General features: G+C 63.7%; 186 protein-coding genes, 13 tRNA genes and 2 pseudogenes (2 of these 201 running past the window's edge). 83 read left to right on the plus strand and 118 right to left on the minus strand.

Annotation, left to right across the window (positions count from 1 at the left end; all coding sequences use genetic code 11):
* From Q2K57_RS04035 to fhuB, 7 genes are all read left to right on the plus strand, one after another.
* On the plus strand, positions 1 to 52 hold the final stretch of the coding sequence (locus tag Q2K57_RS04035; RefSeq protein WP_304526157.1) for an RNA polymerase sigma factor. The gene continues 518 nt to the left of window position 1, outside the view; 52 of the gene's 570 nt are visible here — the last part of the coding sequence; its start codon lies beyond the left edge, outside the window; it ends in the stop codon at positions 50 to 52.
* A 62-nt stretch (positions 53 to 114) separates the two neighbouring features.
* On the plus strand, positions 115 to 867 hold the full coding sequence (fhuF, locus tag Q2K57_RS04040) for a siderophore-iron reductase FhuF (protein WP_304526158.1): 753 nt from the start codon (positions 115 to 117) through the stop codon (positions 865 to 867).
* Between the two features lie 4 nt (positions 868 to 871).
* Positions 872 to 1,870, plus strand: coding sequence for a helix-turn-helix transcriptional regulator (locus Q2K57_RS04045; RefSeq protein ID WP_304526159.1), 999 nt, complete (start codon positions 872 to 874; stop codon positions 1,868 to 1,870).
* A 232-nt stretch (positions 1,871 to 2,102) separates the two neighbouring features.
* On the plus strand, positions 2,103 to 4,202 hold the full coding sequence (locus tag Q2K57_RS04050) for a TonB-dependent siderophore receptor (RefSeq protein WP_304526160.1): 2,100 nt from the start codon (positions 2,103 to 2,105) through the stop codon (positions 4,200 to 4,202).
* A 148-nt stretch (positions 4,203 to 4,350) separates the two neighbouring features.
* Positions 4,351 to 5,118 (plus strand): ABC transporter ATP-binding protein, encoded by a 768-nt coding sequence (locus Q2K57_RS04055; RefSeq protein ID WP_304526161.1) that lies wholly within the window; start codon positions 4,351 to 4,353, stop codon positions 5,116 to 5,118.
* 14 nt (positions 5,119 to 5,132) lie between these two features.
* Positions 5,133 to 6,014: an iron-siderophore ABC transporter substrate-binding protein gene (locus tag Q2K57_RS04060; protein ID WP_304526162.1), complete on the plus strand. Its 882-nt coding sequence runs from the start codon at positions 5,133 to 5,135 to the stop codon at positions 6,012 to 6,014.
* Positions 6,004 to 8,010, plus strand: coding sequence for a Fe(3+)-hydroxamate ABC transporter permease FhuB (gene fhuB, locus Q2K57_RS04065; RefSeq protein ID WP_304526163.1), 2,007 nt, complete (start codon positions 6,004 to 6,006; stop codon positions 8,008 to 8,010). Before Q2K57_RS04060 ends, fhuB begins: the two co-directional genes overlap by 11 nt.
* Before the next feature lie 178 nt (positions 8,011 to 8,188).
* Here the strand turns inward: fhuB and Q2K57_RS04070 are convergent, their stop codons facing one another.
* A complete protein-coding gene (locus tag Q2K57_RS04070; protein ID WP_369700292.1) occupies positions 8,189 to 10,297 on the minus strand; it encodes a TonB-dependent siderophore receptor in 2,109 nt (702 codons plus the stop codon).
* Positions 10,298 to 10,415: 118 nt separating this feature from the next.
* Positions 10,416 to 12,086 carry a multidrug ABC transporter permease/ATP-binding protein gene (locus Q2K57_RS04075; RefSeq protein ID WP_112053626.1) on the minus strand — a complete coding sequence of 557 codons (1,671 nt, stop codon included), beginning with the start codon at positions 12,084 to 12,086 and terminating at the stop codon, positions 10,416 to 10,418.
* A gap of 375 nt (positions 12,087 to 12,461) precedes the next feature.
* Between Q2K57_RS04075 and Q2K57_RS04080 the strand changes: the two genes are divergently transcribed.
* The 9 genes from Q2K57_RS04080 to Q2K57_RS04120 all read left to right on the plus strand — a co-directional run bounded on the left by Q2K57_RS04080 (position 12,462) and on the right by Q2K57_RS04120 (position 23,064).
* On the plus strand, positions 12,462 to 13,067 hold the full coding sequence (locus Q2K57_RS04080; RefSeq protein ID WP_258395940.1) for a PRC-barrel domain containing protein: 606 nt from the start codon (positions 12,462 to 12,464) through the stop codon (positions 13,065 to 13,067).
* A 208-nt stretch (positions 13,068 to 13,275) separates the two neighbouring features.
* Positions 13,276 to 14,091 carry a FadR/GntR family transcriptional regulator gene (locus Q2K57_RS04085; RefSeq protein ID WP_258395941.1) on the plus strand — a complete coding sequence of 272 codons (816 nt, stop codon included), beginning with the start codon at positions 13,276 to 13,278 and terminating at the stop codon, positions 14,089 to 14,091.
* Between the two features lie 104 nt (positions 14,092 to 14,195).
* Positions 14,196 to 15,344 carry a galactonate dehydratase gene (gene dgoD / locus Q2K57_RS04090; RefSeq protein WP_112053628.1) on the plus strand — a complete coding sequence of 383 codons (1,149 nt, stop codon included), beginning with the start codon at positions 14,196 to 14,198 and terminating at the stop codon, positions 15,342 to 15,344.
* Positions 15,345 to 15,418: 74 nt separating this feature from the next.
* Positions 15,419 to 16,456, plus strand: a complete 1,038-nt coding sequence (locus tag Q2K57_RS04095; RefSeq protein WP_112053629.1) for a 2-dehydro-3-deoxygalactonokinase — start codon at positions 15,419 to 15,421, stop codon at positions 16,454 to 16,456.
* 119 nt (positions 16,457 to 16,575) lie between these two features.
* The gene (locus Q2K57_RS04100; RefSeq protein ID WP_112053630.1) at positions 16,576 to 17,190 is read left to right on the plus strand and encodes a 2-dehydro-3-deoxy-6-phosphogalactonate aldolase; all 615 of its coding nucleotides are present in this window, start codon (positions 16,576 to 16,578) and stop codon (positions 17,188 to 17,190) included.
* 60 nt (positions 17,191 to 17,250) lie between these two features.
* Positions 17,251 to 18,168, plus strand: coding sequence for an SMP-30/gluconolactonase/LRE family protein (locus tag Q2K57_RS04105; RefSeq protein ID WP_112053631.1), 918 nt, complete (start codon positions 17,251 to 17,253; stop codon positions 18,166 to 18,168).
* 156 nt (positions 18,169 to 18,324) lie between these two features.
* A complete protein-coding gene (locus Q2K57_RS04110) occupies positions 18,325 to 19,203 on the plus strand; it encodes an AEC family transporter (protein ID WP_112053632.1) in 879 nt (292 codons plus the stop codon).
* A 157-nt stretch (positions 19,204 to 19,360) separates the two neighbouring features.
* Complete coding sequence (locus Q2K57_RS04115) at positions 19,361 to 21,043, plus strand: alkaline phosphatase (protein WP_112053633.1); 1,683 nt, start codon at positions 19,361 to 19,363, stop codon at positions 21,041 to 21,043.
* Positions 21,044 to 21,603: 560 nt separating this feature from the next.
* Positions 21,604 to 23,064 carry a malate:quinone oxidoreductase gene (locus Q2K57_RS04120; protein WP_112053635.1) on the plus strand — a complete coding sequence of 487 codons (1,461 nt, stop codon included), beginning with the start codon at positions 21,604 to 21,606 and terminating at the stop codon, positions 23,062 to 23,064.
* Positions 23,065 to 23,195: 131 nt separating this feature from the next.
* Here the strand turns inward: Q2K57_RS04120 and Q2K57_RS04125 are convergent, their stop codons facing one another.
* Entirely contained in the window at positions 23,196 to 25,481 is a 2,286-nt protein-coding gene (locus Q2K57_RS04125) for a CehA/McbA family metallohydrolase (RefSeq protein WP_112053636.1), read from the minus strand.
* Between the two features lie 209 nt (positions 25,482 to 25,690).
* Here Q2K57_RS04125 and Q2K57_RS04130 point away from each other — a divergent pair, with 209 nt between their 5' ends.
* Positions 25,691 to 26,896 (plus strand): PQQ-dependent sugar dehydrogenase, encoded by a 1,206-nt coding sequence (locus tag Q2K57_RS04130; protein WP_112053637.1) that lies wholly within the window; start codon positions 25,691 to 25,693, stop codon positions 26,894 to 26,896.
* A gap of 72 nt (positions 26,897 to 26,968) precedes the next feature.
* On the opposite strand, the gene Q2K57_RS04135 is transcribed toward Q2K57_RS04130, so the two are convergent.
* Complete coding sequence (locus Q2K57_RS04135) at positions 26,969 to 28,075, minus strand: hybrid-cluster NAD(P)-dependent oxidoreductase (RefSeq protein WP_112053638.1); 1,107 nt, start codon at positions 28,073 to 28,075, stop codon at positions 26,969 to 26,971.
* A gap of 316 nt (positions 28,076 to 28,391) precedes the next feature.
* On the opposite strand from Q2K57_RS04135, the gene Q2K57_RS04140 reads away from it, so the two are divergent.
* The 6 genes from Q2K57_RS04140 (at position 28,392) to Q2K57_RS04165 (ending at position 34,936) form a co-directional block, all read left to right on the plus strand.
* The gene (locus tag Q2K57_RS04140; protein ID WP_112053639.1) at positions 28,392 to 28,838 is read left to right on the plus strand and encodes an Lrp/AsnC family transcriptional regulator; all 447 of its coding nucleotides are present in this window, start codon (positions 28,392 to 28,394) and stop codon (positions 28,836 to 28,838) included.
* 439 nt (positions 28,839 to 29,277) lie between these two features.
* Complete coding sequence (locus Q2K57_RS04145; RefSeq protein ID WP_112053640.1) at positions 29,278 to 30,375, plus strand: TRAP transporter substrate-binding protein; 1,098 nt, start codon at positions 29,278 to 29,280, stop codon at positions 30,373 to 30,375.
* 32 nt (positions 30,376 to 30,407) lie between these two features.
* Positions 30,408 to 30,944 carry a TRAP transporter small permease subunit gene (locus tag Q2K57_RS04150; protein WP_112053641.1) on the plus strand — a complete coding sequence of 179 codons (537 nt, stop codon included), beginning with the start codon at positions 30,408 to 30,410 and terminating at the stop codon, positions 30,942 to 30,944.
* A gap of 147 nt (positions 30,945 to 31,091) precedes the next feature.
* Positions 31,092 to 32,414 (plus strand): TRAP transporter large permease subunit, encoded by a 1,323-nt coding sequence (locus tag Q2K57_RS04155; RefSeq protein WP_112053642.1) that lies wholly within the window; start codon positions 31,092 to 31,094, stop codon positions 32,412 to 32,414.
* Between the two features lie 78 nt (positions 32,415 to 32,492).
* Positions 32,493 to 33,326, plus strand: coding sequence for a sulfite exporter TauE/SafE family protein (locus tag Q2K57_RS04160; RefSeq protein ID WP_112053643.1), 834 nt, complete (start codon positions 32,493 to 32,495; stop codon positions 33,324 to 33,326).
* 8 nt (positions 33,327 to 33,334) lie between these two features.
* Positions 33,335 to 34,936 (plus strand): gamma-glutamyltransferase family protein, encoded by a 1,602-nt coding sequence (locus tag Q2K57_RS04165; RefSeq protein ID WP_112053644.1) that lies wholly within the window; start codon positions 33,335 to 33,337, stop codon positions 34,934 to 34,936.
* 62 nt (positions 34,937 to 34,998) lie between these two features.
* Here the strand turns inward: Q2K57_RS04165 and Q2K57_RS04170 are convergent, their stop codons facing one another.
* The 3 genes from Q2K57_RS04170 to Q2K57_RS04180 all read right to left on the minus strand — a co-directional run bounded on the left by Q2K57_RS04170 (position 34,999) and on the right by Q2K57_RS04180 (position 39,976).
* Positions 34,999 to 35,253 (minus strand): hypothetical protein, encoded by a 255-nt coding sequence (locus tag Q2K57_RS04170; protein WP_112053645.1) that lies wholly within the window; start codon positions 35,251 to 35,253, stop codon positions 34,999 to 35,001.
* Positions 35,254 to 35,322: 69 nt separating this feature from the next.
* Positions 35,323 to 38,241, minus strand: a complete 2,919-nt coding sequence (gene fdhF / locus Q2K57_RS04175; protein WP_112053646.1) for a formate dehydrogenase subunit alpha — start codon at positions 38,239 to 38,241, stop codon at positions 35,323 to 35,325.
* Positions 38,242 to 38,257: 16 nt separating this feature from the next.
* A complete protein-coding gene (locus tag Q2K57_RS04180; protein WP_112053968.1) occupies positions 38,258 to 39,976 on the minus strand; it encodes an NAD(P)H-dependent oxidoreductase subunit E in 1,719 nt (572 codons plus the stop codon).
* 602 nt (positions 39,977 to 40,578) lie between these two features.
* Between Q2K57_RS04180 and Q2K57_RS04185 the strand changes: the two genes are divergently transcribed.
* From Q2K57_RS04185 to Q2K57_RS04195, 3 genes are all read left to right on the plus strand, one after another.
* Positions 40,579 to 41,001, plus strand: coding sequence for a universal stress protein (locus Q2K57_RS04185; protein WP_112053647.1), 423 nt, complete (start codon positions 40,579 to 40,581; stop codon positions 40,999 to 41,001).
* A gap of 50 nt (positions 41,002 to 41,051) precedes the next feature.
* Positions 41,052 to 42,719 (plus strand): BCCT family transporter, encoded by a 1,668-nt coding sequence (locus Q2K57_RS04190; RefSeq protein WP_112053648.1) that lies wholly within the window; start codon positions 41,052 to 41,054, stop codon positions 42,717 to 42,719.
* Positions 42,720 to 43,502: 783 nt separating this feature from the next.
* Positions 43,503 to 45,176, plus strand: a complete 1,674-nt coding sequence (locus Q2K57_RS04195; protein ID WP_258395942.1) for a BCCT family transporter — start codon at positions 43,503 to 43,505, stop codon at positions 45,174 to 45,176.
* Positions 45,177 to 45,292: 116 nt separating this feature from the next.
* Here the strand turns inward: Q2K57_RS04195 and Q2K57_RS04200 are convergent, their stop codons facing one another.
* The 5 genes from Q2K57_RS04200 to dctP form a co-directional block, all read right to left on the minus strand.
* Positions 45,293 to 46,021, minus strand: coding sequence for a 3'-5' exonuclease (locus tag Q2K57_RS04200; protein WP_112053650.1), 729 nt, complete (start codon positions 46,019 to 46,021; stop codon positions 45,293 to 45,295).
* A gap of 25 nt (positions 46,022 to 46,046) precedes the next feature.
* Positions 46,047 to 47,939, minus strand: coding sequence for a DUF294 nucleotidyltransferase-like domain-containing protein (locus Q2K57_RS04205; RefSeq protein WP_112053651.1), 1,893 nt, complete (start codon positions 47,937 to 47,939; stop codon positions 46,047 to 46,049).
* Positions 47,940 to 48,159: 220 nt separating this feature from the next.
* Complete coding sequence (locus Q2K57_RS04210; protein ID WP_112053652.1) at positions 48,160 to 48,555, minus strand: DUF4168 domain-containing protein; 396 nt, start codon at positions 48,553 to 48,555, stop codon at positions 48,160 to 48,162.
* A gap of 234 nt (positions 48,556 to 48,789) precedes the next feature.
* Positions 48,790 to 50,988, minus strand: a complete 2,199-nt coding sequence (locus Q2K57_RS04215) for a TRAP transporter large permease subunit (RefSeq protein WP_304526164.1) — start codon at positions 50,986 to 50,988, stop codon at positions 48,790 to 48,792.
* A 143-nt stretch (positions 50,989 to 51,131) separates the two neighbouring features.
* Positions 51,132 to 52,298 (minus strand): TRAP transporter substrate-binding protein DctP, encoded by a 1,167-nt coding sequence (dctP, locus tag Q2K57_RS04220; RefSeq protein ID WP_112053654.1) that lies wholly within the window; start codon positions 52,296 to 52,298, stop codon positions 51,132 to 51,134.
* 596 nt (positions 52,299 to 52,894) lie between these two features.
* Here dctP and Q2K57_RS04225 point away from each other — a divergent pair.
* Positions 52,895 to 53,680 carry an EAL domain-containing protein gene (locus Q2K57_RS04225; RefSeq protein ID WP_112053655.1) on the plus strand — a complete coding sequence of 262 codons (786 nt, stop codon included), beginning with the start codon at positions 52,895 to 52,897 and terminating at the stop codon, positions 53,678 to 53,680.
* 123 nt (positions 53,681 to 53,803) lie between these two features.
* On the opposite strand, the gene purU is transcribed toward Q2K57_RS04225, so the two are convergent.
* The 8 genes from purU to Q2K57_RS04265 form a co-directional block, all read right to left on the minus strand.
* The gene (gene purU / locus Q2K57_RS04230; protein WP_112053969.1) at positions 53,804 to 54,682 is read right to left on the minus strand and encodes a formyltetrahydrofolate deformylase; all 879 of its coding nucleotides are present in this window, start codon (positions 54,680 to 54,682) and stop codon (positions 53,804 to 53,806) included.
* Positions 54,683 to 54,759: 77 nt separating this feature from the next.
* The gene (locus Q2K57_RS04235; RefSeq protein WP_112053656.1) at positions 54,760 to 55,407 is read right to left on the minus strand and encodes a sarcosine oxidase subunit gamma; all 648 of its coding nucleotides are present in this window, start codon (positions 55,405 to 55,407) and stop codon (positions 54,760 to 54,762) included.
* The gene (locus tag Q2K57_RS04240; RefSeq protein ID WP_112053657.1) at positions 55,400 to 58,450 is read right to left on the minus strand and encodes a sarcosine oxidase subunit alpha; all 3,051 of its coding nucleotides are present in this window, start codon (positions 58,448 to 58,450) and stop codon (positions 55,400 to 55,402) included. The genes Q2K57_RS04235 and Q2K57_RS04240 overlap by 8 nt, the downstream gene beginning before the upstream one ends.
* On the minus strand, positions 58,447 to 58,815 hold the full coding sequence (locus tag Q2K57_RS04245) for a sarcosine oxidase subunit delta (RefSeq protein WP_112053658.1): 369 nt from the start codon (positions 58,813 to 58,815) through the stop codon (positions 58,447 to 58,449). Before Q2K57_RS04245 ends, Q2K57_RS04240 begins: the two co-directional genes overlap by 4 nt.
* 22 nt (positions 58,816 to 58,837) lie before the next feature.
* Positions 58,838 to 60,088 (minus strand): sarcosine oxidase subunit beta family protein, encoded by a 1,251-nt coding sequence (locus Q2K57_RS04250; RefSeq protein WP_112053659.1) that lies wholly within the window; start codon positions 60,086 to 60,088, stop codon positions 58,838 to 58,840.
* A gap of 50 nt (positions 60,089 to 60,138) precedes the next feature.
* Positions 60,139 to 61,434 (minus strand): serine hydroxymethyltransferase, encoded by a 1,296-nt coding sequence (gene glyA / locus Q2K57_RS04255; protein WP_112053660.1) that lies wholly within the window; start codon positions 61,432 to 61,434, stop codon positions 60,139 to 60,141.
* Between the two features lie 333 nt (positions 61,435 to 61,767).
* On the minus strand, positions 61,768 to 62,808 hold the full coding sequence (locus Q2K57_RS04260; protein WP_112053661.1) for a GlxA family transcriptional regulator: 1,041 nt from the start codon (positions 62,806 to 62,808) through the stop codon (positions 61,768 to 61,770).
* A 291-nt stretch (positions 62,809 to 63,099) separates the two neighbouring features.
* Positions 63,100 to 64,206, minus strand: coding sequence for a hybrid-cluster NAD(P)-dependent oxidoreductase (locus Q2K57_RS04265; protein ID WP_112053662.1), 1,107 nt, complete (start codon positions 64,204 to 64,206; stop codon positions 63,100 to 63,102).
* 305 nt (positions 64,207 to 64,511) lie between these two features.
* On the opposite strand from Q2K57_RS04265, the gene Q2K57_RS04270 reads away from it, so the two are divergent.
* Entirely contained in the window at positions 64,512 to 65,798 is a 1,287-nt protein-coding gene (locus tag Q2K57_RS04270) for an aromatic ring-hydroxylating dioxygenase subunit alpha (RefSeq protein WP_112053663.1), read from the plus strand.
* A 236-nt stretch (positions 65,799 to 66,034) separates the two neighbouring features.
* Here Q2K57_RS04270 and fdhA read toward each other — a convergent pair whose 3' ends face one another.
* Complete coding sequence (gene fdhA, locus Q2K57_RS04275) at positions 66,035 to 67,228, minus strand: formaldehyde dehydrogenase, glutathione-independent (RefSeq protein ID WP_112053664.1); 1,194 nt, start codon at positions 67,226 to 67,228, stop codon at positions 66,035 to 66,037.
* A gap of 244 nt (positions 67,229 to 67,472) precedes the next feature.
* Here fdhA and Q2K57_RS04280 point away from each other — a divergent pair, with 244 nt between their 5' ends.
* Together Q2K57_RS04280 and Q2K57_RS04285 are read left to right on the plus strand one after the other, a co-directional pair.
* Positions 67,473 to 69,047, plus strand: a complete 1,575-nt coding sequence (locus Q2K57_RS04280; RefSeq protein WP_112053665.1) for a BCCT family transporter — start codon at positions 67,473 to 67,475, stop codon at positions 69,045 to 69,047.
* A gap of 248 nt (positions 69,048 to 69,295) precedes the next feature.
* Positions 69,296 to 69,826, plus strand: coding sequence for an invasion associated locus B family protein (locus Q2K57_RS04285; RefSeq protein WP_112053666.1), 531 nt, complete (start codon positions 69,296 to 69,298; stop codon positions 69,824 to 69,826).
* 216 nt (positions 69,827 to 70,042) lie between these two features.
* Here the strand turns inward: Q2K57_RS04285 and Q2K57_RS04290 are convergent, their stop codons facing one another.
* The 10 genes from Q2K57_RS04290 to Q2K57_RS04335 form a co-directional block, all read right to left on the minus strand.
* Positions 70,043 to 70,846 carry an electron transfer flavoprotein subunit beta gene (locus Q2K57_RS04290; protein WP_112053667.1) on the minus strand — a complete coding sequence of 268 codons (804 nt, stop codon included), beginning with the start codon at positions 70,844 to 70,846 and terminating at the stop codon, positions 70,043 to 70,045.
* Positions 70,836 to 72,116 (minus strand): electron transfer flavoprotein subunit alpha/FixB family protein, encoded by a 1,281-nt coding sequence (locus Q2K57_RS04295; protein WP_112053668.1) that lies wholly within the window; start codon positions 72,114 to 72,116, stop codon positions 70,836 to 70,838. Before Q2K57_RS04295 ends, Q2K57_RS04290 begins: the two co-directional genes overlap by 11 nt.
* Positions 72,116 to 74,125, minus strand: a complete 2,010-nt coding sequence (locus tag Q2K57_RS04300) for a (Fe-S)-binding protein (protein ID WP_112053669.1) — start codon at positions 74,123 to 74,125, stop codon at positions 72,116 to 72,118. Before Q2K57_RS04300 ends, Q2K57_RS04295 begins: the two co-directional genes overlap by 1 nt.
* 90 nt (positions 74,126 to 74,215) lie before the next feature.
* A complete protein-coding gene (gene dgcA / locus Q2K57_RS04305) occupies positions 74,216 to 76,288 on the minus strand; it encodes a dimethylglycine demethylation protein DgcA (protein ID WP_112053670.1) in 2,073 nt (690 codons plus the stop codon).
* 12 nt (positions 76,289 to 76,300) lie between these two features.
* Positions 76,301 to 76,858: a DUF5943 domain-containing protein gene (locus Q2K57_RS04310; protein ID WP_112053671.1), complete on the minus strand. Its 558-nt coding sequence runs from the start codon at positions 76,856 to 76,858 to the stop codon at positions 76,301 to 76,303.
* Positions 76,859 to 76,912: 54 nt separating this feature from the next.
* Positions 76,913 to 77,890 carry a dipeptidase gene (locus tag Q2K57_RS04315; RefSeq protein ID WP_112053672.1) on the minus strand — a complete coding sequence of 326 codons (978 nt, stop codon included), beginning with the start codon at positions 77,888 to 77,890 and terminating at the stop codon, positions 76,913 to 76,915.
* A 140-nt stretch (positions 77,891 to 78,030) separates the two neighbouring features.
* Positions 78,031 to 78,732 carry a monofunctional biosynthetic peptidoglycan transglycosylase gene (gene mtgA, locus Q2K57_RS04320; protein ID WP_112053673.1) on the minus strand — a complete coding sequence of 234 codons (702 nt, stop codon included), beginning with the start codon at positions 78,730 to 78,732 and terminating at the stop codon, positions 78,031 to 78,033.
* 10 nt (positions 78,733 to 78,742) lie between these two features.
* On the minus strand, positions 78,743 to 79,882 hold the full coding sequence (locus tag Q2K57_RS04325) for a GlxA family transcriptional regulator (RefSeq protein WP_112053674.1): 1,140 nt from the start codon (positions 79,880 to 79,882) through the stop codon (positions 78,743 to 78,745).
* A gap of 287 nt (positions 79,883 to 80,169) precedes the next feature.
* The gene (gene fghA, locus Q2K57_RS04330) at positions 80,170 to 81,027 is read right to left on the minus strand and encodes an S-formylglutathione hydrolase (RefSeq protein ID WP_112053675.1); all 858 of its coding nucleotides are present in this window, start codon (positions 81,025 to 81,027) and stop codon (positions 80,170 to 80,172) included.
* A 17-nt stretch (positions 81,028 to 81,044) separates the two neighbouring features.
* Positions 81,045 to 82,154, minus strand: a complete 1,110-nt coding sequence (locus tag Q2K57_RS04335; RefSeq protein ID WP_112053676.1) for an S-(hydroxymethyl)glutathione dehydrogenase/class III alcohol dehydrogenase — start codon at positions 82,152 to 82,154, stop codon at positions 81,045 to 81,047.
* Positions 82,155 to 82,318: 164 nt separating this feature from the next.
* Between Q2K57_RS04335 and Q2K57_RS04340 the strand changes: the two genes are divergently transcribed.
* Positions 82,319 to 83,209, plus strand: a complete 891-nt coding sequence (locus Q2K57_RS04340; protein WP_304526165.1) for a LysR family transcriptional regulator — start codon at positions 82,319 to 82,321, stop codon at positions 83,207 to 83,209.
* A gap of 98 nt (positions 83,210 to 83,307) precedes the next feature.
* Here the strand turns inward: Q2K57_RS04340 and Q2K57_RS04345 are convergent, their stop codons facing one another.
* Positions 83,308 to 84,687, minus strand: coding sequence for an L-serine ammonia-lyase (locus tag Q2K57_RS04345; RefSeq protein ID WP_112053678.1), 1,380 nt, complete (start codon positions 84,685 to 84,687; stop codon positions 83,308 to 83,310).
* Between the two features lie 162 nt (positions 84,688 to 84,849).
* Between Q2K57_RS04345 and Q2K57_RS04350 the strand changes: the two genes are divergently transcribed.
* The gene (locus tag Q2K57_RS04350; protein WP_112053679.1) at positions 84,850 to 85,776 is read left to right on the plus strand and encodes a LysR substrate-binding domain-containing protein; all 927 of its coding nucleotides are present in this window, start codon (positions 84,850 to 84,852) and stop codon (positions 85,774 to 85,776) included.
* Between the two features lie 142 nt (positions 85,777 to 85,918).
* Here Q2K57_RS04350 and rpoD read toward each other — a convergent pair whose 3' ends face one another.
* The 3 genes from rpoD to rpsU form a co-directional block, all read right to left on the minus strand.
* On the minus strand, positions 85,919 to 87,763 hold the full coding sequence (gene rpoD / locus Q2K57_RS04355; RefSeq protein WP_112053680.1) for an RNA polymerase sigma factor RpoD: 1,845 nt from the start codon (positions 87,761 to 87,763) through the stop codon (positions 85,919 to 85,921).
* 233 nt (positions 87,764 to 87,996) lie between these two features.
* Complete coding sequence (gene dnaG / locus Q2K57_RS04360) at positions 87,997 to 89,841, minus strand: DNA primase (protein WP_304526166.1); 1,845 nt, start codon at positions 89,839 to 89,841, stop codon at positions 87,997 to 87,999.
* 135 nt (positions 89,842 to 89,976) lie between these two features.
* Positions 89,977 to 90,192: a 30S ribosomal protein S21 gene (gene rpsU / locus Q2K57_RS04365; protein ID WP_016416934.1), complete on the minus strand. Its 216-nt coding sequence runs from the start codon at positions 90,190 to 90,192 to the stop codon at positions 89,977 to 89,979.
* A 295-nt stretch (positions 90,193 to 90,487) separates the two neighbouring features.
* Between rpsU and tsaD the strand changes: the two genes are divergently transcribed.
* Positions 90,488 to 91,519 carry a tRNA (adenosine(37)-N6)-threonylcarbamoyltransferase complex transferase subunit TsaD gene (gene tsaD, locus Q2K57_RS04370; protein ID WP_304526167.1) on the plus strand — a complete coding sequence of 344 codons (1,032 nt, stop codon included), beginning with the start codon at positions 90,488 to 90,490 and terminating at the stop codon, positions 91,517 to 91,519.
* Between the two features lie 159 nt (positions 91,520 to 91,678).
* Here tsaD and plsY read toward each other — a convergent pair whose 3' ends face one another.
* Positions 91,679 to 92,299, minus strand: coding sequence for a glycerol-3-phosphate 1-O-acyltransferase PlsY (gene plsY, locus Q2K57_RS04375; RefSeq protein ID WP_304526168.1), 621 nt, complete (start codon positions 92,297 to 92,299; stop codon positions 91,679 to 91,681).
* A 106-nt stretch (positions 92,300 to 92,405) separates the two neighbouring features.
* On the opposite strand from plsY, the gene folB reads away from it, so the two are divergent.
* Together folB and folK are read left to right on the plus strand one after the other, a co-directional pair.
* The gene (gene folB / locus Q2K57_RS04380; protein WP_112053683.1) at positions 92,406 to 92,762 is read left to right on the plus strand and encodes a dihydroneopterin aldolase; all 357 of its coding nucleotides are present in this window, start codon (positions 92,406 to 92,408) and stop codon (positions 92,760 to 92,762) included.
* Positions 92,759 to 93,292 (plus strand): 2-amino-4-hydroxy-6-hydroxymethyldihydropteridine diphosphokinase, encoded by a 534-nt coding sequence (folK, locus tag Q2K57_RS04385; protein ID WP_112053684.1) that lies wholly within the window; start codon positions 92,759 to 92,761, stop codon positions 93,290 to 93,292. The genes folB and folK overlap by 4 nt, the downstream gene beginning before the upstream one ends.
* Positions 93,293 to 93,469: 177 nt before the next feature.
* On the opposite strand, the gene Q2K57_RS04390 is transcribed toward folK, so the two are convergent.
* The 8 genes from Q2K57_RS04390 to Q2K57_RS04425 all read right to left on the minus strand — a co-directional run bounded on the left by Q2K57_RS04390 (position 93,470) and on the right by Q2K57_RS04425 (position 101,933).
* Entirely contained in the window at positions 93,470 to 94,654 is a 1,185-nt protein-coding gene (locus Q2K57_RS04390) for a polynucleotide adenylyltransferase (protein WP_304526169.1), read from the minus strand.
* Positions 94,651 to 94,989 (minus strand): thiosulfate sulfurtransferase GlpE, encoded by a 339-nt coding sequence (gene glpE, locus Q2K57_RS04395; protein ID WP_112053686.1) that lies wholly within the window; start codon positions 94,987 to 94,989, stop codon positions 94,651 to 94,653. Before glpE ends, Q2K57_RS04390 begins: the two co-directional genes overlap by 4 nt.
* Positions 94,990 to 95,048: 59 nt before the next feature.
* On the minus strand, positions 95,049 to 95,870 hold the full coding sequence (locus Q2K57_RS04400; RefSeq protein ID WP_304526170.1) for a symmetrical bis(5'-nucleosyl)-tetraphosphatase: 822 nt from the start codon (positions 95,868 to 95,870) through the stop codon (positions 95,049 to 95,051).
* Positions 95,871 to 96,054: 184 nt separating this feature from the next.
* A complete protein-coding gene (gene apaG / locus Q2K57_RS04405; RefSeq protein ID WP_369700293.1) occupies positions 96,055 to 96,453 on the minus strand; it encodes a Co2+/Mg2+ efflux protein ApaG in 399 nt (132 codons plus the stop codon).
* Positions 96,450 to 97,256: a 16S rRNA (adenine(1518)-N(6)/adenine(1519)-N(6))-dimethyltransferase RsmA gene (gene rsmA, locus Q2K57_RS04410; RefSeq protein ID WP_112053688.1), complete on the minus strand. Its 807-nt coding sequence runs from the start codon at positions 97,254 to 97,256 to the stop codon at positions 96,450 to 96,452. The genes apaG and rsmA overlap by 4 nt, the downstream gene beginning before the upstream one ends.
* 116 nt (positions 97,257 to 97,372) lie before the next feature.
* Complete coding sequence (gene pdxA / locus Q2K57_RS04415) at positions 97,373 to 98,446, minus strand: 4-hydroxythreonine-4-phosphate dehydrogenase PdxA (protein WP_304526171.1); 1,074 nt, start codon at positions 98,444 to 98,446, stop codon at positions 97,373 to 97,375.
* Positions 98,443 to 99,435: a peptidylprolyl isomerase gene (locus tag Q2K57_RS04420; RefSeq protein WP_112053690.1), complete on the minus strand. Its 993-nt coding sequence runs from the start codon at positions 99,433 to 99,435 to the stop codon at positions 98,443 to 98,445. Before Q2K57_RS04420 ends, pdxA begins: the two co-directional genes overlap by 4 nt.
* Before the next feature lie 50 nt (positions 99,436 to 99,485).
* Positions 99,486 to 101,933 carry an LPS-assembly protein LptD gene (locus tag Q2K57_RS04425; protein ID WP_112053691.1) on the minus strand — a complete coding sequence of 816 codons (2,448 nt, stop codon included), beginning with the start codon at positions 101,931 to 101,933 and terminating at the stop codon, positions 99,486 to 99,488.
* A gap of 189 nt (positions 101,934 to 102,122) precedes the next feature.
* Here Q2K57_RS04425 and Q2K57_RS04430 point away from each other — a divergent pair, with 189 nt between their 5' ends.
* The 4 genes from Q2K57_RS04430 to speD all read left to right on the plus strand — a co-directional run bounded on the left by Q2K57_RS04430 (position 102,123) and on the right by speD (position 105,325).
* Positions 102,123 to 103,184: an aminoglycoside phosphotransferase family protein gene (locus tag Q2K57_RS04430; RefSeq protein WP_304526172.1), complete on the plus strand. Its 1,062-nt coding sequence runs from the start codon at positions 102,123 to 102,125 to the stop codon at positions 103,182 to 103,184.
* Positions 103,181 to 103,852 (plus strand): N-acetylmuramate alpha-1-phosphate uridylyltransferase MurU, encoded by a 672-nt coding sequence (gene murU, locus Q2K57_RS04435; RefSeq protein WP_112053693.1) that lies wholly within the window; start codon positions 103,181 to 103,183, stop codon positions 103,850 to 103,852. Before Q2K57_RS04430 ends, murU begins: the two co-directional genes overlap by 4 nt.
* A gap of 130 nt (positions 103,853 to 103,982) precedes the next feature.
* Positions 103,983 to 104,402: an OsmC family protein gene (locus Q2K57_RS04440; protein WP_112053694.1), complete on the plus strand. Its 420-nt coding sequence runs from the start codon at positions 103,983 to 103,985 to the stop codon at positions 104,400 to 104,402.
* A 128-nt stretch (positions 104,403 to 104,530) separates the two neighbouring features.
* Complete coding sequence (speD, locus tag Q2K57_RS04445) at positions 104,531 to 105,325, plus strand: adenosylmethionine decarboxylase (protein WP_112053695.1); 795 nt, start codon at positions 104,531 to 104,533, stop codon at positions 105,323 to 105,325.
* 147 nt (positions 105,326 to 105,472) lie between these two features.
* Here speD and coq7 read toward each other — a convergent pair whose 3' ends face one another.
* The 6 genes from coq7 to phaR all read right to left on the minus strand — a co-directional run bounded on the left by coq7 (position 105,473) and on the right by phaR (position 110,032).
* Complete coding sequence (coq7, locus tag Q2K57_RS04450) at positions 105,473 to 106,114, minus strand: 2-polyprenyl-3-methyl-6-methoxy-1,4-benzoquinone monooxygenase (protein WP_112053696.1); 642 nt, start codon at positions 106,112 to 106,114, stop codon at positions 105,473 to 105,475.
* Positions 106,115 to 106,286: 172 nt separating this feature from the next.
* Positions 106,287 to 106,628 carry a histidine triad nucleotide-binding protein gene (locus Q2K57_RS04455; protein ID WP_112053697.1) on the minus strand — a complete coding sequence of 114 codons (342 nt, stop codon included), beginning with the start codon at positions 106,626 to 106,628 and terminating at the stop codon, positions 106,287 to 106,289.
* 74 nt (positions 106,629 to 106,702) lie between these two features.
* Entirely contained in the window at positions 106,703 to 107,575 is an 873-nt protein-coding gene (locus Q2K57_RS04460; protein WP_112053698.1) for a phosphoribulokinase, read from the minus strand.
* Complete coding sequence (locus tag Q2K57_RS04465; RefSeq protein ID WP_304526173.1) at positions 107,575 to 108,030, minus strand: thioesterase family protein; 456 nt, start codon at positions 108,028 to 108,030, stop codon at positions 107,575 to 107,577. Before Q2K57_RS04465 ends, Q2K57_RS04460 begins: the two co-directional genes overlap by 1 nt.
* A 149-nt stretch (positions 108,031 to 108,179) precedes the next feature.
* On the minus strand, positions 108,180 to 109,466 hold the full coding sequence (gene purD, locus Q2K57_RS04470; RefSeq protein WP_112053700.1) for a phosphoribosylamine--glycine ligase: 1,287 nt from the start codon (positions 109,464 to 109,466) through the stop codon (positions 108,180 to 108,182).
* Positions 109,467 to 109,552: 86 nt separating this feature from the next.
* A complete protein-coding gene (gene phaR / locus Q2K57_RS04475) occupies positions 109,553 to 110,032 on the minus strand; it encodes a polyhydroxyalkanoate synthesis repressor PhaR (protein ID WP_112053701.1) in 480 nt (159 codons plus the stop codon).
* 103 nt (positions 110,033 to 110,135) lie between these two features.
* Here phaR and Q2K57_RS04480 point away from each other — a divergent pair, with 103 nt between their 5' ends.
* A complete protein-coding gene (locus Q2K57_RS04480; protein ID WP_304526174.1) occupies positions 110,136 to 110,849 on the plus strand; it encodes a 16S rRNA (uracil(1498)-N(3))-methyltransferase in 714 nt (237 codons plus the stop codon).
* A gap of 6 nt (positions 110,850 to 110,855) precedes the next feature.
* On the opposite strand, the gene Q2K57_RS04485 is transcribed toward Q2K57_RS04480, so the two are convergent.
* From Q2K57_RS04485 to Q2K57_RS04500, 4 genes are all read right to left on the minus strand, one after another.
* On the minus strand, positions 110,856 to 112,148 hold the full coding sequence (locus Q2K57_RS04485; protein ID WP_304526175.1) for a lytic murein transglycosylase: 1,293 nt from the start codon (positions 112,146 to 112,148) through the stop codon (positions 110,856 to 110,858).
* 97 nt (positions 112,149 to 112,245) lie between these two features.
* Complete coding sequence (locus tag Q2K57_RS04490; RefSeq protein ID WP_304526176.1) at positions 112,246 to 112,713, minus strand: DUF3429 domain-containing protein; 468 nt, start codon at positions 112,711 to 112,713, stop codon at positions 112,246 to 112,248.
* Complete coding sequence (locus Q2K57_RS04495) at positions 112,713 to 114,182, minus strand: DASH family cryptochrome (protein WP_304526177.1); 1,470 nt, start codon at positions 114,180 to 114,182, stop codon at positions 112,713 to 112,715. The genes Q2K57_RS04490 and Q2K57_RS04495 overlap by 1 nt, the downstream gene beginning before the upstream one ends.
* The gene (locus Q2K57_RS04500) at positions 114,179 to 114,331 is read right to left on the minus strand and encodes a DUF2256 domain-containing protein (RefSeq protein ID WP_175069136.1); all 153 of its coding nucleotides are present in this window, start codon (positions 114,329 to 114,331) and stop codon (positions 114,179 to 114,181) included. The genes Q2K57_RS04495 and Q2K57_RS04500 overlap by 4 nt, the downstream gene beginning before the upstream one ends.
* A 393-nt stretch (positions 114,332 to 114,724) precedes the next feature.
* On the opposite strand from Q2K57_RS04500, the gene Q2K57_RS04505 reads away from it, so the two are divergent.
* The 6 genes from Q2K57_RS04505 to Q2K57_RS04530 are packed head-to-tail and all read left to right on the plus strand — an operon-like array spanning position 114,725 to position 120,557.
* Positions 114,725 to 117,538, plus strand: coding sequence for a monovalent cation/H+ antiporter subunit A (locus Q2K57_RS04505; RefSeq protein WP_304526178.1), 2,814 nt, complete (start codon positions 114,725 to 114,727; stop codon positions 117,536 to 117,538).
* The gene (locus Q2K57_RS04510) at positions 117,538 to 117,885 is read left to right on the plus strand and encodes a Na+/H+ antiporter subunit C (RefSeq protein ID WP_112053708.1); all 348 of its coding nucleotides are present in this window, start codon (positions 117,538 to 117,540) and stop codon (positions 117,883 to 117,885) included. Before Q2K57_RS04505 ends, Q2K57_RS04510 begins: the two co-directional genes overlap by 1 nt.
* Complete coding sequence (locus Q2K57_RS04515) at positions 117,885 to 119,396, plus strand: monovalent cation/H+ antiporter subunit D (protein ID WP_304526179.1); 1,512 nt, start codon at positions 117,885 to 117,887, stop codon at positions 119,394 to 119,396. Before Q2K57_RS04510 ends, Q2K57_RS04515 begins: the two co-directional genes overlap by 1 nt.
* A complete protein-coding gene (locus Q2K57_RS04520; RefSeq protein WP_112053710.1) occupies positions 119,393 to 119,890 on the plus strand; it encodes a Na+/H+ antiporter subunit E in 498 nt (165 codons plus the stop codon). Before Q2K57_RS04515 ends, Q2K57_RS04520 begins: the two co-directional genes overlap by 4 nt.
* Positions 119,884 to 120,153: a K+/H+ antiporter subunit F gene (locus Q2K57_RS04525; protein WP_112053711.1), complete on the plus strand. Its 270-nt coding sequence runs from the start codon at positions 119,884 to 119,886 to the stop codon at positions 120,151 to 120,153. Before Q2K57_RS04520 ends, Q2K57_RS04525 begins: the two co-directional genes overlap by 7 nt.
* Before the next feature lie 14 nt (positions 120,154 to 120,167).
* Positions 120,168 to 120,557 carry a Na+/H+ antiporter subunit G gene (locus Q2K57_RS04530; RefSeq protein WP_112053712.1) on the plus strand — a complete coding sequence of 130 codons (390 nt, stop codon included), beginning with the start codon at positions 120,168 to 120,170 and terminating at the stop codon, positions 120,555 to 120,557.
* 147 nt (positions 120,558 to 120,704) lie between these two features.
* On the opposite strand, the gene hemH is transcribed toward Q2K57_RS04530, so the two are convergent.
* A complete protein-coding gene (gene hemH, locus Q2K57_RS04535) occupies positions 120,705 to 121,805 on the minus strand; it encodes a ferrochelatase (protein WP_112053713.1) in 1,101 nt (366 codons plus the stop codon).
* Between the two features lie 113 nt (positions 121,806 to 121,918).
* Here hemH and Q2K57_RS04540 point away from each other — a divergent pair, with 113 nt between their 5' ends.
* Together Q2K57_RS04540 and Q2K57_RS04545 are read left to right on the plus strand one after the other, a co-directional pair.
* Positions 121,919 to 123,601, plus strand: coding sequence for a cryptochrome/photolyase family protein (locus Q2K57_RS04540; protein ID WP_304526180.1), 1,683 nt, complete (start codon positions 121,919 to 121,921; stop codon positions 123,599 to 123,601).
* A complete protein-coding gene (locus Q2K57_RS04545; protein WP_304526181.1) occupies positions 123,601 to 124,014 on the plus strand; it encodes a thiol-disulfide oxidoreductase DCC family protein in 414 nt (137 codons plus the stop codon). The genes Q2K57_RS04540 and Q2K57_RS04545 overlap by 1 nt, the downstream gene beginning before the upstream one ends.
* A gap of 315 nt (positions 124,015 to 124,329) precedes the next feature.
* Here the strand turns inward: Q2K57_RS04545 and Q2K57_RS04550 are convergent, their stop codons facing one another.
* The 10 genes from Q2K57_RS04550 to rnr form a co-directional block, all read right to left on the minus strand.
* Positions 124,330 to 124,632 (minus strand): DUF6482 family protein, encoded by a 303-nt coding sequence (locus Q2K57_RS04550; RefSeq protein WP_112053716.1) that lies wholly within the window; start codon positions 124,630 to 124,632, stop codon positions 124,330 to 124,332.
* A 259-nt stretch (positions 124,633 to 124,891) separates the two neighbouring features.
* Positions 124,892 to 125,185 carry a hypothetical protein gene (locus Q2K57_RS04555; protein WP_112053717.1) on the minus strand — a complete coding sequence of 98 codons (294 nt, stop codon included), beginning with the start codon at positions 125,183 to 125,185 and terminating at the stop codon, positions 124,892 to 124,894.
* A gap of 128 nt (positions 125,186 to 125,313) precedes the next feature.
* Complete coding sequence (dnaB, locus tag Q2K57_RS04560; protein ID WP_112053718.1) at positions 125,314 to 126,702, minus strand: replicative DNA helicase; 1,389 nt, start codon at positions 126,700 to 126,702, stop codon at positions 125,314 to 125,316.
* A 208-nt stretch (positions 126,703 to 126,910) separates the two neighbouring features.
* Positions 126,911 to 128,428 (minus strand): carbohydrate porin, encoded by a 1,518-nt coding sequence (locus Q2K57_RS04565; protein WP_304526182.1) that lies wholly within the window; start codon positions 128,426 to 128,428, stop codon positions 126,911 to 126,913.
* A gap of 411 nt (positions 128,429 to 128,839) precedes the next feature.
* Positions 128,840 to 129,286 carry a 50S ribosomal protein L9 gene (rplI, locus tag Q2K57_RS04570; RefSeq protein ID WP_112053720.1) on the minus strand — a complete coding sequence of 149 codons (447 nt, stop codon included), beginning with the start codon at positions 129,284 to 129,286 and terminating at the stop codon, positions 128,840 to 128,842.
* Positions 129,287 to 129,301: 15 nt separating this feature from the next.
* Positions 129,302 to 130,153: a hypothetical protein gene (locus Q2K57_RS04575; RefSeq protein ID WP_304526653.1), complete on the minus strand. Its 852-nt coding sequence runs from the start codon at positions 130,151 to 130,153 to the stop codon at positions 129,302 to 129,304.
* Between the two features lie 12 nt (positions 130,154 to 130,165).
* Positions 130,166 to 130,393: a 30S ribosomal protein S18 gene (gene rpsR / locus Q2K57_RS04580; protein WP_092523331.1), complete on the minus strand. Its 228-nt coding sequence runs from the start codon at positions 130,391 to 130,393 to the stop codon at positions 130,166 to 130,168.
* 24 nt (positions 130,394 to 130,417) lie between these two features.
* On the minus strand, positions 130,418 to 130,801 hold the full coding sequence (rpsF, locus tag Q2K57_RS04585; RefSeq protein WP_092523329.1) for a 30S ribosomal protein S6: 384 nt from the start codon (positions 130,799 to 130,801) through the stop codon (positions 130,418 to 130,420).
* Positions 130,802 to 130,944: 143 nt separating this feature from the next.
* Complete coding sequence (rlmB, locus tag Q2K57_RS04590) at positions 130,945 to 131,733, minus strand: 23S rRNA (guanosine(2251)-2'-O)-methyltransferase RlmB (RefSeq protein WP_112053722.1); 789 nt, start codon at positions 131,731 to 131,733, stop codon at positions 130,945 to 130,947.
* A gap of 108 nt (positions 131,734 to 131,841) precedes the next feature.
* Positions 131,842 to 134,235 carry a ribonuclease R gene (gene rnr, locus Q2K57_RS04595; RefSeq protein ID WP_304526183.1) on the minus strand — a complete coding sequence of 798 codons (2,394 nt, stop codon included), beginning with the start codon at positions 134,233 to 134,235 and terminating at the stop codon, positions 131,842 to 131,844.
* Positions 134,236 to 134,473: 238 nt separating this feature from the next.
* On the opposite strand from rnr, the gene Q2K57_RS04600 reads away from it, so the two are divergent.
* The 4 genes from Q2K57_RS04600 to Q2K57_RS04615 all read left to right on the plus strand — a co-directional run bounded on the left by Q2K57_RS04600 (position 134,474) and on the right by Q2K57_RS04615 (position 135,057).
* A tRNA-Leu gene (locus Q2K57_RS04600) sits at positions 134,474 to 134,560 on the plus strand.
* A 120-nt stretch (positions 134,561 to 134,680) separates the two neighbouring features.
* Positions 134,681 to 134,767: transfer RNA gene (locus Q2K57_RS04605), tRNA-Leu, on the plus strand.
* Between the two features lie 63 nt (positions 134,768 to 134,830).
* A tRNA-Leu gene (locus Q2K57_RS04610) sits at positions 134,831 to 134,917 on the plus strand.
* Positions 134,918 to 134,970: 53 nt separating this feature from the next.
* Positions 134,971 to 135,057 (plus strand) — tRNA-Leu (locus tag Q2K57_RS04615).
* Positions 135,058 to 135,390: 333 nt separating this feature from the next.
* On the opposite strand, the gene Q2K57_RS04620 is transcribed toward Q2K57_RS04615, so the two are convergent.
* Entirely contained in the window at positions 135,391 to 136,248 is an 858-nt protein-coding gene (locus Q2K57_RS04620) for a DNA/RNA non-specific endonuclease (protein WP_304526184.1), read from the minus strand.
* A gap of 547 nt (positions 136,249 to 136,795) precedes the next feature.
* Here Q2K57_RS04620 and Q2K57_RS04625 point away from each other — a divergent pair.
* Positions 136,796 to 137,107 (plus strand): high-potential iron-sulfur protein, encoded by a 312-nt coding sequence (locus tag Q2K57_RS04625; RefSeq protein ID WP_112053724.1) that lies wholly within the window; start codon positions 136,796 to 136,798, stop codon positions 137,105 to 137,107.
* Between the two features lie 207 nt (positions 137,108 to 137,314).
* Here the strand turns inward: Q2K57_RS04625 and Q2K57_RS04630 are convergent, their stop codons facing one another.
* From Q2K57_RS04630 to Q2K57_RS04680, 11 genes are all read right to left on the minus strand, one after another.
* Entirely contained in the window at positions 137,315 to 138,871 is a 1,557-nt protein-coding gene (locus Q2K57_RS04630) for a SpoVR family protein (protein WP_304526185.1), read from the minus strand.
* 18 nt (positions 138,872 to 138,889) lie between these two features.
* A complete protein-coding gene (locus Q2K57_RS04635; RefSeq protein WP_112053725.1) occupies positions 138,890 to 140,170 on the minus strand; it encodes a YeaH/YhbH family protein in 1,281 nt (426 codons plus the stop codon).
* Positions 140,171 to 140,304: 134 nt separating this feature from the next.
* Positions 140,305 to 142,227, minus strand: a complete 1,923-nt coding sequence (locus Q2K57_RS04640; protein ID WP_304526186.1) for a PrkA family serine protein kinase — start codon at positions 142,225 to 142,227, stop codon at positions 140,305 to 140,307.
* A gap of 269 nt (positions 142,228 to 142,496) precedes the next feature.
* Positions 142,497 to 143,546 (minus strand): low specificity L-threonine aldolase, encoded by a 1,050-nt coding sequence (locus Q2K57_RS04645; RefSeq protein WP_112053727.1) that lies wholly within the window; start codon positions 143,544 to 143,546, stop codon positions 142,497 to 142,499.
* A 162-nt stretch (positions 143,547 to 143,708) separates the two neighbouring features.
* On the minus strand, positions 143,709 to 145,802 hold the full coding sequence (locus Q2K57_RS04650; RefSeq protein WP_304526187.1) for an NADPH-dependent 2,4-dienoyl-CoA reductase: 2,094 nt from the start codon (positions 145,800 to 145,802) through the stop codon (positions 143,709 to 143,711).
* Positions 145,803 to 146,109: 307 nt separating this feature from the next.
* Positions 146,110 to 146,186, minus strand: a tRNA-Asp gene (locus Q2K57_RS04655).
* 3 nt (positions 146,187 to 146,189) lie between these two features.
* Positions 146,190 to 146,266 (minus strand) — tRNA-Val (locus Q2K57_RS04660).
* A 36-nt stretch (positions 146,267 to 146,302) separates the two neighbouring features.
* A tRNA-Asp gene (locus tag Q2K57_RS04665) sits at positions 146,303 to 146,379 on the minus strand.
* A gap of 56 nt (positions 146,380 to 146,435) precedes the next feature.
* A tRNA-Asp gene (locus Q2K57_RS04670) sits at positions 146,436 to 146,512 on the minus strand.
* A 38-nt stretch (positions 146,513 to 146,550) separates the two neighbouring features.
* Positions 146,551 to 146,626: transfer RNA gene (locus Q2K57_RS04675), tRNA-Val, on the minus strand.
* A 285-nt stretch (positions 146,627 to 146,911) separates the two neighbouring features.
* Positions 146,912 to 147,691, minus strand: a complete 780-nt coding sequence (locus Q2K57_RS04680; protein ID WP_304526188.1) for an alpha/beta family hydrolase — start codon at positions 147,689 to 147,691, stop codon at positions 146,912 to 146,914.
* Between the two features lie 185 nt (positions 147,692 to 147,876).
* Here Q2K57_RS04680 and ccoN point away from each other — a divergent pair, with 185 nt between their 5' ends.
* The 11 genes and pseudogenes from ccoN to fnr all read left to right on the plus strand — a co-directional run bounded on the left by ccoN (position 147,877) and on the right by fnr (position 159,133).
* Positions 147,877 to 149,301 (plus strand): cytochrome-c oxidase, cbb3-type subunit I, encoded by a 1,425-nt coding sequence (gene ccoN, locus Q2K57_RS04685; protein ID WP_112053729.1) that lies wholly within the window; start codon positions 147,877 to 147,879, stop codon positions 149,299 to 149,301.
* Positions 149,302 to 149,317: 16 nt separating this feature from the next.
* On the plus strand, positions 149,318 to 149,926 hold the full coding sequence (gene ccoO, locus Q2K57_RS04690) for a cytochrome-c oxidase, cbb3-type subunit II (RefSeq protein WP_112053730.1): 609 nt from the start codon (positions 149,318 to 149,320) through the stop codon (positions 149,924 to 149,926).
* Between the two features lie 2 nt (positions 149,927 to 149,928).
* Complete coding sequence (locus Q2K57_RS04695) at positions 149,929 to 150,144, plus strand: cbb3-type cytochrome c oxidase subunit 3 (protein ID WP_304526189.1); 216 nt, start codon at positions 149,929 to 149,931, stop codon at positions 150,142 to 150,144.
* Positions 150,141 to 151,064, plus strand: a complete 924-nt coding sequence (ccoP, locus tag Q2K57_RS04700; RefSeq protein WP_304526190.1) for a cytochrome-c oxidase, cbb3-type subunit III — start codon at positions 150,141 to 150,143, stop codon at positions 151,062 to 151,064. The genes Q2K57_RS04695 and ccoP overlap by 4 nt, the downstream gene beginning before the upstream one ends.
* A 125-nt stretch (positions 151,065 to 151,189) precedes the next feature.
* Positions 151,190 to 152,623, plus strand: a complete 1,434-nt coding sequence (gene ccoG, locus Q2K57_RS04705) for a cytochrome c oxidase accessory protein CcoG (RefSeq protein ID WP_304526191.1) — start codon at positions 151,190 to 151,192, stop codon at positions 152,621 to 152,623.
* The gene (locus Q2K57_RS04710; protein ID WP_304526192.1) at positions 152,620 to 153,144 is read left to right on the plus strand and encodes a FixH family protein; all 525 of its coding nucleotides are present in this window, start codon (positions 152,620 to 152,622) and stop codon (positions 153,142 to 153,144) included. The genes ccoG and Q2K57_RS04710 overlap by 4 nt, the downstream gene beginning before the upstream one ends.
* 46 nt (positions 153,145 to 153,190) lie before the next feature.
* A complete protein-coding gene (locus Q2K57_RS04715) occupies positions 153,191 to 155,674 on the plus strand; it encodes a heavy metal translocating P-type ATPase (RefSeq protein ID WP_304526193.1) in 2,484 nt (827 codons plus the stop codon).
* Positions 155,671 to 155,874, plus strand: a pseudogene (gene ccoS / locus Q2K57_RS04720) (cbb3-type cytochrome oxidase assembly protein CcoS); the annotation flags it as partial. The gene Q2K57_RS04715 and the pseudogene ccoS, both read left to right, overlap by 4 nt.
* A gap of 152 nt (positions 155,875 to 156,026) precedes the next feature.
* Positions 156,027 to 156,719 carry a sulfite exporter TauE/SafE family protein gene (locus Q2K57_RS04725; protein WP_304526194.1) on the plus strand — a complete coding sequence of 231 codons (693 nt, stop codon included), beginning with the start codon at positions 156,027 to 156,029 and terminating at the stop codon, positions 156,717 to 156,719.
* A gap of 102 nt (positions 156,720 to 156,821) precedes the next feature.
* Entirely contained in the window at positions 156,822 to 158,225 is a 1,404-nt protein-coding gene (hemN, locus tag Q2K57_RS04730; RefSeq protein ID WP_112053737.1) for an oxygen-independent coproporphyrinogen III oxidase, read from the plus strand.
* Between the two features lie 131 nt (positions 158,226 to 158,356).
* Complete coding sequence (fnr, locus tag Q2K57_RS04735) at positions 158,357 to 159,133, plus strand: fumarate/nitrate reduction transcriptional regulator Fnr (RefSeq protein WP_369700294.1); 777 nt, start codon at positions 158,357 to 158,359, stop codon at positions 159,131 to 159,133.
* A gap of 138 nt (positions 159,134 to 159,271) precedes the next feature.
* Here the strand turns inward: fnr and ttcA are convergent, their stop codons facing one another.
* The gene (ttcA, locus tag Q2K57_RS04740; protein WP_304526195.1) at positions 159,272 to 160,195 is read right to left on the minus strand and encodes a tRNA 2-thiocytidine(32) synthetase TtcA; all 924 of its coding nucleotides are present in this window, start codon (positions 160,193 to 160,195) and stop codon (positions 159,272 to 159,274) included.
* 669 nt (positions 160,196 to 160,864) lie between these two features.
* Here ttcA and Q2K57_RS04745 point away from each other — a divergent pair.
* A pseudogene (locus tag Q2K57_RS04745) lies at positions 160,865 to 161,560 on the plus strand (glycosyltransferase family 9 protein); the annotation flags it as partial.
* A gap of 80 nt (positions 161,561 to 161,640) precedes the next feature.
* On the opposite strand, the gene Q2K57_RS04750 reads toward Q2K57_RS04745, so the two are convergent.
* Positions 161,641 to 162,258: a 3'-5' exonuclease gene (locus Q2K57_RS04750; protein ID WP_112053740.1), complete on the minus strand. Its 618-nt coding sequence runs from the start codon at positions 162,256 to 162,258 to the stop codon at positions 161,641 to 161,643.
* A gap of 14 nt (positions 162,259 to 162,272) precedes the next feature.
* The gene (locus tag Q2K57_RS04755; protein WP_304526196.1) at positions 162,273 to 164,090 is read right to left on the minus strand and encodes a putative nucleotidyltransferase substrate binding domain-containing protein; all 1,818 of its coding nucleotides are present in this window, start codon (positions 164,088 to 164,090) and stop codon (positions 162,273 to 162,275) included.
* 669 nt (positions 164,091 to 164,759) lie between these two features.
* Here Q2K57_RS04755 and Q2K57_RS04760 point away from each other — a divergent pair.
* The 4 genes from Q2K57_RS04760 (at position 164,760) to Q2K57_RS04775 (ending at position 171,625) form a co-directional block, all read left to right on the plus strand.
* The gene (locus tag Q2K57_RS04760; protein ID WP_112053742.1) at positions 164,760 to 165,020 is read left to right on the plus strand and encodes a DUF4212 domain-containing protein; all 261 of its coding nucleotides are present in this window, start codon (positions 164,760 to 164,762) and stop codon (positions 165,018 to 165,020) included.
* Between the two features lie 4 nt (positions 165,021 to 165,024).
* On the plus strand, positions 165,025 to 166,821 hold the full coding sequence (locus tag Q2K57_RS04765; protein ID WP_112053743.1) for a sodium:solute symporter family protein: 1,797 nt from the start codon (positions 165,025 to 165,027) through the stop codon (positions 166,819 to 166,821).
* 94 nt (positions 166,822 to 166,915) lie between these two features.
* A complete protein-coding gene (locus Q2K57_RS04770; protein ID WP_304526197.1) occupies positions 166,916 to 167,431 on the plus strand; it encodes a hypothetical protein in 516 nt (171 codons plus the stop codon).
* A gap of 240 nt (positions 167,432 to 167,671) precedes the next feature.
* Complete coding sequence (locus tag Q2K57_RS04775; protein WP_304526198.1) at positions 167,672 to 171,625, plus strand: NahK/ErcS family hybrid sensor histidine kinase/response regulator; 3,954 nt, start codon at positions 167,672 to 167,674, stop codon at positions 171,623 to 171,625.
* Positions 171,626 to 171,815: 190 nt separating this feature from the next.
* Here Q2K57_RS04775 and Q2K57_RS04780 read toward each other — a convergent pair whose 3' ends face one another.
* The 3 genes from Q2K57_RS04780 to Q2K57_RS04790 all read right to left on the minus strand — a co-directional run bounded on the left by Q2K57_RS04780 (position 171,816) and on the right by Q2K57_RS04790 (position 175,452).
* Entirely contained in the window at positions 171,816 to 172,478 is a 663-nt protein-coding gene (locus tag Q2K57_RS04780; RefSeq protein ID WP_304526199.1) for a response regulator transcription factor, read from the minus strand.
* Between the two features lie 291 nt (positions 172,479 to 172,769).
* Entirely contained in the window at positions 172,770 to 174,719 is a 1,950-nt protein-coding gene (gene acs, locus Q2K57_RS04785; protein WP_112053747.1) for an acetate--CoA ligase, read from the minus strand.
* 157 nt (positions 174,720 to 174,876) lie between these two features.
* Positions 174,877 to 175,452: a SprT-like domain-containing protein gene (locus Q2K57_RS04790; RefSeq protein WP_112053748.1), complete on the minus strand. Its 576-nt coding sequence runs from the start codon at positions 175,450 to 175,452 to the stop codon at positions 174,877 to 174,879.
* 80 nt (positions 175,453 to 175,532) lie between these two features.
* On the opposite strand from Q2K57_RS04790, the gene Q2K57_RS04795 reads away from it, so the two are divergent.
* Positions 175,533 to 176,183, plus strand: coding sequence for a YecA family protein (locus Q2K57_RS04795; RefSeq protein WP_304526200.1), 651 nt, complete (start codon positions 175,533 to 175,535; stop codon positions 176,181 to 176,183).
* 17 nt (positions 176,184 to 176,200) lie between these two features.
* Here Q2K57_RS04795 and Q2K57_RS04800 read toward each other — a convergent pair whose 3' ends face one another.
* Positions 176,201 to 177,322 carry a phosphatidylserine/phosphatidylglycerophosphate/cardiolipin synthase family protein gene (locus Q2K57_RS04800; RefSeq protein WP_112053750.1) on the minus strand — a complete coding sequence of 374 codons (1,122 nt, stop codon included), beginning with the start codon at positions 177,320 to 177,322 and terminating at the stop codon, positions 176,201 to 176,203.
* A gap of 250 nt (positions 177,323 to 177,572) precedes the next feature.
* Here Q2K57_RS04800 and plsB point away from each other — a divergent pair, with 250 nt between their 5' ends.
* Positions 177,573 to 180,122 (plus strand): glycerol-3-phosphate 1-O-acyltransferase PlsB, encoded by a 2,550-nt coding sequence (plsB, locus tag Q2K57_RS04805; protein WP_304526201.1) that lies wholly within the window; start codon positions 177,573 to 177,575, stop codon positions 180,120 to 180,122.
* Between the two features lie 71 nt (positions 180,123 to 180,193).
* Here plsB and Q2K57_RS04810 read toward each other — a convergent pair whose 3' ends face one another.
* From Q2K57_RS04810 to ampD, 6 genes are all read right to left on the minus strand, one after another.
* Positions 180,194 to 180,886, minus strand: coding sequence for a class I SAM-dependent methyltransferase (locus Q2K57_RS04810; RefSeq protein ID WP_304526655.1), 693 nt, complete (start codon positions 180,884 to 180,886; stop codon positions 180,194 to 180,196).
* Positions 180,887 to 181,014: 128 nt separating this feature from the next.
* Complete coding sequence (gene tsaB / locus Q2K57_RS04815; RefSeq protein ID WP_112053753.1) at positions 181,015 to 181,719, minus strand: tRNA (adenosine(37)-N6)-threonylcarbamoyltransferase complex dimerization subunit type 1 TsaB; 705 nt, start codon at positions 181,717 to 181,719, stop codon at positions 181,015 to 181,017.
* 158 nt (positions 181,720 to 181,877) lie between these two features.
* Entirely contained in the window at positions 181,878 to 182,534 is a 657-nt protein-coding gene (gene adk / locus Q2K57_RS04820; RefSeq protein WP_304526202.1) for an adenylate kinase, read from the minus strand.
* Positions 182,535 to 182,805: 271 nt separating this feature from the next.
* The gene (gene aceF / locus Q2K57_RS04825) at positions 182,806 to 184,851 is read right to left on the minus strand and encodes a pyruvate dehydrogenase complex dihydrolipoyllysine-residue acetyltransferase (RefSeq protein ID WP_304526203.1); all 2,046 of its coding nucleotides are present in this window, start codon (positions 184,849 to 184,851) and stop codon (positions 182,806 to 182,808) included.
* A 127-nt stretch (positions 184,852 to 184,978) separates the two neighbouring features.
* Positions 184,979 to 187,666 carry a pyruvate dehydrogenase (acetyl-transferring), homodimeric type gene (gene aceE, locus Q2K57_RS04830; protein ID WP_304526204.1) on the minus strand — a complete coding sequence of 896 codons (2,688 nt, stop codon included), beginning with the start codon at positions 187,664 to 187,666 and terminating at the stop codon, positions 184,979 to 184,981.
* A gap of 453 nt (positions 187,667 to 188,119) precedes the next feature.
* A complete protein-coding gene (gene ampD, locus Q2K57_RS04835; RefSeq protein WP_304526205.1) occupies positions 188,120 to 188,680 on the minus strand; it encodes a 1,6-anhydro-N-acetylmuramyl-L-alanine amidase AmpD in 561 nt (186 codons plus the stop codon).
* A 167-nt stretch (positions 188,681 to 188,847) separates the two neighbouring features.
* Between ampD and nadC the strand changes: the two genes are divergently transcribed.
* A complete protein-coding gene (gene nadC / locus Q2K57_RS04840; RefSeq protein WP_304526206.1) occupies positions 188,848 to 189,702 on the plus strand; it encodes a carboxylating nicotinate-nucleotide diphosphorylase in 855 nt (284 codons plus the stop codon).
* 89 nt (positions 189,703 to 189,791) lie between these two features.
* Here the strand turns inward: nadC and Q2K57_RS04845 are convergent, their stop codons facing one another.
* The 4 genes from Q2K57_RS04845 to Q2K57_RS04860 form a co-directional block, all read right to left on the minus strand.
* Positions 189,792 to 190,325 carry a GNAT family N-acetyltransferase gene (locus Q2K57_RS04845; RefSeq protein ID WP_258395975.1) on the minus strand — a complete coding sequence of 178 codons (534 nt, stop codon included), beginning with the start codon at positions 190,323 to 190,325 and terminating at the stop codon, positions 189,792 to 189,794.
* Positions 190,312 to 191,058 carry an acireductone synthase gene (mtnC, locus tag Q2K57_RS04850; RefSeq protein WP_304526207.1) on the minus strand — a complete coding sequence of 249 codons (747 nt, stop codon included), beginning with the start codon at positions 191,056 to 191,058 and terminating at the stop codon, positions 190,312 to 190,314. Before mtnC ends, Q2K57_RS04845 begins: the two co-directional genes overlap by 14 nt.
* Positions 191,055 to 191,651: an acireductone dioxygenase gene (locus Q2K57_RS04855; RefSeq protein ID WP_112053761.1), complete on the minus strand. Its 597-nt coding sequence runs from the start codon at positions 191,649 to 191,651 to the stop codon at positions 191,055 to 191,057. The genes mtnC and Q2K57_RS04855 overlap by 4 nt, the downstream gene beginning before the upstream one ends.
* 65 nt (positions 191,652 to 191,716) lie before the next feature.
* Complete coding sequence (locus tag Q2K57_RS04860) at positions 191,717 to 192,334, minus strand: methylthioribulose 1-phosphate dehydratase (protein WP_304526208.1); 618 nt, start codon at positions 192,332 to 192,334, stop codon at positions 191,717 to 191,719.
* 120 nt (positions 192,335 to 192,454) lie between these two features.
* On the opposite strand from Q2K57_RS04860, the gene tsaA reads away from it, so the two are divergent.
* Positions 192,455 to 193,189 (plus strand): tRNA (N6-threonylcarbamoyladenosine(37)-N6)-methyltransferase TrmO, encoded by a 735-nt coding sequence (gene tsaA / locus Q2K57_RS04865; protein ID WP_304526209.1) that lies wholly within the window; start codon positions 192,455 to 192,457, stop codon positions 193,187 to 193,189.
* A 215-nt stretch (positions 193,190 to 193,404) separates the two neighbouring features.
* Here the strand turns inward: tsaA and purC are convergent, their stop codons facing one another.
* From purC to dapA, 4 genes are all read right to left on the minus strand, one after another.
* Positions 193,405 to 194,118, minus strand: coding sequence for a phosphoribosylaminoimidazolesuccinocarboxamide synthase (gene purC / locus Q2K57_RS04870; protein ID WP_304526210.1), 714 nt, complete (start codon positions 194,116 to 194,118; stop codon positions 193,405 to 193,407).
* Positions 194,119 to 194,221: 103 nt separating this feature from the next.
* Positions 194,222 to 195,004 carry an MBL fold metallo-hydrolase gene (locus tag Q2K57_RS04875; protein WP_304526211.1) on the minus strand — a complete coding sequence of 261 codons (783 nt, stop codon included), beginning with the start codon at positions 195,002 to 195,004 and terminating at the stop codon, positions 194,222 to 194,224.
* Positions 195,004 to 195,945 carry a hypothetical protein gene (locus Q2K57_RS04880; RefSeq protein WP_304526212.1) on the minus strand — a complete coding sequence of 314 codons (942 nt, stop codon included), beginning with the start codon at positions 195,943 to 195,945 and terminating at the stop codon, positions 195,004 to 195,006. Before Q2K57_RS04880 ends, Q2K57_RS04875 begins: the two co-directional genes overlap by 1 nt.
* A 35-nt stretch (positions 195,946 to 195,980) precedes the next feature.
* Positions 195,981 to 196,865 (minus strand): 4-hydroxy-tetrahydrodipicolinate synthase, encoded by an 885-nt coding sequence (dapA, locus tag Q2K57_RS04885; protein ID WP_112053767.1) that lies wholly within the window; start codon positions 196,863 to 196,865, stop codon positions 195,981 to 195,983.
* Between the two features lie 337 nt (positions 196,866 to 197,202).
* Between dapA and Q2K57_RS04890 the strand changes: the two genes are divergently transcribed.
* The gene (locus tag Q2K57_RS04890; RefSeq protein WP_112053768.1) at positions 197,203 to 197,676 is read left to right on the plus strand and encodes a peroxiredoxin; all 474 of its coding nucleotides are present in this window, start codon (positions 197,203 to 197,205) and stop codon (positions 197,674 to 197,676) included.
* A gap of 53 nt (positions 197,677 to 197,729) precedes the next feature.
* Here Q2K57_RS04890 and Q2K57_RS04895 read toward each other — a convergent pair whose 3' ends face one another.
* Both Q2K57_RS04895 and Q2K57_RS04900 read right to left on the minus strand, forming a co-directional pair.
* On the minus strand, positions 197,730 to 198,830 hold the full coding sequence (locus Q2K57_RS04895; RefSeq protein WP_112053769.1) for an AI-2E family transporter: 1,101 nt from the start codon (positions 198,828 to 198,830) through the stop codon (positions 197,730 to 197,732).
* The gene (locus Q2K57_RS04900; RefSeq protein ID WP_112053770.1) at positions 198,827 to 199,078 is read right to left on the minus strand and encodes a sulfurtransferase TusA family protein; all 252 of its coding nucleotides are present in this window, start codon (positions 199,076 to 199,078) and stop codon (positions 198,827 to 198,829) included. Before Q2K57_RS04900 ends, Q2K57_RS04895 begins: the two co-directional genes overlap by 4 nt.
* Positions 199,079 to 199,221: 143 nt before the next feature.
* Here Q2K57_RS04900 and Q2K57_RS04905 point away from each other — a divergent pair, with 143 nt between their 5' ends.
* Positions 199,222 to 200,679 (plus strand): M48 family metalloprotease, encoded by a 1,458-nt coding sequence (locus Q2K57_RS04905; protein ID WP_304526213.1) that lies wholly within the window; start codon positions 199,222 to 199,224, stop codon positions 200,677 to 200,679.
* A 213-nt stretch (positions 200,680 to 200,892) separates the two neighbouring features.
* On the opposite strand, the gene nadA is transcribed toward Q2K57_RS04905, so the two are convergent.
* A complete protein-coding gene (gene nadA / locus Q2K57_RS04910) occupies positions 200,893 to 201,921 on the minus strand; it encodes a quinolinate synthase NadA (protein WP_112053772.1) in 1,029 nt (342 codons plus the stop codon).
* A 461-nt stretch (positions 201,922 to 202,382) separates the two neighbouring features.
* Between nadA and Q2K57_RS04915 the strand changes: the two genes are divergently transcribed.
* Positions 202,383 to 202,604 (plus strand): glycine zipper 2TM domain-containing protein, encoded by a 222-nt coding sequence (locus tag Q2K57_RS04915; RefSeq protein ID WP_112053773.1) that lies wholly within the window; start codon positions 202,383 to 202,385, stop codon positions 202,602 to 202,604.
* 241 nt (positions 202,605 to 202,845) lie between these two features.
* On the opposite strand, the gene Q2K57_RS04920 is transcribed toward Q2K57_RS04915, so the two are convergent.
* The 8 genes from Q2K57_RS04920 to purL all read right to left on the minus strand — a co-directional run bounded on the left by Q2K57_RS04920 (position 202,846) and on the right by purL (position 212,169).
* Positions 202,846 to 202,921, minus strand: a tRNA-Lys gene (locus Q2K57_RS04920).
* Between the two features lie 38 nt (positions 202,922 to 202,959).
* Positions 202,960 to 203,035 (minus strand) — tRNA-Lys (locus Q2K57_RS04925).
* Positions 203,036 to 203,053: 18 nt separating this feature from the next.
* Positions 203,054 to 203,129, minus strand: a tRNA-Lys gene (locus tag Q2K57_RS04930).
* Positions 203,130 to 203,192: 63 nt separating this feature from the next.
* Positions 203,193 to 204,050, minus strand: a complete 858-nt coding sequence (gene rluB / locus Q2K57_RS04935) for a 23S rRNA pseudouridine(2605) synthase RluB (RefSeq protein ID WP_112053774.1) — start codon at positions 204,048 to 204,050, stop codon at positions 203,193 to 203,195.
* The gene (gene scpB, locus Q2K57_RS04940; protein ID WP_304526214.1) at positions 204,047 to 204,985 is read right to left on the minus strand and encodes an SMC-Scp complex subunit ScpB; all 939 of its coding nucleotides are present in this window, start codon (positions 204,983 to 204,985) and stop codon (positions 204,047 to 204,049) included. The genes rluB and scpB overlap by 4 nt, the downstream gene beginning before the upstream one ends.
* Before the next feature lie 9 nt (positions 204,986 to 204,994).
* On the minus strand, positions 204,995 to 205,969 hold the full coding sequence (locus Q2K57_RS04945; RefSeq protein ID WP_369700306.1) for a ScpA family protein: 975 nt from the start codon (positions 205,967 to 205,969) through the stop codon (positions 204,995 to 204,997).
* A gap of 146 nt (positions 205,970 to 206,115) precedes the next feature.
* Positions 206,116 to 208,026 carry a DEAD/DEAH box helicase gene (locus Q2K57_RS04950; protein ID WP_304526215.1) on the minus strand — a complete coding sequence of 637 codons (1,911 nt, stop codon included), beginning with the start codon at positions 208,024 to 208,026 and terminating at the stop codon, positions 206,116 to 206,118.
* Positions 208,027 to 208,248: 222 nt separating this feature from the next.
* Positions 208,249 to 212,169 carry a phosphoribosylformylglycinamidine synthase gene (gene purL / locus Q2K57_RS04955; RefSeq protein ID WP_304526216.1) on the minus strand — a complete coding sequence of 1,307 codons (3,921 nt, stop codon included), beginning with the start codon at positions 212,167 to 212,169 and terminating at the stop codon, positions 208,249 to 208,251.
* Positions 212,170 to 212,329: 160 nt separating this feature from the next.
* On the opposite strand from purL, the gene mltF reads away from it, so the two are divergent.
* On the plus strand, positions 212,330 to 213,802 hold the full coding sequence (mltF, locus tag Q2K57_RS04960; RefSeq protein ID WP_304526217.1) for a membrane-bound lytic murein transglycosylase MltF: 1,473 nt from the start codon (positions 212,330 to 212,332) through the stop codon (positions 213,800 to 213,802).
* Positions 213,799 to 215,766, plus strand: a complete 1,968-nt coding sequence (locus Q2K57_RS04965) for a diguanylate cyclase (protein WP_304526218.1) — start codon at positions 213,799 to 213,801, stop codon at positions 215,764 to 215,766. Before mltF ends, Q2K57_RS04965 begins: the two co-directional genes overlap by 4 nt.
* A 71-nt stretch (positions 215,767 to 215,837) precedes the next feature.
* Here Q2K57_RS04965 and tadA read toward each other — a convergent pair whose 3' ends face one another.
* A complete protein-coding gene (gene tadA, locus Q2K57_RS04970) occupies positions 215,838 to 216,293 on the minus strand; it encodes a tRNA adenosine(34) deaminase TadA (RefSeq protein WP_304526219.1) in 456 nt (151 codons plus the stop codon).
* A 77-nt stretch (positions 216,294 to 216,370) separates the two neighbouring features.
* On the opposite strand from tadA, the gene Q2K57_RS04975 reads away from it, so the two are divergent.
* A complete protein-coding gene (locus Q2K57_RS04975) occupies positions 216,371 to 217,195 on the plus strand; it encodes an acyl-CoA thioesterase II (protein ID WP_304526220.1) in 825 nt (274 codons plus the stop codon).
* Positions 217,196 to 217,315: 120 nt separating this feature from the next.
* A tRNA-Thr gene (locus tag Q2K57_RS04980) sits at positions 217,316 to 217,391 on the plus strand.
* A gap of 100 nt (positions 217,392 to 217,491) precedes the next feature.
* Here the strand turns inward: Q2K57_RS04980 and Q2K57_RS04985 are convergent.
* From Q2K57_RS04985 to Q2K57_RS05010, 6 genes are all read right to left on the minus strand, one after another.
* A complete protein-coding gene (locus tag Q2K57_RS04985; RefSeq protein ID WP_112053781.1) occupies positions 217,492 to 217,650 on the minus strand; it encodes a YqaE/Pmp3 family membrane protein in 159 nt (52 codons plus the stop codon).
* A gap of 356 nt (positions 217,651 to 218,006) precedes the next feature.
* Entirely contained in the window at positions 218,007 to 218,819 is an 813-nt protein-coding gene (locus Q2K57_RS04990) for a DUF1206 domain-containing protein (RefSeq protein WP_304526221.1), read from the minus strand.
* 196 nt (positions 218,820 to 219,015) lie between these two features.
* The gene (locus Q2K57_RS04995; RefSeq protein WP_112053783.1) at positions 219,016 to 219,867 is read right to left on the minus strand and encodes an ABC transporter permease; all 852 of its coding nucleotides are present in this window, start codon (positions 219,865 to 219,867) and stop codon (positions 219,016 to 219,018) included.
* Between the two features lie 4 nt (positions 219,868 to 219,871).
* Entirely contained in the window at positions 219,872 to 221,125 is a 1,254-nt protein-coding gene (locus Q2K57_RS05000) for an ABC transporter permease (RefSeq protein WP_304526222.1), read from the minus strand.
* Positions 221,126 to 221,256: 131 nt separating this feature from the next.
* The gene (locus Q2K57_RS05005; protein ID WP_304526223.1) at positions 221,257 to 222,384 is read right to left on the minus strand and encodes an ABC transporter substrate-binding protein; all 1,128 of its coding nucleotides are present in this window, start codon (positions 222,382 to 222,384) and stop codon (positions 221,257 to 221,259) included.
* A gap of 193 nt (positions 222,385 to 222,577) precedes the next feature.
* A complete protein-coding gene (locus Q2K57_RS05010; RefSeq protein ID WP_112053785.1) occupies positions 222,578 to 223,714 on the minus strand; it encodes an ABC transporter ATP-binding protein in 1,137 nt (378 codons plus the stop codon).
* A gap of 441 nt (positions 223,715 to 224,155) precedes the next feature.
* Between Q2K57_RS05010 and Q2K57_RS05015 the strand changes: the two genes are divergently transcribed.
* Positions 224,156 to 225,436, plus strand: coding sequence for an MgtC/SapB family protein (locus Q2K57_RS05015; RefSeq protein ID WP_304526224.1), 1,281 nt, complete (start codon positions 224,156 to 224,158; stop codon positions 225,434 to 225,436).
* 89 nt (positions 225,437 to 225,525) lie between these two features.
* Here Q2K57_RS05015 and Q2K57_RS05020 read toward each other — a convergent pair whose 3' ends face one another.
* Positions 225,526 to 226,386, minus strand: a complete 861-nt coding sequence (locus Q2K57_RS05020) for a PA4780 family RIO1-like protein kinase (RefSeq protein ID WP_304526225.1) — start codon at positions 226,384 to 226,386, stop codon at positions 225,526 to 225,528.
* A gap of 223 nt (positions 226,387 to 226,609) precedes the next feature.
* The gene (locus Q2K57_RS05025; RefSeq protein ID WP_304526226.1) at positions 226,610 to 227,677 is read right to left on the minus strand and encodes an NAD(P)-dependent alcohol dehydrogenase; all 1,068 of its coding nucleotides are present in this window, start codon (positions 227,675 to 227,677) and stop codon (positions 226,610 to 226,612) included.
* 305 nt (positions 227,678 to 227,982) lie between these two features.
* On the opposite strand from Q2K57_RS05025, the gene Q2K57_RS05030 reads away from it, so the two are divergent.
* Together Q2K57_RS05030 and Q2K57_RS05035 are read left to right on the plus strand one after the other, a co-directional pair.
* A complete protein-coding gene (locus tag Q2K57_RS05030; RefSeq protein WP_304526227.1) occupies positions 227,983 to 228,903 on the plus strand; it encodes an AraC family transcriptional regulator in 921 nt (306 codons plus the stop codon).
* Positions 228,904 to 229,113: 210 nt separating this feature from the next.
* Positions 229,114 to 230,686 carry the 5' portion of a bifunctional acetate--CoA ligase family protein/GNAT family N-acetyltransferase gene (locus Q2K57_RS05035; protein WP_304526228.1) on the plus strand. Its footprint extends 1,226 nt past the window's final position, so the window shows 1,573 of its 2,799 coding nt (coding positions 1-1,573); the start codon lies at positions 229,114 to 229,116; its stop codon lies off the right edge, out of view.

The following is a 230,686-nucleotide window of genomic DNA, read 5'->3' on the forward strand; positions in this document are numbered from 1 at the left end:
CATCGCCAAGGCCCTGACCCGCTGCAAGGAACTGATGCTCAGCCGCATTTGATAATGATTTTCGTTTAATCTAGTATTTCCCGAATCGCTGGCCCCGCTGATGAGACGACCACCATGCCCCTGCTGCTCGATGCGCTCTACACTGGTCCAATGGAGGGCCTGACGCCGCCCAAGGTCGGGCCGATACAAGCCCCGGCGCTGCCGATGCGTGACCTGCTGACGCCCGAGCGATTCGAGGCCGAGCTTGTGCGCTTCAGGGCAGGCTATGGCTATCAGTCGGAGCAAGGGGATCGCCGCGCCCTGGTGTCACTTTGGTCGAAATGGCACTTCGGGGCCCTGCTCGCCCCCTACCTGGCCGCCAACCTGCTGCTCGAGCGGGACCTGCCGATGGGCCTCGATGAGATGGGGGTATGGCTAACGGCCGAGGGGCGCACCGAGCGCCTGCAGCTTGCCCACGCCGGTCGCCCACTGACCTCACTGGATGGCTTCACGCGCTTCTCGACCCTGATCGATGATCACCTGACACCGCTGATTGGTCGGCTGGCGGCCTTGTCCGGGGCCTCTGCGAAGGTCTTCTGGAGCAATGCCGGCAACACCTTGGAATACTTCCTGAATGCAGTGGAAGCGCATCCAATGGCGACCCCAGGCATCGCCGAGGAAGGCCACCGCCTGCTTGCCAGCCGCACCACCGCCAACGGCCGGCGCAACCCGCTGTACCAGCCGGTACGCTACTTCCAGCCTGAGTGCCAAGGCGAGGCGGACGCTTCTGCCACCCAACGCGTGCGCCGGCTTTGCTGCCTGCGCTACTTGCTGCCCGAGCTTGGCTACTGCGGCAACTGCCCGTTATCGAACAGGGCAACCGGTTAGCCACATGGCCACCACCATCAGCGCAACGCTGCCACGCCAGCTCTCGGCCGGCGATCTTGAACGGCTCGGCGCCCGCTGCGGCATCGCCTACCGCTTCCCCGCCCTTGCCGATCACGCACAGGCCGCCCAGACGCCGATCCTGCGCGGTCGCGTCGATGAGCTTGAGCTGCGCCGTGGCATCTTCCTGACCCGCTCGGACCTGACGGTGCTCGAGCCCTACGCCTCCAGCTCACTGGCCGCCGCGCCGCTGTTCATCACGGTGATACTGGAAGGCAAGGTCCGCCTGCGCCTGGGCGAGGAGAGCCTGTGGCTGTCGCCGGGCCAAGCCCTGTGCTCGCGTTTCGATGATCGCCAGGCGCTGGAGGCCAGGCAGGAAGCCGGCCAGCGCCTGCGCACCTTGAACCTGGCCTTTCGGACCGATGCCCTCGCCGCGCTCACCTACCAGTACCCCACGCTCAAGGCCCTGGAAGACGGCCCACCCGCCCTGCGTCGGCAAACACTGCCGGCGCACCTGCTTGGCGCCCTTGAGGAAGCGCTGGCGTTAGACGGCGACAGCGGCGACCTGCGACTGCTGCTCGATGCGCTGATGCTGCAGCTACTGGCCCGGATGCTGATGAACATGAATGAGGCGACATCTAGCGACACGTATCACCATTCCACCGCCGCGATTCCCAGCCTTTCAAACGGCGAACGCGAACGCCTCGAACGAGTGCGTCAGGCCCTCGATACGCATCCCGAAGCTGACCACCGGCTGGCCGACCTGGCCCGCCTGGCGGCGATGAGCCAAAGCAGCCTGCGCGCCAAGTTCACCGCCGCCCATGGCCAGTCGGTGTTCGCCTATCTGCGCGGGCGCCGTTTGGAAAAAGCCGCCGAGCTGCTCAGGCAGGGCCTGGACGTTCAGCAGACGGCCCACGCCGTGGGCTATGGCCATGCCAGCAACTTCACTACCGCCTTCCGCCGCCACTTCGGCATGAGTCCTCGCGCGTATCGCAACGCCGCCTGATCCCATCTTTCACAAGCCGCCTGACCCGTTATCCAAAAAGCCACCTGAGACAAGCCTTTGTAACGCAGGTTCATCGCTTGGGCGCTTTGCAAAGGCGTCCTGGCGCTTTTCACAACTGTTCTGTCATTGGGCAAAGCCGTGCTGGCGTTGCGCATACATTCGCCGGGCATTTAAATGGAATAATTCTCATTACCGAAAGAGAGTTGATCTCCTATCCAAGGAAAGACTGCCCATGACTGCTCGACATCCCCTCACCCTCGCCGTTGCGCTCGCCAGCGCCGCCGCTCTGTCCCCGGCCTGGGCACAAGACGCTGCCTCGCCCGGTAACCCCAGCACCCTCGACACGCTCACCGTCACCAGCGCCGCCACCAAGACCGAGACGCCGTTCAACGAAACGCCCCAGGCGACCTCGGTGGTGGAACGTGGAGACTGGGAAGAAAAAGGCGCGGAATCGGTGCAGCGAGCCCTCAACTACTCGGCCGGCGCCTACACCAACCAGGTAGGGGCCTCCAGCCGCTATGACTACATCGTGCTGCGCGGCTTCTCGGATGGCAGCCTGAGCAACACCTTCCTCGATGGCCTGAAGCTGATGGGCGATGCCAACTCCTACAGCTCGCTGGTCATCGACCCTTACTTCCTCGAGAGCATCGAGGTGGTCAAGGGCCCGGCCTCGGTGCTCTATGGCCGCGCCTCCCCGGGCGGCCTGGTATCGCTGACCAGCAAGCGTCCGGAGTTCGAGCCATCGGGGCAGGTGCGCCTCGGCGTCGGCAACAACGCCCAGCGCAGCGCCGCCTTCGACCTGACAGGGCCGCTGGATGACGAACGGCGCGTGGCCTACCGCGTGACTGGCCTGGCTGAGAGCGCCGACACCCAGTTTGGCCCCGTCGAGGACAAGCGCTACGCCTTCGCGCCCCAGCTGACCTGGGACATGACGGATGACACCAGCCTGACGCTGCATGCCTATCTACAGAAGGACCCAGAAGGCGGCTATCACTCGGGCGTTCCTTATGAAGGCGCCGTAGAGCGCCATAATGGCCGCAAAATCGACAACACCTTCTTCGATGGTGAAGAGGACTACGACAAATTCGAGCGCACTCAGCGCCTGGTCGGCTACGACCTCGAGCACCGCTTCAACGACGCCTGGACGGCACGTCAGAAGCTGCTCTATCTCAACACCGACGTGACCCTCAATCAGGTCTACGGCTATGGCTGGGCCAACGATACCGAGCTCAACCGCTACTATTCCGGTGGCGAGGAGTCCATGCAGGCCTGGACCGTCGATAACCAGCTCGAGGCGCAACTGAGCACCGGCCGCGTGGACCATACCTTGCTGTTCGGCGCCGACTATCAGCGCCGCGAAAACGAGGTTAGTTGGCCGTCAGGCGCCTTCCCGAACATCGATGCCTTCGACCCCGAGTATGGCGCCGAGCCCACGGCGATGTACGCGGCTACCGAGGAGCAACACGACATTCACCAGACCGGAGTCTACGCCCAGGATCAGCTGGCACTGGGCAGGTGGCGTCTCTCCCTCGGCGGACGCTATGACTGGGTCGATATCGAGAACACCAATGAAGGCACCGGCAGCTCAAGCGAGCTGAACGATACCCAGTTCAGCGGTCGCGCCGGCGCCCTCTACCTGTTCGACAACGGCCTGGCCCCCTATGTCAGCTACTCCACGGCCTTCACGCCGACCAGCTTCGTCGACGCCAACGGCGACCTGCTCGAGCCAATGGAAGGCGAGCAGATCGAGACCGGGCTGAAGTACCAGCCGAACGGCACTCAGGATCGCTACAGCCTGGCGCTGTTCCACATCGAGCAGGAAAACGTCGCCACCAAGGAGCAGCCCACCGACCCTTACCGCGCGATCGGCGAGATCGAGTCGGAAGGCGTTGAGCTCGAGGCCCGCACCCAACTGACCGACAACCTGCGTCTGCAGGCCAGCTACAGCTTCACGGATATCACCTACGCCAAGAGCGACGACAGCAGCGAAGAAGGCAACCGCGCCATCTATGCGCCACGCCATATGGCATCCGTGTGGGGCTCCTATGCAGTCAGAGATGGGGCCCTGGCAGGCGTCGGCGCCGGCCTTGGCGTTCGCTACAACGCCGACATCCAGGCAGACCGCGCCAACACCGAACAGGTCCCGGACTACACCCTGGTCGATGCCGCCCTGAGCTACGACTTCAGTCAGCTCGGCATGCGCGGCGTCACCGGGCGGCTCAACGTCAACAACCTGCTCGACAAGGAGTACGTGGCGTCCTGCAACTCGCTGCAGTACTGCTACTTCGGCGCCGAGCGCAGCGTGAAGGCCACTGTCAGCTACGATTTTTGATCCGACCTCGCCTCACCCCGGCTGCCTGACAGCCTCATGCCTGCCGATGCCCCAAGGGGTGTCGGCAGGCATCGTTGCGATGAAAGATATTACGAACAAGAATGATTTGCTTTAATATCCACCTACACCACTCACCTCTGGACCCGTCATGTTTGATGTCAGCGCCGCCACTTTCGAGGTCAATGACACGCCCTTGCTGCACCCCACCGATCTCGCCCTGGCTTCCGGCCAGGTGGTGGGGCTGATCGGCCACAACGGTTCCGGCAAGTCGACCCTGCTCAAGCTGCTGGCTCGCCAGCAGGCGCCGAGCGGAGGCGAGATTCGCCTCGACGGCACGCCGCTAGGCGAATGGAAAAGCCGTGCCTTCGCCCGTCGAGTGGCCTACCTGCCCCAGCAGCTGCCGCCCGCCGATGACCTCACCGGCCGCGAGCTGGTGGGCTTCGGCCGCTACCCCTGGCAGGGCCTGCTCGGTCGGCCCGGCCGCGAAGACAAGGCGCAGGTGGCGCGCGCCATGAGCCTGACCGGCACTCAGGCCTTCGCCGATCGCATGGTCGACACCCTGTCAGGCGGCGAGCGCCAGCGGATCTGGCTGGCCATGTTGCTGGCTCAGGGCAGCCAATACCTGATGCTCGACGAGCCGCTGGCGGCGCTGGACATCGCCCACCAGATAGAGGTGCTGGAGCTGGTGCGCCGGCTGTGCCAAGAGCTAGGACTTGGGGTCGTCATCGTGCTGCATGACATCAATCTGGCCGCCCGTTACTGCGACCGACTAGTAGCGCTGCACGCGGGTCGCCTGCTGGCCGAGGGCACACCGGACGCCATCATGACCGGCGACACCCTCAAGGCCATCTACGGCATCCCCATGCATGTCATCTCACACCCAAGCGGTGAGCATCGCGTCGCCGTCGCTCACTAACCGCAGGACTCTCCATGTTTCATCCAAGCCGCCAGCTTGCCGGGCTCATCGGGCCACTGGCCCTGCTGTTCGCCTTCGCCCTTGTGCCGACAGCGGCGACAGCGGCCCCAACGCGCCTGGCCACGCTCGACTGGACGCTCGCTGAGACCCTCATCGCCCTGGATCATCCACCGGTGGCGGCCGCTCAGGTCGATGCCTATCACGCCTGGGTTCGTGAGCCCGCGATGCCAAGCTCGGTCAGTGACCTCGGGTTGCGCACCCAGCCCAATCTCGAACTGCTGGCGAGCATCGATCCCGACCGCATTCTGATCTCACCGATGTTTGCCAATCTGGTGCCCCGGCTCGAACGTATCGCCCCTGTGGACACCCTGGCGCTGTACAGCCCCGGTCGCGACACCTGGGCCGAGCTGTGCGAATTGACGCGCTCGATGGCCGCTCTGATCGACCGCCCCCAGGCGGCCACACGGCTGATCGAGGCAACGGAGACAGCGCTCGCGGCCCAAAAGTCACGGCTGGATAATGACGCTCCGCCACTATTGATCGTGCAATTCATGGATGCCCGCCACGTGCGGGTATTCGGTGACAATGGCCTTTATCAGGCGGTCCTCGAACGCCTGGGGCTGACCAATGCCTGGACCGGCAACACCAACGCCTGGGGCTTCTCGCTGGCGCCCATCGAAGCGCTGGTGGGAATCGATGCCCGACTGGTCGTCGTCAAACCCTATCCGGCCGGCGTACGCGCATCGCTCGCCGACAGCGGCCTTTGGCAGGAGCTCGTGCAGCGCCAGGGAGCCCCTTTGATGCTGGATCCCGTGTGGAGCTTTGGCGCCCTGCCTTCCGCCCGGCGCTTCGCCGACCTGCTGGTGACCGCCATGGAGAATGCCGATGCCCGCTGAGTCTTTGTCTCGTCCGCCTCTATCACGGCTTCGGTTAACCCCCGGCCACGCCTGCCTGCTGCTTGGCCTGCTGGCAGTAACGCTTTCCGTCATGCACCTGCAATCAAGCCTGGGGCTGACAGGCGGTCTGCAGGCTTTGTTCAGTGTGCCGGACGCCAGTGCGGAAAGCCTGGTGCTGCACGTTGCCTGGTGGCCTCGGCTGGCCATGGCGCTATTGGCCGGTGGCGGCCTGGCGCTGGCCGGGGTGCTGATGCAGCAGGTGCTCAGGAACCCTCTGGCCGCTCCCACCACCCTGGGCGTCACCAGCGGCGCCAACCTGGCACTGATGGCCACGAGCCTGATGGCCCCGGGCCTGCTGGTGCTGGGTCGTGAGTGGGTGGCCCTGGCCGGAGGCGGCCTTGCCATGGGCCTGGTCTTCCTGCTGGCCTGGCGGCGCGGCCTGTCGCCGATTGTGGTGGTACTTGCCGGCCTGGTGATCAACCTCTATCTCGGGGCACTGGGCATGGTGTTGCTGCTTTTCCATCAGGAGGTTCTCAAGGGACTGCTGATCTGGGGTGCCGGCTCGCTTGCACAGAATGGCTGGCAGGACGCCGCCTTTCTGGCGCCGCGCCTGGCACTCGGCGCCGTGTTGGCCGCCTGGCTACTGCGTCCGCTGGCCCTGCTGGAGCTGGACGAAGCCGGCGCCCGAAGCCTCGGCATCTCGCTCAAACATCTGCGCCTGGCGGGGCTGGGTCTGGCGGTCTTCATCACCGGTTGCGTGGTCAGCGTGGTGGGCATCATTGGCTTCATCGGCTTGGCCGCCCCCAATATCGTGCGCCTGGCCGGAGCCCGTCGGCTCGGGCCCAGGCTGATCTGGTCGACGCTGCTCGGCGCGCTACTGCTGGCCGTTACCGATCTGCTGCTACAGCACTTCTCTGGGATACTACCCACCATGATTCCCACCGGGGCCTTCACCGCTGCGCTGGGCGCACCGCTACTGCTGTGGCTGATTCCACGTCTTCGCTTCGGCGGCAACGCGCCGCCTCGAGAGGCCCGGGCGGTCGGGAGCCGTCATCCCGCCCCGCGCCGGCTCGCCACCAAGCTTGCCGTAGCGCTTGCCGCGCTGGCCGTCATCGCGCTGCTGGCCGGCCAGGGCGCTGGCGGCTGGCAATGGGCCTCGATCGGCGATGGAGAGCTGCTGCAGTGGCGGCTGCCACGGCTGTTGGCCGCCGCCGGCAGCGGCGTGATGCTGGCCATTGCCGGCACGCTGATCCAGCGCCTCACCGCCAACCCGATGGCCAGCCCCGAAGTCCTCGGCATCAGCGGCGGCAGCGCCATCGCCCTGATCGGCGCGATATTTCTGCTGCCGGCACCGAGCAACCTGACCCTGGTCGGGGCTGGTGTGCTGGGTGCTCTGGTCTCGTTGGCAGTGCTGGTGCTGGTCAACCGCAAAAGCGGCTTCCAGCCCCAACGGCTGCTGCTTACCGGGGTCGCGATCACCGCCTTGTTTGAGGCGATCAAATCCTTGGTGCTGGCCGGCGGCGACCCTCGAGGCCAGCAGATCATCGCCTGGCTCTCAGGCTCTACCTACTATGTCGACATGACCAGTGCCCTGACGGTAACCGGCGCGGCCCTGCTGCTGGCGCTGGCCGCTGCACCGCTGACCCGCTGGCTGGATATTCTGCCGCTGGGGGCGCCCTCGGCCGCGGCGCTCGGCCTCCCGGTGGTCCGGGCCCGGCTCGCCCTGCTGGCGCTGGTCGCCCTGCTCACTGCCACCGCCACGCTGGTGGTCGGGCCGCTCTCGTTTGTCGGCCTGCTGGCGCCCCACATGGCACGGCTGATGGGCTTTAGCCGCGCCGGCGCGCACCTTGCCGGCGCGGCCCTCACCGGTGCGCTGCTGATGGTGCTGGCCGACTGGCTGGGCCGGCAGCTGCTGTTCCCGCAGGAAATTCCCGCTGGCCTGGTCGCCTCGCTGCTGGGCGGTGCCTACTTCATGTGGGGGCTTGGGCGCCGCTGACGTTGACGCCATGCCGCCCCCGGGCCAGCCAGACCGGCCAGGCCAGGGCGGCGATGCACGAAAAGGCCATCGAAAAGACCTCGCCCCGCCATCAATAAAATCCCGTCCCGCCATCAAAAAGACCGCGCCCGGCATTGCGCCAGACGCGGTCAATGAAGATATCTTCGCAAGGGTTGGTTCAGAAACGGTAGCTCAGGCTGCCGATCATGCTGCGCGACTCGCCGTAGTAGCACCAGTAATTACAGCTAGCGACGTACTCCTTGTCGGTCACGTTGTTGACGTTAACCTGCGCCCGCCAACTGTCGGCGAAGTCGTAGCTGGCCATGGCATCCACCAGGGTATAGTCCGGCACGGTGATCTGCTTGTAGACGCTCTCGCCGACATAGCGCACGCCGCCGCCCAGCTTGAGCCCCGCCATGGCGCCTTCCTGGAAGCGGTAATCCAGCCAGGCCGATGCCTGGTGGCGCGGAATCAAAGTCTTGCGCTCGTCGCCTTCACTCTCGGCATCCGTATAAGTATAAGCGGTGGTGAGCTGCAGCTGGTCGGTGAGGTAGCCAACGCTTTCGAGCTCTAGGCCCCGGGAGCGCTGCTCGCCTACCTGCTCCTGACGCCCACCGCCCGTAGTGACCAGGCTGTTGCGCTGCTCGAGGTCGAAGACCGCTGCGGTGAAATACCCATCCCAACTGCGGGGCGCCACCTTGACGCCGGCTTCCCACTGCTCACCTTCAAGAGGCTCGTAGAGTCGCCCATTGCTATCGGCGCTAGCTTGCGGCTCGAACGACTCGGTGTAGCTGAGGTAAGGATTGATGCCATGATCGCCTAGATACATCACCCCACCGGACCAGGAGATCTGGTCATCATCGGCACGCTGGGTAGTGCCGTCGGTGCGGTTGACGTTGTCGGTTTTCGCCTGGTCGTAGCGCACGCTTCCCAACAGCACCCAGCGGTCGTCGATACGCAGCTGATCCTGCAAATACAGGCCGGTCTGTCGTTTGTCGATCTCACGCTCGGTCAGCTGATCGTCGCCCACCGGCGTGTAATTGCCATACTGGGGGTCGAAGATGTCGATGGAATCGCCGAAGCCGGATATATCGGCCTCCTGACCGTCCAGGCCGAGATCCTGATAGCCAAGGCCGACCATCAGGGTATTTTCGGTACGGTCACCATACCAGGTACCGACCAAGCGGTTGTCCAGCATCCAGCTCTCGATATCGCCATCGCGATACACCAGTCCGCGGTATGCCTTGCGATCGCTGCCAGACTGACGCGCTAAAATGTAGGTGCTGCGTAGCGTCAGATCCAGATGGCTGTAGCGCAGGTTCTGTTCGAAGCGCCAGGTGTCGTTCAGTTGATGACGCAGCTCATAGCCTAGAGAAGCCTGGGTACGCTCGTTGGTGTCGTAGTCCGGCTCACCGTAGCTGGTCTGAGGGTCGACCTTGCCAAAGGGCGTGTCCTCGACGGAGCCATAGGTCAGTTTGAAAGGGTTGGTGGGGATAGCATCGTCTTTCTGGACACTGGCCAGGAAGGTAAGACTGGTATCGTCGTTGACATCCACCTCGAGACTCGGCGCGAAGTAATAGCGCTCGTTCTCGGTATTGTCGAGATCGCCATCGCGCTGCTTGGCCATGCCGACCATACGATAGCGGACATCGCCACTCTCGGTCAGCGGGCCGGAGGTATCGATGCCCAACTGGCGATGATGCCGATTGCCGACCTGGAGATTGACTTCGCCCCGCCGCTCGGCGGTCGGTCGTTTGCTGACGGCATTGACCAGGCCACCGGCCGGCGCCTCGCCGTAGAGAATCGACGCCGGCCCCTTGAATACATCGACGCTCTGCAGGCCATAAGGCTCGGGCAACCACTGATAGTAACCGGTCCGATAAATCCGCAGGCCGTCCTGGTAGGTGGCCTGATCGAAGCCCCGCACCTTGAACCAGTCGGTGTCGTTGTCGGCGCCATAATGGCCGGACAGCACGCCCGAACGGTAGCGGAAGGCCTCGTCAAGACGCTGGACATTTCGCTCGTCGAGCTCTTCGCGCCCTACCGTGGATACCGCCCGCGGTGTCTCGATCGTCGGGGCGTTGACCTTCAGCGCGGTGGCGGTGATGACTAGAGGATCGGCCTCGGTGCTGGCGGCCTGTTCGTCCTGAGCCATCGCCAGCTGTGGCGCACAGAGCAGGGATAACGTCAGACCATAGCGAACGGCGACGGTCAGTGGCGATAGCGGCAGGTCGTGTTGCGAGTCGTGTTGCGAGTCGTGTTGCGAGTCGTGAAGAGGTGAGTGCATGGATCTTGCCTTGATAGTGGGAGGCGGGATGTATCAGGGGATGTCGGGTGCGAAACACCACGAAAATAAATGATAATTTTTTTCATTTAGATTAACAATACCAATCCCCTGATGCCGCTCAATCCTCCGCTTGATCCAATCTCGCCACCGCATCGCGACTGACTCGCTCCCGCTGGTCGCCGGTCAGCTCGCTCAGTTGGCCGCCGTGCATCTCCAATAGCCGATCGGCATGGTCGAAGTAGTGGTCGTCGTGGCTGATGGCAAACACCGTCTTGCCCATCGCCTTCAACTGGGGCAGTAAATCGCGATAGAAGACCCGGCGAAACTGCGGGTCCTGGTCGGCAGCCCACTCGTCCAGCAGCAGCAGGTCGCGCTCCTCGGCGATCGCCATCAGCAGTGCCAGCCGCTTGCGCTGCCCCTGGGAGAGCTCGGGGTTGGTCACTCTCTGCCCCTCGAACACCAGCTTGTCACGCATCGCCAGATAGTCGAGCCACACCTCGACGAGCGCCGGATCGGCCTGGTCCCCCTCGGGGCCGACCAGGTCGGTGAACTGATGAAAGTCGGTAAAAACCGCGGAAAAGCGCTGTCGATAGGCCGGCCTCAGGGCATCGTTCAGCGGCTTACCGTCCAGCAGCAGATCCCCCTCCTGGGGCTGATAGAGGCCCGTCAGCAGCTTGGCCAGGGTCGACTTGCCGCTGCCATTGCCGCCGATCAAAAACACCAGCTCGCCGCGCCTCAGGGTCAGGTCCAGGGGGCCAACCCGGAAGCCTGGGAGGGCGTTGCTGCCGGTATAGGTAAAGGTCACGCCGCGCAGCGTCAGGGTTCGCCAGTCTGCCGGCGCCGGCTCGACCACCGCGAAATCCGCTTTTGGTTCGGCCAGCTCCAGCGCCGCGATCTTGTCGAAAGCCACCTGAGCGCTCAACAGCGTTGGCAACGCCCCCACCGCCTGAATCAGCGGCGTGCGCAGGAAAAGCAGCGTCAGCGAATAAGTCGCGGCCACCGTGGTACTTGCCCAGCCCAAGCCATTGGCCAGATAAAACACCACGCCAATGGCCCCAAGCATCATGATGTTCGACCAGTTAACGGCGCTTAAATGGTAGGTATCAGCACGGATGATATGGCCACGATAGGCGCGCGCGTCCTCGCTATAGCGCCCATCGAAGAGGCGCTGTGCCCGGCTGCGGTTGAGCGCCAGCTCCTTGCACCCCTGGATGACCGCCTCGTAGTCCCGGTAAAGCCTGTCCTCGCTTTCACGCACCTTGGCCAGATGGCGATATACGCGCGCCACCAGCCAGGAACCGCCGGCAATCGTGACCGCCAGCCACACGGCCGTGACCAACAACAGGCTGGGCGACAGCCAGCCCAGATAGGCCGCCGAACCAACGGTCAGCACGACGCCCTGCACCAGCTCGGGCAAGCGCACGAACGCGATGGTGACATTACGCACATCGCTGGACAGGCTCGCCAGCAGCTCAGCGCTGCCCAGCCGCTCGAGCCGCTCAACATCGGTGTCCAGAATCTGCTTGACCAGACGGCCTCGCAGTCCATAGACGAAATGGTGCCCAAGCGTGGTCAACGCCATCTGAGACGCCAGGGTCACCACCAGCAGCGCAACGATAACCCCGAGAAAGGCGGGCAATACATTGGTGGGGTCACCCACCGCCTCGATCAGCCGACGGTTGATAAAGGCAATGGCGCCAATGCCCAACCCAGCGCTGGCCAGGCTAAGCAACATGACGGCAAGAAAGTGCCAGCGATAGTGGCGAAAGATAACGCGAAGCAGTTCCACGGTGGGTCCTTGTCCTGGGTCGGTGGGCCTTCGATCCCGGCGATGACGATGCCACTGACACGAAAATGAAAAGCATTATTAATTGCATTTGCATTTTACCGAAACCTCGCGCCGTCACAATGCTATCGCCCGCTGCCAGCATGACGTCGTTCCCATCGTCTGCTGTCTGCTTCGGGCCCCGACCTCGGCGATACAGGCCCTCGCCAGGCGTAAAGCCCCGGTGATGAAAAAGACGCCCCGGGCACGGCGAAGCGTGGCAAGCCCCATGTAGCGCAAGCGTCACCCCCTTGAAATTCCCTCAACGCCCTCAAGGTATGTGGGTATGGCGCAGCATCCGGCCATGGGAAAAGGATTCTCAATCAGGAGTACTTCTTCATGACAGCACGGAAACCGCTCAGCACTAATCGCCAAGGCAATCGCCAAGACAATCGCAAAGGCAATCTGAAAAGCGCCCTGTTCGGCGCCATGCTCATCGGTGGCATGAGCGTCGCGGGCTCCGCCCTCGCCGCCCCTCAGGGACTTTATTCTGCCAATGAACTCAACGATGCCGACGTCGTTCTGAAGGCGACCCCCAGCCAACACGTCGGCGAAGTCGACGATATCCTGCTCGATGACGACATGAGGGTGCGCGCCCTGGTCATCGAGACCGACGATCAGTTTGGCCTGGCTGAAAAGGCCTATGTGATCAATACCGGTGACTTCACCGTAGAAACGCTCAACGGCGATCGTCTCGATCAGGTCAGCTATGTCGTGCATCTCGACATGACGAGTGACGAAATCAGCCAGCAGCCGGAATACACCAGCACCTGGTGGGCACAGACCAAGGAGGCCACGAGCAAGGCCTGGGCCAACACCAAGGAAGGCGCCAGCAGCGCCTGGGAAACCACCAAGTCCGCGACCGCCGATGCACTGACCAGTGCCGGTAACGCCCTCGAATCGGCCGGCGAGAAGGCTCAGCAGGCCGTCGATAGCAATCAGTAAGCCTCTCCTGAGCTGGCTTGATGCCGGCTCCAGGGCATAGCCCTAAAAAACACGCGGCCCGGTCATCGACCGGGCCGCGCTGTGTCTGGCGGCAGCTTCTTGCACCGCTACTCGGAACGCGACCAATGTCTAAGCGAGGGCGTCACAAAAATCGTTGCGCGAAATGTCAGACATTAATATATTTACGTCAGATATTTTGGAGTTCGCCGTGACCGTATCCTCGCCACCATCACAGCCGTCTCAGCTATCTCGACTTCCGCAGCCGCTCGTGGCCGGGGGCGCCAACGCGCTGGCCACCGTGCTGGCGCATGCCATTCTGTCGGGGCAGTGGGCCAGCGGTGACGCCTTTCCCCGTGAGCTGGACCTTTGCAAGCACTTCTCGGCCAGCCGCAACCGCGTGCGCAACGCCCTGGCCGCCCTCAGCGGCAGCGGGCTGATCGCGCGCACCGCCGGTCGCGGCACCGTGGTCCGCGACATCGCCGAGTGGCATCTGCTCGACCCGCAGATGAGCGAATGGATGGCGGGACTCGAGTCGCCGCATCCGCAGCTGGTGCGCGAGGTCTTCGCCTTCAGGCTCTCCGCCGAGCCCTTCGTCGCGGAACTCGCCGCGCTTGCGGCTACGGCCCAGGATTTGGCGCGCATCGAGACCGCCTTCGACGGCATGTGTGACACCGCCGACGATCCATCCCGCCGCGAGGAGCATATCGAGCACGACGTCGCCTTCCATGACGCCATCTACCGCGCCAGCCACAACCTGGTCTGGCGGCAGATGGGCCTGTTGCTGCGGCCATCGATCGTCACGCTGATCCAGCACTCCCAGCATCAGGCGGCATCGCTTGACGACAGCCTGGCGCTCCATCGCCGAGTGCTCGAGGCCATCCGCCTGCGGCAGCCCGACGCGGCCCGCGAGGCCACTGAGCAGGTGCTGGCCCGCACCGCCGACGATCTGGGCGTCGACGACGGCGGCCGCCAGCTCAGACGTCCGGCCACGCGCTCCGACGATGAAGCCTTGGCGCATGGATAAACGTTTGCCGACGAATACTCCCTTACGCCGTCCGCTTCTGCGCTACACCCGACACCAAGACCGGACGATGGACCGACACTTCGCCCACCTAAAGGATGCATCGCATGAAAATCACCCGACTCAAGACCTGGCAGGTACCGCCGCGCTGGCTGTTTCTCAAGATCGAAACCGATGAAGGCTGCTATGGCTGGGGCGAACCAGTGGTCGAAGGGCGTGCCGCCACCGTAGAGGCTGCCGTCCACGAGCTGTCCGACTACCTGATCGGCCAGGACCCGCGCCACATCGAGCATCTGTGGAACGTCATGTACCGGGCCGGTTTCTATCGCGGCGGCCCGATTTTGATGTCGGCCATCGCCGGCATCGACCAGGCGCTGTGGGACCTCAAGGGCCGTGAGCTGGGCGTGCCAGTGCACCAGCTGCTGGGCGGCCCGGTGCGCGACAAGATGCGCATGTACGCCTGGACCGGCGGCGACCGCCCAAGCGACGTCGGCACGGGCGCCCGCGCCCTGGTCGATCAGGGCTTCACCGCCTTCAAGATGAACGGCACGCCGGAAATGCAGATCGTCGATTCCCACAAGAAGATCGACGACGCCGTGGCCCGTGTCGCCGAGGCCCGCGAGGCGGTGGGCCCGGATGTCGGCATCGGCATCGACTTCCATGGCCGCGTGCACCGGCCAATGGCCAGGGCACTGATGCGCGAGCTCGAGCAGTTCCACCCGATGTTCATCGAGGAGCCGGTCGCCCCCGAGCACCTGCCGGCCCTCAAGCACATCGCCGAAGGCATCGCCACGCCGATCGCCACCGGCGAGCGCCTGCACACTCGCTTCCAGTTCCGCGACCTGCTGGCCGATGGCATGGTCGACATCATCCAGCCGGATATTTCCCACTGCGGCGGCATCAGCGAGGGGCTGAAGATCGCCACCCTGGCCTCCGCCTACGATGTGGCACTGGCCCCGCACTGCCCGCTCGGGCCGCTGACGCTGGCCGCCTCGCTGCAGTTGGATGCCGTCTGTCACAACGCCTTCATCCAGGAACAGAGCATGGGCATCCACTACAACAAGGACAACGACGTGCTCGACTACCTGGTCGACAAGTCGGCCCTCGAGATCAAGGACGGCTTCTGCGCCATCCCTCAGGGGCCGGGGCTGGGCGTCGAGATCGACGAGGCCTTCGTCGAGGAGCGTGCCAAGATCGGCCATCGCTGGCGCAACCCGGTGTGGCAGCACGAGGACGGCTCGGTCGCCGAATGGTAAACGACTAGCCCCGCAGCACTTCCCGATGATGCAGGCGCCCTCACAGGGGGTGCCCAGGAATGGAGAACACCACGATGTCCGCTGATCATGCCGCTCCCCTCGCCGACCGCCTTTCCTGGATCGCTGTCGACTGGGGCTCCAGCAACCTGCGCGCCTGGGCCTTGGACGACGCGGGCACGATCATCGCCGACGCCAGCAGCCCACGCGGCATGCTGGGGCTCGCCCCGGATGAGTTCGAGGGCGTTCTGCTCGAGACGATCAGCGACTGGCTGGCGTCGATGGCACGCGACGAGGTCATCGAGGTGCTGGTGTGCGGCATGGCCGGTGCTCGCCAGGGCTGGGTAGAAGCGGCCTATCTGCCGCTGGCCGATGATAGCGATGCCCTCGCCGAGCTGGGCAGTCGCTTGACGCCAGTACCCACCCGGGACCCGCGTTTACAGGTGCGGATCGTGCCAGGCCTGTGTCAGCGCCCGAGCGTCGAGGCGACACAGCATCTCAATGCAGAAGGTTTCGATGTGATGCGCGGCGAGGAAACCCAGCTCGCCGGGCTGATGAATCGTCACCCGGCATTCGATGGCGCCGTCTGCCTGCCGGGCACTCATGCCAAATGGGCTCGGCTCGAGAACGGGCGCATCACCGGCTTCACGACCTTCATGAGCGGCGAGCTCTTCAAGCTGCTGGGCCAGAACTCTGTGCTCAAACACTCACTGGCAAAGGATGAGGGTGCCGGGAACCTAAGCGACGAAGACCAGCGGACGGCCTACCTGGACGGCATCGATACCGCCATGGCGGCCCCGGAACGCCTCAGCGCCGAGCTGTTTGGCATCCGCGCCCGGGACCTGCTCGACAGTCGACTGCCCGCCGGCGAGGCCCGTGGCACTCGCTTGAGCGCACGCCTGTCAGGCCTGGTGCTGGGTCTGGAACTTGCTGGCGCCACGGCAAACCTGGCACCTGGCAGCCCTGTGGTGCTGATCGGCGATACAGCGCTGTGCCAGCGTTACCGGCTTGCGCTTGAGCACCGAGGCTTCTCGGTCGGGATCGAGGCCAATGCCGACATGATCCTGGCCGGTCTCGGGCGTATCCATCAAGCAAGCCTGGCCGCCAGCGGCTGAATAAGCCCCACCCCATGATACGTCACCGATGACCCAGAAAGCGCGTCGCGGCTGCCCAAACGAGCCGCGTCACGCGAATCACATCACGCTATACAAATCGTGCAACGTAAGGAAAGTCCATGAGCCTGCCACTGGTCGCCATTCTGCGCGGTGTTACCCCCGCCGAAATCATCGATATCGCCGAGTCCATCATCGCCGCAGGCATCACGCGTATCGAGATCCCTCTCAATTCGCCCCAGCCCCTCGAAAGCGTGGAGAAGCTGGCGCGCCACTGCGCCGAGCATCATGGCGACCGCATTCTTGTCGGGGCCGGCACCGTGCTGACGCATGAGCAAGTTCGCGACGTGCATGCCGCGGGGGGCCGGCTGGTCGTCTCGCCCAACTGCAACGTCGAGGTGATTCGCGAAAGTCGCCGGCTGGAGATGGTCTCCATGCCCGGCATCGTCACCCCATCCGAGGCGTTTGCAGCGCTTGAAGCCGGCGCCTCCGGGCTCAAGCTATTCCCCGCCACTCAGGTCGGCATCGCCAACATGAAGGCCATGCAGACCGTGCTGCCTGTGGGCACCGAACTCTATGCCGTCGGCGGCATCGGCACCGACAACTTCGCTCAGTGGCGTGCGGCTGGTGTGCATGGAGCGGGGCTTGGCACCGCCATTTACACGCCGGGACTGAGCGCCGAACAGGTCGGCGAACGAGCCCGCGCACTGGTCGCCGCCTGGCAAGCGGCCGACTGATTCACTCAGCCAACCTGGCGCACCTCGCACCTGGACTCGCACTAGACAAGGAGCCCCCACATGAGTGATGTCCCGACACTGTCATCTCCCTGCCTCGGTGATGCAAGAGTCTGCGTCGCTAGCGGCTGCGAGCTTGGCGAAGGACCGGGCTGGGACGCCGAGCGCGGCGAGCTTCGCTGGCTGAATATCCTGGCCGGCGAGCTGCACCGCGCCGGGCCCGCTGGGCTCGATCACCGTGTCAGCCCGCTCGACCGGCGAACCTCTTACGCGGCGCTGACTCATGACGGCGACTACCTACTGGTCGCGGAAAACCGCTTGTCGCGCTTCGACCCGCAAACCGGCGAGAGCGCCGCCTTCCTGCCCTTCGAGGACGACAATCCCGTCACCCGCAGCAATGATGCCCGGGTTGATACGCATGGCAGCCTGTGGCTATCCACCATGGGCCTTGGTGCCGAGAAAGGCGCTGGCAGCCTCTATCGCCTGCATCGCGGCGAGCTCACCTGTCTGCGTCAGGGGCTCACCATCCCCAATGCGTTGTGCTTCTCGGCGGATGGCAAATACGCCTACTTCAGCGATACCGCGACCGGCTGGGTGATGCGCTGGGCGCTGGATGCCGAGGGCTTCCCTGAGCGCAACCGCGATGGCGCCTTCATCGAGCCCGAGCCCTGGGCCGACCTGCGTCAGTCTGGCGGTGGACCGGATGGCGCGGTGATGGATGCCGAGGGCTGCATGTGGATCGCCCTCTGGGGGGCCGGCCGCGTGGCCAGGCTCGACCAGAACGGAGAGGAAATCGCCCATGTCGCGCTACCGGCAAGCCAGCCTTCCTGTCCCGTCTTCGGCGGTCACGACCTCACCAGCCTCTATGTGACCACGGCCCGCGAGGGCATGGCCGACCCACAGCCCCATGACGGCGCCCTCTTCGTCATCGATCTTCCCGGCTGCCAAGGTGCTGCCGAGCCCGCCCTGCGCCTGGTTTAAGGCCGAGGGCTGAGGCCCGACCACCCGCTAATCAAGCCGGGTTTTAACGCAGCATTACCGGGCGCAGGCAGTTTTGACGCAAAGACTAAAGTTGCATGGCTGTGGACAAAATCATGACAATGCACTGATATCTTCCACCGCCGACAAGGATTGCCGATGTTTGCCCAACTCTTCGCCGTGATGGCCCCTGTATTGATCGGTGCCGGTCTCGGCTTTACTTGGGTCAGGCTCGGCCACGACTTCCCGGTCCCCTTCGTCACCAAGCTGGTCTTCAACATTGGGACGCCGGCGCTGATTCTGGCCTCGCTGGCAGGTGCCGAAGTCGATGCCCAGAGTTTCACCATGACCATGCTCGGCACGCTGTTAGTGCTTGCCGTCATGGCCCTGGCGACCTTTCTGGTGGCCCCGCTGCTCGACAAGCCCTGGCAGGTGATGCTGGCGCCGATGATGTACCCCAACACCGGTAACATGGGCCTGCCTGTGGTGCTCTACGCGTTCGGCCAGTCGGCCTTCGCTTTCGCGATTGCGGTGATGGTCACGGTATCGCTGGTGCAGTTCACCTTCGGCATTGCCATGTCGAGCCGCAGCGGCCGCCCGCTGCGCACCCTGGCCCGCACTCCCGCCCTCTATGCGATCGCCGTCGCACTGACCCTGCTGCTCACCGAAACCGAGCTGCCGCTGTGGCTCGACAACACCCTGGAGCTGATCTCGGGCTTCACCGTGCCGCTGATGCTGATCACCCTGGGTGTATCGCTGGCCAATATCCGCGCCAGGAACCTCTCCGCTGGCGTCGGCTTCAGCGTGATACGCATCCCGCTCGCCGCCCTGTTGGCCTTCATCGTCGGACACCTGCTCGGCCTGCCGCCGCTCGCACAGAGCATTCTGGTCGTGCAGATGAGCATGCCCGTCGCGGTGTTCAACTATCTGTTCGCCCAACGCTCGGGCCGAGAGCCTGAATACGTGGCGAGCCTGGTGTTCTGCTCGACGCTGCTGGCCTTTATCTATCTGCCAATGCTGCTGGCCTTTCTGCTTTAGTAGCATCATGCCGAGGGCTGCAGCCGATGAGGCCTAACGAGGCGCATGCATCCCGGCAATATGCACTCTTCAACAAATGGACATGGTTCGGTCATCATCACTGCGGACAGTGGCTGTTCCCGGCATTCGCCCCGAGCAACGACCCAGGAGCCTGTCCATGTCCACGCGTCTATTCCATTTACTCCGTCGCCACCCCCTTGCAGGCAACGGCCGCTCAACGAGTGAACCTCACCCTGAGCCGGCAGTAAAAGCAGCGTCGGCTTCGCCCTTTAACCTAAGCCGCCGTCAGTTGCTCTCGCGAAGCCTGCAAGGCGCAGGGGCCGGACTGCTTGCGACTAGCGGCCTGCTCGGCGCACCGGCGATCGTCATGGCCGAAGGCCGTCGCCCGGGCATGCCCTCCGGCGTGATGAGCGGCGATGTCACGGCCGACCGGGCCATGCTGTGGAGCCAGACGGATCGTCCATCACGCATGATGATCGAACTGGCCGATAACCCTGAGATGCGCGGCGCTTTCGCCGTGCGCGGCCCGACCGCCTTGCCCACTGATGATCTGACGGCGCGCCTAGACTTGGCCGGCATCGGCCGCCATGCCAACACAGGGGGTGAAGTCTTCTACCGCGTCCGCTTTGCCGATCTAAGCGACCATCGTGCCATCAGCGAGCCGCTGGATGGGCGCTTGGTGCTGCCACCCAGTGCGCAGAAGCCGCGGGCGCTGCGTTTCGTCTGGTCCGGCGATACCGTGGGGCAGGGCTGGGGGATCAACCCGGATTTCGGCGGCCTGCGCCTGTACGACACCATGCGACGGGTGCAGCCGGATTTCTTCCTCCACTCCGGCGACACCATTTATGCCGATGGCCCACTGCAGGAGAGTGTGACCGAACATGACGGCAGTATATGGCGCAACATCGTCACCCCGGCCAAGTCCAAGGTCGCCGAGACCCTCGACGAATACCGTGGTCAGTACGCCTATAACCTGATGGACGACAACCTGCGCCGCTTCAATGCCGAGGTACCGATGTTCGCCCAGTGGGATGACCACGAGACGCTGAACAACTGGTACCCAGGAGAGATTCTCGACGACGCGCGCTATGCCGAGAAAAACGTCGACGTGCTGTCGGCCAATGCCCGCCAGGCCTTCCTCGAGTACATGCCGCTGCGCACCTCTCTTGCAGCACCGGAGCGCATTTATCGCAAGTTCAGCTTCGGGCCGAGCCTGGAGATGTTCATGCTCGACATGCGCAGCTTCCGGGGGCCCAACTCCGCCAACCGCCAGTCACAGCAAGGGCCAGAGACCGACTTTCTCGGCCGCGATCAGCTGACCTGGCTAAAGCAGTCCCTCAAGGCCAGCAATGCCACCTGGAAAGTGATCGCCTCTGATATGCCGTTGGGCATCATGGTGCGCGATGGGGATAACTTCGAGAACTCGTCGAACGGCGTCGGTCCGGTGCTGGGCCGGGAGCAAGATATCGCCGAACTGCTCAAGTACGTACGTGACGAAGGCATCGAGAACCTGGTGTGGCTAACCGCCGATGTGCACTACACCGCAGCGCACCACTACTCGCCGCAGCGCGCCGTGTTCAAGGAATTCACGCCGTTCTGGGAGTTCGTCAGCGGCCCGATTCATGCCGGCACCTATGGGCCGGGCGAGCTAGACAACACCTTTGGTCTCACGCTCGAGTTCGTGAAAGCGCCGCCGGAAGGTCGCGCTAACATGTCTCCCCGAGAAGGCTTCCAGTTCTTCGGTCAGGTAGATCTCGACCCACAGAGCGAGGCGCTTACCGTCACGCTCAAGGATATCCAGGGCGAGGCGCTCTATTCCAAGGTACTGATGCCGGCTTGATCGCTGGCTAGAGCGACCAGCCAGACAGCAAGAGGCCGCGCCTGGGCGCGGCCTCTCCTCTTACTGAACCGATGTTCCGGCTTTTGCACCAGGCGCTGACCCGGCTGCCGCTACCTTGCGCTCCAAGGTGTTGCCGTTATTCTATGAACCTAGGACGCTAAAAGCCGGTTTCGAGATACGTACTCCTTAACATCAGGGATTCCCGTCAAGTTTCGTTGATAACCGCCCTTCTCCGGCGCCGAGCTCAAGCGCCGTCAGGCATAACGGCTTAGTGGCGCAGCGTTGTTTTGATATCCCACAAAAAACGCAGAAAGGCCGACTCATGTGTGGTTGCATGGTGAGTAAGCTCCCAATTCTGCTCATAAAAAATGACATTGACCGCCAGCCCTTCCGATGCGCAAAAACTGGTCAAAAAACGCCAAAAAAACTTATCAATCAACAACTTATTGATATTCACAGCAACTTTACGCATTTCCAGCGTGGGCGCGAATCATGGTATTTTCTGATTCATTCACTCTTTTTGCCGACATTAAAACCACTCAAACAGACGGGAAAACGTAATGAAAGTGTTTATCATCGGGGCGGGCATCATGGGGACCACCTTTGCGACGCTGGCCAAAGAGATCGCTCCCGAGCTGGAAATCACCATCATAGAAAGGCTGGAACGTGCCGGAGCCGGCAACTCCTCCGCGTTCTGGAACGCAGGCACCGGCCATGAGGCGAACTGTGAGCTCAACTACACGCCAGTGGATGGAGAGGTCATTGCCGTTGAGAAAGCACTGAAAATCCACGCGCAGTTCAATGTTGCCAAGCAGTTCTGGGCGTACCTGATCAAGAAAGGCGTCATCAAAGACCCGAAAAGCTTCATTAACCAGACCAAGCATTGCACGATCGTTGCCGAACCATCGATCGAAGAACTGAAGCTTCGATTCCGCGAGATGTCCGCCCACCACTTCTTCGAAAACATGCAGTTTTCGGACGACTTTGACCAGATCAAAAGCTGGATTCCCTACACCATGGAAGGGCGTTCGCGGGATGAAAAAATGGCCGCGACCGTCATTGAAACCGGAACCGACGTCAACTTTGGCGCCTTGACGGAGCAGATGGCCGCTCACGCAGAGAATGATCTGGGTGTGAACATCGAATACGGCACTCATGTAAAACGCGTCCATAAAAGCCCATCGGGCCAATGGATAATTGAAACCGAAAATAAAGAGGGGGCTACTCAGCACCGGGCAGATGTGCTGTTTGTCGGTGCCGGTGGTGGTGCTTTCCCATTACTCAAGAAAAGTCACCTGCCGTTCCGGAGTCGATACGCCGGCTTCCCCGTTGGCGGCCGCTTTCTAAAGGCGTCGATCAGCCCAGAAGAGGCAGAGAATTATCACGCCAAGACCTATGGTAAAGCCAAAGTGGGCGCCCCCCCCATGTCCGTGCCGCACCTGGATTTGCGGGTGGTCAATGGTCAGCACTATCTATTATTCGGGCCATTCGCCTCGTTCAATCCTGTGCTCGAGAGAGGCCGGGGCGTATTCGACTACATCAAGGCGATCCGTCTGCATGATATTCCCAATCTGCTAGACGTCGCGCTTGAGAACTTTCCCCTGGTCAAATATCTGGTCTCAGAAACCTTTACGGGCAAAAAAAGCATGCTGGCACAGCTGGAAGCATTTGCGCCCGGCCTGAGCACAAAATTCGACTGGGAACCCATCCATGCTGGCCAGCGCGTTCAGATCATCAAGGATGGGGACCTGCAGATGGGTACCGAGATTGTCGTGTCTGAGGACAAGACCTACGGCACCTTGTTGGGGGCGTCACCGGGCGCATCGGTCTCCCCTGAAGTCATGTTGAGGTGCCTGGAGCAACTCATTCCGTCGATTTTCACCAAAGGCGATGGCGACAAACGCAAGCAGGAGATCTTTCCGGAAGACAGCCTGGAAACCCTGATCCACGATGCCGACCGCTACCGTGAAATCCGAGATTCGGTGAATGAAGCACTGGGAATCGTAACGTCAGTAGACTAGCGCAAGATTGCATATACCTTCTGTCCAATCAGGGGAGACCCTGAAACGCTTCGGCCAGACAGTAAGAGGCCGCGCCTGAGCGCGGCCTCTTGCCTAACAGATATCCCGGCTTTTATATCAGGCGCTGGCGATCATTCGCCGGCAGCCGACAGATAAGCCGTGCTGCCCTGACGCTTGACCCATACCGGATTGCTCCAGGCTTGGTCGCCATCGGCGTCCTCGACTTCCAGGGCAATCCAGCCGTCGATCTCGCCATCCAGCGGGAACGCCAGACTGGCCTCCTTGCCGTCGAGCTTACGGGTGGCGATGACCTCACCACCGCGGCCGACCAGGCGTGCCTCGGCCAGACCGTCCACCGCCGCGACATCGATATGCCAGGTGGCCGACTCGTCACCTGCCAGGCGCAAGGTATCGCCGAACAGCGCGTTCTGCGGATATAGCAGCGGACCCTGGGTCGCATAGCCGTGACCGTCCTTGAGGGCGCGAGCAAAAGCACGCGGCGACAGCTCGCCGGGAACTCGCGCCATCATGCGAATGCGGCCGGTCAGGTCGTTCCAGGCGTCATGGGTATCGGTACCGGCGGTAAAGTAGATCGCCGTACCGTCATCCCACAGCGCATGAGCGGTCTCGAGGGTCTTGGCGTTATCGACCTCGGCGTTGAGCTCGAGCAGGTCGAAGTTCGGCGTAAAGCCTCCCGGCACCTTGTCGTTGGAAAGATTGTTCAGGTAGCCATAGTCGTTGTACGGATGGTTCATGGGAATCACCTCGGCGCCCAGGCGACGGGCATCCTGGATGATCTCCTGCACCTCGTCGGTGCCCGGATCGACCATCAACTCACCGCCCAGGGCAATGGGGAAGGGATTCATGTGGCCCCAGGACGGCGATATTTCGATCGACGGAATGAAGGGCACGCCGCGGCTATCGGAGAGCGCCTGGAAGCGCTGGTGATTGGCCGTCGAGTCATGGTCGCTGACGAAGGTCAGATCTAGGTCGGTAGCGAGCTGGGCGCTGACTACCGTCTCGGGGGGTGTGGTGCCCTCGAGCACGTTGGCATGGTGGTGCAAGTCGGCGCCATACCAGCCACGGTCGTTGGGCTCGGCCAGGCGATCGATCTCGATGGTACGCGACACCTGCTCACCGGAATCAAGGCTCACGTCGAGGGTCTCGCCCTCGGCCGTGAAGCCCGCACCGGCGTTCACGGCCAGGCGGTACTCGCCCAGCGCCAGCGACAGCTCGGCACTGCCGGCCGGGTCCAGCGAGGTGAAGAAGGTCTGCTTGCCGAGGAACTCCACCGGCGGCTGCTGGCCCTCGAGGATGGTCAGGCGGGCATCCCGTGCCACACCGCTGCCGGTCTCGACGATATCCAACTTCAGGGTGCCCGGGCCCTTTAGCCCCTCGAAGGTCAAGGTCTGCTCGCCGTCGGCGGTCACGCTGATATCGCGGGGCTCGCTGTTGGCATGGCCAAGCCCGGTGGCATAGACCTGGTAGTCACCCGTCGGCAGGTCCATCGCGAACTGGCCGTCTTCAGCCAGGGTCCAGGCATAGGGGTGGCCCTGCTTCTCGACCATCACCAGGCCATCCTGCGGGGCCTCTCCGTCATCGTTGCTCAGGGTGCCGCTGATCCGGCCAGCGTCCTGATCCTTGCGTTCGATCTCGTTGGCCACCACTGGCGCCAAATCGCCTGTAGGCACCACCTGCAGCGCACCTTTGAAGGTGCGGCTTTCGCCCGGCGCCAGACTATGCTCAAGGTACATGTCCTGGCCTTCATAGTTGACGCGGTCGAAATACGGCGCATGCAGCGCGATCACCCAATCCCGGTCATAGGCGACCATGCGATCGGTCAGCGCCTCGTCGGCGACGGTTTCCTTGGCATCGCCAAGGCCCGGCACGCCAAACAGGAAGCCGGTGTCTGGCCACAGGGTGAAGCCGGAACGGATGGCCGTCAGGGCTTCGTCGCCGGCGTTCTCGAGCTCGGTCTCAAGCTCGATGCGGTCGCTGCCGGCCTCGAGCGTGTAGGTGGTGATCACCCAGGCATCGCCCCAGTTACGGCGCACCTGGACCACGGCTCTCTCGGGGCTGTCCTCTAGAACCGTGACCTCCTTCTCGCTGTTCGGCCAGGCCGACCAGTTGTTGGGAATGAAGTCAGCAAAGGCGACGCGATCCAGATCCAACTCACCGTCCTTGACCGCCGCCAAATCCACGAGGGTGCCGCGAGGCACACCCCAAGGCGGGCGGGACTCTACCGCCAGGGCAAAGGCCAGATGTTCGTTGGCGATGGTCAGGTCTTCGTCGGCGGTGGCCTCCCCGTCAGGAATCGAGGTAGCGCCCCGGGTCAGGCTGACGTCGGCCTGGGCGGGACCAGCAAGTCCAAGCGCCAGTCCTGCCGCCAGCCAAGTGCGTCGCGAATGCATCGTCATGGGCATGATCCTTTATTATTCCACAGCGTTATCGAATTCAAGGCAGAGGATTATCATCTATTTTATTTGATCATTCAAATTACCTGATGAGCGCCAGGTTCAACGCGGCATTTGAGCTATTCGGCGCCTATCAAGCATAGGCTGTCGCGCCAATAGCGGAGAGGCCTGCTAGGGTGAAAAAGCTCATACCGAGGAAGGGAGTTCTGCCCATGCAACGACCGATATGGCACGCCGCCTACTCGCGACTATCGACGCGGCTACCCGCAACGCTGCTGGCAGCCGCCTTACTGTCATCGCTATCGACCCAGGGGGCGACGACCATCGCCGAGGAACTGCCCGGCACCCCGCATACGCTCCGACTCGAGCACTTGGCCGAAGGCCTCGAGCGCCCCTGGTCGCTGGCCTTTTTGCCCGATGGCCGTTTTCTGGTCAGTGAGCGACCGGGGCGGTTGGCACTGATCGAGCCCGACGGCACCATCACGCACATCGAGGGGCTACCTCGCGTGGTTGCCCGCGGCCAGGGTGGGCTCTTGGATTTGGCCCTGTACCCGGACTTCGGAAATAGCGTCAACGGCAACGACGGCGAGCATGACTGGCTCTACTTCAGCTACGCCAAGGCCGGCCCCGATGGCAGCGGCACCGCAGTTGCCCGGGCGCGATTGGCCCTGGATGCCCCCGGCGGCCCTCGACTCGAGGGCGTAGAGACGATGTTTGCGCAAAACCGTTTCTCGATGCCTAACCACCACTACAGTGGGCGCCTGGCCTGGCTTGCCGATACCACGCTGCTGTTGAGCATCGGCGACCGGGGCCAGGGCGAACGGGCACAGGACGGCGCCGATCATGCCGGCAGCGTGCTGCGACTGACACCAACCGGCGAGGCGCCTGCCGACAACCCTTTCGTCGATGAGCCGGGAATGGCCGCCGAACTCTATAGCCAGGGCAATCGCAATATCCAGGGCATGACGGTGACGAGCAACGGCACCGTGTGGACAAGCGAGCATGGGCCGCGTACCGGCGATGAGATCAACCGCATCGAGGCGGGGGTGAACTACGGCTGGCCGGAGGTGACGCTGGGGCGGGACTATGCGACCAACCTGCCGATTGGTCGCGATCATGCACCGGGCATGCGCGACCCCGCCTATGTGTTCGACGGGCGCTATGCCCCATCGGGACTCGCCTGGGTGGATAGCCCGCAATTTCCGGGCTGGCAAGGGGACCTGCTGGCAGGGGGCCTTAGCAGCGAAACGCTGACGCGGCTGACGATCGACAACGGCAAGGTGTCTCGCGCCGAGGTGCTGCTCGACGGCCAGATCGGACGCATCCGCGACGTGCGCCAGGGGCCGGACGGGCTGATCTACCTGCTCAATGACCAACCCAATGGCGGGCTTTTCCGCCTGCTGCCTGACACACCCTGAAAGCCCGACCTGAAGGCACCGACCGAGCATTCCGGTGCCAGGCATTCAGTCGTGGGGTAGCGGCAGCCCACCTCAGAAGTCGACGACGACGTTGCCGGTGGGCTTGCTGCAACAGGAGAGAATATAGCCCTCGGCGACGTCCTCGTCGGTGATGCCGCCGTTGTGGTCCATCTCGACCTGCCCTGAGCTAAGCGGCACCCGGCAGGTACCGCAGATGCCCATGCCGCAGGCCTTGGGAATATGCAGGCCAAGCTTGGCGGCAGCCGCATGCACCGTTTCGCCGGGCTGCACTCGCACGCTCTTGCCGGTGGCGCTGAACTCGACGCTGTACATGTCGGCGACGTCGAGCTCTTCGGCCTGCGCCTCGGCCTGCTCGGCCAGTTCCAGCACATCTTCCTGAACGTCCAGCGGCGTGGCGCCGAAGGACTCCTCATGATAGCGGCTCATGTCGAAGCCGTTGTCGCGCAGGATACGCTTGACCGCGTTCATGTAAGGAGTGGGGCCGCAGCAGAAGATCTCACGCTCCATGAAATCCGGCGCCATCAGCTCGAGCATTTCTTGGCTCAGGTAACCGCGAAAGCCCGCCCAGGCCTCGCAGAGTTCGTCGCTGCGCTCACAGACGATATGCAACTTGAATTCGGGAATCCGCGAGAAGATGTGCGCCAACTCGCGGTGGAAGATGATGTCCTTCGGCGAGCGGGCACTGTGCACGAAGGCCAGGTCCACCGAGGCATTGGTATCAAACAGCCAGCGGGTCATCGACATCAGCGGCGTGATTCCGACCCCACCGGAGAGCATCAGCACCTTGTCGGCGGCATGATCGATGATATTGAAGTTACCAACCGGCCCATGCACCGCCAGCTCATCGCCGGCCTTCAGGTTGTCGTGTAACCAGTTGGAGACTACGCCACCCGGCAGCCTCTTGACGCTGATCGAGAAGCTGTAGGGCACCGAGGGGGAGCTCGAGATGGTGTAAGAACGCATCACCTGCTCGCCGTCGATCTCGAGCTCCAGGGTCACGAACTGTCCCGGCTTGAAGAAGTACAGCACCGGCTGCTCGGCCATGAAACAGAAGGTGCGCACGTCCCAGGTCTCCTGGATGACCTTCACGCAGCGCACCTGATGGCGCCCGTTGACCCACGTCTGCGTGGTTACCGGATTGAGAAAGTCTGACATCATAATGGTTTCTCGCTTGGACGTGCCGACAGGCGCCTCGATGGTGCCCCATGCATGAGGATATGAGGCCGTGAAGCCTTGGCTGAATTTTGCGCTACCACCAGGCTTGCCAACTTGTCTGCCGGCGACCCCGACATATCCATGGCATCCAACCGGCATACCGCTGACGGCAGTTCCCGTCGCCCTCGCATCACCAGGTGTCGCCAATGGGATGCCAGGGCTTGTAGTGGCGCCCGGAGATGGTGGTCGATCGCATGATAGGCGAGGATGCCCTTTGGATAAGCACCATCGAGACCCACGCCAGCAAAGGCCCTAGTCAATGAACACGACCGATACTGAACTGCTGAACCTGCTGATCAAGGATGGGCGCATGTCCTATGCCGATATCGCTCGCCAGTTGGGCATCTCCCGAGCGCACGCCCGCACTCGGGTTAACGCCCTGGTCGAGGAAGGTGTCATCGAGCAGTTCACCGCAGTGGTCAATCCAGAGAAGCTCGGCAAGGCCATCTCTACCTTCGTGGACCTGAGGGTGGCGCCCGCCGCGCTTCAGCAGGTGGCAGACGAGCTGTCTGCCTGCCCCGAAGTGGTCAGCCTCTATATCATGAGTGACCTGCAGAGCCTGCATATCCATACCCTGACCGACACCTACACCAGCTTCGATGCCTTCGTCCGCGAGCGTATCTTCAACCGCCCCGAGATCCTCTCGGTGGACTGCAAGAGCCTGATGTCACGGGTCAAGAACCGCCGCGGCGGCGCGCGACTCTAGCGCTTTTCGAGACGCTCCGGCCCTCCACCACTGGGCGCTTTCCCGCCTTACCGGCTTTTTTCAGCGTGCGCCCCCTGCCTATCTCGATCACCGCACATAAAGGGTGCAAGCGCCTCACAAGGGTGCCGACCTTACTTTTGCTATCTATCGCCCCCTTAGAGACAGCCGTTTGACGGATCGCCGCGTTAACGGTGCATACAAATGATCGCTTAACCGCCTAAATCTTACCTTTGTTAACTCTGAGGCGTGGTCGATTGACCCGAAATCGGCCGCCGCCGTCATCATCGAGCGAATCGACAAGCCAATATCTTACAAGATTATCTATCTGATATTTATTGATTAATCCAGAATGACAGCCGACTGGCACATGGCTTGCTGACAACTCCCGTAGAGGATTTACATTCGTCAATCTTCTTTCGCCTCATCGGGAGTTACCATCATGAGCTTCAATCGCCGCAAGTTCCTGAGCACCGCTCTGGTCTCATCCACCGCTGGCCTGGTAATGGGCGCCCCTGCCGTCGTCCGCGCCCAATCCAACCAGACCGTTCAATGGCGAATGACCAACGCCTATGGCCCTGGTTCGCCCTTCTATGTCGAAGGCCCGGGTAGCCCCACCGACTTCTGCAAGAAGGTGGAGGAGATGTCGGGCGGCCGTATGAAAATTCAGCACTTCGCCGCCGGCGAGCTGGTGCCGGCACTGGAAGGCTTCAACGCCGTGTCGGCCGGCATGGTCGAGATGAACGCCGGCAACGCCTACTTCTGGTCCGGTAGCCTGCCCGCCGCCCAGTTCTTCACCACCGTGCCCTTCGGCATGAACACCCAGGGCATGAACGCCTGGCTATATCATGGCGGCGGCCTGGAACTGTGGCACGAGCTCTACGCCAAGGTCGGACTGGTGGCCTTCCCAATGGGCAATACCGGTGTACAGATGAGTGGCTGGTTCCGCGAACCGCTGGAAAGCGTCGAGGACCTGAACGGCCTGAAGATGCGCATCCCGGGGCTCGGCGGCAAGGTCTACAGCGAGCTTGGTGTGGCCGTGCGACTGCTGCCCGGCGGCGAGATCTTCCCAGCCCTGGAGCGAGGCGTCATCGACGCCGCCGAATTCGTCGGGCCTTATCAGGACCGTCGCCTGGGCCTGCAGAAGGCCGCCAAGTACTACTACACCACCGGCTGGAGCGAGCCCACCAACGCCACCGAGCTGATGATCAACAAGCAGGCCTGGGAGGCGCTGCCCTCCGACCTGCAGGCGATCGTCAAGACTGCAGCCATGGCCTGCAACATCGAGAGTCAGGCCTGGTGCGAGTCGGTCAACGCCGAAGCCCTGAACGATCTGGTGGAAAACGAGGGCGTGATCGCCCAGCCGCTGCCCGGCGACATCATCAGCCGGCTGCGCGAAGTCACCGCCGATACCTTATCCGACATGGCGGCGGCGGATGCCGACACCCAGAAGGTCTATGACTCCTTCATGGGCTTTCGTGCCAAGCATCGCGAGTGGGAAGCCATCAGTGAGAAAGCCTTCCTCGACCTGCCGAGCTGATTCTGACTGCATTTCTGACCGGAGGTCTATCCATGGCGTCGCTCATCGAAACCATCGAGCACGGCATCGGCATCCTCGGCGGCTTTGCCCGACTCTGCCTGCTGGCACTGGTCGGGCTGGTCGCCACCGATGTGCTGCTGCGCTACTTCTTTTCCATCAGCCCGGTGGGGCTGCAGGAACTGGAGTGGCACCTGCTCTCACCGATTGCCCTGCTGGGAATTTCCTACGCGCTCAAACACCGCGCCGACGTGCGGGTGGACGTGATCTACGACCGCCTTCCCGACGGCGGCAAGCAGCTGATCGACCTGATCAGCGGCATGTTGACCGTAGTGATCGCGCTGGCGATCGTCTGGCTGTCCTGGCCCTATGTGATGCAATCCTTTCAGTTGGGAGAAGGCTCACCGGACCCGGGCGGACTGCCCTACCGCTATCTGCTCAAGGCCTTCATTCCCCTGGGCTTCGCGGCTCTGGCGCTGCAGGGGCTTGCCGATCTGCTGCGAGCGGCACTGGCCCTGAGCGGCGCCCCGGTGCCGGCCTCGCCAACCGCCCCGGATCAGCCCAGCGCCTGATTAAGGCAGATCCTGAAGACGGTCACGACCGACGTTGCGGACCAAAACCAGGCACCGCCTGCGGGCGCAACGGCCAGGCGGCCGGCTGCCCCGCCCTCCTTGTCGCCGAGCTCACTCGGCCCCGTTTCTCTGTGGAGTATGTTTGCAATGGCAAATGAATGGCTACTGATCGGCATGATCGGCAGCTTCCTGGCCATGATGCTGATTGGCATCCCTGTGGCCATTTCGCTGGCCGTGTCCGGCTTCGTTGCTGGCCTGCTGGGCTTCGGGCCGATGCTCTTCGGCCTGCTGCCCCAGCGCCTCTACGGTGTGGTGTCCAACTACACCCTGATGGCCATACCGCTGTTCGTGTTCATGGGCGTGATGCTCGAGAAGTCCCGGGTCGCCGAGGCCATGCTCGATACCATCGGCTACGCCATGGGGCGCCTCAACGGCGGCATGGGGATCGCCATCGTGCTGGTCGGGGTGCTGATGGGGGCCTCCACCGGCATCGTCGGCGCTACCGTCGTGACCGTGGGCATGCTGACCCTGCCGACCCTGCTTCGCCGGGGCTATGCGCCGAGCGTGGCCTGCGGAGCGATCTGCGCCTCAGGCACCCTGGGCCAGATCATCCCGCCGAGCCTGGTGCTGATTCTCTTGTCGCAGATCGTCGGTGAATCGGTGGGCGCACTGTTCGCGGCTGCCTTCATCCCGGGCCTGGTGATCGCGCTGACCTACATGCTGTATCTCGCCGTCCTCGGCTGGGTGCGGCCGGACTGGGTACCGGCGGTTCCCGCTGCCGAACGCGCCACCATCTCCCGGCGCCAGCTCTATCGCGACCTGATGGCCACGGTACTACCGCCGCTGGGGCTGGTGGTGGCCGTGCTCGGCTCCATCGTCGGCGGCGTGGCAGCCCCTACCGAGGCTGCCGCCATGGGAGCCCTGGGCAGCCTGCTGATCGCGCTGCTGGGCCGCAAGCTGAACCTCGCCACCCTCAAGGCGACCCTGCACGGCACCTTGACCATCACTGCCATGGTCTACTTCATTCTGCTGTTCGCGCAGGTATTCTCACTATCTTTCCGCGGGCTCGGCGGTGAGCAGATGGTGCACGACCTGTTCAACATGCTCCCCGGCGGCGAAATCGGGGCGCTGCTGTTCCTGATGCTGATTCTGTTCGTGCTGGGCTTCTTCCTGGAATGGATCGAGATTTCCTACATCGCCCTGCCGATGTTCCTGCCGGTATTCATCGGTTATGGCACCGATATGGTGTGGCTGGCGATTCTGGTGGCCATGAACCTGCAGATGTCTTTCTTGACCCCGCCCTTCGGCTGGGCGCTGTTCTTCCTCAAGGGGGTGGCGCCGCCGGAGGTCTCGACACGCGATATCTACGTGGGGGTTGTGCCTTTCGTCGGGCTGCAAGTCCTTGCCGTTGCGCTGGTATTCTTGTTCCCAGGCATTGCTACCTGGCTACCCCAGGCAATCGGCTGGTAGCCGTCATCCATCAGCGCGGGGCGCCGTGGCTACCCGCGTCATGACACATCGATAATCACTGAATTAGGAAACCACGCCATGGAACTGCTGGATTCGTCATCGCTGACCGGGATCCTTGGACTGATCGCGGCCCTGCTCGCGACAGGTGCCGTTGCCGGGATAATGGCCGGCCTGCTCGGGGTCGGCGGTGGCATCGTCATCGTGCCGGTGCTCTTCCATCTGTTCAGCCTGCTGGGCGTCGACGAAGGAGTGCGCATGCATCTGGCGGTAGGCACCTCGCTTGCCACTATCATCCCCACCTCGATCATGTCGGCCCGCGCCCACCGCCAGAAGGGCAGCCTCGATGCCAGCGTGATCAAGCGCTTGATCCCCGGCGTGGTGGTCGGCGTGCTGCTGGGCGGCATCGCCAGTCAATTCCTGAGCGGCGAGGCGCTGACTGGCCTCTTTGCCACCATCGCCCTGCTGGTCGCCGCCAACATGTTCCGTCGCAACACCCGCATCATTCGTGACGGCATGCCCGGTCCCCTGGGCAGTAGCCTGATCGGCGCAGTGATCGGCGGCATCTCGACGCTGATGGGCATCGGTGGCGGTACCCTGAGCGTGCCGACCCTGAGTGCGCTCAACACGCCGATCCGTGTCGCGGTGGGCACCGGCGCCGCGCTGGGCCTGGTGATCAGCATTCCTGGCACCCTGAGCTTCATGTTCAGCGGCCTGGGCGCGCCCGACCGGTTGCCGGGCTCGATCGGCTACGTCAATCTGCTGGGCTTCGCGGCCATCGTCCCGATGACCATGCTCTGTGCCCCCCTGGGGGCCAGGCTCGCCCACGCCATTGATCCGGCCCTGCTCAAGCGGCTGTTCGCTGTCTTCCTGCTCGCCACTGCGGTGCGCATGTATATCGACCTTTTCTCCTGAGGCGTCCCATGCAACACACCACCCGTGCTTATGGCGGCATGACCGTCGCCCCCCACCACCTGGCGGCCCAGGCCGGCCGCGACATCCTCCGCGAGGGCGGCAACGCCGTCGAGGCGATGGTCGCCATGGCGTCGACCATCGCCGTTGCCTACCCCCATATGAACGGTATCGGTGGCGACGGCTTCTGGTTGATTCATGAACCCGGCAAACCGCCGCTGGCCATCGATGCCAGTGGCCCGGCGGCAGGCCTTGCCACCCGCACCTTCTACGCCGAGCAGGGCTACGACGCGGCGCAAGGCATACCCACTCGCGGGCCGCTCGCCGCGCTGACCGTGGCCGGCACCCTGGGTGGCTGGCAGGTGGCGCTCGATCAGGCCGCTGCCTGGGGCCCCACCCTGCCGCTGTCACGCCTGCTCGAGGCGGCCATCGGCCATGGTCGGGAAGGCGTCGCGGTGAGCGACAGCCAAACCGCGCTCACCGCCAAGCATCTGGCGGCCCTCGGGGCGGCGCCAGGCTTCGCCGAGACGTATCTCGACGCCGGCCAGGCACCCGCCACCGGCTCTCGGCTGCGTCAGTCACGGCTTGCCGACACCCTCGAGCACCTGACCCGCGCCGGGCTCGACGACGCCTACCGAGGTGAGCTCGCCGCCAGCATGGCCGCAGATCTCGAGGCGCTGGGCAGCCCGCTGCGCCGCGATGATTTCAATCGCTATCATGCCCAGGCCGTTACCCCACTCGAAGTCAGGCTCAAGGATGCCCGTGTCTTCAATCTGCCGCCGCCCACGCAAGGCCTGGCCACGCTGATGACGCTGGGCGTCTTCGAGCGCCTGGGCATCAACGAGGGCGAAGGCTTTGCCCATCTGCACGGTCTGGTAGAAGCCACCAAGCGAGCCTTCATGGCCCGCGACACCACGGTTACCGACCCCGGCCGGCTGCCCAAAGATCCGGCGAGCTGGCTCACGCCCGAGGCCCTGGATCGGGAAGCCGCACAGATCAAGGCGCAGCGCGCCCTGCCCTGGCCCTACGAACCCGCCGAAGGCGATACCATCTGGATGGCCGCCGCCGATCATCAGGGGCGGATGGTCAGCTTCATCCAAAGCGTCTATTGGGAGTTCGGCAGCGGCATAGTCCTGCCGCAAAGCGGGGTGATGTGGCAGAACCGCGGCATCAGCTTTTCGCTGGACCCGCAGGCACTACAGACGCTGGAGCCCTATCGCCAGCCCTTCCATACCCTGAACCCGTCGCTTGCTCGCTTCGACGACGGCCGGGTGATGAGCTTCGGTACCATGGGCGGCGAGGGCCAGCCCCAGACTCAGGCAGCCATCTACAGCCGCTATGCCCACTTCGGTGAGGACCTGCAACAGGCGATCAGCGCCCCGCGCTGGCTGCTGGGCCGCACTTGGGGTGAAGCCAGCACCGGGCTCAAGCTCGAGAACCGCTTCCCGGCACCACTGGTAGAGGCGCTCAAGGCCGCTGGCCACGACGTCACGGTACTGAACGAGGCGTTCAGCGACACCATGGGGCACGCTGGTGCTATCGTTCGCCACCCCGACGGTCTACTGGAAGGTGCCCACGACCCGCGCAGCGACGGTGGCGCAGCCTCGCTATAAGCGCCGGCAGCGGGTGCCTGAAAAGCAGCCACCCGCTAGCCTGTTCAACGACAAGGGCCCGCTCAGGACGAGCGTGGCAGTTCGAATGCCGGCAGCAGGTGGGCTTCGATCGCCCGGCGCACCGAGGGCAACATCACATCGGTGTGTGACATCAGTTCCGAGACCGTATACTCGAGGTCGGGTACATCGGTCTCGAGGTACTTGCGACGGGCCATCCGCGCGCAGGTTTCCGGACAGGCGCCCTCAGGAATCAGCACGCCAAGCCCCACCAGTTTGTTACGGAAATCATCCCCATCGATCAGATCGACGATCATCATGGCGGTTTCCTCCAGTCTCATGTCGTGTCGTTGTTATCAACCCATCCCTGCTACCGCTTGGTCGCCGACTCAAGGCGTCGCTAGCGGTTCCTCAACCGACGCCCCAGTTGGTGCCTCGGCCGCTGTCAGCCGACAGGCAGCGTACTTGAACTCGGGAATCTTGCCGAACGGGTCCAGCGCCGGGTTGGTCAGCATATTGGCGGCGGCCTCGGCGTAGCAGAAAGGCATGAAGACCATGCCTTCGGCCATCAACGGATCGACCCGCACCTTCAAGGTGATGCTGCCTCGCCGAGTGGCGATCTGCATCCACTCGCCGGCTTCGAGACCAAGGCGGCGCAGCTCGCCGGGGGCGACACTAGCTGCCGCTTCAGGCTCGAGGGCATCGAGCACGAGGGAGCGCCGGGTCATCGAACCGGTATGCCAGTGTTCCAGCTGGCGGCCGGTGGTCAGCACCGTCGGGTAGTCACGGTCGATCTGCTCATCCGGCGGCAGCGGCAGCGTCGGCGAGAAACGAGCCCGGCCCGAGGCCGTCGGGAAGGCATCGCCGAATACCACGTCCGCCCCCGGGGCATCGTCCGCCGGGCAGGGATAAGTGACCGAAGCCTCCCGCTCCAGCCGTTCCCAGGAGATGTGGTCGAGTGATGCCATGCCTTCTTTCATCTCGGCGAAGACCTCGCGGGGATGCGCGTAGTCCCAGGGCAGCCCGAAGCGCTTGGCGATCTCCTGAATGATCCACCAGTCGGGCCGGGCATCGCCGGGCAGCGGAACGGCCTGACGGCCCAGCTGCACCTGGCGGTTGGTGTTGGTCACGCTGCCGTCCTTCTCCGGCCAGGCGGAAGCCGGCAGGATGACGTCGGCGAACTGAGCGGTCTCGGTGACGAACAGATCCTGTACAACGAGATGCTCGAGCTTGCCCAGCGCCGCGCGCGCATGGTCGAGGTCCGGGTCGGACATCGCCGGGTTCTCACCCTGGATGTACATGCCCTTGATGGTGCCCGCGGCGATGGCGTCCATGATCTCGACGACGGTGAGACCCGGCTGATCGTCTAGGTCGGTGTTCCACAGTTCCTCGAAGGCGGCCCGCACCTGGGCGTCGCCCACTGGCTGATAGTCGGGCAGCACCATCGGAATCAGGCCGGCGTCCGAGGCGCCCTGGACGTTGTTCTGGCCACGTAGCGGATGCAGACCGGTGCCCGGCCGGCCGGTATGGCCACAGGCCAGGGCCAGCGAGATCAGACAGCGCGCGTTGTCGGTGCCATGCACATGCTGGGAGATCCCCATGCCCCAGAAGATCATCGCTCGCTCGGCGGTGGCGTACTCCCGCGCCACGGCGCGAATCTCGTCGGCGGGCACGCCGCAGCTCTCGGCCATGGCCTCCGGCGTCAGGTGGCGAACGTGTTCCTTGAGCGCTTCGAAGCCCTCGGTATGCTCGCGAATGTAGTCCGCGTCATAGAGCTCTTCGCTGACAATCACGTTGAGCATGGCATTGAACAGCGAGACGTCGCTGCCCGGCGTGAAACGCAGGGTTTGATGCGCATAGGCGCCCAACGCCTGGCCCTTGGGATCGAGAATGATGATCTTGGTGCCGCGCTTGGCCGCCTGCTTGAAGAAGGTCGCGGCCACCGGATGGTTCACGGCCGGGTTGCAGCCGGTGAGGATCACCACATCGGCCTCGGCGGCCTGCATGAACGACGCCGTCACGGCGCCTGAGCCGATGCATTCCATCAGCGCCGCGACAGAGCTTGCATGACACAGACGGGTGCAGTGATCGACGTGGTTGGAACCAAAGCCGGTGCGTACCAGCTTCTGGAACAGCCAGGCCTCTTCATTGGAACACTTGGCGCTGCCGAAGCCGGCCAGAGAGTTGGGGCCGTGGTCGGCCTTGAGGCCCTTGAGGCCTTCAGCGGCAACCTCGAGCGCCTCATCCCAGCTGGCCTCGCGGAAATGGCTGCTCGGGTCAGCCGGATCGAAGCTGGGATCGACGCCCTTGGGCGCGCCGGGCTTGCGGATCAGCGGGCGCGTCAGCCGCGAGGCGTGACGCGGATAGTCGAACCCGAAGCGGCCCTTGACGCACAGCCGGTTATGGTTGGACGGCCCATCGCGGCCTTCGACGAAGAGGATTTCTTCGTCCTTGATGTGATAGGTCAACTGACAGCCAACGCCACAGTAGGGGCACACCGAATCGACTTGGCTATCGGCGGCCGCCGAATCGCCACGGCCCGCCTCGTCGATCAAGGTGGCCGGCATCAGCGCACCGGTCGGACAGGCCTGGACGCATTCGCCGCAGGCCACGCAGGTGCTATCGCCCATGGGGTCGTCGAAGTCGAAGACGATCTTCGCGGCCGCTCCTCGGTTCGCCAAGCCGATGACGTCATTGACCTGGACCTCGCGACAGGCACGCACGCAGAGGTTGCACTCGATGCAGGCATCGAGGTTGACGTTCATGGCACTGTGCGACGCATCGTGATTGCGAGCGCCGTCCTGCCCTACCGCACGCGACTCTACATAACGGGCTTCGACATGATGCACGGTGGGCGCCTCGCGCTCCTCGCGCCGGGGTAGCCAAGCGCGCACGGCAGTGGCATCGACGGCCAGGGCATCAGCCATGTCCCAGAAATGGCTCGAGCGGTCGGGACCGGCGTCGCGGTCCGGCTGGTCGACGGCGAGCAGCTCCAATACGCCTTCACGGGCGATGCGAGCCCGCTCGGAGCCGGCACTATGCACCACCATGCCGGGCCGGGCCTCGCGCAGGCAACTGGCGGCCAGCGCCCGCTCGCCCTCGATCTCGACCATGCAGGCGCGGCAGTTGCCATCGGCGCGATAGCCGGCGGCATCCTTGAAGCACAGGTGGGGAATCGTCTCGCCGGCCCGCTTGGCCACCTGCCACAGGCTTTCGCCGCAATAGGCGGTCACCTCGGTGCCATCGAGGATCAGAGTAAAGGCGTCGGCTGCGGTCTGCGTCTGGTTCTGGCTCTGGTTATGAGTCATCTTCGCTCTCCTGGCCTCAGCCCTTGATGATGATCTGCTGGGCCGCGAGCGGCTCACGGAAGTCCTTGAGCAAACCAAGGACGGGATTGGGCGCGGCCTGGCCGAGCCCGCAAATCGAGGCGTCCATCATCACCGTCGCCAGGCGCTGCAGTGCCTCGGCATCCCAGGCCTCGCGCTCGAGCAGCGTCAGCATCTTTTCGGTGCCGACCCGGCAAGGGGTGCACTGGCCGCAGGACTCGTCGGCGAAGAAGGCCAGTAGGTTGGTGGCCACCGCCCGCAGGTCATCCTGATCCGAGAGCACCACCACCGCCGCAGAGCCAATAAAGCAGCCTTCGGCCTGCAGGGTGTCGAAGTCCAGGGGAATGTCCGCCTTGCTTGCCGGCAGGATACCGCCGGAGGCGCCACCGGGCAGGTAACCGGCCAGGGTGTGGCCCTCCTGCATGCCGTTGCAATACTCCTCGATCAGCTCGGCAAGGGTAATGCCCGCCGGGGCCAGATGGACGCCCGGGCGCTTGACCCGCCCGGACACCGAGAAGCTGCGCAGTCCCTTGCGTCCATGGCGCCCATGACCGGCGAACCAGTCGGCACCGCGCTGGTGGATAAGCGGAATCCAGTAAACGGTCTCGACGTTGTTGACCAGGGTCGGACGATCGAACAGGCCTCGCTGCGCGACGAAGGGCGGGCGATGGCGGGGCTTGCCCGGCTTGCCCTCCAGCGACTCGATCATCGCCGACTCCTCACCACAGATATAGGCCCCGGCGCCGCGCCGCATCACCACATAGCCGGGCTCGACGAGTCCGGCGGCCTCGAGTTCAGCAATCGCCTCGTGCAGTACCCGATGCAGGCCCGGGTATTCGTCGCGCAGATAGATGTAGAGCGCGCTGGCCTCGACCGCCCAGGCACTGATCAGCGCCCCTTCGAGGAAACGGTGCGGAGCATTCTCCAGGTAGTGGCGATCCTTGAAGGTACCGGGCTCACCCTCGTCGGCGTTGATCGCACAGTAGCGCGGTCCCGCTTCCTGGCGCACGAAGTACCATTTCTTGAAGGTCGGGAAGCCCGCACCGCCGAGCCCGCGCAGGTTGGCGCGCTCGAGCTCTTCCGTCAGCGCCTCGACGGTCACCGCACCGGCACGGCACTGGGTAAGCAGTTCATAGCCGCCTTCGCACCGGTAATCTTCGAGCCGCTGCCAGTCGAGCGTTTCGGGGTGGAAATGGCCGGTGTCGATCACCGCTTCGACCGCCTCCTGGGTCGCATGATTGACGTGACGATGACCCACTTCGACCACCGGCGCCATCTCGCAGCGGCCCATGCAGGGCGCGCGCAGCACGCGGACCTCTTCCGGATCCGCGCCGGCCGTAAGCGCCTGCTTCAAGGCATCGGCGCCGGCCAGCTGACAAGACAGGGAGTCGCAGACCCGCACCGTCACCGCCGGGGGTGGCGCTTGATCGTCGTGGATCACATCGAAGTGGGCATAGAAGGTGGCGGTTTCATAAACGGCCGCCATCGGCAGGTTCATGTAGGCCGCCAGAGCGCGCAGCATAGGTAGCGCCAGGTGGCCGTGGGCGTCCTGGAGCACATGCAGGTGCTCGATGAGGAGGTCGCGACGGGCAAGCTCGGGGTGCTTGCGCTCATCGCCGAGGCGCTCGCGGAGCGCTATCAGGAGGTCGGTCTCAAGCTCGCGGCCGCGGGGCTGACCGCGAAAACGGCGAGTGGGCGTCAGGGTCTGAACGGTCATGGCGGGCTCGTTATTGTGATGATCGCGCTCTTGCATATGGCGCTTTGCTGCCATGGTGGCACCGGCCACAAACGCCGACAATAACCACATTCACGCTTGAGAGCACTTAGCTATGTGCGTGTCGCTCTCGGCTACGTGGATCCCGGCAACGAAATACGAATACCTCCATTCCGGTTGCTCTTCTAACGCCACGCCCTACGACACGTCCAGCCAACTGCACAGCCACATGCAGCGCGGCCAGGCCTGTCACGGCCAGAAAGCTAGACAGCGTGGCACGCATCGACATGGCCCTCGATCATCACTTTACCCGCTTATTGCCTTGCGACCATCGGGCGATTGCGTCCGTTTGCAGCCTAGCTAATCTTGAGTCGCGTATCGTCATTCCGGCAGCCGGCCTTGCCTTCTGTCCTGTGGCGGTCCCGGTCCCTCTTCACTTTTTGCCCTTCGAGTTCTGCCTCAGCGTTGACAGGGCAGTTGATGCCGGAGGATGAGCCGGCACTGGCAATTCGCCTGGCAAATCCTCACACTAGCGGTGTCTTTCAGGACAACAGATCGTGACGTAGAGGTACAGCAACTAACAAAACCCTCATGGAGTCTCGAATATGTTCAAGAAAATTATGGTCCCCGTGGACCTGGCACATACAGAACTCTTGAAGCCCTCTCTCGATCTTGCGGCAGATATCGCCAAGCTGTATCAGGCCGATACCTGCTACATCAGCGTAACGGCCAACACGCCAAGTTCGCTGGCCAAGACGCCTGAAGAGTATGCGCAAAAGCTCGAGGCATTCGCCAAGGAGCAGGGCCAATTGCATGGCCAAAAGGTCAGCTCCAAGGTCATTACCTCTCCCGACCCGGTTGCCGACATGGATGACGCCATCCTGCAGGCTATCGATGACACGGACGCAGATCTGGTCATCATGACCACGCATCTGCCTAGGCGGCTGGACATCGTCATGCCGTCCAACGGCAGCAAGGTCGCCTCTCATACCGACGTATCCGTGTTCCTGGTCCGGCATAGCGACTGACGGCCTACACAAGAAGACACCCTTTCGTTTCACCAGACGGAGACTTCCCTGTGGAAAAAAACTCCCCAAACGCTAACAGTGACAAGGACGCCCCTGTCTCTGATGGCGTGCCAGCGCCGGAAGGACCGGCGAACCTGATCGATACCGATTACGTGATCGGTCAGGATAACGTCACCACGCGCAAGTTCGGCCTGGATGTCGACCTGCATGGCAAGGTGTTCACCATCTCGTCATTGTTGGTTCTGTTTTTCGTCTTCATCACCTTGGCCCTTCAGGATGAAGTCGAGCCGATCTTCAATGCGATCTTCTCGTTCCTGACCGGCAACCTCTCCTGGTTCTTCCTGCTGGCGGCTAATATCTTCGTGATTCTGGCCGTGGCCCTGATCTTCACGCCCATGGGCAAGGTCAGGATCGGTGGTGCGCACGCCAAGCCAGACTTCAGCTATCTGGGCTGGTTCGCGATGCTATTCGCCGCCGGCATGGGTATCGGCCTGATGTTCTACGGTGTCTCGGAGCCCCTGACCCACTTCGGTACCGCTCTTGGCGGCACCAGCATGGAGAATGGCGTCAGGACCGACTGGGCACCGCTGGGCGCCGCTGCTGGCAATCAGGATGCCGCCATGTCACTGGCCATGGCAGCCACCATTTTCCACTGGGGCCTGCACCCCTGGGGCATCTACGCGGTCGTGGCCTTGGCACTGGCGCTGTTCTCCTTCAACAAGGGCCTGCCGCTGACCATGCGCTCGATCTTCTACCCGGTTCTGGGTGAGCGGATCTGGGGCTGGCCGGGGCATTTGATCGATATCCTGGCCGTTTTTGCCACCCTGTTCGGTCTGGCAACCTCGTTGGGCCTGGGTGCCTCACAGGCAGCTGCGGGTCTCAGCTATCTGTTCGATATTCCCAACAACAACGTGACCATGGTACTGCTGATCATTGGCATCAGCGCAGTGGCACTGCTGTCGGTCCTTGCCGGCGTCGACAAGGGCGTGCAGCGCCTTTCCCAGCTCAACATGGTGCTGGCCTTCCTGCTGCTGGCGTTCGTGATTGCCGTCGGCCCGACCCTTGCGATCGCCACCGGCTTCTTCAAGAACCTGGGCTCCTACCTGGCGGACTTGCCCGCCCTGTCCATGCCCTTCGGACGTGAAGATGCCAACTTCAGTCAGGGTTGGACCGCCTTCTACTGGGCCTGGTGGATCTCCTGGTCACCGTTCGTGGGTATGTTCATCGCCCGCGTCAGCCGTGGCCGCACCGTACGTGAGTTCCTGATTGCCGTGCTGCTGGTACCCACGCTGGTATCGGTACTGTGGATGACCGCCTTCGGCACCACCGCCATCGATCAGGTGATTAACGACAACTTCCAGGGCGTCAAGGACGCAGCCCTCGAGCTGCAGCTGTTCGTGATGCTGGGCCAACTGCCGCTGACGCAGATCACCTCCTTCGTGGGTATCGTGTTGGTGATGGTGTTCTTCATCACCTCCTCGGACTCCGGCTCGCTGGTCATCGACTCCATTACCGCCGGCGGTAAGGTCGATGCACCCAAGCCCCAGCGCATGTTCTGGGCCATCATCGAGGGCGTGATCGCCATCGCGCTACTGCTGGGTGGCGGCCTGACGGCCCTCCAGACGGCGGTTATCACCACCGGCCTGCCGTTCACGCTGGTACTGCTGGTGGCCTGCTACGCCATCGTCAAGGGGCTGCTCTCCGAACCCCGGAGCTAAGCCATCTGTCATCCGGCCTTGGCCGGATGACGCTATGCACAAAAACGCCACAGGCGGTCCTTCGGATCGTCTGTGGCGTTTTGTTTGGATCATACTAATCGTCGGCTGTTGCCGCCGATGATAGGCAAGTCAGCGTTGCAGACTATCGAGCGGCGCCGCTGCCCGACAGCGAGCCCTTACTCCACTAGCCTTCCCCATCGGCATTTGCCCTGAGCCCCGCGGCATCTCTAGCCCAATAGGTTCTTCTGATAAAGCATTTATTAACTTAGCTTTTTTGCGGCCAAGGGCCGCAAAAAGCCAAGCGTTGAAGAGCCACTGGAAATTCGGTGAGCATATGCCCAGACTATGAGGCGCTTACAGCGACACCAAGGAACTACAACCACTTATAAACCGCTGGAGTCACCAAGATGCTCGATAAGATCATGGTCCCCGTGGATCTCGCCCACCTCGATGTCAGTGAGCCATCACTGCGGGGTCGTTGACCCGCCGCCGCACGACGAGGCAGAGGGCAGTGGGATAGCGTCACCGCCGACACGCCCAGATTCGTGGCGCACACCCCGGAAGCGTTCGCTCAGCAGCGTGAAGCCTTCGCGAAGACGCGGGCCAGACTCCACGGCCAGTCGGCCCCTACACCAGCGTTAGCCCCAATCAAGCACTGATCTTGACGATGCCGGCTGAATGGCGCCCCGCATCAAGGCATCGTTCTTTACTGCTGCGTCCGGTGGCTGGCGCGTGGCCGAATCGAGACAAACCACTTACCGAAAATCGCAAGGGAGACGTCTAGTGTCTAAACAACCCAACGACGGCAAACCCAAGGCGCCGGAAAATGGCGGTACCGAGGGAATACCGGCGCCAGAGGGCCCGGCTAACCTGATCGATACTGACTATGTGATCGGCCAGGACAACATCACCGCCTCCCCCCTGGGAATCGATGTAGATCTGCACGGCAAGGTCTTCCTCTTCTCCTCCCTGGTGATTCTGCTATTCGTGATCGCGACAATGGCCCTCCAGGACCAGATGGAACCGATCTTCAACAGTATGTTCAGTTTCCTTACCACGAAACTGAGCTGGGTCTTCCTGCTGGGGGCCAACGTTTTCGTTATTCTAGCGGTCGTGCTGATATTCACGCCGCTCGCCAAAGTGCGCATCGGTGGGGCGGATGCCAAGCCCGAATTCGGCTATCTGGGCTGGTTTGCGATGCTATTTGCTGCCGGTATGGGCATCGGCCTGATGTTCTATGGCGTATCTGAGCCGTTGACGCACTTCGGCACTGCTATGGGCGGCATCAGCGTCGAAGACGGCATTCGTACCGACTGGGCACCGCTTGGCGCTGCCGCGGGTGACCAGGCCGGTGCCATCGACCTGAGCATGGCGGCCACCATCTTCCATTGGGGCCTGCATCCTTGGGGCGCCTATGCGATTGTGGGTCTCTCGCTGGCCATATTTGCCTATAACAAGGGCTTGCCCCTGACCATGCGCTCGATCTTCTACCCGATCCTGGGTGAGCGCATTTGGGGCTGGCCGGGCCATGTGATCGACATCCTGGCCGTCTTCGCCACCCTGTTCGGCCTGACCACCTCACTCGGCCTTGGGGCCACTCAGGCGTCTGCGGGTCTCCACTACCTGTTCGACGTCCCCGATACCAACACCACACTGATTCTGCTGATCATGGGCATCACCGCGGTCGCCCTAGGTTCGATTCTGCTGGGGGTGGACAAGGGCGTACAGCGTCTCTCCCAGATCAACATGATGCTGGCCTTCTTGCTGCTGGTCTTCGTGATCGCCGTCGGGCCGACACTCATGATCGCCACCGGCATATTCGATAATCTGCTGGGCTATGTGCAGAACCTGCCGGCGCTATCGATGCCCTTCGGCCGCGAAGATGCCAACTTCAGCCAAGGCTGGACCGCCTTTTACTGGGCATGGTGGATTGCCTGGTCGCCGTTCGTCGGCATGTTCATCGCCCGCGTTAGCCGCGGTCGTACCGTGCGGGAATTCCTGATCTCCGTCCTGCTGGTGCCGTCACTGGCCTCGGTAGTGTGGATGACCGCCTTCGGCACCACCGCCATCGATCAGGTGGTGAACCAAGGCATCACCAATGTGCAGGATGCCGCTCTGGAACTGCAGCTGTTTACGATGCTTGAGTACCTGCCGCTGACACAGATCACCTCCTTCATCGGTATCGTGCTGGTCATCGTGTTCTTCGTGACATCCTCCGACTCCGGCTCGCTGGTGATCGACTCCATCACCGCTGGCGGCAAAGTTGATGCGCCGAAGCCACAGCGCATTTTCTGGGCGCTGATCGAAGGTGCTCTCGCCATCGCGCTGTTGCTTGGCGGCGGGCTGAACGCCCTTCAGACGGCTGCCCTGACCACCGGCCTGCCGTTTACTATCGTACTGCTGGTAGGCTGCTATGGAATCGTCAAGGGCTTGATGTCCGAGCCACGAAGCCACTAAGGCGGTGTCATCAGGCGACAAACCTGAAGACGATTAAGCAGAAGCACCAAGGGCGGCCTATTTAGGCCGCCCTTGATCGTTTTGGGTCACCGAATATCGTCCGACCGCTCACCCGCTCAGTGCCAGAGTTGATGAAGCGGCGTTTCGGGATCGAAGTGCGTCGCCAACTGAGCCTGAAAAAGCTCGGCGGTCGCCAGGGCATCGACCAGTGCATGGTGCCCCTGATAGGCCGGCAAGCCATAGCGCAGCCGGCTGTCATGCAGGCGTATCGAGGCCGGCGGCCGGCCCATCCAACGCTTGAAGCGCGCCCACCACGACTGGCGATGCAGCCTGGCCTCCAGCGACATGGTATCGATCACCGGGAAGCGCACGCCCTCTCCGCGACGCGACTTCACGCTCTCATCCAGGAAGGGCCGTTCGATATGCCGGTAGTGCACCACCACCAGGTGTCCAGCCAGGGCGTCGAGCAACTCATCCAGAATCTCATCCAGGTCCGGCGCCTCGGCGATTTCCGAGTGGGTGATGCGGTGAAAGGTGATCGAGCGCTTGCTCAGCGGGCGCCGTGGCTTGACCACCCAGTAACGGCGCTTGGGCAAGAAGATACGCTGCTGAGTGAAGGGAACCAGGCCGATGCTGACAATGGAATGACGCCTTGACTCGAGACCGGTGGTCTCCATGTCCAGCGCTACCAGCGGCACCTGCCCGATCGGCATGTTCGGATCGAGATCATAGGCGGCGAAGAAGCGCCGGAGGGCAGGATCACTGACCTGGCTGGCCCGGCTGGCGAGATACTCGGGCCAGGCATGCTGGTCGACCTTGGCGTGACGAAACGGCAACTTGGACATAGACCTTCGCGACGTTGGTTAACCCCTAGGGCAAGGGGTAGCGGAACTTCAAGAACTTCTGGGCATTGCTCAACACCTGGAAAGCATCCTTGAGGTTGTGCCGCTCGGTATCAGAGACGTTTTCAGGCTCGATATTATTGTCAGGTTCTCGCTCTTCCTCGATATCGATGACCTGGTGGCGAATACGCACGATGGAGATGAACTCCATGGCGTAACGGATGCGTTCGCTGGAACGTCCTACCAGCAGTTGGGTCTGGGCAATGGCATCGAGCCGGTCGAAGGAGTTCTGGGCCCGAGACCCACAGGCCAGCGCATGGACGCGAATCAGATCGACCATCGGCGCCGTCCCACGGCGCTTCAGGTTGATCGAGTTATTCTGCTTGCCGTCCTTTTCCATCACGAAGGTACGGAAAAACCCGAGCGGTGGCGTGCGATTGAGGGCATTGCGCGCCATGGCTGCCAGAAAGCGCGGGCTCTTCGAGGCCTTATCGGCGACCAAGTCCTGAAGCTGCTCGACGAAGTCCTCCTCGCCATAGACATGATCCAGATCGAAGAAGATCGAACTATGCAGCAGACGCTCGGGGTTGGGATCATCGATCCAGTCGTTGAAGTACTTCTTCCAGACCCGCAGCGGCTGCCGCCAGCGCTGGTTGGTGGCCATGATATCGCCCTTGCAGTAGGTATAACCGCAAGCATCCAGCCCGTCGCTGATTCTCTGCGCCAGGGTCAGGAAGTACTCATCATGCTGCTCGGGGTCAAAGCTGTCATCAATGACCAGGGCGTTATCCTGATCGGTCACGATGGCCTGCTCGTTGCGCGCCATCGACCCCATCACCATGAAGCAGTACGGGACCGGCGGTGGACCCAGTTCCTCCTCGGCCAGCTCAATCAGTCGCCGGGTGAAGCTACGGCCGATGGTCGACAGGGCGCTGCCCACCATCTGCGAGCTCGCGCCGTCGGCGACCAGGCCGACGAAGGTGCGCCGCACGTCGGCCCCCAGCCGCGCCAGGCCCTTGTGGCTGGTCTGATTGAAGATATTGTTGACCAGATACAGGCTGCTGTTGGTCTCGTAGCGGATGATATCCGAGAGATGCAGCATCCCGACCGGACGGCGACGATGCAGCACCGGCAGGTGGTGGATGTTGTTGCGCAGCATGCATAGCATCGCTTCATGCACCGACTCGTCGGACTGGATAGCGATCAGATGAGGGCTCACCACCTCGGATACCGCAGTGGCGGCATCAAGCCCGGCGGCCAACACTCGGGTACGCAGATCCTGGTCGGTGAGAATGCCCAGCGTGTGCCACTGTTTGCCATCAGCCAGCACGAAGGACCGCGCTGAGGCCTCGTCCTCGGCTCTCAGCACCAGCACCGAAGACACGTTCTGCTCGCACATCTTCGCGGCCGCCGCCTGGATGGTGGAATCAGCCTCGATCATCACCGGCAGGCGCGAGACCAACTTTCGCACCCGGGTCGTCATCATGGTGTTGTCGTGGTGCTGATGGTCCACCGTCGTCTCGAGGCGCGGGCGGCCTACCTCGACGAAGTCGGCAAACATCTCATCGGCATCGCAGAGACGACGGAACAGCTCACCGGGGATAAAATAGACCAGAGTGTCTTCGATCGCCTTGACCGGGAAGCGAACCTGCTGATTCCTGAGCAGGTCGAAGTAGCCAAAGATATCGCCCTCGCCGAAGCGATTGAACAACTCCCCGTTGCGCCGATAGACCTCCACGGCGCCGCTGCGGATATAGTAAAGATCCTGCGTCGGCTGGCCGTCCTCACAGATCATGGTGCCGGCGCGGAAATACGTGACCTCTACGGCACCGGCCACCTCGTCGAGCAGATCGTCGCTGAGCGTATCGAAGGGCGGATTGCCCGCGATGTGCTGGCGAATTTCCAACAGTTCCACTTCCATGCTCACCGCCTCGCCTTGGGTGTCTAGTCGGGTCTCTAGAATGTAAGGAGAATTTGAATCAGTTCGTCCTGCATCAGGATGCCTTGAGGGCTCAAGTCTCCAACGCCCGCCAGGAACTGTAAAGAGCTACCCCGCGAGGAAACACTCAGGCATGAAAAAGGCCACCCGAAGGTGGCCTCTTTCATGACGCGACCGGCTCAAACATGACCGGGTACAAGCATCATTCGGCTTGCGGTTCGACCATGGCCTGGACCCGCTTCATCAGCTCAGGATCCTGCTGAATGGCCTGGCCGATGGCATTGAAGGTGCCAACCTCGAGACCACTATCCTCGACGATGCTGACCATATCCTTGTTGGCCTCCATGCGAACTTCCTGCTTGGCGGCCTCGTCCTTGGCGTTCTGCAGGCGCTCGGTGTACTCACGAGAAACGCTGGCGATTTCCTTGGAGGCGTCGGCGAACTTCTGAAGCGTCTCGTCGGAGAAGTCAGTGGCCGGTGCGGCCGCCTGGGCTTGTGCAGCCTCGGAAGAAGCGGCGTCTTCTTGCGCCATGGCAGGCGCGGACATTATACCGGCGCTCAGCAGCGCAGCCGTAAACAGGGCAGTCAGGCGTTGCATCTAAAAAATACCTCCAAGGGAAATACAGTGTATGTAACTAGTATGGGACGACACAGAGCCGCTGACGTTCAACTGTGCCATGTAAAAAATTGCAACGACAGGGGCTGTCGCACCGGATTTCGACCACAACAGGGCTGGGTGCAATGCTCGGACCTTAGCGCTATGGGCCGCCAGGCAGACGCCTGGCGGCCTTTGTCGGGCGGCTTACTTAACCAAAGCCCTTAACCAAAGCCCTTAGCCATAGGCCAGGCCAGGCAACCAGGTCACCAGTGCCGGGAAGAGGATGACCAGCAGCAGACCCAGCGCCTGGATGCCCAGGAACGGGAAGGACGCCCTGAATATCTGGCCCATGGTGATATGCGGCGGACACACGCCCTTGATGTAGAACAGCGCGTAGCCAAACGGTGGACTCAGGAAAGACATCTGCATGTTGACCAGATAGATGACGCCGAACCACAGCGAGACATCGGCCGGGTCCACCCCGGGCAGCCCGAAGACGCCATCGAAGTTCAGGCCCTGGATCAACGGCACGAAGATCGGCACCGCCAGCAGCAGAATACCGACCCAGTCGAGGAACATGCCCAGCGCCACCAGCAGCACCATCATCAGAGCCAGGACCGCATAGGGACCGAGGCCGGCGCCGGAGATCAACTCCTGCACGAACTGCTGGCCGCCCTGAAGGATGTAGAAGCCGACGAAGATGCTGGCGCCGAAGATGATCCACATCACCATCGCCGATGCGACCAGCGTCGTCATGCAGGCAGCATGCAGGTTCGGCCAGGTCAGGCGACGGTGCATGGCAGCCACAACCAGGGCGCCGAAGGTGCCGATGCCGGCCGCTTCCACTGGGGTGGCGATACCGGTGAAGATAATGCCGAGCACCAGGACCACCAGAATGATCGGCGCCAGCATATTGCGCAGCAGACGCAACTTCTCCTTCATGTCGACCCGTTCCTCGACCGGCATCGGCGGCGCCATCTTGATGTTCAGCGTGCCGCGCAGCCAGCAGTAGAAGCCGTACATGAAGGCCAGCATCAGGCCGGGAATCAGCGAGCCGAGGTAGAGCTCACCCACCGACTGCTGGGCGATGACGCCATAGATGATCGCGAGTATCGACGGTGGGATCAGGATGCCCAGGGTCCCGCCGGCCATGATCGAGCCGATGGCGATCTCAGGGTCGTAGTTGCGCTTGAGCATCGCCGGCAGAGCGATCAGGCCCATGGTCACCACCGCAGCCCCAATCACGCCCACCATGGCGGCCAGCAGGGTCGAGGCGATGACGGTAGCGATGGCCAGGCCGGCCTTGAGACCGCCCATCCACTTGTAGACGACGTCGAACAGCTCCTCGATGATCCCGGCCTTCTCCAGGACCGAGGCCATGAAGATGAACAGCGGAATGGCCGACAGCTGGTAGTTGGTCATCATCGGGAAGATGCGCGACGGCATCAGGTTCAGCATGGCCTGATCGCCGACCAGGTAGAGAAAGACCACCCCCAGGCCACCGGTAACGAAGGCCAGCGGAAGGCCCGCCACCAGCACCACCATCAAGGCGCCGAACATCACCAGCGTCAGACCACCGATACCGACCGAGCCCAGGCTGTGCTCGATGCTGAACGGGAGACTCTCATAATCGGTGACCGCGACGTTGACCATCTCGAACAGGGTCCAGGCGCCTAGCACAACGGCGATGACCAGCAGCACGCGGGCGAAGGTCCGGCTGCCCTCATGCAGGCGCCAATGATGGCGGCATGCCTGGATGTCACGAATCAGTTGGCCAAAGCCCTGCAGCAGCAGCAGCAGCGCGCCGAAGAAGAGCATGAACTTCACCGGATAGAACTGAATGGCCCATTCGGTAAAGGACGTCTCGTTGGCATAGCTCGAGCCGAAGAAAAGCTCATCGCTCACCGACTGGGAGAAGAACGTCCAGCCGGTCACCATCAGCGCGATGGTGAAGATGAAGAAAAACACCGACGTCAGTACGTCCAGCGCCGCCCTGTTCACCGGTTTGGCACGCTGATAGAGGATATCGACGCGCACATGTCCACCCTCGCGCAGGGCGAAGGCGCCGGCGACCAGGTACTGCATGCCGAACATCAGCGTCATCGACTCGTGGACCCAGTTGGTCGGCGAGTTGAAGGCATAGCGCAACAGCACTTCATAAGCGAAGGCGAAGGGAGCAACCAGTGCCCAATAGGCCACGTAGCGACCGGAAAACCCGGAAATCCGGTCGACGATGGTGGTGAACAGGTTACCGGGGGGCTTGTAGCCGACCTCGGCTTCACCGCTGCTGGGCAACTCGCCAGTGTCTCCGCCATCAACGCTGGCACCGCGGCGGAAGCTGCGATCGACGAAGAACATTACTATCAGCGGCAACAGCAGCAGCACCGCCCAGTAGAGCCAGTGCGGCAGTACAAAATTGATCTCAAGATTCATGGGTACTCCTCCGCGATACCATCAGCTCCCGGCGATGGCAACGGAACATTGAGTCTAGGGGATGCGGGATAGGCAGTGATCACGCCCTATTGCCGGGAGCTGCAGCCCGTAGGCCACAGCCCCCGACAGAGGGGCAGGCAGACTTACAGGTTGAGTTCGTAGTCCTTGATGTCTTCCGGGGTGATCAGTGCCACCGCCGGGTCCATCATGGTATCCAGGTGCGCCTTGAACAGGCGTGCCGCATCCTGGTCCTTGTTGGCCCACTTGAACCACAGCGGGAGAGCCACTTCACGGAACCGTGACGCATCTTCCTCGGTCAGGTGGATGATCTCGACGCCCTTCTCCTTGTACTTCGGCCAGGCCTCGGCGTTGGCCTTCTGGATCGCTGCATAATGCTCGCGGGAGTATGCCGCCACCAGGTCGTGCATCAGGTCCTGAGTCTTGGTCGACATGCGCTCGAACACACGACGGTTGACCGCGATGTCCATCAGGTCGACGGCCTGATGCAGGCAGGGCGTGGAGGGCGGCCCCATGATGATGTAGTCGGCGACCTGCCAGAACCCCAGCTCATAGTTGACCGCTGCCCCCACATAGTCGGCAGCGTCGATGGTGCCTTTCTCCAGCGCCGGGTAGACCTCAGAGCCCGGCAGCAGAGTGGTACGGGCGCCCGCAGCGGCGAAGGTCTCGGCAACGATGCCGCCCGGCATACGCAGCTTGACCCCTTTGAAGTCGTCGAAGCTGCGCAGCGGCTTCTTGGAATGGATCAGGTTCATGTCATGGTGGACATAGCCAAGCAGTTCGAGCCCCTGTTTGCGATACAGGTCCTTGGCGAGTCCGAAGCCGCCATAGGCGCCGAACATGATGTCCCACTGGTGGGGCATCGACAGGCCCATCGGATAGGCGGTCAGGAACACGCCGGCGGGCATCTTGCCGGGCCAGTAAACGGTGAACCAGTTCTGGCCATCCAGCACGCCGTTGCGCACTGCATCGGCTACCTCGAAGTCGCCGGCCACCGCACCCGCCGGAAACGGCTCGATGGTGACTTCACCGCCGGTCTCCTCGGCCACGCGCTTACACCATGTTTCGAAGATGCTGTAGCCTGTGGTGCCCGGCTGCCAGGAAGACTGCATACGGATTCGAATGCTCTCCTGGGCCTGGGCGTTGCCGATCCAGGGGGCCGCCACCGCGGCCGCGGAGCCTAGTGCGGCGGTCTTGAGGAAGCTGCGGCGACTGGCCGGCGCCTTGGTAAGCGTGTCGGTCGATGAAGCGACATCGGTGATCAAGCGAGAGGGATGCTTGTCATCTTGCATGGCATGAACTCCTGGGATGGCATCTCGTATCGGGAGGACGAGATGAGACTTTTTTTGTTCTCCCCGTCGGGGACGGGACTCGCATATCGGCAGATTCAGCACACCTGAGCCACTGATACCGCCGTCGTTCATTCACGACTACAAACTAGCGAAAAACGCCGGTCGCGCCAGACCCTCCCAAAGCAGTACATCAACGCTAACAGTCGAAAAAATTGGTCTTACCATCGCGCCAGGCATTGCCAGCAAAGGGTTTTGGAAATATTTTCCGGTTAATGCCAATCGATGATTTCGCGGCCTTTTACGACCAAAGAACGACGGCAAAAGGGTTTCCGCGACCTGCCATACGTCGATATCTGGCCGCCAGAGACCAGAAACGCCACCCTCTGCATCGCGCAAAACGCCATGAGGGTGATAAAAAAGGTAGGAATGTGAGGTGGGAGATATCGGCCGCACTTAAAGCTTCAGCGAGAGAGGCCGATATATAGCGCAGCAGTGAACCGTGCTGAAAGAGTTGCCGAAAAGGGACTTGACCACATCCTTTTGGATACTGCCTCCTGTGTTGCTATACGCCGAATAATGCCGAAATGGATGACAACATGGCGCGATGTGCTAGACATGCCCACTCCTGTGGCCGCTGTGATGGGCCCCTGCCCTTCGACTTCACGATGGCGTTCCAGCCAATCGTCGATCTTGAGGCGGGTCGCATTCACTCCTACGAGGCCCTGGTTCGCGGCCTTCAGGGGGAGTCGGCGGGTAGCGTAATCGGCCAGGTCTGCGACGACCTCTTGTATCGCTTCGACCAGGCGTGCCGGGTCAAGGCCATCGAGCTGGCCAGTCGGCTGGATATGCGCGAGCCGCTCTCGATCAACTTCATGCCCAATGCTGTTTACGAGCCGGAAGCCTGCATTCAGGCAACGCTGGAGGTCTGCAAGCGAGTGGGATGGCCTACCGAGCGCATCAACTTCGAGATCACCGAGACCGAACTGGTGCAGGACCGCCAGCACCTGCGCAGCATCATCGATGCCTACCGGGCGATGGGGTTCACCACGGCGCTGGACGACTTCGGCAACGGCTATGCCAACCTCGACCTGCTCACCGACCTGCGTCCGGACACCCTCAAGCTCGACCGGGAACTGGTACGGAACTGCGACCAGGACCGCCGCCGTCAGGCACTGGTGCGGGCGGTGCTTGGGCTCGCCAGCGAACTTGAAATCCAGTTGGTGGCCGAGGGCATCGAACGTGAAGAGGAAGCGCTATGGCTTCGCGATCACGGGATCTACCTGCAGCAGGGCTTCTTCTTCGCGCGCCCCGCATTGGAAGCGTTGAGCCCGGGGCTCTCAAGCTCTCTCAAGGCCTTGCGGGGGAAGGCCTTGAATGCCTGACGGCCATTCCGTGGCCGGCATCTGGGCTCGTGATGGCGACAGAATGCCGGCGACGTGATGGAGGTCTACGAGCCTTGCTCAGCACAACTAACTCAGCACAACTAACTCAGCACAACGCCCAAACTAGCGGGTAAACACCACCGTGCGGCGCTTATTCAGGAAGACGCGTCGTTCCACGTGGTAGGACACGGCCCGAGCCAGCGTCAGACACTCGACGTCGCGGCCCTTGGCCACCAGATCCTCGGGATAGTCGGCATGGCTGACCGGATCGACCCCCTGGGTGATGATCGGCCCTTCGTCGAGATCGTCGTTGATATAGTGAGCGGTGGCCCCGACCAGCTTGACGCCCTTTTCATAGGCCTGATGGTAGGGCTTGGCTCCCTTGAACCCGGGCAGCAGTGAGTGGTGGATGTTGATCGCCCGACCGCTGAGCTTCTTGCACATCTCACTGGATAGTACCTGCATGTAGCGGGCGAGTATTACCAGTTCGGCGCCGGTGTCCTGCACCACCTGCCATACCTGGGCTTCCTGTTCGGCCTTGGTCTCTGGCGTGATCGGAAAGTGGTAATACGGCAGGTCATGCCAGGCGGCCAGCGGTTCGAGATCCGGATGGTTGGAAACCACCGCACGGATGTCGATGGACAGCTGGCCGGTACGATAGCGATACAGCAGGTCATTCAGGCAATGGTCGGCCTTGGACACCATGATCACCACCGGCAGCCGCGCGCCGGGGGCGGTCAGCTCGAAGGCCATATCGAACTCCCCGGCCCGCGCAGCGAAGTCGGCTTGAAAAGCCCCGGCGTCAAACTCGGCGTCCATGGGGCGGAACTCGGTTCGAATGAAGAACCGCTCGGCATGGCGGTCGTCAAAGGACTGCTGCTCGGTGATGTAGCAGCGGCTCTCCTTGAGAAGGCGGGTCACCACGTCCACGGTACCCAGGCGACTGGGACACTGGGCGGTGAGGACCCAAGTCCCGTCGCTCTTATCGATACTACGATTCATGTGGCTCATGGGATGTCTCCAGACAAAGCAGGCCGGGACGAACCCGGCCTGGAAAAGCAGTCGAGAAGGAAGCTGGCTCAGCGCTCGACGCCGATGCCGAACTCCTCACCAGCGTCGAGCAGCCAACGATAGGTGTAATCGGCGAAGCTACGACGCACCACCAACTCCCAGCGCTCCTCAGAAGGACGACGCAGAATCACCGTGGCCTTGGCAAATACCGTGGTAACCCCCTTGCCTACCGGGAAATGACGCGGATGCACGTCATAGGCCACCGACTTCATTAACACCTCGCGAGCCGCCTCGCCCTCGAGCTCCAGCAGGGTCTGGCCGCCGCTGACGTTGCTGATGGCGAAATGGGCATCACCCAGCGCCTCGCGCAGACGACGCTCGACGTCGAACTCCTCGCCGCCCGGCACGATCAGCAGCCACTCGTCCGGGGACATCCACTGAATCGAGCGCTCACCGGCCTCGTCCTGGACTAGACCCAGGGGTTCGCCGGGTAGGCCCATGCCGAGCACTTCGCGCAGCGCCTCGTCGAGGACGATGGCGCCACCACGCAGCGTCAGCTGCCCCAGAAAGGCACGCTCGCGCAGCGTTACCGTGGTGTCGGCCTTGGCCTTCGGTGCACCCGAGCGATGCATGCTGTAAGCCAGCGGCGACTCGACGGCGATCTCGCTTGCATGTTCAACGCCGGGGCGCGAATCGAACTGTTGTGCGTTAGACATTCTGACGCTCTCCCTTGGGATCGAGGAAGATGGGGCTGACGATTTCGGCCTCGTGGACCTTGCCGTCGGCCATGGGCAGATAGACGGTCTCGCCCATCCTCTGGTGGCCGCCCTTTACCACGGCCAGGGCGAAGCCTGATGCCAGGGTCGGGCTGTAGTAGCTGGAGGTCACGTGACCCTTCATCGGCATCGGAATCGAGTGGTTGGGGTCAAACACGATCTGCGCGCCTTCTTCCAGCACCACCGAAGGATCCTTGGGCTTGAGGCCCACCATTTGCTTACGGTCGGTGCGCTTGGTGTCAGGACGCGTGAGTGCCCGCTTGCCGATCCAGGAATTAGGTTTGTCGTAGCCAATCGCCCAGTGCATGCCCAGGTCTTCCGGGGTCACCGAGCCGTCGGTGTCCTGACCGGCGATGATGAAGCCCTTCTCGGCACGCAGCACGTGCATGGTTTCGGTGCCGTAAGGCGTCAGGCCATACTTGTCGCCGTGGGCGAACAGCTTTTTCCAGACGTGCATCGCGTAGTTGGCCTGGACGTTGATCTCGTAAGCCAGCTCTCCCGTAAAGGAAATGCGGAAGACACGCGCCGGCACGCCAGCCACCTGACCTTCACGCCAGTCCATGAACTTGAAGCTTTCCTTGTCGAGATCGATGTCGGTGAGCTCGGCCATCAGCTTGCGCGCTTCAGGTCCCGTGACGGTCATGGTCGCCCAGTGATCGGTCACGGAGGTGAAGTAGACGTCCAGCTCCGGCCACTCGGTCTGGTGCCAAATCTCGAGCCATTCCAACACGGTGGCGGCGCCGCCGGTGCTGGTGGTCATCAAGAAGTGGTTTTCTGCCAAGCAACTGGTGGTGCCGTCATCGAACACCATGCCGTCGTCTTTGCACATCAAACCATAGCGAACGCGGCCCGGCGCCAGCTTGGCCCACTTGTTGGTGTAGACGCGACCCAGGAACTCACGCGCATCCGGGCCCTGGATGTCGATCTTGCCAAGCGTCGAGGCATCAAGAATCCCGACCTTCTCGCGCACTGCGCTGCACTCACGGGCAACCGCCTCATGCATGGTCTCAAGGCGCTCGCCGTTCTCTGCGCGGCGCTTTTGTGGAAAGTACCAGGGACGCTTCCACTGGCCCACGTCCTCGAACTCGGCGCCATTCTCGACATGCCACTGGTGCATGGCGGTATAGCGTTCGGGATCGAACAACTCGCCGCAGTGACGACCGACGATCGCGCCAAAGCTGACCGGCGTGTAATTGGGACGGAACACCGTCGTACCGACCTCGGGAATCGTGCGTCCCAGGCAGCGTGCAGCGATGGCCATGCCGTTGATATTGCCAAGCTTGCCCTGATCGGTGCCGAAGCCCATCGCGGTATAGCGCTTGACGTGCTCGATGGACTCGAAGCCCTCGCGGGTCGCAAGCTCAATCGCCGCTGCCGAGACATCGTTCTGCATATCGACGAACTGCTTGGGTCCGCGCAGGGTCGACTTCAGATGCGGCACTTGATAGAGCGCCACTGCAGCGCCTTCCCGCCGGTCATCGACCTTGGGCAGACTCGCGCCTTGGCTCTCGAAACCACAGGCCTCGCCCGCGTCGCTGCCGGCTTTGAAGCCGTCTGCGATCACCTGACCGAGCGCATAGACACCGTGTGCAGCACCGGTAGGCGTCATGCCTTTCACCGGTGACGGCACGAAGCCCAGAAGCTCTTCATTCCAGGTCGGCCGGCTGCCGGTATGAGACGCCAAATGCACCACCGGGCTGAAACCACCGGAACTCGCGATGGTGTCGCAGGCAAGCTCTTCGACCGGCCCTGAGACCTTGAAGCCCTCGATATCGATCTCCGCCACCTTGGCCGCGGCGACGCGCTTATCGCCGCGTGCTTCGATCACGGCGCTACCGGCAATGATCTGAATGCCCTTGGCACGCGCCTGTTCGACCAGTTCACCGTCCGGGCTCTGGCGAGCGTCGGCAATCGCCACCACTTCGCGGCCGGCCTCGGCCCAGTCAAGCGCCGAGCGATAACCATCGTCATTGCTGGTAGAGAGCACCAGACGATTGCCCGGCGCCACGCCATAACGGCGGATATAGGTCGACACCGCTCCGGCCAGCATGTTGCCGGGCACGTCATTGCCGGCATAGACCAGCGGACGCTCATGGGCGCCGCTCGCCAGGACGACCTGGCCGGCACGCACCCGGTGCATGCGCGAACGGACCTGGCGACGACCACCAGCACGCGGTGCGAGATCCGCCAGGTGCTCGGTGCAGCGCTCATGCAGCGTCACGAAGTTATGGTCGTGATAGCCGTTAGCGGTGGTGCGCGGCATCAGGGTCACTTGCTCGAGCTCGGACAGCTCCTTGAGCACTTTCTCGACCCAGGTGGTAGCCGGAGCACCGTCGATGCTTTCGCGGGACGACAGCAGCGATCCACCCATTTCTTCCTGCTCATCGACCAGGATCACGCGGGCACCGGCACGACCGGCTGCCAGCGCGGCAGACAGGCCTGCCGGGCCCGCGCCCACCACCAGCACGTCACAGTGCTGGTGACGATGGTCATAGATGTCGGGGTCATTCTCGGTGGGGCTGCGACCCAGACCCGCGGCCTTGCGAATGTACTTCTCATAGGTCAGCCACATGGAGGCCGGCGCCATGAAGGTCTTGTAGTAGAAGCCCGGCGGCATGAACTGGCCACCCAGCTTGCCGACCAGGCCCATCAGGTCGCGCTGAACGTTGGGCCAGCCGTTAGTGCTGCGAGCCGAGAGGTCTTGATAGAGCGCTTGCTGCGTGGCCCGCACATTGGGGACCTGACCCGCTTCGGTGCCGCCCAACTGGACGATGCCATTCGGCTCTTCGGCACCGGCGGCAACGATGCCGCGGGGGCGCGAGTACTTGAAGCTGCGATTGACGATATCGACACCGTTGGCCAGCAGCGCAGAGGCAAGCGTATCGCCGGGATGGCCCTGGTAGCGCTGGCCATTGAAGGTGAAGGTCAGCTGTCGTGAGCGGTCAACGCGACCGCCGGTCTTGAGTCGGTTCGGCTGGCTCATGCCCGGACTCCTTCTTCATGCTTGACCTGAGACGCATTGCGCTCGTTATCGGCTGCTGCAGCGGCTTGCTGGGCCACATAGTTCTCAGCGGTGATCGACGGCTGCTCGCCCATCTTGTAGACCTCGAGGATCTCGTAACTCACGGTGTGGCGCGTGATATTGAAGAACTTGCGGCATCCCACCGCGTGTACCCACAGCTCATGGTGGACACCACGCGGGTTGTCGCGGAAGAACAGATAATCACCCCATTCATCGTCGCTGGTTGACTCCGGGTCCGCCGGGCGGGCGATATGCGCCTGGCCCTTCGGGTGAAATTCCTCTTCCTCGCGGTGCTCACCGCAGTAGGGACAGAAGATATAGAACATGGCAGGTCTCCTCTGCGGTGGATCAGTGGGCGACGCCGGCAGCGCCGTGCTCGTCGATCAACGCGCCGGTATTGAAACGGTCGATGGAGAAGGGCTTGGCGATCGGGTGCATCTCGCCCTTGGCGAGACTGGCCGCGAATACGTGCCCCGAGCCCGGCGTCGCCTTGAAGCCCCCGGTGCCCCAGCCGCAGTTGAAGTACAGTCCCTTGACCTTGGTCTTCGAGAGGATCGGGCAGGCATCGGGACAGGTATCGACGATACCGCCCCACTGACGGTTCATGCGCACCCGCGAGAAGATCGGGAACATCTCGACGATCGCCTGCAGGGTGTGCTCCACGGTCGGGTAGCTGCCGCGCTGCCCATAGCCGTTGTAGCCGTCGATGCCGGCACCGATCACCAGGTCGCCCTTGTCGGACTGGCTGATATAGCCGTGAACGTGGTTCGACATCACCACGGTATCGAGGACCGGCTTGATCGGTTCGGAGACCAGCGCCTGAAGCGGGTGTGATTCCAGTGGCAGCTTGATGCCGGCCATCTTCGCCATCACCCCGGAGTTGCCGGCAGTGACGCAGCCGACGGTCTTGGCTTCGATGTCACCGCGATTGGTGTGCACCCCGTAGACTTGGCCATCGCGAATCTTGAAGCCGGTGACCTCGGTGTTCTGTAAAAGATCGACCCCCAGGGCATCGGCGGCGCGCGCATAGCCCCAGGCCACCGCGTCATGGCGGGCCACGCCAGCGCGCGGCTGCCAGGAGGCCCCCATCACCGGATAGCGAGCATTCTTGGAGCAGTCCATGATCGGCACCAACTCCTGCACGCCCTTGGCGTCAAGCACCTCGCCATCGATGCCGTTGAGGCGGTTGGCGTTGACCCGACGCTGGATGTCACGCATGTCTTGCAGGGTGTGGCCCACGTTCAACACGCCACGCTGGGAGAACATCACGTTGTAGTTGATGTCCTGGGAAAGCCCCTCCCACAGTTTCATGGCGTGCTCATAGAGCGCCGCCGACTCGTCCCACAGGTAGTTGGAACGCACGATGGTGGTGTTGCGGGCAGTATTTCCGCCCCCCAGCCAGCCTTTCTCGATCACCGCGACGTTGGTGATGCCGTGCTCCTTGGCCAGGTAGTAGGCAGTGGCCAGGCCATGGCCACCGCCGCCGACGATGATGACGTCATACGCTTTCTTGGGCGTGGGGTTTCGCCACTGGCGCTGCCAGTTCTCGTGGTGGCTCAGCGCGTGCTTGACCAACCCGAAGCCTGAATATCGTTGCATGGAATCTTCTCCTCGAAGGGGCCCCGCCGCTAAAGCGGCGGGAATCGGGCTCACGCGTAAGCCGTCTCGGCAGCGTCGACGGCTTGGCCATAGACCGGGTGGCGAGCGCACAGCTCGGCCACCTTGCCACGAACCTCGGACTCGGCCTCGGTGGTATCGCCACCTTCGGCCAGGGTGTCGAGCAGGTCGCAAATCCAACCGGCCAAGGCCTCGCAGTCGGCCTGGTCGAAGCCACGGGTGGTCACCGCCGGGGTGCCAATGCGCAGGCCCGAGGTCACGAAGGGACTCTGGGGGTCATTGGGCACGGCGTTCTTATTGACCGTGATGTGGGCGCGGCCCAGAGCGGCATCCGCATCCTTGCCGGTCACCCCCTGCTTGATCAGCGACACCAGGAAGAGATGGTCGTCGGTGCCGCCGGAGACCACGTCGAAGCCGCGCTCGACGAAGACCTTGGCCATGGCCCGAGCGTTGTCGATCACCTCCGCCTGGTAGCGCACGAAGTCCTGGCTCATGGCCTCGCGGAAGGCCACCGCCTTGGCAGCGATGACGTGCATCAGCGGGCCGCCCTGCTGGCCCGGGAACACCGCGCCGTTGAGCTTCTTGTAGAGCGTCTCGTCACCGCTGGCGGAGAGGATCAGGCCACCACGCGGACCGCGCAGGGTCTTGTGGGTGGTAGTGGTCACCACATGGGCATGCGGCAGCGGGCTCGGGTAGTGGCCAGCGGCCACCAGGCCGGCGACATGGGCCATGTCGACCATCAGCCAGGCACCCACGGCGTCGGCGATGTTGCGGAAACGACGCCAGTTGATCACCCGGGAGTAGGCCGAGAAGCCGGCGATGATCAGTTTGGGCTGATGCTCGTGGGCGAGACGCTCTACCTCGTCGTAATCGATCTCGCCAGTGTCCGGGTTCAAGCCGTACTGGACGGCGTTGTAGTACTTACCGGAGAAGTTCGGCGCCGCACCATGGGTCAGGTGCCCACCGTGGGCCAGACTCATGCCCAGCACGGTGTCGCCAGGCGATACCAGAGCCATGAAAGCCGCCGCATTGGCCTGAGCGCCGGAATGGGGCTGGACGTTGGCATAGTTGGCACTGAACAGCGCGCAGGCACGCTCGATGGCCAGACGCTCGACCACGTCGACGTGCTCGCAGCCGCCATAGTAGCGCTTGCCAGGGTAGCCCTCGGCGTATTTGTTGGTCAGCTGGCTCCCCTGGGCCTCCATGACCTGCGGACTCGCGTAGTTCTCCGAGGCGATCAGCTCGATATGGGCTTCCTGGCGAACCACTTCATCGGCAATGGCGGCGGCGATTTGGGGATCGGTCGTTGTAAGGTTATTGGCGTTCATCTCGTCACCCTGGGGATTGGCTTCACAACGTTAAAAAAAAGGAGAACGCGCGGTATTCTGGAAACGACACCGACATCGTCGCGACAGACAAGCTGCCTGATCGCCGGCCCGTCCTGGGCACTGCGCTCTCACTCTGGCTGTCATTGATAGCCAATCACGTGCCCGAAAGATTGAACGTTTGCGACATCTTTCCCATGATGTTCGCGACATAAGCCAGCAACTACATGTTTATAAACATTTTTTACTTTTCGGCATACTTGTATATTTCTCGGCATGCGCGCATAAAAAAAGCCGACGCCCAGGCGTCGGCTCGTTGCCCTTCGACCTCGTTGCCTAAGGGGTCGTCGTCCGCGACTCGATATGCAGGAAGAAGGGATCAACCACGGCTCCATTACCCTCTCCTGCCGCCTTGCGCGCGGCCGACGGCGTGACACCAAAAGCCTCACGGAAGTGCCGCGAGAAGTGGGCGGTATCGGAGAAGCCGCAGCGTTCGCCGATATCGGTGACGCTCTTCGCCGTGTAGTGCAGCAGCCAAAGGCCGTAGCGCAGGCGCAGATCCCGGGCGAACTTGCGGGGGCCAACGCCCAGCGCCTCACGGAAGCGCCGCTCCAGGTTGCGGCGCGAGGTACCGAGCCGCTCGGCCAGGGCATCCACGCCAAGCGGCTCGCCGAGGTGCTGCTCGAGGATGGCAATGGCGCGACGTACCAGCTGGTCGTCAACCTTGTCGAAGACCACCGGCTGGGGCTGGGGATGTTCGCCGCGACGAGCCTCGTCAATGAGCATGATATGCAGGCTCTTCATGGCCCAGGCCTTGCCCAGGTGACGCTCCACCAGGTAGGCGGCCAGATCAGCGGAGGCGACGCCCCCGGCACAGGTAAGCAGGTGCCCGTCATCGATGAACAGGCGGTCGGCGACCGGCTCGATGTCGGGAAATCGCCTCGTCAGGTCGCCATAGTGATACCAACTGACGCAACAGCGCCGGCCGTTCATCAGCCCGGCCTGGATCAGCGCGAAGACGCCAGTGCAGACCCCCACTAGAGGTACACCCGCCTTGGCCGTGCGTTGCAGGTAGGCAATCGCCGTCTCATCAATGACGTCATGCTCGTCCTGGACACCACCGATGACCACGATGTAGTGGAACTCCGCCGGATCGCGAAAGGCCGTGCAGGGAGTGACGGCCGCCCCGCAGCTGGAGATGGCATCTTGCCCGGCGCTGGTCATGAAAACCCAGTGGCAGCGCAACTGGCGGCTGCGATCACCCTCGTCGGCGGCCAAACGCAGGCAATCTACGAAGGCCGCGAAGGGCAGCATGGTGAATCGGCGCAACAGGACGAAGCCGACGGACAGCGGCTCGCCCTCGTGGGAAGGACTCATGGGACCAGTGCTCTTCACTATCGGTGGCGTTGAGATCAGTGTCCGGCAGCCTGAGCCGAGACGCAAAGCCTCCGGTGCGACGATCCGCATGACCTCTGGATCATACCGACCACCCGAGGAAGCGATGCGCCCCTGGCTAGTGGGCTGGGTCTAAGGTGGTCTGGGTCCAGGCACTGGCGATCAACGCAACTCTTTCGAGGCAGTAGCTAGCCGATGACTTACGGCCTGCGCTGTGGGCGGTCCATCCGGCTCGAGACCGCCCGCTAGCAAGGGGCTCGATGGCGGCCATCATCAGTACTCCACCACCACGTCGCCCAGCGGCTTGCTGCAACAGGAGAGAATGTAACCCTCGGCGACGTCCTCGTCAGTGATGCCGCCGTTGTGGTCCATCTCGACCTCACCAGTACTGAGCGGCACCCGGCAGGTGCCGCAGATGCCCATGCCGCAGGCCTTGGGAATGTGCAGCCCCAGCTTGGCGGCGGCCGAGTGGACCGTCTCGCCGGGCTGAATACGCACGCTCTTGCCAGTAGCGCTGAACTCGACGCTGATCATATCGGCGGCATCGAGCTCCTCGGCCTCGGCTTCGGCCATCTCGACGTTCTCAATCACATCTTCCTGGACGTCCAGCGGCGTAGCACCGAATGACTCCTCATGGTAGTGACTCATGTCGAAGCCGTTTTCCTGCAGCAAGTGCTTCACCGCATTCATGTAGGGCGTCGGGCCGCAGCAGAAGATCTCGCGATCCATGAAGTCCGGAGCCATCAGCTCGAGCATCGGCTGACTCAGGTAGCCACGGAAGCCTGCCCAGGCGTCGCCAAGCTCATCGCTGCGCTCGCAGACGATATGCAGTTTGAACTCGGGTATCCGCGAGAAAATATGCTCGAGCTCACGATGATAGATGACGTCACGAGGTGTGCGGGAACTATGCACAAACTGCAGGTCCACGGCGGCATTGGTGTCAAACAGCCAGCGCACCATGGACATCAGAGGGGTGATGCCCACGCCGCCAGATAGCATCAGCACCTTTTCCGCCGGATAGTCGATGATGTTGAAGTTTCCGACCGGGCCGTGCACCGCCAGTTCGTCATTGACCTTGAGGTTGTCATGCAACCAGTTGGAGACGACGCCCCCTGGCATGCGCTTGACGGTGATGGAGAAACTGTAGGGAACCGACGGTGAACTCGAGATGGTGTAAGAACGCATGACGGGCTGATCATCGATCTCAAGCTCCAGGGTCACGAACTGTCCCGGCTTGAAGAAGAACATCACCGGCTGCTCGGCCATGAAGCAGAATGTTCGAGTATCCCAGGTTTCCTGGATCACCTTGACGCAGCGTACCGCATGGCGGCCGTTGGTCCAGGTCTGGGTAGTGACTGGGTTGAGAAAGGACATCGTCATTGTTGTGTCGCCTAGGCTGCAGCATGAAGGCCTCCGACCGCGGTGCCACCGCCTGCCGTTGCACGAATTCTGCGCAGCGCCGACAAACTCGACTTGCCTGTCTACGACATGGGCATGCTCATGACATCCAGGCCCACCCATTTTCGTTTTGCCCCGCGTCGTCGTCGCATCACATCACGTCGTCGGCAGACAACCGCCCCCCGCAGCACTGATCCACACTCGCTTCAGCCCGCAACAGCCGGCCCGGCCCCTATTCCTAACAATTTCAAAGCCGCCTCAGCGGCCCTGCAAGAGGATGTATAGTCATGGATCCTAGGTTCCCCGCTCGTCTGGACGATCCCCTGGCCCCGGCCCGCGAGGCTGCCGTAGAGATGCTGCAGCAGCGACGCCCACAATTCTCGCTGCCGCAACCGTTCTACAACGACGAGCGACTGTTTCAACTGGACATGCAGGAAATCTTCGAGAAGGAATGGCTCTTTGCGGGCATGACCTGCGAAATTCCCAGCAAGGGTAACTACATGACCCTTGAAGTCGGCGATAACCCGGTCGTGATCGTGCGCGGCAACAACGGTGAAGTGCACGCCTTCCACAACGTCTGCCGTCACCGTGGCTCACGCCTGTGCGTCACCAACAAGGGCAAGGTGGCAAAGCTGGTCTGTCCCTATCATCAGTGGACCTACGAGCTGGATGGCCGCCTGCTGTTCGCCGGCAGCGACATGGGCAAGGACTTTGATCTCGCGTCCCACGGCCTGAAGCCGGTTCACGTTCGCACCGGCGGCGGTTACATCTTCGTCAGCCTGGCCGACGAGGCGCCAGAGATCGACGGGTTCCTCGAGAGTCTCGATCACTACTTGGCTCCCTACGACATAGAAAACCTCAAGGTCGCCGCGGAATCCAACATCATCGAAGAGTGCAATTGGAAGCTGGTGATCGAGAACAACCGCGAGTGCTACCACTGCAATGGCGCGCACCCGGAACTGCTCAACTCCCTGCAAGAGTTCGACGACACCGACGACCCTCGCGCCACACCGGCTTACAAGGACCTGGTCGCGCGCAAGCAGGCCGACTGGGACGCCCAGGGCGTGCCTTACAAGCTCACCCGACTCGGTCGTCGTAACCGCTTGACCCGCACGCCGCTGCTCAATGGTGTGGAATCAATGACCATGAACGGCAAGCGGGCCAGCAAGAAGCTGATGGGTAATCTGCAGAGCGCCGACCTGGGATCGCTGCGCATCCTGCACCTGCCCAACTCCTGGAATCACTTCATGGGGGATCACGCTGTCGTTTTCCGCGTCCTGCCACTGGGCCCGCAGAAAACCCTCGTCACCACCAAATGGCTGGTACACAAGGATGCCGCAGAAGGCGTCGACTACGATCCGGCCGAGATGCGTCGCGTATGGGATGCCACCAACGATCAGGACCGCAGACTCGCCGAAGAGAACCAGCGCGGCATCAACTCCAAGAGCTATGAGCCGGGCCCCTACTCAGAGACGTTCGAGTTTGGTGTGATCGACTTTGTCGATTGGTACAGCGAGCGCATGCTCGAGAACCTGGACCATAGCGCACCTCACCTGCACCTGGCCCAGAACTAAGCTTCCGCCTTTTCCACGCACGTCCTCACAAAGGCCCCACCACAAGCGGGGCCTTTGCATTGCAACGTCAGTTGGCAGCGAACTGTCCGTCAACAACGACATCCTGGTGCATTCCCTGCACTAAGCTGCCAGCACCAGAGCCGCTGGGCCGAAGATCTTGTCCGCTCAGAGGCACGACCTACAAAAGACGACGGCGCCCCGCGGGCCGCCGTCGTTGATCTAGCCAGCTAACGCGTTCAGGCCGGCACGCTGCCATGCGGGTCGATGACGAATTTCTTCGCTGCGCCGCCATCGAAGTCAGCGTAGCCCTTGGGCGCCTCGTCCAGCGTGATCATCTGAACATTGATCGCATCTGCGATGTTGACCTTGCCGAACAGGATCGCCTGCATCAGTGGGCGGTGATACTTCATCACCGGGCACTGGCCGGTGTGGAAACTATGCGACTTGGCCCAACCAAGGCCGAAGCGCATGCTCAAGGCGCCCTGCTTGGCCGCCTCGTCTTCGGCACCCGGATCCTCGGTGACGTACAGGCCCGGAATGCCGATTTCACCGCCGGCACGCGTCAGTGACATGGCCGAGTTAAGCACGGTAGCCGGGGCTTCCTTGCCGTGGTTGCAGCCACAGGCATGAGCCTCGAAGCCGACACAGTCGACGAAGGCATCGACTTCACGCTCTCCCAGAATGACTTCGACCTTGTCGGCCATGTCGCCATCCTGGGTCAGGTCGATCGTCTCGCAGCCAAAGCTGCGTGCCTGGGCCAGGCGATCCTCGATCATGTCGCCGACGATGACGCATGCCGCACCCAGCAGCTGGGCAGACACGGCCGCCGCAAGGCCGACCGGACCTGCACCGGCGATGTAGACGGTAGAGCCGGGCCCAACACCCGCGGTCACGCAACCGTGAAAGCCGGTCGGGAAGATATCGGACAGCAGGGTCAGGTCCTTGATCTTATCCATCGCCTGGTCGGCGTCCGGGAACTTCAGCAGGTTGAAGTCGGCATAGGGGACCATGACGTATTCGGTCTGGCCACCGACCCAACCGCCCATGTCGACGTAGCCATAGGCCGCGCCCGGACGTGCCGGATTGACGTTCAGGCAGATGCCGGTCTTGCCCGATTTGCAGTTACGACAGCGGCCACAGGCAATGTTGAACGGGACCGAGACAAGGTCGCCCTGATTGATGAATTCAACGTCCCGTCCGCACTCGACCACGATGCCGGTGATCTCGTGACCCAGCACCAGGCCCGGCTCGGCGGTGGTGCGGCCCCGCACCATATGCTGGTCACTGCCGCAGATATTGGTGGTAACGACCTTGAGGATAACGCCGTGCTCGCACTTGCGATTGCCAAGAGCAAGCTCCGGGTAGGCGATGGATTCGACGGCGACTTCACCCGGGCCTTTATAGACGACTCCGCGGTTGGCTGCACTCATGGCTGGCTTCCTTCAACGTTATTTTTGATTGAGGCGGCGATACCGCCGCTACTCGACGATAGCCCCTTCACTCGGCCGGAATGTTCCCAGCGAGTCACCGCCATGCCTATTCGAGACATCTTCGCCGCCGAAGTGGCAATGCCATATCCCGAGGTCGTTTTCGCGACAGCTCTCCCTGCGGGTCCTGCCAAGAATGTTCGCCGTCGCCGCTAGGCGATGTGACAACAACAATAGAGGACCTCGCATGACGCATGACGACGACCCCATCCTGACCCCCGGGCAGGACAACAAGCAGATACTTGGGCTGGATTTCCACAACCCTGTCTTTCCGGTTTCTGCCCTGGCCATCCTGGCCTTTATTCTCTATGCCTTGATCTACCCTGATCAGTCCAACAGCCAAATGACAGCGGCCCGTGGCTTTGCCATCGAGCACTTCGACTGGCTATTCATGATCGCCGGCAATGTCTTCGTGATCCTGTGCCTGGCGCTGATCGTCTTGCCCTTAGGGCGTATCCGCCTGGGTGGCCCATCTGCTCGTCCCGAGCATTCCACGATCTCCTGGTTCAGTATGCTGTTCGCCGCGGGCATGGGCATCGGCCTGATGTTCTGGAGCGTGGCCGAACCGGTGGCCTACTACACCGACTGGTATGGCACACCGCTGAACGCCGCCCCGGGCACCCCGGAAGGCGCCAGTGCAGCCATCGGCGCCACCATGTTCCACTGGGGCCTACATCCTTGGGCGATCTATGCGGTGGTCGGCCTGTCGCTGGCTTTCTTCGCCTACAACCGGGGACTGCCACTGACCCTGCGCTCGGCCTTCACCCCCTTGTTGGGCCAACATGTACGTGGATGGGTCGGCCACGTGATCGACATTGTCGCGGTGCTGTCGACCATCTTCGGCCTGGCCACCTCGCTGGGCTTCGGCGCGACCCAAGCCGCTGGCGGCCTTAACTACCTGTTCGACGTACCCAACACGCTAGGGACTCAGCTCGCCATCATCGTCGGTGTCACCACCGTGGCGCTGTACTCGGTGTGGCGCGGGATCGACGGCGGGGTGAAGCTGTTCTCCAACATCAACATGGTAATCGCCCTGGTACTTCTGCTATTCGTGGTCTTCACCGGTTCCACGCTGCTGTTCGTCAACGGCCTGTGGGACACCAGCGTGGCCTACCTGACGCATATCCTGCCGCTGTCCAACTGGATCGGTCGCGAGGACCAGACCTGGTTCCACGGCTGGACGGTGTTCTACTGGGCTTGGTGGATCTCCTGGTCACCCTTCGTCGGCATGTTCATCGCCAGGGTCTCTCGGGGACGCACCGTGCGCGAGTTCCTGATGGCGGTGCTGCTGGTGCCGACACTGGTCACCATCGTTTGGATGACCGCCTTTGGCGGCAACGCTCTTGCCCAGTCAGCGAATGGCGTCGGTGAATTGGCCAACGGCATCGGCGAGGTCTCGCTGGCGATGTTCCAGATGCTCGAGCAGCTGCCGCTGACGACCCTCACCTCGACCATGGCCATCATTCTGGTACTGGTGTTCTTCATCACCTCGTCCGACTCCGGGTCGCTGGTGATCGACAGCATCACCGCCGGGGGCAAAATCGATGCCCCTCGCAGCCAGCGGGTCTTCTGGGCCACCCTGGAGGGTGTAATCGCCGGCATCCTGCTCTACGGCGGTGGTGACAAGGCCCTGGGCGCCCTTCAGGCCGGCGCCGTGACCACCGGCCTTCCCTTTACCTTCATCCTGCTGGTGATGTGCGTGGGCTTGGTCAAGAGCCTGAGGGAAGAGCATCGCAGCCTGTCGCGAGCTGCCACCGCCTGACCTTCGTCTCGCCCAGTGACATGCTGCCCCCGGCCGGTGCCGGGGGCAGCGTCGTTTTCACCACCGTCCCGCCGTGCGACGCCTGTATGTCAGGGAAAATTCATCCGGGACTCGACCTCAAAGGCTCGACTGGGCATGGTAGTAACCACGGCGCCGAGCGCAGCCTTGGTTAGCCGCCGTACACGTCGGACGCAGCTAGCTGCTGAATACTCATCCTCATGATCACCGACACCAAGGAGGTATCCCCAATGTCGTCCTTTTGCACCCGCCTGTGCATGACAGGCCTGCTGTCGCTTCTGGCCCTGGCCCCCAACGCTTTCGCCCAGCAAACGACATCTGGCCAAGCCCCCGCCGATATCACCACCGAGCAATTCAATGACTGGCAGGTGGTCTGTCCTAGCGACAGCAGCCAGGGCAACTGCACCATGAACCAGGTGATCAGTAATGCGGATAGCAGCCAGCCCTTGATGCGCGTCGTGGTCGCTTACCCGCCGCAGCTCGAGGGCAGCCCAGCGATGACCTTTCTGACGCCGCTAGGCGTGCGCCTCGCTCCCGGCCTGCAGTTGAGTGCGGGAAGCGCCCAGCCCGCCAAGTTCCCCTACCAGGTGTGCCTGGAACAGGGGTGTCGCGCCGACCTGCCACTGGAACCGGCGATGTTCCAGGCGCTGCGCTCCGGCAGCAACGCGACGCTGAGCCTGGTCGGCCCACGCGGTAACCGCATGGACCTGGATATTTCCCTGATGGGCTTCACCGATGCCAGCCAGCGCATCGCCCCCTGACGGTTAACTCCCTGTCATCAACGATAAGCACCGGCAACAAGCACCCAAGCAAAAAACCCCGGCACAAAAGGCCGGGGCTTTTTGTTGTCGGGGCTTTGACTCAGTGGCACCTTAACCAAACGACGCTACAGGATGGGACCAGCGCCCGTTCACGCGGCGAACGCGGCACCGGCGGCCGAGTGTCGTCTGCCAGTGCCCATCGCATGAGGTGTCTGCCTAGCGCAGCACACCTTCTTCCTTCAGCAGCTTGAAGACCGCCTCGGCGCCCTGCTCGGCGGTGACGTCGGTAAGCACCTGTCCCCCACCCCCTTCGGCCTTGGCAGCGGCGGCCTTGAAGCGGTCGCGGGCCGAAGCGGCCTTGACGATCTTCAAGCGCTTGGGCCGCTTGCGCGCTGGCTTGAAATGCCACTCAGCCATATCGACGTCGACCGCCACCGGTGCCTCGCTCACCTCCAGTCGACCCCGCTGCGCGGGGCCGAAGGCGCTCTGGCGCGGCGCCGGTGCGGCGGCATCGACGGTCACGATAGCCGGCAGGCGTACCTTGAGCCGCCGTCGCTGGCCTCGCGGCAGCGCCTGCAGCACCGTGGCGACACCCTCGGAGACGCCTTCCACGGCCGCCAGGCCACTGACCAACGGCCAACCCAGGCGTTCGGCCAGCAAGTAAGGCAGCAGACCCGAACCCTCGCCCTGCTCGGCCCGCTCGCCGGTTATCACCAACTGCGGCGGTGCCGCATTCAGGGCGTCGGCCAAGGCAGGAAGTACATCGCTGTTCTCGGGCTGCTCGATCAGGGTCAGGGCATCGAAGCCCATTCCCAGGTAGCCGCGCAGCGCTGCCTCGTTGCCTTCATCCAGCCTGCCGGCATGGAGCAATCCGATCTCGGCAGCGGGCAAGGTACGCGCCAATTCCACCCCACGAGCATCCTGGTCGGCGCGCCGGCTACGGCCGGTTAGCGGATGGCGCCCCACGGAGACCAGCACGGTCACCGCGAGCCCCTCTTTTTCGTGAGTCTCAGGCCGCATTGCGCTTCTCCTCCCTTGCCTGCTCCACCAAGGCGACCAGGGCCTCGAGCACCTTCGCCGAGTCGCCGATGACCGCCAGATCGGCCCGCTTGATCATATCGCAGCCGGGATCCATGTTGATGGCCACCACCTTGTCGCAGCTCTGTATGCCCTGGAGATGCTGAATAGCCCCGCTGATGCCCACCGCCACGTAGACGCGAGCGGTGACCCAGGTGCCGGTGGCGCCGACCTGGCGGTTGCGGGCCATGAAGCCGTCATCCACCGCCACGCGGGAAGCCCCTTCGGTGGCTCCCAGCACCTCGGCGGCATGATGGAAACCGTCCCAGTCACGCACGCCGTTACCGGCAGAGAGAATAAACTCGGCCTCGGACAGCGCCACACCCGCCGGATCCACCGCCACTTGGCCAAGATCCTCGATGCGCGAAAGTTGGGCGGGCAGCGCCTGGGGCAGCGTCAGCTCACTGGCCGCATGGCGAGTCTCGCTGATCGGCTCGGCACACTCGGCCAGCGCCAGCGCGAAGCGCGGTAGCGGTCGCTGAATGTCCAGGGTGCCGGCTGCCCCACGAGCGGTACAGCTCCAGCCGAGATCGGCCTCGGCGTTGGCCTCTATCTGCCACACGCCTGTGGCCGGGCGCTCGCCAAGGCGTGCCGCCAGGCGGCGCCCCAGGTCGGCACCGCCGAGTTTGGAATCCGGTATCAGCCAGTGGCGTGGGGTCCAGGCTTCCTCCACGGCGACCAGGGCGCCGAGCCGGGCCTCGGGGACGAAGCCTTCGACATCGGGACCCTCAAGGTGCAGCAGGCGGTCGATGCCCGCCTCTTCGAAGCCGTCTTCCTTATGCTCACCGAAGATGACGGCCAACACCGCGCCGGGCGTCGCCGGATCGGCATCGGCCAGCTGACGGGCCAGGCCCAACAGATCTCGGTCATGCCCGGTCAGGCGCCCGCCGACCATATCCGGCACCACCGCCACCAGGAAGGCCGGCGACTCGATCTCGACCAGCAGCTTGCTCTGGGCGGCCGCCTTGGCGGCCCGGCCGCCACCAGCGCCCTGCTGGACGCCGCTGCGATCGATACGCTTGAGGCCATTGGGGCCCATGAAACCCACGACATGAGGATTCCTGCGCACCAGGCCATGGGGCCCGACCCACTCGCTGGCACCCCCTTGGCCGGCACTTCTGCCAAGTTCAGCCAGCGCCTCCAGATGCTGCGGATGCAGCCGGTTACGGGCAATCCATTCCTTGCGGGGGTCTCGACGTAAGATCTCGCTCATCACAGCACCTCCGCGGCCTGAGACTCTTGTGTCTGGGAGCGGTCGCCGGTGCTCGCCGGTGTCGCTATCAGCGCATCGGCCACGAGCTCAGCGATATCGCGGACCTCGGCGCTAGCGTCAACCACACCTTCGAGCATGGCAGTACACTGCGGGCAACCCACCGCCACCAGCTCGGCACCCGTCTCGCGGACGTCGCCCATGCGCATGTCGGGAATACGCTGCTTGCCGGGAATGTCGGTGATCGGCGCTCCACCGCCACCACCGCAGCAGCGCGAGCGGAACCCGGAGCGTTCCATCTCGGCGACCTCGATACCCAGCGCGCGCAGCACGTTGCGCGGCGCTTCGAACTCGCCGTTATAGCGGCCGAGATAGCAGGGATCGTGATAGGTCACGCTACCGCCCTTCCAGGGCTTGAAGTGCAGACGACCGGCATCGTAAAGCTCGGCGATATAGGTGCTGTGGTGACGCACCTCGTACTGGGCCGGCATTCCGGGGGTCCCCAGCTCGCCGTACTCGTTGCCGAGCACGTGGAAGCTGTGCGGGTCGCAGGTGACGATGCGCTGGAAGCGGTACTTCGACAGGGTGGCGATGTTGCGCTTCGCCAGACTCTGGAAGGTCGCTTCGTCGCCCAGGCGGCGGGCCACATCGCCGCTATCACGCTCCTCGTTGCCGAGTACCGCGAAGTCGACGTCGGCGGCGCGCAGCACCTTGACCAAGGCGCGCAAGGTGCGCTGGTTGCGCATGTCGTAGGCGCCGTCACCCAACCACAGCAGCACGTCGGCCTGCTGACGATCCCGCATCAGCGGCAGCTCCAGGTCGGCGGCCCAGTGCATCCGCGCGCCGGGATCGAAGCCGCCGGGATTGTCGGTGGCGATCAGGTTATCGAGCACCTCGGCCCCCTTGTTGGGGGTATTGCCGTGCTCCAGCGTCAGGAAGCGGCGCATGTCGACGATGGCATCGACATGCTCGATCATCATCGGGCACTCCTCGACGCAGGCGCGGCAGGTGGTGCACGACCACAGCGTCTCGGCATCCACCAGGGCCTGGCCCTGACGCGCCACGATGGGGCCATCGGGACTGCCCCGATGCTCACCCACAGGCTTGCCCCCAAGCCCTTCTGAAGGGTGAGGGCTGCCGGCATAGTGGGCGTCGCTGCCGCCGGCCATGCCGACCACCATGTCCTGAATCAGTTTCTTGGGGTTGAGCGGCTGGCCGGCGGCGAAGGCAGGACACACGGCCTCGCAGCGACCGCACTGCACGCAGGCATCGAAGCCGAGCAGCTGATTCCAGGTGAAATCGCTGGGCGTCTCCACACCGAGCGGGGCGTCATGATCATCGAGGTTCAGCGCCTTGAGACCGGTGGATCGATTGCCCTCGCCCCCTTTCGTGGAAAACCGTTCGGCGCGGCGATGGAAGGCCAGATGCAGGGCCCCGGCGAAGGCATGCTTCATCGGCCCGCCCCAGGTCATGCCGAAGACCACCTCGCCCAGGCCCCAGACCAGCACGGCACTCAACAACAGCGCCAGGACCCAGCTACCGAAATCCTCTGGTAGAAGCCCCACACTGGGCAGGGTGATAGCGAAGGTGCTCATTGAGAAGGCCATCAGACTCTTGGGCAGACGCATCCACGGGCCCTTGGAGAGCCGGGCCGGCGGATTACGGCGGCGGCGAGCCACGAAGCAGCTGCCAACGAACATGGTGGCACTGGCGGCGAGCAGCAACCAGCCGAGCACGCCTTCGGCCAGGCCAAGCCCGTGCACCAGCACCATCAGCACGGCCGCGGCAACGAAGCCGCCGGCGGTGGCCACGTGCGTGTTGGACATCACCTTGTCGCGGGCGACCACGTGGTGAAGGTCCACCAGATAGCGCCGCGGCATGGCGGCGAGCCCCTTGAGCAGGTCGACCGGGGCGGAGCGTCCCTGGCGCCACAGGCGTATACGCCGCCAGGCGCCAATCACCGCCAGCGCCAGGGAAGCGGCGATCAGGATCGGCAGGAGGGTATCGAGCATCTCGGCTCACCTCGCAATCTTGGAATTGTTGGGCGGCCCGGCCATCGCAGACCGGGCCGCTGAGGGCGTCAAATGCTGCTCGGCGCGGGCTTAAAAGTCCTTGCAGAGACGCAGCGCATCGTAGATCGCCGCATGGGTGTTACGCGGCGCGGTGCAGTCACCGAGGCGGAACAGCAGCGGTTCATCACCCTCCTCGCTCAAGCAAGGCTGCGGCTTGATGGCGTAAAGGGCCTCGAGATCCACCTGCCCCTTGTTGCGGGACCGATCCTTGAGCGCGTAGTAGAGCGCCTCGTCGGGGCGTACGCCGTTTTCGACCACGACCTGGTCGACCACGCGCTCCTCCTGGGTGCCGGTGTACTCGTTCTCGAGCACCGCGACCAGCGAATCGCCCTCCCGGTAAACCTTGTGGAGCATCATGTCGGAGGTCATGATCACCTCCTTCTTATAGAGGCTGCGGTAATAGGTCGGGAAGGTCGTACCGCCTACCGCCGCACCGGGCTTGATATCATCGGTGACGATCTCGACCTTGGCCCCTTTATCGGCCAGGTAATCCGCCGCCGACATGCCCGAAAACTCGCACAGCGCATCGTAAATCAGCACGTTCTTGCCCGGCTCGACCTTGCCGTTGAGGATATCCCAGGTGCTGACCACCAGGCTCTCCTCGGCGTTTTCCGAATAGCCCCACTCCTCGTGCTGCTCGAGGTAGGGCCGACCACCCGTGGCCAGCACCACGATGTCCGGACGCAAATCGAGGATAGTCGCCTCGTCGGCACGCGTGCCCAGACGCTGGTCGACCTTGAGGCGGTCCAATTCGAGCTGGAACCAGCGCGTGATGCCGGCAATCTGGTCGCGCTGGGGGGCCTTGGAGGCGATGGTGATCTGCCCGCCCAGCTGGTCTGACGCCTCGAACAGGGTCACCTCGTGGCCCCGCTCGGCGGCCACACGAGCCGCCTCCATGCCACCGGGACCACCGCCGACCACCACGACCTTGCGCTTCTTGCCTTCGGTCTGCTCGATGATGTGCGGCAGGCCCATGTACTCGCGGGAGGTCGCGGCGTTCTGGATGCACAGCACGTCCAGGCCCTGGTACTGGCGGTCGATGCAGTAGTTGGCGCCCACGCATTGCTTGATCTGGTCGACCTGGTCCATCTTGATCTTGGCGATCAGGTGCGGATCGGCGATATGGGCTCGGGTCATGCCGACCAGGTCTACATAACCGCCCTCGAGGATACGCTCGGCCTGGTTGGGATCCTTGATGTTCTGGGCGTGGATGACCGGCGCCTTGACCACTTCCTTGACGCCCGCTGCCAGGTGCAGGAAGGGCTCCGGCGGATAGGCCATGTTGGGGATGACGTTGGCCAGGGTGTCGTGCGTATCGCAGCCCGACCCCACCACGCCGAAGAAGTCCACCTTGCCGGTGGCATCGTAGTAGGCGGCGATCTGCTTCATGTCCTCATGAGACAGGCCGTCCGGATGGAACTCGTCACCGCAGATACGCATGCCCACCACGAAGTCGTCGCCGACTTCGGCGCGCACGGCCTTGAGCACTTCCATACCGAAGCGCATGCGGTTCTCGAAGCTGCCACCCCACTGGTCGGTCCGCTTGTTGACCCGCGGGCTCCAGAACTGGTCGATCAGGTGCTGGTGCACGGCGGACAGCTCGACGCCATCGAGGCCGCCTTCCTTCGCCCGGCGCGCGGCCTGGGCGAAGTCGCCGATGATGCGCCAGATCTCCTCCTCCTCGATGGTCTTGCAGGTCGAGCGGTGAACAGGCTCGCGAATACCGGAGGGCGAGACCAGGGTCGGCCAGTCGAAGCCGTCCCAGCGGGAGCGGCGCCCCATATGGGTAATCTGGATCATGATCTTACCGCCGTGTTTGTGCACCGCGTCGGCGAGATTCTGAAAGTGTGGGATGATCCGGTCGGTGGACAGGTTCACCGAACTCCACCAGCCCTGGGGGCTGTCGATGGAGACCACAGAGGAGCCGCCGCAGATGCACAGCCCGCAGCCGCCCTTGGCCTTTTCCTCGTAGTACTTGACGTAGCGGTCGGTGGTCATGCCGCCATCGGTGGCATGCACCTCGGCGTGGGCGGTGCTGACCACGCGGTTACGGATGGTCAGGTTGCCGATCTGGATCGGCTGGAAGATCGCGTCGAATGCCATGGAAAAACCTCCTCAGCCCTGCGGATTGTCGTCGAGAGTGTCGAGCGGACGGGTCACGAAGATCCCGACGTCGCAGCCTTCCTCGGCGCCGCTCTGCGTTTGTTCGGCGACGGTGCGCAAGTCGCTTCCACGCGCGGCAAGAATCTGATCCATGGCACCGGCGAACCAGCCGGTGAACATGTATTCGATCTTCCGGCCGACCTTGCCCATCTGGTAGACGAAGGCGCTGTGCTCAAGGCGCACGCGGCAGGTGCCGGCGTCGAGGTCGATGGCATCAACGATGAAGAGTCCCCAGCCGCGCTGGGAGAGGCGCTTCATGTAGTGTTCGAAGACGTCCACACCCTTGAGACCGTGGCACTCGGCCTCTTTCTCGCACCAGTGCCAGGCGCTCTTGTAGCCGGCCGCGTAGAGAATCTCGGCATACTTCTCCGCGCCCAGCGCCTCTTCCACGGCGATGTGGTTGTTGATGAAGAAGTGACGCGGCACATACAGCATGGGCAGGGCGTCGGTGGTCCAGACACCGGTGTCGGCATCCACTTCAATGGGCAGTTCGGGGGCCATCTTGGTCACGGTGGGCTCGCTTACGTTGTTGTTGGTCTCGAATCTATTGGATGGCGGCGCCGTTCAGGCGCCCCACACGTCCTTGAGGGTGCGTACCCAGTTCTCGCCCATGATCTTGCACACCTGATGCTCACTCATGCCGCGCCGCAACAGCGCCTCGGTGAGGTTCGGAAACTCGCCGATGGTGCGGATCCCTTCGGGATTGATGATCTTGCCAAAGCGTGTCAGGCGACGGGCATAGCCCTTGTCGTGAGTCAGCCACTCGAAGAAGTCATGACCGTGGCCCTGTGTGAAGTCGGTGCCGATGCCGATGGCATCTTCGCCCACGATGTTCATCACGTACTCGATGGCCTCGACATAGTCGTCGACGGTGGCGTCGACGCCGGCACGCAGGAAGGGGGTAAACATGGTCACGCCGACGAAGCCGCCGTGCTCGGCGATGAAGCGCAGTTCGGCGTCGGACTTGTTGCGCGGATGCTCCTTGAGCCCCGACGGCAAGCAGTGCGAGTAGCAGACCGGCTTTTCGGAGGCCTCGATGACCTCGCGGGAGGTGGTTTCGCCAACGTGAGAGAGATCGCACATGATGCCGACCCGGTTCATCTCGGCGACCACCTCGTGACCGAAGCCGGACAGGCCGCCGTCACGCTCATAGCAGCCGGTACCCACCAGGTTCTGGGTGTTGTAGCACATCTGCACAATGCCCACGCCGAGCTGCTTGAAGATCTCGATATAGCCAAGCTGGTCCTCGAAGGCATGGGCGTTCTGAAAACCGTAGATGACGCCGGTCTTGCCCTCTTGCTTGGCCCTGGCGATGTCGGCGGTGGTGCGCACCGGAAGCACCAGATCCGAGCACTCGGCCATCAGGGCATTGGACTTGACGATGTTATCGACGGTGGCCTGGAAGCCTTCCCAAACGGACACGGTGCAGTTGGCCGCGGTGAGGCCCCCCTTGCGCATGTCCTCGAACAGCTCACGGTTCCATTTGGCGATAACGAGACCATCGATGACGATGGCGTCCTGATGCAGCTCTTGGGGGGTCATGACGAGGCTCCGGAATAATGCGTGAACTTGCCGGCAGCATATCCCCCGGCACACCGGGTTCGGCGCCTGGAAGCGACCGAGAAAATTCCAAAAGCGTCATGGCCGTCGCGATCGCGACATGGCAGGAAATCGGCGTCGGCTTAGAGCCGATCGAGGTAGGCGGAACCGCCAAGATTGCGCATCTGACCACGAATCCAGGCGCTGCGGCGCTGGGTATGGGGGCCTGGGCGCGAGGCGCTCCACTCGCGGGGGTTGGGCAGGATCGCCGCCAGGCGGCTGGCCTGGTCGACGTTTAAGCGTGCGGCGCTAACGCCGAAGTAGTGCTGGGCGGCGGCCTCCAGACCGAAGACCCCCCGATCCCACTCGACGATATTGAGATAGACCTCAAGGATGCGCTGCTTGGGCCACAGCGTCTCGATGAGCAGGGTAAACCAAGCCTCCAGGCCCTTGCGGAGCCAGTTGCGGCCGGTCCACAGGAAGAGGTTCTTGGCGGTCTGCTGACTGATGGTGCTGGCGCCACGCAGCCCACCCCCGTTGAGGCTGGACTCGATGGCCTGGCGGATCTGATGGAAATCGAAACCGTGATGCTCGGGAAAACGCTGATCTTCGGCGGCTATCACCGCGACCTTGGCGTTATCTGAGAGCTCTGCCCAGGGACGCCATTGCTGGTCGATATCGATCGACTCTCCGCTGGCCCAGGACTCCAGCTTGCGCTCGACCATCACCATGGAGCCGAACACCGGCACCACCCGGAACATCAACACCAGCAGGACCGACAATCCAACCCAGCCCACCAACGCAAACCCCAGGACTCGCGCTGTGCGACGCACCCACCTCGGCATCAGACCTCACTCATGATTTTAGGCGCACGCTGGCATAAGTGGGCTCGCCCTGAGCCTGGGCCAAAGCGCCCATGGCCGCCGACAGCGGCTCAAGAGACCGCTCCTCGTAGGTAGCCGACTGCAGCAGGGCCGCCGGCTCCTTACCCAGGGTCACCGGCAACATCTCTACGCTATTCTTCTCCAGGCGCTCGTCCCGAGGCGGGATGCCGAAGTATTCCCGGTAGCATTTGGAGAAGTGCGGAGTGGAGACAAAGCCACAGGCCGACGCCACCTCGATGATCGACATCGGTGTCTGCTTGAGCAGCTGACGGGCCCGCGTCAGGCGCAGCTTGAGATAGTAGCGCGAGGGTGAGCAGTGAAGGTTCTTCTGGAAAAGACGCTCGAGCTGACGGCGTGACACATCCACGTAGTTGGCCAGCTCATCAAGGGTGATCGGCTCCTCGAGGTTGGCCTCCATCAGCGCCACGATCTCCAAGAGCTTCGGCTGGGTGGTGCCCAACACATGCTTGAGCGGCACCCGCTGCAGATCCTGCTCATTGCGGACCCGGTCATAGATGAACATCTCGGAAATACCCGCCGCCAGTTCGCGACCATGGTCGCGGCCGATCAGGGTCAGCATCATGTCCATGGGGGCAGTGCCGCCAGAGGAGGTAGCACGGTCGCGGTCGATAGAGAACAAGCGCGTGGAGAGCGCGACCTTGGGGAAGGCCTCTTGCATGGCCGCCAAGCACTCCCAGTGGGTGCTGGTCTCGTAGCCGTCGAGCAGACCGGCCTTGGCCAGCGCCCAGCTGCCCGTACACACCGCCGCCAGGCGCCGCGACAGCCGCGCCTGAGCTTGCAGCCAGCTCAGGTGCTCGCGCTTTACCGCCCGCTGAGGACCCACCCCACCGCATACGATAACCGTATCCAGCGTCAGCGCCGTATGAGTGGCAACGTCGGGCGTAACACATAGACCGTCACTGGCTTTCACCGACGCTCCGTCAAGGCTCATGGTGTACCATCGATAAAGCTCACGCCCGGCAAGCTGATTAGCCATACGCAACGGCTCGATGGCAGAGGCCAGCGAGATCAGGGTGAAATTGTCCAGCAACAAAAAGCCGATCGCCTGAGAGGTAGCGGCTGTGCGTGAGGCCTCGGGAGCGGTTGTCATTTCGATACTCCGGCGCTTGTGTCTTAGACCCTATTCGTCTTGTCGTTGCTCTTATGAACCAGGGCGTCGGGCATGCCGGCAGTCAGCAAAATGTCGTTTTCAGGCATGCTCACTATAAATGTACCCCGCATGTCGTTTTTTGGCATGGCAAATTTGCCTATCGCACTGCCATTCCCGGTGCATTGCGATAATCACGTCGCTCATGGCTATACGAATGCCGCCTGCCAACATCTCACTTGCGAACAAGCCACGCCGCCTCGGTGACAGCGTGGCCCGGAGGGGCACAATCAACGCTTACGGTGCAGCCGTTCGGCGTGGTAGCGCAGGTGATCCTCGATGAAGGTGGCGATGAAGAAGTAGCTGTGGTCGTAACCGGCATGCCGACGCAGAGTCAGCGGGTGATCACGTTTTTCACATGCCGCCTCCAACCGCTCGGGCATCAGCTGTTCCTCGAGGAAGTTGTCGGCTTCGCCCTGATCGATGAACAGCGGCTGGCGCGAGGCGCCCTTGGCTACCAGCTCGCAGGCGTCGTATTGGGTCCAGGCACGGGTGTCCTCGCCCAGATAGTGGGTGAAGGCCTTCTGCCCCCAAGGGCTCTCGATCGGATTGACCACCGGCGCGAACGCCGACACCGCGGCATACTGCCCGGGCCGACGCAGCGCCAACACCAGGGCCCCGTGGCCGCCCATGGAGTGCCCACTGATCGACTCGCGGCCGTTGACAGGGAAGTGCTGACGCACCACCGACGGCAGTTCCTCGGCCACGTAGTCGTACATGCGATAGTGCTTGGCCCAGGGCTCCTGGGTAGCGTTCACATAGAAGCCGGCGCCGCTGCCGAAGTCATAGCTATCGTGCTCACCGGGCAGATCCAGCCCCCTCGGGCTGGTATCCGGGCAGACGATGGCGATCCCCAACTCGGCGGCGAGACGCTGAGCGCCTGCCTTCTGCATGAAGTTCTCGTCGTTGCAGGTCAGCCCCGACAGCCACCACATCAGCGGCACCCGCTCGCTTTCGGCCTGAGGCGGCAGGTAGATGGAAAACACCATCTCGCAGTCCAGCGCCCGCGCGTGATGCTTGTAGCGCTTGAGCCAGCCGCCGAAGCTCTTGGTAGCCGATACCAGTTCCAGGGATTCAGACATGCTCATGAGTGCGTCTCCTTCGCTCAGTAATGCAGTACGCTGCGAATGCTCTTACCGGCATGCAGCAGTTCGAAGGCCTCATTGATCTTCTCGAACGGCATGTCCTGGGTGATGAACTCGTCGATCTTCAGCTCACCCTTCATGTAGCGGTCGACATAGCCCGGCAGCTCGGTGCGGCCCTTGACGCCGCCGAACGCGGAGCCTTTCCAGACTCGACCGGTGACCAGCTGGAACGGCCGGGTGGAGATCTCTTCGCCGGCACCGGCGACGCCGATGATGATCGACTCGCCCCACCCCTTGTGGCAGCACTCCAGCGCCGAGCGCATGACGTTGACGTTGCCGATGCACTCGAAGGAGTAGTCGACGCCGCCGTCGGTCAGCTCGACGATGACCTGCTGGATGGAATCGCTGTAGTCCTTCGGGTTGATGAACTCGGTGGCGCCGAACTGGCGGGCCAGCTCGAACTTGTCCGGGTTGATGTCGATGGCGATGATGCGGCTGGCCTTGGCCATCTGCGCGCCCTGGATGACCGCAAGGCCGATGGCACCGAGGCCGAACACGGCGATGGTGGAACCCGGCTCGACCTTGGCGGTGTTCATGACCGCGCCGATACCGGTAGTCACGCCGCAGCCGAGCAGGCAGATCTTGTCCAGCGGGGCTTCCTTGGACACCTTGGCCAACGAGACCTCGGGCACCACGGTGTACTCGGAGAAGGTCGAGCAACCCATGTAATGATGCAGGGACTTGCCGTCCACGGAGAAGCGCGAGGTGCCATCCGGCATCAGGCCCTTGCCCTGGGTGGCACGCACCGCGCTGCACAGGTTGGTCTTGCCGGAAAGGCAGAACTTGCACTTGCCGCACTCGGCCGTATAGAGCGGAATGACGTGATCGCCCGGCACCAGGCCAGTCACGCCCTCACCGACTTCCTCGACGATGCCCGCGCCTTCATGGCCGAGCACCGACGGGAAAAGACCTTCCGGGTCAGCGCCGGACAGCGTGTAGGCATCGGTGTGGCAGACACTGGTGGCGACCATGCGTACCAGCACCTCGCCGGCCTTTGGACCCTCGACGTCGATTTCGGTGAGTTCCAGCGGCTTGCCGGCTTCCAGTGCGATAGCGGCACGAGATTTCATGGCGACTCCTGACAGTAGGATGTAGGAACATTCATCGGCCGGGCAGGAAAGAGCTGCCCAACAAAACTGAAACCAGTCTAGGCGAGAGCGGCTGTCACGATAAACTGGCTGAACCACACAAGATTATTGTCACTCAGCAAAGATCAGGGAGCGCCGTTTACCAAATGCAACGCTGGGATCGTATCGAAGCTTTCGTCGAGGTGGTTCGCCTGGGCAGTTTTTCCGCCGCCGCACGGGCGCTCAAGGTCTCGACCTCGCACGTCAGCCGTCTGGTCGGCCAGCTCGAGAATCAGCTTGGCACCACCCTGCTCTACCGTACCACGCGGCAACTGCACCTGACCGACGCGGGCACCCTCTACTTCGATCATTGCCGCCATCTGTTCGACGGCTTCCAGGAAGCCGAGGCGGCGGTCCACGACTTTCACTCCCGCCCCAAGGGCGTGCTCAAGCTGACCTCATCGACCACCTTCGGCGAGCGCTTCATCGCCCCGCTGGTCAACGATTTCCAGCGCCAGCATCCCCAACTCGAGGTGAACATGCACTTCACCAATCGCCGGGTCGAGCTGATCGATGAGGGCTATGACGTGGCGATTCGCATGGGCGTGCTCAAGGACTCGACGCTGATCGCCAGGCGCCTGTGCGAGCGCCGCGAGTACGTGGTTGGTTCGCGGGATTACTTTGCCCAAGTCTCGAGACCCCATTCGCTGGCTGAGCTTGCCAATCACCCCTGCCTGCTCGGTTCCCGGGACCAATGGCTATTCGAAGTCGACGGCGTGCGCCGCGAAGTCCGCGTCGGCGGCCGCTGGCAGGCCAATTCGGGACCTGCCCTGCTCGATGCCAGCCTAAAGGGCCTGGGACTCGCCCAACTGCCGGACTACTACGTCGAGGAGCACCTCGCCAGCGGCGAGCTGGTGTCGGTGCTCGACCACTTTCGCCATAGCGACACTGCGGTGTGGGCGGTCTATCCACGTCATCGTCATCTCTCGCCCAAGGTGCGCCAGTTTGTCGACTATATGGTCGCGCATATCCATGAAGTACTGCCGGTTAGACGCTGAGCAGACCTGAGCGAGAAAAAACCACGGGAAAAGACAAAAAAAGGGCACCCTACCGGGCGCCCAAAGGGTTGATCGGCGACGGGCAAGGCCCGCCGGCATCAGCATTCGATGGCGTTGACGGCGAGGCCGCCGCGGGAAGTTTCTTTGTACTTGTCCTGCATGTCGCGGCCGGTATCCCGCATGGTGCGGATCGCCTTGTCCAGCGAGATGAAGTGCTCGCCGTCGCCGCGCAGGGCCATCTGGGCGGCATTGATGGCCTTCACCGAGGCGATGGCATTGCGCTCGATGCAGGGCACCTGCACCAGCCCGCCTACCGGATCGCAGGTCAGGCCCAGGTTGTGCTCAAGCCCGATCTCGGCGGCGTTTTCCACCTGGCCGATGCTGCCGCCCATGACCTCGGCAAGCCCCGCGGCGGCCATCGCACAGGCCGAGCCGACCTCGCCCTGACAGCCCACCTCAGCGCCGGAAATCGAGGCGTTCTTCTTGCACAGGATGCCCACGGCGCCGGCGGCCAGCAGGAAGTCGACCACATCTCGTTCGCAGGCGCCGGGCTGGAACTTCATGTAGTAGTGGAGAACGGCCGGAATGATGCCCGCCGCCCCGTTGGTGGGCGCAGTGACCATGCGCCCGCCGGCGGCGTTTTCCTCGTTGACCGCCAGGGCAAAGACGTTGACCCAGTCCATCGCCGAGAAGGTCGAGGTGATCAGGCTGTGACTGCCCTCCATGGCCACCAGGCGACGATGAAGCGAGGCCGCCCGCCGCTTGACGTTGAGCCCGCCGGGCAGCACGCCTTCGTTGGCGAAGCCGGTCTCCACGCAATCGCACATGGCTTGCCAGATCGTCCATAGACCGTCGCGGATATCCTGCTCACTGCGCCATGCCTTCTCGTTCTCCAGCATCAGCTCCGAGATACGCAGGTCGTGCATGCGGCATAGCGCCAGCAGCTCGCCGGCACTATTGAAGTCATAGGGCAGCGGCGTGGTATCGGTATCCAGCGCGCCGTCCTGGGCCTGCGCCTCGTCGATCACGAAACCGCCGCCCACCGAGTAGTAGGTGTTCTCGTAAAGTGGCTCGCTGTGACCGTGAGCGATCAATCGCATGGCGTTCGGATGGTGTGGCAGGCACTCATCATGAAGCTGCATGTCTCGGGCCCAAAGGAAAGGAATCGCCAGCCGGTTGTCGAGCAGCAGGCTATCGGATTCCAGCAGCTCCTCGATGCAGGGGGCGATGAGGGTCGGGTCGATGCGATCCGGCCGTTCTCCCATCAGGCCCATGATCACCGCTCGGTCGGTGCCGTGACCGATGCCGGTGGCCGACAGTGAGCCATAAAGGCGCACCTCGACGCGGGCTACCCGTTCCAGCAGATCCCGGGTCCGCAGCTCTTCGACGAAATCATGCGCGGCACGCATCGGGCCCACGGTGTGGGAGCTCGACGGCCCGATACCGATCTTGAACAGGTCGAAGACGCTGATGGACATAAATAACCTCGTATCGTGTAAGCATGGCGCGAGGCCGGCGTGACATTGGCATCAATTTGGCTAAAGGCAGTTTTCCGGCACGGCCAGTTAAAACTATAGTGGTCCCGAGCACTGGCCGATACAATCCAGAAATACTTGCCACGACTTTAGAATAACTAAACCATGAGCCGCTCCCTCAATTCGCAGACCCATGCCTGGCTGAAGGTCTTCGCGGTCAGCGCCCGTCACCTGTCTTTCACCCGCGCCGCCGAGGAACTGCATGTCACCACCGGCGCGGTGAGTCAGCAGATCAAGCAGCTCGAAGAGCGGCTCGGCTTCAAGCTGTTCCGCCGCCTGCCGCGACGCCTCGAACTCACCGACGAGGGCCGACGGCTGTCACTGGTGGTCGACGACGCCTATCAGGCAGTGGGGCTCGAGGTCCGCCGACTGCGAAGCGGCGTGATGAGCGGCATCTTAAGGCTGCGTTCGGTGCCCTCCTTCCTCGCCAAGTGGCTGATGCCGCGATTGCCACGACTGCAGGCTCGTTTCCCCGACATCGAGCTTCAGGTGGTCGCCGAGGACAGCAATATCTCGCTGCGCGAGGGCGACTTCGATCTGGCGCTGGATCTCAACGACGGCCAGTACCCCGGGCTCGCCATCACCCCGCTGATGGACGAGGTGATCTTCCCGGTCTGTGCCCCGGGACTGTTACGAGGCAAGCCACCGCTTCGCCAGCCGGAGGATCTGGCCTGGTATCCGCTGCTGCACGACGTTACCGCCTGGCGCGGCAGCAGCGACTATGCGGAATGGGAGCATTTCCTGCGCGAGATAGACGCCCCCCACGTCAGCGTGCGGCGGGGCTACACCTTCAACCGCAACCAGCTGACCATGGACGCGGCGATCTCCGGCATGGGAGTCGCCATCGCCCGCCAGACCCTGATCACCAACGAATTGAAGACCGGCGCGCTGATCGCGCCCTTCTCACAGCGGGTGGCAACCGGCAAGCGCTACGGCATCGCTCATGTCCCCGGAGCGCTAGATGATCGGCGGGTAAAAGCGGTACACGACTGGCTGGTCGAGGAGGCCACCCGCACGTCGTCGCGCTCATAGTCGTTGCGCGCATGAGTCGTTAAGTCGGTAAGAAGCGCCCATAAAAAAACGCCCGCAAGCCATGCTTGCGGGCGTTTTCATGTACAGCCGTTGCTCTGGTCTGGCCGCCCGAACGGCGGCCAGCGAGGCTCCGACGACTCAACTATTCGTCGAGGAAGGAGCGCAGCGACTCGGAGCGCGACGGGTGGCGCAGCTTGCGCAGCGCCTTGGCCTCGATCTGACGGATACGCTCACGGGTGACATCGAACTGCTTGCCGACTTCCTCGAGGGTGTGGTCGGTGTTCATGTCGATGCCGAAACGCATGCGCAGCACCTTGGCCTCGCGAGCGGTCAGGCCGCCGAGCACGTTGCGAGTGGCCTCGATCAGGCCCTCGCCGGTAGCCAGATCGATGGGCAGCAGCATGGTGCCGTCCTCGATGAAGTCACCCAGGTGCGAATCGTCATCGTCACCGATAGGCGTCTCCATGGAGATCGGTTCCTTGGCGATCTTGAGCACCTTGCGAACCTTGTCCTCGGGCATCTCGAGACGCTCACCAAGCTCTTCCGGCGTCGGCTCGCGGCCCATCTCCTGCAGCATCTGCCGCGATACGCGGTTGAGCTTGTTGATGGTCTCGATCATGTGCACCGGAATACGGATGGTGCGCGCCTGGTCAGCGATCGAACGGGTGATCGCCTGACGAATCCACCAGGTGGCGTAGGTCGAGAACTTGTAACCGCGACGGTATTCGAACTTGTCGACCGCCTTCATCAGGCCGATGTTGCCTTCCTGGATCAGGTCGAGGAACTGCAGGCCACGGTTGGTGTACTTCTTGGCGATCGAGATCACCAGGCGCAGGTTGGCCTCGACCATTTCCTTCTTGGCCCGGCGTGCCTTGGCCTCACCGATCGACAGGCGGCGATTGACCTCTTTCAGCTCCGGCACCTGAAGCTGAACCATGTCTTCTTCGAAGGCGATCTTGCGCTGGGCGCGGGCGACGTCGCCACGGAACGGCTCGAGACGATCCTTGAAGCGCGCATTGGCCTCGAAGAATTCATCCAGCCATTCGCTGCGCGACTCATTGCCCGGGAAGGACTTGATGAAGGTCTTGCGCGGCACCTTACCCTTCTTGACGAAGAGCTGCAGGATTGTCTTCTCCTGATTGCGGACCTGCTCGACGCTGATCCGCACCTGACCGACCAGGCGCTCGAAGTGCTTGGGCACCAGCTTGATCGGCGAGAACAGCTCGGCGAGACGGGCCTGCTCGGCATTGGCCTGCTTGGAGCCACGGCCGTGAGCATCGATCGCAGCCTGAGCGGCGGCGTTCTGCTCGCGAATCTGCTCGAAGCGCGCCTTGGCCTCCTCGGGATCGGGACCGCTGGTGGTCTCCTCTTCCTCGGCGTCCTCATCATCCTCGTCGCCTTCGCCGTCGGCGGACTCGCTCACTGGCTCCTCGACGACTTCAGCCTCGGCGACGCCGGGAATGCCCTCGTCGGGATCGATGAAGCCGGAAAACAGGTCGGACAGGCGACCGGGCGCCTCTTCGTCCTGCGTACCGTCGTAGACCTCGAGGACCGACTCGACCGCACCCGGCAGGTACGCCAGTGCCGACATCACCTCACGAGTGCCTTCCTCGATACGCTTGGCGATCTTGATCTCGCCTTCACGGGTCAGCAGTTCGACGGTGCCCATCTCGCGCATGTACATGCGCACGGGGTCGGTGGTGCGGCCGACATCGCTTTCCACTGCCGCCAATGCCGCCACTGCCTCTTCGGCAGCGTGCTCATCGGTGGACTGGTCCGACATCATCAAAGTGTCTTCATCGGGGGCTTCTTCAACGACATTGATACCCATGTCGTTGATCATGCCGATGATGTCTTCCACTTGATCCGGGTCGGCGATATCCTCAGGAAGGTGGTCGTTGACCTCGGCATAGGTCAGGTAACCCTGTTCCTTGCCGCGCGCGATCAACTCCTTCAGACGTGACTGCTGCTGCGCATTTCCAGCCATAGAAACCCTATCTCGACGAAGAAGAATGAAGCACCCGAACGTTCAGGCATGAAAAAACCATAAAGCCGATCAGTATAGCGGTAAGATGGGCTATTCCGCCAGTATTGCGTTTGCGGTGCCGTTCAGGTGTGTTAGGTTGTTTGGTTGTGCTCGGGAAGGAGCCTTGCGATACACCCTTAGATGGTGCTGATACGCAACAATTCAACCCCGCCCCAAAATTGTGTCGACGCCCGTCAGCGATTGAGCGACATCAGCAACTCCATCAGGCGCTGCTTCTCTTCCCGCGACAGCCGCTGCCCGCCCTTTTCCTTGGCCAACAAGGCCGCGTATTCGCTCTCCGGCGTCTGACGCGACTGGGCACGACAAAAGTGCTCCACCAGGCCATCCAGTTCGGTTGCCCGCGCCGCCGGCGGCATCAATAGCTCGCGCCGCGCCAGTTGCGCCAGACGCTCCCCCTCCTGGGTGCCGTGAAAGTGCGCCAGCAGCACTTGCACACTGCGATAGCGCCCGGCTCGCAGCAGCTTGACCAGCTCCTTGAGCAGCGCCCCATCGGCATCCCCCTCGGGGCACCAGTCCAGCGATTCGGGCAGCCGGTCGACCAGGGTCGGCTCATGCACCAGGAGCTGCAGCGCGCGAGCGATCAGACTCATGGCGCCGCTGCGCTTTGGAGCAAAAGGCGCACCCCCTCGAGCCGCCCGCTCATCAGGACCGCCCCAGGCCTCGGCGGGCATATCGCCCTCCGCTTCCGGACCGAAGGGCTCTGCCGGTGCCTTGGCGGCCAGCAGCGCCGTAAAGCGCGCCTGATCCACGCCGGTGCGCGAGGACAGCTCGCTGAGCATCAGCGACTTAAGCACGCCCTCCGGCAACTGCTCGATGGCCTTGAGCACCTGACTGGCATAGCGCTCACGGTCCTCGACGCCTGCCAGGTCGCGTCCGCGGCCGGCCTGCTCGAACAGAAACTCCGATAGCGGGCTTGCGCAGGTCACCCGATCCTTAAAGGCGTCGGGGCCTTCCCGTCGCACCAGGCTATCCGGATCCTCGCCCTCGGGCAGGAACAGGAAGCGGGCCTGACGGCCGTCGATCATCAGCGGCAACACATTGGCCAGCGCCCGGCTGGCTGCCTGGCGTCCGGCCTGGTCGCCGTCAAAGCAGAACACCACCTCACCGACCATGCGGAACAGCCGCGTCAGATGTTCCTCGCTGGTCGAGGTACCAAGCGTCGCCACCGCGTTGCGAATGCCGAACTGGGCAAGCGCTACCACGTCCATGTAGCCTTCGACGATCAACACTCGCTCAAGGTTGCGATTCGCCTGACGCGCCTCATAGAGACCGTAGAGCTCGCGGCCCTTGTGAAACACCGGGCTTTCCGGCGAGTTCAGGTACTTGGGCTTGGCATCGCCGAGCACCCGACCACCAAAGGCAATGGTACGCCCCTTGAAATCGCGGATCGGGAACACGACCCGGTCACGAAAGCGGTCATAAGTGCGGCCGCTATCCTCACGGTGAACCAGCAGGCCATACTCGACCTGCACCGCCTCCGAGACGCCCTGGCTGGAAAGATGACGCTTGAGCGCCTCCCAGTCATCGGGGGCATAGCCGATGGCGAACTCTGCCTGCACCTCGGGCGACAGGTCGCGCCGCTCCAGATAGCCCCTGGCCTGCTCGGCCTCGGGCATCTTCAGCCGCTCGCGAAAGAAGCTTGCCGCCAGCTCTAGAAGATTGACGCCTTCCTTGCGCTTCTGTTCCCGAGCCTGAGCGCGAGGATCGTCGGCACCTTCCCGAGGCACCTCGATACCCTGGCGCGCCGCTAACTGTTCGACGGCCTCGGGAAAGCGCAGGTTGTCGTACTCCATCAGGAAGCGTAGCGCGTTGCCGTGCGCCCCGCAGCCGAAGCAGTGATAGAACTGCTTGTCCTGACTGACGGTGAACGAGGGCGACTTTTCCTGATGGAAGGGGCATAGCCCCGCATGGTTGCGCCCATTCTTCTTGAGCGTCACCCGCTCGCCGACGACCTCGACCACATCCACACGGGCGAGCAGGTCATCGATGAAGCGTTGCGGGATCTGGCCCATGGCCATCGCGAGTCATCCTGGAAAAACGACGATAAGTGCCCGCTTCGGGACATCCCGAAGCGACCACTAGAAAAACAAACGGCCACCGTATGGCGGCCGCTTGGCATCCCTCTAGGACGGCATGGCCGCCCTTAGTACGGATTAATACAGCCGTTCGAAACGCTTGCGCTCGCGCTGGAGCTTCTTGGCGTGACGCTTGACGGCGGCAGCTGCCTTGCGCTTGCGCTCGGCGGTCGGCTTCTCGTAGTGCTCGCGACGACGCACTTCGGACAGAACACCGGCTTTTTCGCAGGAACGCTTGAAGCGACGCAGCGCGACGTCGAACGGCTCGTTATCACGTACTTTGACAGAAGGCATTAAGCACTCACCTACCTTGGAATCATGAGTTCGGTTTGAACGCACGCCTCGAGTCTCTTCGCATCGCTTGAAACATAACGTCCAAGCCGCCTTAGGGCGACACAGGGAATCATGAGGAAGAAGCGAAATGCAGGGTGGAACCCGGGCGCACGACCCAGTCATACAGCGCACAGTATTCTAGTCGTGGCCAGACGACATTGCAAACCTTGACGTCCAACCGGTGCCCGATGCCGCCCAAAGCACGTATAATGAGCGGTTTACTGTTAGCCAGATACCATGAGCCTGGGGCCTTACCATGCGCGTATTAGGGATCGAAACATCCTGCGACGAGACCGGCGTTGCCCTCTTTGACACCGAGCGCGGCCTGATCGCCGACGCTCTCTACAGTCAGATCGCCATGCATGCCGATTACGGCGGCGTAGTGCCAGAGCTCGCCTCCCGCGACCACACCCGCAAACTGCTGCCGCTGATCGAGGAGGTCCTCGACAGTGCCGGCGTAACGCGCGCTGAACTCGACGGCATCGCCTATACCGCAGGCCCTGGCCTGGTCGGCGCTCTGATGGTCGGCGCCTCTACCGCCCATGGCCTGGCCCGTGCGCTGAATATCCCGGTGCTCGGCGTGCACCATATGGAGGGCCACCTGCTGGCCCCCATGCTCGAGGATGAGCCGCCGGCGTTTCCCTTCGTTGCCCTGCTGGTGTCGGGTGGTCACACCCAGCTGGTCGAGGTGCGCGGACTCGGCGACTATAAACTGCTGGGTGAATCAGTGGACGACGCCGCCGGCGAAGCCTTCGACAAGGCCGCCAAGATGCTGGGCCTCGAGTACCCTGGCGGCCCCAACGTGGCACGCCTGGCCGAACAGGGCGACCCGACGCGCTTTCGCTTTCCGCGCCCGATGACCGACCGGCCGGGGCTCGACTTCAGCTTCTCCGGGCTCAAGACTCACACCCTGACCGCGATCCGCTCACTCAAGGAAGCCGACAAACTCGATGACCAGGCCCGCGCCGATGTCGCCCGAGCCTTCGAGGAAGCCGTGGTCGATACGCTGGTGATCAAGTGCCGGCGCGCCCTGGATGCCACCGGCTTGAAGCGCCTGGTGGTGGCGGGTGGCGTCAGCGCCAATACCCGGCTTCGCGAGCGTCTGGCCGTGGAAACCGGCAAGCGGGGCGCCAAGGCCTTCTATCCCCGCGGGCGTTTCTGCACCGACAACGGCGCCATGATCGCGTATGTGGGAGCTCAACGGCTCTTGGCCGGCGAGCGCGACGACAGCGCCATGCGGGCGGTGCCACGCTGGCCGCTTGACCAGTTGACGCCAGCCGGGCACTGATCACGGCTCACAACCATGATCGCGCTCTCTAAGATTCCAGCGCTCAACGGCTACTGGCCGGCGAGCGGGACGACAGCGCCATGCGGGCGGTGCCTCGCTGGCCGCTGGATCAGTTGACGCCTGCGGGATCCGCCTCGGCCTGATCGATGCGACACGCGTCTACTCTTCCTTGCGGGTGTCATCCGCCGATAGCGCCCGCTCCCCGCCACGCCCCAGGCGCTGGATATTCCACACGTGGCGCACCAGCACCAGCAGTGCGAAGACGACGATCACACCGCCATACTCTGGCGCCAGCCACAGGCTGACCAGCGGTGCGAGAGTCGCACTGGCCAGCGACGCCACCGAGGCGGTGCGCACCCGCCAGGCGAGTAGGACCCAGCAGGCGGCACTGACCAACGCCACTCCAGGCGCCAGCACCAGCAGCACCCCGAAGGCGCTGGCCACCGCCTTGCCGCCGCGAAAGCGGTGCCAAGGCGGATAGCTGTGGCCCAGCAGCACCGCAAGCCCCACCATGCCCTGCGCCCAGGGTGAAAGCCCCAGCGCCTGGGCCGCGAACAGCACCGGCATGCCCTTGGCGGCATCAAGCGCAAGGGTCGCCAGCGCCAGACGCACGCCATAGAGGCGCAGCACATTGGAAAACCCTGGGTTGCGCGAGCCGGCCAGGCGCGGGTCGCGCAACCCGGCCAGCCGACACACTGCCAGCGCGCCAAGGGCGCTGCCGCTAAGATAGCCCAGCGCCAGCAGCGACCCCAACGCAAGGGCCAGATGACTTGGCGACATGAGGGTCCTCCTGAAGGTCACGGCGGCCAGTCATGATTCTGCCCGCGGACTCACGTACAATCGAGCGCCGGCAATTCTTACAGACCGACAGGTGGGGGATGCATTGATGGATTGCGTGCTGATCGAGGCGCTCGAAGTGGACACCGTGATCGGAGTCTACGACTGGGAGCGCGACATACTCCAGCGCCTGGTCCTCGACCTGGAACTGGCCACCGACATCCGCCCCGCCGCGGCCGATGACGACATCACCAAGACGCTTGACTATGCAGCCATCAGCGAGCGCGTTGCCGCCTTCGCCGGCGAGCATGACTTCGCCCTGGTGGAGACCTTTGCCGAGCGCCTGGCCGCCACCCTGCGCGAGGAATTCGGCATCGCCTGGCTTGCCCTCACGGTGCGCAAGCCAGGTGCCGTGGCAAGCGCCAGCGCCGTCGGCGTGCGCATCACCCGGGGCGAGCCGTCATGAGCCGCGTCACGGTTAGTATCGGCAGCAACATCGAGCGCGAGCAGCATGTTCGGGTCTGCCTCGACGCCCTTCAAGCCTCTTTCGGCGAGCTTGCCGTGTCGCGGGTCTTCGAGAGCGAGCCGGTGGGGTTCGAAGACGGGCGCAACTTCTACAACCTGGTGGCGGCCTTTGACAGCGACGCCTCGGTGGGCGAGCTGCAGGCCTGGTGCAAGCGCCTGGAATTCGCCAATGGCCGGGTAAAGAACAGCGCCAAGTTCAGCCCCCGCACCCTCGACATCGACCTGCTGACAGTGGGCGCACTCACCGGCGAGCACGACGGCGTCGAACTGCCTCGCGATGAGATCACCGAGCATGCCTTCGTCCTCAAGCCGCTGGCCGAACTACTGCCCGAGGCCACCCATCCGCTCAGTGGCGAGCGCTATGACCGCCTGTGGCAAGCCTTCGATGCCGGCGATCAACGGCTGTGGCCGGTGGACTTCTGCTGGCAACAGCAGTGGATCTCCCGCGCCGACGTGTCGAAAAACGTCTGACGACGCGCCCGATCACGCTGCTGCCGTTTAAGGGCAGGTGTCTGCGAGTGCGCAGCCCTCTTCCATGGGCGCTACTTTCGTTCTCTTGATCGACACCCCTCGCCCCCGCCTGCCCCATCGCTCGAGAGCGAAGGTGGTGTTGATCTAGCCCCCAAAACCTGTATCGCAGCCAGCCTCTCAGCTAGCGTCCGCCAGTACCTCGGCGATCGCCGCCTGGCGCCGCCGGTCGAGTTCTTCGCCCAGCGCCTTGCCCTTGAAGCCTTCCGCGAGCAACTCCTTGGGCGCAATCGCCTGCGCTGCCTGATAGGCGGCATCCAGCAGCCGGGCGAGCCCGGGTTCGTCCAGCGCCAACAAGGCCAACTGGGGAGCCAGGCGCTCGTCACGCCGCCAGGCATCGATGCCGTCATACCAGTCAAGCACCTGGCGGGCGGTGAGCGGCGCGACCTCACTGTCCAGACGCAGGGCTCGGGTACGCGCGGCCTGACGCGCCAGGTCGGCGTAGGCCTTGGGCAACTTGAGACGCTCGGCCAGCGCAGCCCGGGCGTCGCCGTCGAGGTGCTCGAGAAGCCGCGCCCAGCGCCAGCGGCGCCGCTCACCTATCTCGCTGTCAGCCGCACCTTCGGCATCGGTCTTCCCATCAGCCTGTGGCGCCGGCAGGCAATGCAGCCGGTCCAGGGCGGCGGCCAGGGCGACACGATCTTCGGTCAACTCGGGCATCAGCACTTCAAGTGCCCTGCAATCATCTAGCGCCGTGAAGTAGGCCTCGGGGGATGGCTCCCCCAGCGCCTTTTCGGTTTCGGTCCAGACCCGTTCGGCGACCAGGTGGCCAAGCTCGCCGCTATCGGCGAGCTCGCGCATCAGTGCCAGCGTATCCGAGGCGATCTCGAAGCCGAGCCCCCGATAACGGGCCAGGAAGCGTGAGGTGCGCAGCACCCGCAGCGGGTCCTCGACGAAGGCCGGTGAGACATGGCGCAGCTGTCTGGCGGCGAGATCCCGCTGGCCGTGGTAAGGATCGGTCAGGGTGCCGTCGGCCGACTCGGCCATGGCGTTGATGGTCAGGTCGCGTCGCGCCAGATCATCCTCGAGGCTAACCTCGGGGCTCGCATGCACCACGAAGCCGGTATAGCCGTGACCGCGCTTGCGCTCGGTGCGTGCCAGAGCGTACTCCTCGTGGGTCACGGGATGCAGGAAGACCGGAAAGTCGCGACCCACCGGAGTAAAACCGCGCCGAGTCATGTCCTCGACACTTGCGCCCACCACCACCCAGTCATGGTCATAGACCGGCCAGCCCAGGCGCGCATCGCGCACCGCACCGCCCACGCAGTAGACCTCGAGACCGTCAAGGAAACGATCGTCGCTCATGCCGGTGCCGTGGCCACGCGGGTGGGATGCTGGGCGGCCCAGTCGGTAAAGCCGCCGTCCAGGCTGTAGACCCGGGAATAGCCCTGGCCGGCGAGCCAGGTCGCCGCCTGCTGGCTGGAGTGGCCGTGATAGCAGACCACCACCAGCGGCGCTTCCTTGGGCGTCTCGTCGAGCAGTGCACCGACGCTTGTGTTGTCCAGGTGACGGCTCGCCGGGATATGGCCGCGGGCAAAGCTCATCGGATCACGGATATCGACCAGCGTCAGCGGCTCCCCCTCGTCCAGCCAGGCTTTCAGGGTGGGAATATCCAGGTGCTCGAAGGGCGTCGCGCTCATGGTAGCTCCATGGGTAAAGAGGATAAAACAGCAAGAAGCGAAAGAAGGACGCGGGGCGATCAGCCCCGTGAAAGGCTCGGTTGACGGGTCCGCTTGCCGGTGGTGAGATCCAGCGCGGTCAGGCTGCCGCCCCACACGCATCCGGTGTCCAATGCCTCGGCGCGCACCTGGCTGCCGGGGGTCGCCCCTTCCAGCGCCGCCCAGTGGCCGAAAAGGATATGCGGATCGTCCTCGCGGGCATAGCTGAACCAGGGGGCGAAGCCATCCGGCGCCGAGTCGAGCCCCTCCTTGGCCGAGAAGTCGAGATGCCCGTCGGGATCGACGAATCGCATGCGCGTGAAGGCGTTGACGATGAAGCGCGCACGTTCGATGCCGTCGAGATTATCCTGCCAGCGGTTGGGGCGATTGCCGTACATCCGTTCGAGGAAGTCGCCGGCGTCAGCGGCGAGCCGCGCCTCGACCTCTCCGGCAAGCGCCTGGGCCTTGGCGGCCGACCATTCGGGCAGCAGACCGGCATGGCACATCACCGTGTCGCCGTCCTTGCGTGGCTCGCGCACCATCAGCGGCTGTTGCTGCAGCCAGTCGAGCAATGCCTCGCGATCCGACGCCTCGAGAATCGGCGCCAGGGTGTCGGAGCGCTTGGTCGATGCACCACCGCGAGCGACCGCCAGCAGATGCAGGTCATGATTGCCGAGCACCACCTGTGCCGAATCACCCAGAGCGATCACCTCGCGCAGGCAGTCCAGCGAGCCTGGCCCACGATTGACCAGATCGCCGGCCAACCACAGTCGATCGCGGCCCGGCGCGAAGTCGAGCCGCTCGAGCAGCGCCACGAACTCCCGGTGGCAGCCCTGCAGATCGCCGATCGCATAGGTGGTCATGACATCTCCTGATGACGTAGCGGGTGAAACGGGTGATAACGCGGTGCCCTGACGTGACCGGGTGGCGGCTCAAGCCCCGATATGGCACCACCGGAAGCCGGTATGGCGCCGACATCGCCCGGCATGACGCATAGGACAAGGCACTGCCCGTGCCGACCCAGACTTGCAGTCGCGCCGGCCGCGGTCAATGCACCTGATGGGGACCGGCCAGACGGAAGGGGGCGATGGGCACCTCGATGTGCTGCTGGGTAGCGGCATCGACACAGGTATAGTCACCTTCCATCACGCCCACCGGCCCATCCAGCACCGCGCGGCTGGTATAGGAAAAGGTCTGGCCGGGGCCGATCATGGGCTGCTTGCCGACCACGCCCTTGCCACGCACTTCCTGCACCTTGCCGCTGCTCTGGGTAATTTTCCAATGCCGCGCCAGCAGCTGCACGCTGTGAGACGAGTGGTTGTGCACGGTGACGGTGTAGCTGAACACGTAGCGGGACTCGGCCTCATCGGACTCCTCGGCGCGAAAGGCCGGCTCGACATCGACGGAGAGCGCCGCCATCGTCGCCTCGCGGTGGCTGTCAGTCATGCGACCTCCTCGGCCAGGTGGTCGGCAATGCGAACGAACTCCTCGACGGAGAGCGTCTGCGGGCGTCGGGTCGAATCGATGCCCAGCGCTTCCAGGGCCTCGGCGGACACGCGCCCCTTGAGGTTGTTGCGCAGGGTCTTGCGGCGCTGGCCAAAGGCCTCGCGGACCAGATCGAACAGCAGGGCCGGATCCTTGGCCGGATGCGGCAAGGTCTCATGGGGTGCCAGCCGCACGATGGCCGATTCGACCTTGGGCTGCGGCACGAAGGCCTCCGGCGGCACCACGAACAGCGACTCGACCTGGCAATGGTACTGTGCCAGCACCGACAGCCGTCCCCAGTGGGTGCTGCCGGGCTCGGCGGCCAGGCGCTCGACCACTTCCTTCTGCAGCATGAAGTGCATGTCGGCGATCGCCCCGGTGGTCTCGAGCAGATGCACGATCAGCGGCGTGGAGATGTTGTAGGGCAGGTTACCCACCACCCGCAGCGCCGGGCCGTCGCCACGCAGGGCGGCGAAGTCGAAGGCCAGGGCATCGCCCTCGTGAATCACGAAATCAGGGTATTGGAAGAACTGCACACGCAGGCCGGGGATCAGATCGCGGTCGAGCTCGATCACCTCCAGGGCGCCGCCGGCAGCGTCGATCAGCGGCTCGGTCAGCGCTCCCTGGCCGGGGCCGATCTCGACCAGGCGCTCGCCGGCACGGGGGTCGATGGCCCGCACGATGCGCGAGATGATGCCCGTATCGCGCAGGAAGTTTTGGCCGAAGCGCTTGCGGGCCCGATGCATGGGTGGGCGTGAAGACATGCGATGGATGATCCTTTGGTTCTGACAGGGGTTAGAGCTTACCGACAGCTAGCCCGACACCGATCTGCGATGGCGGCTAAGCACGCTTGCGGGAATAAACGCACGGTCGAGGCCGGCTAGGACAGGGTGTCGCACGCGGCCATTTCAGCCGCCAGGTTCATGGCGACGCGCAGGCTGCCAGTGTCGGCGACGCCGCGACCGGCAAGATCCAGAGCCGTACCGTGATCCACCGAGGTGCGCACCAGCGGCAGGCCCAGGGTGATGTTGGCGGCGCGACCGAAGCCTGCGTACTTGAGCACGGCGAGTCCCTGGTCATGATACATCGCCAGCACCGCATCGGCGTCATCGAGATGTCGCGGGGTGAAGAGGGTATCGGCGGGATAGGGACCACGCACGTCGAGCCCTTCGGTTGCCAGGCGCTCAAGCGCTGGGGTAATGGTCTCGAGTTCCTCGCGCCCCAGATGACCGTCCTCGCCGGCATGGGGATTCAACCCACAGACCTTGAGGCGCGGTGCGGCGAGGCCAAAATAGCGCTTCAGATCGGCATCGAGGATGCGCAGCACTCGACTCAGCCCCTCGGCGGTGATGGCATCGGCTACCTCGCGCAGCGGCAGATGCGTCGTGGCCAGTGCCACCCGCAGGGCGCAGCGCGCCGGACCATCGAGCTGGCCGTGGAGCGCCTGGTCGGTGGCGAGCATCATTACCACTTCCTCGACCCCGCAGGCATCGCGCAGGTACTCGGTATGGCCGGTGAAGCCGGCCTGGCCGCCGTCGATGATCACGCCCTTGTGCAAGGGCGCGGTGACCATGCCCTGAGCCCGGCCCTCACGACAGGCGGCGACGGCCAGGTCCAGCGTTTCGAGTACATAGGCACCGTTAGCGGGATCGAGTTCGCCGGCACGACACGGCGCCTTGAGGGCCACCGGCCACACCGGCAGCACGCCGGAGCATGGCGCCGGCGGCGACTCGCCCGACCCCAGCACCCGCACCGTCACGCCCAGCCCCAGCTGTTGCGCCCGCGCCTCGAGCAGCGAAGGGTCCCCCACCGCCACGATGGTGAAATCCGGAGCGGCGCCAGGGTCTGCATCAGGCGCCACACCCGCGATGCCCTCGGCGGCCAGCATCACCGCCAGTTCCGGGCCGATGCCGGCGGGTTCGCCGGTGGTCAGCGCCAGTACCGGCGGGTTCATGATGCGCTGGACTCATTCAGGCGATTGTCGATGTAGGCACCGGCGCGAATCTCCTGCAGCCAGACCTCCATCTCGTCATTGGCCTTGCGCTGAAAGAGGGTCTGGCGGACCTGGTCGCGCTGGGTCAGGTTGCGACCCTGGCCGCCTTCGCGGTCGGCGAGCTTGACCAGGTGGAAGCCGCTGGGGCTTCTGATCGGCGCAGAGACCTCACCCACATCCAGCGACGGCACCGCGTCGGTGAAGATGCTGGGTATCTCGGCACCCGCGCGCCAGCCCAGATCACCGCCGTTGAGCGCCTGGCCACCATCGGACTCGGCGGCCGCCAGACTGGCAAAGTCGGCGCCGTTCTCAAGCTGGCGACGCAAGCCCTCAATCTTGGCGCGGGCATCGTCGATCTGCGCCTGGCTGGGCGACTGGGGCAGTGCGATCATGATGTGCGACAGGCGATAGCGCACGTCGTCGTTGGCGCCCTGCTGCTCCAGATAGCGATCCACCTCGCGCTCGCTGACGGTGACCCGACTGGCGACCCGGCGCTGCTGAAGCTGGCGCATCAAGAGCTCGCGGCGCACGTCCTCGCGCACTGCAGCCAGCGTCAGGCCATCGGCCTCGAGGCTATCGGCGAACTGCTCGAGGCTCATGCCGTTGTTCTCGGCGATGCCACGCACCGTGCGATTAAGCTCGGTGTCGTCGACGCTCAGGTTGGCATCACGGGCCATCTGCAGCTGGACTTCCTCGACGATCATACGATCCAGCACCTGCTGCTCGAGAGCCGCATTGCTTGGCGGTGTGACGCCGCGCTTGGACAGCTGGTCACGTGCCCGGGCGACTCGGCTCTCGAGCTCGCTGTACATGATCGCGCCCTCGTTGACGACTGCCACGATGTGATCGAGCGGCTTTAACTGCTGGGCCGTTGCCGTCAGCGGGGCCACGCCCAAGGGCAGGGCCATCATCAGGGCCATGGCCAGCGGGGCGATCAGTCGACTGCGCATATATACCTCATTGACTCGTCTCGTGTGTCGATGCCTTCGCGCCGGGGCGCTCAAAAGGCGGTGGAGCGATAGCCGGGAATGGCCCGCTCGAAGTAACTGTCGGCTTCCTGGCCCACTCCGCCGAGGCCCTTGAAGATGAAGCGCAGGAAGATGCCGCGATCGGTGTAGTCGTCGGCGGTGGTATTGGCGGTGTCGTTGTCCTCGACCCAGTCACGCCATACCAGCTGCAGACCATAGCAGCAGTCGTTCCACTGCACACCCGCCAGGCGCTCCAGGGAGCGGCCGTTGGTGTTGTCATACAGGTAGCGGCCGATCAGGTCGACTTGTTTACTGGCTCGCAGGGCGAAGGAGACATCGAACTCTTCGCGGTTGTAGCCGAGCCGATCCTCGGGGTCGTCGGCAGAGGGGTCGAAGCCCTGCAGCTCCCAGCGATACCCGAGGTTCAGTACATGGCCGCGGGGATCCCGGTAGGCTAGGTCGACCCCGTTGCGCTCGGTCACTTGCCGCTCGGTGTCATAGAGCCAGGCGTAGCGGGTGCTCCAGTAATCGCTGATCTGCCAGTCGATATTCGTCACCAGCGGCGTACGGTCCCGGGTCGCGCGATACCAGGCCGCGTAATTGGTGTCGCGATCCGGGAGCGTATCCGGGTCGCCGTTCATGTCGATACTGCGATCTTCGAAGTAGAACCCCTGGCCGACACCGATATCGAGGCGCTGGCGGCCACTGTCATCCTCGAGGAACCGGGAACTGAGGCCGGCCGATAGGCGGTTAAGATCGCCCACCCGGTCCACACCGGAGAAGCGATACGGCGACCACAGCTGCCCCCAGGAGAAGGCCTGCTCGTTGGTATCGAAATCTGGAAACGCCTGCTGATCCTCGGCCGGCACATAGGCATAGTTGAGGCGCGGCTCCAGGGTCTGTCGGTAGCCATCACCGAAGGCCGAAAGATCACGCTCGAAGACCAGGCCGCTATCCAGCGAGCTGACCGGCACGGTCCGCGAAAGCGTGGTGTCACGATCGGTATTCAGGTTGCCGTAGTCGAGCTCATAGGCGGTGTGCAGCAGCTCGACCTTGGGCTCCAGAAAGCCCCAGCTGGGATCGCCGCGCCAACCAAGCGCCGGCGCCAAATGCACACGGCTACCGGTCGCGGCCTCGCGCAACGGCACTTGCTGCTCGATGACATCACGCCAGAAGTAAGTCGCATTGGAGCGCCACTGCTGATAGAAGCCACTGTCCTGATCCCAGCGGGCATTGGCGGTCAGGCTCGGCAGGCGGTAGAACGGCTTGTCACGCTCGGCCAGCGGGTAGTCGAGCCGCTGATACCCCTGGGCGCGGGCTTCGAGCTGCCAGGTCTTTCCGCTGTAGTCGAACAGCGCCAGTCGCGGCAGGTAGGCGGTATCGGATTCGCCGAAATCGCGTCCGAAATCATCGAAGTAGCGCCCATCGCTGGCTGCACCGTAAGCGAGCTGGTAGTCCAGCCGTGGGCTCAGACGGCCCTGATGGCGATAGTCCAGGTACCAGCGATCCTCACCGCTGAAGGCATCCGGCGGATCGTTGGGGTTGGAGGAGGTCTTGCCCTGATCATTGGCAAGATAGGCGCCCTCGATCGTGCCGGCATAGCCCTGTTGTGAATGGTCATCCTGCAAATAGCGGAACTCGCCGCCCAGCAGGAAGCCACGATCGCTGATGAAGCGCGGCGTCAGGGTCGCGTCATAATTCGGCGCCAGGTTGAAGTAATAGGGCTGGGAATAGTCGAGGCCATCGCCCGAGGCACTGATCACCGGCCACAGGAAGCCACTCTGGCGTCGATCATCGATCGGGAAGCGCACCCAAGGCCAGTAGAAGACCGGCACATCCTGGACCTCGAGGCGAGCATGAGTCGCGGTCCCGTACCCCTTCTCGCGATCCAGCATGATGTCGTTGCCTACCAGTCGCCACGCCTGACTACCCGGCTCACAGGTGGTGAAACTGGCGTCGGTGAGCTGATAGCGGCCGTCTTCGAGACGGGCCAGCCGCTGGGCGTCGCCGCGCAGGCGAGCCTCATGGGCCACATAGTGCGCGCCATCGACCGACGCCGCATCGCTTTGCAGTGCCACTTCGGCGGCGTCGCCGCGCACCAGCAGCCCCTGATCGCGCAGAGCCAGCGGCCCCGTCACCTGGGCACGCTCGCGTGCAGGACCCACGCGCACCGCAGGGGCCTCGACCTGGCTGTTACCGCGGCGCAGCAGTACCTCGCCGGCCAGACTCACCGAGCCGTCTTCGCCATAGCGGGCCCGATCCGAGGAGGAACGGATATCGCCGGGGGTGTCGGCGGCCGGAAGCCGATATGCCGGCATCACGTAGTGGCCGCGGCACAGCGCATCCGACGGCGCATCATCGCCCCAGGGTTGCCAGTCGAGCTGTTCCGCTGGCAGGGGCGCCGGAGGCGCTGCCAGGGCATTGCCGCCGGCGACGGCGGTGAGACCGGCCAGGGCAGTCCAGTAGAGTCGCTTGCCCATCTTCCTCGCTGTCCTTGACGGGTGAAATCGGTATTATACAGGCCGAATCTCGGCTGTCTGCCACCGCTCGGCCGGCGCCGCTGCTGTCTGTCGATGATCCGGCCACTGGCGAACACGGATTTCAGCATGCGTTGCGCCCGGGTGAGCGTCAACAACAACGCCGCGACACGCATCACCACAGGAGAGCCCATGACCTCGGCAGACCCCGCGCGCCTTGGCCCCCTCACCGCCTGGGCGGCCGAGCAATACGGCCTGGCCCCCGACGCGCTAAGGCTGACCCTCGCCGCCGGCGACGCCAGCTTTCGCCGCTATTATCGTCTGACGCTGCCTGACGGTGCCACCCGCATCCTGATGGACGCCCCGCCGGCGCAAGAAGACAGCCGGCCTTTTCTTGCCATCGCCACCGACTGGCTGGCCGCCGGGCTACCGGTACCGCGAGTGCATCACGCGGATCTGGACATGGGCTTCCTGGCACTCGATGACCTGGGCGACACCCCACTGCAGAATAGCTTCACTTCATGCAAGGCCACTCTCGACGGCTTCGATAAGGCCATCACCCTGATCCATGAGCTCCAGGCCAAGGCCCCTAAGGATGCCCTGCCGATCTATGATGCAGCGCTGCTCACTCGCGAGCTCGAGCTGTTTCCCGAATGGTGCCTGGATGGCCTGCTGGGCATCGCTTCGCCGCCCGGCTGGACGACGCTGGTCACCCAACTGGTAGACAGCGCCCTGGAGCAGCCGCGCTTCGTCGTGCACCGGGACTTCGATGCCATGAACCTGATGCTCGAAGACGACGCCCTGGTGCTGATCGACTTCCAGGACGCCGTGGCCGGCCCGCTGACCTATGACTTCATCTCGCTGACCCGCGGGCGCTATCGGCGCTTCGACGCCACGACCCTCCACCACTGGCAGGCGGCCTTTCGCGAGAGTGCCATCGTCGACGGCCGCCTCGACCCGGCCATCGACGCCGAACGCTTCCACTTCTGGTGCGATGCCATGGCGGCCCAGCGCAGCCTCAAGGTGCTCGGCATCTTCTGTCGCCTGACCCTGCGCGACGGCAAGGCTGGCTACCTCGCGCGCCTGCCCCACTTTCTTGCACATCTGGATGACAGCCTGGCTCCCTGGCCCGCCTTCGTCGACTTGCGCCACTGGCTTCATTCAACCTTCACCCCGGCACTCGAGGAAGCCCTGGCGTCGCGCAGCATCGAGGCACCGGCCAGTGAGGTGATGACTCAGGAGGCGACGGCATGAAGGCGATGATCCTGGCGGCGGGACTTGGCAAGCGCATGCGTCCGCTGACCGACAGCTGCCCCAAACCGCTGCTGCCGGTAGCCGGCAAACCGCTGATCGTTCACCACCTCGAGCGCCTGGCCGCCGCCGGCATTACCGATGTGGTGATCAACGTCAGTTACCGGGCCGAACAGATCATCGAGGCGCTGGGCGACGGTGCGGCCCATGGCGTCAGCATCGCCTGGAGCCGGGAAGACAGCCCGCTAGAGACCGGCGGCGGCATACAGAAGGCGCTGCCGCTGCTCGGCGAAGCGCCCTTCCTGCTGATCAACGGCGACGTCTGGTGCGCGCCGGATCTCACAAGACTGCCTACGCTTGATGGGGATCTCGCCCACCTGTGGCTGGTCGACAACCCCGACCAGCACCCGGACGGCGACTTCCACCTGGATGCCGCGGGTCGAGTAGATGCCAGCGGCGCGCCGCGCCTGACCTTCGCCGGCCTCAGCTTGATCGACCCAGCGCTATTGGCCAACCAGGCACCCGGCGCCTTCGCCCTGGCGCCTCTGCTGCGGGACGCCATGGCCGCGGGGCGGGTGGCGGGCCACCACCATCACGGCGCCTGGGTCGATGTCGGCACGCCTGAGCGTCTAGCCGAACTGGATACCCGGCTGCGTGCCATGGCAGAGTAAGCGCCTCGTTTTTTCTTGTGTAGCGCTAAACGTAGCGCCAAACGCCTCGTTGGGCGCCAAGGAACTCGCGTCACCCTTTGAGTGACGTGTTCATCCCCTCTTTATTGATGCCAGACGGAGAAGTTGCCTCATGAAAGCCAGCGTCAAGTGGACCGACGGCCGTCAGTTCGTCGCCGAATCGGGTAGCGGCCACAGCGTGGTTATCGATGGCCCCCCCGACCACGGCGGCCGCGACACCGGCCCCCGCCCCATGGAGATGATGCTGATGGGGCTCGGCGCCTGCACGTCCTTCGACGTGCTGCAGATTCTTGAGAAGTCGCGCGCCCCAATCAGCGACTGCGTAGCCAGCGTCGAGGCCGAACGCGCCGACAGCGTGCCCAGCGTCTTCACCAAGATCCATGTGCATTTCACGGTTACCGGTAAAGGCCTCAAGGAGAAGCAGGTCGAGCGGGCGGTGGCGCTATCGGCAGAAAAATACTGCAGCGCCTCCATCATGCTCACCAACGGCGGCGTCGAAGTGACACACTCCGTCACTATCGTAGAAGAGTGACCCGTTAGAAAACTCCCCGGAGCGGGTGCGCCCGTACCCCGGGGTGTGCATAATACCCGCCTTTCATGCAGCCCCGGCCTAGTCCGACAGGCATACCACGCACTCAAGCACCTGAGGGAGGCTCGGACGTGAGCAACAATCTCCGACTCCACGGCTTCAACAACCTGACCAGTTCGTTGAGCTTCAACATCTACGACATCTGCTACGCCAAGACCGAAGAGCAGCGTCGGGCTTACATCGATTACATCGATGAGCTCTACAACGCCGAACGGCTGACGCAGATCCTCAAGGATGTCACCAACATCATCGGCGCCCATGTGCTCAATATCTCGCGTCAGGACTACGAGCCCCACGGTGCCAGCGTGACCATCCTGATCGCCGAGCACGAGCTCGAGGACCCTGCGCCGGAGCAGACGGAGCCTGGCCCGGGCCCGCTACCGCAAACCGTGGTCGGTCATCTGGACAAGAGTCACGTCACGGTACACAGCTACCCGGAATCCCACCCGGACAACGGCATCAGCACCTTCCGCCTGGACATCGACGTCTCGACCTGCGGCATGATTAGCCCCCTCAAGGCACTGAACTACCTGATCCACAGCTTCGATTCCGACATCGTCACCATGGACTACCGGGTGCGCGGTTTCACCCGCGACGTCGACGGCAAGAAGCTGTTCATCGACCACGACATTACCTCGATCCAGGACTACCTGGCCGAGGACACCAAGAACGCCTATCAGATGGTCGACGTCAACGTCTATCAGGAAAACATGTTCCACACCAAGATGTTGCTGAAGGACTTCGAACTCGACAACTATTTGTTCGGCACCTCGCGTCGTGACCTCACCTTCGAGGAAGCCCGCAACATCGAGAGTCGCCTGCGCAAGGAGATGCTCGAAATCTTCTACTCGCGCAATATGGACTGAGCCGCCGCTCGTCCGGGTTCTGCCCTAACGACAACACCCCGCCGGAGCTCCCGGCGGGGTGTTGTCGTATCTGGAAGAAGGAAGAAGGAAGAAGGAAGAAGGAAGAACAAGGCTCGGCGTGACTCAGTTGCCAAGCAAGCCCCCGACCTAGAGCCGGTAAACGCTGGTGGTCATCAGCTTGGACATCAGCCGCATGCCGGCCTTGACCGGCGCCGGGAACTCCGCGCCGCCGGCTTCCAGGGCCCAGCGTTCGTGGTGGGCCTCGTCCTCGCGCATTTTCTCGAGCACCGCCCGGGAGCGGCGATCGCCCGACGGCAATGCCTCGAGGTGCTCGTCGAGATGGTCGCCGACCTGCTCCTCGGTGGCGGCGACGAAGCCCAGGCTGACCCGGTCGCCCACGGCGCCGGCCACCGCACCGAGACCGAAGGATGCCCCGTAGAAAAGCGGGTTGAGCAGGCTGGTGCGACCATCGAGTTCCTCGAGGCGGGCATCGCACCAGGCCAGGTGGTCGATCTCTTCCTGAGCGGCCTGCTCCATCTGGCTGCGGATGTCAGCCAGCTTGGCGGTCAGCCCCTGCCCCTGATAAAGCGCCTGTGCGCAGACCTCGCCGGTGTGGTTGATGCGCATCAACCCCACGGCGTGAGCGCGCTCGGCTTCATCTAGCTCGCCGTCCTGAACGCCGGCGGACGGGCTAGGCCGCGACGGCTGGGCGGCATGCGGCACCAGGGTGCGCAGAATGGTATCGAACTGCTGGATCAGGTGGTCATTGCGGGAAAACTGGCGATTCATGAGGGCCCCCGTGGATGTTATCTCTAGTCTACCCGAGCCGCGACGCAGCCAGAAGTTGTGGCGAAATTCTGGCGCGCCAGCCACCTCGCAAGGCAAGAGCCCCGAGACATGTCAGTGCAGCTAGCGGTGCCTCGGGCATGCAGGCTCGGTCAGCTCGACGCCCTGATGCCGATTACCCCGCCGGCCAGGTGAAGTCGCGACCGCCCATCAGGTGCATGTGGACATGATAAACCGTCTGCCCACCCCGCTCGTTGCAGTTCATCACCACCCGGTAGCCTTCATCGGCGAAGCCCGCCTGCCTGGCCAGGGTTGCCGCGGTGTACTGCAAGCGACCGATCAGCGCCAGGTCCTGCTCGGCAATGTCGTTGAGGGTCGAGATATGGCGCTTGGGAATCACCAACTGGTGGGTCGGCGCCTGGGGATTGATATCGTTGAAGGCCAGCACGTCATCGTCTTCATAGACGATATCGGCGGGAATCTCGCGGTTGATGATCTTGCAGAACAGGCAATCCATGGCGCCTCTCCCTTGAATGACAGTCGGTATAGGGTGGTCCAATCAGTGGTGGTCGCTCCGCGCGGCCTGTGAGCCTAGCGGAAACGCCGCTGGGCTAACAGGTGGCGAACCAGCGGGCCCAGAATCAATTCCATGGCCAGCGGCATGCGCGCCCCGGGCACCACTAGGGTGTGGGGACGGCTCATGAAGGCATCCTGGATCATCGCCAGCAGGTACGGGAAGTCCACCGTGGACGGATCGCGGAAACGGATCACCACGAAGGACTCGGCATCGGTGGGGATATCCTGGACCTCGAAGGGGTTGGAGGTATCCACCGTGGGCACCCGCTGGAAGTTGATATGGGTGCGCGAAAACTGCGGCTGTATATAGCGGACGTAGTCATGCATGCGCCCAAGGATGGTGTCGATCACCGCTTCCTGGGAGTAACCGCGCAGCTTGGTGTCGCGATCGATCTTCTGTATCCACTCAAGGTTCATGGTCGGCGCCACGCCCACCAGCAGATCGACATGGCGAGCGATGTCATGCTCGGCGGTGACCAGGCCGCCGTGAAGCCCCTCGTAGAACAGAAGATCGGTGCCGCTGGGCAGCGGCTGCCAGTCGGTGAAGGTACCGACCTGATGGCCAAGCTCGATCATCCGCTTGTCTTCGGCGTGGATATAGTGCCGGAAGGTGCCGGAGCCCTGATCGCCATATTCCTGGAACAGCGCCTCGAGATGCTCGAGCAGGTTGGCTTCCACCGCAAAGTGGGACAGCTCGTCGGTGCGCTCGGGCTCCTCGCGGAAGATCCGCGACAGCTCGTCCTTGGTGTAGCGATGGAAGGCATCGCCATCCACGGTCGCGGCATGCACATCTTCGCGAGCAAACATGCGCTCGAAGGTGCGCCGCACCGTGGTGGTGCCTGCGCCGCTGGAGCCGGTCACGGCGATGATCGGATATTCCCGGGACATCAGGCGTCGCCCTCGAAAGAAGGCCCGGCCGGGGACAGCGAGTCTTGCACGCCGGCGGGCACCGGGACAGGCTTGCCAGACGCGGGGTCGAGCAATACCAGGTTGAGCCGGGCAGTAGCGACGGGCCGCTGGTCATGCTCACGCACCACCCGGTGATAGACACACAGCGACTTGCCGTCGACGGGAGGAATCGCGGTCTCGACGATCAGCATGTCGGGCCAGGCGGCCTCGCCCTGATACTGGATAGCAAGATCGGCAACCACACTGGGGCAGCCGCCGAGATCCCATTCCCTGAGCCCGCGGGAGGCCAGTGCTTCAGTTCTCGCCTCATGCAACAGCGACACCAGGGCATCGTGGCCAAGGTGACGACCGTAGTTCATGTCGGTGATGCGTACCGACAGGGAGTGGCGGTGCAGGATGGCGTCTGTCGGAAATTCCAGGCGTACTCGTGACATATCAACTCCCCGTCGTATCCCGTCCCAGCGCAACGACTCAGGGCCACCCCTGATCACGCAGTTTCAAATGCTTGGCAGCTACCGCGAAGCACTGGGGCAATCACTGCAAAGAAAGGCAATCCTTGAATGGGAGACAGCGCGCCAGGCAATCAGCTCTCGCGGGCGATGGCGCGGAAGCCGATGTCGCGACGGTAGCTCATGTTCTGCCAGTCGATGGCGGCCACCCCTTCGTAGGCCAGGGCCTGGGCGTTAGCCACCGTGTCTCCCAAGGCGGTTACACATAACACGCGACCGCCGCTGGTCGCGACCCGACCTTGGTCATCCTGGGTAGTGCCGGCATGAAACACCCGGCAGCCGGTGTCCTCGGCGGCTTCGATACCGTCGATCACGTCGCCCTTGCGGTAGCTGCCCGGGTAACCGCCGGCGGCCAGGACCACGCCGACCGCCGGTCGCTTGTCCCACTCGATGGATTCGCGATCAAGTGTGCCCTGACTGCCCGCCAGGCACAGTGCGGCGAGGTCGGATTCGAGTCGCATCATGATCGGCTGGGTTTCCGGATCGCCGAAACGGCAGTTGTATTCGATCACCTTGGGCGCGCCGCTCTTGTCGATCATCAGGCCCGCGTAGAGGAAACCGGTATAGGGATGCCCCTCGGCCGCCATGCCCTTGACCGTGGGCAGGATTACCTCATCCATGATGCGTTGATAGACGGCATCAGTAACCACCGGGGCGGGCGAATAGGCCCCCATGCCACCGGTATTGGGGCCGGTGTCGCCGTCGCCGGCACGCTTGTGGTCCTGGCTGGTGGCCATGGGCAGCACGTGCTCGCCGTCGACCATGACGATGAAGCTGGCTTCCTCGCCGTCGAGGAATTCCTCGATCACCACCCGGGCGCCGGCATCGCCGAAGGCATTGGCCTCGAGCATGTCACGGACCGCCGCTTCGGCCTCGGCTGCGGTCATGGCCACGATCACGCCCTTGCCGGCGGCCAGGCCGTCGGCCTTGATGACGATCGGTGCGCCCTTCTCGGCCAGGTAGGCAAGCGCTGGTTCCACGGCGGTAAAGGTCTGGTAGTCCGCGCTGGGAATCGCATGACGAGCCAGGAAGTCCTTGGTAAAGGACTTCGAGCCCTCGAGCTGGGCGGCGGCCTGGGTCGGCCCGAAGATCGCAAGCCCTGCGGCCTGGAAGCGGTCGACCACGCCCTCGACCAGCGGGGCCTCGGGACCGACGATGGTCAGATCAATGGCGTGGTCACGGGCGAAGGCTTCGAGGCCCGCGAGGTCGGTGGCCCCGATGTCGACGTTGGAGACCTTCGGCTCGACCAGGGTGCCGGCGTTGCCAGGCGCCACGTAGATCGTCTCGACCTGAGGAGACTGAGCGACCTTCCAGGCCAGGGCATGTTCGCGGCCGCCGCCGCCGATGATCAGAACCTTCATCTGCAACCTTGCTCGACTGTTGGGTAAGGGGAATGCGCAATAAGCCGCGCATTATGCCAGAAAGGCGGCGGCCGTGTCGGGAGAGCTCAGTCCTTGTCGCGACTTTTGTCGCCGCCCATGTCGTCCTTGTGACTGCCACCGGGGCCCTGTTGAAAGGTCTTCTGCCAGAAGCGCATGTTCTCTTCGGCCATCTCGCGCATCATTTCCATCGGCGTGTGGCGCATGGCTTCCTTCCACTGGTCCTGCATACGCTGCTGCTGTTCCATCATCAGCTGGGTGCCCTGCTCCAGATAGCGGGCCAGCGGCAGCGGCTGGGCCATATCGTAGACGCGAATGAACTGGGCCAGCAGGTCGTTGGAGAATACCTCTGAGTCACCGCCGGACTGCTCCTGTTCGATGATGATCGACAGCAGGATGGTGCGCGTCAGGTCTTCACCGGACTTGGCGTCCTCGACGCGAAACGGCACTTCCTCGAGGATCAGGCTGCGCAGGTCTTCGAGCGTCACATAGCGGCTCTGTTCGGTATCATAGAGCCTGCGGTTGGCATACTTGCGAATCACGCGCACGGACGGTGCTCCTATTATCAGCTTTGCTGGTATTGTGCACCGCGTCTGGCGTTCTAGCCACCGTCGCCGTTCCCTGTCACCCGCTGCGCGCCGCCGAGGCCTCATGAACCTGATCCTGCTCGACCCTGCCGACCTCACCGACGACCACCACGCCTGGGTGCGTGATCCAAGGCGACTGCGCCACCTGCAAGAGGTGCATCGTGCTCACCCCGGCGATGAACTGACGCTTGGCGTGAGCGGCGGGGCCATCGGTCACGGCCGGCTGGTGACGCTCGACGACGATGGCGCCCGCTTCGCCCTCGATGCCCTCGATCAGGCCCCGCCGCCGGCGCTGGATATCGACCTCGTGCTGGCCCTGCCGCGCCCGCGCATGCTGGCGCGTTCGCTGGAGCACGTCACGGCCCTTGGCGTGAAGCGCATCACCCTGCTGCACACCCGACGAGTAGAGAAGAGCTACTGGCAATCGCCCGAGCTGTCCGCAGAGAAGATCCACCAGCACCTGGTGCTGGGCCTTGAGCAGGCCCGCGACACGGTGATGCCCGAGGTGGAGCTGGAAACCCACTTCAAGCCCTTCGTCGAGGATCGCTTAGCGGCAAGGCTCAATGAACGCAGCGGGCTGCTGGCCCATCCCGGCATGGAAGCGGCCTGCCCTCGCGGACTCAATGCCCCGGCGAGCCTGGTGGTGGGCCCCGAGGGCGGTTTCATTCCCTATGAGGTAGAGGCGCTATTGGTGGCCGGCTGCCAGGGCATTCACCTGGGCAGCCGGATCCTGCGGGTCGAGACGGCCGTCATCGCCCTGCTGGCGCGACTCGGCTAGCCAACCTCACTGCTGCAAGCGCTCGAGCAGCGATACCGTGGCGAAGCCATCAGGCGTCAGACCCTGAGCCGCCTGAAAGGCCCGCAGCCCGGCGCGGGTGTTGGGGCCCATGATGCCGTCCGGCGTCCCTGTGGCGAAGCCACGAGCGTTCAGCGAGCGCTGCAGCTCGCGGACCTGCGCCCTGGAAAGCGGCGTTTCCTGGCGCGGCCAGTCGGCGCGAATGCCAGGCTCTCCCGCCACCCGGCGCGAAAGGGTGCCCACCGCCAGCGCATAGCTGGTGGCGTTGTTGTAGCGAAGGATGGCGCGATAGTTGCCGCCAACCAGGAAGGCGGGGCCACGAGCGCCGGCAGGCGTGAGGATCGATGCCTTGCCAAGCGCCGGCAGCGCCTCGCCGTCTGTCGCGCGCACGCCCTGTGCCGCCCAGGCCTGGCTTGAGCGCCGCGTGGCCAGCTCGGTCTGGGAATAATCGAAATCCGCAGGCAGGCGCACCTCGACACCCCAGGGCTCGCCGGCCTGCCAGCCGGCTCGCGCGAGGTAGTTGGCGGTGGAGGCCATGACGTCGGGAATGCTGCCCCAGATGTCGCGGCGGCCATCACCGTCGCCGTCCTCGGCATAGGCGAGGAAGCTAGACGGCAGGAACTGGGTATGCCCCATGGCTCCGGCCCAACTACCGATCATGCGATCCGGGGCGATATCGCCGTTCTGGATGATCTTGAGCGCAGCGATCAGCTCGTCATGGGCGAAGTCGCGGCGGCGGCCATCGAAGGCCAGGGTCGCTAGGGAATTCAGCGTCGAGAAACTGCCGAAGTTGCTGCCGTAGTTGCTTTCCACCCCCCATATCGCCACCAGCACCTCCGCCGGCACACCGTAGCGACTGGCCATACGCTCCGCCGTGGCACGATGCTCGGCTAGGCGCTTGCGGCCGTTGGTCACCCGGGTCGATGAAACGGCCGTGTCCAGGTACTGCCAGATAGGGCGCACGAACTCGGGCTGGGCGCGATCGTACTCGAGGATCTTGGGTTGGAAGCGAACATCGGCCAGGGCCCGATCGAGCGTCGACTCGGCAATGCCCTTGGCCCGTGCTTCGCGGCGGAAATCGGCGAGCCAGGCCTCGAAAGACGCCGGCGACTCGGCCTGCGCGTTAACGTCCTGTCTGCTATCGTCGGCCGGTGCCGTCGCCTGATCAGTTGCCTGGGACGAAGATGTTGCCGAGGCTTGGCTCTGGGCTTGGCTGACCTGACTGCTCTGGCAGCCGACCAGGGTGCTCAACAGCAGCGAGCATACGAGGATCCTGCGCATGGCGGGGTGATACTCCATCATCACGAATAAAGGAGAGCATCATCGCGCAGATCGATCCAGGCCACCAGCCTTCCCGCCGCGCCAGCCAGCGGTATCGCTACAGAAGCTGCCAAAACCGAAGGATCACAGCCAAGTGGCAGGCGACCACCACCACGGTCAGCACATTGCGCAGCCCTCGATACCACTCGGGCAGCCCAACACTGCCAGTCGCACTCGCCTCATAGCCGCGCACCGCGATATAGCCGAGCATCAGCAGCGCGGTGCCCGGCGCCCCGCCCCACAGCAAGGCCGGCCAGGCCATCAGGCTGGGCGCCATGCTCAGCATGACACGGCCGCGAAATGCCGGGCTCTTCGGTGCATCTCGGCCCATGGCGAGCCCCCAGTGGATGCCGCCGAGAAAGGACAGTATCACCGCGCTGTAATAGACAAAGGCCTGTATGGCGAAGACCGACCAAGCCCCTGGCGCCCACCAAGCGCCCAGGGCCGTGGCCACAAAGGGCAGCAGCCCGGCCAGGCCCAGCATGACGGGTAGACGACGATCATCAGATAGGGACAGTACGTGCATCACGTCTCCCTGGCAGCGTCGAAAGGAGGAGTGTCTACAGTGGCAGAATCAACAAGAGATGAGTCGCCAGTAGAGGATGGCAGCGCCATCAAGGCGTCGCCCCAGGCATCGGGGATGACACAGGGTGCAGGGAAGGCGTCGGGGGCCGCGCGCCAGGGCTGATGGCGAGCCTCACCTTCGGCCAGACGCTCAAGCTCGGGTCGCCAATGGCTCACATAGTCGCCGGCCGGGTCGTAGTGCTGCGCTTGCCAGAGCACATTGAAATAGCGCCCGCGGCTCGCCTCTCGTCCGACGCCGGCCACATACCCCCAGTTGCCCCAGTTGCTGGCGACGTCGAAGTCGATCAGGCAGTGCTCGAACCAAGCCGCGCCCAGGCGCCAGTCGATGCCTAGGTCATGCACCAGGAAGCTGGCCACATTCTGGCGCATCCGGTTGGACTGCCAGCCGGTGGACGCAAGCTCGCGCATGCCAGCATCGATGAAAGGCACGCCGGTCTCGCCGCGACACCAGTCGTGAAAGGCCGGTGGCGGTTCGGGCAACGTCCGAGGGCCAAAGAGCAAGCCCCCTTCCTTTCGAGCGACCCAGTGAAAGTACTCCCGCCACATGAGCTCGAAGATCACCCAATAGCTCGACTCACAGGCGCCATGGTCAAGCTCCCATGTCCGCACCTGATCATGAACCTGCCGCGCCGACAGACAGCCGGTCGCCAGCCAGGGCGACAGCCGGGTAGAGAACTCGGCGCCCAGCAGGCCATTGCGTGTCTGTTTATAACGAGCGATGGCGCCACTGTGCCAGAGATAGTGATCGAGTCGCGTCTGAGCGGCTTCCTCGCCGCCCTGAAAACGAAAATCGCCACGCGGGTCGGGGCGCCAGGCGGCGGCCTCCTCACAGACATGCTTAAGAGGCGGCAGGCCTCGAGGCGCTTTCTCGGGCCATAGCGGCAGCGTAATCGGCGCGGGCTGAGCTGGCGGTACGCTGCCTTCCGCTTCCATACGCCGGCGAAAGGCCGAGAAACTGCCCGGCAGTTCCTCCAGGGCAAAGGGCAGCGCCTGCTCGTCGAACAGGGTACCGCCCTGGCAGCGACGAAGTTTGCAGCTCGCCGGCAGTTGCTCGGTGAGCCTTGTCAGGTCGGTGGCCTCGTCATGACCTGCGGCGTCACGCACGTGGATGCACGAGACGCCTACTGGGGCAGCAAGTTCGGCAATCACCGCCGGCGGATCACCGACGCGCACCAGTAGATCCCCTCCCCGTTTAAGAAGCTCGCCACGCAGGGCGATCAAACTCTGCCAGAGAAAGCACAGCCGGGCTGCACCGATGCGACGCGAAGATAGACCTGGCGCAAGGGGCGAAAGCCAGCGTTCGTCGAGCACGTAGACACACATCAGGGAGGCCGGCGGCGAGTCAAAGTGGAACAGTGGGTTATCGGCCAGGCGCAGATCATCGCGCAGCCATACCAATTCAGGGTTCATGCCGACCGCCTGGCGCGACGCGCCTCTCGGCGGCAGCGTTCGCTGCAATGTTGCACCTCGTCCCAGCAGCGAGCCCACTTGCGCCGCCAGCGAAAGGGGCGCTCGCACTGGCGACAGGTCTTGACGGGAAGCGCAGCCTTGCGTCGCATGCCATCACCTTAGGAAGTGCCAAGAGGCAGGTCGATAAATTGGACAAATAAATTAATTCGTATAGGTATTGTACACCAAAATATAGGTAACGTACCCGACATCTCCAACGGCGGGCGCAAACCGCTAGCATCATCAATGCCACCGGCCCCACCCACCGATGCCAGAACCGGCAGCGCAGTGGAGCTAATGCAAGACAGACAAGCGTTGATGATTCAAGGCGATAAAGCGGTTAGCAGCACCTGCGTCGAGCGATCCTTTACGCTAGAGTAGGGCGGCGTCTGGCCCTGAGATGGATCACGCCATGCCGCCAACGCCGGCCCAGTGGGCTTGCCTTGGCGAATGACAACGGGTATCACCCCAATTTCCCCGGACCCGCGCAGGACGAACGATCGATGACATTGCTCTGGATTCCCTTGCTGACCCTGCTGGGCGTGCTGGCTCCCATGTGCCTCGAGCGATATGGGCGCAACCTGTGCTCCCTGGGCACGGCCACGCCACCGGCTATTGCACTGCTGCTGACCCTGACCCTGGTACCGGCTCTCTCGGCCGGCGAGGTGCCCCGCATTGCCATCAGTTGGATTCCCCAACTGGGGCTGGATCTGGCCTTCCGCCTGGACGGCCTGTCGCTGCTGTTCACTACGCTGATCCTGGGCATCGGCCTGCTGATCATCCTCTATGCGCGCTACTACCTGGCGCCCGAGGAGCCCTTCGGCCGCTTCAATGCCTACCTGATGCTGTTCATGTTCTCGATGGTCGGCATCGTCATGGCCGACAACCTGCTGCTGCTGTGGGTGTTCTGGGAGATGACCAGCCTGTCGTCCTTCCTGCTGATCGGCTTCTGGTCGTCCCAGAGCGATGCCCGCAAGGGGGCACGCATGGCGCTGACCGTCACCGGTGCCGGGGGCCTTGCGCTGCTCGCGGGCCTTTTGCTGATCGGCGACATGGTCGGCAGCTTCGACATGGGGGTGGTGCTCGATAGCGCTGACGTCATCCTCGCTGACCCGCGCTACCCGGTCATGCTGGTGCTGGTGCTGATCGGTGCTTTCGCCAAGTCGGCCCAGTTCCCCTTCCAGTTCTGGCTTCCCAATGCCATGGCCGCCCCGACCCCAGTCTCCGCCTATCTGCACTCGGCCACCATGGTCAAGGCCGGCATCTTCCTGCTGGCGCGCCTGCATCCGGCGATCGGCGACAGCGCCATGTGGGGCTGGCTGGTCACGCTGACCGGCATGACCACCTTCCTCTATGGGGCCTGGTTCGCGCTGCTCAAAACGGATCTCAAGGGTATTCTGGCCTTTTCCACGGTCAGCCACCTGGGGCTGATCACCGCGCTGTTGGGCATCGGTAGCCCGATGGCGATCCTTGCCGCGCTCTTCCACATTCTCAACCATGCCACCTTCAAGGGTGCGCTGTTCATGAGTTCGGGGATCATCGATCACGAAGCAGGCACCCGGGAGCTTGCCAAGCTGGGCGGACTGCGCCGGGCGATGCCGGTCACCGCCCTGCTGATGACCCTGGCGGCAGCTTCGATGGCCGGGGTGCCGCTGCTCAACGGCTTCCTGTCCAAGGAAATGTTCTTCAAGGAGACGCTGGATGCCGGCCTGCTCGGCGGGCTGGGGTGGCTGCTGCCGCTGCTAGCGACCCTCGGCGGGGTACTGTCGGTGGCCTATTCGCTGCGCCTGGTACATGCGGTTTTCTTCAAGCCGGCCAAGACCACGCCGCCTAAACATCCGCATGAGCCACCGCGGCTGATGCGAGTGCCGGTGGAATTGCTCGTCATGCTATGCGTGGCAGTGGGCCTGTTCCCGGCGATGCTGGCCACCGGCCTGCTGGATCTCGCCGCCCAGGCGGTGCTGGGCGAATCGCTCGACTTCAAATTGGCCATCTGGCATGGCGTCAATGCGCCCCTGGCGATGAGCATGATCGCGCTGGCGAGCGGTGTTGCACTCTACGGCGTGCATGCCTCGATCCGACGCTTCGTGCGTCAGTTCGCCAACACCGATGCGCGAATGATCTTCGAGAGCAGCATCCAGCGCCTGGTGGCACGCAGCCAATCGCTGACCGCACGCCTTGAGAACGGCTCACTGCAGCGCTATATGAGCCTGCTGCTGGGCGCGGCGCTACTACTTGCCACCCTGGGCCTCCTGGAGCTGCCGCAGTTGTCGGGCGGAAAGCTAGAGGGCGAGCTTGACGGCGTACTGATGCTTGGCGCGGCGCTGCTGATCTTCGGCGCCCTGGGGACCGTCGTGACCCATCGCTATCGCCTGGTTTCGCTGCTGATGCTGTCGGTGGTGGGGCTGGTGGTTTCATTGACCTTCGCCCGCTTCTCGGCTCCCGACCTGGCGATGACCCAGCTCTCAGTCGAGGTGGTGACCATGATCCTGCTGATGCTGGCGCTGTTCTTCCTGCCTCAGAAGACGCCACGAGAGTCTTCGGCCCATCGCACCATTCGCGACATCGCCTTGGCCGGCGCACTGGGCATGGTCGTGGCAAGCCTCAACTATGCAGTGCTGACTCGCGAGGTCGACAGCATTTCCCGCTTCTTCATTGATAACAGCGTACCCGGCGGCGGCGGCCATAACGTGGTCAACGTCATCCTGGTCGACTTCCGCGGCTTCGATACTCTCGGCGAGATCACGGTGCTGGCGATCGCCGGTCTCGCGATCTTCAAGCTGCTCAATCGTCTGCGGCTGTTCATGCCCCACAGCGACGCCGAGGGCCGCGTCTGGTCAGCGGACCGTTACCCGATGATCCTCACCAGTGTCTCCCAGTGGCTGCTGCCGCTGGCGCTGCTGGTCTCGGTCTTCATCTTCCTGCGCGGCCACAACCAGCCCGGTGGTGGCTTCATCGCCGGCCTGGTCACCGCGGTGGCGCTGATTCTGATCTACATGGCGCGGGGCGTGGAATGGACCCAGAGCCGTCTGGACTTCCCTTACCAGCTGGTGGCCATCGGCGGCGTTGCCGTGGCGACGCTCACCGGGCTTGGTAGCTGGCTGTTCGGCCGTCCCTTCCTGACATCCGCCTTCGGGCACTTCAAGCTGCCGCTGATCGGCGAGTTCGAGCTGGCCACCGCCATGCTGTTCGACCTCGGCGTCTATCTGGCAGTGGTCGGTGCGACCCTGATGATCCTTGCCAACCTGGGCAAGGTGACCACGCCGCACCGCCCGTCCAAGGATGCCCAGCCCGCCACCAGCAAGGAGAAAAGCTGATGGAAAGCCTGTACGCCATCACCACAGGCATCCTCACCGCCTGTGGCCTCTTCCTGACCCTGCGCGGGCGCAGCTTCCCGGTAGTGGTCGGCCTGACGCTACTGTCCTACGCGGTCAATCTGTTCCTGTTCTCGATGGGTGGGCTGACCACCAATGGCGCCGCCATTCTCGACGGCAGCGGCAACTACGCTGACCCGCTGCCCCAGGCGCTGGTGCTGACCGCCATCGTAATCGGCTTCGCCATGACCGCCTTCGCGGTGATCCTGGCCATGCGTGCCCGCGGCGACATGGGCAATGACCATGTCGATGGCCGTCAGGTCGACGAGCCGCGAGAGGAGCGCCGCTGATGCTGCAACATCTGATTGTCCTGCCCGTCGTGCTGCCACTCGTCAGCGGTATTCTGCTGCTGATCAGCCGCCACGGCAGCACCTCTCTCAAGCGAGTGCTGGGCATCGGCAGCACCGCCCTGCTGCTGGCCGTCGCCATCGCACTGGTCGGCAAGGCGACCGGCGGCGAGGTCTCCTACTATGCGCTGGGCGACTGGCAGCCGCCCTTCGGCATCGTCATGGTGCTCGATCGCCTCTCGGCGCTGATGATCCTGCTGACCGCCGTGCTGGCGCTTGGCTGCGTGGTCTTCGCCAGTGCCGGCGACGATGAACAGGGCAGCAACTTCCATGGGCTCTTCCAGCTGCAGCTGATGGGCATCAACGGAGCCTTCCTGACCGGCGATCTGTTCAACCTCTTCGTGTTCTTCGAGGTGCTGCTGCTGGCCTCCTACGCACTGCTGATGCACGGCGGTGGCAAGGGACGCATCCAGGCAGGCCTTCACTATGTGGTGCTCAATCTGGCGGGCTCGGCGCTGTTCCTGATCGCGGTAGGCGTGCTCTATGGCGCTACCGGCACCCTCAACATGACCCACATGGCAGTGCGCGTAGCCGAGCTCGAGGGCGAGCGCGCCGGGCTGGTCAGCGCCGGCGCGCTGCTGCTGCTGGTGGTGTTCGGCCTGAAGGCGGCGATCCTGCCGCTGTATTTCTGGCTGCCAAAGGCCTATTCCTCGGCGCCAGCACCAGTGGCTGCGCTGTTCGCGATCATGACCAAGGTCGGCATCTACGCAATTCTCAGGGTCTACTCTCTGATCTTCGGCGATCAGGCGGGTCCGCTGGCCGCCATAGAGCAGCCCTGGGTGTGGTGGCTGGCGCTGGGCACACTGGCGGCGTCCGCGGTCGGCGTGATGGCAGCCCGGGACCTGCGCCTGCTGGTCGCCTACCTGGTACTGGTCTCGGTGGGCACCCTGCTGGCGGGCATCGGCATGCACACCCCCGAAGCCATTGGCGCCCTGCTCTTCTATCTGATTCACACCACCCTGGTCACCGGCGGCCTCTTCCTGCTGGCCGAGCTGATCGGCCTGCAGCGCGGCAAGGCCGGCACCCGGCTGGTCAAGGGGCGCCCGCTGCGCAATGGCGGGCTGCTGGGGGTCCTGTTCCTGATGGGCGGTGCCGCCGTAGCCGGCCTGCCGCCGCTGTCCGGCGCCATCGGCAAGGCACTGCTGATGGTCGCCGCGACGCCGGCACAGCAGCCCTGGCTATGGCCGCTGCTGCTGATCGCCGGACTGTGCTCGCTGGTGGCGCTGTCCAGGGCCGGCTCGACCCTGTTCTGGCGCAGCCACGATGGGGAGCCCAGCGATCGCCCACTGGGCCGGCGCCAGCTGTTCGGCGTGATATGGCTGCTTGGCGCTTCCCCCCTGCTGGTGCTGCTGGCCGGTCCGGTCAGCGACTACACCCAGGCCACCGCAGAACAATTGAGCTCGCCTGCAGTGCAAATCCGTGCCCTGCTGCCTGATGCCGGAGGTGACACATGATCACGCCCCGCTCTTGGCTACCCATGCCGCTACTGTCGGTCCTCTTGCTGGTCGTCTGGCTGCTGCTGGTTAGCAGCGTGTCCTTCGCTCACCTGCTGCTGGGCAGCCTGCTGGCCATCGTCATCCCGCTGCTCAACCGGCGTTTCTGGGACGTTCAGCCTCGCGTCAAGAAACCCTGGCTGCTGGTGCGCTACGGCCTGCGGGTGCTGGGTGACATCATTCGCGCCAACCTGCAGGTGTCCTGGCTGATTCTCAACCCCTGGCGGCGCATGCGTCCGGCCTTCGTCGAGTATCCGCTGATGCTCGAGGACCGGTTCACCATCACGCTGCTGGCCAACACCATCACCCTGACGCCGGGCACGGTATCGGCCAACCTGCGCATGGACAGCCGCACCCTGCTGATCCACGCCCTGGACGCTCCCGATGAACAGGCGCTGATCGACGAGATTCGCGAGCGCTACGAGCAGCCGCTCAAGGAGATCTACGAATGCTAGATACCGCGCTGTGGATCAGCCAGGCGCTGATCCTGATGGCCCTGATGCTCAACGTCTACCGTATGGCTGTGGGCCCGTCGATGCCCGACCGGCTGCTGGCGCTGGACACCATGTATGTCAATTCCATCGCCCTGATCGTGCTGATGGGGCTGTGGCTTAACACCAAGACCTATTTCGAGGCGGCACTACTGATCGCCATGCTCGGTTTCATCAGCACCGTGGCGGTATGCAAGTACTTGCTGCGCGGCGACATCATCGAATAGGCAGGGAGATCCCTATGAACTGGTACGTGTTTCTGGAGGGGGTGATCTCGGTGCTGCTGATCGCCGGCGGCGCCTTCGCCTTCATCGGCTCGCTGGGTATGGCCCACCTGCGAGACTTCTACATGCGCCTGCATGGCCCGACCAAGGCGACCACTCTGGGGATCGGCTGCATCCTCAGCGCCTCGATGCTCTACTTCGGGGTCACCAAGGGCGAGCCGGTGATGCAGGAGATGCTGATTACTCTCTTCCTGTTCATCACCGCCCCAGTGTCGGCCCACCTGCTGGCCAAGACCGGCCTGCACCTGAAGCTCAAGCATGCCGACAAGACCCGCGGCCGACCCCACGAAATCCACACGGAAGACGCCAACGAGAAGCCGGTACTGCACCCGGACAAGGGCCACTGAGCGCCGCCCGCGTCAGCCATCCGCATCAAAAAGGCCCCGGACGATATGTCCGGGGCCTTGTCGTTCACGGGGGCCATGAAGCACTGGGCGTGGCAAAACTGCGCTTGGCAAGACTGGGCTTGGCAAGACTGGGCTTGGCAAAAAGGCCTAGAGCCAGCCGCCGAGCTCCTGCCTGGCGATCGCCGTAAGCACATCGATATGCGCCTCGTCGGCGTTTAGGCAGGGCACATAGGTGAAGGTCTCGCCGCCGGCGGAGAGGAAGGCCTCGCGGATTTCCTGCTGCACTTCCTCGAGCGTCTCGACGCAGTCCGAGGCGAAGGCCGGCGAGATTACCGCGATGTGCTTTTTGCCCGCCCGGGCAAGCTCGGCCACCTTGTCAACGGTCGCCGGCCCGACCCATTTCTCGGGGCCGAACTTGGACTGGAAGGCGGTCACGATCTCATCGTCCGCCATCTCCAGATGTTCCTTCACCAGCCGCGTCGTCTTCTGGCATTGGCAATGGTAGGGATCGCCATCGAGCAGATAGCGCTCGGGCACCCCATGATAGGACGCCACCAGCACCTCGGGGCGGCCACCCTGATCGGCCTGGGCCCGGTCATAGGCCACCTGGATCGAGCCGCCCAGGGCCGCGATATAATCCGGCCGATCGAAGTAGGCCGGCACGGTACGCAGCGCCGGCTGCCACTTCAGCGTCATCAGGGTACGAAAGACCTCATCGTTGGCGGTGGCGGTAGTCGGCGAGCCGTATTGCGGGTAGAGCGGAAAGAACAGCAGCCGCTCGCAGCCCTGCTCATGCAGCCGGCGAATCACGCTGTCGGTCGAGGGGTTGCCATAGCGCATGCAGAAATCGACCACCACCTCATCGCCGAAGGCCGCCTCGAGGCGCTCGGCGACTTTTTCGGCCTGTTCGCGGGTAATGGTCAACAGCGGGCTCTCGTCGCGCTCGGTGTTCCAGATGCTTTGATAGGCCTTGCCGGAGATGAAGGGGCGGCGAGTCAGGATGATGCCCTGCAACAGCGGCTGCCACAGCCAACGGGAGTAATCGACCACCCGCTGATCGGAGAGAAACTCCGACAGATAGCGGCGCATCGACCAGTAGTCGGTGGCATCCGGGGTGCCCAGGTTGGCCAATACCACGCCCACCTTCTTGCGCGGCACCGGCGGATGATCGGCGCCGGCATGAGCAAGGCGCCCTTCGCCGGGCTGTTCGAGGGTGGCGGTGGGCGAACGGGGACTGGCTGCGGACATCGTGGAATCCTTGTGACGTAACCGACTGATGGATCGACAGCTTATCAAAGGGATGCCATCGAGAAGAATGCAGTTATACTATCATCCATATTTGTATAACTTCAGGTCAATATATGTCTAAGCCGCTGATCCTGGTGCTGGGTGATCAGCTCAGTCCGTCGCTGGCGAGTCTTCAAGACCTGCCGGACAGCGCCGTGGTGGCGCTTTGCGAGGTCGACGAAGAAGGTCGCTACGTGCCCCACCACCCGCAGAAGATCGCGATGATGTTCGCCGCCATGCGCCACTTCGCCATCGAACTCGAGGCATCGGGCGTACAGGTGCATTACAGCACTCTTGACGATGACGACAATTGCCAGCAGCTGCTCGCCGAGGCCGAGCGAGTGGCCGCCCTCCATGGCTGCGACGAGATCCGCGTGGTCCGCCCCGGTGAGTGGCGGCTGCATGCGGCCATTCAGGCTCGCGCAACTGCGGGTCAGTCCCTCGCCAATGCGAGTGGCGAAGGTGAAAGGGGCGAAAGTGGCGAAAGTGGCGAAAGACAGCATACCGCCCTGCCCTGGCGGCTAATCGAAGACGACCGCTTCTTGACCACACCAGCGGACTTCAACGCCTGGGCCCGGGGCCGCAAGACCTATCGCCTCGAACACTTCTACCGGCATCTTCGCAAGCGCAGCGGGCTGTTGATGGAAGACGGCCAGCCCGCCGGCGGCCAGTGGAACTTCGATCACGATAACCGCGAGCCGCTGCCCGAGCATCTCGCCTTTCCCGCGCCGCCGACCCATGAACACGACGCCACCACCAAGGCGGCACTGGAGCTGGTGGCCTCGCGGTTCGGGGAGCATTTCGGCTCTCTCGACACATTTCACTGGCCGGTGACCAGGACACAGGCACTTGCCGAACTTGAGCATTTCCTCAACGCCTGCCTGCCGGACTTCGGCCGCTATCAGGACGCGCTGAGTGACCAGGCGCCCTTCCTCTTCCACTCACGGCTGTCGGCGGCGCTGAACCTGGGTCTGCTGTCGCCCGTCGAGGTCTGTCAGTCCGCCGAGGTCGAGTATCGCGAAGGGCGTGCGCCACTCAACTCGGTGGAGGGCTTCATCCGCCAGATTCTTGGTTGGCGAGAATATGTGCGAGGGCTCTACTGGACGCGCATGCCCGACTACAAGCGCAGCAACGGCCTAGGCGCCAAGCGTGACTTGCCGGCCTTTTTCTGGACCGGCGACACCGAGATGCGCTGCCTCAAGCGGGCCATCGAGATGACCCGCGATCACGCCTATGCCCACCACATTCAGCGGCTGATGGTCACGGGTAACTTCGCCCTCCTCTGCGGGGTCAAGCCGGAAGCCCTCTGCGACTGGTATCTGGCGGTGTATGCCGATGCCTGTGAATGGGTCGAGCTGCCCAACACCCTGGGCATGGTGCTGCATGCTGACGGCGGCCTGATGGGCTCCAAGCCCTACTGCGCCTCGGGCAAATACATCGATCGCATGGGCGATCACTGCAAGCACTGTCGCTATGACCCAAAACACGTCACCGGCACTCATGCCTGCCCCTTCAATAGCCTCTATTGGAATTTCATCGAAGCGCACCGCGACGTCCTGGCCGACAACCCGCGCATGAAGCTGATCTATAGCTCACTTGGCCGCATGAAAGACGAGAAGCGTGAGGCCATGCGCCAGCAGGCCGACGCCTTCCTGGCGCGCCTGGACACGGCGCCCGCCTATGGGCGAGGCCAGCACCTGGCAGGCTATCGTGACGCCGATAGCTCAGCCCCCACCACCTCCCAGGAGCCTTCCTGATGTCCCCAACCGCCCCGTCACCCCGCCATGCCGTCTCCCCCGTGACGCTCTTTCACGACGGCCATTGCCCCTTCTGCCAGCGCGAAGTCGCCTGGCTCGAGCGGCATCCGCGCCGCGAACGCGTCAGGCTGGTCGATATCCAGGCCGATGACTTCGATGCGGCCGCTTGGGGGCGCTCCTTCGACGCCATGATGGGCCGCCTTCACCTCGCTGATGCCAAGGGCGCCTGGTTCGTGGGCATGGATGCCAGCCGGGCACTGTATGCCGTGCTGGGCTATCGGCGGCTGGTAGGACTGACGATGCTGCCGGGCCTGGCCTGGTGTTTCGACCGCGGCTATGCGTTCTTCGCCCGCTATCGGGTCAGGCTGGGTAACTGGTGGCAAGCAAGGCAACGCCGGCAAGAGAAGGCCTGACGGGATAAGGGCTTGAGAGAGAGCGCTTTAGTGGGAAAGCCTGCCCATGGAAGTGAGGCTTGATGGCACGGACTAATAGTATGGCCTGATAGTACGGCTTGATAGTGCGGGATAACCCGCCACCGGTGGCATGAACGCTCGTTCAAGGAGCGAGGGTGGCAAGTCGTAATAGTGGCAAGTCAATGAAGCCGGCGATATGCCGGAAGTGCTGATTGAGTCGTGGTCTGAAGCGCGCGGTGTGAGGCGCACAGTATGAAGCGGAAGCTCGGCAAAGGGCATGATCCACACCGATGATGCGGTGCCCAACCATGGCGCCTAGAAGACCAGCGGCATACGCGAGCTGAGCGCATCGTGGTAGTGGGCGTCACGGCCGATCACCTCGTCGTGGGCCACATACTGCACCAGATAGGCCCGGTGGACGCCGACCCGCTTGAGTTCCAGATAGATATCATCGAGGGCGCGAAAGAGCATCGGCTTGCCGCGCTGGGTCAGCAGATGACGCGCGCCCTCGATATCTTCCAGTTCCACTTGATAGAAGCGGCTGCCGGCGTGGCTGATGACGCGAATTTCGAAGTTGTCGTGTCGCTTGGCGAAAGCCTTGAAGTCTTTAAGTTCCATGCTGTCCTCCTGGATCGCAGGCTGGTGGCCGGACTCGATGACAGCCTGCCATGAGGCCCGGTAGTGGCGGCTCTGAATATAACGGGACCCGATAGGCTGGCTCCAGATATACCTAGGGCACAGTTTGGCTGTGCCCCATGACGGCAATATGACATGTCGCCCTCACCGTTGTGACCCTGGCCGCTACGCCATGTTCCACTCAAACAGCACTTCCGCCACCACGTCAGCCAGCACTGACGCCATCAGTGATAATCCGCCATCACTGATAGTCGGCAGGATCAATGGCCTTGCCAAGGGAGTTGCGGTCGACCCAGTTGCCGGCCTTGGTTTCCTTGTAGCGGAACACCACCTTGTCGCCGACCGCGACCGGGATCTCGGAATCCTCAGTCTGATAGCTGAAGGTCTCGCCATCGACCACTAGTCGGTAGCGATACAGATCGGGCATGCCGAGCCATTCCTTGAAGGGCCCTTCGCGCTCGACTTCCTGAAGTTCGCCGCGTCCCTCGAGTTTTGGGGTCCGCTTGCGGTTGCCGCGTCGAAATCCGCCTGCCATAAGCTATCCTCGTTCCACTGACTGATTCATCTGACTGGTTCATTAAACTGGTTCATGGGACCAAGCCGGGCATTATACGGCGGCCCATTGCAGTCTCAACCATGATCCCCGCGCCGTGGCAGGTGCGACTATTCGCCGAAGTGCTGACCGTAGCTATCCGGCGCCAGGTCCTCAAAGCGGGTGTACTTGCCGATGAAGGCCATGTGCACCGTGCCGATGGGACCGTTACGCTGCTTGCCAATGATCAACTCGGCCAGTCCCTGGTTATCGGGGTTGTCCGGGTTGTAGACCTCATCGCGATAAACGAAGGCGATGACGTCAGCGTCCTGCTCGATGGCCCCGGACTCGCGCAGATCCGACATCACCGGGCGCTTGTTGGGACGCTGCTCCAGGGAGCGGTTGAGCTGAGATAGCGACACTACCGGGCAGCCAAACTCCTTGGCGAGCCCCTTCAGGGAGCGCGAAATCTCGGAAATCTCGCCGGTGCGGTTCTCGGAAAAACCGGGAATCTGCATCAACTGAAGGTAATCGATCATCACCAGGCCGATATTGCCGTGCTCGCGCACCACCCGGCGGATGCGCGAGCGCATCTCGTTGGGAGACAGCGCGGCGGTATCGTCGATAAATAGCTGCTTGTCTTTCAGCAGGTTGACCGCCGATGTCAGACGCGGCCAGTCCTCGTCCTCGAGCTGACCGGTGCGCACCCGAGTCTGGTCGATGCGGCCAAGCGACGACAGCATACGCAGCATCAGCGCCTCGGCGGGCATCTCCATGGAGAACACCATCACCGGCTTGTCGCTTGAGATCACGGCATGTTCGACCAGATTCATGGCGAAGGTGGTCTTGCCCATCGAGGGACGCCCGGCAATGATCACCAGGTCCGAGGGCTGCAGGCCCGAGGTCATGTCGTCGAGATCGCGAAAACCGGTCGACAGCCCGGTCATCTCGCCTTCCATGTTGAACATTTCATCGATGCGATCCACCGCCTTGGCGAGCAGGTCGCTCATGCCGATGGGGCCGCCGGTCTTGGGGCGATCCTCGCTGATCTGGAAGACCAGCCGCTCGGCCTCGTTGACCAGCTCATCGGCCGGTCGCCCCTGAGGCGCAAAGGCACTCTCGGCGACCTGGCTGGCCGCTTGAATCAGCTTGCGAAGCGTGGCCCGCTCGCGAACGATCTCGGCATAGGCGCGGATATTGCTCGCCGACGGGGTGTTACGGGCAAGCTCGGCCAGATAGGCGAGCCCGCCGACGGTATCCAGCTGATCGCGGTTCTCCAGCGCCTCTGACAGCGTCACCACATCCAACGGGTGCGAGCCCTCGGCCAGGCCTGCCATGGCATTGAAGATCAGTCGGTGCTCGTAGCGGTAGAAGTCGCCGGCCACCAGCTGCTCGGAGACCGCATCCCAGGCCGAGTTGTCCAGCATCAGACCGCCCAGGACGGACTGCTCGGCCTCCAGCGAATGGGGCGGCACCTTGAGCGCAGCAGTTTCCTGATCGAGCTCGACGGGTTCGTTCATGGAGTCGGGCACCTTCGGTGATTCGGTAAGCGGCGCTCATTCTACCCCATCCCTGCGACACACCCCATTCCTGACCGGGCTTCCTGGCAACGAAAAAACCCGCTGGCCATGAGGCACGCGGGAAGGATCGATACACCGAGCTGGCGACGAGGGCGGACGTCGCGACACGCCCGCCCTGTCGTTACCTGCAGTATGGTTGAGTTTTACATTAGAACCAGACTTCTGTTTGCACGCCAAAGCTCCACTGACCGCCGGTGAAGCCGTCTTTGCCGAAATCATCGGAAATATCGTCACCGGCGCTGTCGGTCGCCGTGTTCAGGACGTAATCGTTGAGCTCGTCGTCCCAGTCGGTGTAAGAAGCAAACACACGGATCTCGGGACGCTGCCAGAAGCCGCCCACCTGAGGCTTGAAGGTCGGAGCGATGGTGAACTTGCTCCAGTTGCCGCTGACCGCATTGCGAGACTTGTAGTCTTCGGGCTGCAAGTCCATGTACTGATAGCTGGCCTCGTACTGCATCTCGAAGTTCTCGGTCAGCTCATTGGCCAGACGCACGTTCACCCCTGACCACTGGTATTTATCTCCCGCATCGAAGCGATCTTCACTGGTTTCCGCGAACACGGAAGGCGCGACCCGCCAACGAGGTGCCAGATAGGTGGTGCCATAGACGGCCAGACGCGCCGCCGAGGCATCCTCGGTGAGGTCACCGTTGGTCCCCAGCGACTTCACTTCGGCCCCCAGGCCCTGACCATAAAGCAGCGCGGCCTTGAAGCTGCCCTCACCCAGGCCGAAGAAGCTGTCGCCATGGTAGGCCAGCATGGTGTGGATACCGCTGTCTGCCACCTGTGAGCCATTGCCCAGATCGCGGCTGTCGTTGTCGGCCGCCGACATGGCGTTGATCATCCACTGCACCTTGCCGAAGTAATTATTGGCGGTGAAGATCAGGTTATCGGTGTTGCCGGTCAGGTTGGGTGATGTGCTGTCGACGGGATACTCGCTGAAACTGCGGCCATAGAGTGAGAAGTTGGCCTTCCAGCTATCGCCAAGCTGTACGTCGTAGATACCGCCGCCGGTCCCCGACAGGAAGATGACATCGGAATCGATCCAGTGGATGTCGAAGTTATCGCGATCAAAGCGCTTGCCCGCCCAGATCGAAGCATTGGCGAAAGCGCCGGTAAAGCTCGGCAAATCGCTGAACTCGGCATAGACCTGGCGCACATTGAGACTGGATTCATCGGCGGTCCAGTCGTTACTGGTGGTCACTCCATCGGCGATCATGGTGCGGTAAAGAGCCTTGGCACCGTTGTCGTAGGTCTTGCGGTAGTTCAGAACCGACTCGACGTAGGTATCCGGTTCATTACCCAGTCGGCCCACATAGCCTCCTACACTGCCCGCAGGCGTCACGGTTGGGCCACCCGGAATACTCTTGCCATCGTCACCGACCAACAAGCCGGAGCGGGCATAGGCGTTGAAGGAGAAGCCTTCTTCACCGCTGGCTTGGCGGGCGACCTCATCCAGACGCTCCTGGCCGGCATCAACGGTCTCCTCGACCGAAGCAGCGCGGGCTTCGGCGGCATCGGCGCGTGCCTCGGCGGCGGCGACACGGGCTTCGAGATCGGCCAGGCGCTGTTCGATATCGCTTTGCTGGGCGCTGGCCAGGCCGCTCAGGGTGAAGCTGGCAACGGCTATAGCGGCGACGAGCGGGGTTCTCAGCATGGCTGCATTCATGGGGGCGAGTCCTTTTATGCTTGTTGTGTGTAACACCGGGGCTAGCAGTCTTTATCGATTAAGATGACCGGCGAGAACGGATATCGCCGATGTCATCGAATAGCCCCTGAACGACCCCTTCCGCAAAACAGGAGTCATCGTTCAAAGCAAAACTTAATCGTTTAAGCCCGCCCCCGCAAAAGGAAATCGACCCTGTTCCGACCAATGTCTAAACAAGATGGGGGAGCGCTATCAGTCGAACCGTCATCCGCAGTGGCAGTTCCATCAGGGGGTGAACTGCCCATATCGGGAAGGTCGAAGGACGAAAAGCGCGCACAAAAAAAGACACACAGGGAAATCCCCGTGTGTCTCTTCATGTCGTGCGTCACGTCATGCGCATCGAAGATGCAGCGTGACTCGCTCGGCGACGACTTACTCGGCGACGATTACCACGCGCACGCTGGATGCCACTTCGGCATGCAGCTGCAGGTCGATATCGTATTCGCCAGTCCGGCGAAGCGGACCTTCCGGCATGCGGACTTCGCTCTTGGCGAGGTCGATGCCGGCCTGGGCGATGGCTTCGGCCAGGTCGCGCGGACCGATGGAACCGAACAGCTTGCCGTCTTCGCCAGACTTGGCGACCAGCGAGAGCTCGATTTCGGCCAGCTGTGCAGCGCGGGCTTCGGCTTCGGCCTTGCGCTCGGCGGCCTGAGCTTCAAGCTCGGCACGCTGGGCTTGGAAGGCTTCCAGGTTTTCTTTGGTTGCCGGAACGGCCAAGCCGTAAGGCATCAGGTAGTTACGGCCGTAACCGGGCTTGACGGTGACCTTGTCACCCAGGCCGCCCAGCTTGCCAATGTTGTCGAGCAGAATGACTTCCATCTCGTGAACCTCTTGTCAGACGCTGCGGGCCAGACGCGTGCGGAAGTCCGCAAACGTATCGATCAGAGCCAACAGCAGCACAATCAGAATCGTGGGCCAAGTAGTGATCAGCAGTACGTAAAAGATCACCAACCAGAGCCCCTTCATCCCCTTGAGACCAATAATTCCGTGAATCAGCGCGATGCCCGAGATCAGCAGGGGTACCCAGGCAAGAATCGCCAGCCCCGGCAACGCCAGCAGCGAGCCGAGAATCCCCAGCACCACCAGGGTCACCAGCTCCCGCGGCGCCAGCCGCAAGGAATGAAACTCCTCGCGGAAGCCGCCGGGGTTATAGAGCCCGGATTGCCAGCCGCGCGCCATGGCCAGGCAGGCCACGGCGAGCAGCAGCACAATGATGCCGCTGACACCACCGACGATCAGGGTCGCGAGTGCCTCGGTGGAGATGCCCTGACGGGTCAACTCCTCCAGCATTCGCTGGGCCTCCGGCGAGCTCTGACTGAGCTGATCGAGCAGTGCCTGGCTGCCACCCGGTGGCAGAAAGACGCCCAGCTGGACCATGGCGGCTCCGGCTAGCGAGCCGCTGATCAGCGCCTCGGACCAGCGCAGGCGCTCTCTGAGCACCACGCCCATCAGAGTCACCAGCAGCAGGGTCGCCAGCGGGATCACATCTCCCTGAACCCACCACCATCCTGCAGGCAGGCCGGCAGCCAGGATCACCGGCAACGCCGATGCCATGCCCTGGCGCAGAGTGACCAAGCCAGCGATGGCGGCACTCATCCAGAACAACCAAGGCACCAGCCCTGCAAGCGCGGCCCCTCCGGCAGCGTAGGGCAGCCCCCGCATCATCCAGCGGGCAATCGACAGCATCACGCGAACGGCTTACTGGTGGCTATCGGAGTACGGCAGCAGAGCCAGGTAGCGCGCGCGCTTGATAGCGCTGGACAGCTGACGCTGGTAGCGTGCCTTGGTACCGGTGATGCGGCTCGGAACGATCTTGCCGGTCTCGGTGACGTAGGCCTTGAGAGTGTCCAGATCTTTATAGTCGATCTGCTTCACGCCTTCGGCGGTAAAACGGCAAAACTTACGGCGACGGAAAAAGCGTGCCATGTAAAATCCTCCTGGCGGTGCGTATCAGTTAGCTTCAGCGGTTTCGGTACGTTCGCGCGGCTTGTCTTCGCGACGCGGACGCTTTTCTTCCGCCGGCTTCATCATCGGTGAAGCTTCGGTGATGGCTTCCTTGCAACGCACGACCAGGCTACGGATGATCGCATCGTTGAAGCGGAAGATATTCTCGATTTCTTCGAGGGTCTCGCCGCTGCACTCGACGTTCATCAGCACGTAGTGAGCCTTGTGGATCTTGTTGATCGGATACGCCAGGTGACGACGGCCCCAATCTTCCAGACGATGAACGCTGCCGCCGCTCTCGGTGACGAGGCTGGTGTAACGTTCGACCATCGCCGGAACCTGTTCGCTCTGGTCCGGGTGGACCATGAACACGATTTCATAATGACGCATAGTGTCTCCTTTCGGTTTGACAGCTTCCATAGGGCTATGTCGAAGGTCAGCCTTCGCAGCACCAGGGGAAGCAAGGAGTGATTTAACGGGTGTGTTGTCTGGCCGCAGTCCGACCAAGCCGAACAATTGTAGTGACCGTCCGGCTAGCTTGCAAGCTGGCGCTGCCGCAGAGCCTCGAACAGGCAGATACCGGTGGCCACCGAGACGTTGAGGCTCGACACGCTGCCCACCATTGGCAACTTGACCAGGTTATCGCAGGCTTCGCGCGTCAGCCGCCGCATGCCCTTGCCTTCGGCGCCCATCACCAGCGCGCAGGGCCCGCTGAAATCGCCGTCGAAGACGCTGGCGTCGGCTTCGCCGGCGGTGCCGGTGATCCATACGCCGTGATCCTTCAGCTTGCCCATGGCCCGCGCCAGGTTGGTGACCTGATAGACCGGCACGCTCTCGGCAGCCCCGCAGGCGACCTTGCGCACGGTGGCGTTGAGCGGCGCGGCCTTATCCTTGGGCACGATGACGCCATCCACGCCGGCCGCATCGGCGCTGCGCAGGCAGGCACCGAAGTTGTGCACGTCGGTGACACCATCGAGGATCAGCAACAGCGGCGGCGTGTCCTTGGTCCAGCCCTTGAGCCGGAGCCACAGAGACTCTTCGCCCTCGACCGATAGCGGCGGACAGAAGGCCACGATGCCCTGATGCGCCGCGCCCTGGGCCAGCGCATCGAGGGTGTCGCGGGGCTGGAGCTGGACGCGGGTACCGAGACGACGAGCCTCGTCGAGCAGCTCGGCCAGGCGAGCCCCTGCATTGCCGTCCTGCACCCAGAGTTCGCGCGGGGCCTCGCCCCTCGCCAGCAGGGCGCGCACCGCGTGCACGCCATATACCGCATCGAGGCCAGCGGGGGCCTTGGGCCCACGCTGGCCGGGACGTCGTTTCATGATCGGCTTTTCCTGATAGTTCGTAGCATGCCGGCGCCTGGCGCCTGGCCATGATGCTCAGCAATAAGCACCTGGCCTTGTTTTAAGCACCTGGCCTTACGCCTTTGCTCAGCGCTTGGCGCCGCCGCCTCGCGGCTTGCGCGGCCCGCGGCGACGGCCTGACTTGGGCTTGTCACCCTTGGGCTTATCACCTTGCGGCTTGTCGCTGCCCGCCTGCTCGGTGCCCGGCTTGCGGCGCGGCGCACGCTTTTGACGCGGCTTGTCGTCGACCAGATCGAAGTCGATCTTGCGGTCGTCGAGATCGACCCTTGCGACCTGCACGGTGACACCGTCGCCCAGCCGATAGCTGACGCCGGAACGCTCGCCCTTGAGGCGATGCTTCTCGGCCTCGTAGTGGTAGTAGTCGGAGGGCAGCGAGGTGACGTGCACCAGCCCTTCGACATAGACATCATCGAGGCGCACGAAGATACCGAACTGGGTAACCGAGGCGATGGTGCCTTCGAAGACATCGCCGACCTTGTCGGACATGAACTCGCACTTGAGCCAGTCTTCCACGTCGCGGGTGGCATCGTCGGCGCGCCGCTCGGTCATCGAGCAGTGCTCGCCGAAGTGCACCATCTGCTCGAAGGAGTACGGTGCCCAGCGGCTGGGCGGCTCCACCGAGGCGCCGTCGGCGCGCAGCACGGTCGAGGTCTGGCGCGGCCCACGGATCACCGAGCGAATGGCGCGGTGCACCAGCAGATCCGGATAACGGCGGATCGGCGAGGTGAAGTGAGCATAGGCCGGATAAGCTAGGCCGAAGTGCCCTTCGTTCTGGGGCGAATATACCGCCTGGTTCATCGAACGCAGCATCACCGTCTGGATGATATCGGCATCCGGGCGATCCTTGATGACCTCGCGCAGCGCCTGATAGTCCTGCGGCGTCGGCTCGTCGCCGCCCCCCAGGGAAAGACCCAGCTCGTTGAGGAACAGGCGCAGGCGATCCAGACGCTCAGGCGTCGGCGGCTGGTGAATGCGATACAACGCCGGGAGATCATGCTTGTCGAGGAAGCGCGCGGTGGCGACGTTGGCTGCCAGCATGCACTCTTCGACGATCTTGTGGGCGTCGTTGCGCGAGCGCGGGACGATGGAGTCGATCTTGCGCTCTTCGTTGAAGAGGATCGCCGTCTCGGTGGTCTCGAAGTCGATGGCCCCGCGCTCGCTGCGCGCGGTGCGCAGCAGCTGATAGAGCTCGTGCAGCTGCTCGATCGACGGTACCAGGGAGGCGTACTCATCACGCAGTGCCTGGCCTTCGGGGCTCTCCGGCTCCTGCAGGATCTTGCCGACCTTGTTGTAGGTCAGTCGCGCATGAGACTGGAAGACCGCCTCATAGAAGCGGTAGCGGCTGATAGCGCCGGTCTTGGAGATATTCATCTCGCAGACCAGGGCCAACCGGTCGACCGCCGGGTTCAGCGAGCACAGGCCGTTGGAGAGCAGCTCGGGCAGCATCGGCACGACCTGGCCCGGGAAGTACACCGAGTTGCCGCGCACCAGTGCCTCTTCATCCAGCGCACTGCCGGGCCGCACATAGTGCGAGACGTCGGCGATGGCGACGATCAGCTTCCAACTGCCGGACTTGGTCTGGTAGGCGCAGATAGCGTCGTCGAAGTCCTTGGCGCTTTCATCATCGATGGTCACCAGCGGCAGGTGACGCAGATCGATGCGATGCGCCTTGTCGTCCTCGGCGACCTCGGCGGACATCGAGCCGATCTGCTCGTCCACCGCCGGCGGGAATTCGTCCGGGATATTGTAGCTGCGGATGGCGATGCCGATTTCCATCCCCGGGTCCATGCGCTCGCCGAGCACCTCGGTGACCTCGCCCACCGGCTGCTTGCGGGTCTCGGGCTGCTGAACGATCCGCGCCGATACGACCTGCCCGTCCTGAGCGCCACCGCTGGCGCTATGGGGAATCAGCACTTCCTGAGAGATGCGGCTGTTCTCGGGAATCAGCACCGCGAACTCGTCGTTGTTCTGACGATAGATGCCCACCACGGTCTGGGTGTTGCGAGCGATGACTTCGGCGATGGTTGCCTCATCACGGCCACGGCGATCGCGGCCGCTTACACGCACCAGCACATGATCGCCGTGGAAGACACGGCGCATCTGGCGTGGCGGCAATACCAGGTCAGGCTTTTTGCCGTCGTCGCGGAGGATGAAGCCGAAGCCGTCGCGGTGCCCGAGCACCTTGCCCTTGATCAGATCGAGCTTGTCGATCAGCGCGTAGGCGCCGCGGCGGTTGCGCAGCACCTGGCCGTCGCGCTCCATCGCCGCCAGGCGACGGCGCACGGCTTCTAGCTGATCGTCGTCCTCGAGGCCCAGCAGCCGGCTCATGCTCTCATGAGTCATCGGCTTGCCGGCCTCTTCGAGGCGGCGCAGGAGGTATTCGCGGCTGGGTACCGGATTATCGTACTTGTGGGCTTCACGTTCCGCGTGGGGATCGTCGCTGAGCGTCCACTGAGTCATACGCAAGGCGTCCTTAATAAGGGAAAAACGATGCACCACGGACGTGAGGCAAGAATTCGTGTGTTCATTAACATCGCGCCAGTATAGCGTCGCAAAGAGCCCGACCCAACCATAACCGTGACTACGTCTCAAGCATTCGGCGGTCATATCCTGGTTGGCCCGCGCGCAGAAAAATCTTTCTGGCGCCCCGGCCCACGTCTTGCATTGTCACATGGAATCGGTATTATACCGCCCACTTGCCCGGGTGGCGGAATTGGTAGACGCGCTAGCTTCAGGTGCTAGTGTCCGTATGGACGTGGAGGTTCAAGTCCTCTCCCGGGCACCATCGATGATCTCAAGGCTTCGGCCCGATCATCACGGGATGAAAATCCCACCGGCAGTAATGGCTGTTAGAAGTACCAGCAGGACCCGTTGATCACTCAACGGCACAACTTGGCTTGTGTTCGCCCAGGTGGCGGAATTGGTAGACGCGCTAGCTTCAGGTGCTAGTGTCCGTATGGACGTGGAGGTTCAAGTCCTCTCCTGGGCACCATCCTGATCACTTTTACAAGATGATCTCGATGCCCCAGCACGCGAACACCGGCCAGCATGATGCGCCCGGGTGGCGGAATTGGTAGACGCGCTAGCTTCAGGTGCTAGTGTCCTTATGGACGTGGAGGTTCAAGTCCTCTCCCGGGCACCAATTCGCATCATGTAGCAACACCTTCCCGATACGCCGGTCCCGGCGACCCCGCTGCCCAGATGGCGGAATTGGTAGACGCGCTAGCTTCAGGTGCTAGTGTCCTTATGGACGTGGAGGTTCAAGTCCTCTTCTGGGCACCATCGCTTTTCCCGCTTTATCTTGCCTGTTCTCCCAACAAGCTCCTCTCCCCCATATCTTGTTTCCCCATACGTTGTTTTTGCTTAACTTTGTTTCCACCTATCCTACTCTGCACACGTTGTCCGGTATTCTTTGCCCCGCACACGTTGTCCGGTAATCCTTGTCCGGTATTCGGTAGCCCCTTCCCTTTGCTGCCCCAGCTCTTGTGCTCGCCCCCTATCCGTTAGGCCTACTCTGTACGCTACGTCTCGCACGCCTGCGCCGTGATGCGCGCGACTGCCACCTAAACCGTCTCGCCTTGAGCCACCCACTTTGGCGCATGCCGGGAACCAGGGTTACTGAAAGCGTCCGGGGCGCCGTGATACTGCCTGCAGGGCCCAACCACGGTCGTTAACGTTGCCCTCGAGACGCGCCGCCGCTGCCGAGGGCAGGTTCGGGAAGAAGTCCAGGCCAGTGCGGGCCTCTATCTCGTCGACGCTAACCAGGAACCGGTCCAGCGGCTCGCTGCCACTGACATCCTGGGGCATGATGAAGGCCAGCACGCGAGGCGTCTCGGAGGGCACGACCAGGATCTTGTAGAACGCCTCGGGCACCTGCGTGAAGCCCACCCGATGAAAGGCCCCATCGAGAAAGTCTTGGGGGTAGATGGGCCCGGTAATCACCTGAAGGGTGCCGAACCGCGGCACGAAATAATCCATGACCGCCTCCTCCAATCGCTGCCAAAGCTGGCGATTGAGGCTGGGCAGCTGGGGCGACATATTGCTCATCAGAAAGGTCTGGCGCTGGGCCTCGCGACCATAGACGGCGGCGATGGCATAATTGGGCGCTAGGTGACCACGATCATAGCCGCTGCCGCTATAGCTATCGGTACTCACCGGCCAGAGGGTGCGCCAGTCACGCTGAAAACCGGGGCGATCGCCGATCCGCGATGTCCCCACATCGTTCAGCCAGTAGCTGACCCACAGCGGATTGACCCTCAGATCGGACCAGCCCACCAGATATCCATCGTTGCGCAGTACGCGATGCAGGCTCAGCGGAGTGGGGGTCTCCCAAGTCGTGATGCCCATCCAGCTCAGGCTGTCGCGATATTCGGCCTCCTGGCTATACCAGAGCCCGGTGGCCACTGCCGCGAACAGCCCCATGATCATCAGGCGACGCAGCCCGGCACGCCCCATCGACAACAACATCCCCATTCACGCCCCCGGCTGTAGTTTTAGCATTCCCGACGCCAAACTAGGACGCTGCCCGGCCGCCGCCTGGCCCACATCGGGCCAACCGGCGGAGTATACCAGCGTCACCTGATGCGCACAGGCAGCGCTGGGGTGGCTATGGGCCGATACAGCACGACAAGAATTCCCTGCTCCCAGCGTCATGCACTAAACTACCCCTATCGAACTAGTCGTACTTAGCTCCCTTACATAACTACCTGTATATAACTACCTGCATGTCACAACATGCACTGGACGACATGCACTGAATTGAGAGGATAGCGCGCCGTGAGGCGCCGTTGATCGAAATGGTAGCGAGACGGCGCGGCAGTGAGGTGCAATAGTAGCTAGGTGCAGCGCTAGCCAAACGAAGCGCTAGCAAGGCATAGGAAGAAGCAAGAGGCAGGACCAGCGAGGCAAGGTAGCCTCGCCCAAACCAGAGGCGGCCCGAGCCGCCCCTTTGACCGTGAAGCGGGTCCCGCCCCTGGCAAGGCACCCAAGGACCCGGAAAGACCAATCCCAAGGAGATACCATGGCTAATCAGAGTCGTCGCGACTTTATGCGTAACAGCCTGCTGGGCCTTGCCGCCCTGCCGCTGGGTGCGGGCATCCTGTCACGCCAGGCCCTGGCTCAGGATCTACCGCCTCTGGACCCGGAAAATCCGCAAGCCAAGGCACTGAACTACGTCGCCAAGGCAAGCGATGCCAGCGACCATCCGGCCTACGCTGATGGCGAACAGTGTTCCAACTGCATGTTCTATAACGCCGATACCCAGGGCTGCCAGCTGTTCCCGCAGAACAGCGTGGCGGCAGGCGGCTGGTGCCAGTCCTGGACCGCTGCCTAAGGCCCCGATCCTGCCGTCCCGGCAGCACTGCGCTGGGGTTCACCCCATTGCGCCAGCATAGAGCCCAGGCACTACGACAAGACCCGCCAATTGGCGGGTCTTGTCGTTGCTGGGCTTGTATCAATCCTAGCTTTGCTCGACCAAGGGTTGTCTCGATCCTCGCTTGGTACAAACCACGAGCAAGCATCACCCCATATCGTTGGCTGGTTACTCCTGTACCCCTTCGCTGGGCAGCGGCCACTGATAGCGACGCACCACCTCATCTTCTTCGATCGATTCGAGCCGCACCGTGAAACCCCAGAGCTGGTGCAGGTGACGCATCACCGGATAGACGCTCTTGGCCAGCGGCCGGCGACGGTCCTGGACATGACGCAGCGTCAGCGAGCGATCGCCGCGAATATCGGCAGCATATATCTGGATATTCGGCTCCCGCACCGACAGCGCGTACTGAACCGACAGCGCCTCGCGCAGCCGCCGATAGCCGCGCTCATCGTGGATGGCGGCCACCGTGAGCATCTCGTCCTGGTCGTCGTCGATCACATTGAACAGCTTGAGGTCACGAATCACCTTGGGCGACAGGAACTGCTGGATGAACGACTCGTCCTTGAAGTTACGCATCGCAAAATGCAGCGTATCGAGCCAGTCGCTGCCAGCGATGTCGGGGAACCACTCGCGATCCTCATCGGTTGGCGCTTCGCAGATGCGGCGAATGTCGGTAAACATCGCAAACCCTAGGGCATAAGGGTTGATGCCATTGTAGTAGGGGCTATCGAAGGGCTGCTGATGAACCACGGCCGTGTGCGACTGCAGAAACTCGAGGATCAACCCTTCATCGACCAGGCCCTCGTCGAACATCCGGTGCATGAGGGTGTAATGCCAGAAGGTAGCCCAGCCCTCGTTCATTACCTGCGTTTGACGCTGCGGGTAAAAGTACTGCGCCAGCTTGCGCACGATACGGACGATTTCCCGCTGCCAGGGCGCCAGCAAGGGAGCGTTCTTCTCGATGAAATAGAGCAGGTTTTCCTGAGGTTCAGGCGGGTAGCGACCAGCCTGATGCAACCCCAGAGGGTCATCGCCATCGTCCTGCACGCTCTCTTCCAGGCCAGAACCGGCCAGTGGAATGGTCCGCCAAAGCGTATTCACCTGCGCCTGCAGGTATTCTTCGCGTTCGGTCTGTCTCAGCGCCTCTTCCTCGGCGGAGATCGGCGAAGGGCGCTTATAGCGATCAACGCCGTAGTTCTGCAGCGCGTGGCAGGCGTCCAGCAACTGCTCGACTGCCGCCACCCCGTAACGCTCCTCACACTCGGCGACGTATTTCCGTGCGAACACCAGGTAATCGATGATCGAGCTGGCGTCGGTCCAGGTACGAAACAGGTAGTTGCCCTTGAAGAAGGAGTTATGGCCATAGCAGGCGTGAGCCATGACCAACACCTGCATCATCAGGGTGTTCTCCTCCATCAGATAGGCGATACAGGGATCCGAGTTGATGACCAGCTCGTAGGCCAGCCCCATCTGGCCGCGGCGATAGGCCTGCTCGACGGACAGGAACTGCTTGCCGAAGGACCAGTGATGGTAGCCCACCGGCATGCCCACGCTGGCGTAGGCATCCATCATCTGCTCGGACGTGATCACCTCGATCTGATTGGGGTAGGCATCGAGCCGGTATTCGTCGGCAAGCCTGGCAATCTCACGCTCGAACTCGGCGAGCACCTCAAAATTCCAGTCCGAACCGGTGGCGATGGGAGTCTGACGGGTCATGCTCATGCTGCCTCCTGGAGCCGATCAGGCCTCGACCTTGCGAAACAGCTCGCGAAACACCGGATAGATATCCCCCGGCTCGACAATCTGGCGCATGGCGAAGCGTGAGGGGAAGTCCTGTTCGACGGCCTCGTACTCCTCCCACAGCGCCTGATGGGCGTGGGGCGTAATCTCGACGTAAGTGAAATAGGCGAGCTGTCGCATCAGTGACTTGGTCAGAACTTCACGGCAGGTCGTGGAATCGTCGTCCCAGTTGTCGCCATCGGAGGCCTGGGCAACGTAGAGGTTCCACTCGGTGGGCGGGTAGCGGTCACGGATGATCTCGTCGACCAGGGTCAGGGCGCTGGACACGATGGTGCCGCCGGTCTCCCTCGAATAGAAGAACTCTTCCTCGTCGACCTCCTTGGCGGCGGTGTGGTGGCGCACGAAGACCAGCTCGACTTTCTCGTAGTTACGCTCGAGGAACAGATAAAGCAGCAGGAAAAAGCGTTTGGCGATGTCCTTGTGGGATTGGGTCATTGAGCCCGAGACGTCCATGACACAGAACATCACCGCCTTGTTGGACGGCGTGGGCTGGTTGACCAGATTGTTGTAGCGAAGGTCATAGGTATCGATGAAGGGCACCGCCTCCAGGCGCTTTTCTAGCCGTTCGATCTCGGCCTTGAGCTCCTGAATGCGTGAGGGGTTGCGCAGCACCGGGTCCTTGCGCTCCTCCTCTGCCAGGGCGTCCATGGCCTCACGCAAGGCACGACGGATCGGCGCACGCATGGCGATGCGCCGGGCCTGAGCCTCGCGCATCGAGCGCACGATATTGATCCGCGACGGCACCCCGTCGCGGGTGATGCCGGACCGCACCGGCTTGACCTCTTCGAGATCCATCAGCTGCTTGCGCTCGAGATGCGGCAGCTCCAGGCCGTCGAAGACGAAATCGAGAAACTCATCGCGAGTCAGGCTGAAGGCGAATTCATCCATGCCCTCGCCCTGGTTGGAGGCCCCACCCTCGCCGCTGCCATCACCCCCGCCGCCACCGTTGGGGCGACGCAGCCGATCGCCCTCATCGAATTCGCGGTTGCCGGGACTGACGATGGAGCGATGCCCGCCCTGACCGTGCTGGAAGACCGGCTCGGAGATATCCCGCGTCGGGATAGAGACCTTTTCACCGTGCTGCATGTCGGTGATCGAACGGCGATTGACAGCTTCCTCCACCGAACGCTTGATATGAGTACGATAGCGATCGAGGAAACGCTGCCGATTGACCGCACTCTTGTGCTTGGCATTGGCCCGTCGATCGATGAAATAACTCATGCTGCCCTCCCGGCGCATCGCGCCGCTGGCCGGGCCGGTCACCCGGCCCGGCGATGCGCCTCACGGCGCCACCCCGTCCAGGTCTCAGTCGCGCGCTACTGAGGCCTGGGGTATCACTGGGACCTTATGAAGCGTCACTGGGACTTGCGAACGCGCAGGTACCATTCCGACAACAGCCGCACCTGCTTCTCGGTGTAGCCGCGATCGACCATCCGCGCGACGAAGTCTTCGTGCTTTCTCTGATCCGACTGGGACGCCTTGGCATTGAAGGAGATTACCGGCAGCAGCTCCTCGGTGTTGGCAAACATCTTCTTCTCGATCACGCCCCGAAGCTTCTCGTAGGAGCCCCAGCTGGGGTTCATGCCGTTATTCTGTGCCCGCGCCCGCAGCACGAAATTGACCACCTCATGGCGGAAATCCTTGGGATTGGAGATGCCCGCCGGCTTCTCGATCTTCTCGAGTTCCTCGTTGAGCGACTGGCGGTTGAACAGCTCGCCGGTCTCCGGGTCGCGATATTCCTGATCCTGAATCCAGAAATCCGCGTAGGTCACATAGCGATCGAAGATGTTCTGACCGTATTCGGAGTAGGACTCCAGGTAGGCGGTCTGAATCTCTTTGCCGATGAAATCGACATAGCGCGGCGCCAGGAACTCCTTGATAAAGCGCAGATAGCGCTCGAAAACTTCCTTGGGCAGCTGCTCCTGTTCCAGGCGCTGTTCCAGCACATAGAGCAGATGGACCGGGTTGGCAGCGATCTCATGGGTGTCGAAGTTGAACACCTTGGAGAGGATCTTGAAGGCGAAGCGGGTCGAGAGCCCGTTCATGCCCTCATCGACCCCGGCTCCGTCGCGATACTCCTGAATCGACTTGGCCTTGGGATCGGTATCCTTGAGGTTCTTGCCGTCATACACCCGCATCTTCGAGTAGATGCTGGAGTTTTCAGGCTCCTTGAGCCGGGAGAGCACCGTGAACTGGGCCAGCATGCGCAGAGTGTCAGGCGCGCAAGGCGCCTGGGCCAGCGACGAGTGCTCGAGCAGCTTCTGATAGATCTTGACCTCTTCGGTCACCCGCAGGCAGTAAGGCACCTTGACCATGTAGACCCGGTCGAGGAAGGCCTCGTTGTTGCGATTGTTGCGGAAGGTCTGCCACTCGCTTTCGTTGGAGTGCGCCAGCACCACGCCATCGAAGGGAATCGCCCCCATGCCCTCGGTGGGGTTGTAGTTGCCTTCCTGGGTGGCCGTCAGCAGCGGATGCAGCACCTTGATCGGCGCCTTGAACATCTCCACGAACTCCATCAGGCCCTGGTTGGCCTTACACAGCCCGCCGGAGAAGCTGTAGGCATCCGGATCGTCCTGTGAATAGAGCTCGAGCTGGCGAATATCGACCTTGCCGACCAGCGAGGAGATATCCTGGTTGTTCTCGTCACCGGGTTCGGTCTTGGAGATAGCGATCTGATTGAGGCGCGACGGAAAGAGACGCACCACCCGGAACTCGGAAATATCGCCGCCGTACTCCTTGAGGCGCTTGGATGCCCAAGGCGACATCACGCTCTTCAGACAGCGCCTGGGAATGCCGTACTCTTCCTCGAGCAGCTCGCCATCTTCCTCGGGGGAGAACAGCCCCAGCGGTGACTCGAACACCGGTGAGCCCTTGATGGCATAGAAGGGCACATGCTCCATCAGCAGTTTCAGGCGTTCGGCCAGGGACGATTTACCGCCCCCCACCGGGCCCAGCAGATAGAGGATCTGCTTGCGCTCCTCCAGGCCCTGGGCGGCATGACGGAAATAGGCAACGATCTGTTCGATGGCCTCTTCCATGCCGTAGAACTCGGAGAACGCCGGGTAGCGTCGAATCACCTTGTTGGAAAAAATGCGGGATAGCCGGGAATCCTTGGCAGTATCGATCACCTGGGGCTCCCCGATCGCCACCAGCATGCGCTCGGCGGCCGAGGCGTAGGCGGTGGGATCGCTACGGCAGAGCTCCAGGTACTCCTTGAGACTGAGTTCCTCCTGCTGAACGCGTTCGTAGCGATTCTGGACATGATCGAAGATGCTCATCGAAGCCTCCTTAAGCACGATTCCTCGACGATGACGGGATATGTCAGTTCGAGGCGGGCACATCTATCAGCGTAGACAGATTCGGTTGCCAGGGGCTTCCTGCACACTTCAACGCAACGACTATCTGACGCCACTGCCCTATAAGAGCTCAGAAGCGGGAAGATCGTTCGTTGAAAGTCGCCGAGATTTTGAACGCTAGGCGAAAAAGCCGCCGACCGCCAGTGAATGGCGGTTGGCGGGGAGGAGATCAGGCGGGTGGGAAAAGCGGCTCAAGCCTGGCTCAGGGCATCACGCATATCGTCGAGCAGCGCATCGAGCAACTCGGTGGTGGTGTTCCAGGAACACACGAAGCGCGCCCCGCCGGCGCCGATAAACGTGTAGAAGGTCCAGCCGCGAGCCTTGAGCTCCGCGATCGCCGCCGGCGGCAGGCTGACGAAGACGCTGTTGGCCTCGGTCGGGAACATCGCCTCGACGCCGGGCAGCCCAATCAGGCCGTCGGCCAGATAACGGGCCATGGCATTGGCATGTTCGGCGTTGGTGCGCCAGGCGCCGCTTTCCAGGAGCCCCAGCCAGGGGGCGGCAATGAAGCGCATCTTGGAGGCCAGCTGGCCGGCCTGCTTGCAGCGGTAGGCGAAATCCTCGGACAGCTCACGGTTGAAAAACAGGATTGCCTCGCCCATCGCCATGCCATTCTTGGTGCCCGAAAAGCAAAGCGCGTCGATGCCGACCTGCCAAGTCAGCTCGGCGGGCGACACCTTCAATGCCGCACAGGCGTTGGCAAAGCGCGCGCCGTCCATGTGCAAACGCAGGTCATGCTTGTCGGCCATGGCGCGAATCGCCCGCAGCTCATCGAGGCTGTAGAGAGTGCCGACCTCGGTGGCCTGGGTCAGAGAGATCACTCGGGGCTTGGGGTAGTGGATATCGCTGCGCTTGGTGACCAGCGCCTCGATGCCCTCTGGCGTCAGCTTGCCATGCTCGCCTGGCGAGGTCAGCAGCTTGGCGCCGTTGGAGAAGAATTCCGGCCCGCCGCATTCGTCGGTCTCGATATGGGCGAGTTCGTGGCAGATCACGCTGTGATAGCTGCGCCCCATGGCGGCCAGCGTCAGCGAGTTGGCGGCCGTGCCATTGAAGACGAAGAAAACGTCGCAGTCGTAATCGAAGAGTTCGCGAAAGCGGTCGGTCGCCCGCTCGGTCCAGCTGTCGTTGCCATAAGCGAGATCATCGCTGCGATTGGCCTCGAGCAGGTATTCCATGGCCTCTGGACAGATCCCGGAGGTGTTGTCACTGGCCAAGTAGCGCGGAGTGCAGTCGGGTTCCATCTGAGGTGTCCTTACACACAGTGTTCACGAAGGCGCATTGCGACGGGGTTCATCGCAACACCCTGGCAGTCGGCGTGGATTGCACGCTAAAGCCAGTCTATCACCCTCGTGAGAGGCTGCACCTGCTTGCCCTCATCGCCCATTCCACGGCGACCCAAAGCGCTAGAGACGCGCCGCCAGCCGCGTGCCCTGGTCGATGGCCCGCTTGGCATCAAGCTCGGCGGCCTCGTCGGCACCACCGATCAGGTGCACCGCCACCCCGGCGGCCTCGAGCGGAGCGAAAAGCTCGCGCACCGGCTCCTGGCCGGCACAGACCACGATGCTGTCGACCTCGAGCAGCCGCGGCTCGCCCGCCACACGCACATGCAACCCGGCATCGTCGATAGACAGATACTCGCAGCCTGCCAGCGTCTCGACGCCACGATGACGCAGCGAGGCCCGGTGCACCCAGCCCGTGCTAGTGCCGAGCCCCTTGCCGGGCTTGCTGGCCTTGCGCTGCAGCAGGGTCACACGGCGCGTCACCGGTGGACGCTGGGCAGCGGTAAGCCCCGCACCCTCGTGGGCCGAGAGATCGACGCCCCACTCCCGACACCAGTCGCCCAGCGCCTGTTGTGAGCCCGGGTCCCAGCTCTTGTCTGAGACCTGATCTGAGTCCTGGCCTGCTACCTGCTCCGCTGCCTGATCCGAGGCACCCTCCTGCGCGCCATGGGTCAGCAGTTCCGCGACATCGAAGCCGATGCCACCGGCACCGATGATCGCCACCCGCGGGCCGACCCGTTCGGGGTGGCGAATCGCCTCGGGGTAGCTCAGCACACTGGGGTGTTCGCTGCCCGGCAAGTCGAGGCGACGCGGGCGGACGCCGCTTGCCAGCACCACGGCCGAGAAGCCCTTGAGAGCCTCCAGGGTCGCTTGGGTGTTCAGGCGCACGTCGACGCCGTATTTATCGAGCATCACCGTGTAGTAGCGCAGCGTCTCGTTGAACTCCTCCTTGCCGGGAATCCGCCGGGCATAGTTGAACTGCCCGCCCACCTCGCCCGCGCGCTCGAAGAGCACCACCCGATGACCGCGGCTGGCGGCGGTGACCGCTGCCGCCAGCCCCGCCGGCCCGGCGCCGACCACGGCGATGTCCTGGGGCGATTCGGCCGGCGTGATCGAAAGTTCGGTCTCATGACAGGCCCGCGGGTTGACCAGACAGGAGGTCAGCTTGCCCTGAAAGGTATGATCGAGGCAGGCCTGGTTGCAGGCGATGCAGGTGTTGATCTCGTCGCTGCGCCCCTCATGTGCCTTCGACAGCCAATCGGGGTCGGCGAGGAAGGGTCTGGCCATGGACACCAGGTCGGCGTGCCCCTCGGCCAGCACGCGCTCAGCGACCTCTGGCATGTTGATGCGATTGGTGGTGATCAAGGGCACCGAGAGCTCCGCCTTCATGCGCCGCGTCACCTCGGTGAAGGCGGCCCGTGGCACGCTGGTGACGATGGTCGGCACCCGCGCCTCGTGCCAGCCGATGCCGGTATTGATGAGATCCACTCCGGCTTCTTCGAGGGCGCGACCCAGTGCGACCACTTCCTGCCAGCTGCTGCCCTCATCGACCAGATCCAGCATCGACAGGCGAAAGATGATCAGGAAGTCCGCCCCCAGAGCGGCGCGGATGCGGCGCACGATCTCCACCGGAAAGCGCATGCGGGCGGCGAAATCCCCGCCCCAGGCATCCTCGCGCTGGTTGGTTCGCCGGCACAGAAACTGGTTGATCAGATACCCCTCTGAGCCCATCACTTCGACGCCGTCATAGCCGGCATCCAGGGCCAGGCGGGCACAGCGCACATAGTCCTCGATCTGCTGCTCGACCTCGTCACCTTCCAGCGCTCGAGGAGTGAAGGCGCTGATCGGCGCGCGAATCGCCGAAGGAGCCACCAGCTCGGGGGAGTAGGCATAGCGACCGGCATGCAGAATCTGCAGGCAGATGCGCCCGCCCTCGCCGTGCACCGCCTCGGTCACCGGGCGGTGAGCGCGCGCTTCATGCGCGTTGGTAAGCTTGGCGGCGCCCTGGAAAACCGCGCCCTCCGGGTTGGGGGCGATGCCGCCGGTGACGATCAACCCTACGCCGGCCCGGGTCCGCTCAGCGTAGAAGGTCGCCAGCCGGTCGAAGCCGTCGGGCGCTTCCTCGAGGTTGGTGTGCATCGAGCCCATCAGCACACGATTGGGCAGGGTCAGGTTACCCAGCGTCAGCGGTTGGAACAGATGCGGATAGGTCGTCACGGCGAGTCCTCGCACGATGGCACGGCTTGATTTCAAACAACCGTATGACAGTCCAGCCAGGGCCGCAAGACGGCCAAGGTCGACCATCGACCCCGCAGGCGCCTAGGACAGTAAAACCAGATCGTGCGGACAAGCAATTAAAGCAGACGCGAGGACAGACGTAAGGACAGGTGTTAGGAGAGAGAAGTAAACAGGCGCAACGAGGGCAGGATACAACCAGAGCGCCTCGAGGCGGCGAGGAAACCACAGGGCCAGAAACGACAAAACCCCAAGCCACAAGGCTCAGGGTTAATATCGGGTATCGAAATGGCGGACCGGACGGGACTCGAACCCGCGACCTCCGGCGTGACAGGCCGGCATTCTAACCAACTGAACTACCGGTCCGCGTGGTGGGTGATACTGGACTCGAACCAGTGACCCCCAGCATGTGAAGCTGGTGCTCTAACCAGCTGAGCTAATCACCCACATATTCGATAGGCGGCGCGTAATTGAATGATCGATGGCGGACTGGACGGGACTCGAACCCGCGACCTCCGGCGTGACAGGCCGGCATTCTAACCAACTGAACTACCAGTCCATCGAACAACAAGTCAACACTTGCCTTGGTACTGCTTAACTACTAAATGAGAAAAGTGGCGGACTGGACGGGACTCGAACCCGCGACCTCCGGCGTGACAGGCCGGCATTCTAACCAACTGAACTACCAGTCCGCATTTTTTCTCTACGCCTCCAGGGCATCTCGAAGAGATGGTGGGTGGTACTGGGCTCGAACCAGTGACCCCCAGCTTGTAAGGCTGGTGCTCTTCCAACTGAGCTAACCACCCTTGGGGACGTGGCGCTGCATTCTACAGGGCGACGGACCAAAGTCAACGCCAGCGACACAAATAATTCGTCAGAGAGCAGCCCGAATTTCACAGGGCATTCATCAACTTGCGCTCTTAACGTGCGCAAAGCCGCGCCATGCGCGGGCGGTGGGCAATTCAGTGCTCGATCACCCCGTCTTGCGCTACCGGAAGATTCATCTGATTCCGCTGGCGCCTGTTGGCGCATTCGGCCCGTACGCGCCCAAGGATTTCATCTACCGGCCACTCGCCTATCGATGCAGAGGCTTATGCATCGGCTTTGGCGAGGGCCATGCGGGCGGCGATCGCTTCTGCCGCCTCAGCAATCAAATCAGACTGACGCAACCCGCTGCGGCGGGTCGGCGTCCAGTCATGATCTCCCGCCTCCAGAAAGTGAACCTCGGCGCAGGCGGGCAGCGCATAGCCCTCCACTTCCTCGCGACGGCCGAAGGGATCACGTGTGCCTTGCAGCACCAGCGACGGACAGGCAAGCGCCGGCCAATGCGCCAGCCGGGTTCGCTCGGGCTTGCCAGGCGGATGAAAGGGATAACCACACAGCACAAGGCCGGCCAACATCGGCTGATTCGCCCGCTCGCTTCCCGTTGCGGTCTGCGGTGAGTCACCCAGCTCGGCGGCCAGCAGGCTCGCCACGCGCCCCCCCATAGACTTGCCGCCGAGCCAGGGAGCGGGCAGCCCAGCCTGCGACAAAAAGTCGCACCAGCCGGCCAGCTCTTCCACCAGCCGTTCGACCTTGGGCGGCGGTCGCCGGCGGCCTTCCTGTCGCATCTGCTGCAGGTAGGCAAACTCGATCGCCAGCACCTGCACCCCGGCCTGGCCAAGCGCCTCGCGCAGCGCGACCAGGAAAGTCGAGTCCTGGCCGGCCCCGGCACCGTGGGTCAACAGCAGTCGACCATGGAGCGCCTCACCGCTGACGTCGATTGGCCCTCGCTCTGCGATCCACCAGGTGCCTGTCTGCCCCTGAGCGAGTCGTTGCCCGAGTTCAGCCGGTGTTTGCAGCGACTCGCTGGCGTCGATGGGGTATGCCACTTACTCTCCTATTAATAATCAAAAAGTAATAACGGAAATGTGCATGAGCTTCTGGTGCGGGTGCCACGAGCGCTGGGCTAGAATCGCTTCCAGACTCTTGATCTGCATCATTATGGCGGCGGCATGCCTCGGGCACACTCCGGTTTTGGACGTCTCCCCGACACCGCGTTCAACGGGAACCTGACATGAACACAGCATTTGAGCATCCGGTCTACAACTACAAGGTAGTTCGGCAGTTCGCGATCATGACGGTGGTATGGGGCATCATAGGCATGAGCCTGGGTGTGATCATTGCCGCGCAGCTGGTCTGGCCGGAACTCAACCTGGGGTTGCCGTGGACGAGCTTCGGCCGCCTGCGCCCGCTGCACACCAATGCGGTGATCTTCGCCTTCGGCGGCTCGGCGCTGATGGCGACGTCGTACTATGTGGTGCAGCGCACCTGTCAGGTTCGCCTCATCTCCGACCGGCTCGCCGCCTTCACGTTCTGGGGCTGGCAGGCGGTGATCGTGTCCGCGGTCATCACGCTGCCGCTGGGCTTCACCACCTCCAAGGAGTATGCCGAGCTCGAGTGGCCGATCAACATTCTGATCGCGGTGGTCTGGATCAGCTATGCCATCGTGTTCCTGGGTACGATCAAGCAGCGCAAGACCGCGCATATCTACGTGGCAAACTGGTTCTATGCCGCCTTCATCCTGACGGTGGCCGTGCTGCACATCGTCAACAACGCCGCCATTCCGGTCGGGGCCTTCAAGTCTTACTCGATCTATCCCGGCGCAGTGGACGCCATGGTGCAGTGGTGGTGGGGCCACAACGCCGTGGGTTTTTTCCTGACGGCGGGCTTCCTCGGCATGATGTACTACTTCGTGCCCAAGCAGGCCGAGCGTCCGATCTATTCCTATCGTCTGTCGATCGTGCACTTCTGGGCGCTGATCACCACCTACATGTGGGCCGGCGCTCACCACCTGCACTACACCGCCCTGCCCGACTGGGCGCAGTCGCTGGGCATGATCATGTCGATCATCCTGCTGGCCCCCTCCTGGGGCGGCATGATCAACGGCATGATGACCCTGTCCGGCGCCTGGCATAAGCTGCGCACCGACCCGACCCTGCGCTTCCTGGTGGTGGCGCTGTCGTTCTACGGCATGTCGACCTTCGAGGGACCAATGATGGCGGTGAAGACCGTCAATGCGCTGTCCCACTACACCGACTGGACCATCGGTCACGTGCATTCGGGGGCTCTGGGCTGGGTGGCCATGATCACCATCGGCTCCATGTACCACCTGATCCCACGGCTTTACGGAGACACCGAAATGTACTCGGTCAAACTGATCGCCGTGCATTTCTGGCTCGCGACCATTGGCACCGTGCTCTATATCGCCGCGATGTGGGTCAACGGCATCCTGCAGGGCCTGATGTGGCGGGCGGTCAACGCCGACGGCACCCTGATGTACACCTTCGTTGAAGCCCTCGAGGCCAGCCATCCCGGCTATGTGGTGCGCTGGATCGGCGGCCTGTTCTGGGTCACCGGCATGCTGCTCATGGCCTTGAACGTCTACATGACGGTCAAGCGCAGCAACACCGAGCCCCAGCCGCTTCCTCAGACCGCCTAACAGGGAACCTGCACCGATGAGACACGAGATAGTCGAAAAGAACGTGGGGCTGCTCGCCGTGCTGATCCTGTTGGTGATCAGTTTCGGCGGCCTGGCCGAGATCGTCCCGCTGTTCTTCCAGAAGGAGACGACCCAGCCGGTGGCGGGCCTCGAACCGCTGAGCCCACTGGAGCTCGAAGGCCGCGATATCTACATCCGCGAGGGCTGTGTCGGCTGCCACTCGCAGATGGTGCGCCCCTTCCGCGCCGAGACCGAGCGCTACGGGCACTACAGCGTCGCCGGCGAGTTCGTCTACGATCACCCCTTCCTGTGGGGCTCCAAGCGCACCGGTCCGGACCTGGCGCGGGTCGGCGGCCGCTACTCGGACGACTGGCACCGGGCGCACCTGTACAACCCGCGTGACGTGGTGCCGGAATCCAAGATGCCCGCCTATCCCTGGCTGTTCGCCAACACCCTCGACGGTGAAGCCACCGAGACCAAGATGCGCGCCCTGCAAAGCATGGGCGTGCCCTACACCGACGAGCAGATCGCCGGCGCCGGGGACAGGATTCGCGGCGAACAGGAAATCACCGCGCTGGTCGCCTACCTGCAGCAGTTGGGCACCGTACTCAAGGGTGCGCGCTGATCATGGACATGGGCACCTTTCGCGGCATCACCACCCTGCTGATCCTGATCGCCTTTCTGGGCATCGTGGCCTGGGCCTACTCGAAGCGTCGCCGCAAGGACTTCGATGAGGCAGCCAACCTGCCCTTCGCCGACGAACAGGACGACGCGATGCATGACGACCGTGCCTCGCCGGACGAGGTGGATTCCCGACAGGACAGGGGAGACAAGAACACATGAACAACCTATGGGGCGACTCCCTTTCAGGCTTCTGGAGTGGTTGGATCATCGTCATCACGCTGGGCACCATCGCCTTCTGCTGGTGGATCCTGTTTGCCAACCGCAAGACCGACAAGGTCCCGGACGCCGAGGGCAACGTGGGCACCACCGGCCACCAGGCCGATGGCATCGAGGAATATGACAACCCGCTGCCACGCTGGTGGTTCATGCTGTTCGCCGGCACCATCATTTTCGCGCTCGGCTATCTCGCCCTCTACCCCGGGCTTGGTAACTATGGCGGCCTACTCGGCTGGACCCAGGAAAGTCAGTGGGACCAGGAAGTGGCGCGCGCCGAGGAGCGCTATGCGCCGATCTTCGCTCAGTACAACAGCGTGCCGGTGCCGGAGCTTGCCAAAGACAGCGAGGCCATGCGCGTCGGCGAGCGCATCTTCCTCAATAACTGCGCGGTCTGCCACGGCTCCAACGCCCAGGGCGGCTACGGCTTCCCCAACCTGACCGACGACGACTGGCTGTACGGCGGCGCGCCAGAGAACATCAAGACCACCCTGCGCAACGGGCGCAACGGCCTGATGCCCGCCTGGCAGCAGCTCGGCGAGACCAACATCGACAATGTGGCCAACTACGTGATGTCGCTCTCCGGCGCCGAGCATGACGCCGACGCTGCTGCCCTTGGTCAGCCGATCTTCGCCGCCTCCTGCGTGGCCTGTCACGGGCCGCAAGCCAAGGGCAATCAAGCGCTGGGCGCCCCCAATCTGACCGACGACATCTGGCTCTACCGCCAGCCCGGCCAGCCGCTTGGCGACGCCATCCGTCAGACCCTGCGCAATGGCCGCAACGGCCATATGCCCGCTCAGGCCCCCTACATTGGCGAGGATAAGGTGCACCTGGTCGCCGCTTACGTTTACAGCCTCTCGAACTGAGCCATCGCCCGCCGGGTGCGTCTCGCCGTCGCACCCGGCCGCCTGCCAGCTAACCGACCGCTACAATAGCGATGTGCCCGGCATCCGCCGGGCCTCCAAGAGCCCCGAGCCGACGCGGTGATGTCATGTCCGACAGGATTCCCACTCAAGACGTAACGACAGACGCAAGCGTCGGCCATCATGAACCGGCGTCAGCGACGTCCACCGCCATGTACCAAAGCCGGCGTCACATTTACGTGCGCGAGATCAAGGGCGTCTTCCAGCGCCTGAGACGCGCCTCCAACTGGGTATTGATGGGCCTGTTCTTCGGTCTGCCCTGGCTCTCCTGGGGCGGTCGCCCGCTGATCCTGTTCGACCTGCCTGCCCGCCAGTTCCACATCTTCGGCGGAACCTTCTATCCCCAGGAATTCATACTGCTGTCCTGGCTGTTGATCATCTGCGCCTTCGGACTCTTCTTCATCACCGTCTTCGCCGGCCGGGTGTGGTGCGGCTATACCTGCCCGCAGAGCGTCTGGACCTGGCTCTACATCTGGGTCGAGAAGCTCACCGAAGGCCGTCGCAACCGCCGCATCAAGCTCGACCAGCAGCCCATGAGCCTCGACAAGGCCTGGCGCAAGGGGACAAAGCACCTGCTGTGGCTCGCCATCGCTCTGGCCACCGGACTGGCATTCGTCGGTTACTTCACGCCCATCGAGGGGCTTATCGCCGACCTCGCCCACTTCGAATTGAGCGGCTGGGCGCTGTTCTGGACCGGGTTCTTCACGGTATTCACCTACTTGAACGCCGGCTGGCTGCGCGAACAGGTGTGCATCTACATGTGCCCCTATGCCCGCTTCCAGTCGGTAATGTTCGATCAGGACACCCTCGTCGTGTCCTATGACGGCGCCCGCGGCGAACCGCGTGGTGCCCGCAAGAAGTCCACCGACCACCGTGCCGCCGGGCTCGGCGACTGCATCGACTGTGATCTGTGCGTGCAGGTATGCCCCACCGGCATCGATATCCGCGATGGCTTGCAGTACGAATGCATCAGCTGCGCGGCCTGTATCGATGCCTGCGACAGCGTGATGGACAAAATGGGCTACCCCCGTGGTCTGATCCGCTATACCACCGAGCATGCCCTGGAAGGCGGCACGACCCATATCCTGCGTCCGCGGCTGATCGGCTATCTGGCGGCCCTGCTGGTGATGGTCGGGCTATTCGCCTGGGCGGTGAGCGACCGAGACACCCTAGAGTTCGATATCGAGCGAGACCGTAACCAGCTCTACCAGATGACGCCGGACGGGCGCATCAGCAATGCCTACACCCTGACCATCCGCAACCTGGATGACCGCGAGCATACCTACCGCATCAGCATGCAGGGTCTGCCGGGCATCGAACTGATCGGCAGCGAGGCGGTCACCATTGGCGCGGGCGACAGCCGCCTGGTCACCCTGCAGGCCGTCGTCGACGCCGATGCCATCAGTCTGCCCAGCCACGAACTTCAGGTGATTCTTGAGGCCAGCGATGACGACATTCGCCAAGAGCATGAGACCCGCTTCATCGGACAGATCAGGAGATGACCTTGAACTCACAGCCGACTAACCCGTGGTACAAGGAGTTCTGGCCCTGGATGCTTCTGGCCGTGCTCGGCTCATCGATCATCGCCGGCACCACCTTTCTGGTGCTGTCGATCACCAGCTACGACGGCATGGTCGAGGACAATTATTACAAGACGGGACTGGCCATCAACCAGGTGATCGCTCAGGACCACCGAGCCACCGAGATGGGCATGGCCGCCAGGATCCGAGTCGATGACCTGACCGGTGACATCAATGTCGATCTCAGCGGCGAGGCCCGGCCCCAGCGACTCCTGCTGACGCTGATCTTCCCCACCCGCGATGATCGCGACCAGCAGTTAATCCTTGAGCACGTCCGCGGCAGCCACTATGTCGGCCAGGCGCCAAGCCAGCTCGAGTATCGCTGGTACCTGCAGCTGGAGCCCGACGTTCAGGACCCCGAATGGCGCCTGCAGGGTGAAGCGACCTTCCCCAGTGCAGAGGCCTTCCGCCTGAAGGCCCAGGCGCCCGACGATAGCCAGTGAGCGCCATGACCGATAAGCGCATCATTCAGATCACGCCAGCCGCCTCATGAGTGTCGAGGCAGCGTCACAGGGTGTCGATACTGGCTGCTATCACTGCGGCAGCCCGGTGCCCGCCGGCGCCCCCTGGCAGCTGGTGCTCGATGACCGGGCCCACTCGCTGTGCTGTCCCGGCTGCGAGGCGGTGGCCCACGCTATCGTCGAGGGCGGACTCTCGAGCTACTACCGCTTTCGCACCCAACTGCCCGAACGGCCCTCGAGCGATTCGAGCACCCGGCGCGCCCAGGCTGAAACCTGGCAGGTGTTCGACGACCCGGCACTGCAAAGCGAATTCGTGCACGCCAACGGCGATGGCCTGACCGCCACTCTAGCGGTAGATGGCATCACCTGCGCGGCCTGCGCCTGGCTGATCGAGCATCGCCTGAACGCGCTCGATGGCGTCACCTCAAGCGCCGTGAACCTGAGTCATCACCGGCTAAGCATCAGCTGGGACCCGGCGCGCATCGCCCTCTCGCAGCTGCTCGCCGAGCTCGCCGCTATCGGCTATCCCGCTCAGCCTTACGCGCCCGACCAGGCGCAGCAGCGGCTCAAGCATGACGAGCGCATGGGCGTGCGCCGGCTGATCGTCGCCGCCGTGGCGATGATGCAGGTGATGATGTTCTCCGTGCCGATCTACTTGAGCGACCCCGGCGAGATGTCCAGGGACTTCCTGGTGCTCTTTCACTGGCTGTCCTTCGCCCTGGCCACCCCGGTGGTGCTGTTCTCGGCGGCGCCCTTCTTCCACAACGCCCTGCGCGATCTGCGCAACCGCACCCTGGGCATGGACGTACCGGTGTCGCTCGCGATCGGTGGGGCCTATCTCGCCAGCGGCTACGCGGTGCTTTCCGGTCAGGGCGAGGTCTACTTCGACTCGGTGTCAATGTTCACCTTCTTCCTGCTGTTCGGGCGCTATATCGAGATGCGCGCCCGACGCCGCAGCGGCCATAGCGGCAATGCGATGGCCGGGGTGCTGCCCGCCTCGGCGACTCGCCTCGAGGCCGATGGCAGCGAGCGCGTGCTGCCCGCCAACCGCCTGACCGCCGGCGACCGGGTGCTGGTGCGGCCCGGCCATGGCGTGCCTGCCGACGGGGTGATCGAAGACGGCACCTCGAGCCTGGATGAATCGATGCTCACCGGCGAGTCCCGCCCGGTCACCCGCCGCCCGGGAGACGCCGTTACCGGCGGCAGCCACAACGTCGATAGCCCGCTGGTGGTGCGCGTTACCCATGTCGGCCACGAGGCACGTGCTTCGGCGATCCTCGATCTCACCGACCGGGCCTTCGCCAAGCGCCCGCGCATCGCCGAACTGGCCAGCCGCTGGGCGCACCTCTTCGTGCTACGCCTGCTGGTGGTGAGCCTCGGCGTGGCCATTGCCTGGGCCTTCATCGACCCGTCACGGGCGCTGTGGGTAACGCTCTCGGTGCTGGTGGTGACCTGTCCCTGCGCCCTGGCGCTGGCCACGCCCACGGCGCTGACCGCAAGCCACGGCCGGCTGCGCCGCCGCGGATTCCTGATCACCCGCGCCCACGCCCTCGAGGGACTCGCCCAGGCTAGCCGGGTCATCTTCGACAAGACCGGCACCCTGACCACCGGCCGCATGACGCTTGTCGAGACGCATCCTGTGGCCGGGTTCGAGACACAGCGGGCGCGCGCCATCGCCGCGGCCCTGGAGGCGCACTCCGAGCACCCCATCGCGCGGGCGTTCAGCCCTCACCGAGACGTCACCATCAGCGCCGAGGCAGTCATCAACCACCCCGGACAAGGACTGGAAGGCGGCCTCAAGGGTCGCCGCTGGCGGCTTGGCAAGCCCGCTTTCGCCGCCGGCAGCGACGCCCCGCCGCCACCCGGCCAAGGCCAGTGGCTGCTGCTCGCCTGCGAGGGGAAGCCGCGCGCCTGGTTCGCGCTCAAGGATGAGCTGCGCGACGACGCCCCAACCACCGTTCGGGCTCTAAAGCGCCTGGGGCTGTCGGTCGAGCTGCTCTCCGGCGACCAGGAAGCATCGGTTGAGGACCTCGCGCAGCAGCTCGGCATCGAGGGCTGGCGTGCCGGCGCCAGCCCCGAAGACAAGCTCGCCCATGTCGAAGCCCTTCAGGCGCAGGGGGAATCGGTGGTAATGGTCGGCGACGGCATCAACGACGTGCCGGTCCTGGCCGGCGCCGAGGTGTCGATCGCCATGAACGGCGCCACCGATCTGGCCCGCACCCGTGCCGATGCCGTGCTGCTCAGCCCACATCTGACGCGTATCGTCGAGGCCATCGAGGTCAGCCGTGCCACCCGCCGCATCATTCGCCAGAACTTGGGCTGGGCGCTTTGCTACAACCTGACCGCCTTGCCGCTGGCCGCCTGCGGCCTGGTACCGCCCTGGCTCGCCGCCATCGGCATGTCGGCAAGCTCGCTGGTGGTGGTCGGCAACGCCCTGCGGCTGGGCCGCCCCCATCGAAGCGTAGTCACCGCTGCCACGCCGCCGCCTCAAGCCCGAACAGAGCCCCTATGAGCATTCTCTACCTGCTGATCCCGTTATCCCTGCTGCTGCTGTCGCTGGCCGTCTGGGCGTTCTTCTGGGCGGTCAAGAACGACCAGTTCGATGACCTCGAAGGTCCAGCGCATCGCATACTCTTCGACGATGACGACAATGACCTCTCGCCGGCCGCCCGCCTGCGCCGCGAACAGGCGAAAACCACGCCCGCGAATAAGCCCCAGGCCCAACCCGGTGATGCCCAGCCTAATGAAGAGACGACCCCGCAGGGCGCAGACGACAACAGTCGCGCTGAACTCAAGGAAGAAGGAGAAGAAAGGGAAGGAGAAGAAACAAGCAATAAAGACGATGGCCGGGAGGCCGGGCCGCGATGAACCCAACCGGCCTCGATCTGCCGCCGCTGGCCGCCGCCTTCGTCTTCGGCCTGCTCGGGGGCGCCCACTGCATCGGCATGTGCGGTGGCATCATGAGCGCGCTGAGTTTCGCCGTACCGCCCAGCATGCGCCATCCGGCAAGGCTCACCGGCCTGTTGCTCGGCTACAACCTGGGCCGCATTGGGAGCTACATGCTCGCCGGCGCCCTGGTGGCCGGGCTCGGCACCCTGATCGGCGGGCTCGCCAGCGGGGTGCGCCTGGCGCTGTCGACGCTTTCCGCCGTCATGCTGATCCTGATGGCGCTGTATATCACCAACTGGTGGAAGGGCCTGCTCAGAGTCGAGGCCCTGGGGCGGCGCCTGTGGCGCCATCTGGAACCGGTCGGCCGACGCCTGATGCCGGTAGTTAGCCTGCCCCAGGCCGTCGCCCTGGGGGCCGTCTGGGGCTGGCTGCCCTGCGGGCTGGTCTATTCGATGCTGGCCTGGAGCCTGGCCACCGCCGAGCCCCTCGCGGGCACCGCCCTGATGGGGGCCTTCGGGCTCGGCACCCTGCCCGCTCTGCTCGCCACTGGCCTCGCCGCACGCTCGCTTGGCCGCCTGATCCGCCACCCAGCAACCCGCGCCCTGGCGGCGGGGCTGATCATCGCCTTCGCGCTCTGGCAGCTGGCCAGCGCCTGGCGGCTGATATAAACCTGGCGGGCCGTCATTTCCACGGGACTTGACCTGGCGCAAGGGGCCAGGCCTCTGGCGACACTAGACTGGAGGCATTCGCATCCAGTGGAGTATGCAGTGATGTTTAGCCCCATGCCCGCCCCCTCGTCGTCCCATGCCTGGGACCCGGCGCTGCTCAAGCGCTATGACATCAGCGGGCCGCGCTACACCTCCTACCCGACCGCGCCCTCCTTTCACCAGGGCTTCGGCGCCGAGGACTTCGAGGCGGCGCTGGTGCGCAGCAACGCAAGGTCCCGTCCGCTGTCGCTGTATGTGCATGTGCCCTTCTGCCGGCGCATCTGCTTCTACTGCGCCTGCAACAAGATCGCCACCAAGAACACCCGGCTGGCCGAGCCATACCTTTCCCGAATCGATCGCGAGATGGTGCTCACCAGCCGCCGGTTGGACACCGCCCGCGAGGTCACCCAGCTGCACTGGGGCGGCGGCACCCCCACCTTCCTGACGCTTGGCCAGATGGGGGATCTGTTCGACCGCCTGGATGCGCGCTTCGGCCTCAGCAACGCGCCCGATCGCGACTACTCCATCGAGATCGACCCTCGGGAGGCGAACGTGCTGACCCTGCGTCACCTTCAGGCACTGGGCTTCAACCGGCTGAGTCTCGGCGTTCAGGACCTGGACCCCAAGGTCCAGCAGGCCATCAACCGGGTCCAGCCCCGGGTACTGACCGAAACGCTGATCGACGAGGCCCGACGGCTGGGATTTCGCTCGCTGAACCTCGATCTGATCTATGGCCTGCCGCACCAGACGCCGTCGAGCTTCGCCGCAACGCTCGCCCAGGTCATCGAAATGACCCCGCCGCGGCTGTCGGTGTTCAACTATGCCCACCTGCCCAGTCGTTTTGCGCCCCAGCGTCGCATCCGTGAGGCCGACCTGCCGGACAGTGACGCCAAGCTGGCCATGCTGCAGACAAGCATCGACATGCTCGAAGACGCGGGCTATGTGCACATCGGCATGGATCACTTCGCGCTGCCCGACGACAGCCTGGCCCGCGCTCAGCGCCAGGGCACCATGACCCGCAACTTCCAGGGGTATTCGACACACGGCAACAGCGACCTGGTAGGGCTGGGCGTTTCAGCCATCAGTCGGGTGGATGACTGCTATGCCCAGAATCCCACGGCGCTCGGCGACTACGAAGTGGCGCTGGACGCCGGGCGGCTGGCCACCGTCAAGGGCATCCGGCTGAGCCTCGACGACCGCCTTCGCCGCCGCGCCATCGAACGGCTGATGTGTGACATGGCGCTCGATCTTGAGACGCTGGGGCACGAATTCGGCCTCGACGCGATGCTCTGGCTCGACGATGCCCTGGCCCGCCTGGCTTCGAGCATCGAGGATGGCCTGATCGAACAGCACGGCAGCCGGCTGACCGTGACGCCGCGTGGGCGCCTGCTGATCCGGCATCTGGCCATGGCCTTCGACGCTCGGCTGCCCGAGCAGGCCAAAGAGCGCTATTCGCGCATCCTATGAGCCTGGAGCCTGTAGACTTATGCCTATGGCCCAGCAGCGGCGCTCACAGCGCCACTGCCCGAGTTCGAGAACCAAGGAAACTTTGCCTCCTCCGCTCTCTCTTCCATAATGGGCCCCGCGGATGAACTAGAATGTATAAGGATGCAGCCAAGGAGAAGGACATGCCCGCCAATGCGCTCGGTCACCGAGCCCGCCTCACCGAAACCCGCTGCCAGACTTGCAGCCTCAGTTCGCTGTGCCTGCCCCTCGCGCTGGAAGTGGAGGACATGGACCGCTTCGATGCCATCATTCGTCGTCGCGCGCCTCTCAAGAAGGGCGAGACGCTGGTGCGTCAGGAGGCGCCCTTCTCCAGCGTCTTCGCGGTACGCTCGGGCAGCCTCAAGCAGCTCATCAGCGCCGGCAGCGGCGATGAACAACTGAGTAACTTCTATCTGCCGAGCGAACTGGTCGGCCTGGACGGCATCGACGAGGAACGCTATCCGGGCACGGTAGTGGCGCTGGAGACCACCACCGTCTGCGAGATTCCCTTCGACCGGCTCGACGGGCTGTCGGAGCACCTGCCGGAACTGCGTGCCCAGCTCTATCGCAGCCTGAGCAAGGAGCTGCGCGACGACCGGCGCATGCTGCGCCTGCTGTCACGCATGACCGCCGACGAGCGGCTGGCAAGCTTTCTGGTCAATCTGTCGTCGCGCTTTCGCCGCCGCGGTTACTCGGCCTACAGCTTCCGGCTATCGATGTCCCGCGCGGACATCGGTAACTATCTGGGGCTCGCCGTGGAAACCGTCAGCCGCATCCTGGGACGCTTTCAGCAACAGCAGCTGCTGGCCGTATCGGGACGCGAGGTCAACATCCTCGATCTCAAGAACCTGGCCGAGCTGGCCAACGATGGCTGCCCTTACGACGGTTAGCCACCCAGAGCGCTCATACAACGCAAAACGCCAAGCCCTGAGGCTTGGCGTTTTTTTATGGGGCTGATCTGGACGACGCGCCTGGACAAAGCGCCTGGCCGATACGTCTGGTCAATGCGTCTCGGAGCGGAGCGTCGGCTAGGCCTCGCCGCCAAGGTCCAGCGCATCGATACGATTCTCGCGGCGGCGTGCCTGCTCGGCTTCAAGGCCCTTGAAGTCGAAGAGTTCGCGATCCGCCAGCTGTGACGGCGCCACATTGGTTACCGCCTTGAACATGCTTTCCAGGCGCCCGGGATGTTTGGTTTCCCATTCGGCCAGCATCTCCTTGACCACCTGACGCTGCAGATTGGGCTGCGAACCGCACAGGTTGCAGGGAATGATCGGAAACGCCATGCGCTGGGAAAACTCCTCGATATCCGCCTCGCGACAGTAGGCCAGCGGGCGAATCACGATGTTCTTGCCGTCGTCGGAAAGCAGTTTGGGCGGCATCGACTTGAGGCTGCCGCCGAAGAACATGTTCAGGAACAGCGTCTCGAGGATGTCTTCGCGATGATGGCCAAGCGCTACCTTAGTGGCCCCGATCTCTTCGGCGAAACCGTAAAGCGAGCCGCGCCGCAGGCGTGAGCAAAGCGCGCAGGTGGTCTTGCCTTCCGGGGTCTTTTCTTTGACCACCGAATAGGTGTCACGCTCGAGAATGTGGTAATCGACGTCGAGCTTGTCCAGGTATTCCGGCAGCACGTGTTCGGGGAAACCCGGCTGCTTCTGGTCCAGATTGACCGCCACCAGCGAGAAATTCACCGGCGCATTGCGCTGAAGGTTCCTGAGGATCTCCAGCATGGTGTAGGAGTCCTTGCCGCCGGACAGGCAGACCATGACCTTGTCGCCCTCTTCGATCATGCCGTAATCGATGATGGCGTTGCCGACCTGACGCCGCAGGCGTTTCTGCAGCTTGTTGAAGGCGCGCTTGTCATTGGCGGCAGCGTCCGCCGCCGCAGCGTCGGCTGCATCGTTAGCAGAGGTATCGGAGACGCTCGGGGGGTAAGTCACGGCAGTATCGGTCATGATCGCAGCAAAAGGGGACAGAAATGAGGCGCCATCTTACCACCGGCACCCGGGGCTAGCGACCGGGCATGCCATTAAGGCTGCGTTAATTCCTTTAGCGTAATGTCATTTGCGGTAGGGTCCTGCCACGACATAGAGTCCTTCATCGAAAGGTCCTGCCACGCGGAGCCCTGCCATGCAGAGCCCTGCCCCGGCAGAGACCTGTTTCGACAGAGTGTTCTGCTACGAGGTCATGAGCCCGACGCTCAACATGGAGCGTGTAACTGCCAAGACGGCGGCGACGCGTCCGGTGCTGGCCATTTCGACGCCTCCCCGGCGTGGAATATTTCCATCTACTGGAGTATTGCCCCGATGTCGCTTGCGCAACGCATTCGCACCAATACCATCCTGAAGACCCTCGCTCAGAGCGCCGAGAAACGCCTGAAACGCCGACTGACCAGTCTGCTGTGGCGGCTGCTGCGAGCTCCCGAGGCCACCGCGATCGATGAACTGGGCGACGTCCGGCGGATTCTGCTGATCCGGCCCAACTATCGTATCGGCAACGCGCTGATCAGCACGCCGGCAATCGACGCTTTCCGGTCACGCTTTCCCGACGCCCGCCTCGACCTGCTGGCCACCGACAAGACTCGGGGGCTGTTCGACCATCTGCCGGTGGATCATTGCCACACCATGACGCGGCGCGCCATCCTGCGTCCCTGGCTGCTGGTAACACTGCTTGCCCGCCTGCGCAGGGAGCGCTACGACCTGGCCGTGCAGCTGGTGCCGGGCTCACTGACCGGGGCCATCTGCACCCGACTGATTGGCGCCCAGACCACTATGGGGCGCGCCAAACCCGAACAGCGCTGGTTCGACATCGAAGTGGAAGGCGCCACACCGCATGCCTATGATGCACCGCGCCCCTTCGCGCATGCCCTGGGGGTGGCCTGTCGCAACCGCCCGCGCCTGCACCTTAGCCACGACGAACAGGCCCGCGCCGAGGCGACCCTGGCGCACTGCCTGCCCGCCGTCGAACCAGCATCTGTCAAGCCTGACACCGCTGGCGTGACGCCTACGTGCGAGCCCTTCGTCGCCGTCTTTATCGGCGGTCATTTGGACAAACGCCTTCCCTGGGCGCAATGGTTCGACATCCTGAACGCCCTGGAAGCGGCCAATCAACGCCACCTGGTGTGCCTGGGCCCGGAGGAGGCAGATCTCGCACCGACCATCTCGCATCACCTGGAGGGCAGCCGCTTCGGGGCCCTGTGCCCACCGCAACCCCTGCGAGACTTCGCCGCTCTGGTGGCTCGATCCGGCGTGCTGATCAGCCCCGACTCGGGGCCCCTGCACCTGGCCGCCGCCCTGGAGGTGCCCACCATCGCCCTGATGCAGGTAAAGAAATCGCAGAAGTTCGTGCCCCGAGAGCCCCATGATCAGGCCCTGTGGCGGCCCACCGCCGAAGAGGTCGTTCAGGCCGTGACGCGGCTTGATTTGTTCAGGCGCACGTACATCAAGGCCGTGGTGACGGCATCGCCGAGTGCCGTATGGCGCCCCATGACCGGCACGCCGAGGGACTCAGCCATGGCCTCGAAGCGCAGGCTGGGCTCTATGTCCGGGCTTACGCGACGCACTGCCCGGGCATAGCGCTGGGCGATATCGACGGTGGCATTGGGCAAGTCGAAGCCGAAACGAGGACGCAGCTGGCGATTGAGCATGGCAATATCGAAGGCCACGCACCAGCCCACCAGCGGCCGGTTACCGACGAAATCCAGAAACTGCGCGAGGGCATCCTCGACGCTCGCGCCGCCTTCCAGGTCGATGCCGCGCAGGCCGTGGATGCAGATCGAGTCACCGGTCAGGCGGGCCGGACGCGACAATCTCAGATCCAGCGACTCGCTGGTCAGCACCCGGTCGCCGCGGACCTTGACCGCGGCGATCGAGACCAGCTCGTCGCGACGCGTATCGAGGCCGGTGGTCTCGCAGTCGATGGCCACCATCTCGTCGCCGGTATAGGGATTGAACAGCCAACCGTAATCGCCACCGGCCTGGCGACGACGATCGGTCACACGGCGCCACGCTTTTAACATCCTGCCTCCTGCCGTCAATATTCCAGATGAAAACGCTGGGTCAGACGCTGTTTGAAGTCCTTGACGATATGCAGCGCCTCACGCAGCAGGTCACGTTCCAGTGACGACAGCTGCTGCACTACGACCCGATTGGCGTCGCGCTCGGCATTGACGCCGTCCAGGTGCTCGAGCTGCTGCTTGAGGCGCAGCTCGGTGAACAGCGACAGCGCCTCACCCAGATCCTCGGCGAAGCGCGCATCCAGGCGGCCATCGGCCACCAGGGCATCCAGCCGCTCCAGCGTCGACGTGGCGCGAATGCCCCGCTCCAACGCCAGAGTGCGCACCCCATGCACGATGGGGAAGATGCCCCCCTTCTTGATATCGATGCCGTGCTGGGGTTTCTTCAGGGTGCCGAACAGGCTCAGCGGCGTGGAGAACTGCAGCGCCGCTCGGGCGAAGTACGTCAGCAACAGCTCGTTGCCCCCGCAGGCCTCGAACAGCCCATCACGCACTTCGTCGAGCAGGGCCGTATTGCCGGCCACCGCATGGGCGTCGAGGATGATCGCCAGCTTCATCAGGCTTTCGCCGTCGCGACGCTCGACCCACCGGCTGATGCGCTCCCGCCAGTCCTTGACCCGCCCGACCCAGGCCGGGTTGGAGACCATGATATTGCCCAGACAGCGCGGATAGCCGAGCGCCACCAGGGTCTCGGTGAAGTTCTCCATCTCGACGCTACAGTCGGGCCAGTCGGCGTCGTCGGCAAGGATCAAGCCGTTGTCCTGATCCGTCTTGAGAATCTGCTCGCCACGTCCTTCGCTGCCCATCACCATCAGGCAGCTTTGATGCTGGCGCGCCTCATCGATCTTAAACACCCAGGCCTTGTGCATGATGCGACCGTTCAGCGCCGCCAGCAGGTCCATGGCGAAACGCAGCTTGACGCCCTGTACCATCAACGCCTTCACAAGCTCTGGAGTGCGTGCGCTGGCCGCCGCAAGCTCCTCGAGGCTGTCCGCCTGCTCGACCTGCAGGCTGACCACATAGCTGCGGCTCGAGAAGTAGCTCAGCACGTCGGTGAGCTCCACCACCCCCACCGCCTGAGAGCCCTCGATCACCACCACCCTCGCCACCTCGTGGCGCGTCATATTGACCAGCGCCTCGAACAGATACTGATCGGGACGAGCACTGACCAGCGAGAAGTGAGCGATTTCGACCACCAGGCTTTGCTGATCGCCGCCGTCGATCACCAGAGCATTGAGCAGGTCGGTCTTGGTGACCATCCCCAGACGCGGCCCCTGGCGAACCAGCAGGCTGTCGGCACGGCTGTCGTTGAGGGTGCGCACCGCCGTGGCGATGCTGGTGTCTTCCTCGACCAGTAGCGGCGGTCGCATGCATTCGGCGATACGCGCCAGCATGAAGCCGGCCATGCTCACGCCACCCTCGGCACGTCGTTCGGTCATCAACCGCGTCTTGTCGGAGAGGCGCTGGCGGAAGAACTCGGCGAAAGCAGGGTAGCGCTCGCACAGTCGTTCGAAGAGCGTGCGCGGCAACAGGTAGCAAAGGCATTCCTGTTCGGCCTTGAAGCGGTAGCGGCTCTTACCGTTGAGAATGCTGATTGCGCCGAACAGATCCCCCGCCGTGTAGTGGCCGATGCGAGCCGTAGCACTGGGTTCGGAGGTATCCAGCTCGGCGACCTCACCCTTGTGAATCAGGTAGACGTATTCGCCGGGCTGGCCCGCGTCGAGCAGTACCTCGTCGCTTTCGTAATAAGCCAGATCCACGCCACGCCGCACCAGCTCACGCCCGTCATCATCGAGCAGCGAGAAAGGCGGTTGGGAGAGATCGACATCGACCATGGCGATGACCTCGTTGTGCGGCGGCCATGTCACCGCGGATAACGACTCAGCTCACCGGCCGCATGGCGCGACCTTCGTCTTATCTGTATCGAGAGCGAGTGCAAGCGCCTTTTCACGTCACGACAGTGATGGCTGATCTGACGGCGCCCGCCAAACATCATTTCACTGTCAGGCAGCATAGCAACAGCTTCTCACGGACCGACACCTAGACCATCGTTCAACCTTTTTCCTTTTGGATGATGTCGATCAAAACCGGGCTATACCATCGTCCTAACCGAACGACTAAAGACAGGTTAATAAAAACCACAATAAACATTAAAACATTGAATTAAAAGGAATTTAGAAAAACCTTTCACAACGCCTGCGCGCCCTGATACCAAAGTCTGGGATTGTTTTTCCAGGGTTATTGACCAGTATCAGGGCTGATGAATGCAGTGACATCAGCGCGCATTCCACCAAAGACAAAGAAACAATAAACCAACGTCTTATCGAGGCACCGAGAGAAGGCCGATGATGAGGACAATTCTGATGACATCTCGCCCTAACCTCGCAATTTCATCCACGACTGGAAACGCGACTCGGGGTGATGCTCGAAGAATGATCGACCTGATACATCGCGCTTAATGTCGGTACAACAACTCAACCCTGGAACATCCGGAGAGCATGACTATGGCAGATGAAAAATCCAATGCTGCTGCTTACTGGTCGGCCAACGTGCGTCTAATCACCGGCTGCCTGATCGTCTGGGCGCTGGTGTCCTATGGCTTCGCCATTCTGCTGCGTCCGCTGCTGGCGGGCATTCCCGTGGGCGGGACTGACCTGGGCTTCTGGTTCGCTCAGCAAGGATCGATCCTCACCTTCATCGGCATCATCTTCTTCTACGCATGGAAGATGAACCGCCTCGACAAAAAGTTCGGTCTCGGGGAGTAATCGCATGAGTCAATTTGCCATTAACCTGCTATTCGTGGGCGCTTCCTTCGCCCTGTATATCGGGATCGCGATCTGGGCCCGAGCGGGTTCCACCAAGGACTTCTACGTCGCTGGCGGCGGGGTACATCCGGTCACCAACGGCATGGCCACGGCCGCCGACTGGATGTCGGCGGCATCATTCATTTCCATGGCCGGCCTGCTGGCTTCTGGCGGCTACGCCAACTCCACCTTCCTGATGGGCTGGACCGGCGGCTACGTCATCCTGGCGATGCTGCTGGCCCCCTACCTGCGCAAGTTCGGCAAGTTTACCGTGCCGGACTTCATCGGTGACCGCTTCTACAGCAACACCGCGCGCCTGGTAGCGGTGATCTGCCTGATCGTGGCCTCGATCACCTACGTCATCGGTCAGATGACTGGTGCCGGCGTTGCCTTCTCGCGCTTCCTCGAAGTCAGCAACACCTGGGGCATCTGGATCGCCGCCTTCATCGTGTTCCTGTATGCGGTCTTCGGCGGCATGAAGGGCATTACCTACACCCAGGTGGCCCAGTACGTGGTGCTAATCATCGCCTACACCATCCCGGCGGTGTTCATTGCGCTGGAACTGACCGGCAATCCCATTCCCGGGCTCGGCATGTTCAGCACTCACACCGCATCCGGTGTGCCGCTGCTCGAGAAACTGGATGATGTGATCAATGCACTGGGCTTCCGCGACTACACGGCAGACGTCGACAACAAGCTGAACATGGTGCTGTTCACCATGTCGCTCATGGTCGGTACCGCGGGCCTGCCCCACGTCATCATCCGCTTCTTCACCGTGCCCAAGGTCGCCGATGCGCGCTGGTCCGCCGGCTGGGCACTGGTGTTCATCGCCCTGCTCTACCTGACCGCCCCGGCCGTGGGCTCCATGGCACGCCTGAACCTGATGACCACCGTCTATCCGGACATGGCCGGCCAGGTCGAGAGCTACGAGGACGCCGCCAACAACCCGATCCTCTATGCCGACCGTCCCGAGTGGATCAAGACCTGGGAAGAGACCAATCTGATCACCTTCGACGACAAAAACGGCGACGGTCGCATCCAGGTCTACAACGACAGCAACGCCGACTTCGCCGAGACTGCCGCACAGCGTGGCTGGAACGGTAGCGAGCTCAACGTCAATAACGACATCCTGGTACTGGCTAACCCGGAGATCGCCAACCTGCCCGGCTGGGTCATCGGCTTGATCGCTGCAGGTGGTATCGCGGCAGCCCTGTCCACGGCCGCCGGCCTGCTGCTGGCCATCTCGTCGGCGGTCAGCCATGACCTGATCAAGACCATGATCAACCCGCAGATCACCGAGAAGGGCGAGATGCTGGCGGCACGCATCTCGATGGCCGGTGCCATCCTGCTGGCGACCTTCCTGGGCTTGAACCCCCCGGGCTTCGCGGCGCAGACGGTGGCCCTGGCCTTCGGCATCGCCGGTGCCTCGCTATTCCCGGTGCTGATGATGGGCATCTTCTCCAAGCGGATGAACAACCATGGCGCCGTGGCCGGCATGCTCTCGGGCCTGGTCGCCACCCTGCTGTACATCTTCACCTACCTGGGATGGTTCTTCATTCCGGGCACCAACACTCTGCCTAATACCCCGGATAACTGGATCCTGGGCATCTCGCCGCTGTCCTTCGGTGCGGTAGGCGCGATGATCAACTTCGCCGTGGCCTTCAGCGTCTCCCGCGCCACCAAGGCGCCGCCGCAGGAAATCCAGGACCTGGTGGAAAGCGTCCGCTATCCGAAGGGTGCTGGCATGGCGGTGGATCACTAAGTCATAATGCACGCCTGACAGCGCCACCCGGCGCCACGGCATCACCCAATCGGGCTTCCAGCAGGAAGCCCGATTGCTTTGAGGAAACCCGAATATGATGTGGCACCTGATCGCAGCGGTCTTCGCCGGTCTCGGCGCGGCGGGCATCGCCCTGCTGCTGAGAAAGCTCAGCGGCAAGCGGCTGCCGCGCTGGATCATCCCGGCCTTTGGCGGACTCGGCATGCTGGCCTACCAAATCCATGCAGAATACAGCTGGTTCGATCACAAACAGCAGCAGCTGCCGCCCTCGGCCAAGGTGGTATCGAGCGAAAAGAGCGAGGTGTTCTGGCGGCCCTGGACCTATTTCTTCCCGATGACGACAGCCTTCCAGGTCATTGACCGGGAGAACCTGATCCGTCGCCAGGCAGGTGATGATCAGCTCGTCGAGTTCATTCGCTATCGCTTCGAAAAACAGGCCATTGACCATGTCACCACGCGGCCCTACCTGATGAACTGCACCACCCGCGAGCGGCTGCCGCTTGACGAGTCTACCGGCGAACCGAAGCTTGACGAACTCGTACGCCTCGAGACCAACGACCCGGTCTTCAAGGCGGTCTGCACCGCCTCCTGAGGGCCATACCAGTCGTCCCCGCCACTCCACCTGCCGTCCAGGCCCCACCGGGGCCTTTCCTGCACTGATCGACTGCCAAGCGCTCCATATCTTGAGCTACCGAGCCTGTGAGCCTCATCGAGACTTATGCTCGACGGAGGGCCTGGTCCTCGGACCATTGGCCTGATCCGATGCCCCTCACCGGCTGCCTTCCGGGGCAGCATTGCCCTAGAATGGGTCGACATTCGAGGGAGAGCAGGCATGTTCCACGGCTGGCTACTGATCGCCATATCGCTTCTGTATATCATCGTCCTCTTCGCCATTGCCTGGCGGGGCGACCGTCATGCCCAGCAGCATGGGCCAAGCCAACGACGCCCAATCATCTACAGTCTGGCGCTGGCCATCTACTGCACCTCCTGGACCTTCTATGGTGCAGTGGGTGAGGCCGCCACCTCGGGCTGGTCGTTTGCCAGCATCTTCGTCGGCCCGATCCTGACCTTCCTGCTGTTCTGGCCGGTGCTGGCCAAGATGATCCGCGTCGCCAAGCATCAGAACGTCACCTCGATCGCCGACTTCATCGCCTCCCGCTACGGCAAGACCCAGTCGCTTGCCGCCTTTGCAAGCCTGGTGGCGCTGATTGGCACCCTGCCCTACATCGCCCTGCAGCTGAAGGCGGTAGCGGCCGCCTTCCAGGTGCTCACCGACAGCACCGACGTGACCCGCGCCCCGCTGTTCGCCGACACCGCCTTCTACGTAGCGGCGGTGATGGCGCTGTTCGCGATCCTCTTCGGCACCCGCCATACCGATGCCACCGAGCATCACGAGGGCCTCATCCAGGCCATTGCCTTCGAGTCACTGGTCAAGCTAGCGGCCTTCTTGATGCTCGGCGCCTACGTCACTTGGGGGCTCTTCGACGGCCTGGGTGACCTGCTGGCACGGGCCGACATCCAGCTTGAGCTGCAGCGCCAACTGGCCGAACAGGACTTCGGCAACGGCTTCTGGGCGCAGACCCTGCTGGCGATGCTGGCGGTCTTCTGCCTGCCGCGTCAGTTTCACGTTGCCGTGGTCGAGAACACGCACCGCGACGATGCGCGGCGCGCCCGCTGGCTGTTCCCGCTCTACCTGGTCGCCTTCGGGGTCTTCGTGCTGCCGCTAGCCGCCGCCGGCCTGACGCTGTTCTCCGGCACCAACATCGAGCCCGATACCTATGTGCTGGCCATTCCCATGGCGGCCGACAATGTGCCGCTGACGCTGCTGACCTTCATCGGCGGCTTCTCGGCGGCCACTGGCATGGTGATCGTCGCCACCGTGGCGATCTCGATCATGATCTCCAACGAGATCGTCATTCCGCTGCTGTTCCGCCTGCGCTGGTTCGATACCAAGGCTCGGGACTATGGCCGACTGGTGCTGCGCGCCCGCCGCGTCACCATCGTGATCATCCTGGGGCTTGCCTACGGCTTCTATCAGCTGACCGCTGAATTCAGCACCCTGGCCTCCACCGGCATGCTGTCGTTCGCCGCCGCCGCCCAGTTCGCCCCGGCTCTGCTCGGCGGCCTGTACTGGAAGCGCGGCAATCGTCTGGGCGTGATCGTCGGCATGAACATCGGCTTCGCCATCTGGGCCTACACGCTGCTGACGCCTGCCCTTATCCAGGCCGGGGTGCTGCCCGGCGATTGGCTCGCCGGCGGGCCGCTGGGCATTGGCTGGCTCTCGCCCACTGACCTGTTCGGCCTCAATGTCAGCGATAACTTCACCCACGGCGTGATGCTGTCACTCGGCCTCAACCTGTTCGGTTATATCTTCGTCTCGCAGATGACCCCGCAGCGGGTGGTCGAGCGCATCCAGGCGTCACTGTTCGTCGACAGCGTCGAGACCCGCCAGACACCGGTCAACAGGCCCTGGGCGGGCGCCACCACGGTGGGCGATCTCAAGGTACTGTGTGAGCGCTTCCTCGGCGCCGATCAGGTGCAGCGCGCTTTCGATGACTACGCCCGGCGCAACGGCAAGAACCTCGAGGACCCGCAGCGCGCCTCCATCGATATCATCCAGTTCACCGAGCGCTTCCTGGCTTCGGTGCTCGGCGCCTCCTCGGCGCGCATCGTCGTCAACTCTGCACTGCAGGGGCGCGGTATCGGTATCTCGGACGTGATCTCGATCGTCGATGAGGCCTCCCAGGTGCTCGAGTTCAACCGCGCCCTGCTTCAGGCCACCATCGAGAACATCAACCAGGGCATCAGCGTGGTCGACCAGAACCTGCGCCTGGTGGTGTGGAACCAGCGCTACCTGGAGCTGTTCCGCTTCCCCGACCATCTGATTCGGGTCGGCGCTCCCTTCGACAAGGTACTGCGCTATAACGCCCACAACGGCGAATACGGCCCGGGCGATCCCGAAGAGCATGTCGAGTTGCTGGTCGACAACATCCGCGAGGGTCAGCCCCACCGCTATGTGCGCTATCGCCAGGACAGCACCGTGCTCGAGGTGCAGGGCATGCCGATGCCGGGGGGCGGCTTCGTCTATACCTACCAGGACATCACCCGCCAGAAGCGCACCGAGGAAGCGCTGATCCGCTCGGAGAACAACATCCGCATCTACACCGACAACGTGCCGGCGTTGATCGCCTACTTCGACAAGGAATGTCGCTACCTCTTCACCAACCGTGCCTATGAACAGGTCTTCGGCATCGACCGCAATGCGGTGATCGGCAAGCGCTTCGAGGAGGTGATGCCGCGGCACGTCGCCGACGAGGGCCTGCCCTGGATGCGCCGCTCACTGTCCGGCGAGCGGGTCAGCTTCGAGATTTCCCAGCGCGATGACGAGGGCGGCACCCGCTACCTGCTGGTCACCTATACGCCGCACTTCGGCGACAGCGGCACCATCCTCGGTTTCTTCGCCCTCTATCAGGACATCACCGAACGCCGCCTAGCCGAGATTGCCCTCAAGGAGACCAACGAGAACCTCGAGGAACGAGTGCGCGAGCGCACCCTGGCGCTCTCGGATGCCAACGCCGCCCTGCGCCAGGAGAACCGGGTACGCGCCGAGGCCGAGCAGGCCCTGCGCCAGGCCAAACAGGTGGCCGAAGATGCCAACGCCTCCAAGACCCGCTTCCTGGCGGCGGCCAGCCACGACCTGCTGCAGCCCTTGAACGCCGCGCGCCTGTTCACCTCGGCACTGGCTCAACAGGACGACGCCGAAGACCTGTCGCGCACCATCAGCCATATCGACAACTCGCTGCAGGCGGCCGAGGAGCTGCTCAGCACCCTGCTCGACATCTCCAAGCTGGACGCCGGGGCCCTGACCCCGCGCCGCAGCCACTTCGCACTGGCCGATGTCTTCCGTCCACTGCGCGCCGAGTTTGAAGTAATGGCCGAGGAGCGGGGCCTGGACCTGGTGGTGGTTGCGACCGAACAGTGGGTCGACAGCGACGCCCAGATGCTCAGGCGCATCGTGCAGAACTTCCTCTCCAACGCCATCCGTTACACCCAACAGGGTCGGGTGCTGCTGGGCTGTCGCCGCCGCGAGGGACAGCTGGTCATCGAGGTCTGGGATACCGGCCCCGGCATTCCCGAGGCCAAGCAGGCCGAAATCTTCCAGGAGTTCCGCCGCCTCGATCAGGCCTCGCGGCACAAGGAAAGCGAGAAGGGACTGGGCCTGGGGCTGTCGATCGCCGACCGCATGAGCCGGGTGCTGGACCATCCGATCCGGGTGCGTTCCTGGGAGGGCGTCGGCACCGTCTTCTCGGTGGCCGTACCGACGGTGGCCGCCCAGCAGGCAAGCACTCAGGAAGAGCCCTCTCCGCGGCGCGCCGGCAACAAGCTCGCCGGCACGCGCGTAGTCTGTATCGACAACGAGACGCTGATCCTCGAGGGCATGAAGGCCATGCTCACCGGCTGGGGCTGCGAGGTTTTCACTGCCACCTCGATCGGCGGCGCCAAGTCGATCCTGCGCCACCTGCAAAGCGATCCAGATGCAATACTCGCCGACTATCATCTGGACAACGAGGTGACCGGCCTGATGGCCCTGGACGCCTTGGCCGAACGCAGCGAGGGCCCGGTGCCCGGCATCGTGATCACCGCCGATCGCACCGAAGAAGTCGCCGAGGAGATCAAGCGAGCGGGCTACCAGCTGCTGCTCAAGCCGGTTCGCCCCGCCGCCCTGCGCGCGCTGCTGACCCGCACCCTGCAGGCCAACCGCGCCAGCAGCCGCCACGAGAGCTGATCAGCGCCCCCGTTTTCGGGTCATCCGAGCCTTCAGCAATAAAACGAGCATTAACCAATAAAAAAAGCCCGCCGAGATGGCGGGCTCTTTCTTGTCGGGAAGACCGGCGAGGACGGCCTGTCGGCGACACGCCTGGCGGGGCTTCGGTGCCGCTCTCAGACGCTGGTCTCAGGAACGGCCTGGCCTGCGATCAGGACTCGACCTTGGGCGGCTCGACCTCGAGCTTCTGGGCAGCGATCACCGCCTGGGTGCGGGAGTGAACGCCAAGCTTGCGCAGGATGGCGGTCACATGCGCCTTGATGGGCGCCTCGGAGACATTCAGCTCATAGGCGATCTGCTTGTTGAGCAGCCCTTCGGTGAGCATGTTGAGGACCCGAAACTGCTGCGGCGTCAGCGACGCAATGGCCTCGGCGAAGCGCGACTCTTCCTCGTTGGCCTCGCCGAGCACGTCAGCAAGCTCGGCGGGCAGCCACACTTCACCGTCGAGAATCTCACCCACCGCCTCGGCGATCAGCGACAGAGAAGAAGACTTGGGAATGAAGCCGGAGGCGCCGTAGTCGATAGCGCGACGCACCACATAGGGTTCATCGCTGCCGGAAACGACCGCCACCGGCACATCGGGATTCTGGCCGCGCAGCTGGATCAGCCCAGAGAAGCCATGGGCACCCGGCATGTGCAGGTCCAAAAGGATCAGGTCGGCATCCGGGTGGCGAGTCACCACCTCGGTGGTGGCTTCCATGGTGTCGGCTTCCACGATCTCGGCCTGGGGCGCCAGCTGCCTCAGCGCTTGAGTGAGGGCAGCGCGGAACAGCGGATGATCATCGGCGACGATGAATTTCTGGGCAAAGGCCATTGAGACTCCTCCGGATCCTCTTGTCAGCGACCAACGTACCGGTAGACGCTGGTGAGTTCGCCGTTGTTTTACGGCATGTTACCCCATGGTAGCGGGTATTCCCAAGCTTACCGGGGAATTGTCGACATTTACTTGCCACAGCACAAAAAACCGGCCCGAAGGCCGGTACAAGACAGGAAAGAACCCCGGGCTGGCGTGTCCCCTGACCCCGCGGATCCCGGCAGGCAGCAACGCCTGCCAAGCTCCGACGACGGGTCGGCGTTCCTCCCTGATACGTCGGTTCAGAAGACGTCAATTGGCCGCGCGATTGGCGATCAACTCCTCGACCACCGAAGGATCGGCAAGCGTGGAGGTATCGCCCAGGCCATCGGTCTCGTTAGCGGCGATCTTGCGCAGGATGCGGCGCATGATCTTGCCCGACCGCGTCTTGGGCAGCCCCGGCGCCCACTGGATCACGTCCGGCGAGGCGATCGGCCCGATGTCCTTGCGCACCCACTGGGTCAGCTCCTTCTTCAGGGCGTCGCTTGGGTCAATGCCATCGTTCAGGGTCACGTAGATGTAGATGCCCTGGCCCTTGATATCGTGGGGGAACCCGACCACCGCGGCCTCGGCCACCGCATCGTGGGCCACCAGCGAGGACTCGATCTCGGCGGTCCCCATGCGATGCCCGGAAACGTTGAGCACATCATCGACACGGCCGGTGATCCAGTAATAGCCGTCCTCGTCACGACGACAGCCATCGCCAGTGAAGTACATATTGTCGTAGGTCGAGAAGTAAGTCTGCACGAAGCGCTCGTGATTACCCCAGATCGAGCGGGCCTGCCCCGGCCAGGAGTCGAGGATCACCAGGTTGCCGTCGGTCGCGCCTTCCAGCACATGGCCTTCATTGTCGACCAGCGCAGGCCGCACGCCGAAGAAGGGCCGCGTGGCAGAGCCCGGCTTGAGGTCGGTGGCGCCAGGCAGCGGCGAGATCATGATGCCGCCGGTCTCGGTCTGCCACCAGGTGTCGACGATCGGACACTGGGAGTTACCGATCACTCGGTAGAACCATTCCCAGGCCTCGGGGTTGATCGGTTCGCCCACTGACCCCAGCAGGCGCAGGCTGTCGCGCTTGCTGGAGGCCATCACGTCGTCACCGTGTGCCATCAGCGCCCGCACCGCGGTGGGCGCGGTATAGAGAATGCTGACATTGTGCTTGTCGACGATCTCGCCCATGCGCCCGTGGGTCGGGTAGCTTGGCACGCCCTCGAACATCAGGGTGATGGCGCCATTGGCCAGCGGACCGTAGACGATGTAGCTGTGGCCGGTCACCCAGCCCACGTCGGCGGTGCACCAGTAAACCTCGCCTTCTTGATAGTCGAAGACGTACTGGTGAGTCATGGCCGCATAGGTCAGGTAGCCACCGGTGGTGTGCTTCAGGCCCTTGGGCGTGCCGGTGGAACCGGAGGTATAGAGGATGAACAGCGGATCCTCGGCGTTCATCTCCTCCGCCGGGCAGTCGGTGGACTGACCATCGACACGCTCGTGGAACCAGACGTCGCGACCCTCGTGCCAGTCGATGTCGCCGCCGGTACGCTTGACCACCAGCACCGACTCGGCCACCTCGGCACCCTTGCGGGTCAGGGCCGCATCGACGTTGTCCTTGAGCGGCACCTGCTTGCCGCCGCGCACCGACTCATCGGCGGTGATGATCAGCTTCGACTCGGCATCGATGACACGCTGGGCCAGGGCGTCCGGGGAGAAGCCGCCGAACACCACCGAGTGGACGGCGCCGAGGCGCGCACAGGCCAGCATGGCCATCGCCGCTTCGGGAATCATCGGCATGTAGAGGGTGACCACATCACCCTTCTTCACGCCCATCTCCTTCATGGCGTTGGCCAGCTGACAGGTGCGGGCATGCAGCTCGCGATAGGTCAGGGTCTTGGACTCGCTGGGGTCATCGCCTTCCCAGATGATCGCCGGCTGGTCGCCGCGGGTCTCGAGATGACGGTCCAGGCAGTTGGCACTGACGTTGAGCGTGCCATCCTCGTACCAGCGGATGTCGACATTGTCTCTGGCGAACGACGTATTCTTGGCCCGGGTCGGCGCCTTGATCCAGTCGAGCCGCTTGGCCTGCTCGGCCCAGAACCCTTCCGGATCGTCTACCGATTGCTGATACATGGCCAGGTATTTGGCGTTATCGATCCAGGCGTTGGCGGCGATGTCATCGCGCACCGGATGGACATGTGGCTGTTCGGTCATTGAGGAACCTCGTCCAGAAGAGTGCCAGAAATGGAGTGTCGCCGGCCGCGGTTTACCTATCGCCGCCGACCCGGAAAACTAGTCCAGCATATACCTGTGCTTGCGGCCGCGCCTTTTAGACATTGGTAGACACTCAATCTTATTGAATAACAAAGGCTTACTGGCTTTTCCCGAATGCCTGCGCGGATTGATAGACCAAGGTCTCGGCACATTGTCGACAGCGATACGCCTGGCCGCGCATGGCCCGGCGGTGCCGACGCAGGCTGAAGAAGTGCGCCTGGCAGCCACAAGCATAGCGATAAGGCGCAGGGCTCGCCCGGGCCACATCGAAACGATGGGTGGTGCTGGGCGAGAGCCCGAACAGCTGGCGCATCACCGTCTTCCACTCATGGCCATGGGGGCGCAGGCGAGGGCCTTCGTCGAGGTGCCAGACCAGCCAGTGCGCCATCTCGTGGGGCACCACCTCGACGAGGAATGCCTGACGGTTCTCGGCGAAAAGTTGGGCATTGAAGCGCAGACCGCCGCGGCCGAAATGCGCCTGGCCGGCGCTCTTGCCACGCAGGTCGAGCCACACCTTTGGCCGAGGCAGGCCAGGATGGACCTCTCGACACAGTTGCCAGGCGGCCTCGACCCGCCGATGAAGACACGCCTGGAGCGCAGCGGCATCCAGCGGCTCTAGCTCCTCGGGGGCCGGGGTTGGCAGAACGGGAGCGGAAGAAGATGGGGTGGTCATGGGATGCTAGAATGGCGCGCCATGGCAGGCGCGTAAAGTGCCTCTTATTCTCCCTGGCGAGACCGACGACGAGATTTCCGATGTCCGAGACCCCCGTTCCCACGCCCCTGATCGACGACGAGGCACTCGACCGCCTCGATGACTTCCTCGAATCCGAGCGCGTCGATGCCGACGCCCTGGATGTGATTGGCGCCCACGGCTTTCTGGTGGCCCTGGCCGTCGCCCCCCGCGAGACGCCCGCCACCACCTGGGTCGGCGAGCTTTTCCACGGCGAACCGGACTTCACGGACAGCGCCGAGCGCGACGAGATCCTGGGGTTCCTCGAGGCCCTGAAGGCGAATGCCATCTCGACCATGGAGCAAGGCGGTCTGCCAGAGCTGCCCTTCGACCTGGAGCTTGGCGGCATCGCGCCGGCGGAAACGCCGATCGGCGACTGGTGCGCGGCCTTCATGGAGGCGGTATTCCTCGACGAGACCGCCTGGTTCGAGGGTGACGAAGAGAGCGCCGCCACCCTGCTGCTGCCTTTCATGGCGCTGTCGGGGCTGTTCGACGACGAGCCGGACATGGCGGAGCTGGCAGGCGACGAGGCGCGCCTCGAGTCACTGGTGCGCCAGCTGCCCGAGCTGGTGCTGGATCTCTACCTCAACTACCGGGTTCCGCCGGAAACCGCCAAGCCGACCCCACGCAAGAAGAAGCCAGCCGGCAAGAGCGGCAAGGGGCGCCGCCGCTAGCCAGCGGACAGCGAGGCTCAGCGTAGCCGGGTGAGCAGAGAATCCACGCTGCCCCACAGCCATTCGCGCAGCCGCTGCAGCCTCGGGCGCTCTGCCCAGCGCTGGGCATCGACCTCCTGGCTTGCCAGGAAGTTGCGCTCGAACAGCGCCTGTACTTCGCCGGCAAAACGGACGTCGCGCACCTCCTGATTGGCCTCCAGATTCCACTGCAGGTTCCAGTGGTCGAAGTTGCAGGAGCCGATCGCGCTCCAGTTGTCCGCCAGCGAGAACTTGGCATGGATGAAACTTGGCTGGAACTCGAAGATACGCACCCCGGCGCGCAGCATACGGCCGTAGAAACGCTGGCCGGCATAGCGCACGCCGGGGTGATCATGGCCCACTCCCGGTAGCAGCAGGCGCACGTCCACACCGCGGCGCGCCGCCCGCACCAGGCGGTTGCGCAGACTCAGGGTAGGCACGAAATAGGGCGTGCAGATCCAGACCCTGTCCTGCGCCGACTTCAGCTGCGCAAGCAACGAACGGCGAATCGCCTGGTAGCGATAGCCCTGCCCCCAGACCACCCGCCCCAGCATGCCGCTCGCTCCGCGGTCTTCCTGCGGTGCCACGCGCAGCCCCCGCACCAGGGCAGCTTCTCCCTCGCCGCGACTCAACGACGAATCCCAAAGCTTCGAGAAGAGCCGCACCCAGTCGGCGACCACCGGCCCTTCAATACGCACTGCCACTTCGTACCAGGCGCCGAGGAAGGCATCGACCGACCCGAAGCCCCCGGTGAAGGCCACCTCACCGTCGATCACCAACAGCTTGCGATGATCACGAGTCAGATTGTGGGCAAGCGACCGCCAGGCGAGAGGGTTGAAGTAACGCATCGCCACGCCGCGCTCGGCGAGTCGCTGGCGATCGGCGGTCTCGAGCCCCATGGCACCGTAGTCGTCGAGCAGCAGCAGCACCGTCACGCCTCGCTCCGCGGCCGCCCCCAGGGTCTCGATCAGGGATTCGGAAAGCCGCCCTGACTCCATCAGGTAGAGCTCGAGGATCACCGACTCCCGAGCAGACTCGATGGCCTTGAACATCTCGGGAAGAAACTGCTGGGCCTCTGCCAGCAGCGTGAAGCGATTGCCGTCGCGCCAGTTGCCTTGCATGCTTGCATCCTTTTCGCGTGTGTCGTGTCACACCCTGTGCTTGCTTACCGGTGAGGCAGCGAGTGTCGCCCTCGATCTGCGGTGCCTGTCCCCGCTTTTTCCCCACCCCTTGCCACCGCTTTGCGCCCCTTCCGCGACTCCTCCTAGCGACGGCAAGCGGGTCGGCACCTGCATCTTGGAGCGATGCGGGCGCTCAGATCGGCGCCACCGGCGCTATACTAGGCCCTCTCATATTGCATAAGGTAAGGGAATGCTCTGGACTTCAGCCCTTGCCGGCCTCCTGTGCCGCCCCGTTCGGGCCCTTATTCGCGCCTGGGTCGAGGTGCGCCTGACCGAACCTGATCCGGCATCGCTTGGGCTGTCCCCGACGGCAGCGACGGTCTATGTACTGCCTCATCCGGCACTCTCGGATCGCTTGCTGCTCGAAACCCTGTGCGCGCGAAGGGGACTGTCCGCACCGACCCTGCCCCTGAGTGAACATCACCCGACGCTGCCACGCTGCGTGGCCCTGCCGGGACGGCGCCGAAAAGCTCAGGCGCCCTTCCTTGGCTACCTCGAGTGGCTACATGACCACCCCGAGCAGGATCTCGAACTGCTGCCGGTCAGTGTCTTCTGGGGACGCGCACCGGGCAAGCGCTTCGGGCTCTGGTCGCTGCTCACCGCCGATGACTGGGCGCTGACCGGCCGTCTCAGGCGTGCCCTGGCGGTGCTGGTACACGGGCGCAGCGTCGAGGTGCACTTCGGGGCACCGCTGTCGCTGCGCGGGCTGCTCGAAAGGCGACCCGATGCTCTTACCAACCGCAAGGTAGCGAGGCTATTGAGAGTGCACTTCCGGCGCCAGCGCACCCGGGTGCTGGGTCCCGACCTGTCCCACCGGCGCACCCTGATTGACGGCGTGGTGGCAAGCCCGACGGTGCGCCAGGCCATCGCCGAGACCGCCCAGTCCGAACGCCTGAAGACGCCCCGCGTGAAGGCGCGAGCCCGACGCTACGGTCGCGAGATCGCCTCCAACATGACCTATCCGGTGCTGAGGCTGCTCGATGGCCTGCTCGAACGGCTATGGACACGGCTCTACGACGGCGTCGACGTTCAGGGTATCGAATCGGTCAAGGCCCTGGCCGGCGACCATACACTGGTCTATGTGCCCTGCCACCGCAGCCATATCGACTATCTGCTGCTGTCCTACGTGCTCTTTCATGAGGGGCTGATGCCGCCGCATATCGCCGCCGGTCGCAACCTCAACATGCCTCTCGTTGGACCGCTGCTGCGACGCGGTGGCGCCTTTTTCCTGCGCCGCAGCTTCAAGGGCAACCGCCTCTACCGCGCGGTCTTTCAGGAGTACCTGGAGCGCCTGCTGTCCCGCGGTCATTCGCTTGAGTACTTCATCGAAGGGGGCCGCTCGCGCAGCGGGCGTCTGCTCGACCCTCGCCCAGGCATGCTGGCGATGACGCTGCGCTCTCATGCCCGAGGGGTGAAAGCGCGCGGGCACTCGGGACGACTGGCGTTTATCCCGGTGGCCATTGGCTACGAGCGGATCATCGAGAGCGACAGCTACCGGGCAGAGCTTGCCGGCAAGCCCAAGCGACGGGAGACACCGCTTGGCCTGTTCAGCGTCCTTGGCCGACTGCGCCAGCCCTTCGGCCGGGTTAGCGTAACCATTGGCACACCGCTGCCGCTGAGCTCCTTCCTCGATGCCGAGACACCCGAATGGCGCCAGGCCAGCGACGAGCGCTGGCAGCAGCGCGCGGTGCCGCGACTGGGCGAAGAACTGGCGCGACGCATCAATGCCGCCGTGCCGCTCAATGCCGTCAACCTGATCGCCCTGGTGCTATTGGCCACCCCGCACCGCGCCATCGAACGCGACCTGCTCGAGCGCCAGCTTGAGCTACTGGTCAACCTGGCCCAGAGGACATCGGTGAACCCGGACGACCCAGGCAGCCTGAACGCCGCTCAAGGGCTCACCGGCTCGCCCGCGGCATGGATCCCCCACGTCGAGTCGCTGGGCTTCATCGAGCGGCGTGCCCAGACGCTCGGCGAGCTGGTGCTGGCGAGCCCCGAGCAGACGAGCCTATTGAGCTGGTATCGCAACAATGTGCTGCATCATTTCGCGCTGGCAGGCCTGGTGGCCTTCGCCTTTCGCAACAATGCCCGCTTCACTGAGGAGGAACTGCACGCCCTGCTGGCACCGGGCTGGCCGGTGCTGGTACGCGAGCTGCATATCACCCCGCCCAAGGACCTGGCCGCGGCGATAGGCGCTACGCTCTATCAGTTGACCCGCGAGGGGCTACTCGAACGTGGCACACCGACGGACGCTGGCCAGATCCGCACGCCACGCTGGCAGCGTCCTGCGGCGAGGCTTGCTGCCCGCGAACAGCTGCATCTGCTGGGCCGGCTGGTCCAGCCATCACTCGAGCGGGGCTACCTGCTGCTGACCAGCCTGTTGCGCCTGCCAAGCGCCAGCCAGACCCGAGAACAGCTCGCCGAGCAGAGCGGGCTGCTGGCCGAGCGCCTAGCGCTGCTGTCGGGGCTGGACGCACCGGAGTTCTTTGATCGGCGGCTTTTCGCCGGGCTGGTCGCGAGCCTGGAAGCCGATGGCTGGGTATGGCAGGACGAGGCCGGGCGGCTCTGCTACGGCGCCGCATTGACGGCGACCGCCGATCATATCCACACCCTCTTCGACCCGGCGCTGCGCCACCGCCTGCAGCAGCTCGCCACCCCCGCCATCACGCCCACACCCTCGCCCACACCCTCGCCCACGGCCGACAAAACGCCGACCACGCCGCCGGCCGACGGTGCCTAGCGCATCAGCCACGATAGGCAGAGTGATGAAGAAGCACTCGGGAAGGTACTTGGCCATTTCCTGACAAGCGGTTAGAGATCGCGCAGCGAGCGGTGCACGTAGAGATCGTAGCGGCTGGTCTTGCCCTCGAGAACATGGTGCGGAGCGGGGCCCTCGATTGGCGGCGCCTTGCGCGGACGCTTGACCACCACCCGGTGGCTGGCGACGTCCAGGGCGGCTTCGAGAAGCCTTGGCGCATCCTCATCGTCGCCGGCCAGCTCACGAAAGAGCCGCATTTCCTTTTTTACCAACGCCGACTTGTCGCGGTGGGGGAACATCGGATCCAGGTGAATCACCTGAGGCGCGTGGCGGGTGTCGGCGATGGCCTCGGCAAGCCCCCGGCTGGCATCAACGTGGGCGAGCAACAGCCGAGCGGCGATTGGCGCGACCTCTGCGTCGAGCCGGGCCCGGACCAGTGCATCTTCGAGCAGCGCATAGATCGCCGGCACCCGTTCGAGCATCAGCACCCGGGCGCCAAGGCTTGCCAGCACGAAGGCGTCGCGGCCAAGCCCTGCCGTGGCATCGACGATGCTCGGCGTGGTAGCCCCCTGGCCCTTTCCAGTCCCCTTCCCTGTCCCCAGGCCGCAGGCCTTGGCGATAAGCTGGCCACGCCCACCGCCGAAGCGGCGGCGGTGGGCGGCCTTGCCGGCCACGAAGTCGGCGGCCAGCGGCTTGCCATACAGGCGCTCGTCGCCGGCCAGCACCAGTTGGCCATCGACGTCCATGAGCGTCAGCCGAGGCCCAGGCGCCTTTGCCAGCGGCAAGCCAAGGCGTGCGGCGAGCCCGGCAAGAGCGTCGCCGCAGACGACCACCGAGGGTTCTTCATGCACCGCCTCTGTCGATCGATCTTCGCTCACCGGCTCTTCTGCCAGGCCACCTGATCGCGAAGATAGACCGGCTGGGCGAGATGCGGCGCCTCGCCGCCGCCCGCCTCCAGGGTCTGGGCCGCCAGCAGCACCATCTCCTCGGCCGCCGGCTGCATGTCAGGCAGATGCTGGCTGACGCCTGCCTGCACCGTCACCGGCAGCGTCTCCCATTGCTCCCATCCCGAACCTACGCCGACCCAATCGGCCTCTTCGTGGCCGGCGGGTAGGCTCAGCCGCTCGGGCGACAGCAGCGCTTCGTCGGCGAGCCGGGTCAGTTGGCCAGCATGGCAGCGGTAGGCGGCGGTGTAGAGCTCGCCCATGCGGGCATCGATGACCGGCAGCACATGACGCAGGTGAAGCCGACGATGGCCGGCCAGCGCCAGCGCCTCCAGGGTAGAGACGCCGATCAGCGGGATCTCGAGGCCGAAGGCCAGCCCTTGGGCGACGCCTGCGGCGATGCGCAGGCCGGTAAAAGAGCCGGGACCGCGCCCATAGGCCAGCGCGTCCACATCGGCGAGCGTCAGGTTGGCCTCGCTGAGCAGCTCGTCGATCATCGGCATCAGCCGGCGCGTATGTTCGCGGGGCGCCAGCACGAAGCGAGACAGCAATTGATCATCATGGCCGTCGCGGCGGCGAAGCAGCGCAGCGGAACAGGCGCTCGAGGAGGCATCCAGGGCCAGCAGGGTCGGCATAGCGGTATCGGGGTCAGGAGATGTGGGCGGCATTATACGCCGCGGCTCAAGGGCGGGGAAAGGTACGGGGCGTGCGGCGGGCACCGCTCTCAGCTGACGGCCACCAGAACGACCGAGGGCCCGCCATGGCGAGCCCTCGGGGAAAACAGCGAAGGCGATCAGCCCTCAAGCGCATCGATCACCTGACGGGTGATGTCGTCGACGCTGCCCACGCCCTCGACCCGGTGGTAGGTCGGGGCGACCTCGGCGTCTTCCTTGGCCCACTGCTGGTAATAATCCACCAGCGGCGCGGTCTGGTCGTGATAGACCGACAGACGGTTGCGCACCGTGGACTCCTGATCGTCCTCGCGCTGGATCAGCGCTTCGCCGGTGACGTCATCCTTGCCGATTTCCTTGGGCGGATTGTATTCGACGTGATAAACCCGGCCAGAGCCCGGGTGAACGCGACGGCCCGCCAGGCGCTTGACGATTTCTTCGTCGTCGACGGCGATTTCCAGCACGTGATCGATCTTCACGCCAGCGTCCTTCATGGCATCGGCCTGCGGCAGGGTGCGCGGGAAGCCGTCGAACAGGAAGCCATTGGCGCAATCGGGCTGGCTGATGCGCTCCTTGACCAGGGCGATGATGATGTCGTCAGACACCAGGCCACCGGTGGTCATGATTTCCTTGACCTTGATGCCCAGCTCGCTGCCTTCCTTGACGGCGGCGCGCAGCATGTCGCCGGTGGAGATCTGCGGAATGCCGAAGCGCTCGCAGATGAACTGGGCCTGGGTGCCCTTGCCGGCCCCGGGGGCGCCCAACAGGATCAAACGCATCAGAATGACTCCTTGAATGACTTCGCGTTATAGAGTGAAGAGAAAAATGTGATGACCGCAGACAATACCGGGGCCACGCTCGTGAAACAAGCGACGCCCGATCAGGGCCGTCCTAATGCTGACAGGGATCATCCTCACCGGCTTGGCTCGTCTTTCCCAATAGCACTTTGGTCGGGTTTACCCAAGACTCTGCTGGCACCAACACAAAAAAACGGCGCCCGCAGGCGCCGTTTCGGTAGCCGGCAGACGCCGGCGGGTCATGCAGACCGGATCACAGCAGCATCCGGCGGATGTCGGTCAGCGCCTGAGCCAGGAAGGCCGTGAAGCGTGCCGCATCGGCACCGTTGACCGCACGGTGATCGTAGGACAGCGACAGCGGCATCATCAGACGCGGCTCGAAGTTGCTGCCGTCCCACACCGGCTTCATCTGCGCCTTGGAGACGCCGAGGATGGCGACTTCCGGCGCGTTGACGATCGGTGTGAAGGCGGTGCCACCAATCGACCCGAGGCTCGAGATGGTGAAGCAGCCACCGGTCATCTCGTCGCGCTTGAGCTTCTTGGTCTGTGCCTTCTTGGCCAGTTCCACGGATTCCTTGGCCAGCTCGATCAGCGACTTCTGGTCGGCGTTGCGGATCACCGGCACCATCAGGCCGTCCGGGGTATCCACGGCCAACCCGATATGCACGTACTTCTTGTGCACCAGGGTCTCGCCGTCGCTCTTCAGGCTGACGTTGAACTGCGGGAACTTCTTCAGCGCGAAGGCGCAGGCCTTGATCATGAACGGCAGCGGGGTCAGCTTGGCGCCCTGTGCCTCGGCCTCGGCCTTCATCGACTTGCGGAAGGACTCGAGCTCGGTGATGTCCGCCTCGTCGAACTGGGTCACATGCGGAACGTTGAGCCAGCTGCGATGCAGGTTGGTCGCCCCCATCTTCATCAGGCGACCCATCGGCTTCTCTTCCACTTCGCCGAACTGGCTGAAGTCCTGATCCGGGATCGGCGGGATGCCGGCGCCGCCGGCTGCCGCCGGTGCCGCGGCGGGAGCCGCCTTGCCCTGGGACTGGGACATCATCTGCTTGACGTAGCCGTGCACGTCTTCCTTCAGCACCCGGCCCTTGGGACCGGTAGCCTTGACCTGTGACAGGTCGACGCCCAGCTCGCGAGCCAGCATGCGGACCGCGGGGCCGGCATGCACACGCTTGCCGTCGCTGACCGGTTCGGCCGCTTCGGGAGCGCTTTGAGGCTTGGATGGCGCAGCGTCCTGCTTCGGCGCTGAGGCCTCTTTTTTAGACGCTGAGGGCTCTTTTGCCGGGGCTGAAGGCTCCTGCTTCGATGACGCCTTCTTGGGTGCGGGCTTCGCACCGGCCACCTCGACATAGCCAATCAGATCGCCCTCGGAGACGGTATCGCCTTCCTTGACGGCGAGCTCAACAAGCTTGCCCTTGAAGGGACTCGGCACGTCCATCGAAGCCTTGTCGGACTCCAGCGTGATCAACGCATCTTCTTCGTTGATCTCGTCGCCCTCGGCAACCGCGACCTCGATGATCGGCACGTTCTCGCTACCGCCGATATCGGGAACGCGGATCTCCTTGCGCTGAGGTTCGCCTTCACCGGCATCCTGTGAGTCGTCGTCCTCGCTCTGCTCAGACGCGTTGTCGCTGCTGTCATCGGCAGCCGGTTCGGATGCCGACTCGGACTCGCCGTCATCCTCGCCATCTTCACCCGCGATTTCCATGGTGCCGATCAGGTCGCCTTCAGAGACGGTGTCGCCTTCCTTGACCGCCAGGGAGACGAGCTTGCCGCTATGCGGACTCGGCACGTCCATCGAGGCCTTGTCGGACTCAAGCGTAATCAGCGCATCTTCTGCGTTGACCTCGTCGCCTTCGGCAACGGCCAGCTCGATGATCGGTACATCTTCGCTGCCACCGATGTCCGGCACCTTGATCTCGACAGTGCGTTTGCCGCCCGGGGCTTTCTTGGCCGGCTTGTCATCGCTCTTGGGCGCAGCAGTGTCCTTGCTGGCCGACGCCGCCGGCTTCTCGTCTTCGTCCTTGGAGGCTGTCTTTTCGTCCTCGCCGCCGCCTTCGGCTTCGAGTTCGAGAATGTCGTCGCCTTCGGAGACGGTATCGCCTTCCTTGACCAGCACCTTGACGACCTTGCCGCCCTTGGGCGCCGGGACATCCATGCTGGCCTTATCGGACTCGAGAGTAATCATGGTGTCCTCGGCGGCGATTACATCGCCTACCGACACCGCGATCTCGATGATTTCGACATCGGTGCTGCCACCGATATCGGGGACTTTGATGATTTCGCTACTCAAGGTCGCGCTCCTTTCCTAATCATGCTCGCCGCAGGCGCAAAATGGGTCAGGCGGGCGAGCCAACGAGCGGTGATCCTGCCTGGCCGTCGTCGCTCGCCCTTCACCTGATCAACCCGTTACGGGCGCCTCAGGAATCCACCGGATTCGGCTTTGTCGGATCGATGCCATACTTCTTCATGGCATCCGCAACGACCTTGCGGTCGATCTCACCACGCTCGGACAGCGCTCGCAGCGCGGCCACGGTGACGTAATAGCGGTCCACTTCGAAGAAGCGACGCAGCTGCTCTCGCGTGTCGGAGCGACCATAGCCGTCGGTCCCCAGGACGTGGAAGTCAGTGGGCACCCAGGCACGAACCTGGTCAGCGTAGAGCTTCATGTAATCGGTCGACGCGATCACCGGGCCTTCGCAACCTTCCAGTTGCTGAGTGATCCAGGGCTTCTCGCGCTTGTCGTCCGGCTCGAGGAACTGGTTGCGATCATAGTCGAGCGCTTCGCGACGCAGTTCGTTGAAGCTGGTCACGCTCCAGACGTCGGCGACGACGCCATGCTCGTCGGCCAGCATCTCGGCGGCGGCCTCGACTTCGCGCAGGATGGTGCCACTGCCCATCAGCTGAACACGCGGCGCCTTCTTGCTGCTGGCCTTGCCTTCCTGCAGACGGTACATGCCGCGCACGATGCCTTCTTCACTGCCTTCCACCATCTCGGGATGAGTGTAGTTCTCGTTCATCACCGTGATGTAGTAGAAGCAGCTTTCACGATCCTCATACATCCGCTTCATGCCGTCCTGCAGGATGACCGCGACTTCGTGGCCATAGCAGGGGTCGTAAGAGCGGCAGTTCGGCACGGTCGACATCAGGATATGGCTGTGGCCGTCCTGGTGCTGGAGGCCCTCACCGTTGATGGTCGTGCGACCGGCGGTACCACCGATCATGAAGCCACGGGCCTGCTGGTCGCCGGCTGCCCAGACCAGGTCGCCGATACGCTGATAGCCGAACATCGAGTAGTAGACGTAGAACGGAATCAGCGTCATGTCGTGGTTGGCGTAGGCGGTTGCCGCCGCGATCCAGGCGGCCATGGAGCCGGCCTCGGTGATGCCTTCCTCGAGGATCTGGCCTTTCTTGTCCTCGCGGTAGTACATGATCTGGCCGGCATCGACCGGATCGTACTTCTGGCCGCCGGAGGCGTAGATGCCCAGCTGGCGGAACATGCCTTCCATGCCGAAGGTACGCGCCTCATCGGGGATGATCGGCACCACCCGCGGACCCAGCTGCTTGTGCTTGACCAGGCCGTTGAGCACCCGCACGAACGACATGGTGGTCGACACCTCACGGTCGCCCGAGCCCTTGGTCTGGGAGGCGAACATCTTGTCGTCGAGGCCGGGGATCTCGAGGGTCTCGTACTCGGTGCGCCGCTTGGGCAGGAAGCCGCCCAGCTTCTCGCGCTGCAGGAACAGGTACTTCATCTCCGGGCTGTCTTCGTCCGGACGATAGTAGGGTACCTCACCGTTCTCGAGCTGCTTGTCGGAGATCGGCACACCGAAGCGGTCGCGGAATTTCTTCAGCGCCTCATGTTCCATGGACTTGATCTGGTGGGCTTCCATGTCGGCCTCACCGCTGCCGCCGCCCATGCCATAGCCCTTGACGGTATGCGCCAGGACCACGGTCGGACGACCGTCGGCGTTGTTGACCGCCTCATGGTAGGCCGCGTAGACCTTCTGCGGATCGTGACCACCCCGGTTGAGACGGAAGATGTCCTCGTCGGAGTAATCTTCGACCAGCTTGCGGGTCTCTTCGTACTTGCCGAAGAAATGCTCGCGGGTGTAAGCGCCACCGTTGGCCTTGTAGTTCTGGTATTCGCCGTCGACCGCCTCGTCCATGCGCTTTTGCAGCATGTCGTGTTTGTCGCGTTCGAACAGCGGGTCCCACTGACCGCCCCAGACCACCTTGATGACGTTCCAGCCGGCACCGCGGAACACGCCTTCGAGCTCGTCCATGATGCGCGAGTTACCGCGCACCGGGCCGTCGAGGCGCTGCAGGTTGCAGTTGATCACGAAGATCAGGTTGTCCAGATTCTCGCGGCTCGCCAGATGCAGGGCACCGAGGGATTCCGGCTCGTCACACTCGCCGTCGCCGAGGAATGCCCAGACCTTGCGGTCGCGCATGTCGGTCAGCTCACGGGAGTCCAGGTACTTCATGACGTGGGCTTGGTAGATCGCCTGGATCGGCCCCAGCCCCATGGAAACGGTCGGGAACTGCCAGTAATCCGGCATCAGATAGGGGTGGGGATAGGACGGCAGGCCGCCACCCTCGGCTTCCTGACGGAAGCTGTCCATCTGCTCTTCGGTGAGCCGGCCTTCCATGAAGGAACGTGCATAGATACCCGGGGTCACGTGGCCCTGGATATAGATCAGGTCGCCCTTGTGTTCGCCATCGTCGGCGCGGAAGAAGTGGTTGAAGCCCACTTCGTACAGCGTCGCGCAGGACTGAAAACTGGCGATGTGCCCGCCAAGCCCCTTGTGCTTCTTGTTGGCACGCAGGACCTGCGCCATGGCGTTCCAGCGAATCGCCGAACGCAGCTTGCGCTCGATGAACATGTCACCGGGGATCTTCGCCTCGCGATGCACCGGAATGGTGTTGCGATGTGGCGTATTAACAGAGAACGGCGGAATGCGGCCATCGCGACGCAGGCGATCAGCCAGACGACTCAATAAGTACTGAGCACGCTCCTCGCCTTCCCGATCAACGACCGATGCCAGGGATTCCATCCATTCCTTGGTTTCGGTCGGATCGAAATCTTCTCTTGCCTCCAGACTCATAGACGTCTCTCCGAATGAAGATATTGTGTCGGTCTGCCCTCACCCGGGAGGAGGGAGGGGCGTGTGGCGCTCTTCAGTGCGGGCGTGATCTTCTATGGATCACGTCTCCAGAATAGTGGGCATGTAGTGACGTTACAGATTGATACGCGCAATGCCCGGAATCAGGCCACGAAGATACCGCAAAGACCAGCCCCTGCCAATTCCGGCAAAAATGGAAAGCCTTTCCAATTCAAATATTGCATTGCAGCACAAGGGCCTAGCGCACCACTCCCCTGAAGCCTAGCCGAAAGCTCGCACTCTGTAACCGGGCTACAAACGGGCCGTCCAACGCTCAGATCTCGGCGCCGCGTAAACCTGCAGTTTTCTCCGTTGGAAAGCCCGCCTATCGGCGGCTCAGCTACCGATGATTCAACTATCGATGATTCAACTACCGGTGATTCAACTACCGACCGCTCACAGACCGGCCGCCAGGCACTGCCGAAAATAGGCCCAGTCGAAGGCTGGACCAGGGTCGGTCTTGCGCAGCGGCGCAATGCGGGCATGGCTGGTGATGCGCTCAGGGGTCAGCGCGGGATAGTGTTCCAGCAGATCCTGGACCACGCTTGCCAGGGTGGCGTACTGGGCCGCGCTATAAGGGCTCTGCTCGTCACCCTCGAGCTCGATGCCAATCGCGAAGTCGTTGAGCTCTGCGCGCCAGGCGACGCCATCGAACCAGCACGAACGGCCGGCGTGCCAGGCGCGCCGCTCGAAGGGCACGAACTGCACGGCTTCACCATCGCGGCGAATCAGCAGATGGGCGGAAACGCGAAGCGCAGCGATCTGGGCGAAATAGGGATGAGCGGCGGGGTCGAGGCGGTTGGTGAACAGCCGCTCGATGGCATCGCCCGCGAAAACACCCGGCGGTAGGCTGATCGAGTGCAACACCAGCGCCGACACCTCGCCTTCGGGGCGAGCATTGTGGTTGGGTGACGGCAGTTGTCGAGCCTGTGCCCAGAGGCCCTGTTCGATGCTCATGCGTCGTGCCTCATTCGACTTCTCTCCGGTCATGGCCTGGTCACGGCTTGCGCCATGTGACGCGCTAGGCGTGGATTCCCTATAATGGAGCATTGTCGCATCGATTCATCCTTCAGGCACCGCTGCCCCGAGCCGGTGCTGCCCACGCCAGGGAGCCCAGGCACGCCATGCATTATCACGAAGCCCTCGCCGAAGAGATCCGTACCAGCGCCGCCCGGCTGTTGGCCGAAGACGTCGGCCCTGGCGACATCACCGCCCAGCTGATTCCCGAACGCCAGTGGGCCAGCGCCCGGGTCATCACCCGCGAGGACGCCGTGCTGTGCGGCGTGGCCTTTGTCGACGAGCTGTTCCGCCGCCTGGATTCCCGCGTGACGCTTAACTGGCAGCATGCCGACGGCGACCGGCTGGCGGCCGGCGACACCCTGCTCGAGCTCGAGGGCCCGGCCCGCAGCCTGTTAACCGGCGAACGCGCCGCCCTGAATCTCTTGCAGACACTCTCCGGCACCGCCACCCGCACCCGCGCCTATGTCGACCTGATCGAGGACACCGGTGTGCGCCTGCTGGATACCCGCAAGACCCTGCCCGGCCTGCGTCTGGCCCAGAAATACGCAGTGACCTGCGGCGGCGGTTACAACCATCGGGTCGGCCTCTATGACGCCTTCCTGATCAAGGAGAACCATATCGCTGCCTGCGGTGGGATCGCCGCGGCGGTCAAGGAAGCCCGCGACATCGCCAAGGACCTGCCGGTCGAGGTCGAGGTCGAAACCTTCGAAGAGCTCGATCAGGCGCTGGCGGCCAGTGCCGACGTGGTGATGCTCGATAATTTCTCGCTGGATGATCTGCGCGAGGCGGTGCGCCGTGGCAGCGGCCGCGCCACCCTGGAAGCCTCGGGCAACGTCAGCGACGCCACCCTGCGCTCGATCGCCGAGACCGGCGTCGACTGCATCTCCAGCGGCGCCCTGACCAAGGACGTGCAGTCCATCGATCTGTCGATGCGCATCCTGAAAACCGAGACCCGTTGAGCCGGCCACCCCGTCTCTAACGAACCCCGCCCGAAGACGACAACAGCGACTCCGGGCGGGCACTTGCGCATCGACCATTCAGGCGTCCGCTAGGTCTCGACCAGATCCAGCCGCTTGACCAGGCGGATCCGCGGCAGTTGCTCGCCGCCACGCTCTACCCACTCTTCCCCTTCCTGGGACCAGCCGCGCTGGATCAGGCGCGGCGCCAGCATCAGGCTGGCATCGATGCGCACCCGCGCAAGCCCCTGCTCCCGAAACACTCGCTCCGCATGCACCAGCAGGGTGCTGCCGATGCCCCGGCGAGCCAGCGACGGCCAGACATAGAGCGTCTCGATGCGCCCCTCGCCGTCGCCGCCCTGCCCAATTTCCAGAAAGCCCACGCAGCGCCCGTCGCAGGCCGCCACCAGGGTCGGGTGAAGCAGCTGGCGAGCCGCCCAGGCACTGCCCTCACGGGGCAGCACCGACGCCCAGGCACGACGCTGCTCGACGCTGTAGTGCTCGGCCGCGCCCTGCATCACCGCATGATGGAAGACCTCGGCCTGATCGGCGCCGTCATCGGGCAGCGCGTCGCGATAGACGATGCGCGCCTTGCCGGCGCGGGGACTGCTATCAGCGGCGGACATCAGTTCCTCCTGATGCGAAACGGGCTTGATCGAGATTCAACGTATCAGAGCTCACTTCATCAGAGCTCACTTCATCAAAGCTCGCTGCCAGCGGATGTTCGCCGGTAGTCATGCCGGGCTCACGCACCAGCTGGCAGGTAGCGAGGCCGGCCGCCCGGGCGGCGTCGAGTTCGGCGACGACGTCCGACAAAAAGAGAATCTCCTCCGGCGCCCGGCCGATCGCCTCGACGATCCGCCTATAGCTCTCGGCCTCGCGCTTAGGGCCGGTAGTGGTATCGAAATAGCCTGAGAACAGTGGCGTGAGATCGCCAAGATCGCTATGACCGAACAGCAGCCGCTGGGCCTGCACCGAGCCCGAGGAATAGACGTAAAGCTCGCACCCTGCCGCCTGCCAGCGCATCAGCGCCTCGGCGGCGTCGGGATAGACGTGGCCGGTGAAGTCCCCGGCCTGATACCCGGCCTCCCAGACCATGCCCTGCAACGCCTTGAGCGGCGTGGCCTTGCGGTCCTCTTGAATCCAGCCCTCGAGAATGGCGATCAGCCGCTCAAGGTCCGCGTCGGGTTCAGCGGCCTCCTCGCGGGTCGCTTCGAGCTGCCTGGCGACCTCGGCCTGCTGGTGGTGATGGCGAACGAAATCACCCAGCTGCCGGCGAGCATAGGGGAAGAGCACCTCATGGACGAAAGCGATCGAGCCGGTGGTACCCTCGATGTCGGTGACGATGGCGCGAATCATGCCACGCTCCCCGATTCCGACTGAGCGGCATCTCCCCTGCCGGTCGGCAGGGCCTCGAAGCGCGGGAAGCGTGCGGCGATGGTCTCACCGGTAAAGTTCGCCACCCAGCCCTCGGGATTGGTGAACAGGCGGATGGCAGTGAAGTGCGGCGCCGGCCCCATATCGAACCAGTGCGGCGTGCCCGCCGGCACCGACATCAAATCGCCCTCGGTGCAGCCCACCGCATAGACCCGCGCGCCCAGATGCAGGTAGAAGACCCCTTCGCCGCGCACGAAGAAGCGTACCTCGTCCTCGCTGTGGCGATGCTCGTCGAGGAACTTGGCGCGCAGCGCATCCTTGTCCGGGTGCTCAGGCGTCAAACCGATCACGTCGGCGGTGGCAAAGCCGTTGTCGGCCTTGAGGTGCCCGACCTCCTCAGCGTATGCCGTCAGCACCACCTCGGGGTCAGCGTCGGGGGCCAGGTCGGCCTTGGTGGCCCAGCGCTCGAAGCGAATGCCGTGAGCCGCGAGTTCGGCGGCGATGCGTTCACCGTCGTGAGTGGTCAGCAGCGGCTGGTCCGGGTCATGTTCGTGGTAGACGTTAAGAAAGCTCATGGCAGTGCTCCATCGGGCAAGGCGAGCGGGCAGGCCGCGACCTGCCGTATCGTGGGCCGCCCCGCTCAGCGGGTGCGGCGCATCATCAGTTCACAGTCGAAGAGGAAATCCAGCGCCTCGACTTGGCGCAGGCAGCCGGCCATGTCTCCCGCCCAAGTGTAGAGGCCGTGACCGCGGATCAGGTAGGCGCGGGTGTCGAGACCTCGCAGGCGCACGCGCACCCTTTCCGCCAGCGCGGCGATGTCTTGGTCATTGTCGACGACGGGCACCGCCAGTGCCGTGTCGTGGCGGGTCACGCCCTCGATCGCCTTCTGCAGCTCGAACCCCTCGAGCCACAGGGTATCGCCCTCGATCAGGCGCGACAGCACGGTGGCGGCCCGGGAATGGGTGTGCAGCACGGCGCCGGCCTCGGGCCGGTCCTGGTAGAGCTGGCCATGCAGGCGTGCCTCGTCCGACGGCTTCTGTGGGCTGCCAAGCGGCGTAACGGCGAAGTCGGTGACCATGACATCAGCCGGCACCAACCGCCCCTTGTGGCGCCCCGAGGCCGTCACCGCCATGTGAGTCTCATCCAGGCGCACCGAAAAATTGCCGCCGGTGGCCGGCACCTGGCCGGCCCGGTACAGCTCGCCACCGGCGGCCACGATGGCCTGCTGGGCGCGGGCCAGTTGCTCGAGATCGATCACCGCTGTGTCTCCCGTGAATATGCCGCCAGCCTACCGAAGGCTCGCGTCGCCGCCAATCCTCATGACAGCGCAAAATGGAGCACCGTGCGCCGCCCACACAGGCACGGCATAATGGCGGCCATGAATCCTCCTTCTGCATCCAACGCCGACACCTTCGCCCTCTCGCCCATCGGGCGCATCGAGAGCGACTACCCGGACAAGTTCGGCATCCCCCGTCAGCCGGGACTGGCGCCGGCCGCCCACGCCCGCCTGGTGCTGCTGCCACCCTATGACGACCCGCTCAGCGTGCGCGGCCTCGAGGCCTTCAGCCACCTGTGGCTGACCTTCGTCTTTCACCATAGCCCCGAGCGCTGGTCGCCGCTGGTGCGTCCACCGCGCCTGGGTGGCAACGCCAAGGTCGGGGTCTTTGCCAGCCGCAGCACCCACCGGCCTAATCGCCTGGGGCTGTCGCTGGTCGAACTCAAAGGCATCGACATCTCTCAAGGCGGCGTGGCCCTGGCGCTTTCCGGTCACGACCTGCTCGACGGCACCCCGGTACTCGACATCAAACCCTACCTGCCCTGGGCAGAGGCGCGTCATGACGCCAGGGCCGGTTTCGCCCCCGCCGCCCCGCCCCAGTGCCCGGTCGACTTTTCCGCAGAGGCCGAGGCGATACTGGCCAAGCGCGAAGACGCCGCCTCGCTGCGCGCCCTGATCGGCCAGGTGCTGGCCCAGGACCCCCGCCCCGCCTATCGCAAGGGCGCCGAGTCACGTATCTACGGGGTAAGGCTGCGCGATGTCGATGTGCGCTTTCGCGCCCTGGCCAATGCGGCAGGCGAGACGCGCCTGGAGGTGGTCGAGATCGTGGCGGTGTAAACATCGGCTACCGGGAGGGGCGCCAGGGGCAGGTCGTAGAGGGGTTCGATTCCAGGGATGGAATCGTTAGCGCCCAGGGAAGGGTTCAAAGCGCCCCTCGTAGACCTGCCGATGGACAGCCCCTTGGCCCCAAGCCACAAAGACATCCCGGCATGACGAGAGAAACGACGAAGGGCCCCGTAAGGCCCTTCGTTCGGCATGGCGTGTTGGCCGCCTCAGTCGAAGCTGATACCGATACGACGGCCTACTTCCTCATAGGCCTCGATCACACCGCCAAGGCCCTGGCGGAAGCGGTCCTTGTCGAGCTTCTCGCGGGTCTTGGCATCCCACAGGCGGCAACCGTCCGGCGAGAACTCGTCGCCGAGCACGATCTGGCCCTTGAAGACGCCAAACTCGAGCTTGTAGTCGACCAGCAGCATGCCGCCTTCTTCGAACAGCGCCTTGAGCACATCGTTGACCTTGTAGGTCAGCGCCTTCATTTCCTTGAGCTGCTCGGGCGTCGCCCAGCCGAAGGTCTCCGCCAGCGACTCGTTGATCATCGGGTCGTGCTGGGCGTCGTTCTTCAGGAACAGCTCGAAGGTCGAGGGCATCAGCACCTGGCCTTCCTCGACGCCAAGACGCCGGCACAGGCTGCCGGCGGCGATGTTACGCACCACGCACTCCACCGGCAGCATATCGAGCTTCTTGACCACGCACTCGGTGTCCGAGAGCAGGCCGTCGAAGTGCGTCGGAATGCCGGCTTCTGCCAGTTTGCCCATGATGAAGGCATTGAACTTGTTGTTGACCATGCCCTTGCGCGCCAGGGATTCCATCCGCTCGCCGTCGAAGGCACTGGTATCGTCGCGGAATTCGAGGATCAGGCGGTCCGGGTCGTCAGTGTGATAGACCGACTTGGCCTTGCCGGCATAGAGCTCTTGACGCTTTTCCATGAGGGGTCTCCGAATGGGGAGGTAACGGACAGAGGTGATAACAGGGTCGTGTAAACAGGTAACGGGTGACGTGGCGGTGCGACAAACGGGGGCTACACAAAGCCTAGCGGATGGTCTGCCAATCCAGGCCCTGATCCTGGGCGGCGACCACCAGCCGTGACTCATCGCCATCAAGCAGCGGCACCAGGGCTTCCATCGCGAGCTCAGGGCGGTTGTTGTGTTCCGACAGGTGCGAACAGACGATTCGCTGCAGCCGGTCGAGTCCGACCCCCGCCAGCAGCGTCGCCGCCTGCGGGTTGGACAGATGGCCCCAGTCACCACCGACGCGGCGCTTGAGACGCGGCGGATAAGGCCCATCGGCCAGCATCTGCCGGTCGTGGTTGCACTCGAGAATCAGCGCATCGCAGCCGGCGAAGGCCTGGATCACATGGGCGCTGGGATGGCCAAGATCGGTCACTACGCCCAGCCGCCGACCCTGGGCGCTCAAATGGAATTGTACCGGTTCTCGGGCGTCATGGGGCACAGTCACCGGCATGATCTCGATCTCACCAACGGCGAACCTCGCCTGGGGCGTGATCCACTCATGCCGCGGCACTTCCTTGAGACGACCTGATAGCCAAGTGCCCGGCGTCAGATAGACCGGCATGCCATGGCGCCGTGCCAGGGCGCCGACGCCACCGATATGATCGCCGTGTTCATGAGTCACCAGCACCGCAGCGAGTTGCTTCGGGTGCAGCCCCAGCCGGGCGAGCCGCCGCTCGGTATCGCGCAGGCCGAAGCCGCAGTCGATGAGCAAGTGAGTCTCGCCGTCGCTGACCAGGGTCGCATTACCCTTGCTTCCGCTACCCAGCGACGCGAAGTGCAGGGCACGTGCCGCTGGCGGCATCAACGCAACAGCGAGGACAGCCGGCCCAGCAGGTCGCGCACGCCGGCATCGTCCAGCGCCGGCTCACCGACACTCGTCACCGTCAGGCGCGCTTGGCCTTCGGCCGCCGGCACCACGTTGAGTCGCGCGCGACGGGGCGTCTGGTCGCTGAATAGCCGGTCGATCATGCCCGTATGGCGCTCTGCCAGCGGCAGATAGGCAATCTGGAAGTCGCCGCCCGCGGCGTCCTGGTCCAGAAGCTGCTGCTCGGGCTGGTCGAAGTCGCGCTCAAGCAGGTGGCTGAGTTCCGCCCAGGCCTGCTCGGCGTCGGCATCGATCAGCAAGGCCCGATCGCCCTCACCGCCAACCAGGCGCGCCGCCGCGGCGCCAGAGGCCTCGCGGCGGGACAGGTTCGAGGCCATGGCGGTCTGGCCGCGGGCGTTGAGATAGCCGGCCAGGGCGTTCAGGCAACCGTCGAGAGCGCTGGTGTTTTGCTCGCAGCGCACCTCGCTGGTGGCGCCCAGGCCATCGCTAACGGCAATCACGCCTTCGGGAGTCGTCAGGCGGCGTGCCATATCATCGCGATCAGTGACGCTCAGCCGTTGGCGCTCGCCGAACTCAACGACACGCGGCCAGACCACGTCCGGCGGGTCGTTGACCGCGAGCCAGCGGGCATCGCCCATGCTGCGGCGCTCGACGTAATCGCGCTCCGCGACCGACGGCTGAGGCCTTGGTGCAGTGAACTCGTCATCCACCTTCCGGTAGGGCCGATTGGCCTTGGGTACCGGCATCGCGTCGCGGGTCTCATAGAGCTGGCTGCCGGCCGGCAGGATCAACGGCTCGGCGCTCTTGGCCTGCGAGTAGGCTTCACTACGATCATCGTAGTAGCCGCCGCTGGAACAGCCGGCCATTGCCAGGGCAACGGCCGCTACCAGCGGCATCCAGTTCGTGGCAGCTTTCATGCATCCACCTTGATTATCGGACAAGCGAGAGGCGTTCAGTCGTCGCTGACGCCGGCCAGCTGCAGCGCCTCGCTAACCGTTGAATGGTATTTCTCGGACAGCCAGGTCAGCGGCAGGCGAATGCCCTGCTCGGCGTAGCCCATGTAATTAAGCGCCCACTTGACCGGAATCGGATTGGCCTCAATGCCCAGTTGCGTATGCAGCGGCATCAGCCGGGTGTTGATCTGGTGCGCCTTGTCGGCATCGCCGGCCACGGCAGCCGCGCACAGCTCGTGCATGGCGCGGGGCACCACGTTGGCGGTCACCGAAATGTCGCCGTGGCCACCCATCAGCATGAAATCGCAGGCGGTGGCGTCATCGCCGGAGTACAGCATGAAGTCAGAGCCCTTGAGGCGCTCGATCAGATCCTCGGCGCGCTCCAGGTTACCGGTGGCGTCCTTGAGGCCGATGATGTTGTCGACCTCGGCCAGGCGCAGCACGGTCTCATTGTAGATGTCCGAGCAGGTGCGGCCAGGCACATTGTAGAGAATCACCGGCAGATCGCTGGCGTCGGCGATGGCCTTGAAGTGCAGGAACAGGCCTTCCTGGGTCGGCTTGTTGTAGTAGGGTGCCACCGTCAGGCAGTAGTCGGCGCCGACTTCCTTGGCGTAACGAGTCAGCTCGACCGCCTCGGTGGTGTTGTTCGAGCCGGTGCCGGCGATGACCGGGATACGGCCATTGACCTCTTCCACCACGGTGCGGATGACATCGAAATGCTCGGCAAAGGACATGGTGGTCGGCTCGCCGGTGGTGCCGGCGGCGACGATGGCATCGGTGCCATGCTCGAGATGGAAGCTGACCAGGCGGCGCAGCGCCTCCCAATCGATCTCTCCGTTCGCCTTCATCGGCGTCGCCAGGGCGACGATACTGCCTGTGATCATCTTCTTTCCTCTACAAACGCCTGTGCATCAGCCGCCGCAGAAGGTGGCGCTGATGGTTCAACCGGAATATGAAGCCGTATATGAAGCCAGGGCCTAGATGGTACTCAGGCCGCCAGAGCCTGTACAGAACCCAACGCAAGGACTTTTGTCCGGGCCTCGTCGTCTTGGACACGGCCTTTACAGCGCCGCGGCGCTGACGTGTAATCCTTGCACAACGTAGATGCTCGGCACTCGGGTGCCGGCAGGTCATTCGAACCAATGCTGAATGCAGAAACTTTGAATTCAAAAGCTGTGAAATCAAAACCGATGAATTCAGCTACTACCCAAGGAGCGTCCCATGAGCGTTAGCCTCGGCAACCCCGTCCCCGACTTCACTGCCACTGCGACCGGCGACACCACCGTGACCCTGTCAGAGCTCAAGGGCAAACAGGTGGTAATCTACTTCTATCCCAAGGCCAGCACCCCGGGCTGCACCACCGAAGGCGGTGACTTTCGCGACCACAAGGATGCCTTCGATGCCGCCGACACCGTGATTCTCGGCGTTTCTCGAGACGGCATCCGCGCCCAGGAAAACTTCAAGGCCAAGCAGGACTTCAACTTCGAGCTGATCTCCGACAAGGACGAAGCGGTCTGCAAGCTGTTCGATGTCATCAAGCTCAAGAAGCTTTACGGCAAGGAGCACCTGGGGATAGAGCGCAGCACCTTTCTGATCGATACCGAAGGCAAGCTCGCCCGCGAATGGCGAGGCGTCAAGGTCAAGGGCCATGTCGAGGAAGTGCTCGAAGCGGCCCAGGCCCTGCACGCCAGCTGACAACCAAGCCCGCCCATGCCAACCGCCAGGGGCGGCGTGGGCGGGCCTGTGTTTCAGGATTTAGGCAGCTCGCCCCTCACCGGCTGGTCGGCGAGCTCCTTGATTCCACGCGGCCAGGCATAGACCAGCGCCTTGAGCAGCGTCGCCAGCGGAATCGCGAAGAAGATTCCCCAGAAGCCCCAGATGCCGCCGAAGAACAGCACCGCCAATATGATCGACACCGGGTGCAGGTTGACCGCCTCGGAGAACAGAATCGGCACCAGAACGTTGCCATCCAGTGCCTGCAGCACGCCGTAGGCCAGGATCACGTACAGGAACTGCTCACCGATGCCGAAGTGGAAGCCCGCAACCGCCGCCACCGGCAGCGTGGCCACCGCGGCGCCGATGAAGGGAATCAGCACCGATAGCCCCACCAGCATGCCCAGCAGCGCCGAATACGGCAGGCCGAAATAGGCGAAAGTCAGGAAGCCGGCACTGCCGACGATGACGATTTCGATGAACTTGCCGCGCACGTAGTTGGCGATCTGGGCATCCATCTCGTGCCAGATACGGGTCATCAGGTCGCGCTTGCGCGGCATCAACCATAGCGTGAAACCGACCAGCCGCTCCCGATCCTTGAGCATGAAGAACACCAGGATCGGCACCAGCACCAGATAGATGATCAGGTCCATGAGATTGCCAAGCGAGGCCAGCGACAGGGTCAGCGCCCGCTGCCCGAACTGGGTCAGCTCGCGACCGGCGGCGTCTATCCAGCCCTGAATCTGATCCGGGGTGACCAGATTGGGGTAGCGCAGCTGAACCTCGTCGAGAAAGCGCTGGCCGCTGGCGAACATGCGCGGAATCTCCTGCACCAGACTGACCAGCTGATTCCAGATCAGCGGCATGACGATCAGCGCCATGGCCAGCAGAATGCCGAGAAAGCCCACGAACACCAGCAGCACCGCCACCAAGCTCGGCACATGGCGTCGGATCAGCCAGTTCACCGCCCCCTGAAGCAGGAAGGCGATCACCAGTGCGGTGAGAAAGGGAGCGAGCATGCCACCCAGCAACACCACCGCGGTGGTGCCAACAATCAGCAGCACCAGCAGGATGACCGCTTCCTCGTCGGAGAAGTAGCGTTCCAGCCAGCCCGAAAACAGTGCCTTCAGCGTCATGCCGAACGCTCCTTATCGCCCTTGCGCAGCCAGTAATGGTACACCTCGCCGCGCGTTTCCCGCGCTGGCATCTCGTGGCCGCTCTGGGCAATGTAGGACTCGAAGTCCCGCCAGGAGCCGGCATCGGTGGCAATCACCTCGAGTACCTGCCCCACCGCCAGCCGCGACAGTGCCTGCTTGGCCTTGAGCAGCGGCAGCGGGCAGGGCAGGTCTCGGGCATCGAGTACATCGTCTGGTTGCAAGGTCATGCCGTCTCCCGAAACAATGGGGATGAAGAATGGAGATGAAAATCGGACCGTCAGGCGGCCCTCAGTACACGGCACTTTAGCGGATCGGCAGCGGTCGGAGAAGAAGGCGCGCCTCGCCCGGGCGCTCATGCACGAGGAACATCATGCCATTACCCCGGAAGGCTTGGCGACACGCCACCATCGCGCTGGCCCTGGTCGGCGCCCTGACCACGACGCCGGTTCAGGCCGTTGAGTTCGACCTGCCGCAGCTGGGCTCAGCCACCAGCGGTGTCAATCCGAGCGAGGAATACCGCCTGGGCCGCACCTGGCTACGCCAGTTTCGTGCCCGAGCACCGCTATGGCAGGACCCGATCAGCCAGGACTACGTCGACACTCTGATCGCCCGCCTGCTGCCCGACAGCGGCGTCCAGAGCAACCACCTGCTGGTGACCCTGGTCGATAGCCGGGTACTCAACGCCTTCGCGGTGCCAGGGGGGGTGGTGGGGGTCAACGCCGGCCTCTTTGCCTTCGCCAAGGACGAAGCCGCCCTGGCCTCGGTGCTGGCCCACGAACTGGGCCACCTTTCACTGCGCCACTACGCTCGCCAGCAGGCCAGAGCCGAAGAGACCCAGCTGCCGACCATGGCCGCAATGCTGGCCGGCATGCTGCTCGCTGCCGGCGGCGGAGGCGATGCGGGAATTGCCGCAGCCATGGGCTCTCAAGCCGCCTTCTTCCAGGACCAGTTGGCCTATTCGCGGCGCTACGAGCAGGAAGCCGACCGGCAGGGCCTGCAGGTAATGCGTGACGCCGGCTACGATCCTCAGGCGATGGTCGACATGTTCCGCGCCATGCAGCGCCAGGCGGCCTTGCAGGGCGGCAACCCACCGGAGTTTCTGCTCACCCACCCGCTCACCGAGTCGCGCATCAGCGATATTCAGGCCAGGGCCATGGGCCTGGGAACCGGCCCGACCCGCGACCCGGACCCGCAATATGACATGGTACGGGCCCGCGCGCTGCTGACGATCCACCAGGACGCCCCCGCCCAGGCCACCAGCCTGCTCGCTCAGAGCGATCCCGCTCCAGCCGCCAAGCGCTACCTGGCGGCCTTGATCCGCGCTCGTCAGGGAGACCTGGCCGGCGCTCTTTCGGCTCTCGATGCCCTGGCACGAGAATGGCCGGACCTGCCGTTGATCCCGACCAGCGCCGCCGAACTGGCCCTGGATGCCGGCCAGCACGGCGAGGCCCTGTCACGCAGTCAACGCCTGCTGCGGCTGATGCCTGACTATCTGCCGGCACGAATGATCGAAGCGGAAGCCCTGCTGCAGCAGGACCCCAAGGCCGCCTTCGACACGCTGCGCGATCTTGCCGAGCAGCGCCCCGAAGACCCCGGAGTCTTCAACCTGCTCTCAGAGGCCGCCGGGCGCAGCGACCGCGAGGCCTGGAGCCACCTGGCCCGCGCCGAATATCTGCAGCTGACCGGGCATATCACTCAGGCGATTCGCCAGCTGGACATCGCCGAGGACGTGGCCAAGCAGGAGAGTGACGTCGGCATTACCGGTCGCATCGAGGAGCGCCGCGAAGCCTTCGAGACCTACCGCGAGGACCTCAAGGACTTTCAATAGCCGACGACGCCTCGCTATTAACGTGACGTCTCGTTCCTTACCAACACAAAAAAGCGGCCCGCCCCATGCTGGGGCGGGCCGCCTTTCTATGCGATCAACTCACTGTCCTATCAGCTCACTTTCCGATCAACTCACTATCCAATCCACTCATCGCCCCGTTCAACGTAAGCGACAAGTGCACCGCATCTATCGGGTCAGTTGAAGGCCGGCGGACTAGCGCTGGAAATTGAGCATCCGCTCCAGGGGTTTCAACGCCTTCACGCGGAGCGCGTCGTCCACCTGAATCTCGCCGCTCAGCTCGCGCAGGGCGCCGGCCAGGTTGTCCAGAGCGTTCATGGCCATCCATGGGCAGTGGGCGCAGCTCTTGCAGGTCGCGCCACGCCCGGCTGTCGGCGCCTCGAAGAGGGTCTTGTCCGGTACCGCCTGCTGCATCTTGAAGAAGATGCCGCGGTCGGTGGCCACGATCAGCTTGTCCTGGGGCAGCTCCTTGGCCGCCTTGATCAGCTGCGAGGTAGAGCCCGTCACGTCGGCGAGTTCGACCACCGCCGCCGGTGACTCCGGGTGCACCAGCACCGCAGCGTCAGGATAAAGCGCCTTCAGATCCTCGATGCCCTTGGCCTTGAATTCCTCATGAACGATGCAGGCACCGTCCCAGAGCAGCATGTCGGCACCGGTCTGCTGCTGGATGTAGCCACCCAGGTGCTTGTCGGGCGCCCACAGAATCTTCTCGCCGCGCGCCTTCAGGTGCTCGATCACGTCGACAGCAATCGAGGAGGTCACCACCCAGTCGGCGCGCGCCTTCACCGCCGCCGAGGTGTTGGCATAGACGACTACGGTGCGATCGGGGTGGGCATCGCAGAAGGCCGCGAACTCATCGGCCGGGCAGCCCAGATCCAGCGAACAGGTCGCCTCCAGGGTCGGCATCAGCACACGCTTTTCCGGCGACAGAATCTTGGCGGTCTCGCCCATGAAGCGCACGCCTGCCACCACCAGGGTCGAGGCCTCATGGCGGGCACCGAAGCGAGCCATTTCCAGGGAGTCGGCCACACAGCCGCCGGTTTCCTCGGCAAGCTGCTGGATGGCGTCGTCGGTATAATAATGCGCTACCAGCACGGCATTACGCTCGTGCAGCAGGCGTTTGATTTCATCAATGCGCGCCTCATCCTCGGCGGGAATGCGCGTCGGGCAGTAGGCGCGGGCCAGATGCTCGCGCACCTCGGCTCGGGAAGTCATGATCGTCATCGTGTCTACCACTGTGACTGGCAGGGGCTCCCCCTGCATGGCACCAGATGCATCGGCCGCTGTGCTCTCTGCACGCGCCGAGGCTCCAGAGGGCGTTGACGGTACGGCTCCCGCACCGTCTGCCCAACTGACATTTTAGCTCGAATCGAGGCGCTTGTCGTCGCTAGAACACTCAACACGGCGTAAAGCGCCTGCCATGCGCGACGCCGGCAGTGATATCGCCCACTTCCAGGAGGCCTCGTCCACCCCGCTGCTCGCCCTGGCATGCGGCCGCCCTGGCACGTGGAAGCGCTGCCATCAGCACTGCCCTGTTTATCGGCCCGCGTATCGCCCCTGGGAGGCGACGGGCTTTTCATCCGCCCTGCCCCGCCCAAGCTCAGAGATCAACTACACTGAGAGAGTGAAGTCGCGACTTGGCTTCATCCCTCACCGTGTCGCGTTCGCGACAGGAAGTTAGTCCCATGAACACATTGCACGGGCCTGCACTCACTATCGGGATAGCAGTATTGCTACTCACTCTCTCGGGCTGTTCCGGCATGTCGGCACAGGACAGGAACACCGCCCTTGGCGCGGGCGCCGGCGCTATCGGTGGTTCGGTGCTGACGGGTGGCAGCACAATGGGCACTATCGGCGGTGCCGCCGTCGGCGGCGTCATTGGTCACGAAGTCAGCAAGCCTGACTGAAACAACACGACCATCAAGGAAGCGTGTTGCATCTCACCAAGGAGCAATAAAACATGAATAATATCGTCTATATCGTCGGCGCCGTCGTAATCGTGCTGGCCATCCTGTCATTTCTCGGCTTTCGCTAGGCTGGCACCTGGGCGTTCAGCATTTTGTTGGCACAGAAAAAATGTCAGCACAGACAACCCGCGCATAGCAAAACGCCCCGACCTCAGGGAGGTCAGGGCGTTTCGGCATAATTTGGTGGGTCGTGTAGGATTCGAACCTACGACCAATTGGTTAAAAGCCAACTGCTCTACCAACTGAGCTAACGACCCGCAGTCATATCCCGAACGGGGACATGCAGCGGCGGTAATGGTGGGTCGTGTAGGATTCGAACCTACGACCAATTGGTTAAAAGCCAACTGCTCTACCAACTGAGCTAACGACCCGCCGCCGGGCCGTCGAGATGGTGGGTCGTGTAGGATTCGAACCTACGACCAATTGGTTAAAAGCCAACTGCTCTACCAACTGAGCTAACGACCCGCTCGACAGGGCGCATAGGTTACTCGTATCACCCTGTCTTCGCAAGTCTTTTTACGCAGTTTTTCAGCGTTTGCGCTGTCCGGTCGGCTTGCGCATGCCTTGCACCGGGCGACGCTTGCGCTTGTCGCGGCTCCAGCGGTTCTTCTCGTCCGGGGTCAGCTCCGGCACCTTGCGCGACTCGAGGCCGGCAAGGGTCGACAGGTTATCGACCTCGGCCTGGGTCAGCTCGGTCCATTCGCCGGCCTTGGCCCGCTTGTCGAGGAAGATATTGCCGTAACGCACTCGCTTGAGGCGGCTCACGGTCAGCCCCTGGGATTCCCACAGACGGCGCACCTCGCGGTTGCGGCCCTCCATGATCACCACATGGAACCAGGTGTTGATGCCTTCGCCGCCGAACTCCTGCACGTCGGTGAAGTGCGCGGGGCCATCGTCGAGCATCACGCCCTCGACCATCGTCTTGACGTGGGCCTGGGTCACGTCGCCCATGACCCGCACCGCATATTCGCGCTCGACCTCGGTGGACGGATGCATCAGCCGGTTGGCCAGTTCGCCATCGGTGGTGAACAGCAGAAGACCGCTGGTGTTGATGTCCAGGCGGCCAACGGCCACCCAGCGCTCGCCCTTGAGGCGCGGCAGGCGCTCGAAGACGGTGCGACGCCCTTCCGGGTCCTTGCGGGTGCACAGCTCGCCCTCGGGCTTGTTGTACATGATGACCCGCCGGGTGCTCTCGGCGGCGGTCTTCAAGCTGACCGGCCGGTCGTCGAGGCTGACCCGATCACGGGGCTCGACGCGATCGCCGAGGCTTGCCACCTGGCCGTTGACCTTGACGCGCCCGGCGCTGATGGCGGTTTCCATCTCGCGGCGCGAGCCGAAGCCGGCACGGGCCAGCACTTTCTGCAGTTTTTCGCTTGTGGTGTTCATGACTCTGAGGGTGTCTCGTCAGATGAGTGATCCGTTCCCGCGCGGCCGTCATCATCGACGGTCGGCGCTTGGCGGGCGCGGTCGGCCAGGCGTGCTTCGAGATCGGCGAAGCTGAGCCCGGCCTGCGTGGACGCCTTCCCGGCGTGTGGGTCCGCGTCGGCCATCCCGGCCGTCGCGTGTTCATCGTCGGGCGCCGTAGCGCCCGCCTGCGGAGCCTGGGCCCCGTCCTGCTGTGCTGGCGATGCTGCCTCTTCTTCTGCGGCAGTGCCGCCAGCATGTGTCTCGTCTTCGCCTGATGGGGTCTCGCGGGTCGCTTCGTCGTGTAACGCTGCGTCGTCGCCTGCGGCCTCCCCGCTCGACCTATCTGAACCATCAGCAGACTGCTCGAGTTCGTTGAAGCGCGCCTCGAAGTCCTTCAGCTCGTGCATCGGCGGCAGCCCGTCCAGGGTCTTGAGGCCGAAGTCGTCGAGGAAGGCGCGGGTCGTGGCGTACACCGAAGGTCGCCCGGGCACATCCCGCTGACCCACCACACGAATCCAGCCGCGCTCGCTCAGGGTGCGCATGATCGAACTCGATACCGCCACGCCGCGCACCTCTTCGATATCGCCGCGGGTCACCGGCTGACGATAGGCAATCAGCGCCAGGGTTTCCAGCAGCGCGCGGGAATAGCGCTGCGGACGCTCGTCCCACAGCCGCGACACCCAGGGCGACAGGCGCTGGCGAATGCGCAACTGAAAGCCCGAAGCGGTCTCGATCAGCTCCAGGGCGCCGGATTCCAGGCGCTCGCCGAGCCGGGCCAGCGCCTCTCTAAGGTCGCGCCGCGGCGGCCGCTCATGATCGTCGAACAGGCTCTCCAGGCGCTCCGTCGACAGCGGCTCGCCGGCGGCCAGCAGGGCCGCTTCGAGAATCTGATCGAGATGGTGGCGCTCGTTCATGGCGCGGGCTTACTCCTGCTCGGCATCGGTGAGCGGCGGTGGGCGCCGCCCCGGGTCTTGCGTGTCATCGGTGGCCTCGAAGGGGCTTTCCTCTCCCTTTTCCGCCTCGCCGGCCACAGGCTCGTCGGCTTGCTCAGGCTGATAGGCCTGCTCCGGCTCGGCCAGCCGCGCGCGGACGTGAATCGGCGACAGTGGCGCATTCTGCACGATCTCGATCATCGCTTCCTTGGCAAGTTCGAGCAGTGCCATGAAGGTCACCACCACGCCTGCTTTGCCCTCTTCCAGCGTAAAAAGCGCTTCAAAGGGGGTATAGCGCTGATGATGCAGCGCCTCCATGATCTTGAGCATGCGTTCGCGGGTCGACAGCACCTCGCGGCTGATATGGTGCTCCTGGGTCAGCTCGGCGCGCTTCATGATGCCCGCCAGGGCGCCGAGAAGCTCATCGAGCTCGACATCCGGATGCACCACCCGCGTCTCGAGATCGGGCAAGGCGGCGGTGGCCGGAAACCAGTCGCGGCCGACCCGGGGCAATTCGCCGAGCGACTCAGCGGCCTCCTTGAGGCGCTCGTACTCCTGCAGGCGACGGATCAGCTCGGCCCTGGGATCGCCTTCGTCATCCTCGTCGTCGCCCTTGGGCGGGCGCGGCAGCAGGGTGCGCGACTTGATCTCGGCGAGCATCGCCGCCATCAGCAGATATTCACCGGCAAGCTCGATCTGCATCGCCTTCATCAGCTCGACGTACTCGATGTACTGACGAGTGATCGCGGCCACGTCGATGGACAGGATGTCCAGATTCTGGCGGCGAATCAGATACAGCAGCAAATCCAGCGGGCCCTCGAAGGTTTCGAGAAAGACCCTGAGCGCCTCGGGAGGAATGTACAGATCCTCCGGCATCTCGGTGATCGGCTGATCGAACAGCCGCGCGAGGATATCCGCCTGCTCGGCGGCGGCAGCTGGCTCATCGTCACGCGCCGTCTCGGATATCTCGCTCACACCCTGGGGGATCTCCTGCCATCGTGGCGCCGGCCCGCGTGACCGGCAAAGTCGCGCAGTCTACCAAGAGTCATGCCCCGGACGTAAGCCAGCCGTGACGCTGGCTATCTCGTTCAAGGACGAAACCCAAAGCGACATCACCTATCCGGGCCGGCCGCCTCGGCCTTGCGGTAGCGCCCCTGATAATCGAAGAGCTTGTCGCGCACCTGCCAGAAGCGCCCCACCTTGCGGCCTACCACGAAATCGGGCGCCTTGAGCCGGGCTTCGCCCTCGAGCACTTCCTGAATGCTGGTCGGCCGCCAGTCGGTGCCCGGGGCCCGCAGATGCCGGGCGAGAAAGGCACGCTGGAAGGCGTGGCGCTGGGCCGGCGTCTCCAGCGCAAACCACTCGGCGAGCGCGGTGCCATCTTCATCGTAATAGCTGATCTTGAGTCGCTCCAGGCCTCGACCATTACGGGTCGCTTCGAGCTGCATGGCACTGACCCTCAGCACACGGGCATCGCGCAGTTTGAGGGCCTCACGCAGCTTATCGTCAGGGTCGACCAACCGCTCGCCACAGCCGTGGCAGGCACGTGCCGCGATATCATTCTCGGCACCGCAGCGTTCGCAGGTCTTGAAGCGAAAGCGGAAGGAGCACTGTTCACTGGCGCCCGACGCCGCGCCTTGACCTTTATTGGCGCCCGACACCGCGCCTTGCCCCTTATTGGCGCCCGACGCCCCGCCACCTTGCCTGTCGCTTTCGTCCTTCATACCCGGTTCGCTGCGTTCGATCAGCCCCTGACAGCGCCGGCCAAAGTGCTCGATGACCAGCTCGCCGTCCATGCGCCCCCAGAACAGGTTGGCGTGGCCGCACTCGGGGCATTCTACTTGCACCGGCTCGGTGTCGCCGGCCGGGCGCGGTGCGGCGACCTCGGGGGCATAGATATCCCAGGGGTTGCCGGCGTAGTCGAGGATCAGGCAATCGCGCTTGCCCGGCGCCAGTCGCAGGCCGCGACCGATGATCTGCTGGTAGAGACTCACCGATTCGGTGGGGCGCAGTATCGCGATCAGATCCACGTGCGGCGCATCGAAGCCGGTGGTCAGCACCGAGACGTTGACCAGGTACTTGAGCGTGCGGGCCTTGAAGGCCGCGATCAGCCGCTCCCGCTCCTCCGAGGCCGTGGTGCCGGTGATCAGCGCCGTCTCGGCGGCGGGCAGCAGGCCGGTCACTTCCTCGGCGTGCTCGACGGTTGAACAGAACAGCATCACGCCCTGGCGGTCCTCGGCGCGGGCCATGACATCGGCGACGATGCCGGGCGTGGCGCGGGCGCCCTTAACCACCTGGTTCATCTCCTGCTCATTGAAGCTGCCGCCGATGCCTGGCGCCAGCGCCGAGAAGTCATAACCCTCGATGGCCACGTCGATGCGCCGGGGCTCGCTCAGGTAGCCCTGGCGCACCATCAGCCGCAGCGGCTGCTCGAAGACGCAGTCCTTGAAGAAGCAGTCCTCGTCGCCCCGCACCATGCCATGGTGATGACGGTGGAAGATGAAGCCCTGCCCGAGACGATAGGGCGTGGCGGTCAGGCCCAGCACCTTGAGGCGAGGATTGGCCTCGCCCAGAGCACTGATCACGCGACGGTAGCTGGCATCTTCACCCAGCGAGACCCGATGGCACTCGTCGATCACCACCAGGGTGAAGTCGCCCGCCGAGAAGGCATCGAGGCCGTTGATCACCGACTGCACCGAGCCGAACACCACCTGCCGGGTCGCCTCCTTGCGCTTGAGCCCGGCGCTGAAGATATCCGCCGAGAGGCCGTAGGCCTCATACTTGGCGTGATTCTGCTCGACCAGCTCGCGCACATGGGCGAGCACCAGCACGCGGCCCCGGGCGATGCGGGCGAGCTCGGCGATCACCAGCGACTTGCCGCTGCCGGTGGGTAACACCACCACGGCCGGCGCGTCGCTGCCACGGAAATGGGCAATGGTGCGTGCCACCGCCTCGTGCTGGTAGGGGCGCAGGGTTGGCACGTCGGAGGCGGGCGGTGTCGCGGAGGGGGCGGTTTGCGTCATGCCGCGCATTCTACCTTAGCGCCGGGCCAAACGTAGATAGCCAGAGAGGCAGAGAGGCAAGGCATGGGTGGCAAAGGGCAAAGGCAAGCGATCAGCACCAAGAGATCGCAACGAGAGCGCCAAGAGCCGCACAAAAAAGCGCCGCCCCGAGGGGCGGCGCTTGCTGGCTTAAGATCGGGCCATGCCTGACTGGCCGGGCGTGGCTAGCCTTACCTGACGGGCTCAGCCCAGCCAGGCGCGAGCGTTGCGGAACAGCCGCAGCCACGCGCCGTCCTGCGTCCACTCGGCTGGACGCCAGGAGTTGGTCACCGCACGCGCCACCCGCTCAGGGTGCGGCATCATGATGGTGACGCGCCCGTCCGGGGTGGTCAGGCCGGTGATCCCCGAGGCGGAGCCGTTGGGGTTGGCCGGATAGCGGCTGGTGACCTGGCCGTAGTTGTCGACGTAGCGCAGCGCGATCTGATCGCTGCCCTGCATGGCGCGCAGGTGGCCCGCGTCGCGGAACTCGGCACGGCCCTCGCCGTGGGCCACGGCGATCGGCAGCCGCGAGCCTTCCATGCCGGCGAGCAGAATGGAGGGGCTCTTCTCGACCTGCACCATCGACACCCGGGCCTCGAACTGCTCGGACTCGTTGCGCACGAAGCGCGGCCAGTTCTCGGCGCCGGGGATCAGCTCCTTGAGCTGGGAGAGCATCTGGCAGCCGTTGCACACGCCCAGCGAGAAGCTGTCCTCGCGCTCAAAGAAGGACGCGAACTGCTCCCGGGCGCGCTCGTTGAACAGCACCGACTTGGCCCAGCCACCACCGGCACCCAGCACGTCGCCGTAGGAGAAACCGCCGCAGGCGACCAGCCCCTTGAACTCATCGAGACTGACGCGGCCGGCGAGGATATCGCTCATGTGCACGTCCACCGCCTCGAAGCCGGCGCGATCGAAGGCCGCCGCCATTTCGACGTGGCCGTTGACGCCCTGCTCGCGCAGGATCGCCATGGGCGGGCGGGCCAGGTTGACGAACGGCGCAGTGATGTCCTCGTCGACGTCGAAACTCGGGGTCGCCGAGAGGCCCGGGTCACGGGCGTCGAGCAGGCCGTCGAATTCGTTCTTGGCGCATTCCGGATTGTCGCGCAGCGCCTGCATCCGGTAGCTGGTCTCGCTCCAGGTGCGCTGGGTCAGCTGGCGAGTGGTCTCGAGCAGCGGCTCCTCGAACAGCGTCACACGCACCTGATCGTCGTAGCGCGGGCGGGCGATGACGCCGCAGGTATCGATGCCGGCGGCGGCAAACTGCGCCAGCACCGCCTCGGTGTCGCGGCGGTTGACCTGGATCACCGCACCAAGCTCTTCCGCGAACAGCGCATCGACCGCCTCGACCGGCTCATCGACCAACCAGTCGAGCTTGATTTCGAGACCGGCGTGAGCGGCGAAGGCCATTTCCAGCAGGGTGGTGATCAGGCCACCGTCGCTGCGGTCGTGGTAGGCCAGCAGCTGGCCGTCGGCATTCAGCCCCTGGATGACACTGAAGAAGGCCTTCAGGTCTTCGGGATCGTCGACGTCCGGGCAGTCATGGCCGACCTGGCCGTAGACCTGAGCCAGGGCCGAGCCGCCGAGGCGATTCCGACCGGCGCCGAGATCGATCAGGATCAGATCGGATTCGTCCTGCTCCAGGTTGATCTGCGGGGTCAGGGTGGCGAGCGCATCGCTGACCGGGGCGAAGCCGGTGATCGCCAATGAGAGCGGCGCGGTGACGCTCTTGTCCTCGCCCTCCTCGTCCTGCCAGGCGGTGCGCATGGACATCGAGTCCTTGCCCACCGGGATGGCAATGCCCAGCGCCGGGCACAGCTCCATGCCCACCGCATGCACGGCGTCGTACAGCGCCTGGTTCTCGCCGGTGTGGTCAGCGGCACTCATCCAGTTGGCGGACAGCTTGATGTCGGAAAGCTTGCCGATCGGCGCCGCGGCCAGGTTGGTAATCGACTCGGCCACCGCCAGGCGGGCGCTGGCCGCCGGGTCGATCAGCGCCACCGGCGGCCGCTCGCCCATCGCCATGGCTTCGCCCTGGTGGGTATCGAAGCTGGCGGTGGTCACGGCGACATCCGCCACCGGCACCTGCCAGGGGCCGACCATCTGGTCGCGGGCGACCTGGCCGGTGATCGAGCGGTCGCCGATGGTGATCAAAAAGCTCTTGGAGGCCACGGCGGGCAGACGCAGCACCCGGTCCAGCGCTTCGCGCAGGTCCAGGTTATCCAGCGCCACGCCAGGCATATCGCGCTCTTCGCGACTGAACTCGCGCTGCATCTTGGGCGGTTTGCCGAACAGCACGCTCATCGGCAGGTCGACCGGTTTGGTGTCGAAGTGACCGTCGCGGACTTCAAGGTGATGGGCCTCGGTGGCCTCGCCGACCACCGCGAAGGGACAACGCTCGCGCTCGCAAAGCGCCTCGAAGGTCGCGAGCTGCTCGGGCGGCACCGCCAGCACGTAGCGCTCCTGAGCCTCGTTGCACCAGATTTCCAGCGGGCTCATGCCCGGCTCGGCGTTGGGCACCGCACGCAACTCGAAGACACCGCCGCGCCCGCCGTCCTTGACCAGCTCCGGCAGGGCGTTGGACAGGCCGCCGGCACCGACGTCGTGGATAAAGCAGACCGGATTCTCATCGCCCAGTGCCCAGCAGCGGTCGATGACCTCCTGGGAGCGACGCTCGATCTCGGGGTTGTCGCGCTGCACCGAGGCGAAGTCGAGATCTTCACTTGAGCTGCCTGAGGCCATCGAGGAGGCCGCGCCACCGCCGAGGCCGATCAGCATCGCCGGGCCGCCCATCACGATCAGCTTGGCGCCGACAGGGATATCGCCCTTCTCGACGTGGCCGTCACGGACGTTGCCGTAGCCGCCGGCCAGCATGATCGGCTTGTGGTAGCCGCGGCGTTCGATGCCGCCAGCGCCCAGGGCGTCCTGCTCGTAGGTACGGAAGTAGCCGGCGAGGTTCGGGCGGCCGAACTCGTTGTTGAAGGCGGCACCGCCGATCGGCCCCTCGAGCATGATGGCAAGCGCCGACTGGATGCGCTCGGGCTTGCCGTAGTCGAAGGCTTCCCAGGGCTGCACGAACTCGGGAATACGCAGGTTCGAGACCGAAAAGCCGGTGAGGCCGGCCTTGGGCTTGCCGCCGAGACCGGTGGCGCCCTCGTCGCGAATCTCGCCGCCGGCGCCGGTCGCCGCACCGGGATGCGGGGCAATGGCGGTCGGGTGGTTGTGGGTCTCGACCTTCATCAGGATCTGGATCGGTTCCTGATGGCTTGCGTAGGTGGCCCGCTCACCCGCCTTGCCGGTCAGCGGCGCGGCGAAGAAACGCCCCGCCTCGCTGCCACGAATCACCGCAGCGTTGTCGCTGTAGGCTGAAAGAGTATCTTCCGGCGACTGCTCATGGGTATTCTTGATCATCTTGAACAACGAGCGCGGCTGCGCCTCGCCGTCGATCACCCAGTCGGCGTTGAAGATCTTGTGGCGGCAGTGCTCGGAGTTGGCCTGGGCGAACATCATCAGCTCGACGTCGGCCGGGTTGCGACCCAGCCCTTCGAAGGCTTCGAGCAGGTAGTCGATCTCGTCTTCGGCGAGCGCCAGACCGAGCGCCTGGTTGGCCTCGACCAGGGCCGCGCGGCCCTTGGCCAGCACATCGACCTGGCCAAGCGGGGCCGGCGACTGATGGGAGAACAGCTTGGCCGCATCGGAGGCATTGGTCAGCACCGACTCGGTCATGCGGTCGTGGATCGTCGCCACGATCGCCTCGAAGGCGTCCTCGGAGAGGGTGCCGTCGAGCTGCACGCGATAGGCGATACCGCGCTCCAGGCGCTGGATCTTGTCCAGGCCACAGTTGCGGACGATATCGGTGGCCTTCGAGGACCAGGGCGACTGGGTGCCGATACGCGGCACCACCAAAAACAGATGACCGTCGCGCGCACCGGCCGGGGCAACGGCCCCATAGTCCAGCAGACGCTCGAGGGTCGCGGTTTCTTCGGCGGACAGATCGCCGTCATGATCGATGAAATGGACGTAGTCGGCCGTGAGGGAGGCGACTTCCGGTACCTGGGTACGCAGGGCGGCCATCAGCTTGGCATGACGGAAATCAGAGAGGGCGGGCGCACCTCGCAGTTCGAGCATGTCGTTCGAGCCTCGGGAACAAAGCATGAAATGGGGGCCGCGGCCTGCGGCAACGAATTCCCCATGATACTGGAAAGGCCGCGCCACCGAAATCCGCGAGGTGGCAGCCTGTAAAAGGGTAGTTTAAGGTGAGCTTTCCTTATTGCGACTGAATCTACTAATGCTCAAGGCCGTCGCCCGACATCTGCTGCACTACCATCGCTGGTACCTGTCGCTGGGCGTGGCCGTCACCCTGGCCTTGCTGCCGCATCGTCAGAACCCGGCGCCAAACCACCATTTGGAGGAGGTTCGCGACCGCGACTTCCTGACTGTCGTCAGCCGCAACACCCCGACCAGCTACTACGAAGGCCGCCGCGGACCGACCGGCTTCGAGTACGAACTGGCGCGCCGTTTCGCCGACCACCTGGGCGTCAGCCTGTCGATGGAAACCAAGAGCGACATCGCCAGCGTGCTTCAGAGCGTCGCCAGTGGCGAGGGCGATGTGGGCGCCGCGGCGTTGACCCTGGCACCGTCCAGAACCGACCTCAACTTCAGTACCGCCATCCTCGAGCTACAGCCGCAGGTGGTCTATCGTCGCGGACTGCCCCCGGTGGACAGTGTCGAGGACCTCGTGGGTCTCGAGATCGCTACCATTCGCGACTCCGGGATCGGTGGCGTGCTGCGCGGCCTGCAGGAGGAGTTTCCCGAACTCAGCTGGCGCGAAGCCGGCGACCTTGAGGTCGCCGATCTCCTGCAGCGCGTCGAAGAAGGCGAACTGGATGCCGCGGTGATCTTCACCCACCAGTTTACCCTCAACCGCCTGTTCTTCCCCGGCGTCGATGATGGCGTCACTCTCGGTGAACCCCTGAGCATGGTCTGGGCCTTTCCGGCCGACTACGGCCTTGGCCTGCAGCGCGAAGCGAACGACTTTCTGGCGTCGCTGCGGCGCGACGGCACGCTCAATGCTCTGATCAAGCGTTACTTCGGTCAGGAGGACTATCTCGAGTACGTCGGCGCCCGCACCTTCATTCGCCAGCTTCAGGAGAAGCTCGACGACTACGATGATCTGTTTCGCAAGGCCGCGAGGGAGACCGGGTTCGACTGGAAACTGCTGGCAGCGCTCGGGTATCAGGAATCCCACTGGGAGCCACGCGCCACCTCGCCTACCGGGGTACGTGGGCTGATGATGCTGACCAACGCCACCGCCTCCGAAATGGACGTCAGCAACCGTCTCGACCCTGCACAAAGCATCGACGGCGGTGCCCGCTACCTGCGCGAGATGATGGACCGCCTGCAGGAAGAAATCACCGGCGATGACCGGCTATGGATGGCGCTTGCCGCCTACAATGTGGGCCTTGGCCATCTCTATGACGCCCAGAAGATCGCCGAGATGCGCGGCGGTGACCCCTATGCCTGGCCGGACGTACGCGAGGCGCTGCCACTGCTGCAGAATCGCGCCTGGTACTCCAAGGTGCGTCACGGCTATGCCCGCGGCGGCGAGCCGGTGATCTACGTGCGCAATATTCGGCGCTATTACGAGATCCTCAACTACGTCGACCGCAGTCAACAGCAGTTCTTCCAGCTCAACGAGCGGGCAGAAAGCGAAACGGCTGACGACGGTCAGCAGTATGATCGCATCCCACCGATCCTATGAGCCGACGCCTTCTCACCCCCGTTTCTCTGCTGCTGTGCTGCTCGGCCCTTGTCACTATCGTGGCGGCTGGCCTATCGCAGGACATCGGTTTCAGGGACCCCAGTCTGGTGGCCACCCTGGCACTCACGCTAGCCAAGCTCGCCTGGCTCTGCCACTGGCCGCGCCTGGCACGCAGCATGGCCAGCGTCACAGTTGCGTGCCTGACGCTCGGACTCTTGAGCTATCTGCTGCCCGAATACTGGGTCGCTACGGCACGCTGGCAGGCCATTGCCGCCTGGCTTCAGCCAGGCACGGGCCTAGAGGACTGGCGAGCACCGTTGCTCGCGACACTCTGCCTGATCCTGCTCGGCGGCGCCCAGCTGACGGGGCGCCGTGCCTCGCTGGGCAGCCCCATGCTGCTCGGTCTGGCGGTACTGATGTGGCTCGCTCAGTTGGACGTTGGCATCATGCCAGCCACGCGGTGGGTCATTGACTATACGGCGGCACCGACCGCGCTGGTGCCCATGGGCTGCCTATTGGCCGCTCATGCACTGCGCCTTACCATCACATTCATCGCTGAGCGCCAACTGCTGGTCCGCCCTCTGTCGATGGCGCTGCTACTCGGCGGCCTGGCCCTGGCATTCTCCCAGCACCTGCAATTCCTCGAGGACCGCCGCCTGCATAGCGTGCTGAAGGAAGAAAACGACCGGCTGGCCGATAACCTTTCCGGGGAGGTCCTCGATCATCTGCGTGCCATGCGGCGCTTCGTCAACGGCTGGCGGCTATTAGATTCGCCCCCGGATGCTGCCAGCTGGGCCGTGATGGCCGAGCCGCTGTATCGCGACTTCGGCTATTTCGTGAACATCGCCCTGGTCGAACCCGATTCGCGCATTCGTTATGTCTACCCCATGGATGCGGCCAATCAGCGCCTCCTGGGCATAAAGATATCCGAAAACCAGCCTGCCGGGCGCCCGGCCCAGCAACGAGCGCTGATCGACCATCAGGAAGCGATTACCGACGTCATCCCACTGCTGCAGGGTCAATACGGCATCATCTACTACCTGCCGACCCAAATCGCCACCGGCCGCTTCATTGGCGCCAGCGCCATGGTGCTCAGCCTGCAGGCCCTGACCGACACGCTCACGGAGACCGTCGACGCGCAGCGCACCCGGCTCGAACTGCGTCAGGCATCGAAACCTCTGGCCATCCTGGGGCCCGGCGACGGCAATCGCGCCTGGGCGAACACCGCGCAGATCCATATCGGTGATCATCCGCTGACGCTGACGACCCTGCCCTCGCGGCTGCGACTGCTGGAGTACCACGCCAGGCTGCCAGCGGTCGGCCTGGCCACCGGCCTGGGCCTTTCCTATCTACTGTTCCTGGTGCTGTTCTCTCACCGGCACCTGGCCATCCAGCACCGTCTGCTCCATGGCTCCCACGCCCAGCTGCGCCGGGAAATCAAGGCCCGTAGCCGCCTGCAGAAGGAAGTCGAATGGCTGGCCCGTCATGACGAACTGACCAACCTGGCCAACCGGCGGATGCTGATGGAAACCCTCAAGGCGCAGCACGACACTCGCCCGCTGTGCGTGATGATATGTGACCTTGATCACTTCAAGCGGATCAACGACAGCCTCGGCCATCCGGCAGGCGACGAATACCTGAAACGCCTGGGCGAGCTGGGCGAGGCCGTGGCGAGCCGAGCCGGCGGTCTGTTTGCTCGCTACGGCGGCGAGGAATTCATCGTACTGCTGCCCGGCTGCGATACCGCGCAGGGCCTGCGGGTGGCCGATGAGCTCAAGGCCTCACTCCAGTCCGCCAACCTCCAGCACCATGACGGCGAAGCATTGACCATGAGCATCGGCCTGACCGCCCTCGAGCAAGGGCCTCTGGATATCGCCACGCTGATGCAGGTCGCCGACGAGGCTCTCTATCAGGCCAAGAAACAGGGACGCAACCGAATCGTCAGCGCCACGATGCCGGTCTAGCCACGCCGCGCAACGACGACCCGAACACCGACGCGCGCTGGGTCACGCGCTTTCGCTCATGCCCCTGCCGGTCACTGACGGCGATCGGCGAAGAACGCCTTCAGCAGCCGCTTGGCCTGGGCGGCCAACAGCCCACCTTCCACCTCGACGCGGTGGTTGTACCAGGGCTGGGCGAAGAGGTTGGCGCGGGATTCCACCATGCCCGTCTTGGGCTCGGCGGCGCCGTAGACGACGCGCGCCAGGCGCGCGTGGATGATCGCCCCGGTACACATCAGGCAGGGCTCCAGCGTGACGTAGAGGGTGCAGCCGTCGAGGCGATAGTTGCCAAGCCTCGCAGCCGCATCGCGCAGGGCACGTACCTCGGCATGGGCACTGGGGTCATGGCCGCCGACCGGGGCATTGAAGCCCTCGCCCATGATCTCGCCGGCGTCGTCCACCACCACGGCGCCCACCGGCACCTCACCCGCTGCGAGGCCAAGGCGCGCCTGATCCAGGGCGCGGTGCATGTAGAATTCATCGCTGCGCATCGGCGAGCCTCTCGGGTATGCTGTGAAGATTGAAACAAGCGTATGGCGCTCGCAGCGCCATGTCAGAGGATCACATCATGTCTCAAGCGTTGGACAATCTGGTGGCCCTGCTGGGGCTGGAGATGATCGAGGAAAATCTCTTCCGAGGCCATAGCCAGGATCTGGGCTTCCCCCAGCTGTTCGGCGGTCAGGTACTCGGTCAGGCGCTCTCGGCCGCCACCCGCACGGTGCCCGCCGAACGTCGCGTGCATTCCCAGCACGGCTATTTCCTGAGGCCGGGCGATCCACAGCTGCCGGTGGTCTACCAGGTCGACCGGGTCCGCGATGGCGGTAGCTTCACCACCCGCCGGATCACCGCCATCCAGAAGGGCAAACCGATCTTCTTCTGCAGCGCCTCCTTTCAGGGCGACGAGCACGGCTTTCATCATCAGCTCACCATGCCCGACGTCGACGACCCGGAGACGCTGATTCAGGAAGGCGCCAAGGTCCAGCGCTTCAACGGCCACCCCATCGAATTCCTGCACCTCGACGACGAGGCCCCTGGCAACGACGGCGCGCCGCGCAAACGCCTATGGTTCCGGCTGGCGGGCGAGCTGCCCGACGACCCTGCCCTGCACCGCTATCTGCTGGCCTACAGCTCGGATTTCAATCTGCTGACCACCTCGCTGGTTTCCCACGGCGTTGCCTTCGGTGACCCGCAGCTGCAGATAGCCAGCCTCGATCATTCGTTGTGGTTCCATCAGAACGTCACCGTCAACGACTGGCTACGCTACGACATGGACAGTCCCTGGGCCGGCGGCGCACGCGGTTTCGCTCGCGGCAGCATCTATGACCGTAAGGGCCGACTGGTCGCCTCTTCCGCCCAGGAAGGCCTGACCCGCGTTCGCGATTTCGAAGGCTGACGGCAAGCATTCAAGAACCGGCACCCAAGGACGGACACCCGGCGGGATGAACTGGCAGGCGACGGGCGTTGCCCCTATTCTCAGCTCGGGGCTCCGCTCAGGCATTCTAGGCCCCGTCGTGCCGGTGTAGCTCAGTTGGCAGAGCAGCGCATTCGTAATGCGCAGGTCGGTGGTTCGAATCCACTCATCGGCACCAGAACAAGCAATAACGTGCAGGCGCTGGGGGATAGGCTCTTAAGAGCACGTCCGCCCATGCCGTCATGCATAACTGACACCGTCTTAGTAGTCCTGTCGCCTCACCGCCGCGCGATGATCCACACCGCATGAACGATGCCGGGTATGTAGCCGAGCAGCGTCAGCAGGATGTTGATCCAGAACTGCAGACCGAGACCGACTTGAAGAAAGACACCCACCGGAGGCAGCAGGATCGCGAGCACAATGCGGATAACGTCCATGAGATAACTCCTTGTATTGATGGCGATGAGCCTGCTTGCCTGTATCGACCACTGCGTGTCTCGGAATGTTCCGAGCGTAAACAGTCAAGAGCGCAGGAAGAGTAGAAAGGCGCACTGTCCCGGACCTCTTCCAGCCTAGCGGGGCCAATGCCATCAGCTAGCGCTACGGGTATGAACCTGACCTCACCATTCCTCACCATCGCCAAGGGCCAGGTTTTCGTAAAGGTTTACTTTCTCGGCGTTGATCTCGCTCGGCTATGTCTAAGAGCAAGTCTCAGTGCAAGTCTCAGTGCAAGTCTTAGAGCAAGTCTCGGGGCTAGCCTCAGGGCTATTCCCGAGGCTTGTCGCGTGCCCACTCAGTCGACGCTGGTATCCCGGAAAGCGGAGTTGATGAGGCAGTAGAGCCCATAGCCGAACAGGCCGAGAGCCACCACGCCCAGTAGCCAGGGGCCGAAGGGCTGGGCGGCCAGAACGTTCAGCGCGCCGCCGAGCCCTTGAGCCTGACTCGGATCGGTTCGCCATGCGGCGATGCACAGAAAGAGACCGATGATCATGAAGACCACCCCGCGAGCTGAGAGGCCCCAGCGGGTGATGCCCTCGAAGAAGCGGCGCTGCGCCGTGGACATGTCCTGGTGATGCCAGTTCTTGAGGTAGGAGCGGGTGATGGCCCGCCACAGCTGACGCAGGCCGACCCCCAGGAACACCAGACCGACGGCGAAGATCAGGGCCACGCCTCCCCGGTGGCTCATCAGCAGGGCGGTGCGATCCTGAGCGGCGCCTTCCCCCGACGCCATCGCCAGGTTACGCAACAGGTCGAAGCAGTAGACCCCCAGGCTGCCGTGGGTGAGGGTGCTGACGAGAAAGCCCAGGCGTGTCCCGCTTCCCTTGAGGCCCAGCCCTACCTCCTCGGTATCCAACAGGGCCTGCAACAGGCGCCACAAGGCGTAAGCGAACAGCCCGATGCCCAGCAGGCCGAGCATGACGTCTCCGAAAGGTCGACTAACCAGTTGGTTGATCGCCTGCTTGGAACCCACATTGTCCCCGCCAAGCCCAGCCGCCGCCAGGGAGGCGAGGCCACCAATCAGCAGATAGACGATTCCCTTGGCGACATAGCCGGCGCGAGCTGCAAGGGAAAGGCCCTGCTTGAGTCGTGTCTCGGATCGCGTCATGGGGGCTCCGTGCCGAGGGGCGGGGGTCGAGGGGAACGCCTCAGGCTCAGGATCACGATGGTAAGGGCCCCCCGGGCGTTTGACTACATGGTCATGCCGGGAAACCCTTTCCAACAGTTCCGCTATAACCAACGACGCCGACCGCGAGCGGTCGGCGACCAGAGTGAGGCCGGCGAAGTAGCCCAGGTGGGAAGTGTCAGCCCGGGCTCATGCCACGCAGCCGCTCGCTGCGGCGGCGCAGCAGTTCAAGCGTTGCCAGCAGCAGCATCGACAGCACTACCAGCATCGTCGCTACCGCCAGGATGGTCGGGCTGATCTGCTCACGAATGCCTGACCACATCTGAAGCGGCATGGTGCGCTGCTCGGGCCCGGCGATGAACAGCACCACCACCACCTCATCGAAAGAGGTGATGAAGGCGAACAACGCCCCCGACACGACCCCCGGCGTAACCAGCGGCAGTACCACTTTGAAGAAGGTGCGTGTGGGGTTGGCACCCAGGCTGTGAGCAGCGCGAATCAGGGTGGTATCGAAGCTCGACAGGGTCGCCGTCACCGTGATCACCACGAAGGGAATGCCCAGCGCCGTATGGGCTAGGATCACCCCCAGATAGGTCTGGGCCAGTTGGATCTTCGAGAAGAAGAAGAACATCGCCGCCGCCGAGATGATCAGCGGCACGATCATCGGCGAGATCAGAAGCGCCATGATCAGCCCGCGGGCCGGCATATGCCGGCTCGACAGGCCAAGCGCGGCGATAGTGCCAAGCACCGTGGCCAGCACCGTCGAGGAGATACCGACGATGAAGCTGTTCTTGATCGAGTTCAGCCAGGCGCTGGAGGTGAAGAACTCCTGATACCAGCGCAGCGAATAGCCTTCCGGATCGAAGTTCAGCATCGCCTCCGAGAAGGTGAAGTACGGCTCGGCATTGAACGACAGCGGGATGATCACCAGCAGCGGGCCGACCAGAAACAGGAAGACCAGCGCACACAGGACGAGAAAGACGTAATGCCAGATGCGCTCGCCACGGGTGGCATAGGAAGGAATCGCCATCACATTACCCCAGTTTGACTTTGTCGACGCCGATCAGGCGGTTGAAGATCATGTAGAACACGATGACCACGAACAGCAGGATCGAAGCGATCGCCGCGGCCAGGCCCCAGTTCAGCGAGGTCTGCATATGGTAGGCGATGTAGTTGGTAATGAAGCGTCCCGACTGGCCGCCTACCAGCGCCGGCGTGATGTAGTAGCCGATCGACAGAATGAACACCAGAATCCCGCCAGCGGCGATGCCGGGAATGGTCAGCGGGAAGTAGACGCGCCGGAACGACAGGAACGGCTTGCCGCCAAGCGACCGTGCGGCCCGCATGTAGCTTGGAGGAATCGTCTTCATCACCGAGTACAGCGGCAGAATCATGAACGGCAGCAGGATATGGGTCATGGCGATGATGGTGCCGGTCTTGTTGTGAATCATCTGCCATCGCGCTTCGTCGGCGACGACCCCCAGCGCCACCATCATGTCATTGAGCACCCCCTGGGACTGCAGGATGGCGATCCAGGTGGTGGTGCGCACCAGCAGTGAGGTCCAGAACGGCAACAGCACCAGGATCATCAGCAGGTTGGCACGCCGCGCCGGCAGGTTCGCCAGCAGAAAAGCGACCGGGTAGCCGAGCACCAGCGTCAGCAGGGTGATCAGGCCACTCATCCAGAAGGTGCGCCAGAACAGCGCCACATGGATCTGCAGGTAGTCCGGCACCTCGACAATGTCGCCGGCGGGCGTGTACTGAAGATCGACCGCCGCCAGGTAGTACGACAGGGTATAGGGCGAAGATTCACGCTCGATCAGTTGCCAGGTCTCGAGCTCGCCCCAGGCGTCGTTGGCATCGATCAAGGCCGCCTTGTAGGGCGGTTCGATGCGTGACAGGCGCCGGGCGGTGCCCATTACCGCCGAGCGCATGCCCGACTTCTCGTAGTTCAGGCGACTCGACACCAACCCCAGATTGCGCTCTTCCTGACCGATCTCAAGATCTTCTGCCAGGGCGGCGTAGACCGGCTCATCGGGCAACGAGGCGCCGTCCCAGCTCTCGAGAGCCGCCACGGTGCGCGGCAGGGCATTGGAGACTTCGGGGTTGTCGACGCTGCGCCAGAGCATGTCGAAGATCGGCATCACGAAGGCGATGATCAGGAAGGCCAGCAGCGGCGAGACCAGCAGCAGGGCCTTGAGTTTCAACCGGCGCGAGGCGCGGCGCAGACTGACTTTCAGCGGCACGCCGTCGGCAGTGGTCAGCGGAGCAGAAGGGGAATCAGACACGCGAGCCTCTCCATTCGGGTCACCGGTGATCAACTCACCGGGCATTCGCGACCCCGCCGCGCATCACGGCAGGCGTGATGCGCAGGCGAGGCACGGAGAAAGAGAGCGCCGCCCGAAGGCGGCGCTGAGTCTTACATGGCCAGCCAGGCGTCGAAGCGGCGGCTCAGTTCATCGATGTTGTCGGCCCAGAACTCGTCATTCTTGGGAATGGCGGTAGCGAAGTTGGGCGGGAAGGTCGGCATGTGCGGGGTCATCTCGATGCCGGTCTCGGCATGGGTGGAGACCATGCCTGAGGACGATTTGCGGGCCGGACCGTAGGAGATGTAGCGGGCCTGGTCGGCGAGACGCTGGGTATCGGTGGCGAAGTTGAGATAGTCCTTGACCTTGTCGAGCTTGCCGGTCGGCACCACCCAGCCATCGAGCTCGAAGACCTGGGCATCCCAGATGATCTCGAAGGGCTGCCCCTCACTCAGCATGGCGTTGAAAATCCGCCCGTTGTAGGCCGAGCCGAAGGCGACCTCCTGGTCGGCCAGCAGTTGGGGGGGCTGGGCGCCTTCCTGCCACCAGATCACCTGATCCTTGATGGTATCGAGCTTGGCGAAGGCGCGCTGCACGCCCTCCTCGGTGGAGAGCACGTCATAGACGTCTTCCGGTGCCACGCCATCGGCGACCAGTGCCCACTCGAGGTTGTTGATCGGCTTGCGCATCAGGGTACGCTTGCCCGGGAAGTTCTCCAGGTCGAAAACGTCGGCGATGGTGCTCGGCTGCTTGTCCTCGGGGAACATCTCGGTGTTGAAGGCGACGATGTTGGAATAGACGATCGAGGCGACGAAGCACTCATCCAGCGCCCCGTCGACGAAGTCCTCGCTGGGCGGCGTGCCGTCCGGCGCATCCGCCAGCAGGGCATCATGGTCGAGGGGCTCGATCAGGCCCTCGGCGCAGGCGATCAGGGCATCGGCGGGCAGCATGTCGACCAGGTCCCAGGTCACGTTGCCGGCCTGGGACTGGGCACGCAGCCCGGCCAGGGCGTTGCCGCTGCGGTCGATGTTGACGATCTCGTCGCCGGTCTTCTCCATCCAGGGCTCGTGGTAGGCCTTCTGCTGGCTCTCGCTGTAGGCCCCGCCCCAGGAGACGATATTGAGGGTTTCGGCCTGGGCGCTGACCGCCGCGGCCAGCGCACTGAGGCCGACCAGGGCCAACGAGGCACGCCGGATGCGCAGCGAGCGACGACCTGCCACCTGCTTCATGACGTTGTACATGACATTCTCCATTTATTGTTGTGCTTGGTTTTACCGTACGTTTTTTGCTGTCTTTCGTTTTGCCGTACTGGGTTTTGCCGTACTGACTCTTTCCCTGCTTAGCGGTTGAGATATTGCCGATGATGCCGCGCTGCCACGCCTCGCGTGATCCACGGCGTCTCTGCAAGGGGATAGGTCTCCCCACGGCCCCTGCCTAGGCATCCAGTGCGCGACAGTCGACGCTGCACCAGCCGACCTGGATGTCCTGACCCGGCCGCAGGCTTTCAAAGCCGGCGGCATTGGGCGTTTTGAGGATGAATTCGTCGCTGCCGCACACCGACAGGCGGGTGCGCAGGTGATCGCCCAGGTAGATCACTTCCTGAACGCGAGCGCTGAAGACGTTATCGAAGCGCTCGGCGTCACCCTCGCGGAGGATCGAGACCCGCTCCGGGCGCAGCGACAGCGTCGTGCGCGACCCGGGGCCCTCGACGGCCACCGGCTTGGCGGTCACCGTCTCGCCGCTGTCCAGGCGCACCGTGCATGTCTCGCCCTGCTGCGCGGCCACCTCGCCGACTAGGCGGTTGTTCTCGCCGATGAAGTAGGCCACGAAGGCATTCTCGGGGGCCTCGTAGAGGGTCTCGGGACTCGCCAGCTGCTGCACCACGCCATCGTTGAAGACCGCGATGCGATCCGACATGGTCAGCGCCTCGGTCTGGTCGTGGGTCACATAGATCATGGTCACGCCCAGGTCGGCGTGGATGCGCTTGATCTCGTACTGCATTTCCTCGCGCAGGTTCTTGTCCAGCGCGCCCAGCGGCTCGTCCATCAGCACCAGCTCGGGTTCGAAGACCAGCGCCCGCGCCAGCGCCACCCGCTGCTGCTGGCCACCAGAGAGCTGGGCGGGGCGACGGTCGCCGAAGTCGCCCAGGTGCACCATGTCCAGCGCCCGCTTGACCTTCTGGTTGATCTCATCCTTGGACAGGTCCCGCACCTCGAGGGGAAAGGCCAGGTTCTCGGCCACGCTCATGTGCGGAAAGAGCGCGTAGTTCTGGAACACCATGCCGATGCCGCGCTTGTGGGGCGGCAGACCGTTGATCGGCGTGTCCTTGAGCAGGATCTCGCCATGGGTGGGGGTTTCGAAACCGGCCATCATCATCAGGCAGGTGGTCTTGCCCGACCCTGACGGCCCCAGCAGGGTCACGAACTCCCCCTGGCGGATATCGAGGTTGAACCCCTTGACGACCAGACTCTCGCCGTCATAGCTCTTCTGGACATCGATAAAGCGGGCAAATAGCGATTCTTCATCGGCTTCGGCCGGGGCACTGGGCGCTGCTGCGAGGGTCTGGGTCATGCCGGGTTCCTGTGCGTCGCCGTTATTGTGATTGTTCGGGCACGGCTGCGGAATGCGGCCTCCAGCGAGGATGGGCCTCATTCTTTTCCACAGCTCACATCGACACTAGAGCGGATATCTATCGCAAGACAAGCACGGGGTGGGACAACCAGCGTTGAATGGCGCTGGTGTCGGCCGGTGTGGTTTCTGATAGCTGCGGCGATTTCCGTGTCGTCAGATCAGCGGGTCGAATACCGCCAGAGACCCCTCACCAGCGGCGTGGTTGACCCGATACACCTGGTTGATCTAAGCCTGCCCGGATGAGCTCGGAAGGCCTCGTTGCCCGCAAGAAACTTGGTGGCAACCGGCTAACTGTGCTGACGACAGCGATGCCTACTGAGGGCCATACTGACGCCATTGATGCGAATCCCGCCGATATCGGACGGGCAAGGAGGCGTGCCCATGGACGAGGTCACCCGCCAGTTTCTGACCAGCCATCATCTGGCCATCCGGCTCGCCGTGGCGCTGCTGCTGGGTGCACTGATCGGCCTGGAACGAGGCTGGGAAGCCCGAGGCGAGGCCGCCGGCCAGCGCATCGCCGGCATTCGCACCTTCGCACTAGTGGGCCTGCTCGGGGGCATCGCCGCCCTGCTTGCCGAACGCATCACGGTCTGGGCCTTTCCAGCGATCTTCCTCGGCGTGGTAGTGACCAGCCTGATTGCCTATCAGGCCCGGCTTCGCGAGGTGCCCGACTACAGCATCACCAGCATGGTCGGCATGCTGCTGACCTTCTGCTACGGCTCCCTCGCCGTGGCTGTCGACCCGACCCTTGCCGCCGCAGCGGCCGTGATCACCACGCTGATCCTCGACAATAAGCACGAGATCCATGGCCTGCTCAATAAGCTGCAGCGCCATGAGCTGGATGCGGGCTTCAAACTGTTGCTGATCTCGGTGGTGATCCTGCCCTTGCTGCCCAACCAGAACCTGGGCCCCGGTGGGGCCCTCAACCCCACCGCCATCTGGTGGCTGGTGGTGATGATCGCGGCGATCTCCTTCGTCGGCTATTTCGCCATGCGCCTGGGCGGCACCCGCCGTGGCATCCTCTTCACCAGCCTGTTCGCCGGGCTGAGTTCCTCCACCGCCCTGACCCTGCATTTCGCCCGCCTGTCGCGGCGCTCGGAAGGGCTCGGCCCGCTGCTGGCCGCCGGCATCCTGATCGCCTGCGGCACCATGTTCCCGCGCATTCTGCTCTACTGCCTGGTGATCAATCCGGCCCTGCTGGGCCCGTTGATCGTGCCGGTCGCGGTGATGGCGGCGCTGCTGTGGCTGCCGGCGCTCTGGCTATGGCACAACCACCATGACGGCGCAGCGCTGGCGGAACCAACGCCCACTCAGAACCCGCTGGAGCTCAAATCGGCGCTTTTGTTCGGCGCGCTACTGACAGCGGTAATGCTGCTCGGAGAGTGGCTGCGCGAGTGGCTCGGCGATGCCGGGATCTATCTGCTGTCGGCGGTCTCGGGCATTGCCGACGTGGATGCCATCACGCTGTCGCTGACGCGCATGGCCGAACACAGCCTGGCACTGCCCACCGCCGTGCTCGGCATCGTGTTGGCGGCGTCGGTCAACAATCTGGTCAAGGCGGGACTGGCGAGCGTCATCGGCAGCCGGCAACTGGGCTGGCGAGTGGCAGGGCCGATGACCGTGTCGCTGATGGCGGGGCTGGCGGTGGCCTGGCTGATCTAGGACACCGACCAACCGCCTGGAGCGCTGCAAGGGAAAGGGAGTCAAGCGGGCGAGCCGCATGAGAGGGACCAGAAGCCCAAGGGCTGGGCTCAGCGGTCCTCTTCGTCATCGGCGGCGACACGATCCCGGCGGTCGCTTTCTTCCTCGATGACGTCATCGATGACCGCCATGAGATCATCGACATCGACCTCGTGGGTGTCGTGGGCGAAGCAGCCGGTCAACTGACTGTCGGGAGTGAGCTCGCCGGCCTCGAAGCGGGCCCAGATCTCATGGCCGTACTCGGTTTCCAGCAGCGACGGGGCGAAACGGCCGAAATAGGCGCGCATGCGATCCACATCCCGGCGCAGCATCATCGCCGCACTATTGTTGCCGGCGGCATCCACCGCTTGAGGCAGGTCGATGATCACCGGCCCCGCGGCGTCGAGCAGGACGTTGAACTCCGACAGGTCGCCGTGCACCAGGCCAGCACACAGCATGCGCACGACCTCGCGGATTACCTGATCATGGTAGTCCAGCGCCTCGGCCTCGCTCAGCTCGCAGTCGTCCAGGCGCGGCGCAGCGCTGCCTTCGGCGTCGGCGACCAGCTCCATCAGCAGCACGCCATCGATGAAGCCATGCGGCTCAGGTACGCGCACCCCGGCCGACGCCAAGCGGTAGAGGGCATCGACCTCGGCATTCAGCCAGGCGGATTCCTGCTCCTGCTGGCCGTAACGGGTCTTCTTCGCCATCGCCCGGGCGCGGCGACTGTTTCGCACCTTGCGGCCTTCCTGATATTGCACCGCCTGCTTGAAGCTGCGCTGGCTGGCTTCCTTGAAGACCTTGGCACAGCGCAGGGTGTCGCCGCAGCGCACCACATAGACATTGGCTTCCTTGCCGCTCATCAGCTGACCTTCCACGGCGTCAATCATGCCGTCGTCGACGAGCGGTTGCAGTCTCTTGGGTATCTTCATAACGCCTTCACGGGCCCTGCCTTGCCGGTTGCGCGCCCATCAGTCAGGCGCTGTATGCATCATCGCATGTTCACAGGGGGAGAGGGTAAACCACTGCAGGCAAAATTCGGCCTGCGTCATCGCTATCGCTGCCCTCTCAGCGACTCACCGCCGTTTTCAGGCCAGCATGAAAACGCCCGCCCACGGCGAAGCCGGGGCGGGCGCAGGGTTAACATCAGGCGGATCAGGCCGCTTGATCATCCTTGAGGCTGGCCATGTCGATGACGAAGCGATACTTCACGCCGCCCTTCTGCATGCGCTCGAAGGCCTCATTGATGTTCTTGATATCGAGCATCTCGATATCGCAGGTGATGTCATGCTCGGCACAGAAATCCAGCACTTCCTGGGTTTCCGCCAGGCCGCCGATCAGCGAGCCGGCCAGCACGCGGCGCTTCATCACCAAGTTGCCGCCCACCAGCGCCGGATCCACTTCCTGGATCAGGCCGACCAGGATGTGAGTCCCGTCGTACTTGAGCGTCGCGAGGTAGGGGTTGAGGTCGTGGGGAACCGGCACGGTGTCGAGCAGGAAGTCGAAGTGCTCGGCCGCGGCCGCCATCTGCTCATCGTCGGTGGAGACGATGACATGATCGGCGCCCTGCTTCTTGGCCTCAGCGACCTTGGATTCCGAGCGGGTGAACAGCGTGACTTCACAACCCAGCGCCTTGGCAAACTTGACGCCCATGTGACCCAGGCCGCCCATGCCGATGATGCCGACCCGGTCGCCGGCCTTGACGCCATAGTGGCGCAACGGGGAATAGGTGGTGATGCCGGCACACAGGATCGGTGCCGCCACGGCCGGATCGAGCTTGTCGGGAATCGAGACCACAAAGTGCTCACTGACGACCACTGAATCGGAATAGCCGCCCTGGGTCATGGTGCCGTCGTGGCGATCCGGGCTGCCATAGGTCATGGTCATGCCTTCCAGGCAGTACTGCTCCAGGTCGTCCTTGCAGGCACTGCAGTGGCGGCAGGAATCCACCATGCAACCTACACCGACCACATCGCCGACCTTATATTTAGTGACATCGCTACCCACTGCGGTGACGCGGCCGACGATCTCGTGGCCCGGCACCAGCGGATACTGGCTCATGCCCCAATCGTTGCGGGCGAAGTGCAGGTCAGAGTGGCAGACACCGCAGTAGTCGATCTCGATGGACACGTCGTCCGGGCGCGGTGTGCGACGCTCGAAGCTGAACGGGGCGAGGTCCGACTCGGCCGAATGGGCGGCATAAGCGTTGGCTTGATGGCTCATGAGTTGCGTGTCCTCCTGAGAGAGTTGGGCTCATGCAAATGATGAGAGAGCACCATTGTGGTCCTGCGACCGCATCACTGCGACAAACGATCCTGCGTCATTTTTGCCTATTCCTCCAAATCATGACGCCCAGCAGCGGGTTTTCTCGCCAAAAACGGCATTATTCAGTCATCATAGGGGCATACGGCCTAGCTGTGACGCACCGGCTCTCACCGACTCTCTTCTACCTACTCTCTCACCGACTTTCCGTGGCCCAGCAACTTAGGCTGACCGCCTTGATTGACCACTACCGACAGGAATCGCCCATGTCGCTCTCTTCCCGCCTGATGACGCTGATCAAGCCGCTGATCGATCGCGACGGATTCACGCAAAGCGCGGTACCTGCGGTCTCGTTGATGGCCTGCCACCACCAGGTGCCGCGCACCCCACTGATGTACGAGCCGAGCCTAGTGATCGTGATCCAGGGCCGCAAGATCGGCTATCTCGGTGATCGCGAGATCCACTACGATCCGGGCCAGTATCTGGTGCAGACCCTGCCGCTGCCCTTCGAGTGCGAGACCTTCGCCACGCCAGACTCCCCGCTGCTCGGCCTTTCCGTGCGGATCGACCCAGCGATGCTCAGCGAACTGGTGCTCGAGACAGGGCTTGAAACAGGGCCCGACACCGGAGGCGACGCGACATCGCACTCAAACGAACCGCTGCCGATGGCGTCGGTGGCGATGACCGCCAGCATGCAGGAAGCGGTCGTGCGGCTGCTGCGCGCCCTGAACGACCCGCTGGATGCACGCGTGATGGGCGAGGCCCGGGTGAGAGAAGTGATCTTCGAGGCCTTGAAGGGCGAACAGGGCGCGGCGCTGCGTGCTCTGGTGAATCATCAGGGCCACTATTCTCAGATCATCCAGGCACTGGCCCAGATGCATGCCGACGTCACCCATAACGCCTCGGTCGAGGTGCTGGCTCGGGATGCCCACATGAGCGTCTCGTCGTTCCATCAGCACTTCAAGCAGGTGACCCGCGCCACGCCGCTGCAATACCTGAAGCGACTGCGCCTGATCAAGGCGCGCCAGCTGCTGAGCCATGACGACCTGAACGTCAACCAGACCGCCGATGCGGTGGGCTATCGCAGCGTTGCCCAGTTCAGCCGCGACTACAAGCGCACCTTCGGCGCCAGCCCCCTGCAGGATCGTCGCCAGAACCGCAGCCTGTCCGATGCCGACGCCAGCTGATCGCTCACGGCGGCAGGCGCCTGCCCTATCCACCAACCCTATCCACCAACCCTATCCACCGGCCCTATCCACCGGCCCTATCCTGGCCTGACCTGAGGTGACCGGACCTGAGTTGATCCCAGTCAGGGTGACCGCTGAGCGCATCGACTAGGCTAAGGCCTGGTGACTATTTCTGCCGTCCCAGGCTAATGCCAACAAGTGAGCGCCGACGTGTCGATTCGCAATCTGGATGCCCTGTTCACCCCCTCTTCCATCGCCCTGATCGGCGCCAGCAACCGCCCGGACTCGGTAGGTGCGGTGCTGGCCAAGAATCTCTACGAGGGCGGCTTCGCCGGGCCGGTGATGACCGTCAACCCGCATGAGACCGCGATCCGCTCGACACTCAACTACCGCTCGGTGGCCGAGCTGCCGATCGCCCCGGACCTCGCCGTGATCTGCACCCCGCCGAACACGGTGGTGGAGCTGGTCAGTGAGCTTGGCGAGCGAGGCTGTCGCGCCGCGGTGGTGATCACGGCAGGCTTCGGTGAAGGTAACCATGCAGAGGGGCAGGCGCTCAAACAGGCGGTGCTGGATGCCGCTCGGCCTCACCAGATGCGCATCATCGGCCCCAACTGCCTGGGGATCATGGCGCCCCATGCCGGCATCAATGCGAGCTTCGCCCATGTCGCACCGACCCCCGGAAATCTGGCCTTCGTCACCCAGTCCGGCGCGGTGGCCACCTCGGTACTCGACTGGGCCGTGAACCGCGGCATCGGTTTTTCGCACATGTCGTCGCTCGGCGCGATGAGTGATGTCGACTTCGGCGACATGCTTTATTACCTGGCACTCGACCCGCACACCCATGCGATCCTGCTCTATGTCGAGGCGGTTAGCGAAGCCCGCAAGTTCCTCTCGGCGGCGCGCATGGCCTCGCGCAACAAGCCGGTCGTGGTGGTCAAGGCCGGTCGCAGTGACGACGGCGCCCGGGCGGCGTTATCGCATACCGGCGCAATGGCCGGCGCCGATGCGGTCTATGACGCGGCCTTCCGCCGCGCCGGCATGTTGAGGGTCAAGACACTCGACGAGCTGTTCCAGGCGGTAGGCACCCTGGCCTCCGGCGTGCGGGTCAAGGGCGACCGGCTCGCGGTACTGACCAACGGCGGCGGCATCGGCGTGCTGGCGGTGGACGAGCTTGCCGAGGGTAACGGCCGACTGGCCGAGCTGTCCCCTGAGACCCTCGCCCACCTGGACACTCGCCTGCCGGCCACCTGGTCCCACGGCAACCCGGTGGATATCCTCGGCGATGCCACCGGCGAGCGCTATGTGGTGGCGCTTGAGGCGCTGATCGAGGCCGATGACGCCGACGCCATCCTGATCATCAACTGCCCGACGGCCGTGGCCGACAGCTTTGGGGCCGCCCAGACGGTGATCAACACCTTGCATACCCGCCACCTGCCGGTGCTCAGCTGCTGGTTGGGCGAAGCCGCTGGCGCCGAGGCGCGCCGGCTCTTCGCCGACCGCCGCCTGCCCTTCTACGACACGCCCGAGCAGGCGGTACAGGCCTTTGGCCACCTGTGGCAGTACCACCGCAACCACGAACTGCTGATGGAAACGCCCCCGGCGGTCACGGACCTACCCGAGGACGCGCCGTCCAAGGCCAATGCAATCATCGACGCGGTGCTGGGCGAGGGACGCGACGTGCTCACCGAACCCGAGGCCAGCGCCCTGCTGGCCGCGTTCGGGGTGCCGGTGGTGCCTGCTCGCCAAGCCCGGGACGGCGAGGAGGCTGCCCGCTTGGCCGCCG

Source organism: Halomonas sp. I5-271120 (assembly GCF_030553075.1).
GTDB classification, from domain to species: domain Bacteria; phylum Pseudomonadota; class Gammaproteobacteria; order Pseudomonadales; family Halomonadaceae; genus Onishia; species Onishia taeanensis_A.

Coding starts and splice junctions, on each gene's coding strand:
- Q2K57_RS04810 (WP_304526655.1), bottom strand. CDS start 180,886: ATGGACGTCGATGGCCAACTGGTGCTGGCCGGCGACGAGCGCCTGTAT.
- Q2K57_RS04890 (WP_112053768.1), top strand. CDS start 197,203: ATGAGCGTTAGCCTCGGCAACCCCGTCCCCGACTTCACTGCCACTGCG.
- Q2K57_RS04625 (WP_112053724.1), top strand. CDS start 136,796: ATGGCTAATCAGAGTCGTCGCGACTTTATGCGTAACAGCCTGCTGGGC.
- fghA (WP_112053675.1), bottom strand. CDS start 81,027: ATGAGCATGTCTGAATCCCTGGAACTGGTATCGGCTACCAAGAGCTTC.
- Q2K57_RS04645 (WP_112053727.1), bottom strand. CDS start 143,546: ATGGAACCCGACTGCACTCCGCGCTACTTGGCCAGTGACAACACCTCC.
- Q2K57_RS04290 (WP_112053667.1), bottom strand. CDS start 70,846: ATGCGGCCTGAGACTCACGAAAAAGAGGGGCTCGCGGTGACCGTGCTG.
- tsaA (WP_304526209.1), top strand. CDS start 192,455: ATGAATCCTCCTTCTGCATCCAACGCCGACACCTTCGCCCTCTCGCCC.
- Q2K57_RS04565 (WP_304526182.1), bottom strand. CDS start 128,428: ATGAATGCAGCCATGCTGAGAACCCCGCTCGTCGCCGCTATAGCCGTT.
- Q2K57_RS04145 (WP_112053640.1), top strand. CDS start 29,278: ATGAGCTTCAATCGCCGCAAGTTCCTGAGCACCGCTCTGGTCTCATCC.
- Q2K57_RS04225 (WP_112053655.1), top strand. CDS start 52,895: ATGGCGCGATGTGCTAGACATGCCCACTCCTGTGGCCGCTGTGATGGG.
- Q2K57_RS04270 (WP_112053663.1), top strand. CDS start 64,512: ATGGATCCTAGGTTCCCCGCTCGTCTGGACGATCCCCTGGCCCCGGCC.
- Q2K57_RS04620 (WP_304526184.1), bottom strand. CDS start 136,248: ATGGGGATGTTGTTGTCGATGGGGCGTGCCGGGCTGCGTCGCCTGATG.
- Q2K57_RS04180 (WP_112053968.1), bottom strand. CDS start 39,976: ATGACCGTTCAGACCCTGACGCCCACTCGCCGTTTTCGCGGTCAGCCC.
- fnr (WP_369700294.1), top strand. CDS start 158,357: ATGTATAAGGATGCAGCCAAGGAGAAGGACATGCCCGCCAATGCGCTC.
- Q2K57_RS04750 (WP_112053740.1), bottom strand. CDS start 162,258: ATGTTAAAAGCGTGGCGCCGTGTGACCGATCGTCGTCGCCAGGCCGGT.
- Q2K57_RS04325 (WP_112053674.1), bottom strand. CDS start 79,882: ATGACAACCGCTCCCGAGGCCTCACGCACAGCCGCTACCTCTCAGGCG.
- Q2K57_RS04640 (WP_304526186.1), bottom strand. CDS start 142,227: ATGAGCATCTTCGATCATGTCCAGAATCGCTACGAACGCGTTCAGCAG.
- Q2K57_RS04710 (WP_304526192.1), top strand. CDS start 152,620: ATGACCTTGAACTCACAGCCGACTAACCCGTGGTACAAGGAGTTCTGG.
- Q2K57_RS04440 (WP_112053694.1), top strand. CDS start 103,983: ATGAAAGCCAGCGTCAAGTGGACCGACGGCCGTCAGTTCGTCGCCGAA.
- Q2K57_RS04485 (WP_304526175.1), bottom strand. CDS start 112,148: ATGCGCAGGATCCTCGTATGCTCGCTGCTGTTGAGCACCCTGGTCGGC.
- Q2K57_RS04800 (WP_112053750.1), bottom strand. CDS start 177,322: ATGCAAGGCAACTGGCGCGACGGCAATCGCTTCACGCTGCTGGCAGAG.
- fdhF (WP_112053646.1), bottom strand. CDS start 38,241: ATGACTCATAACCAGAGCCAGAACCAGACGCAGACCGCAGCCGACGCC.
- Q2K57_RS04530 (WP_112053712.1), top strand. CDS start 120,168: ATGAACTGGTACGTGTTTCTGGAGGGGGTGATCTCGGTGCTGCTGATC.
- Q2K57_RS04635 (WP_112053725.1), bottom strand. CDS start 140,170: ATGAGTTATTTCATCGATCGACGGGCCAATGCCAAGCACAAGAGTGCG.
- Q2K57_RS04285 (WP_112053666.1), top strand. CDS start 69,296: ATGTCGTCCTTTTGCACCCGCCTGTGCATGACAGGCCTGCTGTCGCTT.
- Q2K57_RS04390 (WP_304526169.1), bottom strand. CDS start 94,654: ATGAGCGACGATCGTTTCCTTGACGGTCTCGAGGTCTACTGCGTGGGC.
- Q2K57_RS04095 (WP_112053629.1), top strand. CDS start 15,419: ATGTCCGCTGATCATGCCGCTCCCCTCGCCGACCGCCTTTCCTGGATC.
- dnaG (WP_304526166.1), bottom strand. CDS start 89,841: ATGGCCATGGGCCAGATCCCGCAACGCTTCATCGATGACCTGCTCGCC.
- Q2K57_RS04460 (WP_112053698.1), bottom strand. CDS start 107,575: ATGTCCCGGGAATATCCGATCATCGCCGTGACCGGCTCCAGCGGCGCA.
- Q2K57_RS04250 (WP_112053659.1), bottom strand. CDS start 60,088: ATGCAACGATATTCAGGCTTCGGGTTGGTCAAGCACGCGCTGAGCCAC.
- Q2K57_RS04515 (WP_304526179.1), top strand. CDS start 117,885: ATGCTGCAACATCTGATTGTCCTGCCCGTCGTGCTGCCACTCGTCAGC.
- Q2K57_RS04060 (WP_304526162.1), top strand. CDS start 5,133: ATGTTTCATCCAAGCCGCCAGCTTGCCGGGCTCATCGGGCCACTGGCC.
- scpB (WP_304526214.1), bottom strand. CDS start 204,985: ATGAACGAGCGCCACCATCTCGATCAGATTCTCGAAGCGGCCCTGCTG.
- ccoP (WP_304526190.1), top strand. CDS start 150,141: ATGAACAACCTATGGGGCGACTCCCTTTCAGGCTTCTGGAGTGGTTGG.
- Q2K57_RS05005 (WP_304526223.1), bottom strand. CDS start 222,384: ATGTACAACGTCATGAAGCAGGTGGCAGGTCGTCGCTCGCTGCGCATC.
- rnr (WP_304526183.1), bottom strand. CDS start 134,235: ATGACTCAGTGGACGCTCAGCGACGATCCCCACGCGGAACGTGAAGCC.
- plsB (WP_304526201.1), top strand. CDS start 177,573: ATGCTCTGGACTTCAGCCCTTGCCGGCCTCCTGTGCCGCCCCGTTCGG.
- Q2K57_RS04135 (WP_112053638.1), bottom strand. CDS start 28,075: ATGATGTCAGACTTTCTCAATCCGGTAACCACGCAGACGTGGGTCAAC.
- Q2K57_RS04480 (WP_304526174.1), top strand. CDS start 110,136: ATGAACCTGATCCTGCTCGACCCTGCCGACCTCACCGACGACCACCAC.
- purD (WP_112053700.1), bottom strand. CDS start 109,466: ATGAAGGTTCTGATCATCGGCGGCGGCGGCCGCGAACATGCCCTGGCC.
- Q2K57_RS04235 (WP_112053656.1), bottom strand. CDS start 55,407: ATGTCTAACGCACAACAGTTCGATTCGCGCCCCGGCGTTGAACATGCA.
- Q2K57_RS04340 (WP_304526165.1), top strand. CDS start 82,319: ATGCAACGCTGGGATCGTATCGAAGCTTTCGTCGAGGTGGTTCGCCTG.
- Q2K57_RS04205 (WP_112053651.1), bottom strand. CDS start 47,939: ATGGAAGTGGAACTGTTGGAAATTCGCCAGCACATCGCGGGCAATCCG.
- Q2K57_RS04425 (WP_112053691.1), bottom strand. CDS start 101,933: ATGGGCAAGCGACTCTACTGGACTGCCCTGGCCGGTCTCACCGCCGTC.
- Q2K57_RS05015 (WP_304526224.1), top strand. CDS start 224,156: ATGGACGAGGTCACCCGCCAGTTTCTGACCAGCCATCATCTGGCCATC.
- murU (WP_112053693.1), top strand. CDS start 103,181: ATGAAGGCGATGATCCTGGCGGCGGGACTTGGCAAGCGCATGCGTCCG.
- dgoD (WP_112053628.1), top strand. CDS start 14,196: ATGAAAATCACCCGACTCAAGACCTGGCAGGTACCGCCGCGCTGGCTG.
- rluB (WP_112053774.1), bottom strand. CDS start 204,050: ATGAACACCACAAGCGAAAAACTGCAGAAAGTGCTGGCCCGTGCCGGC.
- rlmB (WP_112053722.1), bottom strand. CDS start 131,733: ATGAAACGACGTCCCGGCCAGCGTGGGCCCAAGGCCCCCGCTGGCCTC.
- Q2K57_RS04120 (WP_112053635.1), top strand. CDS start 21,604: ATGAAAGTGTTTATCATCGGGGCGGGCATCATGGGGACCACCTTTGCG.
- Q2K57_RS04430 (WP_304526172.1), top strand. CDS start 102,123: ATGACCTCGGCAGACCCCGCGCGCCTTGGCCCCCTCACCGCCTGGGCG.
- Q2K57_RS04915 (WP_112053773.1), top strand. CDS start 202,383: ATGAACACATTGCACGGGCCTGCACTCACTATCGGGATAGCAGTATTG.
- aceE (WP_304526204.1), bottom strand. CDS start 187,666: ATGAGTCTGGAGGCAAGAGAAGATTTCGATCCGACCGAAACCAAGGAA.
- rpsR (WP_092523331.1), bottom strand. CDS start 130,393: ATGGCACGCTTTTTCCGTCGCCGTAAGTTTTGCCGTTTTACCGCCGAA.
- Q2K57_RS04100 (WP_112053630.1), top strand. CDS start 16,576: ATGAGCCTGCCACTGGTCGCCATTCTGCGCGGTGTTACCCCCGCCGAA.
- Q2K57_RS04170 (WP_112053645.1), bottom strand. CDS start 35,253: ATGATGATCGTCGATCTGATCGATGGGGATGATTTCCGTAACAAACTG.
- Q2K57_RS04500 (WP_175069136.1), bottom strand. CDS start 114,331: ATGCGACGCAAGGCTGCGCTTCCCGTCAAGACCTGTCGCCAGTGCGAG.
- ampD (WP_304526205.1), bottom strand. CDS start 188,680: ATGAGCATCGAACAGGGCCTCTGGGCACAGGCTCGACAACTGCCGTCA.
- rpsF (WP_092523329.1), bottom strand. CDS start 130,801: ATGCGTCATTATGAAATCGTGTTCATGGTCCACCCGGACCAGAGCGAA.
- Q2K57_RS04245 (WP_112053658.1), bottom strand. CDS start 58,815: ATGTTCTATATCTTCTGTCCCTACTGCGGTGAGCACCGCGAGGAAGAG.
- Q2K57_RS04350 (WP_112053679.1), top strand. CDS start 84,850: ATGAGCCGCTCCCTCAATTCGCAGACCCATGCCTGGCTGAAGGTCTTC.
- coq7 (WP_112053696.1), bottom strand. CDS start 106,114: ATGAATCGCCAGTTTTCCCGCAATGACCACCTGATCCAGCAGTTCGAT.
- Q2K57_RS04240 (WP_112053657.1), bottom strand. CDS start 58,450: ATGAGCCAGCCGAACCGACTCAAGACCGGCGGTCGCGTTGACCGCTCA.
- Q2K57_RS04995 (WP_112053783.1), bottom strand. CDS start 219,867: ATGGCGATTCCTTCCTATGCCACCCGTGGCGAGCGCATCTGGCATTAC.
- Q2K57_RS04335 (WP_112053676.1), bottom strand. CDS start 82,154: ATGAAATCTCGTGCCGCTATCGCACTGGAAGCCGGCAAGCCGCTGGAA.
- Q2K57_RS04520 (WP_112053710.1), top strand. CDS start 119,393: ATGATCACGCCCCGCTCTTGGCTACCCATGCCGCTACTGTCGGTCCTC.
- Q2K57_RS04345 (WP_112053678.1), bottom strand. CDS start 84,687: ATGTCCATCAGCGTCTTCGACCTGTTCAAGATCGGTATCGGGCCGTCG.
- Q2K57_RS04510 (WP_112053708.1), top strand. CDS start 117,538: ATGGAAAGCCTGTACGCCATCACCACAGGCATCCTCACCGCCTGTGGC.
- Q2K57_RS04990 (WP_304526221.1), bottom strand. CDS start 218,819: ATGACGCGATCCGAGACACGACTCAAGCAGGGCCTTTCCCTTGCAGCT.
- Q2K57_RS04965 (WP_304526218.1), top strand. CDS start 213,799: ATGAGCCGACGCCTTCTCACCCCCGTTTCTCTGCTGCTGTGCTGCTCG.
- Q2K57_RS04080 (WP_258395940.1), top strand. CDS start 12,462: ATGACAGCACGGAAACCGCTCAGCACTAATCGCCAAGGCAATCGCCAA.
- mtnC (WP_304526207.1), bottom strand. CDS start 191,058: ATGATTCGCGCCATCGTCACCGACATCGAGGGTACCACCGGCTCGATC.
- dnaB (WP_112053718.1), bottom strand. CDS start 126,702: ATGAACGAACCCGTCGAGCTCGATCAGGAAACTGCTGCGCTCAAGGTG.
- nadA (WP_112053772.1), bottom strand. CDS start 201,921: ATGACGATCATGACTTCCCGAGCCGAGGTGCGCGAGCATCTGGCCCGC.
- Q2K57_RS04630 (WP_304526185.1), bottom strand. CDS start 138,871: ATGAGCATGACCCGTCAGACTCCCATCGCCACCGGTTCGGACTGGAAT.
- Q2K57_RS04495 (WP_304526177.1), bottom strand. CDS start 114,182: ATGAACCCTGAATTGGTATGGCTGCGCGATGATCTGCGCCTGGCCGAT.
- Q2K57_RS04765 (WP_112053743.1), top strand. CDS start 165,025: ATGAGTCAATTTGCCATTAACCTGCTATTCGTGGGCGCTTCCTTCGCC.
- apaG (WP_369700293.1), bottom strand. CDS start 96,453: ATGACTGACAGCCACCGCGAGGCGACGATGGCGGCGCTCTCCGTCGAT.
- ttcA (WP_304526195.1), bottom strand. CDS start 160,195: ATGACCGATACTGCCGTGACTTACCCCCCGAGCGTCTCCGATACCTCT.
- Q2K57_RS04455 (WP_112053697.1), bottom strand. CDS start 106,628: ATGGATTGCCTGTTCTGCAAGATCATCAACCGCGAGATTCCCGCCGAT.
- purC (WP_304526210.1), bottom strand. CDS start 194,118: ATGGAAAAGCGTCAAGAGCTCTATGCCGGCAAGGCCAAGTCGGTCTAT.
- rpsU (WP_016416934.1), bottom strand. CDS start 90,192: ATGCCTTCTGTCAAAGTACGTGATAACGAGCCGTTCGACGTCGCGCTG.
- Q2K57_RS04465 (WP_304526173.1), bottom strand. CDS start 108,030: ATGTCACGAGTACGCCTGGAATTTCCGACAGACGCCATCCTGCACCGC.
- purL (WP_304526216.1), bottom strand. CDS start 212,169: ATGCTCGAACTGCGAGGTGCGCCCGCCCTCTCTGATTTCCGTCATGCC.
- dctP (WP_112053654.1), bottom strand. CDS start 52,298: ATGCAAGATGACAAGCATCCCTCTCGCTTGATCACCGATGTCGCTTCA.
- Q2K57_RS04130 (WP_112053637.1), top strand. CDS start 25,691: ATGCAACGACCGATATGGCACGCCGCCTACTCGCGACTATCGACGCGG.
- Q2K57_RS04795 (WP_304526200.1), top strand. CDS start 175,533: ATGTCCGAGACCCCCGTTCCCACGCCCCTGATCGACGACGAGGCACTC.
- mtgA (WP_112053673.1), bottom strand. CDS start 78,732: ATGCCGAGGTGGGTGCGTCGCACAGCGCGAGTCCTGGGGTTTGCGTTG.
- Q2K57_RS04150 (WP_112053641.1), top strand. CDS start 30,408: ATGGCGTCGCTCATCGAAACCATCGAGCACGGCATCGGCATCCTCGGC.
- ccoG (WP_304526191.1), top strand. CDS start 151,190: ATGTCCGACAGGATTCCCACTCAAGACGTAACGACAGACGCAAGCGTC.
- Q2K57_RS04215 (WP_304526164.1), bottom strand. CDS start 50,988: ATGAATCTTGAGATCAATTTTGTACTGCCGCACTGGCTCTACTGGGCG.
- Q2K57_RS04050 (WP_304526160.1), top strand. CDS start 2,103: ATGACTGCTCGACATCCCCTCACCCTCGCCGTTGCGCTCGCCAGCGCC.
- purU (WP_112053969.1), bottom strand. CDS start 54,682: ATGAATCGTAGTATCGATAAGAGCGACGGGACTTGGGTCCTCACCGCC.
- Q2K57_RS04490 (WP_304526176.1), bottom strand. CDS start 112,713: ATGCACGTACTGTCCCTATCTGATGATCGTCGTCTACCCGTCATGCTG.
- Q2K57_RS04315 (WP_112053672.1), bottom strand. CDS start 77,890: ATGACCCCCCAAGAGCTGCATCAGGACGCCATCGTCATCGATGGTCTC.
- Q2K57_RS04905 (WP_304526213.1), top strand. CDS start 199,222: ATGCCATTACCCCGGAAGGCTTGGCGACACGCCACCATCGCGCTGGCC.
- ccoN (WP_112053729.1), top strand. CDS start 147,877: ATGAACACAGCATTTGAGCATCCGGTCTACAACTACAAGGTAGTTCGG.
- hemH (WP_112053713.1), bottom strand. CDS start 121,805: ATGTCCGCAGCCAGTCCCCGTTCGCCCACCGCCACCCTCGAACAGCCC.
- Q2K57_RS04160 (WP_112053643.1), top strand. CDS start 32,493: ATGGAACTGCTGGATTCGTCATCGCTGACCGGGATCCTTGGACTGATC.
- tsaD (WP_304526167.1), top strand. CDS start 90,488: ATGCGCGTATTAGGGATCGAAACATCCTGCGACGAGACCGGCGTTGCC.
- Q2K57_RS04950 (WP_304526215.1), bottom strand. CDS start 208,026: ATGACGCAAACCGCCCCCTCCGCGACACCGCCCGCCTCCGACGTGCCA.
- Q2K57_RS04755 (WP_304526196.1), bottom strand. CDS start 164,090: ATGGTCGATGTCGATCTCTCCCAACCGCCTTTCTCGCTGCTCGATGAT.
- Q2K57_RS04140 (WP_112053639.1), top strand. CDS start 28,392: ATGAACACGACCGATACTGAACTGCTGAACCTGCTGATCAAGGATGGG.
- Q2K57_RS04165 (WP_112053644.1), top strand. CDS start 33,335: ATGCAACACACCACCCGTGCTTATGGCGGCATGACCGTCGCCCCCCAC.
- tsaB (WP_112053753.1), bottom strand. CDS start 181,719: ATGCCGACCCTGCTGGCCCTGGATGCCTCCTCGAGCGCCTGTTCCGCT.
- Q2K57_RS04070 (WP_369700292.1), bottom strand. CDS start 10,297: ATGCACTCACCTCTTCACGACTCGCAACACGACTCGCAACACGACTCG.
- dgcA (WP_112053670.1), bottom strand. CDS start 76,288: ATGGCATTCGACGCGATCTTCCAGCCGATCCAGATCGGCAACCTGACC.
- Q2K57_RS04760 (WP_112053742.1), top strand. CDS start 164,760: ATGGCAGATGAAAAATCCAATGCTGCTGCTTACTGGTCGGCCAACGTG.
- fdhA (WP_112053664.1), bottom strand. CDS start 67,228: ATGAGTGCAGCCAACCGCGGAGTCGTCTATAAAGGCCCGGGTGAAGTC.
- Q2K57_RS04855 (WP_112053761.1), bottom strand. CDS start 191,651: ATGAGCTTTCTTAACGTCTACCACGAACATGACCCGGACCAGCCGCTG.
- folB (WP_112053683.1), top strand. CDS start 92,406: ATGGATTGCGTGCTGATCGAGGCGCTCGAAGTGGACACCGTGATCGGA.
- Q2K57_RS04155 (WP_112053642.1), top strand. CDS start 31,092: ATGGCAAATGAATGGCTACTGATCGGCATGATCGGCAGCTTCCTGGCC.
- Q2K57_RS04045 (WP_304526159.1), top strand. CDS start 872: ATGGCCACCACCATCAGCGCAACGCTGCCACGCCAGCTCTCGGCCGGC.
- Q2K57_RS04280 (WP_112053665.1), top strand. CDS start 67,473: ATGACGCATGACGACGACCCCATCCTGACCCCCGGGCAGGACAACAAG.
- Q2K57_RS04775 (WP_304526198.1), top strand. CDS start 167,672: ATGTTCCACGGCTGGCTACTGATCGCCATATCGCTTCTGTATATCATC.
- Q2K57_RS04895 (WP_112053769.1), bottom strand. CDS start 198,830: ATGACGCTGAAGGCACTGTTTTCGGGCTGGCTGGAACGCTACTTCTCC.
- Q2K57_RS04540 (WP_304526180.1), top strand. CDS start 121,919: ATGTCTAAGCCGCTGATCCTGGTGCTGGGTGATCAGCTCAGTCCGTCG.
- Q2K57_RS04400 (WP_304526170.1), bottom strand. CDS start 95,870: ATGACCACCTATGCGATCGGCGATCTGCAGGGCTGCCACCGGGAGTTC.
- Q2K57_RS05010 (WP_112053785.1), bottom strand. CDS start 223,714: ATGACCCAGACCCTCGCAGCAGCGCCCAGTGCCCCGGCCGAAGCCGAT.
- dapA (WP_112053767.1), bottom strand. CDS start 196,865: ATGATCACAGGCAGTATCGTCGCCCTGGCGACGCCGATGAAGGCGAAC.
- Q2K57_RS04875 (WP_304526211.1), bottom strand. CDS start 195,004: ATGCCGCCAGCGGCACGTGCCCTGCACTTCGCGTCGCTGGGTAGCGGA.
- rplI (WP_112053720.1), bottom strand. CDS start 129,286: ATGGAAGTCATTCTGCTCGACAACATTGGCAAGCTGGGCGGCCTGGGT.
- Q2K57_RS04880 (WP_304526212.1), bottom strand. CDS start 195,945: ATGAAAGCTGCCACGAACTGGATGCCGCTGGTAGCGGCCGTTGCCCTG.
- fhuF (WP_304526158.1), top strand. CDS start 115: ATGCCCCTGCTGCTCGATGCGCTCTACACTGGTCCAATGGAGGGCCTG.
- adk (WP_304526202.1), bottom strand. CDS start 182,534: ATGCGTTTGATCCTGTTGGGCGCCCCCGGGGCCGGCAAGGGCACCCAG.
- fhuB (WP_304526163.1), top strand. CDS start 6,004: ATGCCCGCTGAGTCTTTGTCTCGTCCGCCTCTATCACGGCTTCGGTTA.
- pdxA (WP_304526171.1), bottom strand. CDS start 98,446: ATGAACCCGCCGGTACTGGCGCTGACCACCGGCGAACCCGCCGGCATC.
- rpoD (WP_112053680.1), bottom strand. CDS start 87,763: ATGGCTGGAAATGCGCAGCAGCAGTCACGTCTGAAGGAGTTGATCGCG.
- glyA (WP_112053660.1), bottom strand. CDS start 61,434: ATGAACGCCAATAACCTTACAACGACCGATCCCCAAATCGCCGCCGCC.
- Q2K57_RS04185 (WP_112053647.1), top strand. CDS start 40,579: ATGTTCAAGAAAATTATGGTCCCCGTGGACCTGGCACATACAGAACTC.
- Q2K57_RS04900 (WP_112053770.1), bottom strand. CDS start 199,078: ATGACCTTGCAACCAGACGATGTACTCGATGCCCGAGACCTGCCCTGC.
- Q2K57_RS04110 (WP_112053632.1), top strand. CDS start 18,325: ATGTTTGCCCAACTCTTCGCCGTGATGGCCCCTGTATTGATCGGTGCC.
- plsY (WP_304526168.1), bottom strand. CDS start 92,299: ATGTCGCCAAGTCATCTGGCCCTTGCGTTGGGGTCGCTGCTGGCGCTG.
- Q2K57_RS04265 (WP_112053662.1), bottom strand. CDS start 64,206: ATGACGATGTCCTTTCTCAACCCAGTCACTACCCAGACCTGGACCAAC.
- Q2K57_RS04715 (WP_304526193.1), top strand. CDS start 153,191: ATGAGTGTCGAGGCAGCGTCACAGGGTGTCGATACTGGCTGCTATCAC.
- Q2K57_RS04780 (WP_304526199.1), bottom strand. CDS start 172,478: ATGGCCTTTGCCCAGAAATTCATCGTCGCCGATGATCATCCGCTGTTC.
- Q2K57_RS05030 (WP_304526227.1), top strand. CDS start 227,983: ATGTCGCTCTCTTCCCGCCTGATGACGCTGATCAAGCCGCTGATCGAT.
- Q2K57_RS04505 (WP_304526178.1), top strand. CDS start 114,725: ATGACATTGCTCTGGATTCCCTTGCTGACCCTGCTGGGCGTGCTGGCT.
- Q2K57_RS04295 (WP_112053668.1), bottom strand. CDS start 72,116: ATGAGCGAGATCTTACGTCGAGACCCCCGCAAGGAATGGATTGCCCGT.
- Q2K57_RS04575 (WP_304526653.1), bottom strand. CDS start 130,153: ATGCTGTCGATTGCCCGCTGGATGATGCGGGGGCTGCCCTACGCTGCC.
- Q2K57_RS04725 (WP_304526194.1), top strand. CDS start 156,027: ATGAACCCAACCGGCCTCGATCTGCCGCCGCTGGCCGCCGCCTTCGTC.
- acs (WP_112053747.1), bottom strand. CDS start 174,719: ATGACCGAACAGCCACATGTCCATCCGGTGCGCGATGACATCGCCGCC.
- Q2K57_RS04985 (WP_112053781.1), bottom strand. CDS start 217,650: ATGGACGTTATCCGCATTGTGCTCGCGATCCTGCTGCCTCCGGTGGGT.
- Q2K57_RS04125 (WP_112053636.1), bottom strand. CDS start 25,481: ATGACGATGCATTCGCGACGCACTTGGCTGGCGGCAGGACTGGCGCTT.
- Q2K57_RS04200 (WP_112053650.1), bottom strand. CDS start 46,021: ATGTCCAAGTTGCCGTTTCGTCACGCCAAGGTCGACCAGCATGCCTGG.
- Q2K57_RS04975 (WP_304526220.1), top strand. CDS start 216,371: ATGTCTCAAGCGTTGGACAATCTGGTGGCCCTGCTGGGGCTGGAGATG.
- Q2K57_RS04300 (WP_112053669.1), bottom strand. CDS start 74,125: ATGCTCGATACCCTCCTGCCGATCCTGATCGCCGCTTCCCTGGCGCTG.
- rsmA (WP_112053688.1), bottom strand. CDS start 97,256: ATGTCTTCACGCCCACCCATGCATCGGGCCCGCAAGCGCTTCGGCCAA.
- Q2K57_RS04525 (WP_112053711.1), top strand. CDS start 119,884: ATGCTAGATACCGCGCTGTGGATCAGCCAGGCGCTGATCCTGATGGCC.
- glpE (WP_112053686.1), bottom strand. CDS start 94,989: ATGAGCGCGACGCCCTTCGAGCACCTGGATATTCCCACCCTGAAAGCC.
- Q2K57_RS04790 (WP_112053748.1), bottom strand. CDS start 175,452: ATGACCACCCCATCTTCTTCCGCTCCCGTTCTGCCAACCCCGGCCCCC.
- Q2K57_RS04115 (WP_112053633.1), top strand. CDS start 19,361: ATGTCCACGCGTCTATTCCATTTACTCCGTCGCCACCCCCTTGCAGGC.
- Q2K57_RS04770 (WP_304526197.1), top strand. CDS start 166,916: ATGATGTGGCACCTGATCGCAGCGGTCTTCGCCGGTCTCGGCGCGGCG.
- Q2K57_RS04420 (WP_112053690.1), bottom strand. CDS start 99,435: ATGCGCAGTCGACTGATCGCCCCGCTGGCCATGGCCCTGATGATGGCC.
- Q2K57_RS04210 (WP_112053652.1), bottom strand. CDS start 48,555: ATGCAACGCCTGACTGCCCTGTTTACGGCTGCGCTGCTGAGCGCCGGT.
- Q2K57_RS05025 (WP_304526226.1), bottom strand. CDS start 227,677: ATGAGCCATCAAGCCAACGCTTATGCCGCCCATTCGGCCGAGTCGGAC.
- folK (WP_112053684.1), top strand. CDS start 92,759: ATGAGCCGCGTCACGGTTAGTATCGGCAGCAACATCGAGCGCGAGCAG.
- tadA (WP_304526219.1), bottom strand. CDS start 216,293: ATGCGCAGCGATGAATTCTACATGCACCGCGCCCTGGATCAGGCGCGC.
- nadC (WP_304526206.1), top strand. CDS start 188,848: ATGCATTATCACGAAGCCCTCGCCGAAGAGATCCGTACCAGCGCCGCC.
- Q2K57_RS04105 (WP_112053631.1), top strand. CDS start 17,251: ATGAGTGATGTCCCGACACTGTCATCTCCCTGCCTCGGTGATGCAAGA.
- Q2K57_RS04845 (WP_258395975.1), bottom strand. CDS start 190,325: ATGTCCGCCGCTGATAGCAGTCCCCGCGCCGGCAAGGCGCGCATCGTC.
- Q2K57_RS04555 (WP_112053717.1), bottom strand. CDS start 125,185: ATGGCAGGCGGATTTCGACGCGGCAACCGCAAGCGGACCCCAAAACTC.
- mltF (WP_304526217.1), top strand. CDS start 212,330: ATGCTCAAGGCCGTCGCCCGACATCTGCTGCACTACCATCGCTGGTAC.
- Q2K57_RS04550 (WP_112053716.1), bottom strand. CDS start 124,632: ATGGAACTTAAAGACTTCAAGGCTTTCGCCAAGCGACACGACAACTTC.
- Q2K57_RS04695 (WP_304526189.1), top strand. CDS start 149,929: ATGGACATGGGCACCTTTCGCGGCATCACCACCCTGCTGATCCTGATC.
- Q2K57_RS04545 (WP_304526181.1), top strand. CDS start 123,601: ATGTCCCCAACCGCCCCGTCACCCCGCCATGCCGTCTCCCCCGTGACG.
- Q2K57_RS04055 (WP_304526161.1), top strand. CDS start 4,351: ATGTTTGATGTCAGCGCCGCCACTTTCGAGGTCAATGACACGCCCTTG.
- hemN (WP_112053737.1), top strand. CDS start 156,822: ATGTTTAGCCCCATGCCCGCCCCCTCGTCGTCCCATGCCTGGGACCCG.
- ccoO (WP_112053730.1), top strand. CDS start 149,318: ATGAGACACGAGATAGTCGAAAAGAACGTGGGGCTGCTCGCCGTGCTG.
- Q2K57_RS04260 (WP_112053661.1), bottom strand. CDS start 62,808: ATGAGTCCTTCCCACGAGGGCGAGCCGCTGTCCGTCGGCTTCGTCCTG.
- Q2K57_RS05020 (WP_304526225.1), bottom strand. CDS start 226,386: ATGAAGATACCCAAGAGACTGCAACCGCTCGTCGACGACGGCATGATT.